The sequence below is a fragment of the Sphingobacterium sp. DR205 genome (genome assembly GCF_011064245.1).
GTDB lineage: Bacteria > Bacteroidota > Bacteroidia > Sphingobacteriales > Sphingobacteriaceae > Sphingobacterium > Sphingobacterium athyrii.
This window is the reverse complement of record NZ_CP049333.1, coordinates 519,043-749,728: the sequence shown is the minus strand read 5'-3', so window position 1 is coordinate 749,728 and position 230,686 is coordinate 519,043. Positions and strand designations below refer to the sequence as shown.

221 protein-coding genes, 1 tRNA gene, 1 pseudogene and 2 riboswitches (2 of these 225 running past the window's edge) are annotated in these 230,686 nt (G+C 40.0%); of the genes and pseudogenes, 79 read left to right on the top strand and 144 right to left on the bottom strand.

Annotation, left to right across the window (positions count from 1 at the left end; translation table 11 throughout):
- The 3 genes in view from G6053_RS03170 to G6053_RS03160 are tightly spaced (at most 41 nt apart) and all read right to left on the bottom strand, a layout consistent with a single transcriptional unit that may run on beyond the window.
- Positions 1-380, bottom strand: the 5' portion of a protein-coding gene (locus tag G6053_RS03170; RefSeq protein WP_108636142.1) for a DUF4252 domain-containing protein. Its footprint begins 112 nt before the window's first position; the window shows 380 of its 492 coding nt (coding positions 1-380); its start codon is at positions 378-380; the stop codon falls past the left edge of the window.
- A 6-nt stretch (positions 381-386) separates the two neighbouring features.
- Positions 387-1,076: a hypothetical protein gene (locus tag G6053_RS03165; protein WP_165305521.1), complete on the bottom strand. Its 690-nt coding sequence runs from the start codon at positions 1,074-1,076 to the stop codon at positions 387-389.
- A gap of 41 nt (positions 1,077-1,117) precedes the next feature.
- Positions 1,118-1,633, bottom strand: a complete 516-nt coding sequence (locus tag G6053_RS03160) for a sigma-70 family RNA polymerase sigma factor (protein ID WP_165305520.1) — start codon at positions 1,631-1,633, stop codon at positions 1,118-1,120.
- A gap of 302 nt (positions 1,634-1,935) precedes the next feature.
- Here G6053_RS03160 and G6053_RS03155 point away from each other — a divergent pair, with 302 nt between their 5' ends.
- Positions 1,936-2,772, top strand: coding sequence for a hypothetical protein (locus G6053_RS03155; protein WP_241254907.1), 837 nt, complete (start codon positions 1,936-1,938; stop codon positions 2,770-2,772).
- A 92-nt stretch (positions 2,773-2,864) separates the two neighbouring features.
- Here the strand turns inward: G6053_RS03155 and G6053_RS03150 are convergent, their stop codons facing one another.
- The 5 genes from G6053_RS03150 to G6053_RS03130 form a co-directional block, all read right to left on the bottom strand.
- The gene (locus tag G6053_RS03150; protein WP_165305519.1) at positions 2,865-4,160 is read right to left on the bottom strand and encodes a DUF3472 domain-containing protein; all 1,296 of its coding nucleotides are present in this window, start codon (positions 4,158-4,160) and stop codon (positions 2,865-2,867) included.
- Between the two features lie 253 nt (positions 4,161-4,413).
- Positions 4,414-4,731 carry a hypothetical protein gene (locus tag G6053_RS03145; RefSeq protein ID WP_165305518.1) on the bottom strand — a complete coding sequence of 106 codons (318 nt, stop codon included), beginning with the start codon at positions 4,729-4,731 and terminating at the stop codon, positions 4,414-4,416.
- 98 nt (positions 4,732-4,829) lie between these two features.
- Positions 4,830-5,843 (bottom strand): N-acetyl-gamma-glutamyl-phosphate reductase, encoded by a 1,014-nt coding sequence (argC, locus tag G6053_RS03140; protein WP_165305517.1) that lies wholly within the window; start codon positions 5,841-5,843, stop codon positions 4,830-4,832.
- A gap of 86 nt (positions 5,844-5,929) precedes the next feature.
- The gene (gene argG / locus G6053_RS03135) at positions 5,930-7,114 is read right to left on the bottom strand and encodes an argininosuccinate synthase (protein WP_108636159.1); all 1,185 of its coding nucleotides are present in this window, start codon (positions 7,112-7,114) and stop codon (positions 5,930-5,932) included.
- Positions 7,115-7,298: 184 nt separating this feature from the next.
- The gene (locus tag G6053_RS03130) at positions 7,299-8,015 is read right to left on the bottom strand and encodes a GNAT family N-acetyltransferase (protein ID WP_077438076.1); all 717 of its coding nucleotides are present in this window, start codon (positions 8,013-8,015) and stop codon (positions 7,299-7,301) included.
- Positions 8,016-8,589: 574 nt separating this feature from the next.
- Between G6053_RS03130 and G6053_RS03125 the strand changes: the two genes are divergently transcribed.
- Complete coding sequence (locus G6053_RS03125; protein WP_108636160.1) at positions 8,590-8,853, top strand: hypothetical protein; 264 nt, start codon at positions 8,590-8,592, stop codon at positions 8,851-8,853.
- A 45-nt stretch (positions 8,854-8,898) separates the two neighbouring features.
- On the opposite strand, the gene G6053_RS03120 is transcribed toward G6053_RS03125, so the two are convergent.
- Positions 8,899-10,989, bottom strand: a complete 2,091-nt coding sequence (locus G6053_RS03120; protein WP_165305516.1) for a S9 family peptidase — start codon at positions 10,987-10,989, stop codon at positions 8,899-8,901.
- 301 nt (positions 10,990-11,290) lie between these two features.
- Between G6053_RS03120 and G6053_RS03115 the strand changes: the two genes are divergently transcribed.
- The 6 genes from G6053_RS03115 to G6053_RS03090 all read left to right on the top strand — a co-directional run bounded on the left by G6053_RS03115 (position 11,291) and on the right by G6053_RS03090 (position 17,337).
- The gene (locus tag G6053_RS03115) at positions 11,291-12,916 is read left to right on the top strand and encodes a S8 family peptidase (protein ID WP_108636162.1); all 1,626 of its coding nucleotides are present in this window, start codon (positions 11,291-11,293) and stop codon (positions 12,914-12,916) included.
- 83 nt (positions 12,917-12,999) lie between these two features.
- The gene (locus G6053_RS03110; protein WP_146191123.1) at positions 13,000-13,191 is read left to right on the top strand and encodes a hypothetical protein; all 192 of its coding nucleotides are present in this window, start codon (positions 13,000-13,002) and stop codon (positions 13,189-13,191) included.
- A 220-nt stretch (positions 13,192-13,411) separates the two neighbouring features.
- Entirely contained in the window at positions 13,412-14,089 is a 678-nt protein-coding gene (gene nth, locus G6053_RS03105; RefSeq protein ID WP_165305515.1) for an endonuclease III, read from the top strand.
- A 67-nt stretch (positions 14,090-14,156) separates the two neighbouring features.
- Positions 14,157-15,182, top strand: coding sequence for a recombinase RecA (recA, locus tag G6053_RS03100; protein WP_108636164.1), 1,026 nt, complete (start codon positions 14,157-14,159; stop codon positions 15,180-15,182).
- A gap of 200 nt (positions 15,183-15,382) precedes the next feature.
- Positions 15,383-16,150: an endonuclease/exonuclease/phosphatase family protein gene (locus G6053_RS03095; protein WP_165305514.1), complete on the top strand. Its 768-nt coding sequence runs from the start codon at positions 15,383-15,385 to the stop codon at positions 16,148-16,150.
- 5 nt (positions 16,151-16,155) lie between these two features.
- On the top strand, positions 16,156-17,337 hold the full coding sequence (locus tag G6053_RS03090) for a metallophosphoesterase (RefSeq protein WP_165305513.1): 1,182 nt from the start codon (positions 16,156-16,158) through the stop codon (positions 17,335-17,337).
- A 107-nt stretch (positions 17,338-17,444) separates the two neighbouring features.
- On the opposite strand, the gene pruA is transcribed toward G6053_RS03090, so the two are convergent.
- The 6 genes from pruA to G6053_RS03060 all read right to left on the bottom strand — a co-directional run bounded on the left by pruA (position 17,445) and on the right by G6053_RS03060 (position 21,285).
- A complete protein-coding gene (pruA, locus tag G6053_RS03085) occupies positions 17,445-19,082 on the bottom strand; it encodes an L-glutamate gamma-semialdehyde dehydrogenase (protein ID WP_165305512.1) in 1,638 nt (545 codons plus the stop codon).
- A gap of 155 nt (positions 19,083-19,237) precedes the next feature.
- Positions 19,238-19,453 carry a peptide-methionine (S)-S-oxide reductase gene (locus G6053_RS03080; protein ID WP_241254906.1) on the bottom strand — a complete coding sequence of 72 codons (216 nt, stop codon included), beginning with the start codon at positions 19,451-19,453 and terminating at the stop codon, positions 19,238-19,240.
- 97 nt (positions 19,454-19,550) lie between these two features.
- Positions 19,551-20,159: a superoxide dismutase gene (locus G6053_RS03075; RefSeq protein ID WP_104385179.1), complete on the bottom strand. Its 609-nt coding sequence runs from the start codon at positions 20,157-20,159 to the stop codon at positions 19,551-19,553.
- A gap of 101 nt (positions 20,160-20,260) precedes the next feature.
- Positions 20,261-20,728: a nucleoside deaminase gene (locus tag G6053_RS03070; protein WP_108636169.1), complete on the bottom strand. Its 468-nt coding sequence runs from the start codon at positions 20,726-20,728 to the stop codon at positions 20,261-20,263.
- A gap of 9 nt (positions 20,729-20,737) precedes the next feature.
- On the bottom strand, positions 20,738-21,079 hold the full coding sequence (locus G6053_RS03065; protein ID WP_165305511.1) for a tRNA-binding protein: 342 nt from the start codon (positions 21,077-21,079) through the stop codon (positions 20,738-20,740).
- On the bottom strand, positions 21,076-21,285 hold the full coding sequence (locus tag G6053_RS03060) for a hypothetical protein (protein WP_108636171.1): 210 nt from the start codon (positions 21,283-21,285) through the stop codon (positions 21,076-21,078). The genes G6053_RS03065 and G6053_RS03060 overlap by 4 nt, the downstream gene beginning before the upstream one ends.
- 88 nt (positions 21,286-21,373) lie before the next feature.
- On the opposite strand from G6053_RS03060, the gene G6053_RS03055 reads away from it, so the two are divergent.
- The 5 genes from G6053_RS03055 to G6053_RS03035 all read left to right on the top strand — a co-directional run bounded on the left by G6053_RS03055 (position 21,374) and on the right by G6053_RS03035 (position 29,527).
- Positions 21,374-21,970, top strand: a complete 597-nt coding sequence (locus G6053_RS03055) for a porin family protein (RefSeq protein WP_165305510.1) — start codon at positions 21,374-21,376, stop codon at positions 21,968-21,970.
- A 171-nt stretch (positions 21,971-22,141) separates the two neighbouring features.
- On the top strand, positions 22,142-22,912 hold the full coding sequence (locus tag G6053_RS03050) for a succinate dehydrogenase cytochrome b subunit (RefSeq protein ID WP_108636173.1): 771 nt from the start codon (positions 22,142-22,144) through the stop codon (positions 22,910-22,912).
- Between the two features lie 58 nt (positions 22,913-22,970).
- Entirely contained in the window at positions 22,971-24,905 is a 1,935-nt protein-coding gene (locus tag G6053_RS03045) for a fumarate reductase/succinate dehydrogenase flavoprotein subunit (protein WP_108636174.1), read from the top strand.
- 13 nt (positions 24,906-24,918) lie between these two features.
- Entirely contained in the window at positions 24,919-25,692 is a 774-nt protein-coding gene (locus tag G6053_RS03040) for a succinate dehydrogenase/fumarate reductase iron-sulfur subunit (protein WP_181390663.1), read from the top strand.
- Between the two features lie 88 nt (positions 25,693-25,780).
- Entirely contained in the window at positions 25,781-29,527 is a 3,747-nt protein-coding gene (locus tag G6053_RS03035; protein WP_165305509.1) for a HAMP domain-containing sensor histidine kinase, read from the top strand.
- Between the two features lie 286 nt (positions 29,528-29,813).
- Here G6053_RS03035 and G6053_RS03030 read toward each other — a convergent pair whose 3' ends face one another.
- The 3 genes from G6053_RS03030 to G6053_RS03020 all read right to left on the bottom strand — a co-directional run bounded on the left by G6053_RS03030 (position 29,814) and on the right by G6053_RS03020 (position 32,749).
- Positions 29,814-30,740: a hypothetical protein gene (locus G6053_RS03030; protein WP_108636176.1), complete on the bottom strand. Its 927-nt coding sequence runs from the start codon at positions 30,738-30,740 to the stop codon at positions 29,814-29,816.
- Positions 30,741-30,839: 99 nt separating this feature from the next.
- The gene (gene gmd, locus G6053_RS03025; RefSeq protein WP_108636177.1) at positions 30,840-31,991 is read right to left on the bottom strand and encodes a GDP-mannose 4,6-dehydratase; all 1,152 of its coding nucleotides are present in this window, start codon (positions 31,989-31,991) and stop codon (positions 30,840-30,842) included.
- Between the two features lie 194 nt (positions 31,992-32,185).
- Positions 32,186-32,749 (bottom strand): lipocalin family protein, encoded by a 564-nt coding sequence (locus G6053_RS03020; RefSeq protein ID WP_108636377.1) that lies wholly within the window; start codon positions 32,747-32,749, stop codon positions 32,186-32,188.
- 54 nt (positions 32,750-32,803) lie between these two features.
- Between G6053_RS03020 and G6053_RS03015 the strand changes: the two genes are divergently transcribed.
- The 3 genes from G6053_RS03015 (at position 32,804) to G6053_RS03005 (ending at position 34,849) form a co-directional block, all read left to right on the top strand.
- Entirely contained in the window at positions 32,804-33,136 is a 333-nt protein-coding gene (locus tag G6053_RS03015; RefSeq protein WP_108636178.1) for a hypothetical protein, read from the top strand.
- Between the two features lie 88 nt (positions 33,137-33,224).
- Positions 33,225-34,139, top strand: a complete 915-nt coding sequence (locus G6053_RS03010) for a lysylphosphatidylglycerol synthase transmembrane domain-containing protein (RefSeq protein WP_108636179.1) — start codon at positions 33,225-33,227, stop codon at positions 34,137-34,139.
- A 2-nt stretch (positions 34,140-34,141) separates the two neighbouring features.
- Positions 34,142-34,849, top strand: a complete 708-nt coding sequence (locus G6053_RS03005) for an SDR family oxidoreductase (protein WP_165305508.1) — start codon at positions 34,142-34,144, stop codon at positions 34,847-34,849.
- A 46-nt stretch (positions 34,850-34,895) separates the two neighbouring features.
- Here G6053_RS03005 and G6053_RS03000 read toward each other — a convergent pair whose 3' ends face one another.
- The 4 genes from G6053_RS03000 to G6053_RS02985 are packed head-to-tail and all read right to left on the bottom strand — an operon-like array spanning position 34,896 to position 37,694.
- Positions 34,896-36,272, bottom strand: coding sequence for an alpha/beta hydrolase (locus tag G6053_RS03000; protein ID WP_165305507.1), 1,377 nt, complete (start codon positions 36,270-36,272; stop codon positions 34,896-34,898).
- Positions 36,273-36,282: 10 nt separating this feature from the next.
- Entirely contained in the window at positions 36,283-36,867 is a 585-nt protein-coding gene (locus tag G6053_RS02995; protein ID WP_165305506.1) for a hypothetical protein, read from the bottom strand.
- Positions 36,857-37,348: a PH domain-containing protein gene (locus tag G6053_RS02990; protein ID WP_165305505.1), complete on the bottom strand. Its 492-nt coding sequence runs from the start codon at positions 37,346-37,348 to the stop codon at positions 36,857-36,859. The genes G6053_RS02995 and G6053_RS02990 overlap by 11 nt, the downstream gene beginning before the upstream one ends.
- Positions 37,349-37,394: 46 nt before the next feature.
- On the bottom strand, positions 37,395-37,694 hold the full coding sequence (locus G6053_RS02985) for a DUF2089 family protein (protein ID WP_108636183.1): 300 nt from the start codon (positions 37,692-37,694) through the stop codon (positions 37,395-37,397).
- Between the two features lie 125 nt (positions 37,695-37,819).
- On the opposite strand from G6053_RS02985, the gene G6053_RS02980 reads away from it, so the two are divergent.
- Positions 37,820-38,554, top strand: a complete 735-nt coding sequence (locus G6053_RS02980) for a lysophospholipid acyltransferase family protein (RefSeq protein ID WP_108636184.1) — start codon at positions 37,820-37,822, stop codon at positions 38,552-38,554.
- A gap of 7 nt (positions 38,555-38,561) precedes the next feature.
- On the opposite strand, the gene G6053_RS02975 is transcribed toward G6053_RS02980, so the two are convergent.
- Complete coding sequence (locus G6053_RS02975; protein ID WP_241254905.1) at positions 38,562-39,692, bottom strand: glycosyltransferase; 1,131 nt, start codon at positions 39,690-39,692, stop codon at positions 38,562-38,564.
- Positions 39,676-40,650, bottom strand: coding sequence for a lysylphosphatidylglycerol synthase domain-containing protein (locus tag G6053_RS02970; protein WP_165305504.1), 975 nt, complete (start codon positions 40,648-40,650; stop codon positions 39,676-39,678). The genes G6053_RS02975 and G6053_RS02970 overlap by 17 nt, the downstream gene beginning before the upstream one ends.
- Before the next feature lie 100 nt (positions 40,651-40,750).
- On the opposite strand from G6053_RS02970, the gene ruvC reads away from it, so the two are divergent.
- The gene (gene ruvC, locus G6053_RS02965; RefSeq protein ID WP_108636186.1) at positions 40,751-41,317 is read left to right on the top strand and encodes a crossover junction endodeoxyribonuclease RuvC; all 567 of its coding nucleotides are present in this window, start codon (positions 40,751-40,753) and stop codon (positions 41,315-41,317) included.
- Here ruvC and G6053_RS02960 read toward each other — a convergent pair whose 3' ends face one another.
- A complete protein-coding gene (locus G6053_RS02960) occupies positions 41,318-42,397 on the bottom strand; it encodes a hypothetical protein (RefSeq protein ID WP_241254904.1) in 1,080 nt (359 codons plus the stop codon).
- A 322-nt stretch (positions 42,398-42,719) separates the two neighbouring features.
- Between G6053_RS02960 and G6053_RS02955 the strand changes: the two genes are divergently transcribed.
- Complete coding sequence (locus G6053_RS02955; protein WP_046674894.1) at positions 42,720-43,193, top strand: Lrp/AsnC ligand binding domain-containing protein; 474 nt, start codon at positions 42,720-42,722, stop codon at positions 43,191-43,193.
- 34 nt (positions 43,194-43,227) lie between these two features.
- Here the strand turns inward: G6053_RS02955 and G6053_RS02950 are convergent, their stop codons facing one another.
- The 34 genes from G6053_RS02950 to rplC all read right to left on the bottom strand — a co-directional run bounded on the left by G6053_RS02950 (position 43,228) and on the right by rplC (position 63,418).
- Positions 43,228-44,292 (bottom strand): M20 family metallo-hydrolase, encoded by a 1,065-nt coding sequence (locus G6053_RS02950; protein ID WP_165305503.1) that lies wholly within the window; start codon positions 44,290-44,292, stop codon positions 43,228-43,230.
- Positions 44,282-45,088, bottom strand: a complete 807-nt coding sequence (proC, locus tag G6053_RS02945; RefSeq protein WP_108636188.1) for a pyrroline-5-carboxylate reductase — start codon at positions 45,086-45,088, stop codon at positions 44,282-44,284. The genes G6053_RS02950 and proC overlap by 11 nt, the downstream gene beginning before the upstream one ends.
- A 26-nt stretch (positions 45,089-45,114) precedes the next feature.
- Entirely contained in the window at positions 45,115-45,912 is a 798-nt protein-coding gene (gene argB, locus G6053_RS02940; RefSeq protein WP_108636189.1) for an acetylglutamate kinase, read from the bottom strand.
- Between the two features lie 52 nt (positions 45,913-45,964).
- Positions 45,965-46,927, bottom strand: coding sequence for an acetylornithine carbamoyltransferase (locus tag G6053_RS02935; RefSeq protein WP_108636190.1), 963 nt, complete (start codon positions 46,925-46,927; stop codon positions 45,965-45,967).
- 140 nt (positions 46,928-47,067) lie between these two features.
- Entirely contained in the window at positions 47,068-48,213 is a 1,146-nt protein-coding gene (locus G6053_RS02930) for an aminotransferase class III-fold pyridoxal phosphate-dependent enzyme (protein ID WP_108636191.1), read from the bottom strand.
- A 159-nt stretch (positions 48,214-48,372) separates the two neighbouring features.
- Positions 48,373-48,879, bottom strand: coding sequence for a 50S ribosomal protein L17 (rplQ, locus tag G6053_RS02925; protein WP_165305502.1), 507 nt, complete (start codon positions 48,877-48,879; stop codon positions 48,373-48,375).
- A gap of 130 nt (positions 48,880-49,009) precedes the next feature.
- Complete coding sequence (locus G6053_RS02920) at positions 49,010-50,002, bottom strand: DNA-directed RNA polymerase subunit alpha (protein WP_077438111.1); 993 nt, start codon at positions 50,000-50,002, stop codon at positions 49,010-49,012.
- Positions 50,003-50,098: 96 nt separating this feature from the next.
- Entirely contained in the window at positions 50,099-50,707 is a 609-nt protein-coding gene (gene rpsD, locus G6053_RS02915) for a 30S ribosomal protein S4 (protein WP_108636193.1), read from the bottom strand.
- Positions 50,708-50,767: 60 nt separating this feature from the next.
- Positions 50,768-51,157, bottom strand: coding sequence for a 30S ribosomal protein S11 (rpsK, locus tag G6053_RS02910; RefSeq protein ID WP_108636194.1), 390 nt, complete (start codon positions 51,155-51,157; stop codon positions 50,768-50,770).
- Between the two features lie 10 nt (positions 51,158-51,167).
- A complete protein-coding gene (gene rpsM, locus G6053_RS02905) occupies positions 51,168-51,545 on the bottom strand; it encodes a 30S ribosomal protein S13 (protein WP_108636195.1) in 378 nt (125 codons plus the stop codon).
- Positions 51,546-51,573: 28 nt separating this feature from the next.
- Complete coding sequence (gene ykgO, locus G6053_RS02900) at positions 51,574-51,690, bottom strand: type B 50S ribosomal protein L36 (protein WP_013665024.1); 117 nt, start codon at positions 51,688-51,690, stop codon at positions 51,574-51,576.
- A 45-nt stretch (positions 51,691-51,735) separates the two neighbouring features.
- A complete protein-coding gene (infA, locus tag G6053_RS02895; RefSeq protein ID WP_002997456.1) occupies positions 51,736-51,954 on the bottom strand; it encodes a translation initiation factor IF-1 in 219 nt (72 codons plus the stop codon).
- Positions 51,955-52,028: 74 nt separating this feature from the next.
- Positions 52,029-52,811 (bottom strand): type I methionyl aminopeptidase, encoded by a 783-nt coding sequence (map, locus tag G6053_RS02890; RefSeq protein ID WP_165305501.1) that lies wholly within the window; start codon positions 52,809-52,811, stop codon positions 52,029-52,031.
- Between the two features lie 9 nt (positions 52,812-52,820).
- Entirely contained in the window at positions 52,821-54,158 is a 1,338-nt protein-coding gene (secY, locus tag G6053_RS02885) for a preprotein translocase subunit SecY (RefSeq protein ID WP_108636196.1), read from the bottom strand.
- Between the two features lie 3 nt (positions 54,159-54,161).
- Positions 54,162-54,608 carry a 50S ribosomal protein L15 gene (rplO, locus tag G6053_RS02880; protein ID WP_165305500.1) on the bottom strand — a complete coding sequence of 149 codons (447 nt, stop codon included), beginning with the start codon at positions 54,606-54,608 and terminating at the stop codon, positions 54,162-54,164.
- A 119-nt stretch (positions 54,609-54,727) separates the two neighbouring features.
- Positions 54,728-54,907 carry a 50S ribosomal protein L30 gene (gene rpmD, locus G6053_RS02875; protein ID WP_046674880.1) on the bottom strand — a complete coding sequence of 60 codons (180 nt, stop codon included), beginning with the start codon at positions 54,905-54,907 and terminating at the stop codon, positions 54,728-54,730.
- A 5-nt stretch (positions 54,908-54,912) separates the two neighbouring features.
- Complete coding sequence (rpsE, locus tag G6053_RS02870; protein ID WP_104385209.1) at positions 54,913-55,431, bottom strand: 30S ribosomal protein S5; 519 nt, start codon at positions 55,429-55,431, stop codon at positions 54,913-54,915.
- Between the two features lie 12 nt (positions 55,432-55,443).
- The gene (rplR, locus tag G6053_RS02865; protein ID WP_088160091.1) at positions 55,444-55,797 is read right to left on the bottom strand and encodes a 50S ribosomal protein L18; all 354 of its coding nucleotides are present in this window, start codon (positions 55,795-55,797) and stop codon (positions 55,444-55,446) included.
- Between the two features lie 5 nt (positions 55,798-55,802).
- Positions 55,803-56,357 carry a 50S ribosomal protein L6 gene (rplF, locus tag G6053_RS02860; protein ID WP_108636198.1) on the bottom strand — a complete coding sequence of 185 codons (555 nt, stop codon included), beginning with the start codon at positions 56,355-56,357 and terminating at the stop codon, positions 55,803-55,805.
- 21 nt (positions 56,358-56,378) lie between these two features.
- Positions 56,379-56,780, bottom strand: coding sequence for a 30S ribosomal protein S8 (gene rpsH, locus G6053_RS02855; protein ID WP_223584601.1), 402 nt, complete (start codon positions 56,778-56,780; stop codon positions 56,379-56,381).
- Between the two features lie 133 nt (positions 56,781-56,913).
- Positions 56,914-57,183, bottom strand: a complete 270-nt coding sequence (gene rpsN / locus G6053_RS02850; RefSeq protein ID WP_028071569.1) for a 30S ribosomal protein S14 — start codon at positions 57,181-57,183, stop codon at positions 56,914-56,916.
- Positions 57,176-57,745 carry a 50S ribosomal protein L5 gene (gene rplE / locus G6053_RS02845; protein ID WP_046674875.1) on the bottom strand — a complete coding sequence of 190 codons (570 nt, stop codon included), beginning with the start codon at positions 57,743-57,745 and terminating at the stop codon, positions 57,176-57,178. The genes rpsN and rplE overlap by 8 nt, the downstream gene beginning before the upstream one ends.
- Positions 57,745-58,056, bottom strand: a complete 312-nt coding sequence (gene rplX / locus G6053_RS02840; protein ID WP_181390672.1) for a 50S ribosomal protein L24 — start codon at positions 58,054-58,056, stop codon at positions 57,745-57,747. The genes rplE and rplX overlap by 1 nt, the downstream gene beginning before the upstream one ends.
- Positions 58,057-58,094: 38 nt before the next feature.
- Positions 58,095-58,463, bottom strand: coding sequence for a 50S ribosomal protein L14 (rplN, locus tag G6053_RS02835; RefSeq protein ID WP_104385212.1), 369 nt, complete (start codon positions 58,461-58,463; stop codon positions 58,095-58,097).
- A 1-nt stretch (position 58,464) separates the two neighbouring features.
- The gene (rpsQ, locus tag G6053_RS02830) at positions 58,465-58,719 is read right to left on the bottom strand and encodes a 30S ribosomal protein S17 (protein ID WP_028071573.1); all 255 of its coding nucleotides are present in this window, start codon (positions 58,717-58,719) and stop codon (positions 58,465-58,467) included.
- A gap of 14 nt (positions 58,720-58,733) precedes the next feature.
- Positions 58,734-58,952, bottom strand: a complete 219-nt coding sequence (rpmC, locus tag G6053_RS02825; RefSeq protein WP_108636200.1) for a 50S ribosomal protein L29 — start codon at positions 58,950-58,952, stop codon at positions 58,734-58,736.
- 92 nt (positions 58,953-59,044) lie between these two features.
- Positions 59,045-59,467 (bottom strand): 50S ribosomal protein L16, encoded by a 423-nt coding sequence (gene rplP / locus G6053_RS02820; protein WP_046674870.1) that lies wholly within the window; start codon positions 59,465-59,467, stop codon positions 59,045-59,047.
- Positions 59,468-59,529: 62 nt separating this feature from the next.
- Entirely contained in the window at positions 59,530-60,321 is a 792-nt protein-coding gene (gene rpsC / locus G6053_RS02815; protein WP_108636201.1) for a 30S ribosomal protein S3, read from the bottom strand.
- 11 nt (positions 60,322-60,332) lie between these two features.
- Positions 60,333-60,767 carry a 50S ribosomal protein L22 gene (gene rplV, locus G6053_RS02810; protein ID WP_077438121.1) on the bottom strand — a complete coding sequence of 145 codons (435 nt, stop codon included), beginning with the start codon at positions 60,765-60,767 and terminating at the stop codon, positions 60,333-60,335.
- A gap of 6 nt (positions 60,768-60,773) precedes the next feature.
- Entirely contained in the window at positions 60,774-61,040 is a 267-nt protein-coding gene (rpsS, locus tag G6053_RS02805) for a 30S ribosomal protein S19 (protein ID WP_002997495.1), read from the bottom strand.
- Complete coding sequence (rplB, locus tag G6053_RS02800) at positions 61,040-61,867, bottom strand: 50S ribosomal protein L2 (protein WP_108636202.1); 828 nt, start codon at positions 61,865-61,867, stop codon at positions 61,040-61,042. Before rplB ends, rpsS begins: the two co-directional genes overlap by 1 nt.
- A 6-nt stretch (positions 61,868-61,873) precedes the next feature.
- Positions 61,874-62,164 (bottom strand): 50S ribosomal protein L23, encoded by a 291-nt coding sequence (gene rplW / locus G6053_RS02795; RefSeq protein ID WP_077438123.1) that lies wholly within the window; start codon positions 62,162-62,164, stop codon positions 61,874-61,876.
- 1 nt (position 62,165) lies between these two features.
- Positions 62,166-62,795, bottom strand: a complete 630-nt coding sequence (rplD, locus tag G6053_RS02790) for a 50S ribosomal protein L4 (RefSeq protein WP_108636203.1) — start codon at positions 62,793-62,795, stop codon at positions 62,166-62,168.
- Between the two features lie 5 nt (positions 62,796-62,800).
- Entirely contained in the window at positions 62,801-63,418 is a 618-nt protein-coding gene (gene rplC / locus G6053_RS02785; RefSeq protein ID WP_077438124.1) for a 50S ribosomal protein L3, read from the bottom strand.
- A 341-nt stretch (positions 63,419-63,759) separates the two neighbouring features.
- Here rplC and G6053_RS02780 point away from each other — a divergent pair, with 341 nt between their 5' ends.
- Entirely contained in the window at positions 63,760-64,230 is a 471-nt protein-coding gene (locus G6053_RS02780; RefSeq protein WP_108636204.1) for a DinB family protein, read from the top strand.
- A 216-nt stretch (positions 64,231-64,446) separates the two neighbouring features.
- Here G6053_RS02780 and G6053_RS02775 read toward each other — a convergent pair whose 3' ends face one another.
- The 3 genes from G6053_RS02775 to G6053_RS02765 form a co-directional block, all read right to left on the bottom strand.
- On the bottom strand, positions 64,447-65,400 hold the full coding sequence (locus G6053_RS02775; protein ID WP_165305499.1) for a YafY family protein: 954 nt from the start codon (positions 65,398-65,400) through the stop codon (positions 64,447-64,449).
- A gap of 67 nt (positions 65,401-65,467) precedes the next feature.
- The gene (locus G6053_RS02770; RefSeq protein ID WP_165305498.1) at positions 65,468-65,860 is read right to left on the bottom strand and encodes a DUF2750 domain-containing protein; all 393 of its coding nucleotides are present in this window, start codon (positions 65,858-65,860) and stop codon (positions 65,468-65,470) included.
- A gap of 54 nt (positions 65,861-65,914) precedes the next feature.
- Positions 65,915-66,370, bottom strand: coding sequence for a helix-turn-helix transcriptional regulator (locus G6053_RS02765; RefSeq protein WP_165305497.1), 456 nt, complete (start codon positions 66,368-66,370; stop codon positions 65,915-65,917).
- A 1,863-nt stretch (positions 66,371-68,233) separates the two neighbouring features.
- Here G6053_RS02765 and G6053_RS02760 point away from each other — a divergent pair.
- The 5 genes from G6053_RS02760 (at position 68,234) to G6053_RS02740 (ending at position 73,607) form a co-directional block, all read left to right on the top strand.
- Positions 68,234-69,046 carry a sigma-70 family RNA polymerase sigma factor gene (locus G6053_RS02760; protein ID WP_165305496.1) on the top strand — a complete coding sequence of 271 codons (813 nt, stop codon included), beginning with the start codon at positions 68,234-68,236 and terminating at the stop codon, positions 69,044-69,046.
- A gap of 11 nt (positions 69,047-69,057) precedes the next feature.
- Positions 69,058-70,152, top strand: coding sequence for a hypothetical protein (locus G6053_RS02755; RefSeq protein ID WP_165305495.1), 1,095 nt, complete (start codon positions 69,058-69,060; stop codon positions 70,150-70,152).
- 193 nt (positions 70,153-70,345) lie between these two features.
- On the top strand, positions 70,346-71,317 hold the full coding sequence (locus tag G6053_RS02750; protein ID WP_165305494.1) for an AraC family transcriptional regulator: 972 nt from the start codon (positions 70,346-70,348) through the stop codon (positions 71,315-71,317).
- Positions 71,318-72,027: 710 nt separating this feature from the next.
- A complete protein-coding gene (locus G6053_RS02745) occupies positions 72,028-72,645 on the top strand; it encodes a fibronectin type III domain-containing protein (protein WP_165305493.1) in 618 nt (205 codons plus the stop codon).
- A 221-nt stretch (positions 72,646-72,866) separates the two neighbouring features.
- Positions 72,867-73,607 carry a hypothetical protein gene (locus G6053_RS02740; RefSeq protein ID WP_165305492.1) on the top strand — a complete coding sequence of 247 codons (741 nt, stop codon included), beginning with the start codon at positions 72,867-72,869 and terminating at the stop codon, positions 73,605-73,607.
- A gap of 119 nt (positions 73,608-73,726) precedes the next feature.
- On the opposite strand, the gene G6053_RS02735 is transcribed toward G6053_RS02740, so the two are convergent.
- From G6053_RS02735 to G6053_RS02700, 8 genes are all read right to left on the bottom strand, one after another.
- Positions 73,727-74,143 (bottom strand): hypothetical protein, encoded by a 417-nt coding sequence (locus G6053_RS02735; RefSeq protein ID WP_146191126.1) that lies wholly within the window; start codon positions 74,141-74,143, stop codon positions 73,727-73,729.
- A gap of 110 nt (positions 74,144-74,253) precedes the next feature.
- Positions 74,254-74,880 (bottom strand): response regulator transcription factor, encoded by a 627-nt coding sequence (locus G6053_RS02730; RefSeq protein ID WP_108636211.1) that lies wholly within the window; start codon positions 74,878-74,880, stop codon positions 74,254-74,256.
- Complete coding sequence (locus G6053_RS02725) at positions 74,873-75,394, bottom strand: ATP-binding protein (protein ID WP_165305491.1); 522 nt, start codon at positions 75,392-75,394, stop codon at positions 74,873-74,875. Before G6053_RS02725 ends, G6053_RS02730 begins: the two co-directional genes overlap by 8 nt.
- 354 nt (positions 75,395-75,748) lie before the next feature.
- A complete protein-coding gene (locus G6053_RS02720; protein WP_165305490.1) occupies positions 75,749-77,020 on the bottom strand; it encodes a DUF2264 domain-containing protein in 1,272 nt (423 codons plus the stop codon).
- A gap of 66 nt (positions 77,021-77,086) precedes the next feature.
- Positions 77,087-78,343: a glycoside hydrolase family 88 protein gene (locus tag G6053_RS02715; protein WP_241254903.1), complete on the bottom strand. Its 1,257-nt coding sequence runs from the start codon at positions 78,341-78,343 to the stop codon at positions 77,087-77,089.
- Positions 78,344-78,532: 189 nt separating this feature from the next.
- Entirely contained in the window at positions 78,533-79,801 is a 1,269-nt protein-coding gene (locus tag G6053_RS02710) for a DUF2264 domain-containing protein (protein WP_165305489.1), read from the bottom strand.
- Between the two features lie 170 nt (positions 79,802-79,971).
- Positions 79,972-81,732 (bottom strand): RagB/SusD family nutrient uptake outer membrane protein, encoded by a 1,761-nt coding sequence (locus G6053_RS02705; protein ID WP_165305488.1) that lies wholly within the window; start codon positions 81,730-81,732, stop codon positions 79,972-79,974.
- 13 nt (positions 81,733-81,745) lie between these two features.
- Complete coding sequence (locus tag G6053_RS02700; RefSeq protein ID WP_165305487.1) at positions 81,746-85,024, bottom strand: TonB-dependent receptor; 3,279 nt, start codon at positions 85,022-85,024, stop codon at positions 81,746-81,748.
- Positions 85,025-85,165: 141 nt separating this feature from the next.
- Between G6053_RS02700 and G6053_RS02695 the strand changes: the two genes are divergently transcribed.
- The gene (locus G6053_RS02695; protein WP_165305486.1) at positions 85,166-89,047 is read left to right on the top strand and encodes a hybrid sensor histidine kinase/response regulator transcription factor; all 3,882 of its coding nucleotides are present in this window, start codon (positions 85,166-85,168) and stop codon (positions 89,045-89,047) included.
- Between the two features lie 85 nt (positions 89,048-89,132).
- Here the strand turns inward: G6053_RS02695 and G6053_RS02690 are convergent, their stop codons facing one another.
- Together G6053_RS02690 and G6053_RS02685 are read right to left on the bottom strand one after the other, a co-directional pair.
- Positions 89,133-90,383, bottom strand: coding sequence for a glycoside hydrolase family 88 protein (locus G6053_RS02690; protein WP_165305485.1), 1,251 nt, complete (start codon positions 90,381-90,383; stop codon positions 89,133-89,135).
- 45 nt (positions 90,384-90,428) lie between these two features.
- Entirely contained in the window at positions 90,429-92,576 is a 2,148-nt protein-coding gene (locus tag G6053_RS02685) for a glycoside hydrolase family 95-like protein (protein WP_165305484.1), read from the bottom strand.
- A 537-nt stretch (positions 92,577-93,113) separates the two neighbouring features.
- Here G6053_RS02685 and G6053_RS02680 point away from each other — a divergent pair.
- From G6053_RS02680 to G6053_RS02670, 3 genes are all read left to right on the top strand, one after another.
- Positions 93,114-94,382 carry a Gfo/Idh/MocA family oxidoreductase gene (locus G6053_RS02680; protein ID WP_108636219.1) on the top strand — a complete coding sequence of 423 codons (1,269 nt, stop codon included), beginning with the start codon at positions 93,114-93,116 and terminating at the stop codon, positions 94,380-94,382.
- Between the two features lie 237 nt (positions 94,383-94,619).
- A complete protein-coding gene (locus G6053_RS02675) occupies positions 94,620-98,021 on the top strand; it encodes a DUF1080 domain-containing protein (RefSeq protein ID WP_165305483.1) in 3,402 nt (1,133 codons plus the stop codon).
- A 151-nt stretch (positions 98,022-98,172) separates the two neighbouring features.
- A complete protein-coding gene (locus G6053_RS02670; protein WP_108636221.1) occupies positions 98,173-99,423 on the top strand; it encodes an ROK family protein in 1,251 nt (416 codons plus the stop codon).
- Here G6053_RS02670 and G6053_RS02665 read toward each other — a convergent pair.
- The 8 genes from G6053_RS02665 to G6053_RS02630 all read right to left on the bottom strand — a co-directional run bounded on the left by G6053_RS02665 (position 99,420) and on the right by G6053_RS02630 (position 108,004).
- Positions 99,420-99,779 carry a CoA-binding protein gene (locus G6053_RS02665; RefSeq protein ID WP_121124453.1) on the bottom strand — a complete coding sequence of 120 codons (360 nt, stop codon included), beginning with the start codon at positions 99,777-99,779 and terminating at the stop codon, positions 99,420-99,422. The two genes, G6053_RS02670 and G6053_RS02665, sit on opposite strands and share 4 nt — an antisense overlap.
- A gap of 129 nt (positions 99,780-99,908) precedes the next feature.
- Positions 99,909-101,099 carry a serine hydrolase domain-containing protein gene (locus tag G6053_RS02660; protein ID WP_165305482.1) on the bottom strand — a complete coding sequence of 397 codons (1,191 nt, stop codon included), beginning with the start codon at positions 101,097-101,099 and terminating at the stop codon, positions 99,909-99,911.
- A 263-nt stretch (positions 101,100-101,362) separates the two neighbouring features.
- Positions 101,363-102,988 carry a 2-oxo acid dehydrogenase subunit E2 gene (locus G6053_RS02655; RefSeq protein WP_165305481.1) on the bottom strand — a complete coding sequence of 542 codons (1,626 nt, stop codon included), beginning with the start codon at positions 102,986-102,988 and terminating at the stop codon, positions 101,363-101,365.
- A 29-nt stretch (positions 102,989-103,017) separates the two neighbouring features.
- Entirely contained in the window at positions 103,018-104,013 is a 996-nt protein-coding gene (pdhA, locus tag G6053_RS02650; RefSeq protein WP_104385230.1) for a pyruvate dehydrogenase (acetyl-transferring) E1 component subunit alpha, read from the bottom strand.
- Positions 104,014-104,254: 241 nt separating this feature from the next.
- Positions 104,255-105,637, bottom strand: a complete 1,383-nt coding sequence (gene hisS, locus G6053_RS02645) for a histidine--tRNA ligase (RefSeq protein WP_165305480.1) — start codon at positions 105,635-105,637, stop codon at positions 104,255-104,257.
- A 24-nt stretch (positions 105,638-105,661) separates the two neighbouring features.
- Positions 105,662-106,402 carry a ribonuclease III gene (gene rnc, locus G6053_RS02640; protein WP_104385232.1) on the bottom strand — a complete coding sequence of 247 codons (741 nt, stop codon included), beginning with the start codon at positions 106,400-106,402 and terminating at the stop codon, positions 105,662-105,664.
- 84 nt (positions 106,403-106,486) lie between these two features.
- Positions 106,487-107,740, bottom strand: coding sequence for a beta-ketoacyl-ACP synthase II (gene fabF, locus G6053_RS02635; protein WP_104385233.1), 1,254 nt, complete (start codon positions 107,738-107,740; stop codon positions 106,487-106,489).
- 27 nt (positions 107,741-107,767) lie between these two features.
- Positions 107,768-108,004, bottom strand: a complete 237-nt coding sequence (locus G6053_RS02630) for an acyl carrier protein (RefSeq protein WP_028070665.1) — start codon at positions 108,002-108,004, stop codon at positions 107,768-107,770.
- A 287-nt stretch (positions 108,005-108,291) separates the two neighbouring features.
- Here G6053_RS02630 and G6053_RS02625 point away from each other — a divergent pair, with 287 nt between their 5' ends.
- Together G6053_RS02625 and pyk are read left to right on the top strand one after the other, a co-directional pair.
- Positions 108,292-108,786 carry an IPExxxVDY family protein gene (locus G6053_RS02625; RefSeq protein WP_241254902.1) on the top strand — a complete coding sequence of 165 codons (495 nt, stop codon included), beginning with the start codon at positions 108,292-108,294 and terminating at the stop codon, positions 108,784-108,786.
- Positions 108,787-108,922: 136 nt separating this feature from the next.
- Positions 108,923-110,350, top strand: coding sequence for a pyruvate kinase (gene pyk / locus G6053_RS02620; RefSeq protein WP_165305479.1), 1,428 nt, complete (start codon positions 108,923-108,925; stop codon positions 110,348-110,350).
- Between the two features lie 53 nt (positions 110,351-110,403).
- On the opposite strand, the gene G6053_RS02615 is transcribed toward pyk, so the two are convergent.
- Complete coding sequence (locus G6053_RS02615; RefSeq protein WP_108636228.1) at positions 110,404-110,727, bottom strand: hypothetical protein; 324 nt, start codon at positions 110,725-110,727, stop codon at positions 110,404-110,406.
- Positions 110,728-110,885: 158 nt separating this feature from the next.
- Between G6053_RS02615 and G6053_RS02610 the strand changes: the two genes are divergently transcribed.
- The 3 genes from G6053_RS02610 to metE all read left to right on the top strand — a co-directional run bounded on the left by G6053_RS02610 (position 110,886) and on the right by metE (position 116,102).
- On the top strand, positions 110,886-112,715 hold the full coding sequence (locus G6053_RS02610; RefSeq protein WP_165305478.1) for a HAMP domain-containing sensor histidine kinase: 1,830 nt from the start codon (positions 110,886-110,888) through the stop codon (positions 112,713-112,715).
- Between the two features lie 54 nt (positions 112,716-112,769).
- Positions 112,770-113,459 (top strand): response regulator transcription factor, encoded by a 690-nt coding sequence (locus G6053_RS02605; RefSeq protein ID WP_108636230.1) that lies wholly within the window; start codon positions 112,770-112,772, stop codon positions 113,457-113,459.
- A 152-nt stretch (positions 113,460-113,611) separates the two neighbouring features.
- Positions 113,612-113,715: riboswitch (SAM riboswitch) on the top strand.
- Between the two features lie 74 nt (positions 113,716-113,789).
- Positions 113,790-116,102: a 5-methyltetrahydropteroyltriglutamate--homocysteine S-methyltransferase gene (gene metE, locus G6053_RS02600; RefSeq protein WP_165305477.1), complete on the top strand. Its 2,313-nt coding sequence runs from the start codon at positions 113,790-113,792 to the stop codon at positions 116,100-116,102.
- A gap of 91 nt (positions 116,103-116,193) precedes the next feature.
- Here the strand turns inward: metE and G6053_RS02595 are convergent, their stop codons facing one another.
- A complete protein-coding gene (locus G6053_RS02595; RefSeq protein WP_165305476.1) occupies positions 116,194-116,700 on the bottom strand; it encodes a tetratricopeptide repeat protein in 507 nt (168 codons plus the stop codon).
- A gap of 422 nt (positions 116,701-117,122) precedes the next feature.
- Here G6053_RS02595 and G6053_RS02590 point away from each other — a divergent pair, with 422 nt between their 5' ends.
- Complete coding sequence (locus tag G6053_RS02590; protein WP_108636233.1) at positions 117,123-117,704, top strand: helix-turn-helix transcriptional regulator; 582 nt, start codon at positions 117,123-117,125, stop codon at positions 117,702-117,704.
- Positions 117,705-117,858: 154 nt separating this feature from the next.
- Here G6053_RS02590 and G6053_RS02585 read toward each other — a convergent pair whose 3' ends face one another.
- Positions 117,859-118,221, bottom strand: coding sequence for a hypothetical protein (locus tag G6053_RS02585; RefSeq protein WP_108636234.1), 363 nt, complete (start codon positions 118,219-118,221; stop codon positions 117,859-117,861).
- A 182-nt stretch (positions 118,222-118,403) separates the two neighbouring features.
- On the opposite strand from G6053_RS02585, the gene ssb reads away from it, so the two are divergent.
- Positions 118,404-118,799, top strand: a complete 396-nt coding sequence (gene ssb / locus G6053_RS02580; protein ID WP_165305475.1) for a single-stranded DNA-binding protein — start codon at positions 118,404-118,406, stop codon at positions 118,797-118,799.
- A 62-nt stretch (positions 118,800-118,861) separates the two neighbouring features.
- Here ssb and G6053_RS02575 read toward each other — a convergent pair whose 3' ends face one another.
- Complete coding sequence (locus G6053_RS02575) at positions 118,862-119,269, bottom strand: hypothetical protein (RefSeq protein ID WP_108636236.1); 408 nt, start codon at positions 119,267-119,269, stop codon at positions 118,862-118,864.
- A gap of 549 nt (positions 119,270-119,818) precedes the next feature.
- Positions 119,819-120,478, bottom strand: a complete 660-nt coding sequence (locus G6053_RS02570; RefSeq protein WP_165305474.1) for a helix-turn-helix transcriptional regulator — start codon at positions 120,476-120,478, stop codon at positions 119,819-119,821.
- A 91-nt stretch (positions 120,479-120,569) separates the two neighbouring features.
- Here G6053_RS02570 and G6053_RS02565 point away from each other — a divergent pair, with 91 nt between their 5' ends.
- The 6 genes from G6053_RS02565 (at position 120,570) to G6053_RS02540 (ending at position 129,766) form a co-directional block, all read left to right on the top strand.
- Positions 120,570-120,959, top strand: a complete 390-nt coding sequence (locus G6053_RS02565) for a YbjN domain-containing protein (protein WP_108636382.1) — start codon at positions 120,570-120,572, stop codon at positions 120,957-120,959.
- A gap of 4 nt (positions 120,960-120,963) precedes the next feature.
- Entirely contained in the window at positions 120,964-121,671 is a 708-nt protein-coding gene (locus tag G6053_RS02560) for a PspA/IM30 family protein (protein WP_165305473.1), read from the top strand.
- Positions 121,652-121,852: a DUF4177 domain-containing protein gene (locus tag G6053_RS02555; protein ID WP_165305472.1), complete on the top strand. Its 201-nt coding sequence runs from the start codon at positions 121,652-121,654 to the stop codon at positions 121,850-121,852. Before G6053_RS02560 ends, G6053_RS02555 begins: the two co-directional genes overlap by 20 nt.
- An 8-nt stretch (positions 121,853-121,860) precedes the next feature.
- Positions 121,861-122,586: an OB-fold-containig protein gene (locus G6053_RS02550; protein ID WP_241254901.1), complete on the top strand. Its 726-nt coding sequence runs from the start codon at positions 121,861-121,863 to the stop codon at positions 122,584-122,586.
- 113 nt (positions 122,587-122,699) lie between these two features.
- A complete protein-coding gene (locus tag G6053_RS02545) occupies positions 122,700-124,817 on the top strand; it encodes a flotillin (protein ID WP_108636241.1) in 2,118 nt (705 codons plus the stop codon).
- A gap of 104 nt (positions 124,818-124,921) precedes the next feature.
- Positions 124,922-129,766: a DNA repair ATPase gene (locus G6053_RS02540; RefSeq protein ID WP_165305471.1), complete on the top strand. Its 4,845-nt coding sequence runs from the start codon at positions 124,922-124,924 to the stop codon at positions 129,764-129,766.
- A 111-nt stretch (positions 129,767-129,877) separates the two neighbouring features.
- Here G6053_RS02540 and G6053_RS02535 read toward each other — a convergent pair whose 3' ends face one another.
- The 11 genes from G6053_RS02535 to G6053_RS02485 all read right to left on the bottom strand — a co-directional run bounded on the left by G6053_RS02535 (position 129,878) and on the right by G6053_RS02485 (position 143,451).
- Positions 129,878-131,578 (bottom strand): bifunctional alpha/beta hydrolase/class I SAM-dependent methyltransferase, encoded by a 1,701-nt coding sequence (locus G6053_RS02535; RefSeq protein ID WP_165305470.1) that lies wholly within the window; start codon positions 131,576-131,578, stop codon positions 129,878-129,880.
- A gap of 97 nt (positions 131,579-131,675) precedes the next feature.
- On the bottom strand, positions 131,676-133,100 hold the full coding sequence (locus G6053_RS02530) for a dual specificity protein phosphatase family protein (RefSeq protein WP_165305469.1): 1,425 nt from the start codon (positions 133,098-133,100) through the stop codon (positions 131,676-131,678).
- Positions 133,082-133,837, bottom strand: a complete 756-nt coding sequence (locus tag G6053_RS02525; RefSeq protein WP_165305468.1) for an SDR family NAD(P)-dependent oxidoreductase — start codon at positions 133,835-133,837, stop codon at positions 133,082-133,084. Before G6053_RS02525 ends, G6053_RS02530 begins: the two co-directional genes overlap by 19 nt.
- Before the next feature lie 152 nt (positions 133,838-133,989).
- Positions 133,990-135,021, bottom strand: coding sequence for a patatin-like phospholipase family protein (locus G6053_RS02520; protein ID WP_165305467.1), 1,032 nt, complete (start codon positions 135,019-135,021; stop codon positions 133,990-133,992).
- 180 nt (positions 135,022-135,201) lie between these two features.
- A complete protein-coding gene (locus G6053_RS02515; protein WP_165305466.1) occupies positions 135,202-136,047 on the bottom strand; it encodes a phosphatidate cytidylyltransferase in 846 nt (281 codons plus the stop codon).
- A complete protein-coding gene (locus G6053_RS02510; protein WP_165305465.1) occupies positions 136,040-136,645 on the bottom strand; it encodes a CDP-alcohol phosphatidyltransferase family protein in 606 nt (201 codons plus the stop codon). The genes G6053_RS02515 and G6053_RS02510 overlap by 8 nt, the downstream gene beginning before the upstream one ends.
- 163 nt (positions 136,646-136,808) lie before the next feature.
- Positions 136,809-138,284, bottom strand: a complete 1,476-nt coding sequence (locus G6053_RS30550) for a TPM domain-containing protein (RefSeq protein ID WP_206531858.1) — start codon at positions 138,282-138,284, stop codon at positions 136,809-136,811.
- A gap of 272 nt (positions 138,285-138,556) precedes the next feature.
- Positions 138,557-139,879, bottom strand: coding sequence for a gluconate:H+ symporter (locus tag G6053_RS02500; protein ID WP_165305464.1), 1,323 nt, complete (start codon positions 139,877-139,879; stop codon positions 138,557-138,559).
- Between the two features lie 16 nt (positions 139,880-139,895).
- Positions 139,896-141,407 (bottom strand): gluconokinase, encoded by a 1,512-nt coding sequence (locus G6053_RS02495; RefSeq protein WP_165305463.1) that lies wholly within the window; start codon positions 141,405-141,407, stop codon positions 139,896-139,898.
- Between the two features lie 218 nt (positions 141,408-141,625).
- Positions 141,626-141,697: transfer RNA gene (locus G6053_RS02490), tRNA-Thr, on the bottom strand.
- Positions 141,698-141,819: 122 nt separating this feature from the next.
- A complete protein-coding gene (locus G6053_RS02485) occupies positions 141,820-143,451 on the bottom strand; it encodes an ABC-F family ATP-binding cassette domain-containing protein (protein ID WP_165309545.1) in 1,632 nt (543 codons plus the stop codon).
- Positions 143,452-143,535: 84 nt separating this feature from the next.
- On the opposite strand from G6053_RS02485, the gene trmD reads away from it, so the two are divergent.
- The 13 genes from trmD (at position 143,536) to dusB (ending at position 158,497) form a co-directional block, all read left to right on the top strand.
- A complete protein-coding gene (gene trmD / locus G6053_RS02480; RefSeq protein WP_165305462.1) occupies positions 143,536-144,213 on the top strand; it encodes a tRNA (guanosine(37)-N1)-methyltransferase TrmD in 678 nt (225 codons plus the stop codon).
- A 258-nt stretch (positions 144,214-144,471) separates the two neighbouring features.
- Positions 144,472-145,875 carry an anthranilate synthase component I family protein gene (locus G6053_RS02475; RefSeq protein WP_108636256.1) on the top strand — a complete coding sequence of 468 codons (1,404 nt, stop codon included), beginning with the start codon at positions 144,472-144,474 and terminating at the stop codon, positions 145,873-145,875.
- Positions 145,872-146,165, top strand: coding sequence for a chorismate mutase (locus tag G6053_RS02470; protein WP_108636257.1), 294 nt, complete (start codon positions 145,872-145,874; stop codon positions 146,163-146,165). Before G6053_RS02475 ends, G6053_RS02470 begins: the two co-directional genes overlap by 4 nt.
- Positions 146,152-146,730, top strand: a complete 579-nt coding sequence (locus G6053_RS02465) for an aminodeoxychorismate/anthranilate synthase component II (RefSeq protein WP_165305461.1) — start codon at positions 146,152-146,154, stop codon at positions 146,728-146,730. The genes G6053_RS02470 and G6053_RS02465 overlap by 14 nt, the downstream gene beginning before the upstream one ends.
- Positions 146,731-146,746: 16 nt before the next feature.
- Complete coding sequence (trpC, locus tag G6053_RS02460; protein ID WP_165305460.1) at positions 146,747-147,529, top strand: indole-3-glycerol phosphate synthase TrpC; 783 nt, start codon at positions 146,747-146,749, stop codon at positions 147,527-147,529.
- A gap of 60 nt (positions 147,530-147,589) precedes the next feature.
- Positions 147,590-148,105: an RNA polymerase sigma-70 factor gene (locus tag G6053_RS02455; RefSeq protein ID WP_241254900.1), complete on the top strand. Its 516-nt coding sequence runs from the start codon at positions 147,590-147,592 to the stop codon at positions 148,103-148,105.
- A 49-nt stretch (positions 148,106-148,154) separates the two neighbouring features.
- The gene (locus tag G6053_RS02450; RefSeq protein ID WP_165305459.1) at positions 148,155-148,793 is read left to right on the top strand and encodes a hypothetical protein; all 639 of its coding nucleotides are present in this window, start codon (positions 148,155-148,157) and stop codon (positions 148,791-148,793) included.
- A 31-nt stretch (positions 148,794-148,824) separates the two neighbouring features.
- Entirely contained in the window at positions 148,825-150,027 is a 1,203-nt protein-coding gene (locus G6053_RS02445; RefSeq protein WP_165305458.1) for a DUF4374 domain-containing protein, read from the top strand.
- Positions 150,028-150,141: 114 nt separating this feature from the next.
- Complete coding sequence (locus G6053_RS02440) at positions 150,142-152,523, top strand: TonB-dependent receptor (protein ID WP_165305457.1); 2,382 nt, start codon at positions 150,142-150,144, stop codon at positions 152,521-152,523.
- Between the two features lie 23 nt (positions 152,524-152,546).
- Positions 152,547-153,776 carry a hypothetical protein gene (locus tag G6053_RS02435; RefSeq protein WP_165305456.1) on the top strand — a complete coding sequence of 410 codons (1,230 nt, stop codon included), beginning with the start codon at positions 152,547-152,549 and terminating at the stop codon, positions 153,774-153,776.
- Positions 153,777-153,849: 73 nt separating this feature from the next.
- Positions 153,850-154,983 carry a PepSY-associated TM helix domain-containing protein gene (locus G6053_RS02430; protein WP_165305455.1) on the top strand — a complete coding sequence of 378 codons (1,134 nt, stop codon included), beginning with the start codon at positions 153,850-153,852 and terminating at the stop codon, positions 154,981-154,983.
- Between the two features lie 10 nt (positions 154,984-154,993).
- The gene (locus G6053_RS02425; RefSeq protein ID WP_165305454.1) at positions 154,994-157,435 is read left to right on the top strand and encodes an outer membrane beta-barrel family protein; all 2,442 of its coding nucleotides are present in this window, start codon (positions 154,994-154,996) and stop codon (positions 157,433-157,435) included.
- 66 nt (positions 157,436-157,501) lie between these two features.
- Entirely contained in the window at positions 157,502-158,497 is a 996-nt protein-coding gene (gene dusB / locus G6053_RS02420; protein WP_108636266.1) for a tRNA dihydrouridine synthase DusB, read from the top strand.
- A gap of 52 nt (positions 158,498-158,549) precedes the next feature.
- Here dusB and G6053_RS02415 read toward each other — a convergent pair whose 3' ends face one another.
- From G6053_RS02415 to G6053_RS02405, 3 genes are read right to left on the bottom strand one after another with little or no spacing between them, the layout of a single operon-like run.
- On the bottom strand, positions 158,550-160,052 hold the full coding sequence (locus G6053_RS02415) for a polysaccharide biosynthesis C-terminal domain-containing protein (RefSeq protein WP_165305453.1): 1,503 nt from the start codon (positions 160,050-160,052) through the stop codon (positions 158,550-158,552).
- Between the two features lie 6 nt (positions 160,053-160,058).
- Positions 160,059-160,340, bottom strand: a complete 282-nt coding sequence (locus G6053_RS02410) for an acylphosphatase (protein WP_108636268.1) — start codon at positions 160,338-160,340, stop codon at positions 160,059-160,061.
- Between the two features lie 37 nt (positions 160,341-160,377).
- Positions 160,378-161,553, bottom strand: a complete 1,176-nt coding sequence (locus G6053_RS02405; RefSeq protein ID WP_108636269.1) for an amidohydrolase family protein — start codon at positions 161,551-161,553, stop codon at positions 160,378-160,380.
- Positions 161,554-161,785: 232 nt separating this feature from the next.
- Positions 161,786-161,911, top strand: a riboswitch (TPP riboswitch).
- Positions 161,912-161,965: 54 nt separating this feature from the next.
- On the opposite strand from G6053_RS02405, the gene G6053_RS02400 reads away from it, so the two are divergent.
- The 4 genes from G6053_RS02400 (at position 161,966) to ggt (ending at position 167,112) form a co-directional block, all read left to right on the top strand.
- Complete coding sequence (locus G6053_RS02400; RefSeq protein WP_165305452.1) at positions 161,966-164,401, top strand: TonB-dependent receptor; 2,436 nt, start codon at positions 161,966-161,968, stop codon at positions 164,399-164,401.
- 136 nt (positions 164,402-164,537) lie between these two features.
- Positions 164,538-164,996, top strand: a complete 459-nt coding sequence (dtd, locus tag G6053_RS02395; protein WP_108636386.1) for a D-aminoacyl-tRNA deacylase — start codon at positions 164,538-164,540, stop codon at positions 164,994-164,996.
- A gap of 18 nt (positions 164,997-165,014) precedes the next feature.
- Positions 165,015-165,341, top strand: a complete 327-nt coding sequence (locus G6053_RS02390) for a nucleotide pyrophosphohydrolase (RefSeq protein WP_108636271.1) — start codon at positions 165,015-165,017, stop codon at positions 165,339-165,341.
- A gap of 67 nt (positions 165,342-165,408) precedes the next feature.
- A complete protein-coding gene (gene ggt, locus G6053_RS02385) occupies positions 165,409-167,112 on the top strand; it encodes a gamma-glutamyltransferase (RefSeq protein ID WP_165305451.1) in 1,704 nt (567 codons plus the stop codon).
- Between the two features lie 69 nt (positions 167,113-167,181).
- On the opposite strand, the gene groL is transcribed toward ggt, so the two are convergent.
- The 26 genes and pseudogenes from groL to G6053_RS02255 all read right to left on the bottom strand — a co-directional run bounded on the left by groL (position 167,182) and on the right by G6053_RS02255 (position 191,484).
- Positions 167,182-168,819 carry a chaperonin GroEL gene (groL, locus tag G6053_RS02380; protein ID WP_104385281.1) on the bottom strand — a complete coding sequence of 546 codons (1,638 nt, stop codon included), beginning with the start codon at positions 168,817-168,819 and terminating at the stop codon, positions 167,182-167,184.
- A gap of 114 nt (positions 168,820-168,933) precedes the next feature.
- The gene (locus G6053_RS02375) at positions 168,934-169,209 is read right to left on the bottom strand and encodes a co-chaperone GroES (RefSeq protein WP_028070710.1); all 276 of its coding nucleotides are present in this window, start codon (positions 169,207-169,209) and stop codon (positions 168,934-168,936) included.
- A 301-nt stretch (positions 169,210-169,510) separates the two neighbouring features.
- Positions 169,511-169,930, bottom strand: a complete 420-nt coding sequence (gene secG / locus G6053_RS02370) for a preprotein translocase subunit SecG (RefSeq protein ID WP_165305450.1) — start codon at positions 169,928-169,930, stop codon at positions 169,511-169,513.
- A 12-nt stretch (positions 169,931-169,942) separates the two neighbouring features.
- Positions 169,943-171,016 (bottom strand): hypothetical protein, encoded by a 1,074-nt coding sequence (locus tag G6053_RS02365; RefSeq protein ID WP_241254899.1) that lies wholly within the window; start codon positions 171,014-171,016, stop codon positions 169,943-169,945.
- Between the two features lie 12 nt (positions 171,017-171,028).
- A complete protein-coding gene (locus G6053_RS02360) occupies positions 171,029-171,544 on the bottom strand; it encodes an LptE family protein (protein ID WP_108636275.1) in 516 nt (171 codons plus the stop codon).
- A gap of 10 nt (positions 171,545-171,554) precedes the next feature.
- The gene (locus tag G6053_RS02355) at positions 171,555-172,832 is read right to left on the bottom strand and encodes a sigma-54 dependent transcriptional regulator (RefSeq protein WP_108636276.1); all 1,278 of its coding nucleotides are present in this window, start codon (positions 172,830-172,832) and stop codon (positions 171,555-171,557) included.
- 37 nt (positions 172,833-172,869) lie between these two features.
- Positions 172,870-174,306: a tRNA (N6-isopentenyl adenosine(37)-C2)-methylthiotransferase MiaB gene (gene miaB, locus G6053_RS02350; RefSeq protein ID WP_165305449.1), complete on the bottom strand. Its 1,437-nt coding sequence runs from the start codon at positions 174,304-174,306 to the stop codon at positions 172,870-172,872.
- A 262-nt stretch (positions 174,307-174,568) separates the two neighbouring features.
- Positions 174,569-175,258, bottom strand: a complete 690-nt coding sequence (locus G6053_RS02345) for an OmpA family protein (RefSeq protein ID WP_108636278.1) — start codon at positions 175,256-175,258, stop codon at positions 174,569-174,571.
- A 200-nt stretch (positions 175,259-175,458) separates the two neighbouring features.
- Positions 175,459-176,220, bottom strand: coding sequence for a hypothetical protein (locus tag G6053_RS02340; protein ID WP_108636279.1), 762 nt, complete (start codon positions 176,218-176,220; stop codon positions 175,459-175,461).
- Between the two features lie 152 nt (positions 176,221-176,372).
- Entirely contained in the window at positions 176,373-176,771 is a 399-nt protein-coding gene (locus G6053_RS02335) for a hypothetical protein (RefSeq protein ID WP_165305448.1), read from the bottom strand.
- Between the two features lie 5 nt (positions 176,772-176,776).
- Entirely contained in the window at positions 176,777-178,189 is a 1,413-nt protein-coding gene (gene rlmD, locus G6053_RS02330) for a 23S rRNA (uracil(1939)-C(5))-methyltransferase RlmD (RefSeq protein ID WP_165305447.1), read from the bottom strand.
- A gap of 257 nt (positions 178,190-178,446) precedes the next feature.
- Entirely contained in the window at positions 178,447-179,022 is a 576-nt protein-coding gene (locus G6053_RS02325) for a TetR/AcrR family transcriptional regulator (protein ID WP_104385291.1), read from the bottom strand.
- A gap of 114 nt (positions 179,023-179,136) precedes the next feature.
- Entirely contained in the window at positions 179,137-180,177 is a 1,041-nt protein-coding gene (pheS, locus tag G6053_RS02320; protein ID WP_108636282.1) for a phenylalanine--tRNA ligase subunit alpha, read from the bottom strand.
- A 294-nt stretch (positions 180,178-180,471) separates the two neighbouring features.
- Positions 180,472-180,930, bottom strand: a complete 459-nt coding sequence (locus G6053_RS02315) for a single-stranded DNA-binding protein (protein ID WP_108636283.1) — start codon at positions 180,928-180,930, stop codon at positions 180,472-180,474.
- A 19-nt stretch (positions 180,931-180,949) separates the two neighbouring features.
- On the bottom strand, positions 180,950-181,999 hold the full coding sequence (mutY, locus tag G6053_RS02310) for an A/G-specific adenine glycosylase (RefSeq protein WP_108636284.1): 1,050 nt from the start codon (positions 181,997-181,999) through the stop codon (positions 180,950-180,952).
- 106 nt (positions 182,000-182,105) lie between these two features.
- Entirely contained in the window at positions 182,106-182,585 is a 480-nt protein-coding gene (locus G6053_RS02305) for an urease accessory protein UreE (protein ID WP_165305446.1), read from the bottom strand.
- A complete protein-coding gene (locus G6053_RS02300; protein WP_165305445.1) occupies positions 182,578-183,534 on the bottom strand; it encodes an urease accessory protein UreD in 957 nt (318 codons plus the stop codon). Before G6053_RS02300 ends, G6053_RS02305 begins: the two co-directional genes overlap by 8 nt.
- 12 nt (positions 183,535-183,546) lie before the next feature.
- On the bottom strand, positions 183,547-184,176 hold the full coding sequence (gene ureG / locus G6053_RS02295) for an urease accessory protein UreG (RefSeq protein ID WP_108636387.1): 630 nt from the start codon (positions 184,174-184,176) through the stop codon (positions 183,547-183,549).
- A gap of 116 nt (positions 184,177-184,292) precedes the next feature.
- Positions 184,293-184,979 (bottom strand): urease accessory protein UreF, encoded by a 687-nt coding sequence (locus tag G6053_RS02290; protein WP_104385299.1) that lies wholly within the window; start codon positions 184,977-184,979, stop codon positions 184,293-184,295.
- Between the two features lies 1 nt (position 184,980).
- Positions 184,981-185,475: an urease accessory protein UreE gene (locus tag G6053_RS02285; RefSeq protein ID WP_165305444.1), complete on the bottom strand. Its 495-nt coding sequence runs from the start codon at positions 185,473-185,475 to the stop codon at positions 184,981-184,983.
- Between the two features lie 9 nt (positions 185,476-185,484).
- Positions 185,485-187,335 carry an urease subunit alpha gene (ureC, locus tag G6053_RS02280; RefSeq protein ID WP_108636288.1) on the bottom strand — a complete coding sequence of 617 codons (1,851 nt, stop codon included), beginning with the start codon at positions 187,333-187,335 and terminating at the stop codon, positions 185,485-185,487.
- An 81-nt stretch (positions 187,336-187,416) separates the two neighbouring features.
- Positions 187,417-187,713 (bottom strand): annotated as a pseudogene (gene ureB, locus G6053_RS02275) (urease subunit beta); the annotation flags it as partial.
- Positions 187,714-187,729: 16 nt separating this feature from the next.
- Positions 187,730-188,032 carry an urease subunit gamma gene (gene ureA, locus G6053_RS02270; RefSeq protein ID WP_046674789.1) on the bottom strand — a complete coding sequence of 101 codons (303 nt, stop codon included), beginning with the start codon at positions 188,030-188,032 and terminating at the stop codon, positions 187,730-187,732.
- A gap of 36 nt (positions 188,033-188,068) precedes the next feature.
- The gene (locus G6053_RS02265) at positions 188,069-189,277 is read right to left on the bottom strand and encodes a porin (protein WP_165305443.1); all 1,209 of its coding nucleotides are present in this window, start codon (positions 189,275-189,277) and stop codon (positions 188,069-188,071) included.
- A 154-nt stretch (positions 189,278-189,431) separates the two neighbouring features.
- Complete coding sequence (locus G6053_RS02260) at positions 189,432-190,814, bottom strand: HAMP domain-containing sensor histidine kinase (protein ID WP_165305442.1); 1,383 nt, start codon at positions 190,812-190,814, stop codon at positions 189,432-189,434.
- Positions 190,804-191,484: a response regulator transcription factor gene (locus G6053_RS02255; protein WP_108636292.1), complete on the bottom strand. Its 681-nt coding sequence runs from the start codon at positions 191,482-191,484 to the stop codon at positions 190,804-190,806. Before G6053_RS02255 ends, G6053_RS02260 begins: the two co-directional genes overlap by 11 nt.
- A 294-nt stretch (positions 191,485-191,778) precedes the next feature.
- Between G6053_RS02255 and G6053_RS02250 the strand changes: the two genes are divergently transcribed.
- The 6 genes from G6053_RS02250 (at position 191,779) to G6053_RS02225 (ending at position 196,986) form a co-directional block, all read left to right on the top strand.
- Complete coding sequence (locus G6053_RS02250; RefSeq protein ID WP_108636293.1) at positions 191,779-193,176, top strand: WG repeat-containing protein; 1,398 nt, start codon at positions 191,779-191,781, stop codon at positions 193,174-193,176.
- On the top strand, positions 193,166-193,606 hold the full coding sequence (locus tag G6053_RS02245; RefSeq protein ID WP_241254898.1) for a hypothetical protein: 441 nt from the start codon (positions 193,166-193,168) through the stop codon (positions 193,604-193,606). Before G6053_RS02250 ends, G6053_RS02245 begins: the two co-directional genes overlap by 11 nt.
- A gap of 82 nt (positions 193,607-193,688) precedes the next feature.
- On the top strand, positions 193,689-194,249 hold the full coding sequence (locus tag G6053_RS02240; protein WP_206531857.1) for a YeeE/YedE thiosulfate transporter family protein: 561 nt from the start codon (positions 193,689-193,691) through the stop codon (positions 194,247-194,249).
- Positions 194,250-194,663, top strand: coding sequence for a DUF6691 family protein (locus G6053_RS02235; protein WP_165305441.1), 414 nt, complete (start codon positions 194,250-194,252; stop codon positions 194,661-194,663).
- A 97-nt stretch (positions 194,664-194,760) separates the two neighbouring features.
- A complete protein-coding gene (locus tag G6053_RS02230) occupies positions 194,761-195,576 on the top strand; it encodes a sulfite exporter TauE/SafE family protein (protein ID WP_165305440.1) in 816 nt (271 codons plus the stop codon).
- 12 nt (positions 195,577-195,588) lie between these two features.
- Complete coding sequence (locus G6053_RS02225; RefSeq protein ID WP_165305439.1) at positions 195,589-196,986, top strand: MBL fold metallo-hydrolase; 1,398 nt, start codon at positions 195,589-195,591, stop codon at positions 196,984-196,986.
- Positions 196,987-197,063: 77 nt separating this feature from the next.
- On the opposite strand, the gene G6053_RS02220 is transcribed toward G6053_RS02225, so the two are convergent.
- Positions 197,064-197,921, bottom strand: coding sequence for a hypothetical protein (locus G6053_RS02220; protein WP_165305438.1), 858 nt, complete (start codon positions 197,919-197,921; stop codon positions 197,064-197,066).
- Positions 197,922-198,081: 160 nt separating this feature from the next.
- On the opposite strand from G6053_RS02220, the gene G6053_RS02215 reads away from it, so the two are divergent.
- Positions 198,082-199,959, top strand: coding sequence for a M1 family metallopeptidase (locus G6053_RS02215; RefSeq protein ID WP_165305437.1), 1,878 nt, complete (start codon positions 198,082-198,084; stop codon positions 199,957-199,959).
- A 144-nt stretch (positions 199,960-200,103) separates the two neighbouring features.
- Here G6053_RS02215 and G6053_RS02210 read toward each other — a convergent pair whose 3' ends face one another.
- A complete protein-coding gene (locus tag G6053_RS02210) occupies positions 200,104-201,225 on the bottom strand; it encodes a glycoside hydrolase family protein (protein ID WP_206531856.1) in 1,122 nt (373 codons plus the stop codon).
- Positions 201,226-201,434: 209 nt separating this feature from the next.
- Between G6053_RS02210 and hemW the strand changes: the two genes are divergently transcribed.
- Positions 201,435-202,613, top strand: coding sequence for a radical SAM family heme chaperone HemW (gene hemW / locus G6053_RS02205; protein ID WP_346774517.1), 1,179 nt, complete (start codon positions 201,435-201,437; stop codon positions 202,611-202,613).
- A 131-nt stretch (positions 202,614-202,744) separates the two neighbouring features.
- Positions 202,745-204,193, top strand: a complete 1,449-nt coding sequence (locus tag G6053_RS02200; RefSeq protein ID WP_165305436.1) for a glyceraldehyde-3-phosphate dehydrogenase — start codon at positions 202,745-202,747, stop codon at positions 204,191-204,193.
- A gap of 151 nt (positions 204,194-204,344) precedes the next feature.
- Here the strand turns inward: G6053_RS02200 and G6053_RS02195 are convergent, their stop codons facing one another.
- Positions 204,345-205,583, bottom strand: a complete 1,239-nt coding sequence (locus tag G6053_RS02195; protein WP_165305435.1) for a glycosyltransferase N-terminal domain-containing protein — start codon at positions 205,581-205,583, stop codon at positions 204,345-204,347.
- Between the two features lie 66 nt (positions 205,584-205,649).
- Here G6053_RS02195 and G6053_RS02190 point away from each other — a divergent pair, with 66 nt between their 5' ends.
- Together G6053_RS02190 and galE are read left to right on the top strand one after the other, a co-directional pair.
- A complete protein-coding gene (locus G6053_RS02190) occupies positions 205,650-206,642 on the top strand; it encodes a UDP-glucuronic acid decarboxylase family protein (RefSeq protein WP_165305434.1) in 993 nt (330 codons plus the stop codon).
- Positions 206,642-207,673: a UDP-glucose 4-epimerase GalE gene (galE, locus tag G6053_RS02185; RefSeq protein WP_108636303.1), complete on the top strand. Its 1,032-nt coding sequence runs from the start codon at positions 206,642-206,644 to the stop codon at positions 207,671-207,673. The genes G6053_RS02190 and galE overlap by 1 nt, the downstream gene beginning before the upstream one ends.
- Positions 207,674-207,828: 155 nt before the next feature.
- Here galE and G6053_RS02180 read toward each other — a convergent pair whose 3' ends face one another.
- From G6053_RS02180 to G6053_RS02140, 9 genes are all read right to left on the bottom strand, one after another.
- On the bottom strand, positions 207,829-208,563 hold the full coding sequence (locus tag G6053_RS02180; RefSeq protein WP_165305433.1) for a hypothetical protein: 735 nt from the start codon (positions 208,561-208,563) through the stop codon (positions 207,829-207,831).
- Positions 208,564-208,894: 331 nt separating this feature from the next.
- Positions 208,895-210,574, bottom strand: a complete 1,680-nt coding sequence (locus G6053_RS02175) for a tetratricopeptide repeat protein (RefSeq protein WP_165305432.1) — start codon at positions 210,572-210,574, stop codon at positions 208,895-208,897.
- A gap of 217 nt (positions 210,575-210,791) precedes the next feature.
- Entirely contained in the window at positions 210,792-211,367 is a 576-nt protein-coding gene (locus G6053_RS02170; protein ID WP_165305431.1) for a 5-formyltetrahydrofolate cyclo-ligase, read from the bottom strand.
- A gap of 127 nt (positions 211,368-211,494) precedes the next feature.
- Positions 211,495-212,055 (bottom strand): elongation factor P, encoded by a 561-nt coding sequence (efp, locus tag G6053_RS02165; protein WP_077438233.1) that lies wholly within the window; start codon positions 212,053-212,055, stop codon positions 211,495-211,497.
- Positions 212,056-212,139: 84 nt separating this feature from the next.
- Complete coding sequence (locus G6053_RS02160) at positions 212,140-212,763, bottom strand: ABC transporter ATP-binding protein (protein WP_108636307.1); 624 nt, start codon at positions 212,761-212,763, stop codon at positions 212,140-212,142.
- A 23-nt stretch (positions 212,764-212,786) separates the two neighbouring features.
- Entirely contained in the window at positions 212,787-213,575 is a 789-nt protein-coding gene (gene lpxA / locus G6053_RS02155; RefSeq protein WP_075990789.1) for an acyl-ACP--UDP-N-acetylglucosamine O-acyltransferase, read from the bottom strand.
- 10 nt (positions 213,576-213,585) lie between these two features.
- Positions 213,586-214,986 carry a bifunctional UDP-3-O-[3-hydroxymyristoyl] N-acetylglucosamine deacetylase/3-hydroxyacyl-ACP dehydratase gene (locus G6053_RS02150; protein WP_181390675.1) on the bottom strand — a complete coding sequence of 467 codons (1,401 nt, stop codon included), beginning with the start codon at positions 214,984-214,986 and terminating at the stop codon, positions 213,586-213,588.
- A 143-nt stretch (positions 214,987-215,129) separates the two neighbouring features.
- Positions 215,130-216,170, bottom strand: a complete 1,041-nt coding sequence (lpxD, locus tag G6053_RS02145; protein ID WP_165305430.1) for a UDP-3-O-(3-hydroxymyristoyl)glucosamine N-acyltransferase — start codon at positions 216,168-216,170, stop codon at positions 215,130-215,132.
- Between the two features lie 33 nt (positions 216,171-216,203).
- Positions 216,204-217,454, bottom strand: a complete 1,251-nt coding sequence (locus tag G6053_RS02140) for an HD domain-containing protein (protein WP_108636310.1) — start codon at positions 217,452-217,454, stop codon at positions 216,204-216,206.
- Positions 217,455-217,722: 268 nt separating this feature from the next.
- On the opposite strand from G6053_RS02140, the gene G6053_RS02135 reads away from it, so the two are divergent.
- The 3 genes from G6053_RS02135 to G6053_RS02125 are packed head-to-tail and all read left to right on the top strand — an operon-like array spanning position 217,723 to position 220,766.
- Complete coding sequence (locus G6053_RS02135; RefSeq protein WP_108636311.1) at positions 217,723-219,276, top strand: bifunctional response regulator/alkaline phosphatase family protein; 1,554 nt, start codon at positions 217,723-217,725, stop codon at positions 219,274-219,276.
- Between the two features lie 12 nt (positions 219,277-219,288).
- Entirely contained in the window at positions 219,289-219,699 is a 411-nt protein-coding gene (gene tsaE, locus G6053_RS02130) for a tRNA (adenosine(37)-N6)-threonylcarbamoyltransferase complex ATPase subunit type 1 TsaE (RefSeq protein ID WP_165305429.1), read from the top strand.
- A gap of 23 nt (positions 219,700-219,722) precedes the next feature.
- Positions 219,723-220,766: an ABC transporter ATP-binding protein gene (locus G6053_RS02125; RefSeq protein ID WP_165305428.1), complete on the top strand. Its 1,044-nt coding sequence runs from the start codon at positions 219,723-219,725 to the stop codon at positions 220,764-220,766.
- On the opposite strand, the gene G6053_RS02120 is transcribed toward G6053_RS02125, so the two are convergent.
- Both G6053_RS02120 and G6053_RS02115 read right to left on the bottom strand, forming a co-directional pair.
- The gene (locus tag G6053_RS02120; protein ID WP_165305427.1) at positions 220,763-221,614 is read right to left on the bottom strand and encodes an alpha/beta hydrolase; all 852 of its coding nucleotides are present in this window, start codon (positions 221,612-221,614) and stop codon (positions 220,763-220,765) included. The two genes, G6053_RS02125 and G6053_RS02120, sit on opposite strands and share 4 nt — an antisense overlap.
- On the bottom strand, positions 221,611-222,822 hold the full coding sequence (locus tag G6053_RS02115) for an alanine dehydrogenase (RefSeq protein ID WP_108636315.1): 1,212 nt from the start codon (positions 222,820-222,822) through the stop codon (positions 221,611-221,613). Before G6053_RS02115 ends, G6053_RS02120 begins: the two co-directional genes overlap by 4 nt.
- A gap of 224 nt (positions 222,823-223,046) precedes the next feature.
- Between G6053_RS02115 and G6053_RS02110 the strand changes: the two genes are divergently transcribed.
- From G6053_RS02110 to ytxJ, 5 genes are all read left to right on the top strand, one after another.
- Positions 223,047-224,966 carry a nucleoside-diphosphate sugar epimerase/dehydratase gene (locus G6053_RS02110; RefSeq protein ID WP_206531963.1) on the top strand — a complete coding sequence of 640 codons (1,920 nt, stop codon included), beginning with the start codon at positions 223,047-223,049 and terminating at the stop codon, positions 224,964-224,966.
- Positions 224,967-225,044: 78 nt separating this feature from the next.
- Positions 225,045-225,716 carry a tetratricopeptide repeat protein gene (locus G6053_RS02105; RefSeq protein WP_108636316.1) on the top strand — a complete coding sequence of 224 codons (672 nt, stop codon included), beginning with the start codon at positions 225,045-225,047 and terminating at the stop codon, positions 225,714-225,716.
- An 83-nt stretch (positions 225,717-225,799) separates the two neighbouring features.
- Positions 225,800-226,288, top strand: coding sequence for a 6,7-dimethyl-8-ribityllumazine synthase (ribH, locus tag G6053_RS02100; protein ID WP_108636317.1), 489 nt, complete (start codon positions 225,800-225,802; stop codon positions 226,286-226,288).
- A 147-nt stretch (positions 226,289-226,435) separates the two neighbouring features.
- On the top strand, positions 226,436-227,176 hold the full coding sequence (locus G6053_RS02095; RefSeq protein ID WP_165305426.1) for a hypothetical protein: 741 nt from the start codon (positions 226,436-226,438) through the stop codon (positions 227,174-227,176).
- Positions 227,177-227,178: 2 nt separating this feature from the next.
- Positions 227,179-227,508, top strand: a complete 330-nt coding sequence (ytxJ, locus tag G6053_RS02090) for a bacillithiol system redox-active protein YtxJ (RefSeq protein WP_206531855.1) — start codon at positions 227,179-227,181, stop codon at positions 227,506-227,508.
- Here ytxJ and G6053_RS02085 read toward each other — a convergent pair whose 3' ends face one another.
- The 5 genes from G6053_RS02085 to G6053_RS02065 all read right to left on the bottom strand — a co-directional run bounded on the left by G6053_RS02085 (position 227,509) and on the right by G6053_RS02065 (position 229,708).
- Positions 227,509-227,664 carry a hypothetical protein gene (locus G6053_RS02085; protein ID WP_165305425.1) on the bottom strand — a complete coding sequence of 52 codons (156 nt, stop codon included), beginning with the start codon at positions 227,662-227,664 and terminating at the stop codon, positions 227,509-227,511.
- A gap of 29 nt (positions 227,665-227,693) precedes the next feature.
- On the bottom strand, positions 227,694-228,749 hold the full coding sequence (locus G6053_RS02080; RefSeq protein ID WP_165305424.1) for an isoaspartyl peptidase/L-asparaginase: 1,056 nt from the start codon (positions 228,747-228,749) through the stop codon (positions 227,694-227,696).
- 1 nt (position 228,750) lies between these two features.
- A complete protein-coding gene (locus G6053_RS02075; protein ID WP_165305423.1) occupies positions 228,751-228,969 on the bottom strand; it encodes a RagB/SusD family nutrient uptake outer membrane protein in 219 nt (72 codons plus the stop codon).
- A 7-nt stretch (positions 228,970-228,976) separates the two neighbouring features.
- Positions 228,977-229,198 (bottom strand): hypothetical protein, encoded by a 222-nt coding sequence (locus G6053_RS02070; protein ID WP_165305422.1) that lies wholly within the window; start codon positions 229,196-229,198, stop codon positions 228,977-228,979.
- Between the two features lie 99 nt (positions 229,199-229,297).
- Entirely contained in the window at positions 229,298-229,708 is a 411-nt protein-coding gene (locus G6053_RS02065) for an RNA-binding S4 domain-containing protein (RefSeq protein WP_108636323.1), read from the bottom strand.
- A 174-nt stretch (positions 229,709-229,882) separates the two neighbouring features.
- Between G6053_RS02065 and G6053_RS02060 the strand changes: the two genes are divergently transcribed.
- Positions 229,883-230,686, top strand: the 5' portion of a protein-coding gene (locus tag G6053_RS02060) for a 2,3,4,5-tetrahydropyridine-2,6-dicarboxylate N-succinyltransferase (protein ID WP_108636324.1). The gene runs 15 nt beyond the window's last position; the window shows 804 of its 819 coding nt (coding positions 1-804); its start codon is at positions 229,883-229,885; the stop codon falls past the right edge of the window.

Below are 230,686 nucleotides of genomic sequence, written 5' to 3'. Positions count from 1 at the left end.
TTATTGAGAATATCAGAATTTGCGGATATATTTTCAACCAGAAAACGGATATCCTCACCATCACTATTAAGGGTCATCAATTCCTCATACTTGAGATTGGAGACTGCGCTCCGAATGACTGAAGTCAAATTTTTGTCCTCGCCATCCTCGACGATCAGCATCCGCAAGGATTTTACGTTTTTGAGTAAAGGCGTAATTTTCTGCATATCCTCGTCATCAATTTTTAAATTCCCTAACAACTTGAACATAGGGGCTCCAATTTTAAGTGTGGTCACTCCCTTTTTCCCCTGATATTGCTCGAAGAGTTTATCCAACTTGGAAATTTGTGCGTTTGCCATACTTGCTACAAGTAATAGGCAAGCTATTAATAATCCTTTCATATTATTTTAGTTAATCGATATTGACATTTGTTTTATATTCATTGCTTTATCTACTCCATTTTCCAGGTTATTCGCCAGCAATCCCAATGACCTCAGGGTCAATTCCACAGCTTCCTCTTCGTTGGCAACGGGTTTACCATTTAATACAACATAATCTGCTTGATAAGTCTGTCCTGTGGTTGATTCCAAATTTTCAGTCACGACTTCCTTCTTCGCTGTCCTATCTTTGGCTTGTTTTTTAATTTTTGGACGTTTGAAAGTTTCTGCTGTTTGCATTGCCGTCCGACTTCCATCTGACAATATCCTATCATTAGGATTGGGATTCGCTGCTTCCGTATTTTGATGTTCGATAGGCTTATTTTTCGCAGGTTTTAAATCTTTCATGTTCTTTTCTACGAGCACCGGCTCCTCGATCGTGGGCTTCTGATTCAGGAATAGTGCGATTCCAATGGTCATTAAAAGAACCGCTGCTGCCGCATATTTCACCCAGCTATATTTCCACCGTACAATAAGCTTTTTATCCGCATTGATCTGACTTTCGAAGTCATCAAAGGACCAGTCCATTTTAACATTCTTTTCTTGATTCAAAGTTTGAAAAAAAACATGATCCGAGTTTTTCAACTCGCCTTCTTCCTCTAACGACGACTGGCCATTAAAGTACTTGTCTTCTAATTCCTTTAATTTTTTATCTTTCATCACCACCTATCTTATTTTGTATAATCATGAAACTACAGGATCTATTTTTTATCTGAATAAACTCGCGTTCTTTCATAATCGAATAACTTTGTCAACTGCTCTTTTACCTTCTGTCTTGCACGCATTAAATTGACTCTAACTGCCGACTCACCCATATCCAATACTTCAACGATTTCATCAATATCATAATCTTCCACATCGCGCAAATGCATAACCAGACGTTGTTTTTCGGGAAGGGAATTGATCATCTCCAGAATAATTTCTTTGGTATTTCCAACCGTATTCTCCGTCATCGAAACTACTTGATATTGATCAACGTAGTCTGCTCTCACTTTATCTCTTTTAATCCGGTTCAACGCTTCATTTTTAACACTTTGCATACAGAAAGCTTCGACATTTTTATACTGATGTAGCTGATCTTTCAATTTCCACAACCGCATCATGACATTCTGCACAGCATCGAAGGCCTCATCGTCATCAACCAAGATCCGTTTCGCAAAGCGAAATAGCTTATCCTTATGGACGAAAACGGTATTTTTAAATTGTTCTTGGTTCATTTTTAGTATTTAGTAATAACTAGCCCCCATCCCTTCCATACCTTCGTCACATAATCAAGACATTTCAACTTGATGATTCATTACATCTAATATGAATATTTTTTTAAAATATTCATTTATTCAAATAACAGGTCATTAAACACGTTACTCTTTCGTGTTGAGAAAGCAAATAAACAGGGATTATTCTTGTTTATATACCGCTTGCTCACAAACTGGTTAGTTGTTTTAGCATTATTACAAACAAAATACGCTTAGCTATTGTTATTTAAGATGCTGAACAATAAAATTTAAATAAAAAAATTATGAAGTACTACAGAATTACAGCCATTGCCGCTGCATTAGTATTGTTAATGGGAGCCGTCGGATGTAATAATTCATCCAATAAAGGTGCTGACCATACTGATTCCATGGGTGACACCGATACGACTACTGCACAGAAAATGGATTCCATTTCAGTTAATCCAATTGCAGATTCAAAACAATTTCCCGGAGCAAATCTCGAAATCGCTTCTATAACTGCAGAAAAAGTAGGTGCAGACTCTGCAAAAGTCACCGTGAAATACACGGTTAAAAACTTCAAGCTGACAGAAATGACAGAAGATGCGCATGCTGCTCACATGGCCAACTCGCATGATGGACAACATATTCACTTTATTCTGGATAATAAGCCCTATACAGCATTATATAAACCTGAACACTCCGTTACTTTGGCTTTAAATTCGGAGCACTATTTACTTTCATTTTTGTCACGGTCTTACCACGAATCCATTAAAACAAGTGAAGCTTCAAAATTGATTAAATTCAAGATAGATGCCACAGGAAAATTGACACAGGAGCCAACCCCCAAAGAACCATCTCTATTTTACTCCCGTCCAAAAGGGGAATACAAAGGCGATGAAACAAAAAATTTACTCCTGGATTTCTATTTAGTCAACACCAGTATTGCTCCAGACGGAAATAAGATTACCGCAGATATCAATGGACAGACATTTACTTTGGATAAATGGGGCCCTTACGAAATCAAAGGTTTGCCAATGGGAAATAATAAGATAAAATTAACGTTGGTCGATAAAGAAGGCAATGCGATTACGGGAGATAATATATCTATAGAACGAGATATTAAACTCTCTGCGCAATAAATAGGTCATAACATACCGAAAAGAGTCGCATTTCAATGCGACTCTTTCGTTTTTTATGCTACATCTCCGGCTTTCAGGGACAGATTTAGCCATTAAGGCAGTTTATCAAAATCAATTTTTGGGGCTGTGTTTTTATTGACAACCTCAAACTTACTTCCAGGTTTGACAATTTCATTAAAGAAACCGCCATTTCTAAGAAAATAGCCATGTTTAGTTGTACCGCTGATGGCATCAATACGCTGATTGGCGCGATAGGTATTATCAACACTGAATGAAGCAGATTGGACAGGGCGCCATTGGCCGTCATAAACCCATTGGTTTTTAAATTCTACCTGTCTTTCTAAATATCCCTGATTCGGGCTAAAATTCTCCAGAAAACTATGAAATCTCTTTAAATAAGTATTTGTTTGCGGACGTTTGAAACTGGCGATCACATTCCATGCGTTTTCCTCAGGTACAAAAAACCAGGCGGTATAGTCTGTATTCCCTTTTCCATCCGGGGTACCTTTCAACAAGAATTTATAGGTTTCACCCGCTTTCCAGAAATATTTCCGGTAACTCTGTCCACCAGACCCTTCATTGCCAAATTCGCCCGTTTGGACGTCTTTTCCTTTCTTCAACAAATGGATTTTTTGCTCCTCCGGAATACTTTTCGGATCATCTGTATGAAAGGGGCTCCAAACTGAAAAAAGAATACGGCGTTCCGTCTCCGAATTCACCTGTATACCAAAATAGCCTTCGCCAAAACCGTTCGCCATAAAATATGAACCGATTTTATCTTCTCCTTTGGGGACGGTTACCTCATTATAATAATAGCTGACATTTCCTTCACTAGGTACCGTATAATTTAAATGACAGGAAGGACCACGACGCGACCAATAGTAATAATCAGGATCATTTGAATAGATAAGGCCTTCAGATGCTGCTTCTCCACTGACAATTAATTCCGTTACGTCGGCAAAGTTACTCCCCGACTTACTTAATCCTTTTAAATTCACCTGTATATAGCCCGGGGCTTTGACATCAATTGACAAGGCTGCTGTTTCGGATAACTCAGTTTCTTTTATATCTAAGGAGCTCCTTTTTCCCAAGGCAGAAATCTCTATTTTGGAGGTATTTCCAGCATCAACTTTTGCTTTGAGCTTTAATTCAAGATTTCCGGTTTTCTCAGTTCTGAAATACACCGATGTGATGCTCTGATCGCTTGACCATTTCACCAGTCCATTGCGTCCTGAAATTTCTGCACCGCCATTTTGTCCGGTAGTAATGAAAGCATTGCCCGCAAGTGGAACAGAATAGGATTTTATAGAAGTCTGCGCATTACCACCTAATGAAAGGCAAGATAAGGCACCAACGAAGAGGAGCCTGATAAAGAGTTTTCTTTTCATTTTTTATTTTTATTATATCTTTTGTCTGTTACCTTAGCCATTTATGTCGCCTCAGCTGAGGTTTTATAGGCGCCAAGTTAGCTCATATCTATTACGCTGATATGAACGCTCGTTTAAATCGGTCTTTGGAAATAGTATTACTTTAATGAAGATAAGGGTTAGATTGACAGAAAAAGAAAGGAAATGTATATCAATCGATTGTGTAAAAAAGCAGCGATAATCAACCCGCTATTAAAAAGATTTATGAAAGATATTAGCGTAGCTCCGTTTGAATCTCAAATAAAATAAAAAACCATTCGCCCAGCTCATCTGAAGTTCCGGCTGCATTTCGAATGGTCTTGAAGCTGATTACACCCAAAATAACAACACTAATAAATTTCAGATACCGCATCATACGACTTGCATTGGCATATTGCCGAAACGCATTTTCTTTCGTTATCTTAACCGGATAGTTGAAAAGATGTGGAAATCTATTCACGATGGTCATGCCTATTACGCCCGCATTAGCTTTATACAAATCGGCGTCGGGCATAAAAAAAGTGAAGCGGTTGCCCGCTTCACTTTTCCACACAGCGTTAATAACTATGTTGATAACTGTATTTTATCAGGATTTTACTATTTCGATTATTCACAGCCTGTTAATACTGCTGTTGAATAAGCTCTAAACAATTAAAAACCAACACTTTTCAAATTTAATCCCATACGCTCATTCAATCCGAACATGAGGTTCATATTTTGTACGGCTTGACCAGATGCTCCTTTCAACAAATTATCGGTAGCATTTAAGATCAGCAACTTATTCCCATGTTTCTCCAAGTGGATAATACTTTTATTGGTATTTACCACTTGTTTGAGGTCAATATTGCTACGGCTAACGTGCGTAAATGGATGTGTGGCATAATAGCCTTCGTACAATTCGTAAGCTTGCTCCTCCGTCAAATCAGTATCAACATAAATCGCTGAGAAAATTCCCCGAGTAAAGTCACCACGCTGTGGTACGAAATTTATTCTTTCTGCCGCACGTGCTAATAATGAATCATCAGACGCTGGCAAAAATCCACTTTGCAATTGATCCAATGACTCCGAAATTTCCTGTAGGTGTTGATGCTCGAAAGACTTGTATGCAGAAAGATTGTTGTTACGCCAAGAGAAATGTGTGGTCGCCCCGGGCTTCTGTCCGGCACCGGTAGATCCCGTTGTCGCATTAACGTGAATCTGATCTGGCAACAAGCCCTTACTTGCCAACGGCAATAATGCCAATTGAATGTTTGTTGCAAAGCAACCCGGATTAGCAATATACTGCGCAGATTTGATCGCTTCCTTGTTTAGCTCCGGAAGTCCATAAACAAATTGCTGTCCTTGATAAGCGGTATTTGCGCGAAGGCGATAATCTTGCGAAAGATCAATAATCTTTACAGATGCCGCAACTGGATTCGTATCCAAAAATTTGCGTGCATCGCCATGCCCGACACATAAGAACAATACATCAATATCGGAATGAAAATCAGAAGAGAAGGTCAGCTCAGTATCTCCGAATAAATCATTGTGTACTTCATATAATTTGTTTCCAGCGTTGGAAGCACTATTGGCGAATATAATCTCCACCTCAGGATGGTAGATCAAAACGCGCAATAATTCGCCACCTGTATACCCTGCCGAACCAACGATTCCTACTTTTATCATTTTTTAGTATTTAGATGTGAGATATGAGCCTTTGGCGGTTCAGGTCAAAGACTTACCAACTATCTCCCTTTTTTAATTTTGACTTTTTACTTATTGTTTACTTTATGCCAGATTATAGTTTGATTTCCAAAAATTTTGGAGAAGCCTTTCACATCATCACCAGTATAACCTTTATTCATCTCCCCGTAACTACCGAATTTATTGGACATTAAATCATGCTCCGACTCAATACCAATCACAACAAAACGATAAGGGTGCAATTCAACGATCACACGGCCCGTTACAGTGTCCTGTGAAGACTGTAAGAATGCTTCAATATCGCGCATGACAGGATCGTGCATTTGTCCTTCGTGCATATAATTTCCGTAGAAAGCAGCGATTTGATCTTTCCAGGATAATTGCCATTTGGTCAAAGTATGTTTTTCCAGGGTGTGGTGTGCCTTAATCAAAATGACTGAAGCGGCCGCTTCAAAGCCTACACGACCTTTGATACCGATAATTGTATCACCTACGTGAATATCGCGACCGATGCCATAAGGTTGTGCAATCGCCTGCAATTCCTGAATGACTTTAACAGATGACATGTTCTCGCCGTTTAAAGCAACTGGCTCGCCCTTTTCAAAATCTATTGTGATTTGTTGGGGTTCTGAAGAAGTCACTGGCGTAGGCCAAGCTGATTCGGGTAGATATTGGTTGGATGTCAATGTTTCCGCCCCACCTACAGACGTACCCCAAAGGCCTTTATTGATCGAATATTTAGCTTTTTCGGCAGAATATTCAACACCATGTTTATTCAGGTATTCTATTTCCGCTTCGCGGGATAACTGCAGATCACGGATAGGTGTGATAATTTCAACCCCTGGGATCAAGGTCTGGAAAATCATGTCAAAACGTACCTGATCATTTCCGGCCCCTGTAGAACCATGCGCAACACATTCAGCACCGATTTTCTTTGCATAGTTTGCAATGGCAGTGGCCTGACATACGCGTTCAGCGGACACTGACAGCGGGTAAGTCGCATTTTTCAGCACATTACCAAAGATCAAGTATTTAATAGTTTCGCGGTAATAGTCTGCTGTTTCGTCAATCGCCGTATGTGATTTTACGCCTAATGCATATGCACGTGCTTCAATCGTCTTCAATTCTTCATCCGAAAAACCACCTGTATTTACGACTACGGAATGAACCTCCAAACCTAAATCTTGCGTAAGATAAATACAACAAAACGAAGTATCTAATCCTCCGCTAAATGCTAAAACTACTTTTTTCATTGAGATAAATTGTTTTTTATTGCAGTGAAACTATTATCAACCAATCCGGTTCTATTTGAGCCTTAGGCTGAGCGTTTCATCGCTGTTCATTATTTATTTTCAATGGCTGCTACGCCAGTTGACATGCTATGTATGATTTTTGCGGAGAAAGATGGGTGACACCCGGTTTCTCCTGTTAAAGTTATTAAAATCCTTTTGCAACTTTATTATGCTTTGGAAAATTGACCGCAATGAATTTATTGGCCGATTTCCAGAACTTTGCCTGAATACGTTTTAACAAGGATTGTTTTTGTGTGATTCGCTCCAAACGCTCCTTTGCTTCATGTTTACGCTGGATCTTTTCTTTCAGCTCACGTTCTTTTTCCTCCGGATCCCAGAGCATGGCCGTACACATACAATTCTTACGGTCTTTGCTCATTAAAATTTCATAATTCACACAACTCTGACAGCCTTTCCAAAATTCATCATCGTTCGTCAATTCTGAATAAGGTACGGGTTCGTATCCAAGTTCTGAATTAATTTTCATGACGGCAAAACCTGTGGTCAAACCAAATATCTTTGCTTTGGGATATTTTTCACGAGACAGATCAAATACCCTTTTCTTAATGGCTTTTGCCAAACCTACCTTTCGAAATTCGGGATTGACTATAAGTCCAGAATTTGCAACGTAATCGCCATGGCCCCAAGTTTCAATATAACAGAAGCCTGCCCATCGACCGTCCCTATGTAAAGCAATCACTGCTTTACCTTCATTCATTTTGTTGGCAACATACTCTGGTTTACGACGTGCAATACCAGTACCACGAGCCTTTGCAGACTCGAACATTTCGTTGCAAATAACCTCTGCATAATGTGCATGCTCAGGTTTAGCCGGAATAATTAAAAAATCTGATATAGTCATTGACTTACGACCCTAATAATAAAACAACAACTACTGTCGTGTTTTGTTACTGAATAAATTAAAATAATGGATTCAAAACCATCGGACAATCATGGCCTTGTTTGGAAGATTCACTACCTCAAATCAAGCCCGAGGTAGTATGGGTCGTCGGAAGCGTAAAACAGGTATTTCTACGAAAATGAAAGCACAAAACACCTTCCTCATAAACTTCTCAAAAGTTTGAGTATAAGAATAGTCGTTCTTTTTGCTCTGTTTCATTTTATTTCTCTGTCAATTTGTTTCTGACGTTGCAAATGTATAAAAATATTTTTTTCTTTTCCACAATATTATCATGGATTTTTTGCAAAAATCAAAAAATTACAATCAGGCATCAAAACAGCCCTGTACCCTTCATTTTCAAGCAATTAATTATTGACAACCCCAGTCTACCCCTTAGCTTCAGACGATATTAATTTGACAATAAAATCGATAAAGGTTTAAGGCTTTATCAATTGATAAGGGGAGTTTTTTCCACGGGTTCGTTATTTTTGGACAAAAACGATACTTTTGTATACATCATTTAGAGGAAAATAGCATGTCACCGAGTTTAATTTTCTATATTATTTTTGCTGTACCTTATATCGTCTTTATGTATTGGCTTGTCAAACAGGACAAACGTAAATATGCCTGGGGACTCGCAATCATTACTGTGGTTGCTATACTTGCCATCTATGTGTCGCAAAAAGCGAGCAAAGTTGCGATGGACAACTATCAACAACATCAGATCGATTCCAGAGAAATCGAACGTGAAGAACGTTTACAAAAACAGCAGGACAGCATCAATCATGCTCAACAATAAAAAAGCGGCAATGCCGCTTTTTTATTGTTGTCGTACTCTATCAGTTTAGTGGTCGATCCCTTCCAGCTTAAACAAAAAAGCATATTCTAGCGCGATCTCCTTCAAATAGTCAAATCTTCCCGAAGCGCCGCCATGTCCATAATCCATATCTGTCTTCAAGAACAGAACAGACTTACCCGTTTTGACTGTCCGTAATTTTGCCACCCATTTGGCGGGCTCAAAATATTGAACTTGGCTATCATGTAGTCCAGTGGTAACCAACATATTTGGATATTCTTTCGGTTCAATATTCTCATAGGGCGAATAACTTTTCATATAAAAATAAGCATCCGACTCATTGGGATTGCCCCATTCATCATACTCATTCGTCGTTAATGGTATTGTCTCATCCAACATGGTATTCACAACATCCACAAAAGGGACTTGAGCTATGATACCATGATATTGCGCTGCAGCAATATTCGCAACAACACCCATCAATAATCCACCTGCGCTTCCTCCTTGTGCATAAAGGTGGTTTGGAGAAGTGTAGCCCTGTTCAATAAGATGCCTTCCACAATCCACAAAATCATTAAAAGTATTCATTTTACGCATCATTTTCCCATCCTCATACCACTGACGTCCCATTTCTTCACCACCACGGATATGTGCCAGTGCATAAATAAATCCACGGTCCAATAAACTCAAGCGATTGCTGGAAAAACTAGGATCCATCGATGCACCATAGGAACCATAAGCATACTGTAATAACGGCGCTGTGCCATCTAATTTGGTCCCTTCCTTATAAACGAGAGAAATAGGCACTTTTACACCATCCCTCGCGGGGGCATAGATACGCTCAGTCTTATAAGCTGCCCGGTCATAGCCGCCCAGAACTTCCTGCTGCTTTAGCAATACTTTGCTCCGATCCCGCATGTTATATTCGTAGACGGAACTTGGCGTCACCAAAGAGGTATATCCATAACGCAGACTTTCCGTATTGTATTCGACATTTATCCCCGGATATACCGTATAGGCTACCTCTCCAAAATCCAAATAATGCTGTTCCAGACTGCTCAAATTATAGATCGCCAACTGGGTCAATCCATCTTTTCGTTCGGCTATTGCCAAAAAAGACTTAAACTCTTCAATGTCACTCACCAGCACATCTGGACGATGTGCCAAGAAAGTAGTCCAATGTTCGCGCCCCGTTTTGTTTAACGGACATTGCATCACCCGGAAGTTAATAGCGTCATCATTGGTCAGTATCAAAAAACGATCTTCCAAAGGGACTATGGTATAAAGCACATCCTTCCGGCGTGGTTGAAAGACCTTAAAATCATTATTGGGAAGATCGGCATCCAACAACCATATCTCGGAGGATAGGGTACTTTCGGAACTGATGATAATGTATTTACCATTTTTTGATTTACCGACCGCGATGTAATTTGTATTATCTCTTTCTTCATAAACACATACATCTGCTGAAACGTCCGTGCCCAGTGAATGCCGCATAATTTTTTCACTCAGTAGTGTTACTGGATTCTTCGCTGTATAAAACAGTGTCTGGTTATCATTCCCCCAGATTGCAGTACCTTCCGTATTAACAATCCGATCAGGGTAAATCTCACCTGTCTCCAGATTCTTAATGTATATGGTATATTCCCTTCTGGAAACTGTATCCACACTAAAAGCCAGCAAACGATTGTCCGGACTAATTGAAAACCCCTTTGCAGTGTAATAAGCATATCCTTCCGCTAGGTTGTCAATATCCAATAATAATTCTTCGTCGGCATCCAAACACCCCTTCTTGCGGCAAAATTTAAAATATTGATATCCCTCCTCAGTTCTACTGTAATAATAATAACCGTTCTTAAAGTAAGGTACGGACTCGTCTTTTTCCTTGATCCGGGATTTCATTTCCAGAAATAAGTCTTCCTGAAAAGATTCCGTATCTTTTAGCATTGCAGTGGTATAGGCGTTTTCTTCGTTCAGATAATTGATCACTGCCTCCGATCTGGGCCCCTTTTTAAAATAGTCAATCATCCAGTAATAGTTATCCACGACGGTATCACCATGAATCTGTCTTTTATATGGATGTGTTGCAGCTATCGGCGCTGAAACTTCCGGCCATTGTACATTATTGTTATGTTGCATATACGCTATAAATTCGCTAAATATCGTCTTTCTAATTAAAGAAACCGCTTATTATATTTTCGTTCCTCATAATCGCACGATCTCCCAAAGGGACTCAATTTAACGCATTTATTTAAACATATCAAAACGATATTTTAAATACGTCCGACTGGTTTTAGGCCGTCCTATAATTTTTCAGATTTCGCAATACACATCTTTGCGGTCTATCCCGTTAAGGGCACGAAAAGTCACTTTTAATAAAAATTAACAATTCATCAGAGGCATTAATACTATCTTTGCTACAATGCTAGGAGAAAATTGCATGAATTTAAAGAAATCATTATATCTGATTGCCTTGGGCGTGTTGCCGGTAATCTCGTTTGCTCAAAGTGAATCTGTACCTCCAAATTGGTACAACCTGGATTACCAAACGGATGGTGTCATGGGAATCAGTACGGAGAAAGCCTATAAAACTTTATTAAAGGGAAAAAAATCAACTCCTGTCATTGTTGGGGTTTTGGACGGTGGCGTGGATGTCTTTCACGAGGATCTGAAGGATGTCGTTTGGATCAACCCAAAGGACAGTCTTACCAATGGGAAAGATAATGATGGTAATGGCTATATCAATGACAAGTACGGCTGGAACTTTATTGGCAATGCCGATGGGAAGGATGTTCAATTTGACAACCTGGAACTTACGAGGCAATTAAGGATTTTAGATAAAAAATTTGCGGGTGTCACCCCTACGACAGAACTGAATGAAGCCGACAGGAAAGCTTTTTTGGTCTATCAAAAGATGGTCGTTAAGTACAAGAACAAGCTAGAAGAAGCCAAAATGGGGCAGTTTTCCTATGATGCCCTTAAACGCAACCTAGACGCCGTGGTCCGTGAAATAGGTAAAAAACCAGCAGAAATCACCTTGACCGATCTAGAGAATTTCAACCCAAAATCGAATAATCAACGTATCGCACTTAGTTATGCGAAAGATGAGATTCAAACCAACGGTTTTGTCAAGTTTTTTGATGATATCACGGAGGGTGCAAAATATTTCAACAATCAGGTGGAATACCATTTGAACAAGGAATACGATTCCCGTCCCATTGTTGGCGACAATTACGAGGATGCCTCCGAACGTTATTACGGAAATGCCGATGTGAAGGGGCCTGATGCACTTCATGGCAGCCATGTGGCCGGTATTATTGGCGCCAGTCGCAACAACAACATTGGCATCAATGGCGTTGCAGACAATGTCAAAATTTTAGCTGTACGTTTGGTTCCGGACGGTGATGAACGCGATAAAGATGTCGCAAATGCAATCCGTTATGCAGTAGACAATGGCGCAAAAGTGCTCAATATGAGTTTCGGAAAAAGCTATGCACACAACAAGCAGACCGTGGATGAGGCCGTTAAATATGCCGAGTCCAAGGATGTCTTATTGGTACATGCAGCGGGGAATGACAGTGAGGATAATGACGTGGAACCAAATTTTCCGATGAAATACTACACCGATGCAAAGGGGGATACTACCGGTATCGCAAACAACTGGATCACCGTGGGCGCAACGGGCTTATATCCGGACAACGCGCTTTTAGCCGATTTTTCCAATTATGGTAAAAATTCAGTTGATGTATTTGCTCCCGGTGTGCAGATCAATTCCACTATTCCAGATTCGCAGTATAAAGAAGAACAAGGAACAAGTATGGCTGCTCCTGTAGTTGCCGGACTGGCAGCTATGATACGCTCCTACTATCCGAATCTCTCAGCTGTGGAAACCAAACAGGTCATTTTGGAATCTGTGGAAAAACCGGTGGGAATGGTTCAGGTCAAGGTAGGTGAAGATGCAACAAGAATGGTCAAATTAGCAGATATCTCTGTCACTGGAGGAATCGTTAATGCATATAATGCGATTCTTAAGGCTGAAGAATTTAGTAGTAAAAAGAAAAAATAAATATTATTCTCGTTTTTTGTATACCAAAACCATCTTTTGTCCGTTTAATTAATTAACTTACAGGGACAAAACTCAAGATGCTTATGGTAGAAAACTTTACCCAATCAGAAAACGAAGTTCAAAATTTGCTAACCCAAAACGAGAAGGTAATGACTGACGAGGATATAGAAAATGAATTGAAACTTCAATTACCCAAAATGTTGCTTAATCCAAGCAAAAAATGTATTGCGAATATCATGGAATATTCCAAACAAATGGAAAAAAGAAAGGCCTAATCCAGAGATTAGGCCTTATTTATTGAAATAATACCAGTTTATCTCCCTCCTATTATCTAAGCAGATAAGTACCACTACCGTATTTCTAAAATACCCGATAGACTTCAGCCCACACGCCTATTATCGCAATCCATTTGTATTCCAAATTAATCCGCTCGATGAGCCGTGTGTAAGCGTTAAGTTTTCTTTTTTGATAGAAATTTTGGCTAGTTTTGGAGTGATGTTAAAACAAGAACGATACAAAGCTTTTGTGGAATATTTTTCCAAAAATAATCCGGATGCGCAGACAGAACTCAACTATAGTAATCCGTATGAATTGCTTGTCGCTGTTATTCTATCGGCCCAATGTACCGACAAGAGAATTAATCAGATCACGCCAAAGCTATTCGAACGTTACCCCGATGCACATACTTTAGCCGCTTCAAGCGTCGATGAAGTATTTACTTATATCCGCTCGGTAAGCTATCCAAATAACAAAGCCAAGCATCTTGTCGGAATGGCACAAATGCTTATTGAAAAATTTAACAATATCGTGCCTGAGCAGATTGAGGATTTGGTCAAGCTGCCCGGGGTAGGTAGAAAAACCGCTAATGTCATTTCGTCTGTTGTCTATCATAATCCTGCAATGGCAGTCGATACGCATGTATTCCGTGTGGCTAACCGGCTTGGCTTAACCTACCGTGCAACAACTCCATTGGCGGTAGAGAAACAATTAGTCAAAAATCTCCCGAAAGAGACCATTGCTGTTGCGCACCATTGGTTGATCTTGCATGGACGATATATTTGTCTGGCCCGAAAACCACTTTGCGAAAAATGCCCGATTACTTATATGTGTAAATACTTTGAGAAAACCCATCACATAAAAAGTGCTCCAAGCGTGATAGAAACAAAAAACTAATTTTTTTAGTGGAAATATTTGGTTTATTCTTTTTTATTTTTAATTTTGATAAATATATACTAAAAATATGAGCAACACAGATAAATTAAAGGCGTTACAGCTGACGTTAGATAAATTGGAAAAGAGCTTTGGAAAAGGTTCGATTATGAAATTAGGAGATACAGCTGTTGAGCCTATCGAGGCGATTTCTACAGGGTCCTTAGGATTGGATATCGCTTTGGGAATTGGCGGTGTTCCAAAAGGACGTATCATTGAAATATATGGACCCGAATCTTCGGGTAAAACGACATTAGCAACGCACATTGTTGCTGAAGCACAGAAAAAAGGCGGTATTGCAGCAATTATTGACGCTGAACACGCTTTTGACAAATATTACGCGCAAAAGCTTGGTGTTGATGTTGAGAACTTATTAATTTCTCAACCTGATAATGGTGAGCAGGGGTTAGAAATTGCAGACAATTTAATCCGTTCAGGTGCCATCGACGTCATTGTTATTGACTCTGTAGCCGCATTAGTACCTAAAGGTGAGATTGAAGGTGAAATGGGTGATTCAAAAATGGGTCTTCAAGCCCGTTTAATGTCTCAAGCTTTACGTAAGTTGACGGGAACAATTTCCAAAACCAACTGTTGCTGTATTTTCATCAACCAATTGCGTGAAAAAATTGGAGTGATGTTCGGTAACCCTGAAACAACAACAGGTGGTAACGCATTGAAGTTCTATGCTTCTGTACGTTTGGATATCCGTCGTACGTCGCAGATTAAAGATTCTGACGAGGTATCCGGTAACCGTGTTAAAGTTAAAATTGTAAAAAATAAAGTCGCACCTCCTTTCCGTATTGCGGAGTTTGATATCATCTTTGGGGAGGGTATCTCCAAAGTCGGTGAAATCATTGACTTAGGTGTTGAATATGGTATCATCAAAAAAGCGGGTTCTTGGTTTAGCTACGGTGAAACCAAATTAGGACAAGGTAGAGATGCCGTAAAAGCCCTATTGTTTGACAATCCAGATCTAATGGACGAACTTGAGGCAAAAATCCGTACGGAAGTAACAGGAGAAGATCCTATGCTTCATGTAGAGGAAAATGAAGACTAGTTCCTGTAAAAATTAGTATAATGTAGGTGGCCATCCTTTAGGGATGGCTATTTTTTTCCGCTCCCCTCACATAATCACGATTAAGTTTAAATGATTATTTTGTTACATGTCCAAACTTTTGAGTTTGTCCTGTAAGATTTTATTATTTTTAGCACAGCGAACATAAATCGCTGACTTCATTCTAAACTTAATTTTGAAAAATGAATCATAAGCTCATTGTATTTATATTGGTCCTTTTCGGATCAATATTTCATCTCAGTGCACAAAAAATCCGTGTGCTTTCCTTTAATATTCATCATGGAAATCCCCCCTCAGAAAAGGAATCTGTTGTCAATCTCGATACCATCGCTCAAATTATTAAAAACAGTAATGCGGACCTAGTCGGTTTGCAAGAAATTGATGTCAACCTGGCGCGATCCTACAATGAGGATCAAGCGAAAAAATTGGCTGAACTAACGGGAATGCACTACATTTTCTCAAAAGGAATAGATCTCGAGAAAGGTGAATATGGTACTGCGATATTGTCAAAACATCGGATAGAACATGTAGAAAAGCATTTTCTTCCTTCTCCGGTCGAAAGTGAACAACGAAGCTTATCCATTGTTGAAGTGCGTATCAACAAAAAGAAAATCCTATTTGCAAACACGCACCTGGATCTAAAAGACAAGAACAAGATCGCACAGGCAAAGTTCATTACATCACGTTTTAAAAATGAAAAACGACCTATTATCCTGGTCGGCGATTTAAACTCCGAACCCACTGATCCTGCAATTAAAGAGCTCGGCACCTTATTCACAAAAACAACGAGCCAAAATGGTTTTACTTTTCCGCAAGATAAGCCAAGTACCGAAATAGACTATATTATGGTCAACAGCGCCTCACATCCCAAGTTCGCCAACCACCACGTTCTAGAAGAAAAATATGCGAGTGACCATCGACCATTATATGTTGAAATCGACATTAAATAACCCCTATGAATTTTAATAGAAGAAGATTTTTAGAAGCGCTAGCACTCGTGGGAATTACACTACCCAACATTAGCGTCGCTAAAGAAAAAGCAACAGAAAATCCGGAAGGAGATTTTAATTTTATAGTGCCTGCTTATTTACAGAATCAGACGGCAACCGGCATCAGCATTTTTACGATTCTGAGTAAACCCGCCTTGGCCTGGCTGGAAATCCTTGACAGTGCCGGTAATGTACAGCAAACGATCCACCAATCCGAAGATGGTATGATCAATGCAAATACAGATTTCTTTCACTTCACTATCGATGAAGCTCCCCGATCTTTCCGCTATCGTATCCGGGCAAAGGAAATCCAAAAATTTGATCCGTATAAGATTGTCTATGCGCAAGAAATCCAAACACCAATCTTTGAGGCTAAACTAGCAAAAAACGATCAAGAGCAAATCCGTTGCCTGGTCTACAACGATGTTCATGAAGAAAAAAGTAGCTATCGTGATCTTGTACCAAATCAAGATAGCTCAATCTATGATTTCTTTGTCCTGAATGGAGACTCCTTTCACTATGTGAGCAATCAGGAAGATATTACGGAAAAATTATTGAAACCCATCGAATTCTTCGCCATGGAGAAACCTTTTATTATGAACCGTGGCAACCATGAAACGAGGGGTTCTTTCGCCCGTCATTTCAAACGGTACTTTGGTTATCCCAATAATAAATACTATCAAGCTTTTAAAAGAGGTCCTATTTTCTGGATCATGCTGGACAGTGGTGAAGATAAACCTGATAACCATGAAGTATATGCCGGTACCGTAGATTACGACAATTACAGGAAAGAGCAGGCAAAGTGGCTCGAAACTGTCTTACAGTCCAAGGAAAGAAAATCCGCACAACATACCGTGGTTATCAGCCATATTCCGATATTCCATTCAGACGACTGGCATGGCACATTACATAATCGGGAATGCTTCCATCCTTTATTTCAGAAATACAAAATAGATGCGATGGTCTCAGGGCATACACATCAATACGGATACTACCCCGCAGATAAAGATCATAATTATCCAGTATTTATCGGTGGTGGACCGAAAGCCGGCAAAAGAACAATTATTGATATTTCGGCATCTGCGAAATCATTAGCCATCCGGATGACGCGTGACGATGGAACCGAACTGGGGCAGTTTAAAAAATAAAAAGGCAGTCCAGTAATGGACTGCCTTCTTTGGATATACCCGTTCTGATTGGCATCAGCTTTATACAAAACCTTACCCATTCGTAGCGGATAATCTTTTAGGTATTTTTATTCGCCTTTTTCTAAGAAAGGATATCTATAATCCGTATCCGGATTGAATGTTTCTTTGATTGTACGCGGAGATACCCAACGCAACAGGTTGATCATAGATCCAGCTTTGTCGTTTGTACCTGAACCTCTCGCACCGCCAAATGGCTGTTGCCCTACCACAGCACCGGTACACTTATCATTCACATAGAAGTTACCGGCAGCATGTCTTAATTTATCCGTAGCTAAATTAATGGCATAGCGGTCTTGTGCGATAATAGAACCGGTCAATGCATAGATCGAGGTTTTATCAACGATATCTAATGTTTCCTCGAACTTAGCATCCTCATAAACGTATACCGTCAATACCGGCCCAAACAATTCTTCAACCATTGTTTCATAATCTGGCTTTGAAGCTTCAATGATCGTTGGATGAATGAAGTAGCCTTTAGACTTATCATAAGTACCACCAACGACGATCTCTGCTTCATTGGACTCTTTCGCACGATCGATGTATTTTGCTAATTTATCAAATGACTTCTCATCGATAACGGCATTGATGAAATTTGTAAAATCTTCTGTTCCACCAATTGTAAATGACTTCACGTCGTTAGCCATTGACTCTTTTAATGCTGGCCACAATGATTTAGGAATATATGCACGTGACGCTGCTGAACATTTCTGACCTTGATATTCAAATGCGCCACGAACCAAAGCTGTATTTGCTGCTTTTAGATCTGCTGAAGGGTGCACAACGATAAAGTCTTTACCACCTGTCTCACCGACAATACGTGGATAAGTTTTGTAACGGTGAATATTGTCACCGATTGTTTTCCAGATATCCTGGAATACACCTGTTGAACCAGTAAAGTGGATACCGGCGAAATCAGGATGTTGGAAAATCACATCACCGGCATCTGGTCCTGATACGTATACTAAATTGATGACACCATCAGGAAGCCCCGCTTCACGGAAGATTTTCATCAACACGTTTGCTGAGTAGATCTGCGTATTGGATGGCTTCCATACAACAACATTTCCCATCATGGCAACACATGATGGCAAGTTACCGGCGATAGCTGTAAAATTGAATGGAGTCAATGCAAACACGAAGCCTTCAAGCGGACGTTGTTCCACACGGTTCCATACACCTTTGCCAGATACAGGAGGCTGTTGCTTATAGATTTCACTCATGTATTGCACATTGAAACGCAAGAAATCTATGATCTCACAGGCAGAGTCAATTTCTGCTTGATATGGGTTTTTCGATTGCCCCAACATTGTTGCCGCATTTAACTCATAACGGTATTTCCCTGAAATCAATTCAGCTGCTTTCAAGAATACTGCCGCACGGTCTTCCCATGCTAGATTTTCCCAATCCTTTTTAGCCGCCAAAGCAGCATTGATTGCATCTGTTACATGAGATTTCTCACCTTGATTGTATTGACCTAAGATATGTTGGTGGTCATGTGGAGGAGCTATTGTTACTTTTTTAGAAGTAGTCACTTCTTTACCGCCAATATACATTGGGATATCAATTTGTTTCGAACGTGCCTCATCAATTGCTGCTTTCAACAACTTACGTTCTTTCGTTCCAACAGCGTAAGTATACACCGGTTCATTTGCAGGAACAGGAACTGTAAAAAATCCTTTAGACATATTACAATTATTTATTATTCAACTTTTTAGCACCATACTAAATGGTGCCAACAGAAGTAAAATTACCTTAAATTTTATGAATACCCAAAGTTACTCCCCTCCTTTGAGCACCTTGGAAAAGATACGTTTAAATTTTTCCAATTTCGGTTTAATGACTAATTGCAATAAGGTTCCTTCCCATTTAACCTATAATAATCTTGATGATAGTCTTCTGCGGGGTAAAATATACTTGCGGGAACAACTTCCATTACAATGGGTTCTTGGTAAACTTGCTCCTTAGTCAGCGTCCCAATATAAAACTGTACTTTATGCAGTTGCTTCTTACAATGGACAAATATAGCCGAACGATATTGTGTCCGGCAACAAATCACAAAAACTCATGCCGTCTTAACCTTGCATCCCCTAAAGTAAAGAAGCGACAATAATAATCTTATTGTCGCTTCTTCTTGTACCTATTTAAATGATCAATTATTTTGCTGCAGCATAATTCTGTGCTACGGCATCCCAATTGATAACATTAAAAATTTCTTCCAAATAAGCCGGACGTTTATTTTGGAATTTCAAGTAATACGCGTGTTCCCAAACGTCGATACCTAAAACTGGTGTTCCTTTTACCTCTGCGACATCCATCAATGGATTGTCTTGATTCGGAGTCGAAGTCACCGCCAATTTGCCATCAGCACCAACGATCAACCATGCCCAACCTGATCCAAAACGTGTAGCACCAGCAGCCTGAAGTTGTTTTTTCAATTCGTCAAATGAACCGAAAGTAGCATTGATCGCTTCTGCCAATTCACCTGTAGGAGCTCCGCCAGCATTTGGACCTAAAACTTTCCAAAACAAAGAGTGGTTGTAGTGACCACCACCGTTATTGCGTACTGCTGCTGAATATTTGCTCACATTCTTTATAATATCTAATAAAGATAGGTTTTCTGCATCTGTTCCTGCGATAGCCTTATTTAAGTTGTCCACGTATGCCTGATGATGTCTGTCATGGTGGATTTCCATTGTAGTCTTGTCAATATGCGGTTCTAATGCGTCGGCTGCGTATGGTAACGCTTCTAATTCAAATGCCATATCTATTTTAATTTAAATGTTTATTACTTCGTTTATGTATACAAATATAACACAATATAGCCTGTTATGTTTTTATGTGTTACAATAAATTCAATATTTCGTTAGCGTTTTTGACGAAAAAATGATTTTACCAAATCGGCGCATTCCTCCTGTAAAACACCTTGAGTAACGACTGTTTTCGGATGTAAAATCTTATCGTGAAAATGAGAATAACCTCGCTTTTCATCCTTGGCCCCATAGACAATTTTACTGATATGTGTCCAGTAAGCTGCTCCAGCGCACATGATGCAGGGTTCAATAGTCACGTACAATGTACAATCGTCCAGATATTTTCCACCAAGATAGTTTGCTGCTGCTGTAAAAGCCTGCATTTCGGCATGAGCTGTGACATCATTCAAGCGTTGGGTAAGATTATGTCCTTTACCAATGATGCGTCCCTTATGCACGATAACTGCACCAATAGGAACCTCCCCTTCTTCAAAAGCTTTTTTTGCTTCATTTAATGCCATCCGCATAAATGATTCATCGCTATCTATTAACTGTGTTCCTTCAAAATCTATAAATGTCATGCCACAAACTTAGCTAAGTTTCGATCCATTTGGTAATTTCCTGTCCACAGAAGTCAAAATAATATCTCCAAGCTCATCAGCAAATCCTGTCACCAAACATTCGGAGAAAAAATTGGCAATCTGTTTCTTTGGGAAATTCACGACTGCAACAATCTGTTTTCCGATCAATTCTTCCTTCTTATAATGTACTGTTATCTGGGCGCTACTTTGTAATATTCCGATTTCGTTTCCAAAATCAATTTTCAGCTGATAAGCTGGTTTTTTTGCTTTCGGAAAATCCTTTGCATCCAAAATGGTCCCGACCCGTAAATCTACTTTTTCAAAATCTGTCCAGCTGATGCTGTCACTCATAACCTATTGCTATTAATGTCCTGAATTTCCTTACCAATTGTGAATATAATATAAGAGGGTTTGCGTTTTAAACGCGAAGAGAGTTTATGAACCAATTTATCCTCCTCACCTGCTTGAAAAGCTAAATCTTCGTCGCTTAAATGATTGTACTTGCGACGGAGTTTTTCTTTGGCAACTTGCCATTGTTCTTCGTTAATTTTCAGCATAACTATGATTTAGGTACAAAATTTGTATATCTTTATCAAACTTGTGAAAGTTTGTTTAAAGATACAATATATACATAAATAAAAGATTATGAAAAAGATTTTACCAGCATTACTCTTGATTTGTGGTAGCGTAGCAACGGCACAGGCCCAGCTTTTGCCTGGATTTGAGGTCGGTTTAAAAGGCGCTTTGAACTTCTCAAAGTTTAAAAGCGACGGCAAATATTTCAATTCAGACAATAAAGCGGGTTATCAGGCAGGTCTTTATGGACGTGTTGGTGTCTTGGGATTCCACGTTCAGCCCGAGATCTACTTAACCGGGAAGAACACCAAAGTAACGAATTCCGAAGGAGAATCGACAGACGTTAAATTCACAACGGTCGATATTCCCGTGTTATTGGGTAAACGTTTTGGCTTAGGGCCAATTGGAGCCAGAATTCAAACTGGTCCGATCTTCTCATTTAAAGTAGATGACAAACAAGATAAGATCATTGCCAATTTAGATCCAAATAACTACAAAAAAAATGGCACAGCATGGGCATTTGGTGTCGGTGCTGATATCTCAAGCCTACGTGTAGATGTACGTTACGAAATGGGTTTGAATAAAGTTAACAATGAAAGCCAGGCAAATCCAAAAATCAATATGTGGAGCATTGGTTTAGGCTACAGATTATTCAGTATTCTGTAGTTTATAAACCACTGTTCATACTATATCAAAAAGTCCGTTTTTATCCAAAACGGACTTTTTATTTTAAGAAAATTTAGAACCGTTCTAAATTATTCCTTTTTCTTGTCAAAATGGTATCATATTTAATAGCAAATAGTAGATTTGCCTAATTAAAATTAAATTACAAGCATAATGAGTAAATCAAAGCCAGTTTTCAGTTCTTCGATTGGGAAGAAGCTAATCATGAGCTTAACAGGAATTTTCCTATGTTTATTCCTAGTTGTTCACTTGGTTGGTAACTTGCAATTATTTAAAGATGATGCGGGTCTAGCGTTCAACAAATACGCTTATTTCATGACTCACTTTACACCAATCAAAGTTGTTTCTTACTTATTGTACGCTTCGGTAATTGTTCACGTCATCTACGCCATTACGCTGTCGATGAAAAACAAATCCGCTCGTCCTATTGGCTACGCCAAATACGATGGCCAAGCAAACAGTAAATGGAATTCACGCAACATGGGTATCTTAGGTACTGTCATTTTAGTATTTTTAGCTACACACATGTCTAATTTTTGGTGGAAGTTTCACAATGATCAGGTACCTTACATCGAATACCGTACTGATTTGGCAACTGGACAGACAACAGCTAGAGAACTTCAAGCTTCTGAATTCCACGACTACCAAGAAACGGTAGAAAACAATGTTCAAATCTTAAAAGCAAGAGATTTGTACAAACAAGTTGACTTTGCCTTCAAAAATGTGGCTTTAGTTGCTTTGTACGTTATTGCTATGGCGGCTTTGGCATTCCACTTAATTCATGGTTTCCAATCTGCATTCCAAACTTTAGGTTTTAACCACAGAAGATATATTGGAATTATCAGAGCAATCGGAGTTTGGGTATTTGGGGTATTAATTCCAATTGGCTTTGCAATAATGCCATTGTTTTTCTTCTTTAAATAATTCAGAATCTTTTAAGATAAGACCTTAGGCCTTATCGTTCAATATAAAATTAAGAGATATGTTAGATTCAAAAGTACCAGCGGGCCCATTAGCCCAAAAGTGGTCAAATCATAAATTTAATCTTAAGTTGGTTAACCCTGCTAACAAACGTAAATTTACCGTTATCGTTGTTGGTACAGGTCTTGCTGGTGCATCTGCAGCAGCATCTTTAGCTGAATTAGGATACAACGTAATTACCTTCTGTTACCAAGATTCACCTCGTCGTGCGCACTCAATTGCAGCGCAAGGTGGTATTAATGCGGCAAAGAGCTACCAAAATGATGGTGACTCCGTGTTCCGTTTATTCTATGATACAATCAAAGGTGGTGACTACCGTTCACGTGAAGCAAACGTTTACCGTTTGGCCGAAGTATCTGTAAACATCATCGACCAATGTGTCGCGCAAGGTGTTCCTTTTGCACGTGAATATGGTGGTTTATTGGACAACCGTTCTTTCGGTGGAGCTCAGGTAAGCCGTACCTTCTATGCCCGTGGTCAAACTGGACAACAATTGTTGTTAGGTGCGTATTCGGCGTTGAACCGTCAAATCAAAAAAGGAAAAGTGAAATCATATACACGTCACGAGATGCTGGATCTGGTTATGATCGATGGTCATGCCAAAGGTATCGTCACACGTGACTTGGTATCTGGTAAAGTTGAAACACATGCAGCACATGCGGTATTAATGTGTACTGGTGGTTACGGTAACGTATTCTTCTTGTCTACAAACGCAATGGGATGTAACGTTACAGCAGCTTGGAGAGCACACAAACGTGGCGCTTACTTCGCTAACCCTTGTTATACACAGATTCACCCTACTTGTATTCCTGTAACTGGAGATCACCAGTCTAAATTGACGCTGATGTCCGAGTCTTTACGTAACGACGGCCGTGTATGGGTTCCTAAGACGCAAGAAATGGCTGAAAGATTACGCAAAGGTGAAATCAAAGCCAACGACATCAAAGAAGATGACAGAGATTACTTCTTGGAACGTAAATATCCTTCATTTGGTAACTTAGTACCTCGTGACGTAGCATCACGTAATGCGAAGGAAGCCGTTGATGATGGTCGTGGTGTTGGTAAAACTGGTTTCGCGGTATTCTTGGATTTCAAAGAAGCGATCGGCCGTCTAGGCGAAGATGCTGTACGTGCTAAATACGGCAACTTATTTGACATGTACTATCAAATCACTGACGAGAACCCTTACAAACAACCAATGCGTATCTACCCTGCTGTTCACTACACAATGGGTGGTGTATGGGTTGACTACAACTTGATGACGACAATCCCAGGTTTGTATGCTTTAGGTGAATGTAACTTCTCAGACCACGGTGCAAACCGCTTAGGTGCTTCGGCATTGATGCAAGGTCTTGCTGATGGTTATTTCGTTATTCCTTACACTGTCGGTGATTACCTAGCTAAACTAGGTTCTTTCGCACCAGTAGATCACAGCCATCCTGCTTTCGAAGCTACACGTAAAGAGGTTGAAGAGAAAATCAATAAATTGCTATCCCTAAACGGTACGCAAACTGTTGATGATATCCACAAAAAATTAGGTCACATCATGTGGGAATACTGTGGAATGGCACGTACTGCTGAAGGATTACAAAAAGCACAAGGTTTGATCCAGGAGTTGAAAAAAGAATTCTGGACCAACGTTAAAGTTCTTGGAGAGAACGAAGAATTAAATCTTTCTTTAGAGAAAGCTGGCCGTGTAGCTGACTTCTTGGAATTGGGTGAATTAATGGTTGTTGATGCATTGCAACGCGCTGAGTCTTGTGGTGGTCACTTCCGTCTAGAAAGCCAAACTGAAGAAGGTGAAGCTAAACGTAATGACGAAGAATTTGCTTATGTATCTGCTTGGGAGTACAAAGGAGACAATGTACCTGAGGAATTACATAAGGAAGACTTGGTATTCGAAAACGTTCAGTTAACACAAAGAAGTTATAAATAAGAAGGAAATTATCATGGCACAACATATGAATTTAACGCTGAAAGTTTGGCGTCAAAAAAATGATAAAGATAAAGGTCAATTTGTAACTTATCAGGCAAACGACATCGCTGATGATATGTCTTTCTTAGAGATGCTTGATATTGTGAATGAGGAATTGACACGTAAAGGTGAAGACCCTGTATATTTTGACCACGACTGTCGTGAAGGTATTTGCGGGATGTGTTCATTAGTAATCAATGGTCGCCCTCATGGTCCTAAAGAAGGTACAACAACGTGTCAATTGCACATGCGTAGCTTTCATGACGGACAAACGATCGTAATCGAACCTTGGAGAGCTGCTGCATTTCCAGTATTGAAAGATCTTGCCGTTGACCGTACTGCTTTTGACCGTATTCAACAAGCTGGTGGATATGTGAATATCAACACAGGTGGTGTTCCTGACGCTAACACGATTCCTATTCCGAAACGTATTGCTGACGAGGCTTTCGAATCCGCTACTTGTATCGGTTGTGGTGCTTGTGTTGCAGCTTGTAAAAATGCCTCTGCGATGTTATTCGTATCGGCTAAAGTATCTCAATTTGCATTATTGCCTCAAGGTCAGACTGAACGCTACGAACGTGCGCAAGCAATGGTGGATCAAATGGATGCTGAGGGATTCGGTAACTGTACCAACACCGGTGCCTGTGAAGCTGAATGTCCAGTGGGTATTAAATTAACGAACATTGCTCGTTTGAACCGTGAGTACTTGACTGCTAAAATCTTCAAACAGGAAGAACCACACGCATAAGTAATTTTAGAATAAAATAATATAAAAGTCCTTGTCCTAAGAAAGCAAGGACTTTTTTTTATATTTACAATAATGTAAATTGACTAACGTGAATTCTGGTATAAAAATTCGTTTACTTCTACTTATCTTAACACTATGCTTTATAGGAACAGCTATCACCATCAAAGAATCTGTTACAAATAAGGAAATACTCGACATCGATACCAAATCACTCAATGATTATATCTCCGAACAAGAAAAAAAGGTAGACCTTATTTTTAAGGACTCCTTATTACTCAAAACATTTAAAAATTACGATCAATACCCCATAGCCGTCTATCAAGCTTTCGAAAGGTATAAAAACGATCAAGAGGTTTATCTTTTCCTCTTTAAGGACCATCAACCTAAGATGTGGAGCACAAATTTATTTGTTCCGATCACCGATCAGGGCTTCTTAGAAAAATCCAATTTCGTACAAGATGACAATAGGTCCTACGTCATCCGTAAAAAAACAATTGGGAATATAAGCATACTTGCCTATATCCTTGTTAAGCCCTATACCAACAATAACAATCCTTACTTAAACTCTTCGCTACGCAGAAACTTTTTTGATACGCGAAACATAGACATTGCCTCCTACACGGATACCGTAGCCATCAAAAATATCTACAGCAATGAAGGCTCCTATCTATTTTCTGTGAAGCTTAAAGATGGTGAGCATGAAAATATCTATACCATCTTACAGTTCTTTTGCTGGTTATTGGCATGGATTGCACTATTGATTTTCTTTAACAGCCTTTGCCTCCTCATGGCAAAGACCAAAAGAGCTTGGTGGGCAATAGTGCTATTGGCTGGCATATTTGTCTTGGTCAAATTTGCAGACCTGAAATGGAATCTGCTCTCTGAAAATGCCACGTTTGCTATATTTGACTCCCGCAACTATGCCTATAATAGATTCTTCCCCAATATTTGGTCGGTGTTATCCACGACAATATTGATCCTATGGTGGATACTATTTATCTATTCCATTCGAAAGGAACTCAATTTTGACAAAATCAAAAATATCCGCCTCTTTAGAATACCTATTGCCATTGGCTTTATACTGAGTATATATTTCGCCTTTGCACTTTTATATGATATTGCCGGAACATTGATCACCCATTCAAATAATATCTATTTTGATTTCACCAAACTTGTTGACCTGCATTTCCTGAGTTGGGTGGATCTAGGCATTGTCGGAATGGGAATATTAGCATTAAGCATTTACATAGACCTGGTATTGTTCTTCCTTAAAAAGTTAGAACTAAAACCTACTCAATTGTTAAATATCCAATTGGCCTGTGTCATATTTGTTATTCTTATTATCTCCATTTACATCGAGAAAAATAGCTTGGTCAATCTGCTTTTAGCCCTGATTATCCTAATCAAATCTTTCGGCGAGAAATATTTTGACAGGCATATACTGACCAATTATATCGCCGTTTTGATCCTTTGGGCGATCATAAGTACAATTACGCATGCTCGATTCTATCAGGAGCGAGATCTTATTGATATGAAGATATTGTTAAACAATCTTCAATCGGAAGATGATGTTAATGCTGTTTCACTATTTTCAGACATTGAGAATGGAATTACCAATGATAAGGAACTAAAACATTTGTTCAATATCAGCTTACCCTATACAAATACCGATGCAATCAATGATTTTATTAAGAAAAAATACTTCAGTGGATATCTTTCAAAATATGACTTTAAGGCATATTACTATGATCAAAATAATATTCCATTAAATCCGAACAGTCAAAATAAGATTAATGAATATCGAGAGAAAGTAATCAATAAATCGATCAAGGTTACTCAAAATTTTTACCGCGCCAGTGCTGAACTTGGAACCCATGAATACTTTTCGATTATTCCGGTAACAATAGATCAAAACAGGGTCGTCAATGTGATTATTAATCTGTCCAATAAGGATTTCAGTTATACAGTACCGTATCCCGAAATACTGACAGATATGCGGATCAATAATTCGCAATATTATAATAAAGGAGAGTATTCTATTGCCTTGTATAAAGGTGGTTCACTTGTCACACAATTTGGCAAGTATACCTATGAAAATAACCTACGCGGATTAAAAGGTGCACCCGGAGAATATATTGAAATATTGGATCGGGATTCATACCTGCACATGGCTTATGTTGCCAATACCTTTTCAACCTATGTCATCAGTAAACAGAAACCATCATTTTGGGATTATGTCGCGACATCCTCTTTCCTATTTCTGGTGTTTTTCATGATTTTCATGTTTTTTCATTATGTCACTTCGTTTTATATCTTCCTGAAGAATACAAAACTGACGTTTCGCAACTTGAAATATCAATTCTATAAAATCATCAATAAAATACAGTATTCGACGCGTATCCAGACCTCGATTATTTCCTCGGTGATCTTAGCTATTCTGATATCGGCCGTGATTTCATATATCAGCATCAATAAACAGCTCTACAACAACAATAGAAATAGTAAGGAGCGTTTCATTATCGAACTTGGAAAACGGATAGAAAACATGCTCCCCAATACAGATGAAGTCTCCAATGAAAACCAACTTATTAGCGTTCTAAAGACGTTATCTGAGACCATATCCAAGGATTTCAACCTGTACTCAAAATCAGGTAGGCTTTTATATAGTTCGCAGCGCCGAATTTATGACCTGGAGCTCTTCTCCACATTCATCAACCCGATAGCGTTAAAAAACCTTTCGCTGCTAAAAAAATCAGAAACAATTGAAGATGAGGGAATCGGAACCTTCCAGTTTGAAACAAGTTATGTTACAATTAGGGATAAAGATTACAGCACGGTCGCTTATATAGGCATTCCAAATTTCTCCCTTCAAAAGGAAGAGAATATCAATAAAAATTTGCTACTTAATACCATTGTCAACATTTATTCACTAATCATCATTGGTTTCGGTTTCTATGCCACTTTTGTTGCCAACAGTGTCACCAATCCACTCAGTATCATCAGTAGAAAGATCTCTCAGCTTCGGCTAGGACAGCCTAACGAACCCCTTTTCTGGCAAAGAAACGATGAAATAGGGACATTAATCAAAGAGTACAACCTCATGATCATAAAACTGGAGGACTATGCCAATAAGATCAAGGACACCGAACGTGAATCGACCTGGCGTGAGATGGCGCAGCAGATCGCCCATGAAATTAAAAATCCGTTGACACCTATGAAATTAGGTATACAACAGCTTCGAAGATCGTATAAAGACAATGATCCGAAGTTTCCGGATCGTTTCAATAAGTTCTCCACCTCATTTATTGAGCAGATAGATGCATTGACACAGATCGCTTCAGAGTTTTCCCACTTTGCAAAATTTCCAACGACGGTGATGGAAAATATCAATATCGTTGAAAAAGTTGTGAAATCCATATCACTCTATAACAATACACCAAACGTTAACATCCGCTTAATAAATAACGCCGATCAAAAAACACTGATTGTTAAAGCCGATGGCAATGAACTGCTTCGGACATTCAATAATTTGATAAAAAATGCCATTGAGGGTGGATATGGACGAAAAAACATGAAGATAGAAATATCCATCGAACGATACTCAGACAAGTTTGTAAAGATAGATATCAAGGACAATGGTTATGGAATACCCGAAGGGATGAAAGATCAAATATTCCAAATTAACTTCACCACAAAAAGCTCCGGAAATGGGTTAGGATTGGTACTTGTTAAAAAAACAATAGAAGCCTGTAACGGACAGATCTACTTTGAAACGACGGAGGGAGAAGGTACGACCTTCCATATCCTACTTCCCTTACAGCAAATAGAGTCTTAATCGGAATGGCGTAGAAATAAACTTATCAGATCTAGAGCTCCTATTTTCTAAATAAAGAAAGCTTTCAATGAGCATATAGAAACACTATGCCAATTCAATAGCGACTTCCTCGCCCCTTGGACTAAATCATATACCTGTGTACGCCTGCCCCTAAAGAATTTCATTTGTGCCATAAAGTAAATTGGCAAAAAGGTCCTAAAACCAAACTGAAAAATTGACCGGACTGCAAAACGAAACGGGCATCCTTGTGGGACGCCCGTTCTATCTTTTTTATAATACTGCTTTACTAACGCAATACCACTGTGGATCTGCCCATTATTGCATTGTCTTCGTAAAGTAATACCGTATATGCTCCTTTGGTAAAACCATTCTCAGCAGCCCAATACACAATATAATCCTCCCCTTTATTCGTAAACAAAATATTATGCTTAAAGGTATATTGCAGTTTTTCACCATGAACAAAGAAAATATTGTCTCCCTGAACAACCAGGTTGCCTTGCGGATCGATAATTCTTATATAAATGTCCCGCTCACCATTTTTTGCCAGCGCATTATCGGCGATGGTAAAATTGATCTTCAGCTTATCCACACGTTTGGCCCGTTCTTCCACAGACTCTTTACCATTTTTTTTGATCTCAAGTCCATTAATGCTGATACTTGAAACCTTTAAAGCAGATGCTGTTGTCACTTTCTCTTTCAATTCTGAATTAGTCGTTGTCAAAGAAGTAATTTGTTTATTTTTCTCGACAACAGATTCATTCAAATTTGAATTCTGCTTTGATAAAATTTGATTTTCCTGAATCAATCGCTGAACATCCACACGATAGTTGTCAACTTGCTTCTTTAATAGATTGATTTTACGTTGCGCGTCGTCAATATCTTTAGGAGTAATGCTTTTATTTTCAAGCTTTTTTCGTAGCTCAGCAATTTCTGTTCGCGAATCATCCTTTTGCACCGTCATCTCAGGAGTCAATTGAATATTTTCAATGTCAATCTTATCCAACTCGGCTTCTATCCGATCGATCTGTACCTGAAGGTTTTCTTTTTCTACGGTTAAGGCATAGACTTTCTCTCCGTTCGTCTTAAACTTAACATAAAAATATATATTCGTTGCTAGTAACGCTGCTATCGCAATGATGAAGAAATAAACTTTAGAAGAATCTTTCTTCTTTTCGTCCTCCTTCTTACTCGAAACAACCTCTGAATTCATCATAATACACTGTCATATTCATCGTATGAATTCATTGATTCATACCAATAAATGTTTAAACAAAAATTATTCCAGTTTTATTTTTTCCTTATCAATTATGAATTATTCAAAATAGTTCAGTGTCTGAAAACCACCTTGTTTTAAATATTCTTCCTTTCGCATCAGATGCAGATCTGATTGTACCATATCTGTTACGAGCATCTGGAGGTCATATTTAGGTTTCCAGCCTAGCTTGGTATTTGCCTTGGTAGGATCTCCAATAAGCAAATCAACTTCCGTCGGTCGGTAATAAGCCGGATCCACTTTAACGACTGTTTGCCCAAACTTAATCTGCGATTTATCAATATTCAATTCAGCCAAACGTTCCTCATCAACATCAATAATCACTCCTTTTTCTTGCTCTCCTTTCCCGCTGAATTCGATTTCAATACCCAGTTCGGCAAAAGCTAAGCGGACAAAGTCTCTGACAGTTGTGGTAACTCCGGTCGCAATGACAAAATCTTCAGGTTTTTCCTGTTGTAGGATCAACCACATCGCCTCAACATAGTCCTTCGCATGTCCCCAATCCCGTTGAGCCGAAAGGTTTCCCAGATAGAGTTTGTCCTGCAATCCCAATGCTATTTTTGCTACAGCACGGGTTATTTTACGCGTCACAAATGTCTCGCCCCTGACAGGACTTTCGTGATTGAACAAAATACCGTTACAGGCATACATGTTATAGGCTTCGCGGTAATTAACAGTAATCCAGTAGCCATACATTTTGGCTACTGCATAAGGGCTTCGCGGATAAAAAGGAGTAGTTTCACTTTGCGGTACCGCTTGCACCAGACCATATAGCTCAGAAGTTGAGGCCTGATAAATGCGTGTCTTCTCAATCATTCCCAGTAATCTGACAGCTTCCAGTATACGAAGGGTACCAATTCCATCGGCATTGGCAGTATATTCCGGGGTATCAAAACTTACCTTAACGTGGGATTGTGCCGCTAGATTATAGATTTCATCCGGTTGTGTCTCCTGAATAACGCGGATCAAATTGGTTGAATCAGTCAAATCACCAAAATGCAATGTAAAATTTCTATTGTCAAGATGGGGATCTTGATAAAGGTGATCAATACGATCTGTATTAAAAAGTGAGCTCCGGCGTTTTAGGCCATGTACCTTATAACCTTTTTTCAATAGGAATTCTGCTAAATAGGCACCATCTTGACCTGTAATACCTGTTATCAATGCAGTTTTCGTGTTTTGTTCAGCCATACTTCTAGTTATATTGGGCAGTTCCTAACGTTCTCGCCGGGAATCATGCTATTTTTCATCCGATAAATCTGTTCAACTCCGCTCCCAATATGAATAAATCATGATGGTTTCGGAGTGTAAAAGTATTAAATTTTCAACAAAAAAAGCCATAGGATTTCCTATAGCTTTTCATTATGTTTTTTTTCTTGCTTATGTTAGTTTACGCGGGAGAAATTAAATACCAAATATGCTTCACCATTTGCAACTGTCAACGGCATTTTCATAACTAATTTATTGCCATCAGAATAAGACAGATCCAAACGGTAACCTGTCGTCACGTTTTTGGCTTTATCTCCTGCATAGATCTTTTTAAATTGGAATTGTGGCTCACCTAAACCTTTTCCAGGGTTATAGATAGACCAAAAGATCTCACGTGATGCCCCCGGAGCACATAAAGTACCTTGCGCGTTGAAGGTGATTGATCCCTTTCCATTTCCAATAAAATTCCATGAACTACCAACAAAACACTCCGCTGGAGCTTCTTCAAAAACGCTTTTAATCGTGAATGTAGAAGGTAAATTTTCTCTATCGATTGAATTCAGTGTCCAAGTTCCTTTCACAGCAGATTTCCACTCTGAGGCACTAGGTCCCGAAGCTGCACTTGTATTGGAAGAACCATTACCAGGATTTCCAGATGATGTACCTTGCTTTTGTGCACCACAAGAGAATAAGGACACCGTAGCAAAAATAGTCGCCAATGATAAAACGAATCGATTCATATGTCTAAATTTTAATTTCAAATTGTATTTTTGGGGTAAATTAATCCACAAATCATGAAGATTACAGCCAAAAATCATACCATAAGCAAAATAATTGCAAAAACTCTTTTGAGGTTATTCATTATTCTCCTAGCCTTCGCCACCTATCCACTTTTTCTTGGGCAGGAAGCTAAGGCAAAATTAAGTCAAATCAGCCTAGCCTTCACAAATAAGATTTCTTTGATCGCCCCCATTTTACTATTTTGCTTTATCGTCGGATTAATGATTGCTGTGCTAAAGCACAAATATAATAGAATTGACCTAAATTGGCTATTTTCTCTTGCGACAATATTCGGCATTTTATATCTGATATTATTGTATTCAAGAATTTACCCAACTATCGCTTAAGTAAAATTGCACATTTCGACAAAGTTCCTAACTTTGAATTTTCCAAAATCGCCAATATAATTGATTAAGATTGGAAAAATAAACTTCTATGGACAAAAAAAAAGGTTTTAAGATCCTAAAAAATATACTAAAGATTGTCGTTACTGTGGGAGCCTTATATTGGGTTTTCAGTAAAGTTTCACTAAAAGATCTCAAAGAAGCTGTAATTAATTCAAATCCTATCTTTTTATTTCTAGCATTATTAGCTTATAGCCTCTCAATTTTTATATCTTCTTCACGCTTATTAACCTTTTTAAGGGCAATTGGTTTGGATGTTTCTGAAAAATATAATTTGAAGCTCTACCAGCTGGGACTATTCTACAACCTCATTCTACCGGGAGGAGTAGGTGGGGATGGGTACAAGATCTTCTTTCTTCGAAAAAGATTCAGTATTAAAGGCCGGAAATTATTTACGGCATTATTCTTAGACAGGCTAAGTGGCTTATGGGCCTTATGCCTAATTATTTCCGCCTTAATTACCTACATGCCACAACTGGGAATTCCAAATTACCTGACGGTCATTTTGTTTATATCAGGTAGTATACTTTACTATTTTATTGTCACAAAATTTTTCAAAGAGTACAGGTCCACCTTCCTAAAAGCACACCTAAAAGCGATAGGTGTACAGTCCATGCAAGTGATCGCAGCGATTTTAATTCTTTATGCTTTAGGATTTAACGGAAAGTTCTCCCCTTACCTATTTTTATTTCTGGCCTCTTCGTTAGTCTCTATCATTCCTTTCTCTGTGGGGGGATTAGGCATGCGTGAACTCGTGATTATGTGGGGAGCAGGCATATTTCAGGTTGACTCTCACAATGCGGTATTGATCACATTGTTATTTTATATTATCTCGGCGATGGTCGCACTCTCCGGAATTTATTTTATCTTCAATCCCAAAGCAATCGGAGAGGATAAACTGCCTTCTGTCGAAGAAGTTGAACAAAGTCAAAAATTAGAAGAATAAACATGGCGAATATTATTATTACCGGAGCAAGCAGCGGTGTTGGGTTTGAAGCTGTACTTGATTTGACCTCAAAAAAGGACAACAAGGTTATCGCACTGGCCCGATCTGCAGACAAATTGAGAAAACTTCATGAAATCGCAAGTCAGCTCAATTATGACGGGGGGACACTCTTTCCCGCACAATTTGATATCGTCTATGATGACTATGCAACGCTAATTCCTTTTATTCAATCGAAATTTGATCGCGTTGACATCCTGATCAACAATGCCGGGGCACTCATCAATAAGCCATTCATGGAGACCAGCAGTCAGGATTTTGCAGCAATGCTCCAGACAAATATCATGGGCCATGTCAATATGATACAGCATGTTGTTCCGTTTATGCACGCAGGTTCCCATATTGTCAATATCAGCAGTATGGGCGGCTTTCAAGGCTCAATGAAATTTCCCGGGCTTTCAGCCTATTCCACCAGTAAAGGCGCGTTGGCGATTTTAACAGAATGTCTCGCCGAAGAATTTAAGGAGAAAGGCATCAAGGTTAACTGCTTAGCCTTGGGATCGTCACAAACCGAAATGTTTGAGGCAGCTTTTCCGGGAATGGAAGCCGGTACACTAGCCTTCGAAATGGGCCGATATATTGCGGAGTTTGCGCAGAATGGACACCAGTATTTCAATGGAAAGATTCTACCTGTTGCTAATACTACACCATAACAGAGCAGTTAAAAGCAACAGGTTGTTGATGGAATCTAAGATTCGCTTATTTTGTTTTCAGTTTAAGCCACTTTGTAAGATCATCCATGAGTTGTGCATTGAAACTTTCCGGGTTTTCAAAATATTCTTCAATTTTTCCTGTTTGCGCGTTTTGAAAGAGATGGTTCAAATTTGGGTAATCTTTAATTATTACATCTGTCGTATTTAAGTGCAGGCGTTGAAGCGCATAGATATTTTCATTTGCAGGAACCTGAATATCCTTTCCCCCAAAGGAAGCGAAAACAGGTACTGTCACTTGCTTAAGATAGTAAGCCGGATCGATGCGGAGAAAGGTTTTGAACCATGGGGTCAACATCGGACTCAATTTAACTTTCATATCTGATGTTAATGCATTCCCATTGTTTTGACTGATAAGTTCTTTTTCCAATGATTTTGTCAAAACCTTTGGCGGCTCATCCTTAAGCAGAATGTCATATAGCTTTCTGTTATTGCGCTTATTTATTTCCAACGCCGCTTCAGATAAACCAGCCACTTTCCCCAAAGCATAGCTCTGCAGAATCAATAAGGAATCACCTTTGAGGACAGGTCCGGACAACAAAGCAATATAATTGACTTTCTTGTTCTCCGCGGCAACCATTTCAGCGATCAAAGCTCCTTCACTATGACCGATAATACCAATTTTTTCTGCCTTGACCATCTGTTGCCTGCTCAGAAAATCCACAGCTGCATTGGCATCCGAAGCAAAATTAACCGTCGTAGCCAAATTGACCTCTCCTTTAGAGTCGCCAATACCGCGATCATCATAACGAAGCACGGCAAAACCATTTTTACTGAGGTGGTCTGCCAATATTTTAAATGGCCGATGCCCGAAAACTTCTGAATCTCTATTTTGTTGTCCACTTCCATTAACCAGGATGACAGCAGGAAAAGCCCCTCCCCCTTTGGGATAAGTAAGCGTTCCCGCTAAAGTAGCATTTCCTTTCACATTTTGAAACGTAACCTCCTGTTCAACGTAATCGTAGGGAGGAAAGACGTCCTGTTTACGGGAAAGTCCACTTTGGTCGCTTTCACTCCGCACCAATATCATCGCGGACTCAAAACTCCCCTGCTTCATCACTCCCTTCATCACATCTTTATCCCGATCCAGATAACCTGTATAAAATAGACCGATCGCTTTGACATCCATCGATATCGAGTCCTTGGTCACTTTTATTGTATTAATCGGAAACTTCAGCGAGGTCTGCATCGGGCTTTCAAAAGTTCCCGCCCAATTATCATTACTACCCTGTTTTAGATTAAATACCAAAAGTAATTTCTGCCCAGACACACTCACCTCACCTTTCCAAGAACCATCAAAAGTCTGTGCATCTGCACATGAGAACTGCAAACAGATCAAAAATAAATAGAAAATTTTCTTCATCATTTCCTTGCTATCAAAAATAAAACTGTATACCTACATCAAGTATAAAATATAATGCCACAAACAATATGCTTATCCAAATCTTTTTATTATTTACGGCAACATTCATTCCTTTGACCAATAAATAGAACTGATAAAACAGGAGAAATAGCGCTAGTATTCCAAATACACCAAATAATATCATTTGACCTTTATCTATACTCGACAGGGTATGGTCACCATTTTTTAACGCTTCATCTATCTCATTGGTAAACTTGTCCTGATTGATTAACTTACCCAAGAGCAACATTAGATAAAGCGGAAATGGCACAATCAGCATCACGTTTAATACATCAATAAGCCTTGTCTTGGTATATAATATAAGACCTACAATATATAATAAGGCTAAAGGAGCCAAAATCATATAAGCATGGACTCTTAAAACAGCAACGAAAGAGACTGCTATCTCTGGTCGATAGAAGTGCATAAAACCATTGAACTGCTCCCCCGATAAATACACGAAATAGCTCGATAGCAAAAAACCAATGGTGCCTGCAAAAAATAGTTTCCGTTCCGAAAACTCTTCAAATGGGTTTAGAAATAGCTGTTTAATTTTCATTGTTTAAGAATTTGGATAAATTCAATTGTTCGATCTCCACTGGGTTTTGAGTTCCGATGAGCAGTACTTTACCATTTCTCATGGTAAGTTGCAAGCCCATATTACCTTGTGCTGAAAAAGCTCTTCCTCGACTCCCTCTTCTCAGCCCCCAGCCTCCAAACTCTGCAATTGGACTATATTTTCGTAATTCAACTGTAGTTATATCACCCCATGCAATCCTTTTTCGATAGAAATTAAATGGAAAAAAATAGACTTCAATCCCATTCTCATGAATAGTGGTCTTTAAACGAAGCACACCGAATAAACACCACAAGGCTAAATTGATCCAGAATCCAGGTAATCTAAATAGAGGAACAAAATTGAACTGTAAAATATCCTGCCAGTGAGCAGAAATGCTAGCTACGCTAACAGATAAAAGGATCAGACATAGCCACCAACTAAAAAATGATTGACTCTCGTTATAAAATGTGTTATTTCTCATCTTGAGTAAATAGTTTATATATCACTACTTCAATTCTTAAGGCTGCCTAAATCTTCCTATTTGTGTCAACATTACCCGTATTAGCAAGCGAATTTAATTTATGAATCAGATCATCCAAAATATTGCGAACAGTTGGGTACGACTTTCCCATTTGGTTGGCCATCTCTTTTAAGCTACCCGAATACTTTAAAAAATTGAGGACAAACTCCTGCTCATCTATGGTCAATTGCATAAGCAAGGGTAAGTTAAACTTACCGACAACTTCTGTGTCACAGGAATCGCAGACCAGCTTAGAGACCTGCAGTCTCGCATCACAACATGGACAATTTACGGGTATTTTTTTCATTTAAAAAAGACAAACATTAACATTGTTAAATATAATATTAATATTATTAAAACAAAACACAATATTATCAATATTTTCCAAAAATCGTTGCTTAATGATATATTTGTAAACAATAAATAAAGCGTATGAAAAAGTTTTTAGGCTATATCCTATCTATTATATTTTGGTTCTGTTTTGGCTTATCCCTGATTATATTTCATCCCATCCAATGGCTATGCCTAAAATTTGGTGGTTATGATGCGCATAAAAAAAGTGTTGACCTATTAAATGCATGTTTGGTTGCATCTTATTATACATTATTTAATAGGGTTACTTTTATCGATAACAAATCAATCCCTTTGGGACAACCGATTATTTTTGTTGCCAATCATCAAAGTACCTTTGACATCCCCCCACTGATCTATTTTCTGCGAAGATTTCATGGAAAATTTATCTCAAAAATTGAATTAGCTAGTGGCATACCCAGTATTTCATTTAACCTAAAACATGGTGGGGCTGCCAATATTGATCGTAATGACCCCAAACAATCCATAGCTGAGATCCTCAAACTTGCCAACAATATGAAAACAAAAAATTGGTCGGCCTTTATCTTTCCAGAAGGTACCCGATCAAAAACAGGTAAGATGAAAGCTTTTCATGTAGGTGGTATTGCAACATTATTAAAGAAAAACCCAAATGCATTGGTCGTCCCGATTGCGATAAAAGGATCCTACGAAATGGTGCAATATGGTATGTATCCATTGACTCCTTTTTTACATATGACATGGGAGGTACTGGACCCTTTGGACACCGCGGATAAAAATATCGAGGAAATCGTAAAATTAGCGGAAGAAACGATTAAACGGAAAGTGGAAAATTAAAATAGTTTTATTTGACTTGCCTGCCCTTCCAATCGTATTTTCCAACATTCCCCAATATTCCGATATAAGCTAAGTATAGAATATGGGCCAGACTCAATATCGGGAGATACCAAAGCAAAGTCGTACGTTTCGCAAAATTGGTTAAGGGCTGAATAAACAAAAACTCAACTGTTATTTTAAGGAGCAATGCAAAGAGGACAACCCCTCCAAGTGTCTTCACCCCTGTGACCGTAAGAATTGCCGCCATCAGCAATAGCACATTGAACAGCCAAATAGCAATTCCCAAAGCAATGACACCTTTATTTTTATACTTGGTACTCTTGGATGCCCAACGTCTTCTTTGGCTAATAAATGACCCAAGATCAGGCTTGGCGTCCGTATACACAATAGCATCCTCTGATTTACAAAAAGCAATCCGTTCGGGATACTTCTCAGCCACCTTATGCAAAAATAACTCATCGTCCCCCGAAGCAAGCTCATCGATACCTTTAAACCCTCCCATTTGTTTAAATATATCTTTTCGATAAGCTAAATTCGCACCATTACAGGTCGTAGGTTTTCTATTACCAATACCCGCTGCACCAAGGCCTATGAGATACAGGAATTCCAAGGTCTGTAGTCGTTCAAAAAAACTCTTTTCCTCCGAGTATACGACTGGAGAAGACAATAAATAAGCATCTTCCTTTTCAAAGGTTCCGATCACGGTAGCCAGCCAATTTGGTCCCATTCGGCAGTCTGCATCTGTCGTTATAATAATCTCCCCCTTACAGCAATCAATCGCCCTTGAGATCGCCAGCTTCTTATAGGAATTCATCCGACCATTCTCATTTAGCTGAATCAACTTGACTCCACTTTCGATATATTCTTTAACAATCGCGGAGGTATTGTCATCCGAGTGGTCATCAATAATAATAAGTTCAAGAAGTTCACTCGGAAAATTTTGATTTAATATGGATGCTATCGTTCTCCGGATATTTAATTCTTCATTGCGGGCAGCAATAATTACCGATACGCTTTTGGTAGAAATTAAGTTACTGTGAGGTGCCTGGATTGTAGCCCAACCTTTCCGCATCCATAATACGAGGATAGCGTACACACAGGCAAAACTGATCAATAAATAGCTAAGAATTTGTATCACCGAAAAAATTTATCTTAAAAACAAAAATAGAACCAAATATTGCAGGAAGAATTAAATTGACAAACCAAATACATGATACAATAGCCATCACCGCAATCTCCTGTGTTGTAATATAGCTATAAAGATTACTTGCCACAAAACTCCGCACACTAAAATCAAAAATATCCAAGGTAGGTAGTGCTGCCTGGACGAAAAAGAGGATAAAAATCATCAAGATCATGGATAAAAGAGGCAGCTCAGGCAAAGTCAATTTCATCAAAATAATATATTGTGAGGTAAAAATGATGAATCTAGCCAATGAATTTAGCAAAACAATACAGAGCTCACGTGCAGAATAATGTTCAAGGACTTCAAAAAAAGGCTTGATTTTCGTCAAAAACTTAATTCGACCCACAAGCATATCCACCCATCGCACATTAAAATACAATATCACAAACCCGACAGCATAAATAATAGCCAACAACCAAACCCCAAATTGAACAGATAATGGCGTAGATAAGAACTTACAGAGAAACCAGGCGATGCTCAGTGATCCTGCGACACTTGTCAGTACCAGTTGGGCAAATAACCCAACCCCCATGGCGACAGCTCCCTTAGCTCTATTGTGGGGTTTCAGAAATAATACCCTTCCACCATATTCGCCAATCCGATTCGGGGTAAAAATCGCCCATGTAAGTCCACAAAAAACGGACTGAAATGCCTTCCAAAAAGATATTCGCTCCAGTTTGGATGCAAGATAGCGCCATTTGACAACCTCCAGAAGCCAGTTTACAAGCATTAAAACAACAATCAAAATCAGCGTCCATACAACAGAATGTTGCTCCAATCCAGTGATTAGCGTCTTAAACTTATCGATATTGCTCTTATCAGACACCTTGGTAATAATATACCATGTCGCAAGTGCAAAAACCAGTATCTTTAATAAAAGACTGATGTATTTTTTTTGTCTCCCGGTCAACTTTTGATAATTAGAAAGCAATGTTACTAAATTTTGTCCAAATGATTAAGTTTTGTACACATCAATCCACTTATAAAGAGCAAAATTTGTAATATTGTACATGCAGAAGGAAAAGGCGAAAGAAAGAATCATTCTAGGGATAGACCCCGGTACAGTCGTGCTTGGGTACGGAATTATTAGAGAAGTCGGCAATACCATATCCCTTATTTCAATGGGTGTGATCAAAATGGGGCATCTCGATGACCATGCCTTAAAATTGCAACGCATCTTCAAAAAGACCTCTGCATTAATGCAAGAATATAATCCGGATTGCGTTGCGCTAGAGTCACCCTTCTACGGCAAAAATATTCAAGTGATGCTCAAACTCGGGCGGGCGCAGGGCGTTGCCATGGCGGCAGCACTGGCACAGGATATTCCGATCTTTGAATATTCACCCAGAAAAATAAAGCAATCCGTCACCGGAAATGGAAATGCTACGAAAGAACAGGTTTCTGCCATGCTCAAAAACCTATTAAAGTTTGAAGAAACACCCCAATTTCTAGATGCGACAGATGGGCTGGCCATTGCGGTCTGCCATTCATTTCAAAAAAACAGCAGCACTGGCAACGGAAAATCCTATTCAGGCTGGTCCTCTTTTATCAAAGACAATAAAGACCGAATCAAATAATTACATCTGCACCTGTCGAATCACATTTTTCACATTTAATTCGACAATATCAGTCATTGTCTTACATTTCAAGTAAGAATTATTTTGGTAAAACTCCGCATAACCTTCGCGCAGTTGTTTTATATTTTCGGGCGTTGAAAGGATCTGGGTCTGCGAAGCGTCCCGAAGATCAGCAATGCGGTGCCGTTCGCTCCGCACCCTATGCACGATCGAAGAACGTTCCTCCTGTTGATATTGCTGCACCGTTTTTTCTGTCAAATGCTCCATGGCAAGCTTGACGTATGGATAGTTCTCTTTAAAGAACTGTGGCATATATACTTTCGGATTTCCCTCATAAAACTGCTGGTCAAAATCAATGGCCCTGATCCTAAACTGAAAATCATCAAAATCAGGTGTAATCTGCATAACAAAATTATAGGCACGCATATCTCCCAGCAGCGTGATAATACAACGTTCGTTAAACTTGACGAATTCCTTCGAAATCCGTGTCAGATTGTAATCAGGCGTAAACATTCGGGTTTGCGAGAATATATCACCGGGAATACCAACAATATGCTCCTCAACCAATGTGTCCTGATCCACCATATAGTTGACCTGATTGGGAGATAGTATTTCCTCCAGCTCTAAGCCGTATATCCGTGATGCATCTGCCTGCTTGATATAAAAATAATCGTAGACGTCATTCAGCCGGTTTACAATACGAATACGAAAAGGCCTCGTATTACCAAAACCGCAATACTCCACGCGGTCGATATATTTGTGCTGTACAATCCGTGTATTACCAGAAGCTTTGAGCTTAGCATAAATTACTTTTAACCCGTCATACAACTGATCAATGAGATATTGAGGATAGAGTGGAGTTTCCCAAAAAGTATCATGACCAAATTTATCCATGACTGGTACCGTCTCTGTAAAATTCAATAAATCCTTATAACCAATGGGCAATTTCTCATCCCGTTGATATAACCTAAGATATTTATGGAGCCCTTCCCCTACCTCAAAAATCGGCTTCTTCCTCGAAATCTTTACATCTTGAACTTCTTCCATCTTTATTTTAGTATTGAGACCTTGCTCTGACATGCCCTACAGTTTACTTATTTTACCTTTGATCTTCGTAACACCGTATGAGATCCTTAATCACAGGATATCCTCCTATTTCCACCCAACTTTAATAACAAGATAACGAAAGAATCCGATAACCTTACAATAAAATCACCTCTAAAACAATTATAAGCACTTTCAATCAAAAACATACAACATTATCAATATCAATAAGTATTTTTTATTAAATTTACATCTATAAACCGAAAATTCTTAGTAATTTTGAAATAAATTTAATTATTTTAGCAATTGGTCAGATTTTAATGTATGACTGATGAATGAAACACAAAACCCATTGTTAATGGAAAATCAATATGCAAACTATGATCTAGACAATTTGGATATCCAAATCCTGTCTATTCTAATGAACGATGCTTCTATTCCTTATACCGAGATTGCAAAAAAGCTAATCGTATCAGGTGGTACCATCCACGTTAGAATGAAGAAGATGGAAGAGTTAGGTATCATCAGAGGTTCAAATCTTATTATCAATCCCCAAAAAGTTGGATTTGACATCACTGCCTTTCTCGGTATTTATCTAGAAAAAGGTTCACAATATGCAGATGCGGTAGATAAGTTGAAAGAAATCAAAGAAGTGGTTGAGTTACATTATTGTACCGGCCAATACAGTATTTTTGCAAAAATTATCTGTAGGGACACTGTCCACCTCAGAAAAGTATTGAACGAAGATATCCAATCCGTACCCGGAATTCAGCGTACGGAAACGATTATCTCCCTTGAAGAAAGTATTAAGCGTCAGATCAGCTTAGTCTAGTATAAAAAAAGCTTCCAACAGTTGGAAGCTTTTTTTATACTATCTCTTGTAGCATAGCCACATACAAATCTATTCCTTCCCGAATTTCATCAATATAAATAAATTCATCAGCCATGTGCGATCTTGCACTGTCTCCGGGCCCCAGTTTCAAAGAAGGCACCGGAATAAGCGCCTGATCACTCATCGTCGGAGATCCATATAGCTTACGACCAAGTTTTATTCCTGCCTGAACGATAGGATGTTCCTCCGGAATAGCTGATGATTTCAAACGAGTAGATCGAGCCGAAACTTCCGAAGTAACATGAGATTTGATGATCGCCAGTGTTTCTTCATTTGTATAAGCATCAGTTGTCCGTACATCGACCACAAAACTACAATTGGCCGGCACTACATTATGTTGCGATCCTGCTTGAATCATTGTCACGGACATTTTTATCGGGCCTAAGGTAGTTGATGTTTTTTCAAAAGCATAGTCCTTAAACCACTGTATATCTTTAATTGCTTTATAAATAGCATTGTCACCCTCATTACGAGCAGCATGGCCCGCCACCCCTATTGCATTGCAGTCCAATACCATCAGACCTTTTTCGGCGACAGCTAAATCCAGCAGTGTCGGTTCGCCAACAATTGCAAAATCAATAGGTCCGATATCCTCCAGGACGCACTCAATCCCGTTTCTTCCCGATATTTCCTCCTCGGCACTCGCCACTAGACAAAAATTGTATTTTAAGCCCTTCTCGTCGTAAAAATACAAGAAAGTGGCGATCAACGACACCAGACATCCGCCCGCATCGTTACTTCCTAAACCATACAGTTTCCCGTCCTCCTCAGAAGGTGCCAATGGATCACGAGTATACCCCGGATTGGCTTTTACCGTATCATGGTGCGAATTAAGCAGAATAGTCGGTTTATCTAGTGCGTACTGTTTGTTGTATACCCAAACATTATTCCCCTTTCTAAAGGTTTTAATGAGCCTTTCTTTGAAAAATGCCTCAATCAGGTCAGCCGTCAGAACCTCCTCCCGACTTAAGGAAGAAAGCGCGATCAACTGTTTCAATAAAGCTAAGCTATCTTTGAATAAGCTCTCCTTATCCTTCATGATATAGTCCTCCTGCTTTATCGGCAGACAATTTTATTCCTTTGATAAATGCCGAACTAAAACCATGATGTTCCATTTCATTCAATCCAGCTATGGTACACCCTTTCGGTGAAGTTACCTTATCGATCTCGCCCTCAGGATGCGCATTCGTATGCAATAATAAATCTGCGGCACCTTTAGCCGTCTGCACAGCCATTTTTAAGGCATCATGTGCATGGAAACCAATCTCAACTCCACCCTGTGATGCCGCTCGTATAGCCCGTAAGAAAAAAGCTATTCCACAGGCACACAAGGCTGTTGCCGAAGTCATCAGATCTTCATTTATAATGACTACCGAACCAACGGTCTCAAACATCTTTTCTACCTCAGCTAGACTACCTTCCGAAGCATTATCACTCGCAATACAAGTCATCGACTGAGCGATGGCAATAGCCGTATTTGGCATCGCACGTACTACCGTCGCATCATCACCCAATACGGCTCTCAGGTCAGCACAGGAAACACCAGATACAATGGAAACAAAAATCTGGTTTTTCTTATCTATTTCGGGAGCGACTTCAACCAATACCTTTTTTAGCTGCTGCGGTAATATGGCGAAGACAATAATATCAGCACCTTTAACAGCAGCTTTATTATCATTACTTACCGAGAATCCCTGGCTTGCTTCCTCAGCCAAAGCATTCAGATTTCTGCGGGTCAATGTAATATCGGCAGCACTAGCGAACTCGCTTTTAACAAGCCCTTTCGCCAAGGAAAGACCGATATTGCCACTTCCGATGATAGTGACCTTTTTCATAGTTGGGTTTAGATTAGATTACATGATTATTTTAATGTCAAACAGGTACCGAACTGCCCCTGTTGAAACAAGTGCAAATTATTGGCATGACCAATATATACCTCCTGAACACCTTTATTTATCGCATTAAATGCATTTTGCAATTTTGGAATCATACCATCATTGACAATGCCCGATTCCTTAAGATATTCAAATTCATCAGATTTAATCGTTGGTATCACCGAATTTTCATCGGTCACATCACGTAATACTCCATTTTTCTCGAAGCAGTACACCAACGAAGTCTCATACAGGGACGACAAAGAGACCGCTAAAGAAGATGCAATGGTATCCGCATTGGTATTGAGCAGCTGCCCTAAACCATTATGCGTAATGGCAGAGAATACCGGAACAAAGCCTGCTTCCAGGAATTTTTTTATTGCCAATGTATTCACAGAATCATGCAATAAATCTCCAACAAAACCATAGTCAATATCTTTGACAGGTCTCTTTATAGCCTTAATTACATCACCATCAGCCCCTGTCAAGCCAACAGCATCACATTTTAGTTTTTGTAATTTGGCAACGATGGTCTTATTTGTCAATCCAGCATACACCATCGTCACAATACGCAGCATATTTTCATCTGTCACTCTGCGGCCATCAACCATTTGCGCTTGTAGACCAAGCTCACTTGCAAGACGTGTCGCAATTTTGCCACCGCCATGCACGAGGATTTTCTTCCCTGACAGTGCGGAAAATTTCTCTAAAAAAGAATCTAACAGACCCTCATCGTCGATAATATTTCCGCCAATTTTTATAATATTTAATACACTATTAGCCATTACGCAACTTTTCCCAAATAAAAATAGTTTCTCAATAATCAAAAGACCGATCTTAGACTAGATCTTCCAGCATTCGTTTTAAAACAACCTGTGCCGCCCAGACACGATTACTTGCTTCCTTAATCACCAAGGAGTTTGGTCCATCCAAAATCTCGGATGATAATTCCAAATCCCGTCTTACCGGTAAGCAATGCATGACCTTCGCGTCATTCGTCAAAGACAACTTCTCGTTATCCATCATCCAATCCTCGTCAACGGTATATACCTCGCCATACTCCTGATAGGATGACCAGTTTTTCACATAAACAAAATCAGCATCTTTCAGGCTTTCATTTAGATTTGTTGAAATTGTCGCTCCCTTCGTAAAATCCTTACTGAGTTCATAGCCCATAGGTTGCGCGATGGTAAAATCGACAAGTCCTTCCGCTTGCGCCTGACACATCCATTCCGCAAAAGAATTCGGTACAGCCTGTGGTAAAGCTTTCACATGCGGAGCCCAAGCCAATACAACTTTTGGTTTCGCTGTCTTCTTATGTTCGGTGATCGTAATGATATCCGTTAAACTTTGTAATGGATGGCGTGTTGCACTTTCAAGCGAAACAACAGGTACACCACAATATTTAATAAATTTGTTGAATAGATCCTCACTGTAATCTTCTTCCCGATCTTTTAACTTCGGAAAAGACCGTAAGCCAAGGATATCACAATATTCACCCATGACGGCTGCTGCCTCACGGATATGTTCAACAGTGCTGCCGTTCATCACGACACCATCCTGTGTCTCCAACGCCCAGCCATCCTTGTCCATGTTCATAACCATGACATTCATACCCAAGTTCATCGCCGCTTTTTGAGTACTCAAACGTGTACGTAAACTAGGATTTAAAAACACAAGACCCAAGGTCCTATGCTTACCAAGATCTTGGTTAGCATAAGGTGCCGCTTTTAGCGCCAACGCCTCTTGAACAACGTCTGCTACACTGGATACGTCTTTTACAGAGAAAAACTTTTTCATCTATATAAATCATTTATGCGAGCCTTTTCTAGGACACAATGCATTGTGCTACCCGCTTTGTTTATTTATGCTGAAGAAACAATTCAGATAGGTCCCCCCTTACACGGAGAAGTCACCCTTATTATTTCATCTAATTATCGTTAAGCGACTACAACCGCCTTTATATGTTCTTTTAATGCCAATAAAAATTGATCAGCATGTTCTTTGGTAATATTCAATGCTGGAAGCAATCGAATAACGTAAGGTTTAGCTTCCCCCGTAAAAATACGATTCTTTAACAAAAGATCTTTCTTTACATGTGCCAAAGATGCTGGAAGCTCGATTCCGATCATCAATCCTCGGCCCCTTACTTCTACGATCTCTTCAATTTTCTTTAATTCGTCAATGAGATACTGTCCTACAGCATTCGCATTCTCCATCAAACGATCCTGTTGAATCACCTCCAAAACAGCCAAAGCCGCTGCACAGGCCAAGTGGTTGCCACCAAAGGTTGTCCCTAAACTACCATGGGAAGCTTTAAACTTAGGAGAGATACTTATTGCCCCGATAGGAAAACCATTTCCCATCCCTTTGGCCATGGTATAAATATCCGCGTCTACTCCAGAATAATCCTGCGCATAGAACAAACCCGTCCGACCGTAGCCACATTGCACCTCATCAGCAATAAATACGGCATTATATTGGTCGCAAAGTGAGCGGATCAATTGAAGAAAAGTAACGGACGCTTCCCTAATTCCACCAACACCTTGGATACTTTCAATAATAACAGAGGAAATTTCCGTGCCATAAGCTGAAAATGCATCCTTTAGTGCTTCCTCATCATTGAACGGAAGAAAAACGACGTTGTCAGTCTCATTGACAGGCGCAACAATACTCGGATTGTCGGTCGCAGCCACAGCCAGCGATGTTCTACCATGAAACGATTTAGAGAACGCGATTACTTTTTTTCTCTTATTATAGAAAGAAGCAAGCTTCAAAGCATTTTCATTCGCTTCGGCGCCAGAATTACAAAGGAATAAGTCATAATCAACCTTACCAGATACTTCGCCAAGCAATCGCGCAAGTTCACGCTGAATTGGAATTTCAACAGAATTAGAATAGAATCCGATACGATTCAACTGCTCTGTAATACGTTGTACATAATGTGGATGCGTGTGTCCGATCGATATCACGGCATGGCCACCATACAAGTCCAAATAAGCATTTCCTTCGGCATCCCACACCGTAGATCCATTAGCTTTAACTATGTTAATGGGATTAATGGGATAAACATCAAATGGTTTCATCTTAATGAATTATAGATTGATAAACGAAATAGCTAGTAATAGAAAAAGCTATCAGATTTTAGCATTACAAATATATCAGTTATAACGGTAGGAATGGTCATAAAATAAAAAAAGTCCTCTTAAAAAGAGGACTTTTTTTTATTTGTAACGGGATCAATATTATTCTCCGTCAACTTTTTCTTCACCTTCTACTTCAGCTTTTACCTCTGCAGGAGCTTCGGTCTCAGCAGGAGCAGCAGCTTTTTTAGCACCGCCACGACGACGAGTAGCTTTTTTCTCAGCAGCAGCAGATTTTTTACCGTAGATTTCGTTGTAATCAACAAGCTCGATGAAAGCCATTTCCGCATTATCACCTAAACGGTTTTCCATTTTGATGATACGAGTGTAACCACCTGGACGGTTAGCTACTTTTTCAGAAATTTCGCGGAACAAGATAGAAACTGCGTCTTTATCTTTCAAATAAGCGAATACTGTACGACGAGAGTGTGTTGTGTCGTTTTTAGATTTAGTAATCAAAGGCTCTACATACGTACGCAATGCTTTAGCTTTAGCCAAAGTAGTTGTGATACGTTTGTGTAGGATTAATGATGTCGCCATGTTAGCCAACATTGCTTTTCTATGGCTATCCGTACGGCCTAAGTGATTTACTTTTTTTCCGTGTCTCATTTTGATTTTATTATACTATATATACCGTTCTTGTTTTATATAAATTGCTAAACTTTTCAAAGGCAACTGCCCATCTCGTCCAGCAATCAGCTTCAAGAGGAATTACATATAGTGGTCGCTTAATAAATTATTATTCTTCGTCTAATTTATATTTTGCCAAGTTCATTCCGAATGATAAACCTTTGGATTTAACCAATTCCTGAATTTCACTTAACGATTTTTTACCGAAGTTTCTGAATTTCAACATATCAGCTACGTCGTAAGTTACCAACTCAGCTAATGTACGAATATCAGCAGCTTTCAAACAATTCAATGCACGCACTGAAAGGTCAAGGTCTACTAATTCTGTTTTCAAAATCTTACGCATGTGCAAGATTTCTTCATCGACGACTTTAGTTTCCTCTTTTGTTTGCGACTCAAGCAGCATATTCTCATCAGAGAATAAGATAAAGTGTTGAATTAAGATCTTAGCAGCCTCTTTTAAAGCTTCTTCGGGGTGAATTGAGCCATCTGTAGAGATATCCAACAACAATTTCTCGTAGTCAGTTTTTTGCTCTACACGGTAATTCTCAATGGTATATTTAACATTCTTGATCGGAGTAAAGATCGAATCGATAGCGATAACACCTACCGGCGCATCAGTCACTTTATTCTCATCTGCATTTACATATCCACGACCTTTAGCAATACTCAATTCCAATTCAATTGTCACTGCGTTATCCATGTTACAGATTACCAAGTCTGGATTTAAGACAGTAAAGTTATTAGAGAATTTTGTGATATCACCAGCTAAGAATTGTTCTTGACCATTGATTACTACAAATACCTTTTCGTTGTCGCCAATCTCACCTGTTTTTTTGAAACGGATCTGTTTCAAGTTCAAGATAATTTCAGTTACGTCTTCAACAACACCTTTGATCGTTGAAAATTCGTGCGAAACGCCAGAAAACCTTATCGACGTAATTGCATATCCTTCTAACGAGGACAATAGAATACGGCGCAAAGCATTACCAATGGTTACACCAAAACCAGGCTCCAATGGACGAAATTCAAACGTACCATCAAAATCCGTAGATTTCTGCATGATAACTTTATCCGGTCTTTGAAATGCTAAAATTGCCATTTATTTTCTTTTAATGTTTTATTTGTAATAATAATTGTAATACAACAGAAAGATGCATACCCCAAAACTGGACTATGCATACTTCTATTTTATTTATTATTTAGAGTATAACTCAACGATTAAGTTCTCTTTAATGTTTTCAGGAATATCAGATCTTTCCGGATAGCTTAAGAAAGTACCTGTTAATTCTTTCGCATTCCACTCTAACCAAGAAAATTTATTTACAGTACGACCTGCAACTGAATTAGTGATGGCTTCAAGCGTTTGAGAACGTTCACGAACTGCTACAACGTCACCTGGACGCAAGCTATATGATGGAATGTTAACAACACTTCCGTTAACAGTAATGTGTTTATGAGATACTAACTGACGAGCAGCAGCACGAGAAGTAGCAATACCTAAGCGGTAAACTACGTTATCCAAGCGAGCTTCTAATAATTTCAAGAAGATCTCACCTGTAATACCTTGTTTAGAGGAAGCTTTAACAAATAAGTTAGCGAATTGACGCTCTAATACACCATAAGTGTATTTTGCTTTTTGTTTTTCTAACAACTGAATAGCATATTCAGATTGTTTACCTCTGCGTTTAGAAGCTCCGTGTTGTCCAGGAGGGTAATTTTTCTTTTCTAACGCTTTATCAGGGCCGAAGATCGGCTCTCTAAATTTACGGGCAATTTTGGACTTAGGTCCTGTATATCTAGCCATTTTCTTTTACAATTAAAGTATCTATCAGCCTATAGCCGATGAATCTTATCTTTAAATTAATTAAACTCTTCTGCGTTTTGGAGGACGACAACCGTTGTGAGGAAGTGGTGTGATATCTTTAATAGTAGTCACATCGATTCCTACAGTTTGTAATGTTCTGATTGCAGATTCGCGACCAGCACCAGGTCCTTTAACAAACACTTCAACTTTGCGTAAACCCAAGTCATGAGCAACTTTTCCACAGTCTTGCGCAGCTTGACCAGCAGCATATGGAGTATTCTTTTTTGAACCACGGAACCCCATTTTACCGGCACTAGACCAAGAAATAGTTTGTCCTTGATTATTAGTCAAAGTTACAATGATATTGTTAAACGTTGCGTTAATGTGAGCCTGACCTATAGGTTCAATAACAACGATACGCTTTTTTGCAGCTTTTTTAGTTTTAGCCATTTCTTATTTATTATTTAGTAGCTTTTTTCTTGTTTGCAACTGTCTTACGTTTACCTTTACGAGTACGTGAGTTGTTTTTAGTACGTTGACCACGAACTGGTAAGTGTTTACGGTGACGCAATCCACGGTAACAACCGATATCCATTAAACGTTTGATGTTCAATTGGATTTCTGAACGCAATGAACCTTCTACTTTCAATTCATCATTGATGATGCTACGAATTGCTGCCAATTGCTCATCATTCCACTCTTGTACCTTCACATCTTCGCTGATACCAGCTTTTTCCAAGATATATTGAGCTCTTGTACGACCGATACCAAAAATATAGGTAAGGCCGATCACACCTCTTTTGTTTTTAGGTAAATCAATACCTGCTATCCTTGCCATATAATATTAAGCTATTATTTTTAATGAATTAACCCTGACGTTGTTTAAACTTCGGGTTCTTTTTGTTGATTACAAAAACTTTACCTTTACGACGGATGATCTTACAGTCCGCGCTACGTTTTTTTATTGATGCTCTTACTTTCATGATATTTATTTTTTCAAAAGCTTGTGCTAATTAAAAGGCTTACGACTATTTATAGCGGTAAGTAATCCTTCCCTTAGTCAAATCATACGGAGACATTTCCAATTTAACTTTATCCCCAGGTAAAATTTTGATATAGTGCATACGCATTTTACCAGAAATATGGGCAATGATTTCATGTCCATTTTCCAATTCTACCCTAAACATAGCATTAGAAAGTGCCTCTCTAATTATACCGTCTTGTTCTATTGAGGCTTGTTTAGCCATATATTCTCGATTAAATTTAATTTAAAAGCCTGCGAACAGGAGTGCAAAGATAAATAAAAATAATTGAAAACCAACTACTTTTTGTTCAAAACTTTCTCTACATGTTCGAATGTCAGCAACACATCTGGTTCACCTTTTCGGATGGCAACCATCTGTTCGAAGTGCGCCGATAACTTCCCATCTACTGTACTTACTGTCCAACCATCGTCCCAAAAACGAACACCTGCCCGTCCCGCATTGATCATTGGCTCGATACAAATAACCAAACCTTCTTCCAACTTCGGGCCTGCACCACGTTTTCCATAATTTGGAACTTCTGGTTTTTCATGTAAATGATATCCAACGCCATGTCCGACCAGTTCGCGTACAATTCCGAAACCGAACTTGCTCACGTACTCTTGGACCGCAGAGGAAATATCCCCAACACGTTTACCGGCCACAGCCTGTTCAACACCTTTGTACAATGATTCCTTTGTGACATCCAACAACAATTGGGCTTCTTCAGAAATCTCACCTACACCGAAAGTGTAAGCTGAATCACTGATAAAACCGTTCAAATTGACACCCCCGTCGACTGAAACAAGATCACCATCTTTAATTTCATAATCGCCCGGAAAACCATGTACAATCTGATCGTTGACAGAGATACACAAAGAGTATGGAAATCCATGATAATTTAAGAACGCTGGCGTACCGCCATTATCATGAATATACTCATAAGCTAATTTATCAAGAGATATAGTTTTTACCCCAGGCTTAATCACTTTTGCGATTTCACCAAGCAATTGCGAAAGCACATCTGCTGACTTCCGCAATTGCTCTATATCATCTGCTGACTTATAAAATACTTTAGACATCTAAAGAAATTAAATTGCCGAATGATCCATTCCCTCAACAGACGCGGCCGAACGACCTTTAATACGACCTGTTTTCATCAATCCATCGTAATGACGCATCAATAAATGAGATTCGATCTGTTGCAAAGTATCCAACACCACACCTACTAAAATCAATAAGGACGTACCTCCGTAGAAGTGTGCAAATTGATTATTAATACCAAACAAACTTGCAATAGCAGGTAGAATAGCAATAATCGCTAAGAAAATTGCACCTGGAAATGTAATATTTGATATTACGCGGTCTATAAAATTACTAGTTTCCAATCCCGGTTTAATACCCGGAACAAAACCTCCGTTTTTCTTCATGTCATCTGACATCTGTTGCGGATTCACCATGATCGCTGTATAGAAGAACGTAAATGCGATAATTAACACCGCAAAAGTCACGTTGTACGCTACAGAAGTATAGTTACTCAACGAAGTCAAAAATTCCGACTGAAGATTTGGGAAGAACTGTCCTAAACTCATTGGCACAAACATGATCGCCTGTGCAAAAATGATCGGCATTACACCTGCAGCATTTACCTTTAACGGTATATACTGACGTACTCCACCGACTTGCTTGTTTCCGACAATTTTCTTCGCATATTGCACAGGAATCTTACGAACCCCCTGTACGATCAAGATCGTAAAGATCACGACGAAGAACAAAGCCACAAATTCAAGCAACAATGGAATTGGACCACCACCACCTTTCGCCATTCTAGAAACCCATTCCGCAGTGATACCACTTGGCAATTGAGCGATAATACCAGTCATGATGATCAAAGAAATACCATTACCGATACCTTTATCCGTAATTTTTTCTCCTAACCACATCACAAATAAAGTACCGCCTGTCAAAACTATGGCAGTCAGAATAGTGAACAATGGGTCTGCGATTGTTTTAGCACTTGGCTCGATCTGAGTACGTACATAAGCAAAAGCCTGAAGCAAAGTAATCCCTAATGTTAAATAGCGAGTAATCTGATTCATTTTTTGACGACCACTTTCCCCTTCTTTCTGCATCTTTTGGAAGTAAGGAACCGCGATGCCCAGCAATTGAACAACAATGGATGCCGAGATATATGGCATTACCCCTAAAGCAAAGATAGCCGAACGAGAGAATGATCCCCCCGCAAACATATCCAGTAAGCCCAATAAACCCTCTTTTTGACCGGAAGCCAAAGCTTGAGGATTTACACCTGGTAATACCACGTGACATCCAATACGGTAAATCAAAAGAAAAAGTAAGGTATTTAGAATACGCGTACGTAAATCATCGATTTTCCAAATATTGGTTAAGGTTGTGATTAGTTTCTTCATTTATTAAATTTTAACGATAGAACCGCCTGCAGCTTCAATAGCTTTTTGAGCAGAAGCAGTAAACGCGTGCGCTGTTACTTCAACTTTAGCTTTCAATTCACCGCGGCCCAAGATTTTTACTTTGTCATTTTTAGACACTAATCCATGAGCTTTCAATGCATCGAAATCTACAGTTGTCAAATTGAATTTCTCGATCAACGTTTGCAAAGTATCCAAGTTTACACCATTGTACTCTACGCGGTTGATGTTTTTGAAACCAAATTTAGGCACACGACGTTGCAAAGGCATTTGACCACCTTCGAAACCGATTTTCGTAGAGTGACCTGAACGAGAACCAGCACCTTTGTGACCACGTGTAGAAGTACCACCACGACCAGAACCAGTACCACGGCCAATACGTTTGCTACTTTTTACTGCACCTTTTGCAGGTTTTAAATTACTTAAGTTCATTTTTAAACTAAATTGTGCTAGCCCTTCGCTCTCACTAAACAGGTACTAGCGATTAAAAAATAATTATTATTAATAACAAGTAATGGAAAGAGCCCAAAGACCCCTTCCATATGCTAATATTAAATAGTTTCGATAGCTACTAAATGGTTTACTTTACGTACCATTCCAATGATTGATGGAGTAGCTTCAACTTCTACTGAGTGGTTGATTCTTTTCAAACCCAATGCCTCAATAGTTTTCTTTTGGCGCTCGCTTCTGTCGATAACGCTCTTTATCTGGGTGATTTTGATTTTTGCCATGATAATTAACCGTTAAATACTTTATTCAAATCGACACCGCGGTGCTGTGCCACTGTATATGCATCACGCATGTTTGCTAAGGCAGTTACAGTTGCTTTTACCACGTTGTGTGGGTTAGAAGAACCTAATGATTTAGCCAATACGTCTTTGATACCAGCAGACTCCAATACTGCACGCATTGCACCACCTGCCAAAACTCCTGTACCACCAACAGCTGGTTTAATCAAAACTGAACCACCAGAATATTTACCATATTGTGCGTGAGGAACAGTACCTTTGATTACAGGAACTTTCACTAAATTTTTCTTTGCGTCGTCGATACCTTTAGTGATTGCTTCAGTTACCTCTTTAGCTTTACCTAAACCGTAACCAACAATACCGTTTTCATCACCTACTACAACAATTGCAGAGAAGCTGAAAGTACGACCACCTTTAGTAACTTTAGCTACACGTTGGATACTTACTAAGCGATCTTTTAATTCAATTTCGCTTGATTTTACTCTTTTTATATTGCTTAATGCCATTTCTTTCTATGATTAAAAGTCTAAACCGCCTTCGCGAGCACCTTCAGCCAAAGATTTGATACGGCCATGGTATAAGTACCCATTACGGTCAAAAACTACTTTATTAATACCTGCTGCTACTGCTTTTTCAGCAACCAATTTACCTACAGCTTTAGATTGATCAACTTTGTTACCAGATGCAACAAATTCTTTTGACAAGCTAGATGCAGCAACTAATGTTTTACCTGCATTGTCATCAATGATTTGCGCATAGATACCTTTGTTACTTCTAAAAACCGATAAACGTGGACGTTCAGACGTTCCAGCAAGGTTTTTTCTGATTCCTTTTTTGATTCTCTCTCTACGAGATGCTTTTTGTCCTGCCATGATTATTATTTTTTAGCTGATTTACCTGCTTTTCTTCTCAATACTTCACCTTCAAACTTGATACCTTTTCCTTTGTAAGGTTCTGGTTTACGGAAGCCACGGATTTTTGCCGCTACCTGACCGATCAATTGTTTGTCAGCACATTCTAAAGTGATTGTAGGGTTTTTACCTTTTTCAGCAGTAGTTGATACTTTAACCTCTTTTGGCAATACAAAAACAATCTGGTGAGAGAAACCTAAAGTTAACTCTAATACATTACCTGTACTTGTGGCACGGTAACCTACACCGACTAACTCTTGAGTAGTTTTGTAACCTTCAGTCACACCTTGAACCATGTTGTTCAACAGGGAACGGTATAGACCGTGTAATGCTTTGTGTTTCTTTTGATCAGTTGGACGTGTTACGACGATATTGCCATCTTCTTGAGCAATCGTGATGTCACGGTCAACCTGTTGTGTTAATTCGCCTTTAGGACCTTTTACTGAAACTAAGTTTTTGTCCGAAATAGTAACAGTTACCCCAGCAGGGATAGCGATAGGCGCTTTTCCAATTCTTGACATTTCTTTGTGTTTTTACCTAGATTAATAAACGTAACATAAAACTTCACCACCAACATTTTGAAGTCTAGCTTCTTTATCTGTCATAACACCTTTCGATGTTGACAAGATAGCAATACCTAAACCATTCAAAACACGAGGCATAGTATCAACGCTTGCATACTTTCTTAAACCAGGTTTACTCACACGTGTCAACGTACGAATAGCCGGAATTTTGCTAATTGGATTATATTTCAATGCGATTTTGATCGTACCCTGTACGCCATTCTCATCGAATTTGTAATTAGCAATGTAACCTTTGTCAAAAAGAACTTTAGTGATTTCTTTTTTAAGGTTCGATGCAGGAATTTCAACAACCCTGTGGTTGGCCTTGATGGCATTCCTTACTCGTGTAAGGTAATCCGCAATTGGATCTGTAGTCATTATATATGAAATTTGCGACAGCGGTTTCCCTCCCAACCATTGGTATGGGACCTGCTATCTGTTAAACAATTTTAAATGCAAAAACCCGGCAATCCTAAGTAGAATTGCCCGGGCAAAATTAAGTATTTTTTTTTAATTACCAAGAAGCTTTTTTCACCCCTGGGATCTTGCCATCCAAAGCCATCTCACGGAAAGTTACACGGGAGATACCGAATTGACGCATATATCCTTTAGGACGGCCAGTCAATTTACAACGGTTGTGTAAACGTACCGGAGAAGCATTTTTAGGTAATTTATCTAATGCAACGTAATCGCCAGCAGCTTTTAATTCTGCACGTTTTGCCGCATATTTAGCTACCAATTTAGCGCGTTTTACTTCGCGTGCTTTTAATCCTTCTTTAGCCATTGTTATTAGTATTTTGATTTTTAAATGGTAAACCGAATTGTTTCAACAATTCTAAAGCTTCAACATCATTTTGAGCAGAAGTCACAAAAGTGATATCCATACCTTGGATCTTGTTGATTTTATCAATGTTGATCTCAGGGAAAATGATTTGTTCAGTGATACCTAAGTTATAGTTACCACGTCCGTCAAAACCTTTATCGTTGATACCGCGGAAGTCACGAATACGTGGAAGCGATACTGCTACCAAACGATCCAAGAATTCGAACATGTTGTTGTCACGTAAAGTAACACGTGCCCCTACAGGCATACCTTTACGTAATTTAAAGTTTGAAATATCTTTTTTCGATTTTGTAGCAACGGCTTGTTGACCTGTAATTAAAGTCAATTCAGCGATAGCGTTATCGATTAATTTTTTGTCAGCTGTTGCAGCTCCTACGCCTTGTGAAACAACGATTTTCTCAAGTTTAGGAACCTGCATAATACTTTTATACTGAAATTTTTCTTGAAGTGCTTTACGGATTTCCTCCGCATATTTCACTTTTAATCTTGGTACGTAAGTCATTATTTAATTTCCTCCCCTGATTTTTTAGCGTAACGAACTAATTTACCATCTGCATTTAACTTACGGCCTACACGGGTAGTTTCACCTGTTTTAGGATCGATAACAGCTAAATTAGAGATGTTAATACCAGCTTCTTTCTCAATGATACCACCATTAGGATTAGCTGCACTTGGTTTAGTGTGTTTTTTTACGATGTTAGCGCCTTCAACGATAGCTCTATTTTTATCCACTAAAACAGTTAATACTTTTCCTTGAACACCTTTAGAGTTACCAGCGATAACTTTCACTAAATCACCTTTTTTAATTTTGATTTTGTGCGTAGTCGTTTTTGTTTTCTTGATTGCCATAATTATAAAACCTCCGGTGCTAGTGATACAATTTTCATGAACTGTTTCTCACGCAATTCTCTGGCAACAGGGCCAAAGATACGTGAGCCACGTGGCTCATCATTATTATTTAATAATACAGCGGCGTTGTCATCAAAACGGATATAAGAACCATCTTTACGACGGATTTCTTTTTTCGTTCTAACGACTACTGCTTTAGAAACGGAACCTTTTTTCACGTTTCCTGAAGGCATAGCGCTTTTCACCGATACAACAATCTTATCTCCGATTGATGCATAACGCTTACGCGTACCGCCCAATACACGGATTACTAAAACTTCTTTAGCACCGCTATTGTCAGCTACATTAAGTCTTGATTCTTGTTGTACCATGTTATTTAGCTCTTTCTATAATTTCAACTAATCTCCAGTTTTTTGTTTTACTCAGCGGACGAGTTTCCATAATTAATACCGTGTCGCCGATACCGCAGGTATTAGTTTCGTCATGAGCTTTAAATTTAGTAGTTTTTTTAACGAACTTACCATAGATAGGGTGTTTTACTTTACGTTCAACAGCCACTACAATAGACTTGTCCATTTTGTTGCTAACTACTAAGCCGATTCTTGTTTTTCTTAAATTTCTTTCCATTTCGACTTTAAATTTTACGCCTCAGAGGCTGTTTCGTTTTTAGCTGCAGCTTTGCGTGCACTGATTTCTGTGCTGATACGAGCGATAGCTCTGCGTGCTGCCTTGATCACGTTAGGGTTCTCAATAGCTGAAACAGCATGTGCAAATTTCAATTTCGTAAGGGCTGTTTTCTCCTCTACAAGACGAGCTGCTAAGTCCTCATTAGATAATTCTAAAATTTCTGAATTTTTCATGTTTTTTCAGTTGTTATTTGGGTTATCATCCGTTTATATGTAGCGTTAGGAGTAACGGCCCTAACGCTTAAATGATGACATTACCAAGATTTTTATGCTTCAACGTAGTCTCTACGAATCACAAACTTAGTTTGAACCGGAAGTTTTTGAGCTGCAAGGCGTAAAGCTTCTTTGGCAATTTCCAAAGGCACACCTTCTGCTTCAAATAACATACGGCCTGGGCGTACTACTGCTACCCAGTATTCTGGAGCACCCTTACCTTTACCCATACGTACCTCTGCAGGTTTTTTCGTAACAGGTTTGTCAGGGAAAATACGAATCCAAACTTGACCTTCACGTTTCATATAACGTGTAACCGCAATACGAGCTGCCTCGATTTGACGACTAGTGATCCATGCTTGCTCCATTGTTTTGATACCGAAAGAACCGAAAGCTAACTCCGCTCCACGAGAAGCGTTACCTTTCATGCGGCCTTTCTGCATCTTTCTGAACTTCGTTCTTTTTGGCTGTAACATGTTCGTATACTTTTTAAATCTGCTTCTTCAGCAGGTTTTTGTTGTAATCTAAATAAACTCTATTAATCTTTTTTCGGACCACGGTTATTTCCACCACGGTTGTTTCCACCACGGCTGTTTCCACCGCGACCACCTTTGTTACGGTTGTCACGACGTTCGCCACCACCTTCGTGGTTGCCACGTGATTTTACACCAGATGCTTGACCAATGTTTGGAGATAAGTCACGTTTACCGTAAACCTCACCTTTACAGATCCAAACTTTGATACCGATTTTACCGTATGTAGTCAATGCTTCAGCTAAAGCGTAGTCGATATCAGCACGCAATGTGTGTAAAGGAGTTCTTCCTTCTTTGTATTGTTCAGTACGTGCCATTTCAGCACCACCTAAACGACCAGAACACATGATTTTGATACCTTCTGCACCCATACGCATGGTAGAAGCGATTGAAGTTTTCATTGCACGACGGAATGAAATACGCGCCTCTAATTGCTTAGCGACACCTTCAGCTACTAACTTAGCATCTAACTCAGGGCGTTTGATCTCGAAAATGTTGATTTGAACATCCTTTTTAGTCAGTTTTTTCAACTCTTCTTTGATCTTGTCAACTTCTTGACCACCTTTTCCGATAACGATACCTGGACGAGCAGTGTGAATTGTAACAGTGATACGTTTTAAAGTTCTTTCGATAACAACTTTAGCTACACCACCTTTTGCAATACGAACAGAAAGATATTTTCTGATTTTTTCGTCTTCAACTAATTTATCGGAATAGTTTTTACCTCCGAACCAGTTAGAATCCCAACCTTTGATGATTCCTAATCTGCTACCTATTGGATTTGCTTTTTGTCCCATTTCTCAATAAATTAGTTTTGTTCAACGTTTAATTTGCTATCAACTACCAACGTAACGTGATTTGAACGTTTACGAACTCTGTATCCGCGACCTTGAGGAGCCGGACGCAATCTTTTCAATTGACGACCACCACCTACTGATACTTCTTTTACAATAAGTTCGCTTTCTTCCACTGATTTACCTTCGTTTTTGGCTTCCCAGTTTTTGATTGCAGATAATAATAATTTTTCTACACGAGCAGCAGCTTCTTTACTAGAGTGTTTCAAAATGTATAATGCATTTTCAACACGCTGGCCACGAATTAAGTCTACCACTAAACGCATCTTACGAGGCGAAGTAGGGCAGTTCAATAATTTGGCATCCGAAGCTCCACCTTGTTGAGCTTTCTCTTGCTCTTTGCGTTGTCTAATTAAGACAGACTTTTTAAGTTTTTTTGTTGCTTCCATTACCTATTATTTTTTCTTTTCTGCGTGGCCTCTGAATGTACGCGTAGGCGCGAATTCACCAAGCTTGTGACCTACCATATTTTCTGTTACATAAACAGGGATAAATTTATTCCCGTTGTGCACTGCGAAGGTATGGCCAACAAAATCAGGTGAAATCATTGATCTACGAGACCATGTTTTGATAACTGACTTTTTGTTAGTTTCATTCATAGAAAGAACTTTTCTTTCTAAGTTGTGATCGATATAAGGACCTTTTTTAATTGAACGAGCCATTATTTTTTCCTTCTCTCAATGATGTAACGATTCGATGTTTTCTTCTTGTAACGTGTTTTGAAGCCTTTAGCTAATACACCTGTACGTGAGCGTGGGTGACCTCCTGAAGTACGGCCTTCACCACCACCCATTGGGTGATCTACTGGGTTCATCGCAACACCACGAACTCTTGGACGACGACCTAACCAACGTTTGCGACCTGCTTTACCTAACACTTGGTTAGATCTCTCATGGTTCGATACCGAACCAATTGTAGCAACACAAGTCAATAAGATCATACGTGTTTCGCCTGAAGGCAATTTGATGATGGCATATTTACCATCACGAGCAGACAATTGAGCATAAGTACCAGCCGAACGAGCAATTGAACCACCTTGACCAGGATTTAATTCAATGTTGTGGATGATAGAACCCAATGGAATGTTTGCTAATGGTAATGTATTACCAACTTCTGGGGCAACTTTATCACCTGCAACTACAGTTTGACCAACTTGTAAACCAGCTGGAGCAATGATGTAGCGTTTTTCACCATCAGCGTAGTGCAACAAGGCAATACGAGCAGTACGGTTTGGATCGTACTCAATAGTAGCTACTTTTGCAGGGATATCTTTTTTATCGCGTTTGAAATCAATTAATCGGTATACTTTTTTATGTCCCCCACCGAGATAACGCATAGTCATTTTACCGGAGTTATTACGACCACCTGATTTCTTGTTGATTTTTACTACTAACGATTTTTCAGGAACGTTTGTAGTAATATCAGAATAATCTGCGCCTATTCTGAAACGAGTACCAGGGGTTACCGGTTTGAATCTTTTAACTGCCATCTTAAATTATATAGTACTGTAAAAGTCAATAGTTTCGCCATCTTTAATAGTAATGATAGCTTTTTTATACTTAGGAGCTCTACCAGATACGAAACCTGCTTTTGTGTAACGGCTTTTTGCTTTACCTGCTACAACTGCAGTGTTTACAGCAAGAACTGTAACACCGAACATAGCTTCAACAGCTGATTTAATCTGGATTTTGTTTGCTCTGTGATCTACTTTGAAAGCGTAACGGTTTAATTTTTCCGTTAAGATAGAAGCTTTCTCAGTCAAGATAGGTTTTTTGATAATTTCCATATTACTTAGCTAATGCTTCCTCCAAAGTTTTAACAGCATCTGTTGTTAACAATAATTTTGTTGCATTTAATACATCGTATGTATTTAAATCAGAAGCAACAATAACTTTTGCTTTTTTCAAATTTCTGCTTGATTTATAAACAATTTCATCGTAAGCTGGCAATACCAACAATGTTTTCTCATCAGCTACGTTCAACGCATTTATTAAAGCAACATAATTTTTAGTTTTGATCGCATCGAATTTTACTTCATCCAATACCACAATATTATTATCTTTTGCTTTGTAAGACAACGCTGATTTACGTGCTACTTGTTTCAATTTTTTGTTCAATTTGAACGAGTAGTCACGAGGTTGAGGACCGAATACACGACCACCACCATTAAACAATGGAGATTTGATAGAACCCGCACGAGCACCACCAGTACCTTTTTGTTTGTGTAATTTACGAGTTGAACCCGCGATTTCATTACGTTGTTTAGATTTGTGAGTTCCTTGGCGTTGGTTCGCTAAGTATTGTTTCACATCCAAATAGATCGCATGATCGTTAGGCTCTAACCCAAATACCGACTCAGGAAGTTGCACCTTGGCACCTGTTTCTTTACCTGATAAATTTAAAACTTTAACTTCCATCTCTACTATTTGTCTACGATTACATAAGAACCTTTAGCTCCTGGAATGGAACCACTAACAACGATAAGGTTTTGCTCAGCGTAAACTTTCAACACCTGTAAGTTTTGAACTTTAACTCTGTCACCACCTGTACGACCAGCCATGCGCATACCTTTAAATACGCGTGAAGGCCATGATGAAGCACCTAATGAACCTGGAGCACGTAGTCTGTTGTGCTGACCGTGAGTCGCACCACCTACACCACCAAATCCATGACGTTTCATTACACCTTGGAAACCTTTACCTTTTGAAGTACCGACTACATCTACGAATTCGCCTTCCTCGAAAAGTGTAACGTCAACTACGTCACCAAGTTGTTTTGCATCTGGGAAAGTTTTAAACTCTACCAACTTACGCTTAGGCGTTGTGTTTGCTTTCGCAAAGTGCCCTTTCAAAGGAGCTGTCGTGTTTTTCTCCTTAGCTTCATCGAAACCAAGTTGAATTGCCGAGTAGCCGTCCTTTTCTTCCGTACGTATCTGCGTAACCACGCACGGCCCAGCCTGAATCACTGTACAAGGAATATTCTTTCCTTCAGCGTTAAACAGGCTTGTCATTCCTACTTTTTTTCCAATAATACCTGACATGTTGTAAATTAATTAATTAAAAGTCCTTCGAAGCAGTAGGGCTTCGCTCAAGACACACTATTCCCATTAAGGGACTGCAAAGTTACAAACATTTTTATAACTGTCAAATAATTAGTGAATTATTTTTTTTATTTTCTAATTTCCTCCCTACTCCGATTTTATTCACCCGATCAGACAACTCACAACACTCCGCACAATTCATTCACCAAAAAAATAAAAAAACAAGATTTCATTTACTCTACTGCCATACGGCTGTCATTTATCCGGCTAATTTTGAACTGTCTTAATAACGGAAGACAATTCATCCAGATTAAAATTTAAACACTTAAAATACGATAATCATGAAAACAGAAATCATTTCCAAGAACGAACTGCTTGCACATTGGTTAGGCCACAGAAATTTAACAAGACAAACGATCGAAAAATTTCCGGAAGAAGCACTTTTCAATTATAAAGTAGAAGGCATGCGGACATTTGCCGAAATGATCCAGGAGCTTCTGGGCATCGCTGTCCCCGGACTGCAGGAAATTGTCAATAATAAAAGCGGGGAGCTTAATGAGAAGTTTAACTATACGACCAAAGCTCAACTGTTACAGGCCTGGGATGAGGCTACTCCACAGATCAGTGCATTATTCGACAAGATTCCAACAGAACGTTTCTCCGAAGAATTTAACCTGTTCGGACAATACAATTCGCCGATCATCCACAGTATATTCTATTTCATCGATAATGAGATTCACCACCGTGGTCAAGGATTTGTCTATTTACGCTTGTTGGGTATCCAACCTCCATTTTTCTGGGAGCGGGATTAACTTGTTAGATGAGAGATATTAGATTTGAGATGGTAGATTCTAGTATTACTAGCCGAAGACGCTCTATATAATATTGGAGACCTGCCACATTATTATCACTGACATCTTAAAATCTATATCATATAAAGATACTTGTTCGGGTTCAATTCAGATACCGGACAAGTATTCTTTTTAGTAATCTCTCGACGGGGAACCTCAAGCTCCCCTAACTTCAGATTAAACCTGTTCGAGTGCTGCCGCCAGCAATTGCTTTACAGTTCCTTTTAGCGATTCCGGCTCTATAATCTTTCCTTTATCGGCAAACATCATGTACCAGCGTGCAAATCCACTCTCAACATGGATACTTTCAAAGTGCATTTCAACATAACTGTCAGTAACCACTTCCTTTTGAAATCCAAAGTAATGGCGATCCCATTCCATATACCTCGCCATCTCTCTGTTCACCTGCACTACCACTTTGGTTGTTGGCGTCTCGTGCCGTTTATTCAGAAAAAAAGAAAGTTCGGGGTGTTCTTTTCCAAAACTATCAGCGAGCTTCCGGATATTGCTGATCCGGTCCAGGCGAAATTGCCGGTAGTCATTGCGGAGTTTACAAAAAGCAAGGACATACCAAAACTTACTTTCCACAAAAATACCCACTGCTTCAATCTCCCGTTTTTCCGGTGTCTTGTCTGACGGTTTGGAATAATAAATTTCCACACATTTTTTTTCCGCTATACTTTCTATAAGTGTATTTGTGCCATGGGTCAATTTCTCATTAAACTGATGGCGGCCGCCTCGAACGAGAAAATTGTCCCCCAACAAAGCAACATGTTCCTTTTCGTTCCCTCTCAAAATAGCCTTCATCTTGAGCATAGCTGTCGTAAAATGGTGGGCGAGATTCCTGTCTGTATACTTCTCAACCAATTTTTCAGCAGCGACAAAACTCAGGGCCTCCTCGCGGCTAAATTGCAGGGGCGGCATTTTATATCCTTCGACCAAGGAATAGCCATTTCCTGCTTCGCCATAAATAGGTATTCCTGCCTGCATGAGGGAGCGGATATCGCGATAGATCGTCCGCAGGCTTACTTCGTATTTTTCTGCCAGCGCAGCGGCAGTCACCACAGGTTTTGCCTGCAGGTGCATATAAATAGCAAGGATACGGTCAAATCTTTTCTGAATGTCGGTCATAGGGATAAAGATACGAGTAATTCATTTTTTTCCGACGTAGAAAAAGACTTTCAAAAGCACATGATGCTTAATACTTTTTCAATTCATCACCCATATCCCTAGCAAATTCCTTTACATTGACCACGAACCCAGCTTTTGAATCGACAGAAAACACATTAATTAAATAATTATTTTGTTCGATCAAGTTGATCACATCCTCCTCAAATTCATCTAAAGTAATTTCTTTGGGCGAATAATCTGACCATTCTTTGACTGCTGACAATAATGCGTATTCTGGGAATGGCCAAATAGAAAAAAAGAAATACCCCTCCACCTCGGAAAGTGCATATTCGTTACTCCGGTTAATTAAAGTATACATACGTTCGGTATCAGCTACTCTTTTCAGAAAGTATTTATATCTATCAAATGGAGCCAATTTAACCACTGATGCGACTTCCTTCTCTGTCAACATGATATTCATCTCATCAAAATGCTATATCCAAGCTAAGAAAATACTATTCATTTTAAATGCCATTTACCTTTTCCCTTCTTTCAATTGCTTGACCTCGGCAGCGAGATCTAATACGGCTTTACTAAGCTCCGCTATGGATTGTGTTTTGATTCGATCTTCTTCGATAAACTTTTCCAAAAGAGTTATTAATTTATCAGAACCATCATTATGAATAGTAGGATAATTATATTGCTGATTGCTGGAACTGGTATCTTGATTATTCTGTATATTATAAATGATATTATCATCCTTAAAAGACTTCACGAAATCTGGAGTGACACCCAATGCTGTCGCCAGTTCCTCTAGAAGTGGTTCGTCCAAAGCGACCATATTTTCGAAGTCCGATATACGCTGTTGTGAATACCTGTTGCGACAGAGCTGCCCAAAGGCTTCCTGTTTGATTCCCTGTATCTCGCGGATACGCTTGATATTATGACCGATATGCATGCTGTCAGTTTTTTCCTTAAAAGTAGTATTCATAAGTCATGAAAATTATCATCTGGTTTTTTACCGGTAAATCGGTGAAAAACCACCACAAAAAATAATATTGAATGAAATATCTTTGGTCTTAAAGTTACGAATTATTGTAACCAAAGGCAATAGCTGATGTTCTTTGACGTATGGATATTGATTGAAATAAACTAAAAATAGAAATATAACGAGGCTGCTTGTGAAGCCGTAGGGTGAGGACAATTGGTCACTCGCCAAATACTCTTTTATTTTTTTAAAATAACACAACGCGCTTTTCGGACTTGTATGCACAATAGCGAACTTCTTGTCAGATTGTATAGTGATACTATAATTACTATCAATGATCGTCATGATGATAATGCTGTGGTAAATGAAATCTTAATTATAGTATACATAACTAAGGCGTCAGAAACTGTCTTAAAGAAATTAGTAACGAGGCTCGAATTGGAACTATCCGAAGTTTACACAATCTCACTCATCTTTTCCAATTTGAATACAAATTGGAAGTGAACACAATAAAACCGCTAATTTTCCAATGACAATTTTGAGACATACACAACGCGTCCGCTTACCGTTTTAACAGATTGTAGCAAACGCATTTGCTTGCGCTATCATTCTTGGAGCCAAAAGGGCTAGCACTTATTGAAAATAAAAGTTACCATGACCTTATACAAATCTTAAATCTATACACGGTTGAGCGGCTTCACGTAGTAAAATATCGATTTACAAATACACAATTGAGTTCGCTTTCTATCAAGTTCTTTAAATATATACAAAGGGCTACTGTTTGTCCGAAAGCGAGATATGAATACACAATGCTGGTTTCTTAGCGGTTTGACATCCCTACTTCCTTGTACCCCGATCGATCAGAGAAAATTAAATTATATTGAGGCTGCTTGTGAAGCCGTGGGGTGAGGGCAATGAGCCACTCATCAAATACTTTTTAGTTATTGTAACAGAGCGATAGATTGCACATAATGAAGATTATAGGCACACGTAGCAACGTGGTCAACTTACACAACTAGGCTCTCCCCGTGTGCCAAATTTTGAAGGTTAAGAAAGATAGTGCTCTAGTAATTGAACTGGCCTTTAAGCATACACAATATGGGCTTGCTCTTGTTTGCATATTATAAAGCATAAACAATGGCGCTCACTCGCTAAGATGCAATAAAAATCGTACATAATGGTGGTCTTGTGTAATGAGATGAAAAAAACACAAAGAAGGGGCAAGTTCACTAACCGAATACTTTTATTCAACAGGCGGTAAGGTTAGTCTATCTTCAAGTATATACAACGGTGAATCTTATGTCAGACACATACAATGCCGTTTCCCTTAAAACTGAGAACGGTATTTCCAATATTGAAAGTGTTCACAAAGGAAGCTATGCTCTTTCAAAAAAACTAAAATCAAACAAAACATAGAGGCTGCTTGTGAGGCCGTAGGGTGAGGACAATTGGTCACTCACTGAATACTATTTATGCAAAAGTACGGTAAGGCTTGCTATCTGTATAAACAAAGGGTTCCCTTCTTATGTTGAGAAATACTTTTACCAATCTCTGCCTGCAATAGCCCAATGTTACCTTTTCTAAGCATTACGATATACACAATCTAGTACTTTCTGTCAAACAGATATACCTATTTAACAGAGGAAATACACAATCTGGTACCATTTGGCGGAAAAAGTACTGTAAAAAAAAATAAACTATACACAATTGTCGCCAATATTATATCCATACTTCAAGAGATCCGTTCAGCAGCCATACAAATCTACAGGATCCCGGTTCCCAAAAATCCGCTAAGACCGCTGGGATCCCTGTAGACCATTAACCAAGATAAATGCAATCCTATATTGCGCAAACTGAATATGGATTATGAAAAAAACTTTACAAAAACAGCAAGCTGAAAAGTACGTATCGCTTTTGAGACAGGGCAACGAACGGGGCTTGGATTTTTTTTACAAACGATTTTATGGCTATCTTTTCAGGAGGGCTTATCGTGCCACTGGGGATGAATGCATTGCCGAGAGCATCGCACAAGAAGCCCTGCTCAGACTCTGGCTGTACCGTGAGCAGATCCTGCATATTGAAGATATCCTCGATTTTCTCAAAAGGCAGATTCGGTCTGCCATAGATGCTTTTTACAGTAAAACACGGAACCGCTTTCACCGGAGCCTACTCCGGCTCGACGGTATCGAAGATTATCAGGAATTCCTGCTGGGCTATGACATAGAAGAGGAAGAAGAAATTGACCCGGTCTATCTGGAAAAACTGGAAGAAGAAAAACAGCAGCGACTGGAGCAGCTTAATAAACTATTACCTAACCTCGGCCAGCAGCAACAGCTCTTTATAAGACTCTGCCTGAAATATAGCTTTAATTATGAACGTATAGCTTATTATCTGGGCGGCATATCCGATTATGAAGTCAGTATGCAGGTCGAAAAAACAATAGAAACCCTGCGTACTATATTTGGCAGTTCACAGAAAATGGAACTAGCCAGCGGATCTTCCAAGATTGTATTACAGGGTGAATTCAATGACCAGCAGACAGAAATATTCCATATGCGCTATGAGCTGCAACTGTCCTTTGAGCAGATCGCCGACGCCCTGCAACTGGACTCGACCTCGGTAAAACGGCTTTTTGTACAGGCGCATAGCAAGATCAGATCAACACAAAAAACAGCATAAAAAAGCGAAACATGGAAAAGGAAACTATTATTTTGACACGAAAGATCCAACTTCACCTGGATTGCGACGACAAAGAGCAACGCTCCGAATACTTTAAAAAATTGTTCGAATGGCAGGATATTGTATACCGTGGTTCGAATATGGTATTGACCCATCAGTACATTCAGGAGCAGATCAAGGACCTGATCTATCTGCGGGATGACATCAAGGTGAAACTGGCCGACTTCAAAAAGGATCCCGATGGCATTTTCACATCCTCAAAGATGAATACCACCTACCGGATACTGAACCTTTATTTCAAGGGTAAACTGCCTTCCAACATTATATCAGCCATGAACATGACACTAAATCGGGTGTTTAGTGCTGATCGTACGGCTTATTGGAGAGGAGAGAAATCATTGCGCAACTATAAAAAGGATATGCCTATCCCCTTTTCGGGAGATCAGGTAAAACTGAGCAATGACGAGAAAGGCCGTGATTTTAAACTTTCACTCTTTAAGATTCCATTCCGAACTTACCTTGGCAAAGACCGATCGGATAAAAGAGTTCTTCTACAGAGAGCCTTAGTCGGCCAGATCAAGATCTGTACGAGTTCGATCAAGATCATAAAAGGTAAGATCTTTTTACTACTGGCACTGGAGCTGCCGAAAAAGCAGCACGCATTGAAAGAACACGTCATTGCAGAAGCGTCCCTGTCTGTAGAACACCCGATCACGGTCAATATTGACAAGGACAACTATCAGATCGGCAACAAGGAGGAGTTTCTATACCGGCGGATGGCTATTCAGGCTGCCCGTCACCGCATACAAAAGGCTGCGGCCTATAACAGTGGTGGGCGCGGACGCAAGAAAAAACTAAAAAGCCTAGATCATTTCAATGAAAAGGAGAAGCGTTATGTGGATAGCCGGCTTCACCTTTATAGCCGTCGTCTGATAGATATCTGTGTAAAATCTGGAGCTGGAACACTACTATTAGTCAATCAAACGAGTAAAGAAGAATTCGCTAAAGAAGATGAATTTCTGCTCCGCAACTGGAGTTACTACGGACTGATTGAAAAAATTAGATATAAAGCGAATATGGCAGGGATCAATATTATCGTTGAATAGCAGCTACCTGACGGCAGAGCTGGTTGATGCAGATAAATAGCTTTGCCGTTTTTTCCTTTAGTCCTTTTGAATTCCATTTTCTATTCCTGTTTACACTGTCCTTTAAAAAGAAAATAATCTTTGAACAGCATTAAGTTGCTTATACCGAAATACTTTTGTATCTTAACGATACTAACCAATTTTTCGAAAAAGTATGCTGATCAACAAGAGCATAAACCTTAAATATCCGTACCATTTAGCACAACGCCATACTGCTCCCAAAGGACTGTACTTTAATTTTCTGACGGCGGAGGATCCTATTCTTTGTACTAAAGATCAGTATATCGCCAGTAAAAAAATAGGTAGCCATACTTTTTTGGAAATAGCCGGAACTTTTGAAGAAGACTGGAATTTTAATATCTGCAATAGCCAGACTGCGCTCTGGCTGGCTTTCCAATTTCATGGTTCTTCTTCCATAAAAGGCTTTAATCAATCCACTCTAGTCCATCAGCAATACTTGGGCTACTTTAATACGGATCAAGAAATCAGCTATCAGATAAAAGCCGGTAAAGTCGCCATGATCCTGATCGGAGTTGAAATAGAAGATTCCAGCTCCTTAGCTCTGGAATGGAATACGCTGCAACTGGACAGGCTACAGGTAACACAGGTATTAGCCACGGAAAAGATTGGCTACCGCATCAGAAAAGTGCTCGACCTTATCCAACAGACCAAATCCTCGGCCTATTCATTAAGCGTCAGACTACAATTTTATACAAGCAATATCATTGAGCTTTATCATAGGGATCTGACCGAACAGCGCAAATCAGCTCAACAAGAGGACATCTCGCTCCTCCATCGGGCAAAGGCCTATATCTATGCACATTATATGGATGAGGGAATCAACATTCAGTGTATTGCAGCCGCCCTGCTTACAAGCGAGCGAACATTATACCGAGTATTTAAAGATAACGGATTAACCGTAAATTCGGCCATTCAGGCCATACGGATCTATAAAGGCCGGGAAATGCTCCGAACCTCCAACGATTCCGTTGATATGATCGCTTTCAGATTACAGTTTTCGACGGCCAAATATTTTATTAAAACTTATATCCATTATTTCGGACACACACCTGTCGTAGAACGGAAGCTCCACAATGCAAAATATAACTTTGACGATGAAGATTAGCGCTTTCCCCTAAGGGGGACAAACTCTTCCCTTAAGGGATTTCAAAAAATTCCTAGGGGATTTTACTTTCCTCTCAGGGGGATAAACTTTTCCTTTAAGAGATTGCAAAAAATTCCTAGGGGAATTTGATTTCCTCTCAGGGGGATAAACTTTTCCCTTAAGGGATTTCAAAAAATTCCTAGGGGATTTTACTTTCCTCTCAGGGGGATAAACTTTTCCTTTAAGAGATTGCAAAAAATTCCTAGGGGAATTTGATTTCCTCTCAGGGGGATAAACTTTTCCCTTAAGGGATTCCAAAAAATTCCTAGGGGAATTTGATTTCCTCTCAGGGGGATAAACTTTTCCCTTAAGGGATTTCAAAAAATTCCTAGGGGAATTTGATTTCCTCTCAGGGGGACAAACTTTTCCCTTAAGGGATTGCAAAAAATTCCTAGGGGAATTTACTTTCCCCTCAGGGGGACAAACTTTTCCCTTAAGTTCAGGCTAGCCAACCAGACCATCTAAAATCAACCTCTACGCCATCCAAACTCAGTTTACAAGAAAATATTTATTCCAAATCAATAATTATTAGGGGTAAAATTCCGCCAAAAAGAATTTTCAGCTTTTTGCATTTTGGCGGAATTTTACCCCCTCCACGTCCTCCCCACTGTCGTATGTTTGTATCGTTGCTAGCACAATAATTTATTTTAAACTTTTAACATTTAAAAATTATGAGTCAATTAACAATTAACGAAAAAGATCAAACAGATGTACAACTGATGCAGACCGCAGAGCAGATTGCGACCAAGATGGCCAACGAAGCAGTCCTGTTTCCCACACCGATTCCGGCACTGACTGTACTCAATGCGGCACTTACCGCCTTCCGTAATTCGGCTACAGAAGCTGCCTATAGGGATACCAGGGCAATTATGATCCGTAAACAAAAGAGAGAGGAACTGGTCTACGTCCTTAAAGAGCTCGGCAAATATGTGGATACCATCGCAGGCAACGACGACACGATTGTACTGGCGGCGGGATTCAATATCCGAAAAACAAATACTTCTTATAATGGCTTTGTACCTAAAGCGCAACGCCTCATTGCTGAACCCGATCAGGTAGGCAGCGGCCGTGTCAATCTGAAAACAAACGCATGGGCCGGGGCGAGAATGTATGAGTACCAGTACAGGCTCAAGGGAAGCAATGAGGCATGGTCGTCCCAACTAAGCTCAAAGAGTACCTGCGTGATTGATGGCTTGGAAACGTTCAAAGAGTATGAGTTCAGGGTCACCTATATCGGCATTGATCCGAAACCAAATTACAGTGATGCGATAAGCAGTTTTGTACTGTAGTCGCTAGACCTTACATCGCCGGCTTCCTCCGGCCTGACACGCTAAAGACTCGAGGAAGCCGCATTTTCCTGAACAACTATGAACTTCCCTTAGCGGAGGTATAAATCAACAGATATGAGCGTATAGACTACGCTAACAAAAAAAACAGATTTGGAAAAAACACCGCCATTTTCTATCTTGATGCGGGAAGGACTAAAAAAAGACCGGTCAAAACAGTTAAAATGGCGGTAATTCCAGATATCCATACCACTACAATTATGAAAGAAATCGTCAGAGAACACCAGCTAAGGCCAATTGTCCTCCGCTTTGACCTTGATAAGCCCCGGTCAGATTTTGAAAAAAAAGGCCTTGATGCCCACTACCTCATGCACGACCTCACCTGGGATATGCTTCAAACACTCAAAGAGCAATATCGGATTCTGGAAGAGATTGATTATGAAGTAGCCGAACTTGAATATCTATTGCTGCCCATTGAGCAGGACCTAGATATACTGGAAGTCATGCTTAAGATCAAAGCGCCTTCCGTCCTCCCTTTCGACGAACATGATGACGGCGCCGAAATCAACATCAATATCGGAGAGTTCTTTAAGGGGGCAATCTACCACAACCAGCGGATACAGGATCTCCACGATGAGGTTTCCGAAGCATACCGATGGTTTAATGCCCATTTTGAGATGATCTATGAAAAAGAAAGCTGGATCGACGAACAGCTCTGGGACGATATCCAACAGATCTATAGCAATTATCTAGAGGCACAGGTCGATATTGTTTCCCTGGACCGTGACCAGGAGGAATTTAAAGAGGCTTTGTCCCAAGTCATCGAACTGCAGGATAGGTACAACGACTACGGACAGGTTCTATTTGCCTCCTTCAACGCGCTTCAGGCCAGATCAGAAGAATGTTACAGAAGGACCGAGATTGTCAACAAAGGACTGGATGAACTGAATAAAAATCTGAAATAGGCTTCTTATTGAGCATAATATTTCCAAGAAATTCAATCCAGTACTGGATAAAACAAAAAAAATCACATTCCATTTAGTTGGACCGTGATTTTTTTTTGTTGAATTTCTAACGAAAGTGATTATTGCTTTGTTCCCTCAAAATAAAATTCTACATCGCTGCTAGCTTCAGACTCTGTGCTTATCTGAATATTCTTATCATCAAGTTTATAGGTAATTGACCCCATGGGTCCTTGACCGGAAATATGGATATTGGATACGTTTTGTACAGGGAATGTTTTAGCCGTAGCTCTACTATAGGCCTCGCCTGTCTTCACTGTCGCTTTCACTTTGCCATCATCCACCTTGGTAACATTGACAATCGCATTAAAATATTCAGCATCACCGCCGATGACCATCTTTCCTTTAAAAGAGCCTACAATGCCATCTATTTTTCCCGAAACGATAGGTTCATTCTTGTCTTTGCTACATCCGACAAAGATCATTGACACCATTGCCGCTAGGCAAAGGATCATTAGGTTTTTGTTAATAGTTTTCATCTTTTGCATATCTATATAAACAAAAGTAGATATACGCTGGAGGTCGAACAATACCACGAAATAGGGTAATTTACCCTCCCAATTTTAGGGTAGTCATTACAAACAAGCGTCTAGAGTAAATTTTCCTTAAATAGTATTGTCAACAGTTCTGCAGTATTTTTTACGGCAAATTTCTGAATCAGATTTTTTCGGTAAGTATCCACTGTCAATGGGCTCAGGAATAGTTTTTCGGCAATTTGCGCACTTGTTTTTCCTTCTGCCAGTAACTGCAAAACCTGTTTCTCGCGCATTGTCAGTGAAGGCAGTTGTCGGGATGGTGCGGCGGCTATGAGCCGTTGCGTTGCCCCACATAAGCCCATACTGCCTTGAGAAACTTTCTGAATACAGGTTATAATTTCCTCTGCATCGGCACTTTTCAGGATATATCCTGCAGCACCATTGGCAAGCATCTGCAGGATGCTATTGCGCGCCATATGATTACTAAACCCAACGATGATAAGCTCGGGATAATTCCTTTTGAGTTCGCCGCACAAATCGATACCGTTCGTATCGGGCAGGGCAATATCCAATAAGAGCAGGTCTATCTGATCCTGCTTCAAAAAATCGGTCAGGGCCCGACCCAGTGAAAATCCAAGCACCCTGCCGTATGACAGATTTTCTTTTAAAAATGATTTGATTCCTTCGATGGCAATTGGATGATCATCCAAGATAGCCAATGTTTTTTGCTCCTCAGACATTGATTTCAATATTGACACTTGTTCCCGCCCCTGGCTGTGACGAGATATTCATTTTTCCATTTAAATATGCTACCCTCATTTGTACATTCTTAAGTCCCATTCCCCGTTTAGCTTTCACAATCTCCCCCACGTCAAATCCTTTGCCATTGTCATCCACACCGATCAAAAAGCCTCGCTCATTTTGCAGACATTGCACGATAATTTGATCTGCATTCCCGTGCCGAATATGTGAAGCCCGATAATATGTATATAAAGCCTTCAGGTATGACTGCTTTGCACATAATTTTTGTGCTTCGCCCAAATAGCGTAGAGCAGTGACTGAATCTTTTTTTTCAAATATCGACTGATTCGCGATCAAAAGAGCCGCTCTCGCTCTCAGGCTATCATTCTTAACGGTATTGAATACATTCCGTAGACTGTCAATGAAACTGGTAGAGGGCCCACTCTGCTGTAATGCAAAAGCAGATAAAAGCATGCTGCACAGCAGTATCATAAGAAAAACAAGTTTTTTCATCTATTCAGCTTGATATTGACAGATTGGTCTATTTCTATCACACAAAATGCAAAAAAAGATAATATATTGTTGTTTTCCTAAGACATTTAATACAACTGTACCCGTTATATCTGCTCGATAATATCATTGCCCAAATCCATCATATCAATTGATGAAGTAAAACAAGACATCGAACCGAGATCGTTCAGGTCCATAAAATCGGCTCAATTACCTTAAAGTCCTTTCACGTGCCCACAGCAATTCGAACTATTCGAGACAATTGGGGGAATAGCTATTGGGCATTTCCATGCACAACGCCCAATAGCATTACGATCAGAACTAACCAATAATTTGTTTTCATTATTATTGTGCTTGCTATTTTTTCCGCTCTTTGTAAACGTCTGCTCCAATAATATCTGGACTCAGTGTATGATCGATAATCATTGGTTCGCCATTCCATGCCTTTTTAGCTGTCCAACTTGCATCAGGGGCGGACCACAGCGGATCGTTTGGCGGTAAGCCCAGAATAATGAAGGCTTCTGAGCATAAATATTCACTTCCCGTAGAAACATAGGTTTCGCCCACTTCCGGTTGATGGCCAGCAAAACCAATATTTAACCAACCGGAGCTATTAAAAGTACCGGGCATTTCAATCTGTCTTTTTATTACTGTATAAAGCGCACATCGCACTTGAGCCGGTTCGATTCCTTTTTCTAATTCATGCATATACGCAATTTTCGAAAGCAGCTGAAAAGCACCAAAACGGTAACTTAATGAACGCCCGATCGGTGGATAAGTTCCTTCCGGAGAGATTAAACGTTCTTGTATGGTAGCGTATCTTCTGGCGCGATCTAAGAATATCGGATAGAGGTTTGCTGTATCTAAATTAGCATTCTTCAGTTCCAAACTAGTTTCTAAAAGCATTGGATGTATGACAAAGCTATTGTAGTAATCGTAATGAAAGTTAGGGCCATCACCGTATATTCCATCCCCTTTATACCAGGAAACCATGAGGTCGATAGCTTTATCCAAGCGGCTTTTATCGACAACTTTATCATATTTTAGAAAAAAGGCCTCTATTTCTGAGCTAAATAAAACCCAGTTATTACCATAGGCATTCATTTCGCGGGTCAGGTTAAATGCATTGATCACATTTTTCCTGGTCTGATCATCTAATTTACCCCAGAGTTGATTTGGAGACCTTAAGAGTGCCTGCGCTAAAAATGCAGCATCCACCAAAGCCTGACTTTGTGTTTTGGGATGCTTTCTAAAGTTCATATAATCCGGATTATTAGGATCCGTTGCGTTTTTAATAGAGGCAATGGATAGATCGATATATTTCTTTCTCAGCTTGCCTTCGGCGGTATCATCCGGCCCAAGTTCAAGCCACGGTGCCATTCCAGCCATTAATCTACCAAATGCTTCCAAATAAGTACAACCTGTACGATCCAGATTGTCACGCGATTCAATCGGCATTGTTTTAACCAATTCCCCTTTACTCAATGCCATTAATACAGGATCAGCAATTTTGGTAAGCGTTTTCACCAAATATGCCCGCTGTTGTACACCATTATTTACCGTTTTCTTTTGAGCAAATAGTATCTGTGGCACTAACAATACGATAATGATAAGTTTTGTATAGTTCATATGACTGGAATTAATTCTTTTAAAATCGAGCTAGCTTGCCTAGCCCGCTATACGTTGATAATATCCTTACTGTTTGATCACTTTTTCGCCATTGAGCATTCGGTCATATCTGATCAGTGCCTCTACATAATAGTAATCAGCATAAGTCAATGGTACATCTACCTCAGTTTTATGCGGAATAGAACCGACACTATGTTTCAGTATGTAACCACCGGCTTCTTTGTAATCTGCTTTGTAAGGTTTCGAAGAAAGTGACTTTAACATCTGCTCAGCTTTGGAAATGTACAACTGACTTTCACTGCCTTTTGTATATTGTGCCAATTCCAACAATGCAGAAGCGGTAACCGCAGCGGTAGAAACATCACGTAGATCCTTTTGATTATAATACTTACTTTCCTTGGTCAGTTTATTTTGATCCATATCCCAATACGGAATCAGATCCTTTGGAAGATTGGGATGATTAAGGTAAAACTTGGCAATATGCTGTGCTTGTTCGAGATAATTCTTATCACCAGTTTCACGGAACATCATTGTGTATCCATATAATCCCCAAGCTTGTCCCCTTGCCCATGCAGACTCATCAAAGGCACCCTGTGCTGTTTTTCTCGAAATTATGCTTCCATTTTCTGGATTGTAATCAACTACGTGGTAAGAACTATAGTCTTTTCTGTAATGATTGGTCATGGTTGTGTTGGCATGTGTTACAGCAATATCTCTGTATCGTTTATCGCCTGTCATCTTGGAGACTTCTGTCAAAAACTCCAAATTCATCATATTGTCAATAATAACAGGATAAGTCCAGGGCTGTCCATCCCAGGAGCGAATTGTTTTGGGAACTGTGTGAAAACGTGTCGCCAATGAAGCAGCTCCAGTACTTAACACTTCTTTGTATGCGGTAGAATCTCGAGTCAATCGTAGCGCATTACCAAAACTACAATACAGCATAAACCCAAGATCATGTGTTCCTTTATTGTTTTTCTCCTTTTCTAAATATTTTAATTTTCGTTTTGCCTCATCCAACAACTTCTCATCTTTTGTATATTCATAAAGATAGAGCACTGTACCCGGATAAAATCCGGAACACCACCAGCTAGAACCCCAATTGACATATTTCCCGTCTTTATAAGTGGTGGGAATATCCGATTCCTGTATGGACGAAGCTAGATAGGTAATCTGTTTACGCGCATCTTCAAGATTGGTTTGCACAAATTCCTTGTTCAGTCCCAATTTGGCTGTTGTTATATTCTTCTGGCTAGAACATGATATGGCTTGTACGCCAAGTCCAATCATTAAAGCTCCTGTAATATAGTGTTGTATCTTCATTATTAGTATTGAGATATGAGTATTGAGTATTGAGATTTTACTTAGACAAGCCTACAGCTTACCAAGTGCATCTATTTTTTATTTCTATCTTTTAATTATTTAGTATTGACATTTTACTTATGCAAGCCTGAGACCTACCTGATACCTCTATTTTTTTAGTATTTAGCTTATGGATCAAAGAATAAGGAGTTAGTAACTAACATAATAATCTTTCGGAAACTGTTCTGCATTCCAGCATTTCTGTGAGGTCCATTTCTGTGGGGCGCATGTCCAGAACTCATCCGTAGCAGGTAATCCTAGCGGCAGGAACGACAGCGATGCCACATACATTGATCCGGCGTTGGTATAATAGTCAGCTAAATTTGACTGTTGGTCTCCAACCACTCCCATACGGAGCCATCCCGAAGGAGCAAAAGTTTTGTCAATATAAATGTGCCTGAGTACCGCCGTAAGGGCCGCCCTCACCTGACCTTTTGAGATATCTTCCGGCAGTTTATCCTCTAAAGCTACTGCTGCCAAAGGCTGAAAGGCCGCATTCTTATAGGTAGAGGACCGCCCAACGACCACATAGTGTCCTTCAGGCGATATCATCCGTTCCAAATGATGTGCATAACGCTGCATGCGTTTATAGGCGCGTTCATACATTTCCTTGTATTTTCCACCCGCAGAAATATTATGACGAAGTGATTCGACCTGCATGCAATGGATCACGTATCCATTATAATGATCAAAGCTAAAACGTGCCCCATCACTATACCAGCCATCACCAACATACCATTCCTGATCAAATTTATTGACCGCATAGTCTATTTTCTCACGCGCACATTCTTCGCCAGCGCTATATATGAAAGTTTCGGTCATTGCAGCAAAAAGCAACCAGTTACTTTCATTAGGTTTAATCTTACGTAGCAGTTTAAATTCTTCGACAACCCTTTTCTTTGTTACCTGATCCAATGGTTCCCAAAGTGCCTTGGGAGCTCTTAGGAACGCAAGGGCGAGATGTGCTGCATCTACCAGCGTTTGCGATGAAGGACCTCGCCATGTAAAATAATCCGGAGATTCAGGATCTACACCATATTGGATTCCCAATAAAGCTTGATCACGTAATTTCTTACGCAGTTTACCTTCTTCAGTGCTGTCATCCGCTAAAGCCAGCCAAGGTGCCATACCTGCTAGCAATCGACCGAAGGCTTCGAGGTAACCAACCCCCGGATCTCTACTGTCAAAAGTGGGGCTTACCTCCATCGGCATCTTTTTACGCCATTGCTGCTTACTGATATTATCCAATATTGGTGTAGCCATCTTACTGATTATTGAAACCCAATAAGCACGGTCATTCCCCGTATAGCTTATACTTTCATCAGGTAAAACACCTGCCTTCGCGCTCATCGGCAACGAGGCCGTCAATGCACCAACGCCAGCGCCACCCAACAATTTTAATACAGATCTTCTCTTCATCGATAATGGTTTATAAATAAACGTGTGCTCAATACAGCCTCACAAAACATTAAAAATCTTTATTTTAACACAAAAAAACAAACTAAAAAGAATCAATCGCCCTAACAAACGATTGCACGAGCGATTGATAACAACTTCTTTACACAAGAATAAAAGTCTTTCTCTACTTTTTAATCATCCCAACCAGGATTTTGTGTTAGAGATGTGTTTCGTTCCCGTTCCACTTGTGGGATCGGCCATGTATAAAGTTGATCACCTCGCCAGTCATACGGTGAAACAACTCCTCCCCATGTCTGTCTAATACCATTTCCTGTATAAAACGATGTTTCTTTCAATGTTTTCCAACGCAGCTCATCAAAGTAGATAATACCTTCACAAATCAATTCACGGCGGCGTTCTTCACGAATTTCCTTTCTGAGATCCTGTTCACCTATTCCTAATGGCAATTCTCCAACTCCGGCGCGCTTTCTTACCTCATTTACTTTTAACACAGCTTCACCAGGCTTTTTCGCTTCATTCAGTGCTTCTGCCCATAATAAAAGGATATCTGCATATCGCATCACAATATAATCATAAGCGCCTGCCTCTCTATTGGGAATACCTGGGTTAGCTCCCTCATAAACAAATTTACGTGGGTAATAGTAAAAATTAGGGACAATATCTGTTCTCAGGTCAAACACACCTCCAAATTCTTGCCTATACGGCCACCTAGAGGTAAACGTTTGGTCTGTCGCACCATTTGCTCCTACAAAAGTAGAATAAGGTAAAATCACATTGCTTACTAACCTCGGATCTCTATCTTCATAAGCTTTCTTAAGACGTTCTTCATTACCTGTAGGCAAATACAAAGACATATCAAGCTTATTTGTAGTCCGTTTTTCAATGTTCGATATTTCAGCGGGGGTCAAATTATTCCTTAAGAAAAACACCTCCCTTTGGCCCGGTGCCATCTGATTATAACCTGGCAGGTAATCGTCCCAATTAAACTTAGATCCGTCTTTACGCTGATAGCGATCTACTGCATCAGGATGTACCAAATAGGTGTTCCAATTGGATCCAAAAGCTGATCGTGATCCAAATCTGAATTGATAATCGGAGCCATACCCAGCCAAAGCTATATTTTGAATACTGAATATAATTTCAGGGCTCTGTTCGTTAGTTCCTTTAAAGAGATCGGCATAATTACCAAATAAGGTATGTCCCATATTTTTGACTTGCTCAAAGTCTGCAATAGCTTTTGCCCATTCTTGCGTATACATATACACCTTACCACGAAGCGCATGTGCTGCAGATTTAGTCACTCGCCCAAACTCGGCCTTTCCTTTATCATAACGATTTGGCAATAAAGGTTCATTGATACAATCCGTCAGGTCTTTAATAATCAAGTCCCAGACTTCTTTTTCTGTACTCCTTGGTTTATCCACCTTATCCCACTCGATTGGCTCAGTATAAATAGGTACTCCTTTATACAGCTGATTTAAACGATAATAATAGAAAGCTCGCAAAAATTTGACTTCTGCAAGTAGTCTTGCTTTCTTTTCTGCTCCGAGAGGTGACACATTGGTTATACCATAGATCGCATTATTACTACGGTGAACCCCCTCATATAAATTTTGCCAAGTGGAGGAGAAAATACCCGATGAACTTGTTGCAGTCGCATTCATCAGGGTTGAATTGTCTCTACCTTGTAGGGTGACATAGGTATCATATATATATAGCATCTGACCGAGGCGCAAAGCTTGATATACACCATTCACACCTTGGTCTGTAAGATTTTCTGTTAGCCACATATTATTGGTCAATACCTGTGTTTTCGGTACGGTATCCAATAAATCCTTCTGACAAGCGGAAAATAATGTTGCTGAACCGAGAGTTAGGCCAAGCAATATTTTTTTACTCCACAAATTATATTTTTTTATATTATTTTTCATGATCTTTCTATTTTTAGAATCCAATATTCAAACCAAAAGCAAACTGTTTCATTGTTGGATATTCTGCACCCGCCCCAACTTCTGGATCTAACCCTGGAAAGTCTGTAAACATCAGTAGATTCTCGCCTGAGAAAAACACCCTTAAACTACGCACTTTGATTTTTTCAGTCAATCTCTTGTCAACCGTATAACCTACTTGTAGATTTCTAAGCTTTAAGAAATTTGCATTATACAACCAATAATCACTTGATTGATTATTTATATTCTCAGCAGAGGTGCCTAGTTTTAATCTTGGTAGATAGCCATTTTGATTAGTGCGTGGATCATCGGGCGCTGCCGGATTATAGAAATAATGATTTTCAGCGAGTCGTGTTGTCACTTGGTTTCCATTTATTAAAATGTTGCTATTATAGCCATGGTCAGTCCAATAATACTGGCCACCTGCTTCTCCTGCCCAAATCATAGACATATCAAATCCTTTATACGAAAATCCTAAATTGAAACCATAAATGTATTTGGGACTTGTAGACGTTCCGGTAAAATATTGATCTGCAGTATTTCCATAAATACCATCCCCATTTAAATCTGCATAAATCAAATCACCATAATACATTCTGGTCGTACCATAGCTATCGCCAATAGCTTGTGAGGAAGATAAAAAGGAATAACCTGCAGCTTTCATTGCTTTTGCCCATTCATAATCCTTATCTGTTCGGATCATTCCTGTTGTTGGTCCACCATTGATATTAACCGAGCCATCTGCATTAAAATAAGTTCCATTACCCTTGTACACTTGACGCAGGTAGAACTCATCTAAACGATAATCTTCAAGTCTACGATTTACCCCTCCAGTAGATACATCTCCTAAGTTAGTCTGCCAAACCATTTTTCCAGATCCATCATCTACCATCCCTTGTATCAATTTACCTTCATATTCCGTAACCCTATTTTTATTATATGCGAAGTTGCCACCTATATTGTAATGGAAATCTCCAATTTTATCCCTCCAATTCAAATTGAGCTCAATACCATTGTTACGCATAGAAGCTTGATTATAATATGGCGGGCTAGCTGTACCGGCAGTAATCGGCATCTGTGCTGTACGAATGATGTTTGAAGTTTTACGATCATATAAATTAAACTCCACAAAGACACGACGATTTAACGTGGCAAATTCTAAACCCAACTCCTTGTTTTCAGAATCTTCCCATTGCAATACATTATTTCCAAATCGAGACAGTCTTAGTCCATTAGCCTGAGCTCCATTAAAGGAATAACCTACCTGACCATACACACCATGCCATCCATATACGTTCAGGTCATCCCCTCCATCATTACCCAGTTTACCCCATGATCCACGAACTTTAATATCTTGCACATAAGGATTTACCGCCTTCATAAATGATTCCTTGGACAATATATACCCTAACGAAGCAGAAGGGAAAGTACCATATTTCTTACCAAGACCAAATTTTGAAGAACCATCTCGGCGTAAACTAAATTCGGCTAAATATTTTCCATCATAGTCGTAGCTAAAGCGCCCGAAAAAGGAACGCATTGAATTGTCAGATTCGAATCCTCCAATGCTGTTCATTTCTGTTCCCGTACCAATATTTGTAATAGTGGCATCTATCAAACCCTTTGTTGAAGCACTAAATCCTGAATCATTATAATAAAATTCATTGTGGCCAACTAGTGCACTAATCGAATGTTTGTCAATTATGGTATTATAACGTAAAACATTATCAAAGGATTTTCGATAAATTTTTTCATAGGATTGTCCAGTCGTCGATTGCGCAAGATTAATAGGGCTAGTAATGATATTCATTGTAGAAAAATCATACCGTGGAGCTGGATCTGACCAACTTTTCACTTCATCAAAGCGGCTCTGATAGTTAAATTTAGTCTCAAAAGTTAAACCCTTCCAAAGTTTAATATTGGCAAATAACGTTGAATTCAAACGCGTACGTTCATTGCTTCCTTTATTATCATAAAGATATGTTAATAAGTTATTTAATTGAGAGGATTCGCCTGAACTCAACACTGCCCCTCCAAATTTTCCATCATACATCGGATAAATTCCCGGGGTAGTTTGACGCAAATAATTATAAAGGTTCGCATCCGAGGCCATAGAGCGATCTTCTTTAACAACAAATGTCTGTGTACCAACCGTTAAGAAATCCGTAATATCTGTTTCCAAGTTGACCCGTCCTTCATATCGTTTCATTCCCGTGTTGTGCATAATACCAGGATTATCCTGTATTCTTCCAGATAGGTTATATCGGATCTTATCACTTCCCCCCAATACACTTACATTATGACTCTTAAGCCAGCCATTCTCATAAATCCAATCACCCCAATTGGTATTTGGGTATGCGACGTAATTTGGTATACCCTGTGCAGTCAAACCATTTGGATCTGCGTTAGCTGCTGTCCAAGCGTCAATAGCACTTTGGGTGTAAGGACCTTTTTCGCCAATATTTTCAGCCGCTTCTTGGAACAAAAGCATATGCTTCAGATAATCGCTTTGAAATACAGGCTTGACACTCGGTGTCGTACGGGAAAACAAACCTGAGTATTTTATTTGCGGAGCCTGCCCGCCCTTTCCTTTTTTTGTTGTAATTAATATAACACCATTTGCTGCCCGCGCACCATATATCGCTGCAGATGAAGCATCTTTTAATACTGATATAGTTTCAATATCTTCCGGATTTACTGCATCCATTACCCCCTGAATACCGTCAATAATCACCAAAGCATCATTATTGTTCATGGTACCTGTACCACGTACGCGAATGGTTGCGCCATCGCTACCAGGCTTACCGTTACCGACTTTCACCTGAACACCGGCGGCCAGCCCCGACAAAGCAGAGGATACGTTCGTCACAGCCCTACTCTCCAGTTTTTTTCCATCGATAGTTGCAACAGATCCCAATAGTTTGGATTTCTTCTGTTGCCCATACCCCACAACAACAACTTCATCAATCGCCGAACTAGAGTTCTCGAGCGTTAAGTCAACAACTTTGCGACCGTTGAGGGTTATCTCTTGGTTTTGATATCCCACATAAGAGATTACTAGTGTTGTGTTGGGACTGACGGACAAGGAATAGGTTCCCGATCCATTTGTGGAGGTTGAGAGTGTTCCTCCCTTCTCTCGAATTGTAACACCTGATAGTGGTGTTCCTTGACTGTCTTTGATTTGTCCTGTAACATTTACTTTCTGTTGGGCGTTAGCGACACCAACAGCAAATAATGTCATAGCGGACAATCCAATTGCGTAAAACTTAGCCATACTTTAGGAAATTGGTTTTATAATTTAAAAATCGGTTGCTTAACAGTATCAAAATTGGGCAAGTGCAACTATTCAATAGGGTGATTTTTATAAATATTAAGGGGTAAAATCTTAAATTTGAACCATAACCGCTATTTATCTATGAATTTCCTCATAAAGCAGATCCAAAACATGGTCATTATCACATGGCTACTTTGCCCATTTATGTCTTGTTTGGGCCAGAATTTCAGTTTTGAGACACTAACACAGGAAAATGTATTAGATAAACAGGCAGTTTTGACTATCGCACAGGATAAAAAGGGAAAACTTTGGTTTGGCGGAGGGAATAATCTGTTTGTTTACGACTCACAAACTATTATAAACCTTCGTGTTCAGGATAGCATATTCAACAAATTGGATTATATTAATAAGATTTGTATAAATGACAAAAATGATCTTTTTATAGCTACCGCAACACAAGTATTTATTTTCAACATAGACAAACGAAAGGCTGTATTGAGGAAAGGAAAGCCTTTTATAGAAAAACTCGTTGTCTCGGATATACAAATTCTCTCAGGCCAGATCTTTTTATGTACAAATAGAGGTCTATATATAGCTATACCAGCTTCAGGCTCCTATGATTTTAAATTAATTTTAGATCGTCCTCATACGCAGACTATAGTTCAAACAGGACTAGACTCGTACACGATAGCTAGTTCCAACGGTCTCGAATCATTTGTATACAACAACAAACGAATATCTAAAATCCATAACCTAGGGTTCCCCGTACTACCGCTAAAGGAACGAATCTTTAGTACAATGCATTTTAAAGACAACATGCTCTGGGTAGGGACAAAATTACATGGTCTATTTCTGTTCAACTTTTCCAGTGGAAATTGGAGGAATCTAAGAGAAGAAAATAGTAACCTCCTGAGTAATAACATTCGTAAAATCATCAGAAACGCAAATGGGGAGCTATTAATCGGAACGTTGAAAGGTCTTTCCGTTTTCAAGGGGTCTCCTTTTTTCACAAATTACAAACATAATACATCAATCAAAAACTCGCTCAGTCAAAATTCGATTTATGATATCTTTGTCGATAATCAAAATGTGATCTGGCTAGGAACATATTTTGGAGGTATTAATGCAGTTTATCCTGATTTGATCCCTATACGATCCTATTCTACACGTTCTTTATTAAATCAACGTTTGAATAGCGATATCGTGGGCAGTTTTGCCGTTTCCAAAAATGCTGCCTGGATAGGCACTGAAGAAGAAGGAATCAATAAAATTGATAAAATTACGGGGAATACCAGTCCACAACCGAATTTGACCCGATCAAACCTGATAAAAGACCTCTATGTCCGGGATGAAAAATTATATGCCGCACAATATGGTGGTGGCTACTCCATCATTGACCTAAAATCGGGTAATACCAAAAATTATCTCCTCGAAAAGGATCTCTTAAACCTAAAAAACAATATTTACAGCATTTACGTGGATCCAGCACAACGAATCTATTTAGGTACAAATAAGGGGCTTTACATTACGGAACAGGAAAAACCACCACAGTTTGATTCCTCGCTCGCAGCAAATACAATAGATGAGATACAGGCAGATGATAAACAACAGATTTATTTCCTGCAATCAGGAAAACTATTCCGGAAAAAGACGTTTAGTACTACTATCCAACCCATAAAGCAAGTTGATTCACTTTACATCAATGGATTTCATGTAGCACCCAATGGCAATATTTGGCTTACTTCGAACGGGGATTTATATCATTTCGATCTTAAAGATCGTTTAACCCTTATAGCACGCTTCCCCAACAACACGCTAGGCTGGCCAGTGATGATCGACAAGCATTTCTGGATCAGCAGCAAAAATGGACTGATTTTCTTCGACCCAACGACAAAGTATCATACTGTCCTTAATCAGTACGATGGTCTCCCCGTTAAGAATATGCTAGGAGCAAAGGTCTATAACAGCGACGCCGGTGTTTTATTCGTGACTACACTGAACGGTCTGGTTTCCATCGACACCCGAAAAATCACTTTTAATCAGAAGAAACCAAATGTGCTTTTTAGAAATATATTCCTTGAAGATACCCCATTAAACTATGGCCGCATCCAACAAGGTGATCGGTCCAACAGCTATCAGTTGCAATTACGTTATGACGAGAATTTTATCACGGTCAATTTTTCAAGTTCCAATTTTATCAAACCACAAAAAAATAGATATCGTTATAAGCTCGAAGGTTTTGATAAAGACTGGATAGAAACCAATACCCCAAGTATCAGATACACCAATATCCCCGAGGGGCGGCACACACTGACCGTATATGCCAGCAATAATGACGGCGTCTGGAGCAGTACTCCGCTACAAATACATATCGCTATAAAACCTCCGATCTGGCGCACATGGTGGGCCTACCTCTTATATGCCGGACTATTTACCCTTGGGGTGCATTTTGTCATTAAGTTTGTTGTGGAACGCCAGATGCTGATCAATTCCGAACGGGAACAAGAAAAGAAAATCAAATTCTTTACACAAATTTCGCATGAAATCCGTACGCCGCTGACCTTGATCACTGCACCTCTGGATGAAATCATTACCGAAACCGCCAATTTAACGACCACCCAGTCTAAGATCAAACGGATTAAAAAGAATGCTGCTAAATTATTGGGAGTTGTTAACGAACTACTTGATTTCAAAAAATTTGATGACAAGCACTTCATCCTGAAACAAAGCGATATCCCTTTCAGAGAATATATTGAAGACACATTTTACCTCCTCAATGATCTTGCGCAGAATAAACATATCAATTATTATATCCGGAAATTGGATGCCGTAGGATTACAATCCATAGACCCTGTTCAATTTGACAAGGTCATGTTCAATCTATTGTCAAATGCCATTAAGTATACGCCCGAGAATGGCACCGTTTATCTTGAACTCCTTGAGAGTGAAGACAGCATCATTATCAACATCGTTGATAACGGCATTGGCATTGCAACGGATAATCAATTCAAGATCTTTGAAGAATATTATCGGGAAGAACAGGCAAACGACAGCATAGGTACCGGAATCGGATTAGCGTTGACCAAACAGATTATCCTACAGCATCAGGGAGAGATCCGTTGCTTTACAATGAAAGATGAAAAAGGAGAATGGACGGTGTTTAACCTACGTTTGCCAAAGCTATCGAAAGTCCGCGTGTCATCTCCTACAGACTCTATGACGACCGCAATAGATCATTCAAATTTAGCAACTCCGACAGCCCCGGACAGATCTTTGCAACAGACCATTCTCATTGCCGAAGACAATAGAGAACTACTGGATACCATTGTCCATTTGTTTCAGGACAGCTATACCGTCATCACGGCTGTCAATGGCGAAGATGCATTAACAAAAGCCCTAGAATACATCCCCGACCTGATCCTGTCTGACCTAATGATGCCTTATATGAATGGAGCTCAGCTATGCCGGGCAATAAAGACAAATATCACAACTAGCCATATTCCCGTTATCTTGCTGACCGCAGTGACAGACAGTGACTCACAGACACAGGCCCTACAATTTGGAGCAAACATCTATCTAACCAAACCTTTTGACAATAGGCTATTGTTTCTATCTGTGCAGAATCTCATCGCAATCAGCCGTAAAAAGAGCAGGGAATTTCAAGTTAAAAAGACAGATTTCGACAATGAACTGGATGCGCAATTTATTGCCACATTGGATCAACTGATCGAAGAAAATATACAGTCAGAAGATTTTGACGTTAACTTTATATCCCGAAACATGGGAATGAGTGCGCCTATTCTCTACCGCAAACTCAGAGCAATATCCAATCTCTCTATCAACAATTATGTCAAAATGTACCGCCTTAATAAAGCCAGAGTGTTGTTGAAATCTTCGATGAATATCAGTGAGGTCGCTTATGCCGTAGGATTTTCAGACCGAAAATATTTTAGTAAAGAATTCAAGAAACAATTCGGACATAACCCATCTGAAGAAACCTCAGCCCCAGATCAAGACGGTTAAAACCGTTCTTTAAACAGGGATAGTTAAAATAAAGAAGCCACATTTTATGCTAAAATATGGCTTCTTTATTTTGTGAGATACCTATTTATTTTGCAATTTCCTTAATTATTGGCTCACCCGCCAATAATCTCTTATAGCGCACCAATGCTTCTACATAATAGTAGTCAGCGTAGGTCAAAGGCACATCCACTTCTGAATTCAAGGGTAAAGCACCAACACTGTGTTGAAGAATATAGCCACCATTTTGACCGTAAGCCGCCAGATAAGGCGCTTGCGATAAATTTTTGATCATCGTTTCGGCTTTATCCAAGTAGTTTGTGGATTCAGTACCTTTTGTATATTGAGAAAGCTCCAATAGCGCCGAAGCATACAAAGCTGCTGCCGATACGTCTCTTAAATCTTTATTCGGATACATCTTATCAGATGAAGCAATTTTATCCTTGTCAAAGTCCCAGTAAGGAATCAGATCTGAGGGTAAGTTTGGATTGTCAAGGATATATTTCGCTATCTGCTGCGCCTGCTTCAAAAATTCCTTCTTCTTTGTTTCACGGTACATCATCGTGTAACCATATAAAGCCCAACCTTGGCCACGCGACCACGCAGACTCATCAAAAGCACCCTGATGTGTTTTTTTGGATCGGACCTTACCCGTATTTTTATCATAATCGATCACATGATACGAACTATAATCTTTTCGAAAATGATTTTTTAGCGTCGTTTCGGCATGCGTGACAGCAATATCATAATACTTCTTATCACCAGTTACTTTAGAGACCTGTGTCAAAAACTCCAGGTTCATCATATTGTCTATAATGACTGGATAGTCCCAGGCCCCGTGATCCCATGAACGAATAGTTTTTGTTTTCTGGCTATAGCGTGATGCCAATGAATTGGCCCCCGTCGTTAAAACCGGTTCGTATTTCTGTGTATTCCCGGTCAACCGAAGGGCATTTCCAAAACTACAGAACAACATAAAGCCCAGGTCATGCGTACCCTTATTGTTCTTCTCCTTCTCCAGGTAGGTCAATTTATCTTCGGCACTTTGTAATAGTTGCTGATCTTTGGTTCCTTCATATAGATAAAATAAAGTTCCGGGATAAAATCCCGAACACCACCAACTTGATGACGAAAAAACCTCCTTCCCATTTTCAAATGTTTTTGGAAATTTATCTTTTGGCGTTTCTTTATCCAAAACCTTTATCTGCTTGGCAGCGCCATCAAGTTGCTGCTGAATAAACTCCTTCGAGAGTTTCAATTTTTCCGTTTGCCCATGGGCTAGACTGCTTGTTCCCAAAGCAGCCCATACAATCATTAAGATTTTCTTTTCTAGTCTCATTATTTATATTCCCTTTTTTACGTTATTGATTTTTAAGTCTTCGCACTATTTATTTTCACGGATGGCCGCTGTGGCACCTTTATCGAGTTCTAATAGGATCAAGCCATCCGCTTCTTTCGTGTACTGTCCCTTTCCAAGTATTTGAACGGATGGGTTCACTATATCAAGCTTGAGTTTTAATGATCCTCCATATTGACTTTTAATCTCAACGGCTACTGTGGCTCCATTTTGTCGTCGTGCTGAAATCAAATGGCCGCCATCCGCCAAAAAGTGACTGAACGAAACATCTTTCCATCTACTTGGAACTGCCGGAAATACGCGTAATATTCCGTTCCAATATTGTAGGCACAATTCCTGTATACTTGCCATCGCAGCCAGCGGGGTTTCGATCACAGGACCACTTTCTGCATATAAGGTATTCGGTTTGATATATTTGTTCAACAAAATATCCAATGAGGCTAAAGCAGAATCGCCACGTCCCATCATCGCATACATGGAAGCAGCCCCCGTAAATGAATAACCTTGGAGCCATTGCTTTTTGCTCTGCCAATGCGCGATGGATTTTTCGATCAATCCCCTATTCTCCCTTTGATCCCAGTTCACATCATAAAAAGGATAAATCATCATAAGATGCGAATAATGGCGATGTGATTCATCATAGGGTACATCTTTGGCAATCATAAAACCATCACTGTTTTGTGGATATTCAACCAGATGGGTTAGCACATCCTCCCATACAGCATGAAGTGGATCATTACCCCCTCGCTCATCGTCCAGTTCCAGAAGTGTTTTTAACCCCCACTTTAAAATGGACAGATCATAATTTGTATTGTAAGCAAATCCCTTCGCATATTCCGGTGAATAAGTTTTAACAGCGATATGGTATTTTCCCATTGCATCTTTTTCCATGAGATGCAAATGGTAGTTGACCGCTTCCTTCAAAAGTGAAAAGAGACGATCGTATACTTCTCGCGACAATGTTGCCCGATAATACTGATAGTAGCTATGCAGTAGCCACACCAGATTGCCAAGCTCTTTATCACCATCAGAAGCCTTTTCAAGGGCGACGCCTTTTTGCAGTAACACGGGGCTCCATAAATCCGGCCCCGATGATCGGCCTATGGCGATACTATTATAACGATAGGGCTCCGGAACATTTAAGCGCAAATTGTCTTTATTCCGCTCGATCATCTGTATCAGGGAATTGGAAATATCCAAATGATTTGCTTTAAAAGTTGGTGAATAAGCAAGCTGCATATTCAGATTAAGCCAATAAGCGGGCCAGGGCGTAGCGCTTGTCCAAGGACCTTGCAGATCCATGGCAGGTTTATCCGACCGCGTAGCACTCGCGAGCTTATACAATTGCATATCGTAGAAATCTTGGTAGATTGGATCCGGCAATTCAAGCGTAGATGCATTAAAATAGTCCGTCCACCATTGACGATGCTCCCTCAGACTGGCATTTATCTTCCCAGCATTAAATTTTTGGAGATAGTCAAGTGTTTTTCCGGTAAAATCTTTTCCAGCCTGACTGTAGCCAACTGTGATCACATAGGTATCAAGATCTTTGGACGAACGCAATAAGTAAGCAGTCGTATAACCGCCACCTGCTGTCAAGGGTTGTTCATAGAATTTTATCTGGCCCTGCTGTCCGTCGGTTCCGGTTGGATTGGGAAGGTAAGCCTTCGGTTTTTGGGTATAGCTAAATTTCATACGCGGACTGATTGCAGAATCGGCAATCCAATTGAGCGTATACCTTCCTTTAAAGTTCTTTTTTAATACCTCCAATAGAATAATGTTAGCATTAGAAAGTGTTGTAGTCTTTACGTTGATTGGTCCCTGATCAGTCACAATCGTCGCCACAGCATATGCATCCTTCAAATAGATATCCCCTTTGGCCTGTTCGATCGCACAGCTCAAATCCAAATTGAAGTAGCCCAGGGACAGACGGGCTTTGTCAAACAGTTTATCAGCTGAATTTGCGCGATGGTCATATACATCTGTTCGGCCGATGTCAACCCGCACTGATTTTTCCCCGGACAGGTAAGTCATGGTCCCCAATAGACCATTACCCGTGAATACACCCTCATAAATGGTATTTCCGAGCGGAGCAACCTTAAATTGCCCAAACCCTGCCATCTGTAAAGCTAGGGTATAAATAACAATTAATAATAGTGTTCTCGGTCTCATCATATCGGTTTTCCTCTTTTCAAGGCTCCATAAAGATGCCGTATTATCTAAGTATAATCAAGCCTGATTTACGAAAACGATTAAGTACCTTCTCGGGTTCCCTGTAGCATATCCGTTTATTTTTTTCCGGTGCCGCCAGTATGAAAGCAAACGAAGCAGACGATTCGGGCATTAATATGGACCAAATATCGTTTCGTTCCTTTCAAAAACGGTCAAATACTCGGATATTACCACTGGGTGCGCCGGACTGCATTGCTGAAAACCTAGCCTCAGCAGGAAACTCATTTGGGAGCAGCTTTGTAACAATTCTGTCGCTAAATTTCCTTTTTCCGCAAGAGAACCAAACACTATATACGAAAGAAATGAGTTTAGAAGCATTCTTTTATTATTTTTTCACAAAACGAGAAGAAACAATACGTAAAAATTTAGTTATCAGTTTATATTTAGCAGTTTTTTATCTATTTTTAAGTTCGATATCCAATTGCAGTTATTATTAACAGCCTAGAACGGATCAATTATAAAAAAACTAATCCAACCAACATGAAAGAACAGAATTCATCAAGGCGTGATTTCATTAAAAAATCAGTGGTAGGCGCTGCTGCATTTTCTATTGTACCACGTTTTGTACTTGGAGGCCAGGGCTATCTTGCTCCAAGTGATCATCTAACCAAAGGAGTAATTGGCGTCGGCAATATGGGCCGTGGACACTTCGGCTATGCCGGAACAAAGACAGTTGCCATCTGCGATGTTGACACAACCCATCTTGCAGCTGCGCAAAAGGACTTGGGGGGTGGGATCAAGGAATATCATGATTTCAGAGATCTTATTAAATCTCCGGAAGTAGACATCGTTCACATTGCTACTCCACCACATTGGCATGGTCTTATGTCTATTGAAGCTGCCAAGGCCGGAAAAGACATCTGGTGTGAAAAACCGATGACACGTACAATCGGCGAAGGTAAGAAAGTTAAGGAAGCCATCGCACAACATGGAAATATGTTCCGTTTAAATACCTGGTTTCGCTTCAAAGATGATTTTTATGGAATGAATGTACCTGTCAGTAAAATCAAAAAACTAGTAGATACAGGCATGTTGGGCTGGCCATTGAAAGTGACAATAAGCAAGCACACAGGATTTGACTGGAAATTCTATTGGGTGGGAAAAGAAAACCTACCCGAAGAACAAGTTCCGGCTGAGCTGGATTACGAATTTTGGCTAGGTCCCGCTCCTTATAAGCCATATAACAAACATCGTACACACACCACTTTTAGAGGATATTGGGATTATGATGGTGGTGGATTAGGTGATATGGGACAACATTACATGGATCCCGTGCAATATTTCCTCGGTAAGGACAACGAAAGCCCGGTGACCGTTGATGTCGATGCGCCACAGCAACACCCAGATGCGGTTGGTACATGGAGACGCATTACCTTTACTTATGCGGATGGTTGCCAGATCATTTTAGATGGTGAGGCCAAAGACGAAAAAGCGGCATATATCGAAGGTCCAAAAGGTAAATTATATAAAGGATTTGCTTCGGATATCCCTGACCTGGAAAGAAAACTTGCGCAATACCCTGAACCGGCACCGCAGATCACCGACTTTTTAGAATCTGTCCGGACACGTGAAAAGTTCGCACTAAATGAATTAAATGGGCACCGCTCCTGTACTTTGGTTAATATGGGTCTAGCGGCTTTACGCCTCAACCGTTCATTGAAATACGATTCTCAGAATGAGCAGTTTATTGACGATGACGCGGCAAACCGTTTAATTCATCAACCCATGAGAGGTCCTTGGTCCATCTAACAATTATAATCCGATGAAACATCATATACTTAAAAAGCGTCACTACAAAAGATGTATAGAAAAAGTCGTGGTGCTTCATACCGATAAAAGATAAATAATCTCAATGAAACCTTCATGATTTATTCAATTACATAGGGAAATGGGTAAATCCGATAGCTTCATCACAATTGAATCCGCCGAAGGCAGCATAAATGCCTTAGGGGGAAAATTGACTAATGAATAAACAGATTTAAACGGATGAAAAAGATATTTAATTCGCTGGCCGTATTGCTTCTTATCTCAAGCGCTTCATACGCCCAGCAACCACAAAATAGAACCACAGCTACCAAAATAGCTGATGTGTTAGCTCAACAGCCGGCAGAGGAAAAAGAAAAATTCCTGCTCGCCATGCATGAGCTGGAAGGATTTAGTTCGGATGACATCGTTGCTTTTCTTAAAGGCCTAAAAGCACCCGGAAGTAATAATGCACCAATTGAATTTGCTGCGAACAGTTATTCCTTTTATGTCAATCAGCCCGGAAAAGAGCAGCAAAAAAAGATCTTTGTTGAAGGCTTAGCAAAATCCATCACACAACTGAGCGAACCTACAAATCAAGTTTTCGCTTTGCGTTTACTCCGCCAATGTGCGGACAACTCGGCAATCCCTGCTGTCGCAAACTGTTTAACAAACGATTACCTTGCTGATGCAGCTGCAAGAACTTTGGTATCTATCCGTACCAGCGAGTCCGCTGCGGCGCTGGAAAAAGCGCTGGCTGCCTCAACGACTGAAAAAACTGCTATCGCCATCGCTACTGCATTAGGTGACCTAAAAGTTAGCAATGCGGAAAATGCCATTTTAAATTTAACGCAAAAATATAGTTCAGATGCTTTCCAACGTACCGCACTAATTGCATTGAGCAAAATTGGGGGGACGGCCTCTGCTTCTCTATTTCAGAATAAATTGAATGATGCAGCATATAGCTATGATAAATTTGATGCTGTCGGACTAGGCATTGACTATGCACAGTCATTGATCGACAATAAACATGATCAAGACGCAGTCAAATTCCTGAATAAATTCTTTCAGGAATCACAAAAAGCAAAATCCATCAACGGACAATTTGCCTCGTTGAAACTATTGGCTGCCATCGATCCAAAAAAGCAACAAAAAAACCTGCTGTCAGCCGTAAAGAGTGATAATGGCGCATACCGTAATCTCGCATTACAATTGCTGGGCAAATATGGCAAAGGCAGTGATGCCAAAAGCCTGCTCGCTTTAGCGAGTAAAGGTACTCCAGAAGTACAGGAAAGTGTACTAAATTACCTTGCACATAACGGATCCGCAAGCAGTTTAACAGCAATCCAGGCATTAGTCGGCAAAACGACTTCGCCAGTTACAAAATTAGCGGGATTAAGCGCGATCAACACACTTTCACAAGGAAAAGAGACCAATACCCTAATACAGGCTTTTGATGCGGACCAAGAATTCAATAATTCTGTTAAGGCACTCATCCTTTCCTCCAAGGACGCCAATGTGATCAATGATGTCAATAACGCGCTCGCCTCTGTCGATGACAGCAAAAAAATTCAGTTACTGGATATATTGAGTAAACGCTCCAATAGCGCTTCGTCAAAAGCAGTATTGGCAATCAAAACAGCAAATCCTTCCGTTGAGGAAGCGATAAATAAAGCGCTGCCTAATGTCGCTCAGGAATCCGATCTCGAAGAACTTTTCAATAGATTGAACAATACAACTGACCCGAAATCTGCTGCTTTACTGCAAAAAGCGATTGTCAATGTCGTCCAATCAAGCCCAAATGCCAACGGACTAACAGGAAAACTAGCTGCAAACATTTCAAAGTCTGCAGCACCGAGCGCCACAAAGTATTTTCCTATTTTTGCCGGACTCGGGGATGATCAATCGTTAAAAGCTGTCGGTAATTATCTAAACAATAGCAATCCAGAACTTAGAGCCGCAGCCATTACATCATTGGCGAGCTGGACATCCGCGAACGCTCTTCCCGAACTGGTAGCATTATCCAGGACGGAAAAAGACCAAAACTTATTCAATACCGTTTATAAAGGATTAATCAAATCCATTTCCTCTTCGACAAATACTACAGATCAGAAAACACTGTTGTTGCGCGACGCTTTTAGTGTTGCAAAAACAGTAGAACAGAAAAAAGCCGCACTTGCCGCCCTGCAGCCAACAGGTACGTATCAAGCTTTTATTTTTGCTGCGGACAAAATGGCTGATCCACAATTAGGCGAAGCTGCTGCGAATACCGCCATGAACATAGCCATGGATAATAAATATTATGGTAGCAAAGTAAGGGAAGTTTTAGAGCAGGTCATAGGTAAATTGTCTGGCAGTGAGAGTGGCTACCTGAAAGAAGCCGTAGTTCGTTACCTTTCTGAAATGCCAATAAAAGAGGGTTATGTATCGCTTTTTAATGGCAAAGACCTGAGTGGCTGGAAAGGATTAGTCGCTGATCCGATCAAACGAGGTAAAATGAATGCCAAAACATTGGCAGCTGAACAAGCCAAAGCTGACGACATCATGCGTAAGGGCTGGTCAGCATCAAATGGCGAAATTGTTTTTAGCGGAAAAGGAGATAACCTGGCAACAATAAAACAATACGGAGATTTCGAGATGTTAGTTGACTGGAAATTGGAGAACTATGGTGGCATAGAGGGTGATGCCGGTATCTATTTGAGAGGTACACCACAAGTTCAGATCTGGGATATCGCAAACACGAGAGTTGGTGCTCAAGTAGGCTCAGGAGGATTGTACAACAACCAAAAAAACGAAAGCAAACCGTTAAAAGTGGCTGACAATGCCACGGGCGAATGGAATACGTTTAAAATAAAAATGCAGGGCGAGAATGTCTCTGTTTGGTTAAATGGTCAATTGGTTACCGATAATATTCCGCTTGAAAATTACTGGGATAGAAATCAATCCATTTTTCCTACAGAACAGATTGAACTGCAGGCTCATGGTTCAGTGGTCTACTATAGGGACCTCTTTATCAAAGAATTCCCCAGAAGACAAGTCTTTAAGTTAAGTGACCAAGAGAAAAAAGAAGGATTCGATGTCCTATTTGATGGAACAAATCTCGACAAATGGACTGAAAACAAAGCGTATGTAATCAATGATGAAGGTTACATTTGGGTATATCCCAATGCAAAATTCGGCGGCAACTTATATACAAAAGAAGAATATGCTGATTTTGTATATCGCTTTGACTTCAAATTGACCCCCGGAGCTAACAATGGTGTTGGGATCCGTGCTCCATTAGATGGAGATGCGGCTTATGAAGCTATGGAAATCCAAGTACTGGATGACGGTGCAGATGTGTATAAAGACCTAAAACCTTACCAGTACCACGGTTCTATCTATGGTGTGGTAACGGCCAAAAAAGGACATTTAAAACCATTGGGCGAGTGGAATTCCGAAGAAATATATGTAAAGGGGAATCGTGTTAAAGTAACTTTGAATGGTACCGTTATTGTTGATGCAGATATCGCTGAAGCGAGTAAAAATGGAACACTGGACGGAAAACAACACCCCGGTTTAAAACGTAAAAGTGGCCATATTGGTTTCTTGGGCCATGGAACGGAAGTATTCTTCAAAGATATCCGAGTTAAAAAACTCAAATAACTTCTTGAAGTGCAGAAAAAGGGGATAAGGAATCTTATCCCCTTTTTGCTAAAAGACCGGCTTGCTTGACAAGTGAGAAAAATAACAGAATGATTCCAAAAACTTTTATTAAATTAAAGATCTGGGATTCTAATTCAAAATATGATGTTTTATGACTAAAGCCGTAAACCTGTTGATTAACAAAAAATTGGATAGCAAACCTGAAAAGAAAAATCTATTCAATAAACTTTCTATTATAAAATTAATAGCCGAATTAGGATCTGTATCAGTAAACGACATCGTAAAAAACCTTTCGTTAAGCCTTCCAACGGTCAACAGCCTGATTGCTGAACTATTGGAAGACAATATCGTTCGTCAATTTGACAAGGGAGAATCCATCGGTGGTCGCAAACCTAACCTATATAGGCTATGTGATGGGTTATTTCAAGTACTATGTATAGAACTTCAACGTTTCTCCATTACACTGAGTATTATGGACAATAATCAGAATATTGTTGCTGAAACCGTTGAGCTGGACAATGAGTTATCCCGCAATGCAGATAATCTCCATGACATTACAGCAATTATTGACCAATATTTATTGGAAAAAGCGGTAGATACCGAAAATCTTACCGGACTGATCATTAGTATGCCGGGACTAATCAATGCTGAAGAAGGAACAAATGAAACATTTTTACATGATGCTTCACAATCTATCACAGCATATTTCGAAGACAAATACAAAAAGCCCGTATACATACTCAATGATGTGAAGGGGGCAGCGTATGCGGAATTGAAATTTGGCTTAGCCAAAAACACCAGGAATAGTCTTATTATATTAATGGATTGGGGAATAGGTCTTGGAATAGTTTCCAATGGCGAAGTTTATCTCGGGCGTGACGGTTACTCGGGCGAGGTAGGGCACATGCCATTCATTGATAACGGCGAATTGTGTTATTGTGGCAAAAGAGGTTGTCTCGAAACGGTGGCTTCCGGAATTGCCTTGGTCAACAATGCAAAGCAGGAGATCGAGAAAGGTGAGCTTACCAAACTCAATGAGTTGCAGAAAGAAGAGTTGGATCACTTAACACCAACCCACGTGATCGAAGCAGCTAATAAAGGTGACCAATTCGCAATAAATCAAATTTCTAAACTGGGCACCAACCTCGGGAAGGCATTTGCCTCCCTGATCCAGCTGCTCAATCCCGAATTAATTGTACTGGGAGGAAAAATAGCCAAAGCCAATGAATTAATTACAATCCCGATACAACAGGCAATCAATTCATATACAATGGCTATTTTAAAAGAACATTGCGATATCAAAGTATCGAGCTTGAATCTAGACAGTAACACAATCGGTTTGACAAACTATTTTATCACAAAGTATCTGTCTGTCGAATTGCAACAGAAATCCAAAATCTAAAACTGACCTGTACTCAACAATACCAGAGTACAGGCTCTTTCAGTTTTTATGCCATTTTCCATTGCCAGCTGTTCCAATTCAGCATTTTCTGCCCCCGGATTAAAAATAATACGCTTTGGTTTGGTCTCCAAAATATAGTTATAATATTCTTTCTGATTCTGCTCGCCAAGATACATGGTCACCGTATCAATATCAGTATGTATGTCGCCTTTCTTTTCAATAGGTACACCGGCCGCTTCTCCACCGCTCAAACCAATATTAACAATATCGTGTCCGTGTTTACGGAGCATATTCGCGGCTTTATTTGAATAACGCGAAGGATTTGTACTGGCACCTAAGATTAACGTCTTTTTCATCCTTATACTTTTTTGTTCATCTATGATTGATCTTTAAGAACATGCCTATTGTCTTCTTTATACCCGGCATCCGGTTATCAACGCCCAAAGTGAAGTTACGCATTCATTTTATTATTGATGAGCATAGAATTATTCATCAATAATAAAGTCACCATGGGTGCTATAAGCATTCTTACGTAAAACAGGCATACCCAAAATTTTATAAAGTTCATCCAATTTCACCAAACTGCCATTTGTCATATTCGAAAGTAAAACGATAACAATATTTCTTTTCAGATCCCGTACATAGATATGACGAAAACCGTGCCACCATCCGGTATGATAAACAATATGGTCATTTCCATGCTCAAAAGTACGCCATCCATATCCATAGCTAAAAATACCTTTCTTTGCATCAGGGTAACCGCGGTAAGCCGAATCCAACGTCGATTGTTTTAATAAACGGCCATCACGAAGCGCTAAATCAAAACGGTAAAGGTCTCGTACTGTACTATAAATTCCCTTATCTCCCAACGGTCCGTCCTGAAAATTCTGCACCACGGATCTTCGCCATATCTTATCATGTCCAATGACGTTGGTCGGTATCTTTTCGTATACAGCTTTTGACAGCGCAGCGGTATTGGTCATTCCGGCAACATTGAAAACACTGTCTTTCATATATGTTGCATAATCCTGTTTCGACACCTTCTCGATAATAGCGCCTAAGACCATAAAATTGGAATTATTATAGAAAAACCGTCCGCCGGGAGCGCCGTATCTGTTAGGCTTAAACTCTGTTAGCATTTTCATAACATCCTGATTGGTCATCCCTTTTTTACGGTCGGGCCAATGTTTCTCTGAAAAATAGACATAATTTGGTAGGCCTGACCGATGGGTCAGTAACATTTTGACCGTAATACCGGGATAAGGAAAATCCGGATAAAAATCATTGATTGTCTGGTCCAGACGTAATTTTCCGGCTTCGACCAATTTCAATGTACCAACAGCTGTTAAAGGTTTAGAGACTGACGCCAATTCAAACTTATCATCAATTTCCAAACTATCACGTTTCAGGTAGTTGGCCCAGCCAAATGTATTTTGATATAGAATTTTGCCATCCTTCGCCACCAGCACATTTCCGTTAAATGCAGATCTCGAATGCAGGTTTTTCATAAATGCATCAATATTGGGGTCTGCCTGCTGAGGGTTGTAAATAAGTCTTGTACTATCTATTTTTGCCTGTGCTATTGCCGCTTCTTTTTGTTTTTTCTCTTTTGAACTACAGGCAACTGTAGATGCCAACAAAAGAGCTACCATTCCCTTTAAAAAAAATAATTTCACGTATTGTATCTCCCGGATTTTCTATTTTATGTAATGTTTGCCCCTATCTCGAAGGTAAATCTGCGCCTCATCTTCATACGATTTATACATCGCAATGATCTCATGCCCGTTCCATTCTGTGTATTCTTTTTGAATTTCAATAAAGAATCGAGTTTAAAGATAATAATGCTAAAATGAAGATTTTAGTATAAAAAAACGAATTTTTAGCACAAAAAAAGCCACTTTATTCCTAAAGTGGCTAATATTTTATTGGCATCTAAAATCTATGCTAACAACCGGACTGGATTTTCTACCAATGCTTTTAAAGTCTGTAAGAATGCAGCACCTGTTGCGCCATCTACCACTCGGTGGTCACAGCCCAAAGTTACTTTCATTACATTACCCGGAACTACAGCACCATTTTTCACAACCGGAACTGCCTGAATAGCTCCTACTGAAAGAATAGCTCCGTCAGGAGAGTTAATAATAGATGTGAACTCATCTATACCAAACATACCCAAGTTGGAAACGGTGAATGTAGAGCCTTCCCAATCCGCTGGTTGTAATTTCTTAGCTTTCGCTTTTTGCGCAAAATCTTTCACCTCAGCAGAGATGTGAGATAATGATTTACCATCAGCAAAACGCACTACGGGAACTAACAAGCCATCTTCAACAGCCATAGCAACACCGATGTTTGTATGCTCATTGAAACGGATCTTATCTCCCTGCCAAGAAGAATTCACAGCTGGGTGTTTTTTCAATGCTACTGCGACAGCTTTCACGACGATGTCATTGAAAGAAACCTTTACTGGTGCGATCTCATTAATTTGAGCACGAGCAGCCATGGCATTGTCCATATCGATAGACACTGTCAAATAGAAATGTGGCGCAGTGAACAATGATTCAGCCAAACGGCGCGCAATTGTCTTACGCATTTGGTTGACAGGTTTTTCTGTATAGCGTTCTTCACCAACATAGGTAGGTAAAGTAATTGCTTTTGTTTCTGTAGCCGGAGCTGCTGCTGTTTCAGCTGGTTTCGCTGCAATCGGAACAAAGGACTCAACATCTTTTTTCACGATACGACCACCATCTGCTGACCCTTTGATATCACTCAAATTGATTCCTTTTTCCTTCGCAATCTTACGTGCCAAAGGGGACGCTTTCACACGGGAATCATCGTTTGAAGCAGCAGCAACCGGTGCAGCAGTTGCTGCTGGAGCTGAATCAGCTTTAGGAGCTTCTGCAGATTCCGCTTTCGCAGGAGCAGATTTTTGATTTAATAACGGTGTAATATCAGTTCCGGCAGGACCAACAATAGCAATAATATCATTTACTTTTGCGGCTTCTCCAGCTTCAAGACCAACATACAACAACGTGCCATCAGCATAAGCCGTAACTTCCATTGTCGCTTTATCCGTTTCTACATCAGCGATAGCATCATCCGATTTGATCGTGTCTCCAACTTTGAAATTCCATTGTGCAATGACACCTTCTTTCATGGTATCACTCAATAACGGCATTGTGATCACGGTACATCCCAATTCCTCAGGAGTTACAGTACTAGCCGAAGATTCTGGACCAGAAACTTCTTCTGCTTTTTTCTCTTCTGCTTTTTCCGGTGCTTTTTCCGCTGCAGGAGCATCTCCGCTCAACAATGCTTGAAAATCTTCACCGGGCTCACCCAAAACAGCGATAACAGCATCAATAGCTACTGCTTCACCCTCTTTTGGGCCAATATATAAAAGAGTACCTTCTTGGTATGACTCAAAGTCCATTGTAGCTTTATCTGTTTCAATTTCAGCTACTAAATCACCAGAATTTACTTTATCACCAACTTTTTTGTGCCATTTTGCGATGACCCCCTCGGTCATTGTGTCGCTCATTTTGGGCATTCTTACTACTTCAGCCATTCTGTATTATATTATCAAGTTAAAGAGTATTAATCTAAAATAAATGGATAGTCTTGTTGTACATAGACATCTTTGTACAATTCGTCAGCATCTGGGTATGGAGATTCCTCCGCAAATTTTACAGACTCTTCGACTACTTTTTTCACGTCAGCTTCAACCTCAGCAAACCAAGCATCATCAGCATATTTGTTTTCCAAAATAGCATGTTTAGTAGCCAATAATGGATCGCGATCTTTATACGCTTCCAATTCCTCTTTCGTACGATATTTCGCAGGGTCAGACATGGAGTGTCCTTTGTAACGGTAAGTACGGATTTCTAAGAATGTAGGTCCTTCGCCAGCGCGGGCACGTTGAACAGCTTCATCCATTGCGTTGTGTACAGCAACAACATCCATTCCGTCTACAGGAGCTGAAGGCATATCAAAACCTAATCCCATTTTGTAAATGTCTTGCATGTTAGTCGTACGTTGTACAGAAGTACCCATTGCATAACCGTTGTTTTCACAAACGAAGATAACAGGGAGTTTCCATAGCATCGCCATGTTTAATGTTTCGTTGAATGCACCTTGACGTACAGCTCCATCGCCCATATAACAGATGTTTACATTATCTGTACCAAGATATTTCTCAGCAAATGCGATACCAGCACCTAAAGGAATCTGACCACCGACAATACCATGGCCACCCATGAATTTATGTTCTTTAGAAAAGAAGTGCATAGAGCCTCCTTTACCTTTTGAACAACCAGTGATCTTTCCATATAATTCAGCCATACAAGCATTTGCAGAAACGCCTTTAGCCAAAGCGTGGGCGTGATCACGATAAGCAGTGATTAAAGAATCCTCAGGTTTGATTACCGACATCGTTCCAGCGACTACTGCCTCTTGTCCTATGTACAAGTGACAGAAACCACGAATCTTTTGCTGTCCGTAAAGTTGACCTGCTTTTTCTTCAAACTTACGCATAAGTAACATCGACTTATACCACTCCAAATATGTCTCTTTTGTTATAGGTGTTGAACTCATTTCAAAGTTTTGATTTTCTTACAATTCTAGACTACAAATCTAATAATTTTGGATGAATTTTCTTGGTCAAAAATCAATTTTATTTACACTTTAAGACACTTCTAAGACATTTGATTTAAAGTATATAGCATTTTTTAACAAATAAATGAACGGCACAACCAAATAAATCAAAAACTTATGAAAATAAAAAAGCCAAAGGACTTAATAATCATTTGGCTTTATCTTTTTTATACAAATTGTTCTAGCGAAGTTTTTGAATAAGCTCATTTTCGGTAACCTTCACCTGTTCTCCGCTTTCCATGTCCTTGAGCGATAACTGACCAGAAGAAACTTCTTCCTCCCCGACCAATAATACATAAGGAATTCTTTTTCCGTCGGCATAGCTCATTTGCTTTTTTAGCTTCACTGGTGCAGCATACAATTCAACAGCAATATTTTCTTTGCGGAGTTTATTGAGCAAACCCAGTGTATAGGTTTCAAGCTGTTTATCAAAATTAATGATCAACAGCTTGGTAGAATCTGCTTTGTTTGCCGGAAATAAATTCAATTCCTCCAGGACGTCATAGATACGATCGGCTCCAAACGAAACGCCAACACCGGTCAGGTCCTTCAGACCGAACATCCCGGTAAGGTCATCGTAGCGTCCGCCACCACCGATACTGCCCATGGCAACTTCATTTGTCTTCACCTCAAAGATACAGCCCGTATAATAATTCAAGCCTCTCGCCAACGTAATATCCAGATCAACAATACGGGTCAACAGTGTGGTGTCCCCGCTCAATTTAATAATATAATCGAAGACTTCCTCAATTTCAGCAATGCCTTTTAAACCCACTAAAGAATTCGCCAAGATAGATTTTAACGCTGCAAGTTTCTCCTCATTAGAACCTTCCAATAAGACAATAGGCTTCAACAGATCCAGATCCGCTTCTGTAAATCCTCTTTCCAGCAGTTCCTTATTGACCCCCTCTAATCCGATTTTATCCAATTTGTCAATGGCGACAGTCATATCAACAATAAGCTCCGGCTTTCCGATAATTTCGGCGATACCAGAAAGGATCTTTCGGTTGTTGATTTTAATATTAAAATCTTTCAATCCAAAACGTTCGAAAGCCTCTTGATAAATCAGAATAAATTCAGCTTCATTCAGCAAACTAGTTGAACCCACCACATCCACATCACATTGGTAAAATTCACGGTAACGGCCTCTTTGCGGTTTATCAGCCCGCCAGACCGGCTGAACCTGAAAACGCTTAAATGGTAAGGAGATTTCATTTTGATGCATCACAACGTAACGTGCAAAAGGCACCGTCAGATCATATCTTAAGGCTTTATTAGAAATTAAAGGGATAAGTTCATTCAAGGCCCTTTCTTGTAACAAATTATCTGGGGCTTTGTCCAAATAATCTCCTGATTTAAGGATCTTAAAGATCAATTTATCACCTTCATCACCGTATTTACCTGTTAAGGTTGTTAAATTCTCAAATGAAGGTGTCTGTATTTCATTGTAACCATATTTTTTAAACACAGCTTTCAATGTGTCAAAGATATAATTACGTTTGATCATTTCGGAAGGCGAAAAATCACGGGTTCCTTTCGCCAAAGAAGGTTTTACTGTTGCCATATCCGGCAAAGTTAATAAATTCCTTTAATCTACTTCCAGAATCTTGAGGAATTCACAGGCTTTTTCTGCAGCTAGCTTTTCAGCGGATTTTTTATTGAAATCACGGCCCAGGCCACATACCACCCCATCTACAACAGCCTCCACACTGAACATCTTCGAAGATTCACCTTCTGGATTATCCGTTTGTTGAAATAGGATTTCTTTCCCGGTATGCTGACACCATTCGATCAACCGGCTTTTGAAATTAGTCTCGGTCTGCTCCAGTAGCTGGATATCAACATGTGGTTTAATAATACGGTTTAGGAGAAAGCTTTTTGTAAATACGTAACCTTTGTCGAGATACACCGCACCGATCAGCGCTTCAAATGCATCGCCCAACAACGACCCTTGTTTGTTTGGAAAACTGATCATTCGAGCGTCGAACTGTATCATTTCATTGAACCCTAATTTTCTGGAAAGTTGGTTCAGATTTGCGCGGCTCACAATTTTGGAACGCATCTCCGTGAGGAAGCCTTCGTCTTTATACGGATATTTCTTGAACAACAGTTCGGCAACGACCGAGCCTAAAACAGCATCACCCAAGAATTCCAGACGCTCGTTACTGTTTTTAGCCCCTTCTTTGATTGTTACTGCAACAGACTTATGTCTAAATGCCATCTTGTACAAATGCACATTCCCGGGAATAAAACCTAGTAGGTTTTTTAGTTTTCTAACATATTCCCGATCCGGCGAAATATATAACTTGTATATCCTTGAAAAAGGCATCTCATCTAAAAATAAGGCGACAAGTTCTAATTAAAGAACCTGTCGCTAGCTCATATTACCAAACCATGTTTGAAGGATCAAACATTAAGCTTTATATTTTTTTACAATCACAGTAGCATTGTGGCCACCGAACCCAAAGGTGTTACTCAACGCTGCATTAACAATACGTTTTTGCGCTTTGTTGAATGTAAAATTCAGTTTATTATCAATTTCCGGATCATCTGTGAAGTGATTGATTGTCGGTGGGACAATGTCATTTTGCACAGCTAAGATCGAAGCGATTGTTTCTATCGCCCCAGCAGCACCCAAAAGGTGTCCAGTCATTGATTTTGTTGAACTGATATTCAATTTATATGCGTGTTCACCAAACAGGTCAACAATAGCCTTCGTTTCACTGATATCACCGACCGGTGTAGAAGTTCCATGAACATTGATATAATCAATATCTGAAAAATCCATCTCTGCATCGTTGACAGCCATCGTCATTGCCAATTTAGCGCCCAAACCTTCAGGATGCGAGGCTGTGATATGATGTGCATCCGCACTCATGCCACCACCGGCAATCTCTGCATAGATTTTTGCACCGCGTGCTAAGGCATGCTCTAAACTTTCTAAGATCAAGGCACCCGAACCTTCACCCGAAACAAAACCATCCCTGTCTTTATCAAAAGGACGGGAAGCAGTTTTGGGATCATCATTTCTTGTTGACAATGCATGCATAGCGTTAAATCCGCCGATTCCAGCTTCATTGACCGTCGCTTCTGATCCACCGGTAACAATCACATCTGCTTTTCCCATACGAATATAGTTAAAAGCATCAATCATTGCGTTGGTGGCAGAGGCACAGGCCGATACTGCCGAAAAGTTAGGACCGCGAAGGCCATGACGCATTGAAATATGTCCTGGAGCAATATCAACGAGCATCTTAGGAATAAAGAAAGGATTGAAACGTGGTGTTCCATCCCCTTTTGCAAAGTTGGCAACTTCTTCTGTAAAAGTTGTCAGACCGCCTATTCCTGAGCCCCAGATTACTCCGATACGATTTGTATCTAATTTTTCAAAATCTAAGCCAGCATCTTTAATTGCCTCATCAGTAGACGCAATTGCATACTGTACAAAAGGATCGACTTTACGAGCTTCCTTACGATCCATAAAATCATGTGGATCAAACCCCTTTACCTCACACGCAAACTGAGTTTTGAATTTTGACGCATCAAAATGCGTAATAGGAGCAGCTCCGCTTACACCATTTATTAATGCCTCCCAGTATTCTGAGACGGTATTACCAATTGGTGTAAGGGCGCCTAATCCTGTTACTACTACTCTTTTAAGCTCCATTTATTACGATTAGCCTAATTAAATTAGTTAGTTAACGTTTTTTTCTAAATAAGCGATTGCTTGACCAACAGTACCGATAGTCTCTGCTTGATCATCAGGAATAGCAACGTTGAATTCTTTTTCAAACTCCATGATCAACTCAACAGTGTCAAGTGAATCAGCACCTAAATCATTAGTGAATGAAGCTTCTGGTGTTACTTCGTTTTCGTCTACACCTAATTTTTCAACGATAATTGCTTTTACTCTTGAAGCGATATCTGACATGATTTTATAGTTTAATTGTTTAATAAATCTGTGCAAAGAAAAATAAATTTCATCAAAATTCAAACCTAAATTGATATTTAGATGAAAGTCACCATGTTAGGCGACCGAACTTATTCGCGTCTTATACTAGCTAACCCACTCTATATTAACTTAGTTCAAGTATAACAAAAAATATTTTGTATTCCAAACGCTCAGCTAATTAACTCAAATTTTACACAAAAAGTATATTCCCGCCTTAAAATTATTAGTACCTTCGTTAGCATAAGAACATATATTTTAGAAAAAAAGTGGTCAATAAGTTAGTAGCAAGGTTAGACATGGACATGGATGAAGAGTTAGATTTCACCCTACTCGCCATCACCTGCCCGCTGAAAGATTACCGTCTCTGTCACTTTATCAACAAAGTGACAAATCTGGATTTTTCCAGAGGCAAAGAGAGCAAATATGATCATGATGGCCGTCCAAAAAATAAATCCGAAGAAGAGCTTGAATATCATATCATCTTTGATGCAAAGAAAAAAATAAGCTACCACTTCACTGCTTTTCATTACCTCAGTCCCGATTCGGACACAGAATATTTTCTCATCAACAATAAAAGTATCGAGGGAACCTTTTTAATCCCCGAAAATCCCCATTTTGATTTCTTCGTCATCATCAAAAATTACATCTGTGAAGAAGATGTTGAACATATAATCAAAAGGATCAGCAAATTACCAGAAGTAGTCATAGCGAAAGAAATATCACCAAAAATATTGAAATCTAAAGAAAATCTCATATTTTAGCAGACTGTAGGTTAGTGTAGCAAATACACCTAACTGTAAATCTAAATTAATTCGATTTAGTTTTGACAAAACGACAACAATACAGCAAACTGTTTGTTGTCATAAATGAAGAACATTAAAAAATACAAAATAACAGATGGAAAAAGTTCAAAAAAGGACTAAAATTGTCGCAACATTAGGCCCTGCTTCGGCAGACAAACAAGTTTTGACCAACATGATTGCCAAAGGGGTTGATGTGTGTCGGTTGAATTTCTCTCATGGCAGCCAGGCAGATCACCTTAAGGTAATCGAAACTATAAATGCAATAAATAATGAAACCGGATTCAATGTTGCCATCTTAGCTGACTTACAAGGTCCAAAGATTCGGATCGGAAAAATGAAAGAAGGTGGTGCTGTTCTCGTCAATGGTTCAAAAGTTGAAATCACCACACACGAACTCATTGGAGATGAAAACAGAATCTATATTACATACGAAAACTTTCCAAACGATGTTGAAGCAAACGAAATCATATTACTTGATGACGGAAAACTTCAACTTCGTGTTTTAGAGACCAACCATAAAGACACCGTAACTTGTGAAGTCGTGCATGGAGGTGTCCTTACTTCACGTAAAGGTGTCAACCTGCCAAACACCAAAGTATCTATCCCTTCATTGACTGAGGAAGATTTGGATAACTTAAACTTTGCATTGGATCACGGTGCTGACTGGATTGCCATGTCATTCGTTCGTTCGGCAGAAGATATCGCACAATGCAAAAAAATCATTGCTGAAAAAGGAAGTCATGCGCGCGTAATCGCCAAAGTAGAGAAACCAGAAGCGATCGAAAACATTGATGCTATCATCGAAGCTACTGACGCTGTCATGGTCGCTCGTGGAGACCTTGGTGTTGAACTTCCCATGGAAGAGGTACCGGGACTTCAAAAGATCATTGTCCAAAAATGTAGAGACCTTTCAAAACCTGTAATTATCGCTACTCAAATGTTAGAAAGCATGATTACTACACCTCGTCCTACCCGTGCTGAAGTAAACGATGTTGCCAATTCAGTATTGGATGGGGCAGATGCAGTGATGTTAAGTGGAGAGACTTCAGTTGGCGAATTTCCGGAGATCGTAATCGAAACAATGAGTAAGATTATTATCCACGTGGAACAAACTTCTTATCCTTATTATAATGAGAAAGTTAGTGAGATACACGACGGAACGCTTATTCCGGACGCAATTTGTGCCTCTTCAGTTTATCTGGCTCAAAAAACAAATGCCTCAGCAATTGCCGTGTTGACATCTTCCGGCGCAACAGCATTTGAAATTACAAGTTACAGACCAAATGTAGACATCTTGGTATTTACAGGTACACAGACATTATTGAGACAATTGAGCTTGCTTTGGGGCGTAAAAACATTCATTTACGACAAATTCGAAAGTACAGATGGTTCTATCCATGATGTCAATAGATTTATCGTCAAAAACAACTACGTTACACCAGGATCAATTATCATTAACACAGCCTCTACACCGTTAATTGAAAAAGGTAAAACAAATACAATCCGTGTTTCTCAGCTGTAAGAAATAGGATCAAAAAAGAAAGGCATTCGCGGTAAAACGAATGCCTTTCTTTTTTATTTTTTGGGATAGAGCGAATCTATCTTAAATTTGAAATCTTTCACTTTTAAACTATCTTCCAATAGCTTAAACCTTAATGAGTCACGCTGTGATTTTTTCCGCTTGGGTATTTTTTCTGTCCCCGGCATAGGCGATAGACTATCCAGCTTTTTGAATTTCTGAACGGGCATATTATACTTCGCTGAAGCCGTATCTAATCCCAGAACGGGCATCTTGGAGTGTTTATCCTGTAATAAAGGACGATACTCTTTTTGCTTAATTTGGCCAAAGGCAATTCCCACCGTAAAAGATAATGCCAATGATAATACGTAAGCTTTCATAACATAATCTATTTTAACTTCTAATTTACAACAACATAACCAAGATTTAAAGCAATCGCTGTTAAACATTGTTAAAACAGCTTCAAAACAAGTTAGCATCTTTATATTTGTAACAATACAAGTAAAGTGGAAGATGGAAGGCAAGAAAATATAATTTAATGAAGAAAAATAGTATTGTATTAATCATTGGACTAATGTCTTTGGCGCTAATCGGGGTATTGGCCATGCAATTCTATTTCCTGCGGGATTCCTATCGTCAAAAATCACAGCTTTTTGATGAATCTGTCAATGCCGCGCTTACGGCTGTCGCAGGGAAACTCGAACGCCGTGAGGTTGTGGATTTCGCGAAAGTACAACAGGAGCGTAATATCGAAAAATCCAAGCAGGAACAAGCGAAACAACGTCAGTTAACTGAACAGCTTAGGCTCCAAACTCAAATTGAAGAACTCCGGGGCAAATTAGATCAGGTCTATCAAAAATATAAAGTACGAGAAGACAAATTAAAGGCACTTTATCCCAATGTAGTCAATATCGAAAACTGGTTTTACGAAACCTATATCAGAAGACCACAATATCAGGATCTCGTTGAGATTAATATTATCAAAACCCCAACAAATAGCATGTATTATCAGGAAGACGTCATTGTGTCAGCAACAAAGACTATTCCGCGTATAGAAGCAAAGGATGATAGCACTCGATTTTTGATTATCCATTTTGACGATTACAAAAGATTGATAGGAAGAGATTTATTTGTCCTCCCCCCAAGATCAGATCCAAAATTAGCCCGGAAGATTTTCGAACTTGAAACGAAATTAAATAAATTATCCCGGCAAAATGCCCGGTATGAATTCAATGTCTACGACTCCGTTGCCATGCTCGGCGGTAAAAAGGCTGATTACATCGAAGATGTCGCTATCGGGATGGAGCTGGCCAAAAGACCGCTAAAAGACCGGTTAAACGTTATAATTGTTCAGGAACTCCTAAAAGAAGAACTGGCACAACGAGATATCAAAGCGCCGTTTAATATCGAAATATGGAGCACAAGCAACATCTTGCTGAACAATATCCTGAATGAAGCCGAATTAAACAGCCCTAAAAATACCACAAAGTACTCAACTGCTCTTTTTAAAGGTGACATCGGTGCTGCGCCGGGAAAACTGACAATATATTTTCCGAATAAAAAAGCGATTATTGCGGACAACATGGGCTATTTATTACTGCCCATGCTCGCGCTCCTGTTTCTACTGGTCGGATGTTTTGCGTATACGCTTATTATTATCTTCAGGCAAAAGAAAGTATCTGAAATGAAAACCGACTTCATAAACAACATGACACATGAGTTTAAAACTCCCGTGGCTACGATTATGATCGCCAGCGAATCACTCAAGGATCCGGACATCAATGCAGACCATAAACGTGTACAGAAATTGGCCAATATCATTTACGACGAGAATGTTCGTCTCGGAAATCATATTGAACGGGTACTGGATTTGGCAAAACTGGAGAAAGAAACCTTAAAACTCGACCGTGAAGATGTGCATATCAACGACCTTGTTGCCGCCGTCACCGACAGTATGCAGCTTCGGATGCAGAACATCGGCGGACAGTTCAGTGTTGACCTAGCGGCGACAAAAGATATTGTTGTCGGGGATGAACTGCATTTTTCAAATGTTTTTTACAATCTACTGGATAATGCGATCAAATACAATAAAGGAGATCTACATGTCAATATCAATTCCAAAAATGTCGGCGACAACATCGTTATCACCATTGCTGACAATGGAATCGGGATGAGCCGGGACCACCTTCAAAAGATATTCGATCAGTTTTATCGCATTCCTACTGGAAATGTCCACAATGTAAAAGGTTTTGGCCTAGGCCTCAGTTATGTCCAGGATATATTGAGAAGGCTCAATGGAAGGATCACCGTAAAAAGTGAGAAAGATAAGGGCACAACCTTTGAGGTAATTTTGCCCATAAAAAAATAACACGTTCCTTTTTTGTATATTCAGGGAACATTAGTGAAAATTAATAGATTCATTATGCAAAAGATATTATTAGCAGAAGATGATCCCAATTTGGGGGATCTTTTAAAGGATTATCTCGAATTAAAGGGAAAATTTGACGTTACGCTCTGTATAGATGGGGACGAAGCCATTTCCCAATTTAAAAAAAATGATTACGACTTATGCATTTTCGATGTCATGATGCCTAAAAAAGACGGTTTTACCGTAGGCCGTGAAATCAGAAAAACAAATAGCACTGTACCGATCATCTTCGCCACCGCAAAGGGGATGATGGAAGACAAGACTGAGGCATTTGAATTAGGTGGAGATGATTATATTACCAAGCCGTTCCGTGTTGAGGAGTTGCTGCTTCGGATTAATGCCCTTCTGAAACGTAGTGTTAGAGACAAAGAAGATGAAGTGGTTGCAGACAAATTTGAAATTGGAGATTACTTCTTTGATTATACAAGTCAGCAGATCTCCTACAAGGGCCAAACGCAAAAATTATCAACAAAAGAGGCCGAGTTGCTCCGTCTGCTCTGTTTAAAAAAGAATGATGTATTGACCCGTGAAGAAGCCTTATTAAAAATATGGCATGACGACAATTATTTCACCGGCAGAAGTATGGATGTATTTCTCAGCAAACTTCGCAAATATCTAAAAGAAGATAACAAGGTAGAAATTGTCAATGTGCACGGGAAAGGGTACAAACTTCTGGTAAGCTAAAAACATAGCGGGTGAGATTCCATTGAACAATTTCACCCTGCTTTCCAATGAAAAGAAAGAAATAAAACTTTTCTATCCTTAGTAGATTATAAAAAATAGATGCACTTTTATAAAAAATTTGCATATCAAAAAAAAATGTACTAACTTAGCGTCGCTTATAGAGAAAGGCAGAGGGAATAGACCCGATGAAGCCTTAGCAACCTGTCCCTTGACAAGGTGCTAAATTCTACCCTACTTGATATGGGAATGATAAGCCGAAGTCACCGAATTCTAGTGTGTCCTTCTCTCTAGCAAGAAATATAGTTGTAAAGAAATATTAAAAACATTATTATGTTATTGACTAACAATTTAGGTTACCCTCGTGTGGGCGCGTTCCGCGAATTGAAAAAAGCCAATGAGGCCTATTGGGCTAAAAAATCTTCTGTTGAGGAATTATTGGACACAGCAAAAAAAATTCGTGAAGGCAATTGGAAAACACAAAAAGATGCTGGAATAGATTTGATCCCTTCCAATGACTTCTCTTTTTACGATCAAGTATTGGATTTAACCCTTACTGTTGGTGCTATTCCTGCTCGTTATCATTCTTTATTGAATAAAGTTGATAACAACTACAGCTTAGACTTATATTTTGCTATGGCCCGCGGTTTCCAGCAAGAAGGAATTGACGTGACTGCAATGGAAATGACCAAGTGGTTGGATACCAATTACCACTATATGGTTCCCGAATTCACAAAGGATCAAGAATTCAAATTGACTTCTGAGAAATTCTTAAATGAATACAACGAAGCAAAATCATTGGGTATTGAGACAAAACCTGTTTTATTAGGCCCAATCACTTACCTTTTGATCGGTAAAGAAAAAGAAGCTGGTTTCGACCGTATCGACCTATTGGACAAATTGGTTCCGGTATATGAGCAAATCCTGGCTAAATTGGCAGAAGCTGGTGCACAATATGTTCAGATTGACGAGCCTTTCTTGGCTTTGGATCTAGACGAAAAAGTAAAAGCATTATACCAACCTACTTTTGAGAAATTAGCTGCTGCTGCAAAAAATATCAAATTAATCGCTACGACTTACTTCGAAGCATTAAAAGACAACGAAGATATCGCGGTTAACTTACCGATCCATGCATTACATTTGGATTTAGTACGCGGTGAAAACCAATTGGATACCGTTTTGGCTAAAGTTCCTGCTTCATTGACATTATCATTGGGTATTGTTGAAGGCCGTAACATCTGGAAAAACGATTACGAAAAATCGTTGGTTAAAATCAAACAAGCGGTTGATGCATTAGGAAAAGAACGCGTTTGGGTTGCTCCTTCTTCATCATTATTGCACGTTCCTTTTGATTTGGACAATGAGCACAATGAGCAATCATTGCCTGCTGAAGTTAAAAACTGGTTAGCATTCGCAAAACAGAAATTAGCAGAGGTAAAAGATCTAGCGATCTTAGCTGACGGTGAGGTTGATGCAGAAACGACAAAACGTTTTGAAGCAAACAAAGCTGCTGCTGAAAGCCGTCGTACTTCTCCATTGATCCACAAACCAGAAGTTAAAACACGTACGAGCAATATCACTGATGATGATGCAAAACGTACATCAGTATTTGCTGACCGTAAAGCAGCACAACAAGCGAAGTTCAACTTGCCAGCATTCCCTACAACAACGATCGGTTCATTCCCACAAACGAAAGATGTGCGTAAATGGAGAGCTGATTTGAAAAAAGGAGCGATCACACAAGAAGAATACGATAAAGCAATTGCCGAAGAAACCGAAAACACAATCCGTCTTCAAGAACAATTGGATATCGACGTATTGGTTCACGGCGAGTTCGAACGTAATGACATGGTTGAATACTTCGGTGAGCAATTGGCGGGATATGCATTCACTCAGAACGGTTGGGTACAATCCTATGGTTCCCGTTGTGTGAAACCTCCAATTATCTACGGAGATGTTTATCGTCCACAAGACATGACTGTACGTTGGTCTTCTTACGCTCAATCATTGACTAACCGTCCGGTTAAAGGGATGTTAACTGGTCCAGTTACCATCTTACAATGGTCTTTCGTGCGTAACGATCAACCACGTTCGACAACAACTTACCAAATCGCATTGGCCATCCTGGATGAAGTACAAGCTTTGGAAAAAGCAGGAATCAAAATCATCCAGATTGATGAACCAGCAATCCGTGAAGGCTTACCATTACGCAAAGCTGATCAAAAAGATTACTTGAACTGGGCAGTTCGTGCTTTCCGTGTATCTTCATCCAATGTAGAGGATGATACACAGATCCACACACACATGTGTTACTCTGAGTTCAACAATGTGATCGAAGATATCGCAGCAATGGATGCAGACGTAATCACAATTGAGACTTCCCGTTCACAAATGAAATTATTGAATGCATTTGCCGGTGATTTCAAATACCCGAACGATATCGGTCCAGGTGTATATGATATTCACTCACCACGTGTACCAAGCAAAGATGAGATGGTAGACTTATTGCGCAAAGCAAAAGCAGTAGTTCCTGCGGAGCAACTTTGGGTTAATCCAGATTGTGGCTTGAAGACACGCGCTTGGCCTGAAACTAAAGCTGCTTTAGAATCAATGGTTGATGCTGCGAAAATCTTAAGAGCAGAATAATTCTTAAACTATATTGATAAAAGCCCAAGATGAGAATTCATCTTGGGCTTATTTTTTGAGTACTTTATCCGAAATCAAGCATCTTCGTCAGTTATTTACCTCGCTTTTTGCTTGTCTTGGTCATTTCCTGTTTTCCTTTAATCCGATCTTCGACAGACTTTATGACCGTGGACAGATCGCTGTCCAGGTTATCCAACTTAGCCATTTTGAGGATTTTTAAAGCCTTTTTGTATTTCTTTAATTTCTCAAGCAGCAACACCTTCTTAATCCAGATCGCTGTCAGGGACATCCCGGGCAATGTCAATGCATATTTGATGGTTTTCTTTGCTGCTTCGTAATCGCCCATGTCGATCAAGGTCTGTATAAAATAAGGGTACACTTCCAAAGCATGCACATTGTGGCTTAAAGCCTCCTGAAAATATTTCTTTGCCTGCTCATAATCAAAAAGTTGCTCCGCATAAACCCTACCCATTAAACACAACGCCATGGTATTGGATTCATCGTATGACAAGGCATAGGATAAGGATTCTAACGTATCCTCCAGATAATATGGATAATTATCCAGAGCCTGAAGGACATATTTATTCACTGAATTCATTGTTTTTTTTCAACATTACATGAGTATTAGACCTCCTGCGACCACCACCAGCCACACAGATGTCATTTCCTTTTATCGGTTAGATCATCTCAAATGATCTCCTGGCGACACATACATCACGATCCGATGCTGTATTCAAGCGCCGAAAATTGGTCCGGAAAAGAAGATTAGGAGAGTGCGGTATTCCGGAGAATATGCCCAAGACTCTTCTTTGAGGACGAAGCTGGGGTTTTTAGTATAGCAAACATATTCTTCCGTTTTTTTATTTTATATTAATACCTAATTGTGTTGCAAAGATTCAAAATATTTATCAGATTAAAAAATATTTGATTATTAACAACTTACAAACATGTTATATCATTGGCATATTATTGTCATATCGTTTTTTTTAAAATCAACACCGTTTTAGCCATTTTCGTGTCATGGAAAGTCAAACAGTAAATCAACTCATCAAACAATCTAGAAAGCGCAAAGGACTGACACAACAGGATCTCGCCAATCAAGCAGGCCTATCTTTAAGAACAGTACAACGAATCGAAAAGGGGACTGAAGAGATCAGTGGTTTCAGTTTAAGACAAATCAGTCAGATTTTAGAAATTCCTTTAGAACATTTAATTATGCCAAATGTAAATCAAATCAGTATCGACAAAAACCAAAGTGGAAGCATAAAGGCTCTTTATCTGGCTTCTCTAACATTTCTGGTCAACCCCTTATTGGGCTTATTGGTCCCGGCCATTATGGGCTACACGAAGCAGAATAAAGATGCCCAATACAGCAAGCATCTAAAAAAGATCATCATCATACATGCCTCCGGTCTTTTATTTCTCGGAGCCTTTATAGGCTATCTCCTTACAGCAAAATTTTTTCATATTCAACTGCCCTCGTCTTTAAATTATATTTTTACAGGCTGGCTTTTTCTGCTCATCCCAATGTGCTATTATGCCGTAATTATCATCTTCACAGCAGTAAACTATTTTAGAATTAAAGGATCTGATGTAAATTAAAAATAACTAGTATTCAGTTTACTCGAATCAGAATTCACGATAAGAGCAAGCTGAAAATACAGCTATATGAATAGGTTTTATAAAATCAGAAGAACATTTCCCATTAGAGATAAGAGAGAAAGCGGGGACATTAAGGAGAAATTGTTGTAAAATTTTATAATGGTTTTTTTTGAACAACCAATATCCACTCATTTTCCAATGTGAGATATCCCATTTCATAGATAAAGTTATAAACCTGGCCTTTATTATTGACAAATGTATGCGTGTGGAATTTGAAATCAAATCCCAGTCTTTTTAATTTTTCGCGCAGGACCTTTGTCATACCCTTCTCCTCCCCTTCCAGCACATCCGCCAAAATACGCCGGTTTTTACGCAATATATTATTCACATTACGGATCAGATTGGTCTGATCACTATTCAATTTATTGTTGTAAGCATTTCGACAGGAGTCATCGCAAAAGCGCTTATCCGATCTTCCCCGTATATTTTTCCCACATTCCAAACAGACTTTTTCCATAGTGTTCAATATGAAAGTTAAACGACAACAAACGGTTACAACCGACTATAGTCGAATACAAATGGTAAACAGACGATTATTATTCTTTCTCCTTTTCATCTTTGCTCAAGGTCATTCCACATCAATTGTTATGGCCAGTAACTAAAATAAGAATTATTAGAAACATTTAAAAATTAGACAAAATGAGCACATTACGTAACAAAGTACAATTAATTGGTCATTTAGGAAATGATCCTGTAATCAAAACCACTTCAACCGGGGTAAATTACGCTATTTTACGACTTGCCACAAATGATCTTTTCAAAAACAAAGCTGGAGAATGGGTAGAGGAGGTACAATGGCATACACTTGTCGTATGGGGCAAGCAAAACAATACCATTGAAAGGAAATGTAGCCGCGGGACCAAATTGATGGTTGAAGGGAAACTAACCTATCGTAACTACGAAAATGCTGATGGAACGAAAAGATATATTACTGAAATCAAAGTTGACAGCTTTTTGATTCTATCCGATCAAAACTGCGCAAACGAGGATATTCCGGTACCACAAGAGGAGGATGAACAAGATCTTCCATTCTGATTTAAGACAGAAAAAAAGTAGGACTTTTATACAAAGCCCTACTTTTTATTTTTTATCAAAAACTATTTCGCTGCACTAGCAGTTAACTCTGCTGCTAGCTTTTGAGCATACTCCGACCATAGCTTCGCATCTTCCGGAGTTAATTTAGTAAGAGCGGTAGCAGTTTTTGTAGCCCACTCCTGTTGTTTTCCGGCTAACTCCTGAATTTTAGTTGCATCTCCGCTTTTAGCAGCTGCAACATATTCGTTCACATATTTTGTGTAATCGTCTGCCAACTGTTGTGCTTCCGGAGAACTAAACTTTGGCACTTCAGTAGTCGTTGTTGTCTCTGTCGTTGTTGTCTGGGCAACACCACCTTGTGTATCAGTCGTTGTGACCGTATCCTTTGTTTCTACTTTTTTGCTATCTGCATTATTACAAGAAACAAGGAAAAGTGCAGCAATTGCTGCAGATAATACCATTTTTTTCATTTGTATAAATTTGTTTTTAAATTGTGATGAAGCGATCAAATTTATTCATCGCTCAGAGAGGTTGAATAAAGCATGATGGTTCCATGAAACGAATAAGTTTATAATAAATTAAAATTATTTACCAACTTAAATTTGGATTATTTTGTTTTATAATCCAAATTTATTTTTTTTCAAAAACAAATAAGTGTTAAAAAAAACCTCCGTTTTTCTCTTTACCATGCGTTTACATTAAAAATATCTGATGAAAAAACAGTTGTCGATTGTAACAAAACCATGGCATTAATCACCGTACTGACCTCACCTAGTCTCCAAAGCAAGATACTCCCCGGAAACGATATCCATGATCTGAATATTCTTGCAGTCTCCCTTTAAGGCATTATTCATAAAGTCTCTATTTTCAATGGTATTCATGAGCTCGTTGACTCATTAAATTTGTACTTTAAGGTATCCGTGAGCTCAATCGCTCGGTTCATCCTGTCTTCGGCGGTATATTGTTCAATCTCATCGGTACAAATGAGCTCGTGTTTGCTTTTTGCCTCCAATCTCGACTTATATCCTTTCAAATTTACCATACAGTTTCCAAAAATTTCCCTTCTCGGCCAATACAAAGTCGACTTTCTTCCATGCGTTTAAAACCAAGCTTATTTCCTGCTCTGCTAAGGTATATTTTCCAATAAAGAATTCCTCGGCTGAAAAACATAGGCCGAAGGCATTGTTTAGCGTATGCAAGCTTTCAATGTCAATTTCTTCAAAAAATAGAATTGATTGTGCTGATACAGCGAAGTCACCGGGTACCGGTATAGCATCCATATACTCCATCGCAATAAAACGATTGCGGCTCTGCAACGGAAACTCGATGACCGGCAGTTCATTTAATTTTGACACATAAGTACAAGCATCTAACAGCGCTTCACGTTCCAATAACGGGACCTGTGCCAATCGCTTCCCCCCTACTGCAGGCGTATCAGGCTGAAAATAATCGTTAAAATTGAGAATCTCATTAACAGAAAGATTTTTTTCAATCAGATGTTGCACAGGAATGCCAAAATAATTTGCAATTTTTAGGACAATCTCTATTTTTGGTTCGGCACGCATCTCTTCGTAAGATGAAATATTCCCCCTAGTAAGATTAAAAACATCTCCAAAAGCCTGCTGACTCAATCCTTTCACCTTTCTCAGCTTTTTTATATTATTCCCGACGTTACTCATTTTAAAAAAAAATTAATTTTTTCTTGCAAAATATTTTTGCAATTCACTATCTTTATGCAAAGAATATGTGCAATATATAAAAAACTTGATTATGTACTTCTCAAAAATTGAAAATTATATCGCCAACATCGGTTATAACATTACCCATAAGGATGAAAAAGAAGGCGTCTTTGTCATCGAAAACGAAGATGATGGTATTCGAAACCTCATTGTGGGTATAGCACATCCCATCGTAATTTTCGAGCAGTATCTATTTACCATCAACAACGAGAACATGGACATGTTCAGATCGTTGCTCATAAAAAATAGAGATATCATCCATGGCGGATTTGCCTTGACGGAGGATGGCAGAAAGGTCATATTCCGATATACTTTGCAGATACATAATCTGGATCAGAATGAATTTGATGCAGCCATCAATTCACTTAGTCTTTTGATCAGTGAATATTATAATCAGTTAATAAGTTTTTCAAAATTATAGAATAATGAATATTTTTAAGAGAATTTTCAGAATTGGTCAGGCAGAGATCCACGCTGTAGTGGACAAAATGGAGGACCCCATCAAAATGACGGAGCAAGGTATCCGTGAGATGAAAGAAGACCTGGAACAATCGTTAGAGGCTTATGCAAAAGTAAAAGCGCTAGCGATACGCACGCAGAATAACTGTGAAAAGAAAAAGGAAGAAGCCAATGAATTTGAAAGCAAGGCTATTTTATTGTTGCAGAAAGCACAAAAAGGAGAACTTTCTGCCGAAAAAGCAGAAAGCCTGGCCAAAGAGGCCCTATTACTGAAAAAGCAATTGTTGATTGAAGCTACCGAACTGGAAAAACAGGCAGCAATTCATCAGAGTTCCGCAGAGGAATTGCATAAAAATGTGGATATACTTAAATTCAATATCGCTAAATGGGAAAGCGAATTATCAACTTTGAAAGCACGGGTCAAGGTTTCCAATGCAGCTAAAATGGTCAACCGGCAACTGGCCAACATTGATTCCAACAGCACGATTTCCATGTTGGAACGCATGAAAGAAAAAGTCGAAGAGGACGAAGCATTAGCGAAAGCCTATGGTGAAATCGCAACAGGTAATAGAAGCAAGGTGGATGAGATCAATGAATCCATAGGTGGTTCGGACGCTGTAAACAGTGAACTGGAAGAATTAAAACGAAAATTGAATGGCGATGCGGAAATATGAGTATAAAACAATCAAAATTGAACCCCAAGGCTTCTGGGGAACCAAATTGGACTCGGACAAAATCGACAAGATTCTGAACGACCTCGGTGATCAGGGCTGGGAGCTGGTCGCGATGCAGGACCTTGAAATGAATGGTAATTCCTGGTCATTTCATTACACCTTCAAAAGAGAAAAAATTTAAAAGAAAATATGATGACAGAATTAATCAATATCTTATTCAACCCATTGTCAAATGGCATCATGACTGTCCTGACAGGCCTGTCTGTAGTGTATTGGTTATTTATGTTTCTCATGGGCGATGGCGTGCACCTATTTGACGCGGATGCCGATGTGGACCTACATCCTACACCTGATGTCAGTGACGTCGATGGCTCACATGATATTGATACCGATGGACCAGATCATCCACATCATCATACAGACTCCGATACGCATACCGAACCGGGTTTCTTTGCCAAGGCAATGGATTATATCAATGTCGGAAAAGTGCCCATTATGCTTATTGTGACCATGTTTAAATTCGTTGGCTGGGTGATCACCATTGTATCTTCATTGTATATTGACGTTGCATCCTTGGGAATAAAATCGGTATTGATCCTGGTTCCGGTTTTTATCGTTACGTTCTTTTTAATGCATTTTCTGACCAAACCCTTAGCAAGAATGTTCAAAAATATTGGCTATAATGGCGAAGAGAGCCATGATTTCCTCGGCCGCATGGGTAAAATGCGCGCAAGTATTGAGGGTAAAAAAATAGGTTCTGCTGAATTTATTATCCAACAAGATCCAATTCGTCTCAATGTCGTAAGTCATAATGGCGAGAAAATCGGCTATGGCGATGATGTCATTATTGTGGACGAATCCAAAGACAAAAAATATTATTATGTCACCAAGGAAATCACCATTGACAATATTTAATCGAAAATAAAAAAGAACAAGGAGCAAGGATTAAGACTTGATCGGTAAGCCGTAGGCTTGCGCAACTAAAATCCAAATACTCATATCTAAAATCTAAATAAATACTAATCAATATGCTATATCAACCTCTTTTATTTTTAAGCGGCTTAAACGGAATTATATTGCTGATTGTCGGTTTAGCTGTTTTTCTAATCTTTGCATTCTTTGTTGTACTGAGTGCATTCTACAAAAAGATCCCGCAGGGAAAGGCAATTGTCCGGACAGGTGTCGGCGGAACGAAAGTTGCCTTCAACAAGGGTATGTATGTCGTCCCGGTTTTCCACAAGATGGAGATCATGGACATCTCCATCAAAAAAATTGAAATCGCCCGTATGCAGAGCGAAGGACTGATCTGTAAAGACAATATCCGCGCAGATATCAAGGTGGCATTCTTTGTTCGTGTCAACAAAAATGTGGACGATGTGATCAACGTTGCTCAGAATTTGGGATGCGACCGTGCCAGTGAACCCGAAACTTTAAAGAGCATCTTTGAATCTAAATTTTCTGAAGCTTTAAAAACCGTAGGTAAAAAATTCGACTTTATCGAACTCTATGAAGCACGTCGCGAGTTCCGTGATGAAATCCTCAATATCATTGGTACAGACCTGAACGGTTATATCCTTGATGACTGTGCGATCGACTACCTGGAACAAACAGATATCGAACATTTAAATCCCAGCAACATCCTGGATAGCGAGGGCATCAAGAAAATCACCGAGCTGACAGCAAAACAAAATATCAATGCCAACTTTATCCGTCGTGACGAAGAGAAATTAATCAAAAAACAAAACGTAGAAGCACGGGAGGCAATTTTAGAACTGGATCGTCAACTTGCCGAAAAAGAAGAAAAACAAAAACGTGAAATTGATAATATCAAGGCCCGCGAGGAAGCAGAGATCGCTAAGGTACGTGAAGAAGAGCGCCTGAAATATGAAAGCGTCCGTATTTCCACCGAAGAGCAGCTGGCAGTACAGGAAGAAAATAAACTACGCCAAATTATCATTGCCGAGAAGAACAAGCAACGTACAGATGCTGTGGAAGCCGAACGCGTAGAGAAAGACCGCGCATTGGAACAAACCGAACGTGAGCGTATTGTCACCTTGGCTCAGATTGACAAAGAGCGTTCGATTGAGACCGAGAAGAAAAGTATTCAAGGAGTAATCAAAGAACGCGTCCAATTGGAAAAAGGCGTTATCGAAGAGCAACAAGGTGTCAAAGATATTGAAGTATTCCGTGAAGTAGAACGGAAGAAACAAGCTGGTGTTATTGCAGCATCACAAGAAGCAGAAGAAAAATTAATTTCTACGGTGAAAGCGGCTGAAGCAGCAAAAATTGCGGCAGAACAAGAGGCTGAGAAAAAAGTGATTGACGCCGAAGCGGCGCGTAAGATTGCAGAAAAACGTGCACAGGAATTATTGATAGATGCTGAAGCGAAAAAAGAGGCGTCACTCAAAGAGGCCGAAAGTCGTAAGATCATAGCTGAAGCTCAGGCGAAAGAAGAAGCTGCAATAGGTTTATCGGAAGCCGAAGTAATGGTCGCAAAAGCCGAAGCCGAAGAGAAGCAAGGTACTGTACAGGCAAATGTTATTGAGAAGAAAGCCGAAGCCATGCGCAAAGAAGGTTTAGCACAGGCGGAAGTTGTCCGAGAAAAGGCACTTGCGGAGGCAAAAGGTATCGAAGAGAAAGCCGAAGCGATGAAAAAACTGGATGGTGTTGGTAAAGACCACGAAGAGTTCAAATTACAGTTACAGAAAGAACGTGACATCGAACTTGCACAGATCAATATCCAAAAAGATATTGCACAAGCACAGGCGGGGGTATTGTCCGAAGCGCTTAAAACAGCGAAGATAGACATCGTCGGTGGTGAGACCATGTTCTTCGAAAACATTGTACGTCAGGTGTCCAATGCCAAAGGTTTTGACCATCTGATCGACAATTCGAAACATGCCACTGATATCAAAAATTCACTATTGGGCCCAGACGGGAAAGGTGATCTCGCCGAAAAAGTACGTGGACTGGCAGATAAATATGGTATCTCATCCAATGATATCAAGAACTTAACAGTTTCTGCGGCGTTGATCAAACTGCAACAGGCAGCCACAGATGCCGAAAACGGTGAAGATGCCGGTTTTATCAATTCCTTATTTGGATTAGCAAAAAACTTAGGCATTTCCAATAAAAAGCTGTCTTAAGACATCTTAAGCTTACTAATTATCCGCAAGACCATTTCAAAATGGCTCCTGCGGGTAGTTAAAATTGATTTTGTCACAACAATCCAGTAGAGAAAGCTCATTTTATGCCAGAAGAAAACGTAATAAATCAGAACGACAGCCTTGACCAAGGTGCATATGAGATTATCCGAAAGCGGCTTCTTACACAAAAAGAAGAACTAGCAACAAGACTCCAAGGCTTGAATGAAGCCCGTAAAGAAGTCTTTAATTCAACAAGCTTTGTCCTCAAAGCCAATCAACGGATCACCACAGAAAACAACTGTGTTGCCCGCGGTATTCTGGCCTTGGATAATCAATGTATTTTTGGGTATAACGTGCATTTTGGACTGCGTACCGAGATCAAGCTGGAAGATGTTTTCAGTGTTTATGCATTTGAGAATAATCAATTTATTCCGCAGTCCCTCGACCTGATCAACGATCAAAATTTTATTTCAGATTACCAAAATCTATATAAATACTACAGGGATTCCATATTCTCCAAATTTCGTAGGACGGAGAACTATTTGTACATGATCTTTCAGACCAGCAAAAATCCCGCTGACCTCAAAGCATTCAAATGGTTAATCAAAGATGGTAAGCTCCAGTATCAGGATGACCGCAGCATCCACGAAGTCAAATTGCCCAATCAATTTGAATTTGACTGGACGAAAACCACGCTTGAAGACCGTCGGCTCGGTAAGTATCCCCATATATCCATTATGGATAAGATCTTTATTGAGGCGATCAATGGCGACATCACCTTCAAGATCGAAAACAATACAGACAGTGGTAAAGGGATCTATTCCGAAAAAGTGGTCAATGCAGACCAACAATTAGACGACGCTGATTATTACTACGCGGATCTCGGCAATCTTATTGCGGTACGCATCAAACCTTACCAGGAAGATTTCAGGGCCTTTGTCTATAACCAACGGACGAAGGAAGTAATCAACCTCAAATCACTGAATGAATCAGCAATACTGTTACCGGACAATCAGGGGATTATTTTCTCCAATGGCTACTATTTACAAAATGGCACAAACAAAGTTTTTGACGCCCAGTTTGAGCAGGTATCGTTCCTTCGTAGAATAGCCTCCCCCAATGGTGAGGATTTTCTATATATATTCTGTCAGGAAGAAACGAATACCTATATCCTGCTGTCATACAACATCATTCAGCAGCATGTCGAGACTCCGATTATCTGCAACGGATTTACCCTGTTCAAAGATGGTAGCTTAATTTATTTCCGCACTGAGGCAGAAGCCACCAGACATCATCAGGTGCAGATCTGGGAAACACCCTATATGGCCATGCTCAAAGAAAATGAGCAAAAGAAAGATGATCCCCTTTATAAGGTAGGCAATAAACAGATCGTGCAGGCGATGGCCGAGGCTCAGGAGGTTATACAGCTGATCAACAAAGAGGACAGCTACGAAGGTTTATACGAAGATATCCTCAAAAAGTCCACGGTATTATTGGATTCCTATTTCTGGATCAAAGATGAGGCCTTATCAAATCTTGGCCAGCCATTAACACAGATCAAGGAAGTCGCCAATACCGCCATTGATGAATTTGTCAAAGTACAGGCACAACGCAAACATGCTGCAGAATTAAATATAGCAGCAGAAAAGAAGATGGAAGAACTCACCTTCTCCATCAATAGTACCGTTGTAGACAAACTCGATCAGCTCGTCCATCAATTGGCCGACTCCCGTCGTCTTCAGGGTGAAATCATCGACCTTAAAAATGTAAAATATATTGATACGGTCAGCATAGATAGTCTGTTGGAAAAACTGCAGGTTATCACTTCTGGGCTGGCTGAAAAAACCATTGCTTTTCTCCTACGTGATGAAGCTCTGCTTCCTTATGAACAGAAAGTAGAACAGCAAAAGAAGAATGTGGATGCAATAGTGAAGGTCTACGATGCCAAGGCAATCGAGGAAGCCAATTTGGCCATTTCAAGCGAACTGGAACTATTGATTGATATCCTCAATAGTCTAAAAATTGACGACTCCACGCAGACGACCAAAATTATTGAGAAGATTTCGGTTATTTTCTCTTCACTAAATGAAGTCCGCGCACAGCTTACGCGAAAGCTCAATTCATTGAAGAGTACAGAAGCAATAGCCGAGTTCTCTGCACAGCTGACCCTATTGGAGCAATCCGTGACCAACTACCTCGAACTGTCAACGACAACCGAAAAGGTGGACGAATATTACACAAAAGTCATCGTTCAGCTGGAGGAGCTTGAAAGTAAGTTTTCTGAATTTGAAGATTTTGCGCTCAAGATCGCGGACAAACGTGATGAGGTGATCAAGGCTTTTAATTCCCGCAGGGAACAAATCGTTGAACAGATCAACAAGCGTACATCCTCGCTCGAGCAGATCGGTCTTCGTGTATTAAAGAACATTGAGAACAAATCCAAGACATTTGCAACGCGGGAAGAGATCCTCAGCTTTTTTGCCTCGGATCTGATGATCGACAAGATCAGGCAGTTGGTACAGGAGCTAAAGACGCTGCAGGATGTCTCAAAAGCCGAAAACCTTGAAAATCTATTAAAGAAATCACAGGAAGATGCCTTACGGGTGTTACGGGATAAAAATGACCTCTTTGTAGACGGGGAGAATATCATTGCTCTTGGTAAACACAAATTCGCCGTCAATAACCAATCCCTCAGTTTAACCCTGTTGCGCAGAAACGACGAGCTCTATTTCCACCTGACAGGTACAAGCTTCTATCAAAAAGTGCAGGCCGAGGAGATCAACAGGTTTCAGGATATCTGGGATCAGGAACTTGTATCCGAAAATAAGGAGGTCTATCGTGCAGAATATCTTGCATACAAAGCATTCCTGGCTTCGAAAGGACAACAAGATTTTGATGCTGTACTGTTCATCACGCAGACCGTGGAGCAAAGTTATTCGGAAGGTTATGTCAAAGGAGTTCACAATGTGGATGCGCTATTGATCTATGATACGATAAAACAGCTCGATAGCAAATTGGATCTGCTTCGCTATGATCCTTCTTTGCGCACGATGGCTCAGCTATTTTGGCAATCGCTTTCTGATGATCAGCGTGCAAAACAGCTGGCGCTGATACACTCGACTTACACGATATTGAAAACGTTTCCAAATTCAAATCGTTACCAATCCGTCATTGATGAACTCAGCAAGTTGTTCAATGCCTGGGAGACACATTTGGATCGCGCCACCATTCATGACCGTGACCTGGCAACTTACCTTTTTCAAACGTTTACGAGCTACAATACCTTTGTCGTCAGTGAACAATCCGATGAACTGAAAAAGGCGTTTACTCGACTGCTGGAATCCAAGAAAAGTTACAAGCTTTTTGAAGCGGATATTCAGAACGAACAATTTAGCTTGGTAGATCGCTTTTACCTGACTTTAAACTGGCTCAACTCCTTCGTTGATGAGCATCCGGAATATCTTACGCTACGTAAATATATTGAGGAAGCAGCGATCATGTTGCTTTATCCGACGCAAGCATATCACTTAATTATAGCCAAAGACCAAGCACATATCAGCGGATTAAAAGGCAACCATACAATCCTCAACAACGGGGAGGAGCATATCCAATATCATGAATTTTTAGCACGTATGGCACAATTCAGTGATTATAATGTACCTCGTTTTGTGGCTTTCTCCACATTGAAAGAGCAGCTTGCAAAGTCCTATGCTAAAGAACTAAAGATAGGTGAGTTTGAGCCCAAAGTACTGACTTCCTTTGTACGTAACAAGCTGATCAATGAAGTTTATTTTCCACTAATCGGAAACAACCTCGCCAAACAGCTTGGAGCCGCGGGGGATAACAAGCGTACAGCCCGTATGGGAATGCTTCTATTGATCTCGCCTCCGGGTTATGGTAAGACCACCTTAATGGAATATCTTGCCAAAACTATGGGCTTACATTTCGTCAAAATCAATGGGCCGACCATTGGTCATTCGATCACCTCCATTGATCCGATTGAAGCGAAAACATCCGGAGAACGGGAAGAACTGAAAAAGATCAATCTCGCATTTGAGATGGCTGACAATGTCATGCTGTATCTGGACGATATCCAGCACCTAAATCCGGAGTTTTTACAGAAGTTCATTTCTCTTGCCGACGGTCAACGTAAGATTGATGGCATCTTTGAGGGCGAGAGCAAGACCTATGACCTCCGTGGCAAGCGCTTTTGCATCGTGATGGCCGGAAATCCATACACAGAGAGCGGCTCTAAGTTTCAGATTCCCGACATGCTTGCCAATCGGGCCGATGTGTACAATCTCGGTGATGTGATCGGTGATACCGAAGCATTATTCAACCTCAGTTTGATTGAAAATGCGGCTATTGAAAACAGTTACCTCGAAAAGATTGCAAGCAAATCATTTAACGACTTCTACGCCCTAGTCAATTATGCACAGTCTGTTATGGATCAACTGCCGGATTTAGAGGGCAACTACCTGAAACAGGATATTGATGACTTTATCGCCGTGCTGCGCCATGTACTGAAAATCAGAAATGTGGTGATCAAGGTTAATCAAAATTATATCCAGAGCGCGGCTATGCAGGATAATTACCGTACCGAACCGCCATTTAAAATGCAGGGATCGTATCGTAATATGAGCAAACTGGTTGCACAGGTGGTACCGATGATGAATGAGCAGGAAATTGATCAGGTTCTTCTCGCGCACTATGAGAGCGAATCGCAGACATTGACAGCGGATACCGAAAGCAATCTCTTAAAACTAAAAGAGCTTGCCGGGCTACTGAACCCTGTCGAGCAGGAACGTTGGGAAGCCATCAAAGAAATCTTCCGCAAGAACAACAAACATGGTGGACTGGCCAAAGACGATAAAGTATTCGGTCAGCTACTGGACTTCAATGAAAATCTGGAAGGTATTATTCAGGCAATTCGGGAGTATAAGAACTAAAACCATAAACTTAATTTTTCTCCATTGGCCTATCCGAACCAATGGAGAAAAATAATTTATCAGATGATTTAGCTAAGATCGCATCTACAGTCATCCCGAATCACGATTACCCTATTTTACAGCTCCCGAAGAAACGGTAAATATCCCATAATCGTCAATAAGCATCCGCTCCTTGCGCACCCCATTGTAAGCCATAATCCGATCCAGCTCTTTCTGCGAACGTCGGCGCATGACCCAATCTTTCTTCTGATGGCTGTTCAGCACATAAGCGATCATTTTCAACTGTGGATGCCATGGCTGTCCGGTATAGACCAGATGGCTGTTTTCCTCACAAATGGAAGTCGCGCCATGTACCGCCCTACTTGCCATTTCATTGTCGCCAAACAATTCGAAAATACCGGAGATTACTACAATATTAGGTTCAAAATCCAGTTTGCTGTATGTAGCCGGATCAAAACAGTCGTAATTGCTGAAACGTATTCCTTGGAGGGCTTTCTTCTTGATGGTTTTCTCACCCACTGCTATATTTGGCAACAGAAACTCGTTGATCACGATCTCTACCTCTGGATATTTTTCTTTGATATCAAATAAATAATTTCCGGTGCCGCCAGCGATATCCAGAATTTTCACAGGTCGGCCTGTAGACTTGACTCGCGCAATATTCTCTTCTAGCAGCCGTAAGAGATGCTGTTTGCGTATACGGATTCCTTTCCAGCCGATCGCTTCTAAGTATCCTTTGTCAATAACTTTGCCTAACCCCAACCTGCCCTTCGGCTCATTACGGTATACGTAATCCAATGAGATTCCTGAATCAAAACCAAACTGAAGGCCTAAGTTCATACCATGACTCAATGATCCGATCTTGCCTAAAGTCCATTTTTGGAATGCATAGTTTAGCTTCTCAGCCGCTGGCATCACCTTATGGTACAATTTCTCATATTCTTTTACCGAAAACTCGTCAGCCTCCAGTCCCTGTTCGGGCATTTGCCTTGCATAGGCTTTCGTAATAAAATCTTTTAAATAGGTATAGACTTTCTGTCTGTTGGATTCAAACAGGATACCATGATAAAAATTACGCAGGGTAATAAATGTCTTTAGCTTGGAAGCGATGGAAACGAAGAATTGCTTTTGCACCGAGTTTTTAACCACATAGTCCTTTTCAGCAGATAGCACAATCACGGGAATATCGATTGCGGCTGCATCGTCTACGATACGCACACCAGCTTTCAATAGATCGACCAATAAAGCGCCGTTAATGGATTTTGAGATTAGGGGATCAGCATCATAAGCCTGTTGTTGTTCGATATCATGCGTCAATACCTTCGCTTTAACATAGCTTTGGATAACAAGATCCTTTTTCAGTTTAGTTCCCAGTGCAATCATCTGATTGGCCAAGGGCACATACAGTTTGATTTCAAATGCGGGCGCCAATAAAGCCATACCTGCAATCGGAGGGGCAAAATCATGTACCCAAGCACTTACAATGACCCCAGCAATACTATTGGCGATGACAAAGACATCCTTCGTATCAACCGCATATTCGGTATGAATATAGGACACAAAACAGTCCAGATCACGCACATTATCCATGAAAACCGGTGATACGGGCACTTTGGTATGGCCATGTCCACGCAGGTCGAATGCAAAGATGGAATAATCGGCAAACTGCGGATCGGTAGCCATCTCCTGCAAGCGTTCTGAATGTTCATGCCCACGGTGCAATACAATTAAAGCCTTTTGTCCCTGTTGATAATTCCAAACACGATATAGCAGTTCCCCTTGATCGAAACTCTTAAAATAACCTGATTTCATCTTTTTATAATTTATTCCATTAATACAATGGCATATGTAATTTTAGTTTCTCTTTCGATATGCCTTTTAAAAACAAAGACCAAGCCACCCTTTTTGATCACGATCTGCCCGCGACGATAATTTTCATCAGCTGGATCGCATGAACCTGTAACATCATATGCCTATTGATCGACTTCACCCGACCAATAGCTTTATTTAAATCTAAAGATAATAATTCCTGCGTCATCAGAATAGCAAAAATCATGCTCCTACTATAACCCATTGTACAATGAATGACCATATTTTCATGTTCGTTCATTTTGCGGTAAGCGGATACCATAGCGTCTATGATCACATGGGCATGATGCAAATCGATCTCCGCAATATCCAGCAAAGGGAAAGAATAATACTTTTCCATGGCACCTAAGAGTTTTACCTCCTCCAGCTCAGCTGCAAGGTCAAAAACAACCAGATTGCGATCCAATCCCAAGCCTATAAGTTCCGAAGCGTTCAACCTTGGCCCCACATAACAACGGGGCAATAACTCCATCAGCGGCGGATTATTTTTCTTTCTAAAAAAACGCCACATCAACCGGTACGCAAATTGGTAAGGAGCGTAAAATACTTTCTTAATCAGCGGTATTCGACCTCGATGATCCTTTAAAAACCTCGTATTACTGCGCAGGTAATTGTAACCAACCGCAAAGCAGACGAAGGCTACCCAAGCAAAAACAATCAGCGGCAATAAATATCCCTCGCAAAGCAGCGCCAGTAGCATGAATATCCACCCAATAAGGTAATAACTATTCGCTAGTTGTTGGTTTCTGACTACCGGACGACAACTATCAAGATTTTGGGTATCAATGCCCGATTTCTCAGCTTTCTCTTCGTTCCGCCCCCTGCTTTGACCTATAGCCTCCCCTTGTACCGATTGTTCAATGGCATTCGGAAAGAGGATAAAACTGAACTGAACGAGTATGCAAGCTGTCAATAGATCGATCACATGGTGCTGATATACGGTCAATGTTCCTAAGCCCATCAACAGAAGCCAGATGCCCAAGATTATTTTCTTCCAACCGTTGAACTTCCAACGCAGCACCGACCAAAAAAGACAGGCATAAGCGACATGCAGGGAGGGTGCCTGATTAAAAGGCGAATCATATTCCTTTAAGAAGGAAAAGAAAATAGTAAACAAAGGATATTCAACCAACGGTCTGTCAAAAGAAAACCGCAACGGAAAAAGGAGAAAGCACAATGCCGCAATCAGGGTAACAAACGTAAATCGCTTTGCATAGCACAGGAGCTCCCCTTTTTGTCGACAGTAAAACGGCACGAAGCAAAAAAACAGTCCACTACTCATATAAGGTAGGATCATCCATGGAACGAACGAAATATACTGTTCAAAATCGAATACAAAGGAAGACACCACAACTAAACTGGAGGCGTAGCCTGCTGCATAAGGATAGGTAAGTTGAAAAAGCAACAGGCAATAAATGGCAACAAGGAGCTGCCCACCTACCTTCTTTAATCGTTTTTCATCCATTTGGCTTTCCTAAACATGATTTTACTTAATAATACATGGGGAAGCAGGCCTAAAAATCCCATCAGCCATTTCATGCGCATCGGAAAAATCACGATTTCTTTCTTTTGCTGTATCGCTTTTAAGATGCGTTGCGCGGCATCGTCCACGCTGATCAAAAAGGGCTTTTTGGAGAGATCCTGCTGATTAAGTTCGCGCAGTTTGGTTGTATCCACATACCCCGGTGCGATGACTGTCACCGCAATCCCATACGGAAGCAATGCCCTTCTGTAGGCATCAGCCACTTGAATTGCAGCCCGCTTTGTTTTGCTGTACAAACTTGAGTTTGGAAAATCCAGCGTCCCCGAGACGGATGCTATTGTTGCGATCTGCCCCTTTGATTGTCCACGCATGGCTTCGCGGGCGACTTCAAAACAGTTCAGGGTACCCAGCATATTGACGCGGAGCATCGCACTTGCCTCTTCATAACTGATGCGCAGTGCCACATCATCGGCATAACTTCCGCTACAATTGATAAAAAGATCCAATGTCCCATGATCACAGAAAGAATTAACGGCATCAGCCAATACGTCCCGATTACATACATCCACTTCAAACTTGATGAGCGCATCGAATGTCGCTTGATTGGTCAACTTTGAAAGGTCTCGACCACATACAGCAACTTCAGCCCCTTGTTGGAGGTAGCATTGTGCTAGTGCCAAACCTATTCCGCTTGTTCCGCCTGCGATAAATACCTTCATTTTATACAAAAAAAATAGCGATTATATTACCCGCTTGATCGGGCTATCCTGTCAAACAAATAAACTTTCGATGTATGCCAACTAAACTCTCCAATAGATCCCGTATTACACGATAAATACTTCCAAGAACCATTACCCAGAAACATCGTGTACTACGCCATCCGCAGTTCCATCGCCTTGCGATATCCATAATTCCACTGCGCTTCCATCGCAACCGCAAATTCATCCAGACTTGCCGGAAGGGACAATGTTATTTCAAATCTACGCCAATCTATGTCTTTTCTGCAATAGTTTCCTGCTAACTTTTCCGCAGCATCCCTTGTATCGATCCATCGGAGACCCTGAAATTGCTGATCAATATCCCGCAGGCGTTGGTTTCCGCTGAAGCCCAATACCGCTCTGACCAATCCCTCCTCCTGAAATTTATACCTCTGCTTGCACTCACAGATTACTTCTGCTGCCAAAGACTGCGCCAGTTCTACAGGTACCAGATCAATGGCTCCACCGGCATAATATTCTCCATTCCGCTGTATTGGCTCAATATAAAACATATCGGACATGGAAATACGAACAGCTTCCAACAAGGTTACCGTTGAATTTATTGCTACCGCAGGAGCAACAGCACTTTGTCCATAATTTTCACCTTGAATTTGGATATTATCCAGACTTACGTTTGATAGAGCAGTGGTATTCCCCATCAGGACTTTCTGGTAGAGCTTACGTTCGCCCCGTCTCTCTCCAACTGCTGAGCGGTCAAAAAGCATTTTCGAACCAATAATAATCGCCGGTATTTCCTCCGAAAATGGACGGTTCAAAGTCGGTAATAAGGGTGAAAGATCATGTTCCATCTTGACCAGATAACGATCAAAAACATCTTCCAGATAAGGAGCAGTTCTCTTATCCCATTGCTTTCTTAACACATACCAACCCAGCTTGCCCAGATGACGCTGCTGTGTAAGTTGATGTCCACAGAAGAAGCGATAAAACTCTTCGGATTGGAGATAAGATTTCCGTTCTAAATCCCTTGCAAAAGCCTGAATAATCGCAGCGGCCAACGATCCACCACAGGTAGCAATCAGTAGATCCGGTTTTAATCCCAGTTCCTCCAACGCGGCATACATTCCCAAGTATAAGCCAAAACGAGTACCACCTCCTGAAAATAAAACTGCCCGTTGATAATTCATTTCTGAGCTATTAAATATGAGTTTATGCTTTTACAAGGCCGGGGCCTAATTACAGTTTTTAACCTTTGATAGATTGACGTCATTTTTCTCCATTCGTAAGCAAGCTATCGGACCACTGATCGCAGCATAATAATTATAAATTTTACGATTTCGATGATAATCACCCACTTGATAAAACCATTACAAATTCGTCATTTCTATCAAACAAATCAAACCATAGAACACAGGTGCATTAAACACCAGGCTATCTATCCGATCCAGTAATCCGCCATGTCCGGGGATTAATGTCCCCGTATCCTTGACTCCCGTCTTGCGTTTCAAAAAGGAGAAAAGCACATCACCACAAAATCCTAACGTACCAAAGAGCAAGCCAAGCAACGAAAAGCAGATAAAATCCCCTAATGGCAACAACAGATAGCCCAAGATATTACTCAAAATTACAGTTAGCCCGATACCACCGATACATCCGGCAACAGTTTTGTTTGGACTGATACGCGGCACGATCTTTCGTTTACCAAAGAATTTACCCATGAGGTATTGGAATACATCGTTCAGTTCTGTTAAAACAATGATATAGGCCACGAGCCGTAACCCCATTAGTTCATCCTGATGGATTTCGACCGTCCGGATAAAGGTCAGCTGGCTGAATGCAAGCAAGCAGGCAGCCGCTCCAAAAGTCATTCCGATCGCGGCGCTCACCGTTGTTTTCTGTTCCAACCGAAAAAAAAGCCCAATCCCTATGCACAACAGTGCAGCCCATAACAAGTAAGCTCCATACGAGCAGTAGATTAAAAGTAGCAATTGCAATAGAGCAGCGAAAATAGCAAAGGGCAATGCAGGACCAAAATTTGGCACAAACATCTTCATAAATTCGCGCATGCCCTGGAAGGTAATCCAAGAAACAAACAGCAAAGATGTTGTTTGTGGAACGAAAGCAATCGCCAGTACGAGTACAATATAGCCCCAGCTTCTGACTCGGACAGGTACGTCAGCAAACTTGCCCTTCGGATTGGAGACTTCACTCATGTATCACCAATGCCTTTCTCAATCGTGTTATTGAACTCAAGGCCAATAACAAGCATAGCACAGCAAAAATATATCCCGACAATGCAGTTATCGAAACATGCAATAAACTCAAAATCCCGTATACCCCAAGCAGCAGCGCACGGTCACTTTTGCCCATGGGTCCATCATAACGACGGTCATTGGCGACAACCTTTCCAATCAGCCCGCAGAATTCATTGATCACACTCAAGACAATAAAACCAACCACCAGGTATAAACGCTCGGGATGAAATTTCAGCAAGGGAAAGAAGATCAGGACATCGGAGACAATATCGCCCACCTCGTTCAGGACTTCACCTTTCTTACTCGTCTGATCAAAAAGACGGGCCATCATACCATCCAGTGCATTGAAGGCCATGCGAAATAATAAACCGATTGGCAATGCCAAAAACAACATTGGCATCCGATCGGCATACCAGAACAGTACCGCAATAACCAAAGACAAAGCGATTGAGCCAATCGTAATCTGATTGGCCGTTACCTTTTTCCGATGTAAGAAGGTCAGAATCGGCATCAATAACTGCTGAAACTTTGGTTTTAATTTATAAACAGAAATCATATATGCACTATGTAACTTATTTTTTTGATTTTTTTTAAAAAAATTTTGCATAGTGTAATAAATACACTATATTTGTATCATCATAATTTAGGTTTATAATTGGTTATTTAAGGTTTTCATTCTCCCCGTTTGAAAACCTTTTTTTTTGCTCCTAAATCACATATTACCATCTTCCGCCAGCACCACCACCACCTGAAGATCCACCGCCAAAGCTGCCTCCGCCACTACTGCTTGACCCGCCACCCCCAGAACTGCTCGATGAAGACCGTACTTTAACGGGTATGGTATGCTCGCCATGAGACACACGGTGACCACAGTTTTTACATTTATCAAAACGTTCCTCCAACCCCTGCGAACTGTAAGTTGCAGATCGGATCGTATGTGAAAGCCCCGTTTCAAACGTATGGTAATGGCATTGCGGACAATCCATATAGCCTGCGTTTTCATCCCAGGGAACCAGTTTGATTTCATTGCTTGTCTGATTTACCCAGATCTCATAAGATCGACTGCCAATTCTCTCCTCCATGAGCTGTCCCTTATCCAAGTAAGCGCTTTCTCGGGTAGATACATCATCCTTATTCATCCGTAACCAGCTTCCCGAATCATCCGGAGGAGTCAGTCTAAGTTCATTCCTTCGGATCCGTTTATTTATGCCAAAGAGATCAAACAGTGCTAAAGGACTTAACAGTAAAGGAACAAGTCCCCAAATGCGAAATTTACGCAGAGCTTGCTGGATATTCTCCTCATCGCGATAAGAATTAACAATCTGCGTACGACTCGCATTATATTTCATCGCCAATGTGATACTGCCAAATATAAAAATAAAGTAAGGAAGGTTTTTCCATTGATAAACGACTTCAAAGTTGTTCAATGCAAAAGCACATATAAACACACTGGCAAACATCAACATCCCCATACAACCACAGCCGCTGACCAGTGGTGGGAAATACTTACTTTTCTTGGTCAGTTGCCCTTTTATCGCGCGGGTCACCTCTCCCAGCCAGATATAACAAATGGCAAATAAAGCCAGTACCAAAAGTGAATTTCGCAGGATAGGACTGCTGAAGCTCCAGATCGGAGTTGCCTCAGGCATCAGGCGCTCCAATTCAGCCTTGCTATCAGGCGACATCAGGATCGCTTTGATAAACTGTGAAGCATCAAGAACGCCCTGATCATAATTTCCATTTCGAAAATTTGGTACGAGATACTTCTCACCGATCCGCTTTAAATAGGCATCCGGCAAGGTACTTTCCATCCCATAACCCGTAATAAAGCGATATTCCCGCCGGTCTTTGGCAATAAACAATAATAAACCATTGTTACTTTCCTTCTTACCGATACCCCAGGTATTAAATAATTTGAGTGCAAATTCAAAATCGCTGTCACCGACATAGTCATTGACCAATACAATGGCAAACTCACTTTTAGTAGCTGCCTCAATCTGTGCGGATAAACCATCCAGTTCAGCTACAGTACCCGATGACAAAATCCCATCAGGATTGGATACAAAATAGTCCTGCCCCCTCTGCTTCGGACTGGGAATATTATCAACGGTATACTGGGCCAACACCGGAGCAGCATTCAAACAGCAGCTTAGCCAAAGTAAAATAAAGATATAGAGTGGATGTGATCTATGCATATTTTAGACAACTAGAACAATAAAATTCGGTTCATTGTCACGATATTAAGAAAAAAAAATCAAACAAACGTTTCCATCAAAGAAAAGCCCATAATTGGTTGATCATGGGCCTGTATAATTCAATATTCGTTTGAGCTATTCATGTATATCCTTGCGATTACTTCATATAATCGTTTTGTTGAGCTAATGAACTAGATTTATTTTACAGCAACGGTTCATGGAGCGTGTCTTGCGGCAACTTTAAAAATGATATGATACTTTCCCATTCGTTGTCAATGGCCAAGCCAATGTAAAATCAAGACACCGATCAATCCAACAACAGAAACGAGCGTTTCCATCACCGTCCATGAGCGAAACGTATCCTTCATGCTCACTCCAAAATAAGATTTAAACATCCAAAACCCCGGATCATTGACGTGTGAGAACATGAGACTGCCTGCTCCCGTCGCTAGTACCATTAATTCAGGAGTAACATTTCCTGCTTGCACAATGGGGAGCATAATGCCCGCTGCCGTGAGTCCAGCAACACTTGCCGAACCGATCACTAGGCGAATGATGCCGGCTATTAACCATGCAAGCACAAGAGGCGACAAGCTCAGGTCTGCGGTTAGGTCTGCGATGTAGTTGGCTACACCACTATCTACCAAAATTTGCTTGAAGGCGCCTGATGCTGCAATGATAAAAAGGATCATCATTATCCCACGAATTGCTTCTTCCACACTTTCTGACTGCTCCCGCAAACTTTTACCTTGGCGGATACCCATCGTGTACATCGCCACTAGCGATGCAATCATTAAAGCCACCACCGGGTCACCCAAGAAACGTAGTGCCGTCAGCCAAGAGGAGCCTTCTGGGAATATTAGATGTGCAAATGAACCAAAAGCAATTAAAATTATTGGAAACAGCCCCGTAAATATACTAATTGCAAATCCGGGAAGCTCTTTCCTATCTGCCTGATCGTGTTCAGGAAAAAACTCGGCCGGTGGGTTGGTCGGAATACGCTTAAGCATTCTGCCAAAAAGTGGTCCACCGATAATTATGGCAGGAATTGCAACAACAATGCCATAGGCCATTGTCAAGCCTATATCCGCATTGTAAGTAACCGCTATGGCTGTAGCGCCCGGATGTGGTGGCAAATAACCGTGCGTCACGGACAGCGCTGCCAGCAGTGGAATGGCTACGTAAAGCAAGGGCATTTTATTGGAAGCACATACCATGAAAACGAACGGTACTAAGACGATAAAACCGACATTGTAAAATAAGGGAATTCCAACTAAAAAACCCGTGAGAACCATTGCCCAAGGTAAGTTCTTTCGGCCAAATACAGCCGTTAGTTTCGTTGTAATCTTTTCTGCAGCTCCCCCTTCCGCCATCAATTTACCCAGTAAAGACCCGAAAGCCAACAAAAGTGCCAATTGGCCCATAGTACTGCTCACTCCGGTTTCAACAGATTTAAGGATATCGACGGCATTCATATTCATGGCAAAACCGACCGCAACAGAGGTTATCAGTAACGAGAAGATCGTGTTTAACCTGACGACAGTGACTAAAAGAAGTAGTAAAGCTACTCCCAAAATAACGATGATTAGAGGCATAATAATTTACATCTAGTTAAAACTCACCTTCCAATATATGGTACAGGTGTTCAAATTTCTGGAAGTTTTTAATATATACGGCGTGATTCTCCGCACTCGGTTTGTAATAGTGCTCGGTATCTTGTGCTCCCCCCGCTTGCTTGTTTTTTACGGTAGGCTCCTCCCTATGTATACCCAATGCTTCCAGGCCTATCAATGCGGCTCCCCATGCAGAGCTTTCTACCGTATTTTTGGTGAATACAGGTTTATTGAAAATGTCTGCAAGCATTTGCACCAACATCGATGAACGTGCTAAGCCGCCGCTTGCAAAGATTGTATGAATGGGGCCGGTGTTCTCCTCTAATGCGATTCCTACACTGTAAATTGCAAACAACATCCCTTCCATCATGGCCCGCGCAAAGTGCGCTCTGCCATGATGCAGCTGTATTCCAAAATAAACGCCTTTTGCATTGGAATTCCAATGTGGTGCCCGTTCACCAGTTAAATAGGGCAAGAATATCAAGCCCTCTGCCCCGGGAACGACGGACTCGACCAAAGCATTTAACGAGGCAGAAGAATCTCCATCCGTTTCCATTTGGGCAAATTCATGCAAAAAGTTATCTCGAAACCAGTTGCGCAATACACCGCCATTGTTAACAGCGCCACCAATTATATATTCATTTGGCCTCAGTAGGTAGGTAAATAGCCTTTGTTTTTTTTCTTGATTTGCCTGCGAACTTGCTACGCGAATAGCTCCACTGGTACCGATAGTTACCGAAGCCACTCCAGGACTTATAGCCCCTACCCCGAGATTAGCCAAACAACCATCGCTACCACCTATAACAAAAGGGGTATCTTCAGGAATGTGCATCAAAGCCGCAATTTCTCGGCTAGGCATATTTAAAATATAATCGACCGGAACTGGCGATGCCAGTTGTTCCTCCGTTACGCCCGCCAATCTTAACGCCTGATCAGACCATGTTAGGCGATGTATGTCGAAAAGCCCTGTTGCAGATGCAATGGAATGATCGACCACATAGACGCCAAAGAGCCGGTAAAAAAGAAATTCTTTGATACCGATAAACTTGTGCGACTGAGCAAATAATTTTTGATCGTTAGACTTTATCCACATTAATTTGCAAAGCAAAGACATGGGATGTATGGGTGTACCGGTCTGCTGATAAAGCTGCCTGCCCGCCTCACTTGCCTCCAAAGCAACCGCAATATCCTCACTTCTGCGATCTGCCCATATCATGCAATTGCTAAGTGGTTTGCCAGCCGAGTCAACAGCGATCAGTCCATGCATAGCACTGCTCACCGAAATGCATACGGGTTTCGGTGTCTCGGCACTAGATTGCTTTAAGCCAATCATTACATGTGCAATAGACTCAATACATGCAGCATAAACAATCTCCGGATCTTGCTCATACCAGCCTTCCGACGGGTTTAATATGGGATAAGATATACTATGCTGCGACAAGATGTTACCTTCGCAGTCAAATGCAACAGCTTTCGCAGATGATGTACCAATGTCTAATCCAATGATCATAAATAAAATTGATGTTTAGGAGAACTCAATATACGGATTATCTGTTGTTTTACCCGGTCTGGAGAAAATTATTTCCCCTAATGCACATCGTCCTATTGATCAGGAAGGTATCTTTCATACACTTTGGGATTAAGAAAAAAAAGCTTGAAGATTCGATTTAATCTTCGTTCAAGACGCAAAAAAGCGGCTTTTTTATATAAAGCCGCTTTTTATAATTGAGCCTCCTATCGAGATGAACCAATGCCCCACGGATTACAAGTCCGTTGCTCCACCAGCTGAGCTAAGGAAGCTTCCTTTACAGATAAAGTTTCTGATTTCTGTACCGCAAATATCGGATTTGAACAAAAACTTGTAACGTATGATTATGTGAGATAGACTAACAGAATACGTTTACACTCCGTTGATTTAGATGCTATCGCTCAATATCCTTTAAACTGCTCATTTTCTTATATTCCAAGAATCCTTTGATATCCTCAAAATGCTCACGGACACGTTTGTTTCCAAACTCGAAGACTTTTTCCGCTAAACCGTCCAAAAAGTCACGGTCGTGTGAAACAAGGATCAATGTGCCATCAAAATCCTTCAATGCATCTTTGATAATATCCTTGGTCTTCATGTCCAAATGGTTGGTAGGCTCATCGAGGATCAATACATTTACTGGTTCCAAAAGAAGTTTTATCATCGCTAGACGCGTACGCTCACCTCCGGATAATACCTTAACCTTTTTCGTCGTGTCATCACCACTGAACATAAAAGCGCCCAAAAGATCTTTCATTTTTACACGCACATCGCCTACTGCGATTTGATCGATGGTATCAAAAACAGTCAGTTCACCATCCAGCAAGGCCGCCTGATTTTGAGCGAAGTAACCAATCTTGGCATTATGACCTACCTTTAGCGTACCTTCAAAATCTATTTCACCCATAATCGCTTTAATCATGGTGGATTTACCCTCTCCGTTTTTACCGACAAAAGCAACCTTTTCTCCACGTTCAATGACCATGTTTGCTTTTTGAAATACCACATGATCATCATAAGCTTTTGTAAGATCTTCGACAATGACCGGATATTGACCCGACCGAGGTGAAGGTGGAAATTTTAGGCGCAAGGCCGAAGTATCTACTTCGTCAATTTCTATGATTTCCAATTTCTCCAACATCTTGACACGCGACTGCACCTGCAAAGTTTTCGAGTAAGTACCTCTGAAACGGTCGATGAATTCCTGATTGTCAGCAATAAAACGCTGCTGTTCCTCATAAGCTTTCAATTGATGCTGACGTCTTTCCTGACGCAGTTCCAAATAGTGACTATATTTAGCTCGATAGTCATAAATACGGCCCATCGTCACCTCAATGGTACGATTGGTGATATTATCGACAAAGGCCTTATCGTGTGAAATAACAATAACTGCCTTGGCCGAATTGACCAAGAAATCCTCCAGCCATTGGATACTCTCGATATCCATGTGATTGGTCGGCTCATCCAACAAAATCAGATCTGGTTTTTTCAATAGTATCTTGGCCAGCTCAATACGCATACGCCATCCCCCGGAAAACTCTGAGGTCTGTCTGGTAAAATCCGATCGTTCAAAACCAAGCCCTTTCAGCACCTTCTCAACTTCCGCGTCGTAATTGACCTCTTCGATCGAATAAAATTTCTCACTCAGTTCCGACACGCGTTCGATCAATTGCATGTAATCATCCGACTCATAATCCGTACGGATATTCAACTGCTCGTTCAGACGTTCCAATTCATCGCGCATCCCATAGACCTCCTCAAAAGCCTTAGATGTTTCCTCAAAAACCGTCACGTTGTCCTCTGTTAGCAAATGCTGTGGTAGATAAGCAATGATGGCATCCTTTGGTCCCGCCACATTACCCGTCGTAGGCTTGCCCACCCCAGCGATAATTTTCAGCAAGGTAGATTTACCCGCACCGTTCTTACCCATCAATGCAATCTTATCATTCTCATTGATCGAGAAAGATACATCCGAAAAAAGAGTCGTTCCCCCAAAGGAAACTGAAATATTATTTACGTCAATCACTTTATGTACACTTAAATTTGCCACAAAGATAAGCGAATCAATCTTATAAATAGACAATGGATCATTTTTGTGTATCTTTGCACCATGCGTTTTGATATTATTACGGTCTTACCAGACCTTTTGGAAAGTCCATTTGCACACTCTATTTTACAACGTGCAAAGAATAAAGGCCTCGCGGAGATATATGTACACAATTTAAGAGATTACTCAACAAATAAGCACAAAAGTGTGGACGATTATCCCTATGGCGGCGGTTCCGGCATGGTGCTCCAGATCGAACCTTTCGCCAAGTGCATTGAACAATTGCAGGCCGAACGGACATACGATGAAATCATCTATATGACTCCCGATGGTGAAACCTTTAATCAGGATATCGCAAACGGGCTCTCGACAAAGGGTAACATGATGATTCTCTGCGGTCACTACAAGGGTATAGACCAACGCATCAGGGATATATATGTGACAAAAGAAATCTCGGTAGGTGATTATGTGCTGTCTGGTGGCGAACTTCCGGCAGCAATTGTTACAGACGCGATCATCCGTCTGATCCCCGGAGTTTTGTCCGACGAAACCTCCGCACTTTCGGATTCTTTCCAGGACGGATTGTTGGATGCACCGATCTATACGCGCCCCGCAGACTGGAAAGGGCACAAAGTACCCGATATTCTGCTCAGTGGACATGAAGCAAACATCGCTACCTGGAAGCATGAACAACAGTTAAAAAGAACGCAAGAGAGACGTCCCGATTTATTAAATGATTAAGAAATAAGGCGAATTTTTGTTTTTTTATCACAAAAAGTTTGCTTATTTATTTTTTTTTATAAATTTGTGTAATAATGACACGAAGATATACAAATACAAATTGGTGGTGGCCTGAAGCAATAAGCATCGGGAATCAATTGGTATTGTCATAATATTTCATAATCAACCAAAACCATTTATGGAAATTCCAAACCCGATGCTAACCAGTATCGGGTTTTTTTTATGTATAAAATTTATCACAGCGAATAAAAGAATAAAATGAAGTATAAATTCAAAACACAGAGCAGAAAGTTGCTCGCCGACACAACTACACCGGTGAGTATTTATCTTCGATTACGGGATATCTTTCCAAATTCACTGCTATTGGAAAGTTCAGATTACCATAGTCGTGATAACAATATCAGTTATATCTGCTGCCAACCCATTGCAGGGATCCAGCTGGACGAGCGGGAACTGACCTTAACCTATCCCGGGAAAGAACGAATTGTCAAAAATGCACAAGAAATCGAATTACGCCAGGAAGTTTCCGATTTCCGGAATTCTTTCGAAGATTCGACAATTGCCGAACTGAATTTAATCTCCAATGGGTTATTCGGTTACTTTACATTTGACTGCATTGAGCATTTTGAGGATATCAAGCTGACCACACCTGTCGATCCGGCACGCAAGATACCGTTTATGCAGTACCACGTCTACAAATATGTGATCGCCATTGACCATTTCCGTAATCAGCTGTATATTTTCGAACATCTTTTGGGAGATGAAGAGTCTGAACTGGAACGTATGCAGTTCCTGATCCAGAACAAAAACTTCCCAGAGTACACATTTAAATTGGCCGGAGAGGAAAGTTCCAACCGTAGCGATGAGGAGCACCGTCAACTAGTCAAGAAGATGAAAGAACATATCCAACGCGGTGACGTCTTTCAGATTGTTCCATCCCGGGGTTTCCGAACACCATTCTCGGGAGATGAGTTCAATGTCTACCGTGCATTGCGCTCCATTAACCCCTCGCCTTACCTATTTTATTTTGATTATGGTGATTTTAAACTATTCGGATCATCGCCCGAGGCTCAGTTGCGCATCCACGGCAAACAGGCTACCATCTTCCCTATTGCCGGAACCTTCAAAAGAACCGGAAACATGGAGGAAGACCAAAAAATTGCCTCTCGACTAAAACAAGACCCGAAAGAGACATCCGAACATGTGATGTTGGTAGACCTTGCCCGTAATGATCTGAGCAGACACTGTACCCAGGTTAAAGTGGAATCGTATATGGAACCACAATATTACTCGCATATTATCCACTTGGTATCGAAGGTAACTGGCGTGCTTAAGGACAATATCAATCCCTTTGACATTGTAGGAGATACTTACCCTGCCGGAACATTGTCCGGAGCACCAAAACATATGGCCCTGACACTCATTGACCGCTATGAGGGATTGCAACGCTCGTTCTACTCCGGAGCAATTGGCTTCATGGGTTTCAATGGAGATTTCAATCATGCCATCATGATCCGCTCATTCCTGAGCAAACAAAATACCTTACATTATCAGGCCGGAGGCGGAATTGTACTGGATTCAGATCCGGAAATGGAACTTCAGGAAGTCAACAATAAAATAGCTGCTTTGCGAAAAGCATTACAATTAGCAGAAACGTTATGATCAGACCATTAGAATACTGTGTCAATACCCAACATATCAATGTTTCAATCGACACCATCGACAACCGCATCGTTGAATTGCTAGCCCTACGGAAAGCATATCTTCATAAGGCAAAAGTATTGCAGGATGATACAGATAACGAGCAGCATATTATTAAAAATATCAGCAGCAATCAGGTGACACTGGCAAAGAGATTCGATCTGCCAATAGAATTTGTCCAGGCGATATTTCAGGAAATAGATAATTACTTTAATCAGGACTATACAACAAGAGGTTATGAGCAACAATAAAATCGTTGTCATTGACAATTACGATTCATTCACCTATAATTTGGTTCACTTGCTCCAGGAACTGGGACAGGACTATGTGGTGTTGAGAAATGATAAATTCAAACTGGAAGAGCTGGAAGCATTCGATAAAATCCTCCTTTCCCCAGGTCCAGGGATTCCTGAAGAGGCGGGCTTACTGCTTGATGTGATCCGCACCTATGCGCCACACAAAAGTATATTAGGCATCTGCCTGGGCCAGCAGGCAATCGCCGAAGTATTTGGCGGTACCTTATTTAACATGGAAAAACCATTGCATGGTGTCGCAACAGACATTATCGTAACCGATGAATCCGAAAAGCTATTTCAGGATTTTCCGAAAGATTCTAAAATAGGGCGCTACCATTCATGGGCAGTAAACAAGGATACATTGCCGAGTACACTTAAAGTTACGGCTGTAGACGAGAACGGCATCATCATGGCACTGACACATACAGAGTATGATGTGCGTGGAATGCAGTTCCATCCGGAATCAGTACTAACAACAAATGGGAAAAAATTAATTGAAAACTGGTTGTTTCAACACTAATATCTAAATACTACAAATGACTATACTGGATAAAATCATTGAACGAAAAAGAATAGAAGTAGAAAAAGCGAAAGCCTTAGTTCCATTCGAAGAGCTGTTGAACTATCCCTATTTCAACGTAGCCTGTCTTTCGTTACGGGAATCTATATTAGATCCTGAAAAAACAGGAATTATAGCTGAATATAAACGAGCGTCTCCCTCAAAAGGAGATATCAACAGTACAGCAAAGGTCGAAGATGTTGTCAAGGCCTATGAAGAAGCCGGTGCCTCGGCGGTATCTGTGCTGACCGATGGGGAGTTTTTCAAGGGCAATCTTGAAGATCTTTCCAAAGCAAGGGAAGCAATTAACATCCCTATTTTGCGCAAAGAATTCATTGTGGACAAATATCAGATTACTGAGGCCAAGGCTTATGGTGCTGATGTTATCCTTTTAATAGCAGCATGTCTAAAAAAAGAAGAAGTGCAGGAATTTGCTGCTTATGCACATCAGATCGGACTCAACGTATTGCTTGAAGTACACAATGAACAGGAACTGTTGGATAATCTTTTTGACGATATTGATGCCATCGGTGTCAATAACAGAAACCTAAAAGATTTCACCGTCGATCTACAACATTCGTATGATCTTTTGGATAAGATTCCATCCGAATACATCAAAGTGTCTGAAAGTGGCATCTCCGATCCCAAGACGATTAAAGCATTAAAAAAGGCTGGTTTCCATAGCTTTTTAATCGGTGAAAATTTTATGAAAACCACAGATCCGGGGAAAGCGATCAAGGATTTCGTAAAAGAAATTTAGAAATTATTTAAAACGAATCTAAATAAGCCTATCTTTGCGTCAGAACAGCGAACTGGTATTTTGGAAAAAGAGTTTTTTATTATAGATAAAGCAGGTTTTGAGCAAATATATCTTCAACACTGGGAAGGTATGTTTGCCTTTTGCCTGAGCAGCATCAAAGATGAAGAACATTCCAAGGAAATTGTACAGGATGTTTTCAAATCACTCTGGGAACGGCGTGATGAACTTCGTCTCATCGAGGTTGAACGGTATCTGATCAGATCAGTAAAACTCAAAACATTTGAATACATTCGCAATAAAGTATCGCGGCAGCAACACCTGGACAACATTTCAAATACAAGAGAAGAGCATTACGTAGATAATTCGCTGATCGCTGATGAACTGGCCAAGAAAATATCAAATCTGATTGATACTCTGCCTAAACAATGTAAAAATGTCTTCCGCATGAGCAGAGAACAGGGGCTCACCAACAAGGAAATTGCACATAAGCTCTATATTTCAGAAAGAGCGGTAGAATATCATATTTCACGAGCATTAAAAACATTAAAAACAGAACTAACGGAATATATATCCTAAATTTAGCTATACAAAAGAAATCCTGTACTTTTGTCAGGAAGTATATTATATGAAAATAGACCATAAACTCATAGAGAAATATCATTTAGGCCAATGCTCTCCCGCAGAACAACTTCTTGTGGAAGAATGGTTATTGGATGATACCCTCGAGTCGGATCCCTTGTCTATTTCCATTGCTAAAAAAACAAAATTAGAAACGGATATCTGGGCCGAGCTGAGCAGCCATATTGATCGATCCGAAGTCCCAACAATAGTTCCTCCTAAAAAATATGGTTTTAAATATATTGGAATAGCCGCCAGTATTGTATTTTTAATCAGTTTTGGTTTTTATCAATTTAGTAAGGATGCCGAAAAAGCTTCCGCCATCTTTGATAACGGAACAAGTGCTGGACTGAAGTATATTAACCAGCATAGTTATAATATCATCTTGGGTAAAAATGCAAGGGCAGAGATCAATACGGATACCGGGGAATTCAAAACTTCAGGCAATATGATGTTCATACCCAAAAAAAACTTTGCCTTTAGCTTTTCTGGAACAGATAAAAAGAAGGAGTTCAAACATGGGGAAACATATTTTGTATTAAAACCACAAAAAAATGGCAAGCAAGTAATAATCTCCAAATCGGAACTTACCTTTTTAGCTCCTACCATCCAACACGAACTGAAAATACAATTTAATATCATCTAAATAAGAAGAACCTCAATTAGTCCATACACTCATGCTCTCCAACCGCTTCACGCTATTCTTATCCTCGTTATTACTCCATTTGGTAGTAAGCTGTGGAACAGATGACGGAGAACAAAATGCAGCCGGAAAGTACAGTCTTTATACGATGAATAAGGATCTCAGCAATACCATCCTGACGACAAATACGGTGGATAGCGGGAATCTGACAATTTCGAAAAATGGAATCGACGTTTCTACAAAACTTTTTGATAGAAGCATCATCGTCAAAGACAAGCATTTTTATTTTTTGAGGGCAGGGAAATTCAGAAAATATATACTTGAACCAAACGGGTTAAAGGAAATTGCTCAATTGGATATGCAGGACCGGCATATTGAAAACATCAGCTGGATCCATCAGGATACATTACTCTTATTCACTTCGGACAACAAAACAAATCGTCGGCTATGGATCTATAAAATTGCCGTCCATGATTTCAAAATCAACCAACAGCAAGAGATAAAATTACCGCCGGCCGCAGCGGATTTTAAGATCCTTTCTGTGGGTTTTGGCACGATACATCAACAGCAATTGCTGGTCGGTTATACGTTTAATAAAGTAATCAACGAAACTGACTTCACCACAATAGACACCCTATACGTCGCAACATTGGATAAGGCGACTTTACGATTGAAAAATATACAAAAAGATATACGATCCACTTACCCCGGTGGAGTTAATACGGTACAGTCTTACAGCTTTCATGACGAAAATGGGAACTTCTATTTTATGTCCTGCCCGGGCATAGCGCTGGGCAACAGTCCGTCGAAACCTACCGCAATTTTCAGAATTGACAGCAATTCTACCCATATCAACCCTACCTATTTCCTAAATTTAACAGCCAAAACGCACAATCATGCTTATGGCATGTGGTATTTGGGTAACAATCAAGCGATCGTGCGTAGTGAACGTAGAGACCGCTACACAGACTTTAGCGATCATCATTCCACCTATCAATTTGAGTACTATGTAGTCGATCTTATCCGCCAAACTACTAAAAAATTAAATCTTCCTTTCGACAAGGGAACGCGTAAAGAATCCGTTCTCGTTGAAAATGGGAAAGCCTATATCACCATAGACGACGCAAAGGATCAGCATCAAGTTTGGGTCTATGATATCACATCAAAAAATATTCAGGTTGGTCTTACCCTAGATCAAGCGACCGATTTTATTGTCAGAATAGACCGATTAAACTAAATTTTCGACTGATATTCAGCTTATTAAAAAATAATATCATTTATTTACTTTTTTGACCTTCGGTAAATTTAGAGTTACGCTACTTTTCTATGTGTAATTAATCTAAATAAAATAATGTCAAAATTTAAAATAATATGGTTAATCGTATTCTTAATCATATCTCAATCTTCTTTTGCCCAACAAGTAGCTGAACTCAAAGGTAAGATCGTGACAGCTTCCAATGAACCAATTGAAGGAGCTTCCATTACATTTAGAGAAATCAAGCAGGGCGCAAAAGCTGATCAAGATGGAAACTTTACAATAAAGGGGATTCCATTTGGAATATACCAGATCAATATCTCTGCTGTTGGTTATAAAACTTTACAAAGAAAGTTTAGAATTAATCAAGAACATGAAATCCTCAGAGAAATACAGCTGACCGCAAAAAATAATGGGTTAGAAGAAGTAAAAATTAACGGAAAAACAGCAGGTAAAAAAATAAAAGATTCCGGTTTTAATGTCAACGTCATTGAAACAAAGCAATATGCAAATACCAATTCCGATGTCAACCAAATTCTAAACAGAAGCACAGGGGTAAAAATTAGAGAACAAGGAGGACTAGGATCAAAATATTCCTTTTCGCTGAACGGACTATCGGGAAATAACATCAAATTTTTTATTGACGGCGTGCCAATTGAATCTTTCGGAAGCGGTATGAGCCTAAACAATATGCCGGTCAATATTGCGGAACGAATCGAGGTTTACAAAGGTGTTGTGCCTGCCCATCTAGGCTCAGACGCTCTTGGAGGAGCAATCAATATCGTGACCAACCGTGATTACAAAAAATCTTTGGATGTGAGTTACAGCATCAGCTCATTCAACACGCACCGAGCAGCGCTGAGTGCTGGATATAAACATCCAAAAAATGGATTAATGGTCAACCTTAATAGTTATTACAACTTTTCAAACAATAACTATTTAATGAAAACCAATCCTAAGGCAGGAGTCTACATACTTGCTCCCGTAGATGCCTCGAGATTTGACACATTACAATCCGCAAGACGCTTTCATGACGATTATCGCTCATTCATGACCCAGGTCGAGGTTGGTGTGAGCAACAAAAAATGGGCCGATATCGCTGTTTTAGGATTAACCTATAACGATGTCTACGATCAACAGCAGACTGCGGCAACACAGGAACGGGTCTTAGGACAAGTATTTAGTAAAAATCATACATTAACACCCAGTTTAAGGTATAGAAAAGACAAACTCTTCTTTGAGAATCTATCAGCCACTGTATACGCCAACTATTCAAGGGGTGAGAATGTGATCACCGATACGAGTTCACGGACTTATTATTTCTGGAATGGCCTTCCTACGGAATATAGTCCCACGGCTGGTGAACTTAATAGCTATAAATCAATTATTCACCAAAAGATCAACAATAGTTTTTCTCAGCTTAACCTGAACTATAAACTGGCAGCGCAACATCTCATCAATTTCAATTATAATTTAAACACCAATAAACGCGAAAATTATAATGAAATAGACCCCTACAATGATTTTTATAATATTACCAATCAAATCATCCGCACTAATGCTGGATTAAATTATCAGCAATTTTTATGGAAGGAAAAAATCAACAACTCGTTTTTCATAAAAGAATATGGACTATCAGGCAAAACCAATACTTCAGAAAAAACGTCGAAAAATTACTTAGGTTATGGGGCAGTAACAAATATCAGATTTGGAAGTAGTTACGGAATAAAATTATCGTATGAGCATGCTTATCAATTACCATCCTTTACACAACTCTTCGGAGATGGACTCAATATAATGCCGAATGAGAAATTAAGGCCGGCCAACAGCGACAATTACAATTTAAACCTCTACTACGTTACAGCCTTTGGAAATCATCGTCTAAACTTTGATGCTTCCACCTACTATAGAAATGTAAAAGACTATATCATCAGTAAAATGTATGATACACCGCAAGGACAAAAACAGTTAGCCGAGAATGAAGGTGGAGTGAAGGTGAATGGAGTCGATTTTGAGATTAAATATGGTTACAAATCAGATTTTATGGCGGTATTCAATATGAGTTATTATAATGCTGTCGATCGCGAGCGCTTTGATAATAACAACAGAGAAAAAATTACCTACAAAAACCGTACACCGAATGAACCTTGGCTATTCGGGAATCTGGATATCAGTTACGGCCGAAACAATTTATTTGATAAAAAAGATAATCGAATACAGTTAAACTATTATTTGCAGTTTATCAACAACTATTCACTAAGCTGGTCCAAATTAGCTGAAAAATCGACAAAAGATTACATCCCAGCACAATGGTTGCACAACATCGCCGCAACCTATTCTTTCAATAATAATCAGTACAACATCACTATCGAAGGGAAAAACCTGACCGATCAAATTGCGTATGATATTTTCAAGCAACAGCGCCCCGGACGTTCGGTGTATCTAAAACTGCGTTATCTGATCCAATCCACACATTAAAAAATAATTTAAAATTTCATATTATGTTAAAATCAATCACAAAAAGTGTAGGTCTGGTCGCTCTGGCTGGCATGACGCTTATGAGCTGTAGCAAATCAAATCCAGATCCTGCCGAACCAACAGATCCCACTGAAGAGGTAGGTGGGAACTTTGCAATTAAGTTTAGTACAGACAATGGATCTTTTATGCTTCCAGTAAAAGACTTAATGTCTGGCACAATATCTCCAGTAGGGGCAGGTACAGATGTTACAAGCATGTTTCCATGGGAAGAAAATGTGATTCAAAAAGGGAAATATTTTTATTCGATCGATCCAAACGCTTCTAAATTTGGTAAATATGCATTTGAAAACGGTGTACTAAAGACTATTCAAGTTATCCCTTTTACCAAATTAACCACTTTGTATATCGGTTGGCATAGCTGGTTAGATGATGACCGTCTAGCTGTAGGCCCACGTAATAGCAATGAATATGCTATTATCAACACCAAAACAATGACTGTAGAGGCAAATGGATCAATAACTTCTGAAAACGATATCCCAAAAGATCACAGTATGCGTATTTACGCATTTCTTCCCCAAGGAAATAAGGTCGTATTAGGCTATTGCTTGTACAATAATGTCACTAAAGTGAGTTATGACGTCACGTACACAGGCGCTGTTGATTACCCTTCTTTTAAGAATTTCAAAAAAACAGGTGAGGACAATCGTTCAGCACCAGTAGGCCCTGTAAGAAATGGCTATTTCCATAAATTCAAAGAAAACGGTTATACATATCTCCAGACATACACGATGCCAGCACTAGGTGGCGGTAAAAATATGCCTACTGGATTCTATCGTATCAAAGATGGTGACGACAAATTAGATCCCAACTACTTCTTTAACATCAGTCAATACCAAGCTGGTGACAACCAACTGGGCGTTGCATATCTAGGTAATGGAAAAGCTTTGCTCATCAGTGCCCATGACACAAAAAACAATGTTAAAGAATGGAATGATTGGTGGTATGCTGCAATGTGGGAATACCTAATTGTCGATGTAAATTCTCAAAAAGTAATCAAAAAGCTAGATTTTCCATTGGTAAGTAATTCCCGTTCAGCCGTTGTCGTAAATGGTAAGGCATATATTGCGGTGAATGATCCCAAAGCGGATGCCATCTACATCTGGGAATATAATCCCACGACGGACAAATTAACAAAAGGGGCGAAAGTACTTGGTGGTGATGCTGATACACCAATAATCTATAATTTAGATTAATCGCCTTTTCAATAGGGCAACGCTTATTGCCCTATTGAATACATTTTAAATCTCTCCAATATTTAATACTATTATGCTCAGTAAAATTAATGCCTGGTTGCACCTCTGGCTAGGCTTGGCAGCGGGTATACCCGTTATCATCTTAGGAATTACAGGCTGCGTACTTGTCTTTGAACATGATATCAAAGAATTGACTACAAACTATATTCAGGTCGCACCGCAAAAACCAGCAGAGCAGCTTCCACCCTCTGCGATCTATAAATCTGTTAAGGCTGCACTTCCCAATTATGAAATTGGGAGCTCCTGGTATTACGGACTGGACAAGTCGGTCAAAGTAAGCTTAGACCATTCCGATAGTCTGGTCTATGTAAACCCTTATACAGCCGAAGTCATGGCCATTGTTAATCATGAGGATTTTTTCCATTTCATGGATGAAGGTCACCGTCATCTTTGGATGCCTGTAAAAATAGGCCGACAGGTCGTTGGCTGGAGCACCTTCATTTTTTTTTTACTGCTGATCACAGGCTTGATATTATGGTGGCCGAAGAAATGGAACCGTAGATCCAGAGAACAAAGTTTCACCGTCAAGTGGAAAGCAAAATTCAAACGTGTCAATTATGACCTCCATAACGTATTGGGCTTTTATACACTAACAATCGCATTGGTCATGTGCTTTACAGGACTAATTATGAGTTTTCCCTGGATCCGAAGTTCTGTCGTCTGGGTGACGGGAGGCTACCCCAACAAACCGAAGACGGAAAAGAATAATAAACTTGAGCTTCCGGACCAACCGCTAAATGATGCGCTGGTCGTGGCGGATCAAATCTGGTATAAAGTACGTCACGAGTATGCAAAATTCAATAAGGAAGCTGTCATCGTACACTATCCTGAAAAGGAAGACAAAACGGTATATGCCTGCACGGATATGGCCAACGGAAGCTGGAGAGATCTTACTTTTGACCGTTATACCTTGGAATTAAGCGGACGCAAGCAGGGGCCAATTGATGAAGCCAATACCGCGGAATGGCTCATGCGCTCCAATTATGCCCTGCATACCGGTTTTATAGGTGGAATGACCACCAAAATCATTTACTTTATTGCCTCACTTATCTGTGCCACATTACCCATAACGGGATTCTACATCTGGTGGGGAAAGAAAAAAAAGCCAACAAAAAAAGCAAGACGTACACAATTAGCAACAACTTAATCACATCACCATGCCTTATATCCTCCGTTATCTCTTAAGTCTCCTTTGGGTCTGTACTTTATTTACGAGCCAGGCCCAAAAAACAAATCATATCAAAGGACAGACTGTGGGCGAAGATAAACAGGCCATTCCTTATGTAAGTATTTCGCTTTATCACGTCAAAGATGGCACCCTAGCTAGTACGGCAGCCTCAGATAGTACCGGAAATTTCAGGTTCACCAACTTAAAAGCCGGCACCTATTTTATTAAAGTCAAAAGTCTTACACACCAGGATACTTTCAGTCCTCACTTCAGGCTGGAGGAACATTTTGACGAATATGATCTTGGCAAGATCCTCTTATTACAAAACAATGGTTATCTCGCAGAGGTCCTCGTCGAAAGAAAAAAACAATTTATCGAACAGCAACAGGACAAGCTGGTTTTCAATATTGAAAACTCAACGCTCGCGGACGGCAACAACGGGCTGGAATTACTCAGCAAGATTCCGGGCATCGCGGTCGACGAAAGTGGCTCGCTAAGTATTAAAGGTAAATCTGGAGCTACGGTCATGATCAATGGAAAAATTACATACCTGTCTGCCGATCAATTGGCCAATCTCCTGCGAAGCACCTCCTCAATGGATATCAATAAAATCGAGGTTATGTCAAATCCAAATGCAAAACAGGACGCCGCTGGATCCGCAGGTATCATCAACATTGTATTAAAGAAAGGACTCAAACAGGGGTTTAATGGTTCCGTATCGGCTAATGCCGGTGCCGGTAGAGGAGCACATCTTGGCGGGAGTTTAAACCTCAATTACCGTACAGAAAAAATTAATGTATTTGGAATTTATAATCAGTATTTCCAGAATCTGGAATACTATAACTCGCTTACACGTTATTTTTATACCGACCGCGGATCCGATCCTGATTCTTATTCGCAGCAGGAAAACACCATTCAGCCCAAACTCCGATCTAATAATTTTAGAGTCGGCATGGACTACAGCATAAATTCCAAACAGACGATAGGCTTCTTAATTAACGGAGGATTTGGAAAATATCCGAAGTACGAACCCACCACGAATAGTCTCAGGAATTTTAATACCGATAATTTAATATCGGCATCCACTACCGTCACCGAAGGCAAGGAGCGCTGGCGAGATATGCTGTACAACTTCAATTATAATTTAAAGCTTAATGATAAAGGTCATGAACTAAAACTAGATCTTGATTTCGTTGACCATTATTCAAAAATGGATCAGCAGCTGAATACGGCATATCACAATGTGGGACCTTCAACATCGCTTGCAAATTCCTCAAGAATCGGTGATATCCCCTCAGACAATCAGGTTTATGTTGCCAAACTGGATTATACACTTCCGCTTCCAAAGGAGTACAAACTCGAAGCTGGCTGGAAGAGCAGTGATGTGCGCACTGAAAACGATCTACATTATGATACATTACAAAATGATCAATATGTTCCGGATCTGGGCACAAGTAATCACTTTATCTACAAAGAGACTATCCATGCGGGCTATGTAAATCTTTCAAAAAGCTGGCATAAGTTTTCAACGCAATTAGGCATTCGGGGAGAATACACCCGTACACGTAGTCATCAGATCACATTGAACGAACAATTTGAAAGATCCTATTTCAAATTATTCCCGGCAGCGTTTTTAACTTATACAGCCAATGACAATCATAAAGTACAGACCAGTTACAGCTATCGCGTGCAAAGGCCTTCGTTTTGGGATTTAAATCCATTCAGGGTATACACAGATCCTTTTTCCTATGCTGAGGGAAATTCGAACTTAAACCCAGCATACGAACACTCCTTTGAATTAGGTTATACTTACGCAAGCAAATATGTCTTAACGTTGAATTATGCACAGCGGTCAAATGTTGTCAACGAAATATTGGGAAGAGATACGCTTAACCCATATATCACTTTTGAAAGACCCGAAAATATAGGTTCTTTTAAAAATTATGGGATCTCTTTTATTGCCCCGACCCAATTGACCAGTTGGTGGTCGGCAACACATTTTGCAAACTATTATCGGAATGAATATGAATTACCACAAGAAGATGAACTGATCATTCGCAAAGGCAATACGTTAAGTCTAAACAGTCAAAATTCATTCAAATTGCCCAAGGGCTGGTCTATTGAACTGGGAGGCAATTATGTATCAGGCTTAACGGTAGGGATCAGTCATATCAAAAGCTGTGGACAGGTATATTCCGGCATTCAAAAAAATCTTCTCAATAAAAAAGCGACGCTGAAATTAGTCGTTAACGATATTTTCAGAACTAACAATCGACGATATGAAACTATCTCGCCAACCATAAGGCTCATCGGTAGATCTAATCCAGACAGTAGAACTGCCATCCTGTCTTTCAGCTACCGTTTCGGTGGTTCTCAGAACGCCACAGCACAGCGCGCTACGGGTTCTGAAGACATAAAAAGTCGACTCTAAACTCATGACAGTTAGCTAACTTTATACTAATACCAAATTTTGTACCTTTGTAAAAAATTATTGAAGATGTCGGTCAAGATTGGTGAAAATATTGATTTGGGTGAATTCCCTTTGTTACTAGCTCCAATGGAGGATGTAAGCGACCCGCCGTTTCGCTATGTATGCAAACAGAATGGTGTTGATTTAATGTATACTGAATTTATTTCTTCAGAGGGACTAATCCGTGATGCAGCTAAATCTGTTCAAAAGCTCGATATTTTTGAATATGAACGGCCTATCGGTATCCAGATATTCGGTGGAGATATTGAAAGTATGCGTCAATCAGCTGAAATCTGCACAAAAGCAAATCCAAATCTCATCGATATCAATTACGGTTGTCCAGTTAAAAAAGTGGTCTGTAAGGGAGCCGGTTCTTCCCTATTGCAAGACATTGATAAAATGGTTGCAATGACCAAAGCTGTTGTTGAAGCAACTCATCTCCCCGTGACAGTAAAAACACGGCTTGGCTGGGATGATAATACCAAAAATGTATACGAAGTAGCTGAACGGTTGCAAGACGTCGGTATCAAAGCATTAGCGATACATGGCCGTACCCGTGCGCAATTGTACAAAGGTCAGGCTGATTGGTCTATGATCCGTGACATCAAACGCAATCCGCGCATTCAGATTCCAATTTTTGGTAACGGTGATGTGGATTCAGTCGAAAAAGCAGCGGCCTGGAGACAGGAATACGAAGTGGATGGCATTATGATCGGCCGTGCGGCTATTGGTTACCCTTGGATCTTTAGAGAAATCAAGCATTTCTTCCATACAGGCGAGCGCTTGGAGGGGCCTACAATTGCCGAACGCGTTGAGGTTTGCAGAACACACTTAAACAAATCCATTGAATGGAAAGGTGATAAATTAGGGATCTTTGAAATGCGGAGACATTACGCAAATTATTTTAAAGGAATTCCGAATTTCAAAGAATATAGGATGAAACTTGTTAGTCTTCAAAATCAAGCAGATATACTTGAAGTTCTTGATGAGATTGAACATTCGTTCATGCCTGAATTCATCTAAAAAATAACAAAGGCGATAACCTAACAGTTACCGCCTTTGTTTTAATATGAAATTATCTTCTTCGTATTAATTTCATCAGCGCATTCTTTTCAAGGAAAAAAGTAACACCGAGCAGCAGCAATAACATAGCGTTTCCTATCCAAATATTACTATGGAAAACTTGAAAGCTCAACCACGAAATCAACAGCCCTGCTCCGAGATAGACAGCGATCTTGATCATCTTATAGGGTATGGGGTAATACTTCTGGCCCCAGTAAAGTGAAAAAGCGATCATGACTAGATATACTACTGTTGTTGATAAAACAGCCCCAACATAGGAATAAGTTGGGATAAGCCACACATTGAGCATAATTGTAATTAGCGCCCCTATTCCCGAAATGTAAATAGCATAACGTGTATGATCAGTCAATTTATACCAAATCGATAGATTCATATATATTCCAAGTAGCACATAATTAAATAAAAGAATGGGGACAATTTTAAGTCCAGTCCAGTATGTTGCGACCTCTTTTTCATTACCTTCAATAAAATACTTCAGCCAATCCAAATTCACTGTCAAGCCGACCATTGCGATAACCATAAGGATAACAAAATACTCCATGATTAGGGCGTAGGTTTTCGATGCGTTCTGGTTTTTTGAATATGAAAAGAAGAATGGCTCGGCCCCTAATCTAAAAGCTGTCACAAATAAGCTTAGGAATACAGACAATTTAGCAACCGCGCCATATATACCCAACTCATCTTTCCCCGCCTTTCCAGGTATCAATTTCAGAAAGAACATTTTGTCTAGATTCTCGTTAATAATAAATGAAATATTGGCGACTAGAATTGGGAAGCTATACTTTAACATTTCATTCATTAATTTTCTATCTAGACTAAATCGGAAAGTTAACAATTCAGGGAGTAATAGGATTAACGTGACGATACTTGCGAAAAGATTGGAGATAAAGACATAACCGATCCAACCCTCTTTGAACCATGTGCCAGCAAAATCCGCCCAAAATGTATACTTATGTACCCAATCCGGCAAGAACAAAATAAAAAATAGATTTGAAATCACGGTAATACCGATATTAACAAATTTCAATGCACTGTATTTATAAGGTCTGCCTTCTGCCCGTAGCTTTGTAAACGGGACAACAGCCAGCGCATCCGCAACAAGGATAAAAGCAAAATACTTAATGTACTGTTCATATAGATCCACGTCACCCCCATCCGCAAACCATGAAGCGATAGGTCTTGTGAAAACAAATACAGACAACAATAATACTCCTGAGGTAAATAAAGTAATAAAGAAACTATTATTGTAAACTTTATTCTTATTCTGTGGTTCAACTTTCTGTAAATACCGGAAATAAGTTGTTTCCATTCCAAATGCTAGAATAGCATTCAGCATGGACATCCATGCATAAAAATTAGAATAAATTCCATAGACCGCTGCATCCTTAAATTTACGGAGATAGAGTGGGGTCATCAGGAAACCTATCATTCTTGAAACGATAGTAGTCACACCATAAATAACGGTATCGCTGAGAAATTTCTTAATTGTCGACACTGGGCTTTAGGATTGAACTCTTTTAATCACTTCAAAATTAGAAAAGCCTTTCAGTTCGCCTTCCGTAACCTCAACAGCTTCAACATTTGCATCCTCTGGACCTTCCTGGCAGAAGTCCAACAATGAATCAAGGGCAAAATCGTCCCCCTCGGCCTCCATGTAGACAGACCCATCCTTTTGATTGAGCACAAAGCCTTTCACGCCGACCTGATCCGCAACAGCTTTGGCCGTCAATCGAAAAAAGACTCCTTGTACTTTACCTCTTATTGAAATATTCAAATGTTTCATAAGAGCAAAAGTACAGAAGTTTTTGTGGAATTAAATACTACGCTAAACGTTTGACTTTAACTTTATCTGTTAAACGCAAGTTTTCCATACCCTCAAGCAGGACAATCCCCGGTTTTTTGCCGATTTCCAAAGATCCATATTCATCCTCAATATTCAATGCAACAGCTCCGTTGATTGTTGCCCATTGGATTGTTTGCAAGAAATCCAAATCTTCGAAATGTTCATGCAATACCTTCAGTTCTTCCAATACCGAAAGTGTATCATTCGACGCTAGGCTATCCGTACCAATCACTAACCGTTGTCCCGCATTTATAAAGTTTTGAACCTTAGGAAGGTTCCCTTCAATATATAAATTTGCTTTTGGGCACAGGCACCATACAACATCCCGGTCCATTCGTTCTACAAAATCCAGATCTTTTAATGAAGTATAGGTATTATGGACCAACAACAACTTATTCGGATAAGGCAAGTAAGGTAAGTAAGACTGGATGGAGTTTCGGGCTTGCGCTTTAATAGAATCCGCATTCTTTCCGATACTCTTATAGAAATCCAGAAATTCACCTGTTTTGTATCTAAACAATTTATTCTCTTCGTCACTCTCCTGATTATGAATACTAATGATATTAGTCTCAGGCACCGATTTTTTAAATTTCTTAAAAAGAACTTTCGAACAGGAATAAGGTGCATGTGGCGTAATAGACACATGGCCATTTCTAAATTCTTGTGTTAAAGACTTGGCTTCTTTAAGTTTAAAATCAGCTTCTTCAGGTTCAACCCCAATGACCTCCACAAAGGTATGATAAAGTATTTTTGAATCTTCCTTCAGTTTAGAAGAATTGTCCGTATTTGCATGGTCTCCCACCACTACGATCCCATTTTCATACATCTCTTTATCCGCTTTCGACATCGCATCATCCATTTTCTTCATAGATGCACTACGTGAAGTCATGACTTGGCTAAGGAAATTGGGAAGACCGGTACCTTTAGCGACCACGCCTTTCATATGTGACAATTCAAGATGGCAATGGGCATTGATAAAACCCGGAATAATTACTCCCTCATACCGCTCGATTTTGACTTTATCAGTCTGTGTGAATGAAGTAGGGTCATAGATGCCTTGAATTACCCCCTCCTCGTCTACCGCTACAATACCATCTTTTATAGGCATTGAGGTAATCGGTAGAATATAATTTGCGCTTAAATACTTTAACATTTTATCTCCTCACTCTCAAATTAATAACTAAAAATTTTTGACCGAATATGAATACATACTAACAGTAGAAAATTCTATACCAAGGTACCTAAAAAGAACAACAAACACCAAAAACAAGCCTAAACGTAAAATTTTAAACCAAAAGGAAATTATTACATATTTTACAAAAAGTCTACTTTTTGTAAAAAACACCATCTTTATATATCATTCCGATTTTAATTTATATATTCGCAACGTCGATTAGGGGTGCCTTGTTTTGTCAGAAACACAAATAAAGGCTGAGATCATACCCAACAGATTAAGTTCTGTGCACCTGATCCAGGTAATGCTGGCGGAGGGAGAGGTTAGTTAAATAAAACGGTCATGGTGACCCCTTGCCATGATTTGTTTAACTTAAACAAAATACATCAACATGATCAAATTTTTGATTTGTAGCGTTTTAGCTACTTCTTTAAGCCAAATTGCTGTTGCCCAGCACAATTTGACGATTAAAACCGTAGATAAGGATACACAAAGGCCGCTACAGAATGCATCGGTATCCATAGACGGACAGACTTCATTTACAACCAAATCTGACAGAGATGGCCTGATCAAATTATATAATATCGCAGATGGAAAACATGCCATTCAGGTCTCGTTTGTCGGATATCAAACCTGGACTCAAAACCTAAACCTCCAACGGGATATGGAATTGACCGTTCAGCTCGATCCAAAAACAATTCGTACCGAAGAGGTTCTTGTGGTATCCACCAGAGCTAAAAAGAATGCACCTACCACATTCAGGAACATCTCAAAAGAAGAGATTTCTAAGAATAATCTGGGACAGGACATCCCCTATCTCTTGAATCAAACACCTTCTGTTCAGGTAAACTCCGATGCAGGAGCCGGCATAGGATATACAAACATGACGATCCGTGGATCTGACAACCAGCGGATCAATGTAACCCTTAATGGTATTCCATTAAATGATGCCGAAAGCATGGGGTCATTCTTTGTCAACCTCCCTGACTTCGCCTCATCCACAGAAAGCATCCAGGTACAGCGGGGAATCGGAACATCTACCAACGGGGCCGGATCCTTCGGAGCTTCCCTGAATATTCAATCAAATACATTAGCAGAGAAACCTTATGCCGAGCTCAATAATTCATTCGGGTCTTATAATACCTGGAAAAATACAGTAAAACTCGGAACCGGTTTGATCGATGACAAGTTTGCTTTCAATGCCCGCTTATCCAGGATCAGCAGTAATGGTTATATCGAAAGAGGTGCCTCAGACCTACAGTCCTTCTATATCGATGGAGGTTATTATGGCAAAAAACACACCTTAAAAGGAATCGTATTCTGGGGAAAGGAAAAGACCTACCAAGCCTGGAACGGCGTCCCGGAACCTTTGATCACGGGTGATAGATCTCGCATGGACGATTACGCAGATAATGGTCTCGGCGTATCCGGCGCAGAAAAAGACCGATTTATGAATGCAGGAAGAAACTATAACCTATATACCTATAAAAACCAAACGGACAACTATACGCAGAAGCATCACCAGATTCACTATACCAATATCCTCAATGACAAGCTCACACTGAATACCGCACTACATTATACAAGAGGCTATGGGTATTATGAGGAGATGAGACCCGGTGATAAATTAAGTAAATATGGTTTGCCTGATGTCATCCTCGGTAGTGATACCATAAAAAAAACAGATCTAGTCCGCAGAAGATGGTTAGATAATTATTTTTATGGGATGACCTATGCGCTGAACTACAAACCCAATGATCAGCTCGAAATTATATGGGGTGGTGCATACAACCAATATCGAGGAAAACATTACGGTGAAGTAATCTGGGCACAGTACGCTTCCAACGGATTTATAGACGACAAATATTACTTCGGAAAATCGCAGAAAAATGACTTCAGCAACTTCCTAAAGGTAGATTACAAATTGGATAAATGGATCTTAATGGCCGACGTCCAGTACAGAAATGTAGACTATCACATGTATGGGGACGATGATAAGGTCAAAAACTATAATTACCACCCAAAATTCAATTTTCTAAATCCCAAAGCCGGAGCAACCTATCTGTTAAATGATCATGCAAATATATATGCTTCCTACGCTTTCGCGCAAAAGGAACCCGTCCGAAAAGATTTCATAGAGAAAAACAGCAAACTTCCGGATCCAACGCCAGAAAAAATGCAGGACATTGAAATTGGGTATAGATTCACCAATACCAAATTCAATATTGGATTAAATGGATACGGGATGTTTTATAAAGACCAGTTGATTCCAACAGGCGAGATCAGTGATACCGGTGCTCCTATCCGACAAAATGTAAAAGACAGCTATCGAATCGGACTGGAATTTGACGGAGCCTGGAACATCAGTAAGCAATTGAACTGGAAGGCTACCGCTGCTTTCAGCCAAAATAAGATCAAGAACTTTGAAGAAGTCATTGGCGACCTTAGGATCTCCTATCCAAAGACAGATATTGCCCTGTCTCCAAATACAATTATCTCCAGCAACTTTTCCTATAGCCCTATTGAACCGCTCACATTTTCATTGTTGTCAAAATATGTAGGACGGCAATATCTCGATAACTCCTCAGCGAAAGAAAGAAGCATCTCTTCATCCTTTGTTAATAATCTGCTGGCGAATTATAATTTTACGGCTTTAGGTATAAAAGACATTAACCTAAGTTTACAGGTAAATAACTTACTGAATGAAAAGTACGAAACTAACGGCTATACCTTTGGCTGGATGGAAGACGATACCAGAAAATATTACAATTTCTACTTCCCACAGGCACCTACAAATTTTATGTTAGGCCTGAATATCAAATTTTAACAATTAGGATCCCGGCTATATAAAAGTCTCCTTCTCTTCAATAGAGAAGGAGACTTTTTATTTTGGCAGCAATAAATGTTAGATTGGATCGTGTTTGACGATGGGAATTTTTAACTTTGGTTTTATACTTTTTATTATGCGTGCAGTAATACAACGGGTAAAACATGCTTCCTGTACAGTGGACGACCAGATCACCGGGCAGATTCAAAAAGGTCTGGTGATCCTATTGGGAATAGAAGAAGCCGATACAATTGAAGACTTAAAATGGCTGGGACAAAAGTTCGTTAACCTACGGATTTTTGAAGACGAGCAGGGACTAATGAATAAATCCATTCAGGATATCGGCGGTAATATCTTACTGATTTCCCAGTTCACCTTATTCGCTCAGACAAAAAAGGGAAATCGGCCTTCGTTTATTCGGGCAGCCAAACCTAATACCGCCAAACCGCTTTATGAAGAAATGGCCAAATTGCTTTCCCAACTGATCGATCAACCTGTTCAGCTCGGCTTATTTGGGGCTGACATGAAAATCAATCTATTGAACGATGGTCCCGTTACCATCATTATGGATACAAAAGATAAGGACAATTTTTAAACTACTTAATCCGAAAAAATGACAATCAAAGAAGCACAGGAAGTAATTGATAAATGGATCAATACAACGGGGATACGCTATTTCAATGAGCTGACAAATACAGCCATGCTCATGGAAGAAGTTGGCGAAGTCGCCCGGATCATGGCCAGACAGTACGGCGAACAGTCTTTCAAAAAATCAGATAAAGAGGTTAATCTGGCTGATGAGATGGCAGATGTATTGTTTGTCTTAATGTGTCTTGCAAATCAAACGGGTATAGACCTGACCGATGCACTGGAAAAGAACCTTCAAAAGAAATCCATTCGGGATGCAGACCGTCATAAAAACAATGAAAAATTAAAATAACACCTTTGTGTTCCATCGGTATCCAAGGTTTAATATTAATCTTAAGCACAATTTTAGAGCAGATATTATGAATAAACTATTTATTTATTCGCTAGTAGGAAGTTTACTATTCGCTTCGTGTTCCAGTACCCACAGGCAGTTTGGTTCACATAGGACCAGCCCTGCCACATTCAACAAGGCTGCTGTGGTCACTGCCCACCCCCTGGCCTCCGAAGTCGGAGTAATGATTCTGAAAAAGGGCGGAAATGCAGTTGATGCTGCTGTCGCCGTACAGTTTGCTCTTGCTGTTGTCTATCCCAATGCAGGCAATATCGGTGGTGGTGGATTTATGCTATACCGCAATAGTCAAGGTCAATACGATGCCCTGGACTTCCGGGAAACTGCTCCCAAAAAGGCGCACCGGGATATGTATCTGGATGCACAAAAGAATGTTATTCCCGATTTGAGCTTATACAGTCAGCTGGCATCCGGTGTGCCCGGTTCTGTTGCCGGAATGTGGGAAGCACATCAAAAATATGGGAAGCTGGACTGGAAAGAATTACTCTTGCCCGCGATAGAACTTGCGCGGAAAGGTTTCAAGATCAGCGAAAGGCAAGCACGCGAGTTTGAAGATCATAAAGAGCGATTTATAAAGCTGAATCCCACTGGTGCCGCAATTATCAAAAATACAACATGGCAAACTGGTGACCTATTTGTACAGGAAGATCTTGCCAATACCATCGAACGAATCGCCAATGAAGGACGCGATGGCTTCTATAAAGGAAAAACGGCTGATATGCTCGTCGCCGAAATGAATAGAGGCAAAGGCATCATTACCCATGAGGATCTAACGAGCTATCAGGCACGCTGGCGTGCCCCGATCGCCTCAAGCTATAGAGGGCACAAGGTTACTTCCATGCCTCCACCATCAAGCGGCGGGACCTCCCTATTGGCTTTATTAAAGTCAGTTGAACAATTCCCGCTTCGGCGCTGGGGCTTTCAGACGGACTCCGCAATACGTGTCATCGTTGAAGCGGAACGTCATGTGTATGCAAATAGGGCAAAGTATTTAGGAGACCCCGATTTTATCAATGTCCCTGTACAGCAACTGATAGATTCCACGAAAAATGCAGCTAAACTAAATCCGTTTAATTTTCGTCAGGCGACTTTAAGCAAAAACGTCAATGCAGATGTCATTCCGGGTTATGAGAGTGAGCAGACAACCCATTTCAATATTGTTGATGAGCAGGGAAATGCTGTTGCCATCACCACCACACTCAATGATTCCTATGGATCCGGGGTCATCGTGGATGGTGCAGGATTTTTATTGAACAACGAAATGGATGATTTCTCGGTAAAGACCGGCGTACCCAATATGTATGGCTTGACCGGAGAAAAAGCAAATGAAATTCAGCCCGGGAAGAGAATGCTGAGTTCCATGACACCGACCATTTTAGAAAAAGATGGCAAACTATTTATGGTGGTAGGGACACCAGGCGGATCAACGATTATTACCTCCGTTTTCCAGACCATATTAAATGTGATCGACTTTGGTCAAAATGCACAGGCCGCCGTGAGCTCACCCCGCTTTCATCATCAGTGGTTACCTGACCGCATTGATGTGGAGAAAGATGCGATTGATACAACACTTCGAGACAAATTGACAAAGGATGGTTATGTGATAAATCCTAGAGGGACAATAGGACGTGTAGAAAACATTCTTATCCTTCCAAACGGCAAATTGCAGGCCGGTGCCGATCCTCGTGGCGATGATACTGCAAAAGGATATTAAACATCAAAACAAAGGCTCATCTGGAATTCCAGATGAGCCTTTGTTATATATCAGATGGTTTGGATGATCTTACATCATTCCACCCATACCACCACCCATCGGAGGAGCACCAGCACCTACAGGGTTTTCTTCAGCCTCGTCAGCCAATACACACTCTGTTGTCAACAACATTGAAGCAACTGAAGCTGCATTTTCCAAAGCAATACGAGATACTTTAGTAGGGTCGATTACACCTGCTGCGATTAAGTTCTCATAACGGTCAGTACGTGCATTATAACCAAAGTCAGCTGTACCTTCTTTTACTTTTTGAACGATCACCGCACCTTCGATACCTGCGTTATTACAGATTTGACGTAAAGGCTCTTCGATAGCACGTTTGATAATGTCGATACCGATTTGCTCATCTTCGTTTTCACCTTTAAGGCTTACCAAAGCTTCAGTAGCACGGATAAATGCAACACCACCACCAGCAACGATACCTTCTTCAACGGCAGCGCGAGTTGCATGTAAAGCATCATCAACACGGTCTTTCTTCTCTTTCATTTCTACCTCGGTAGTAGCACCTACGTACAATACGGCAACACCACCTGACAATTTTGCCAAACGCTCTTGTAATTTCTCGCGATCGTAGTCAGAAGTTGTTGTTTCGATTTGTGAACGGATTTGAGCAACGCGAGCTTTGATGTCATCTACGTTACCGCCACCGTTGATAATTGTCGTATTATCTTTGTCAACTTGAACTTTTTCAGCTTGACCCAAATAAGATAACTCCGCATTCTCCAATTTGAAACCTCTTTCTTCAGAGATTACTGTACCACCAGTTAAGATAGCGATATCTTCTAACATTGCTTTACGACGGTCACCAAAACCAGGAGCTTTTACAGCTGCCACTTTCAGTGAACCACGGATTTTATTGACTACTAATGTCGCAAGAGCTTCACCGTCTAAGTCTTCAGCAATGATCAACAATGGTTTACCAGTTTGAACTTGTTTTTCCAAGATAGGCAACAACTCTTTCATGTTGCTGATTTTCTTGTCGTAGATCAAAATGTAAGGGTTATCTAATTCCGCTTCCATTTTGTCAGAGTTCGTAACAAAGTATGGAGATAAATATCCACGGTCAAATTGCATACCTTCTACAGTTTTTACTTCTGTTTCAGTACCTTTTGCTTCTTCAACAGTGATAACACCATCGTTACCAACTTTTTCCATCGCTTGCGCGATCAAAGAACCGATTACCTCGTCGTTATTCGCAGAGATAGCCGCTACTTGTTTGATTTTGTTGTTATCTTGACCAACTTCTTGAGATTGAGATTTCAAGTTGGCAACAACAGCTGCCACAGCTTTGTCAATACCACGTTTTAAATCCATTGGGTTAGCACCTGCTGCTACAGATTTAATACCCGGAGCAACGATTGCTTGTGCCAATACAGTAGCCGTAGTTGTACCATCACCAGCTTGATCAGCAGTTTTGGAAGCAACTTCTTTTACCATTTGAGCACCCATATTTTCTAAAGCATCTTTCAATTCGATTTCCTTCGCAACTGAAACACCATCTTTAGTGATTACCGGTGCACCGAATTTTTTCTCAATAATTACGTTACGTCCTTTTGGACCTAATGTTACTTTAACAGCATTAGCTAAAGTGTCTACACCTTTTTTAAGGGCCTCACGAGCCTCAACGTTATATTTTACTTGTTTTGCCATTTCTTTAGTATTGAGTATTGAGCTATTGGTAGTGAGACTCTAATATGACAAGTCTGCAGCTACGAACCGCCTCAATTTTTTAAATTTAACTTTGTAATTTTGACTTTTGACCTCTTAGATAACAGCGTAAATATCAGACTCACGCATAATTAAATACTCTTTTCCTTCGTAAGTAATTTCAGTACCTGCATATTTACCATATAATACTTTGTCACCTACTTTTACAGTTAACGGCTCGTCAACTTTGCCAGTACCTACAGCAACTACTGTACCTTGAGATGGTTTTTCTTTTGCTGTATCGGGAATATATAACCCTGAAGCTGTTTTTTCTTCTGCTGGAGCAGCTTCTACTACTACTCTATCTCCGATAGGTTTGATACTTAATGCCATAATTAATTTACTTTTTATCTGTTATTGAATTTATTTTTATGTTATAATCGTTATAGACACATCATCTTTTATGCCAATTGTAAATAAGGTGATGTATAAGACAATTTTTCACCGAAAACTTAACATGTCAATAAATAAAAGCGGATTTTGCTGTCACACTGTCACTGTTTGTATGACATCCTTACATAACCATATTCGCCATCCCGACCAGACTTTGATAGGCAAACTGACAAACCCGCGTATAGCAAAAAAGGCCTCGTCTAAATTGTAGACGAGGCCTTTTGAATTTCTTTGTTCGCAACTATTTTTTAGCTTCTTCAGTTGGCTTAGCCGCTGGCGTTGCCGCCGGAGTTTTTTGCTCTGATTGCGCTGGAGCAGCTTGCTCTTGTCCTGCTGGCGCACCTGCAGGTTTCTGTGCCGGCGTACCCAAGTTCAAAGGTCCCTGTTGTTGTGCAGGGGCTTCAATTTGACCACCCAAGCCACCTTTGGATGTACTTGGCGCTGTTCCCATAATGTTAACACCCAAACTAAAAATCATAATGGCAATAACCATGATCCATGTACCTTTTTCCAAGAAGTCTCCTGTACGTTTTACACCCATTAGGTTTGTTCCACCTGAAAAACCAGATGATAAACCGCCACCTTTTGGATTTTGGATTAAAACCAAAAATGCTAAAATAATACTAGCTAATATGATAAGACCAATTAATAATCCTTGCATCTCTTTATGTAATTAATTTAATTTCTTTTCTAATTCTGTTATGCGTGCCGCAAAGTAAGCATTTTTTTCTGGATATTTCAAAACTAATTTTTCGTAAACCTCTATTGCTTTAGGATATAAACCCTGTTCGGTATATATTTTTGCAAGGGTCTCCGTCACCAGTGAATGCTGATCTTCCGAGCTTTTTCTGGCCTTATTCTCCAAATCCAACTTCTCAGCCTGTAGTGGTTGGATCATAGGCTCCTCGCGGATAAATTTCTCGATCACCTCATCCGTTTTGCGCGGAATCTGGAAAGCAATTGTTGTTTTCACCTCATCACTGAGTTTTGCCTCCGGCGATTGCAGATGGAAAATATTCTCCCGAATCTGTTGATCCAATAGCTGGCTATCCAATTTTTCATGAATCTTGGCAATATCATCATTTGATGGTGCCATAGGACCCAAAGGTGACTTTACATAAGGCTGATAGGTTTCAGCATATTCAAGTCGCGTTTTATGCAACCACCACAAGAAACTATAGGGCATGGTATCATCATCATAGACCGAGACACGTTCCTGTGTATCCTTGACTGGCTGGATAGCTGTTTCAGAAGATACCGGCTCAGCGATTTCTGGCTCCTCAACCGGCGCGACCTGTTGTTTTGCTTCACGCGAACGAAAATAGTCCTGTGCGACACCTGCTTGAATCAAACGGTCCAATTCATCGGGCTTCTCCACCACGTTTTCAACTTCAGTTTCCACCACCTCATCTTCGGTCTCAGCCACTACTGTTGCCTCAACATCTTCATCAAGGTCGTCCTCAAGAATTATGATGTCCTCCAATTGGACTTCTTCCCTAGCCACCGTTGGCCTGCTATGCATAAATTCATACAACCAGTTTGGAGACGAAGCATAAAGCAATGTAGACGATAAATTCTGCACAGGTTTGCTTTCACCAAAAACTTTACGCTCATAAATAAATCGTAAACTTTGCGCATACGGATATTTTTCAATCAAGCCTAAAATCATTTCCTCATCAACAGATTCCGGCTGATTGATCGCTCGAAAAAAAAGCTCATTATTCGATAGTGGCATAGTCATATTCATCTTGGGAAAGGATTACCAGTTGGCAAACGCCTTATTATAAATATCCTCTGTCAACATCTGGATAACCTCCTTACCCAAGCTCTCTTCCTGTGCACTCTGAAGATTTCCAGCAAACTCTTTGAAGCGTGTAAAAGGCTGCTCAAAGTCGTCTTTAGGGTTAATCTTATTGTGGTAAGACACTTTAATGGTAATGGTCAATCTATTCATTGCAGCCCGATCCGTCCCTGCTTCAACAGCTGCTGGACTGATCGTATAATCTGTAATGAATCCTTCAAAAGTAGCATCACCATCTTGGTTGACCTGACTTAATCGGGATTGATTTCGAATACGCTCCTTTAATGCCTCCGTAAAATTCTGGCTTAAAGTCGGATAAACCAAAGGCGCAATATTTTCGAAATATTGAATATTGACGGTCTTCATACCTTCTGGAATAGATCCTCCCGTAAATCCATATTTTACACCACAACTGTTCATGATGAATAGAAAAGTGGTCGTGAGCAAGGTATATAAAATTCTTCTTGACAACATCTGCAAAACCTTAGTCTAAATTTAAGTCTTTAATTTTCCTATACAAAGTCCTTTCGGAAATTCCCAATTCTTGTGCCGCTGCTTTACGTTTGCCGCGGTGTTTTTTCAAGGCCTTCTTGATAAGATCAGATTCCTTATCCACCAAGGACAAAGACTCTTCCACTTCCTGTGCATCTTGCAGATATTCATCCTGCGCGGCAGGATTCTTCAAGACATTTGCCGTATTGTTATTAGGCGAATGTATTGTCAGTGTTGGCGCAATACCATATCCTTCGGCATCAGATTTTATCTGTGGTTCAATTTCCTGATAGAGCTGATTAATATAAGGCGAATTTTGATCGAACGTAGAAGAATCCACGCCCTTCTGGATCAGCTCGACAACGAGTTTTTTGAGATCGACCATATCTTTCTTCATATCGAAAAGCACCTTATAAAGTAAATCTCTTTCTGAGAAATCTTCTTTTGCGCTATTATTTGATGAAACTATGGCCGGTAAACTTGTCCGCGATTCATTTGGCAAATAGTTTTGCAGGGTATGCGCATCAACAACACGTTCTTTCTCTAAAACAGCAATCTGTTCGGCCACATTTTTTAATTGACGCACATTTCCCGGCCAATTATAGTTGCGTAGCATATTTTGAGCATCTTCAGTCAATTGCACTCCGGGAGAGCGGTATTTTTCCGAAAAATCGACAATAAACTTACGAAACAATAAATTGATATCTTCAGGGCGTTCCCTAAGTGAAGGGACACGCAGCGGCACGGTGTTGAGACGGTAATACAAATCTTCCCGAAATTTACCTTTTTGGACAGCTTCAAACATATTGACGTTTGTCGCCGCAACCACACGTACATTCGTTTTCTGAACTTTCGATGATCCTACACGAATGTACTCTCCGGATTCCAAAACACGTAGTAATCGGGCTTGCGTTCCCAAAGGTAGCTCCCCGACCTCATCCAAGAAAATTGTTCCGCCATCAACTACTTCAAAATAACCCTTACGTGCTTCGTGAGCGCCCGTAAAGGAGCCCTTCTCATGGCCGAATAATTCGGAATCTATCGTTCCCTCCGGTATTGCCCCACAATTGACCGCTATAAACGGGCCATGCTTACGGGAACTCAATTGATGGATAATATGCGAAAAAACTTCTTTACCACTACCGCTTTCACCTTGTATTAATACAGAAATATCAGTTGGAGCCACCTGCCGGGCAATGTCTATCGCCCGATTTAACAACGGTGAGTTACCGATGATTCCAAACCTATTTTTTATATCTTGATTATCCATAAATTTCCAGTTGGAAATAAATTTATATTAAGTTTTCTTAATCAACAATTTTACCGAGCAAGGTTGCCGACGTACATGATTCAACAAGCACGTTGACATAATCACCCTGTTTGTAACGAGGATCTATAGGAAATACAACCAAGGCATTTTGATCATTACGACCGCAGAAATCAAACTCAGATCGCTTTGAAAAACTCTCTATAAGGACTTTACATACCTTTCCAATAAAGTGTTGGTAACGATATAAGCTATGGTCACGCTGTTTGTTGATCACCTCAGTCAAACGACGTTTTTTGACATCCTCTGGAATATCATCTTCATAACGCTTAGCAGCTAATGTACCTGGTCTTTCCGAATAAGCAAACATATATGCAAAGTCATACTTCACATAATCCATCATCGATAATGTTTCCTGATGTTCTGCTTCGGTTTCTGTACAGAATCCTGTGATAACATCGGTAGAAATCGCACAATCCGGAATAATTTTGCGGATAGCATCTACACGTTCCATATACCACTCCCGATCGTAAGTACGATTCATCAGCTCCAATACCCTGGAATTTCCGGATTGTACTGGGAGATGGATATAATTGCAAATATTTTCATATGACGCGATCGTATGTAAGACCTCATCCGTAATATCTTTTGGGTGTGATGTGGAGAAACGAACCCGTAAAAGCGGGCTGACTTCCGCCACCATAGCCAACAATTTAGCAAAAGTTACCGTCTCAGCAGGAGCTTCACCTTCTGCAACCGTTGCTGTATGCTTATAGGAATCCACGTTTTGCCCGAGCAATGTTACTTCTTTATATCCGGCATTGAATAGATCCTGCGCCTCTTTCACAATAGAATGAGGATCACGGCTGCGCTCACGTCCACGGGTAAATGGAACCACACAGAATGAACACATATTGTCACAACCACGCATGATCGAAATAAAGGCTGTCACACCATTTGAATTTAATCGAACCGGATTAATATCGGCATAAGTCTCCTCACGTGACAACAGTACATTCACTGCCTTTGCACCGTCATCGACCTTATCAATTAAATTAGGAAGATCACGATACGCGTCAGGACCTACCACAACATCAACTAATTTTTCTTCTTCAAGAAACTTCGATTTTAAACGCTCAGCCATACAGCCCAGCACACCGACGATCATTCCCGGATTTTTGGTCTTAGCCGCCTCAAATTCTTTCAGTCGATTACGAACACGCTGCTCTGCATTCTCGCGGATTGAACAGGTATTTATAAAGACAACATCTGCTTCCTGATAATTTTTTGTCGTCTCAAAACCTTTATCCAACAAAATAGAAGCAACGATCTCACTATCCGAGAAGTTCATTTGACAACCGTAACTTTCAATGTACAGTTTACGTCCATTACTGATCTTTGGATCCTGTTCCAATAACAATGCCTCACCCTGACGAGATTCGTCGTGTTCCTTAGTTGTATGTGTTAAATCTAGCATAGCTCAATTTTCAAAGACTACAAAGTTAGAAATTAAAATCCATATAATGACAGTTTGTCAGCCAGAAATATGGTTTATACTTTGTCAAATTTTAGCGCTAAATACTCCTGCGCGGTCCGACCGTATTATATTTTCCGATGCGTGTAGATGATACAAAAAAGGCACGGATAAATTTCCGCGCCTATATATTTTGAAACTCAACAAACTTTTTTTCGAAGCGTTAAACAGCAAAGGATTCCACAGGAAGCAGCTGTTCAGTTCCTTATTGACCAGCTTGTTGTTTTGCTTCTTTCTTCATTTGATCACCAGCAACGATAACGATCTCCACACGACGATTTTGTGCACGTCCTGCTTCTGTATCATTACTCGCAATTGGCTCAGAGAAGTTTCTTCCTTCAGTTTTAATACGTGAAGAAGCCAGTCCTTTGGATACAGCAAACGCACGTACCGCATTTGCACGGTCCAAAGAAACTTTATCATTTGCCGCTAACGTACCTACATTATCTGTATGTCCGATAACCAAGATTTCTGTCCCTTGTTCCTTATTTAAAGTGGTAACCAAGTTAGCGATATTATCTTTTGCAGTGGTTTTCAAATCAGATTTATTGAAATCGAATAAAATACCTGAATCAAACTTCACAACAATACCCTCTGCGGATTGAGTCACTTCAGCACCTTCGACGGTTTTAGAAATCTCAGCAGCTTGTTTATCCATTTTCTTACCAATCAATACACCGGCTGCACCACCAATGGCCGCACCTGCTAATGTACCAATAGCCGTATTACCAGCCTTACCGCCAATTAATGCGCCTAATGCACCACCAGCTACACCACCGATTACACCACCTTTAGTCGTATTATTTGTATTTTGGATTGTAGAACAACTTCCAAATAACATAGCCGAGGTTGCAACAGTCAAACCAAATACAGCTAATTTTCTATTCATTTTCATATCTATCTAAGACTTTTAATATTCAAACTAAATACTGTCCATGTTAAAATCAAACAAAGTGCCAAAAGCAACCTTTTTCAACTTTTTTGTTACGATACGCTCAAAAAAGCATTACAACACGTTTAAATGAAGACAATCCGCTACAAATAATCCCGATGGCCAATGTTCACAAGAACTAACAGTATGGAAAGGAAATTGTTTTACTTTTCCTGCGTCTTAACTTCGATATCGGGCAACAATGACCCTTTTGGACGGCCCTTTGCTTCGAAATCCTGTAAAGACTGTTGCACATAGTTCATCAAATCATATTGTCCCCAATGCTCGGCGAGATCAAATGAAGGACGATAACGTACCATAAAAGCATCTAAATCGGCACTGTCCAATTTTGTTAATTTCTGGACAGCCGCGCGTGAAAAAATACGGTCGACCTGTAATTCTTCTTTTTCCCGGTCCATAAAACGTCCAAAACGTTTCGCATTTTTTGCTTCCCGTCCAAAAAGATTATAAAGTGCGGTAGCAGGACTTCCTAGATAGGTTCCAAATTTATTTTTCCCCCCATTATAAACTCCCTTTTTGGAGTAGTTTCCCATCGCCTCATTTAGTTCAGCTTCTTTCGACTTCCGTTCTACGATTACTGTCTCAAGCTTTATCCCTTCCTGCATCTCAATATAAAATTCATTCAGGTTTGTCAGCACTGTCTTTACCGGTGAAAATCCGACCTTCGTGAAAGAAAGCGAATCGCCCACAGAAGCGTCAATTGTAAAGACACCAAAAGAATTTGTCAGCGCCGATCTGTTCGTCCGCAAATTTAGCACCACCACATCACCAATTCTATTGGCAGTTCCCTTCCGCATCACCATACCCGACACTTGTTGTATATGTTGCGCCTTTGCTCCGAATGCCGTCAAAAGCAACATCAATATGCCTAAAAACCCTCCTATATGTATGTGTATTCTTCTCATTGGAATATATTGTTATTATCACGCCAAGCTTTAAAACCTCATGTTGCACTTAGCGCTTGGGGCTTGTTTACCCACCATGCTCCCAGTCTATTTTGTTAAAAATAGTAATAGTTTGACAATTGTATTGTTAAAAAAGTTTAAATATTCCTTATTTATTTATAGGGGTAAAAGACAAAATTGGCTCCTTCGGCAACAACCACAAACAGGCACATAAAATCCCTAGCAGATTTATAATTCTGGATAAAAGTGGCTTTACGGTCTTCCTGAATAATATCCATTTCGACAAATTCTTCCAAAGTAGAGGCATTGATTGTCCAATTCGTTTCTAGCTCCGTACGGTCCAAGATTACCTCTCCTACCGAAACCTCATGTTGATGTGCCACAAAAATCGGGTAGGAAGAATAGCCTTCCTCAATGATTTCCATCGCAACCTCACGGATTGACTCACTATAAAAATCAAGATCAACCTGCAAACTTTTCAATGGACTCTGCCCAGTAGATTGCGCGGCTTCCTCCCTTGTTCCGCCTGAAAATAAATCCTCTACTTCCATATATATTATGATTTTTTTAGTTCTAATAGAACGACATTTTCTACGTGCTGTGTATGTGGAAACATATCCACCGGCTTAATACGCTTCACGTCGTACTTTTCAGCCAATAAAACTAAATCTCTCGCCTGCGTCGCAGCATTACAACTGACGTAAACAATTCTCGGGGATTCCATCTCCAATAAACGGGCCACAACATCCGCATGCATACCTGCTCGTGGTGGATCGGTAATTACGACATCTGGTTTACCATGCTCAGCAATAAAAGAAGGAATCAACACATCTTTCATATCCCCAGCATAAAACTTCGTATTGTTGATATTATTGATCGCCGAATTTACCTTCGCGTCTTCAATTGCAGTAGGGACATACTCAACTCCGATGACTTCTTTTGCTTTCTTAGCGACAAAGTTTGCTATCGTACCAGCTCCCGTATATAAATCATACACCAGCTCATCTCCTTTTAAATCCGCAAAATCGCGTGTGATCTTATAGAGTTCGTATGCCTGTGCTGAATTGGTCTGATAGAAGGATTTCGGTCCAACCTTATAGCGAAGACCTTCCATTTCCTCATAAATAAAATCACGACCTGCATATACATGAATATCCTGATCAAAGATGGTATCATTACGCTTTTGATTCACGATATATAAAAGCGAGGCAATCTGAGGAAACTTTTCATTGATGAAATTCATCAATAATTCCACCTGACCTTCCTCTGGATAAGCAAAAACCACAATCACCATCATCTCACCAGTAGACGAAATACGGATGATCAGATTGCGTAATACCCCAGTATGCTCGCGGAGATCATAAAAAGTCATTCCTTTGCTTAGCGCAAAGTCCCGTATGCTATTCCGAACCTCATTGGAAGGGTCTTCCTGGAGAAAACAATGATCAATATCCAGAATTTTATCAAATCGCCCCGGCACATGAAAGCCCAAAGCATTCATTTCCAATTGCGACGCATCCTCATCAACAGAGGTCAACCATTTCTTATTGGAAAATGTATATTCTAATTTATTTCTATAATACTCCGTTTGAGCCGATCCCAAAATATCTTCCATGGCGGAAGTATCTACTTTCCCGATACGGGATAAAGCATTGTCAACAGACTGTTGTTTAAATTTTAATTGAGCTTCATAGCTCATGTGCTGCCATTTACAGCCCCCACAGACACCAAAATGCTCACAAAAAGGGTCTACGCGATAAGTAGAAGCTTCCTTCAAACTCGTCACCCGAGCCTCAGCAAAATTCTTCTTCTTGCGCATTAACTCCACATCGACAACATCACCGGGGACAGCTTTTTCGACAAACAGAACCAGATCTTCGGTTTTCCCCACACCTCTACCTTCTTCGGCAATATCAATGATTGCGATATCTTTCAAGAACTTCTTTTCTTGCGGAATTCTTCTACTCATAGTTCGCAAAAATACAATTTTTTATAATGATTTTTCACTGACCTACATGCTCTTAGAAAAAAGATCTTTTATATAGCGCAATAATCCATTTTGATCAGACAAATTTCCTTTATTATTCGCGGATATGCAGCACTGCTTAAGCCCATAGAAAGGTCTAAATTCAGACATACTTCCTTGAAAAAAAAGAATTAGCAAAAAAGGAAGATTATTTAACAGGAGGAGAATGGGCAGCAATAAACAACAGAACCCATAATCAATTAGAGAATCGTTGCCTGAACAAGGTACGGTAGAATCTCTTTTTGAAAAGAAATGAAATTTTTACGTACATCGGCATCCGAAACGGCAGTAAAAGCAAAAGAGAATACAATGCTCTTGCTTGATTTGATCAGAAATGTCAGTTTTTCCTCACTGATCGCTTCATTGATCTTTTCATTCTGGATAAATGTACTTAAAAGCAGGAATTCCAAATCCTCAGATAGTGTTTTTAGATATTCCTGTGCATTGGCCGACTCACGGATAAATTCCCAGCCAATCAATTCATTGCATGCTGTATAGGTCAGCCGGCTGACACGAAGAATGGTGGAAGCCAAAAAAGAGGCCATATCATCCTCATATTTTGTGGTCTTTAAGATATCCAGCAGACTCGCCCGTAGATAATCCATCAAGATGGCATGCAAGATCATTTCCTTACTATCAAAGTATTTATAAACCGTCGCCTTAGCAATCTTAGCTTTTTTGGCCAACGTGTTTACACTGGTTTTATGATAACCATTTTGACGAAAGAGTTCCCGTGCTGTTCTTTTTATGGATTCAATGATATGATCTGGTTCCATATTCTTCAGATAAGACTAGCACACATCACACTATGCCCAATACCCGGGCCAAATAAGACACACGCAAGGATTGGTAGTAGTGTGATGGTTTCAATAGTCTTTATTAGCATTGATTTATATTAATTCAGTCTCAAACTGAGCTAAGAAACGCGTATCATTTTCAGAGAAAAGTCGCAAATCTTTGATCACATATTTAAGATTTGTGATCCGTTCGATGCCCATACCGAAGGCAAAACCCGAATACTTTTTACTGTCGATTCCACAATTATCAAGTACATTCGGATCTACCATGCCGCAACCTAAAATCTCTACCCAACCTGAATATTTACAAAGATTACACCCAGCACCTTTACAGATCGTACATGAGATATCCATCTCCGCAGAAGGTTCTGTAAATGGGAAATACGAAGGGCGGAAACGTACTTTAGTGCCCTCACCATACATTTCTTGAACAAAATGGTATAAAGTCTGCTTCAAATCAGCAAACGAAACATTTTCATCCACATATAATCCTTCTACCTGATGAAAGAAACAATGCGCTCTTGCAGAAATCGCTTCGTTCCGATACACGCGTCCGGGCATAATCGCACGGAAAGGTGGTTTTCCAGCTTCCATGAGTCTAACCTGAACAGAAGATGTATGTGTTCTGAGTGTAATATCGTTACCTTCTTGTTTTTTGATAAAGAATGTGTCTTGCATATCACGCGCCGGATGTTCAGGCGGGAAATTCAACGCGGAGAAATTATGCCAGTCATCTTCAATCTCTGGTCCCTCAGAAACGATGAAGCCCAGCTTTTTAAAGATCTCAACAATTTCCTTGCGAACCAATGAGATTGGGTGTCTGGATCCCAATTGAAACCCATTACCCGGCAATGTTAAATCACCCTCCATTTGTTGGGATTTCTGCTTCTCACCGGAACCAAATTTCTCCTGTGCTTCCTTGAATGTATTTTCTGCCAACTGCTTAAATTCATTCAGTACTTTCCCCAAAGTACGTTTTTCTTCAGGAGTAACTGTTTTGAATTCGTCAAAAAGATTTTTTACGATCCCTTTGGAAACCAAAAACTTCAATCTGAAATTTTCTACATCGGCTGAAGAAGATGGCACAAACGCCTTAATTTCTTCAGTATACTGCGTAATTTTATCTTGCAACATAATTACGACAAACATAGCCAAAATTTCTGCCAAAAAGAAATTTTAGCCATCTCTCAAACGGCTTCGAAAACATCCCTGTCTGCAAAATTTCAATTAAGATCAACCAGAATAAACCTGTTTGTAATCAACTCATTGAACATAAAAACACCGGTAAGATGATTTTTTCATCCCTGTCAGAGGCAAGCAAGAGTATACTAAAAATCAAAAAGAGCAGACTTTCATCTGCTCTTTTGCTCATAACTATATAATGTAAAATAATATCCGCTCAATATTCAAAGCTACTTTCGAGTTCGATTAAAATGGAAGCGGATTATCTTCCTGATCGTTTTCAGTAAAATCAACTTCGATTTCTTTATCCTCGGCCTTCTGCGCCGGGGTGCTTGCAACATTTCCCGTATTAGCAGTTCCAGCTGGTTCAAAATCCGATTTCCGTCCCAAAAGAGTAAATGTCTCAGCAACCACCTCAGTAGCATAACGTCTGATACCCTCTTTATCTTCGTAGGTACGCGTACGTAATCGACCTTCGATATAGACCAATTTGCCCTTAGTAAGGTATTTTACCGCCACATCTGCCAAACCTCGCCACATGACAATATTGTGCCACTCGGTTTGTTCGACCCGTTTTCCGTCCTTGTTATACGTTTCTGAAGTTGCCAATGGGAAACTGGCAACGGAGACATTGCCTTCTAAATATCGAATTTCGGGGTCTTTTCCAAGATGTCCCACTAAAATAACTTTGTTAACTCCTGACATAATTTAAAAGCATAAATGGTTAAAAATTGGATCTTTCCAAAAAGGTAAAGATCAACTTGTGTTTAGCTAATTTATCTAAATCTTTTAAAAATACATAATCCCAATTGGATTTTTTTTGTTTTAGACCGCCCTTTAACTGCACTTCAAAGAATGTCGCATAAATATTCTGATGGCTCAGAATATGTTTAGTTTGTTTTTGCAGGAGTTTGATCTCCGCCTTTTCCCCAAAATACCGGACAAATTGCTCATCTATAAGAATCTCCGGTATCGTTAAAGTCCGATCGGACTCGACCAAGGGAAACTCATATAAATTCTGCCAGACATCGCCTTCTCCGCGCTTTGACATCAAAATTTGCGCTTCGTCTTTAAGGATAAAATAATTAAAATACCGTTCTCTGCTGGCCTTGCCCTTAAGTTTAACAGGCAGTCGGTCGACTTCCCCTTGGCGAATGGCATAACATGATGTATTAAACATACAAGTAATACACAAGGGTTGTTTTGGCTTACAATGAGTGGCCCCAAAGTCCATGATAGCTTGATTGTATAACGCCGGATGGTCTTGATCTAAATTCTCCTGAGCGATAGCCGTAAAAATTTTCTTTCCCTCAGTAGAATTGATCGCTGTATCTATTCCATAGTATCTCGATAGCACACGAAACACATTCCCATCCAGTACAGCCTGAGCCTCATTATTGGCAAAAGATGATATTGCGGCAGCTGTATATTCGCCTACACCGGGAAGTTTTAGCAGCGTTTTATAGTCCACGGGAAAAATGCCGTTATATTCGTCACGGACAATTCGTGCAGCCTTATGCATATTTCGTCCCCTTGAATAATAACCTAGTCCCTGCCAAAGGTGTAAAATATCGTCTTCCTCCGCATTGGCAAAGTCAACGACAGTCTCAAACCGTTCCACAAATCGTAAATAGTAGGGCATGCCTTGTTCTACCCGAGTCTGTTGCAGGATAATCTCCGAAAGCCATATCTTATAGGCATCTTTTGTTTCCCGCCATGGTAAATCACGCTTATGTTGTTGATACCAGGCCTGCAATTCCGCACCAAATGTCATAACAACAAAAATGCACAATTTTTCAGCATTTTCAAGCAGCGCGCAAACAAAGATCGGCTGCCGCTATCAAATCAAAACCTGAAACAAGCATTCCAATACTCACCTCTTATTTTTTCGCATTGCGAAGCGATGTAATCTGTTCATCCGGTTCCAAAATGGCATTCTCCAAAGCAATGGAACCATTATATTTTTCTTTTAATGCCTGATATAGGCGTCCGTCATAGGAGACAGCAAAGCGTCCATCAGCTTTCAGATACACGGGCAAATGACGATTGCCTACATCAAAACAGAATTCTCCGACCACAGAAAGATCCTGACTGTCAAGCAATACACACAGACAAGGCAAAATATTGACCTGAATAAACAAATCATCACTATGATAGATACATTGTCCCGACTGTAGGGCCGTACTGTCATCCCGCTGTATCTTGACCGTGTTGCCCTTACGCGTTTTTCGATGGATAACGCGTTTATTTACTTCAAAGTAGGAAAGATCCAAAATATCCGATTCACGATTGAATTTAACATGCTCAAAATTGAGAATGGACTCAATGAGGATTTCTGTCGGCTCTTTCGATTTACGCATATTTCAGTCCTTCCTCTGTTTTATTTTTGCTTGCCCTCCTTTTCCGTGGACTGGCTGCGCTTTTCTTTTCTGCAACAGCTATTTCTGTCACAACTGTTCCCGCCACAACCGGCGAAGTCTCCGTCTCCTCATTTTCGATAACTTCAACTTCTTTTGACTCCGACAGTTTATGCATGGTAAAGTCCCAGCACAGTTGCCCCAACATTTGCAGAAAATCATAGAGCAACTCACCGTCAGAACCCAGCGCCCGAAGGATGACTACATCCGATGAAGCCTGTGTAAACCCATAAGAGATATCATTATATTCTACAGTCAATATTTCATCAAGCTCATTCTTTAATTCCTGAGCGAAAAGAGCGGAAAATAAAAAGGTCGCCTGATGGGTGTAGCCTTCAAAGAAGAGCATTTTTTGGATGGGCTGCATTTTTGGTTGCAACAGCTGATTATCAATAAAAACCAGTTTTCCAGATCTGAAAATCTTAGTCTGTGTATGCAATCGATCAAATTCAAATGCTTCTTTCATATAAATCCGCCCGACACTGATGATATCACCCCACATCAAAACCGCATCTTCGGCCAGATGAATATGATTGGTCGCCTTGAATATAGAGTCTTTAAAAGGCGTGACCGGATGTGGGATGTAATGCAATATCCCCCCCGATGCTACCTGTACATCTGTATGCTGGCTGGCACCCGTTTTCATCGGGTGCAATTTATTGAAAGACTGCGTAAACAGCTTTAATTGGGCCTCTTCCTTTACATGGACATCAATATGAAGATGATCTGTATCCATAATACCGGGTGATGCACTCATGATAATCATTTCCAGATGGTCAGTTAGATTCGCTGCTCCATAATGGGTCAATTTATAAGGCGCATTGTGATAGCTTTCTTTCAGCCTGCTTCTACCTTCCTCTTTGGCTACATTTAATACTATCTTACTATCCATATCCTATTGTTTTTAGCCTACTTGTTCTAATAAAGCGTACTCTTTGATCCATTTCTTTACGTCTTCCAATCCTTCTAATGTCATCAGATTTGTGAAAATAAAAGGACGTTCTCCACGCATGCGCAATGTATCCCGGCGCATGACCTCCAAATCTGCGTGTACATAGGGCGCCAAATCAATTTTATTGATCAATAATAAGTCTGAGCGTGTGATACCTGGCCCACCTTTGCGCGGCATTTTTTCTCCTTCGGCAACATCAAGAACAAAGATGGTTAAATCCGCTAGATCAGGGCTGAACGTTGCTGTCAGGTTATCCCCCCCACTTTCAACAAAAATAAGCTCCACATCCTCAAAACGACCAGCCAATTCTTCCACAGCTTCAATATTCATTGATGCATCCTCACGGATCGCCGTATGTGGACATCCGCCGGTCTCTACACCAATAATGCGTTCAGCCGGGAGTGCCGAATTTTGCTGCAGATACATCGCATCTTCACGTGTATAAATATCATTTGTAACAACACATATGCTGTAATCTGCAGACATCGAACGTGTCAATCGTTCGATCAAAGCAGTCTTGCCCGATCCAACAGGTCCGGCAACACCAATTTTCACATAATTTCTTTTTGACGTCTTTTTCATCCGTATAATTTTTTTCACATTATTTTTTCCATCGATTAGATGAAATTTACTCCGCTTAAAATTTAAATCACTCAATCAGATAAAATAAATTTTAAGTATAAACAGTAATCTTGCTTTTACGATATATAGATACGTGTATATAACTTTTCATGTTGCATACAGCGGATATCCTGCGCGATACAACAATTACCGATTAAATCCTCTTCTAACGCTGGTTGCGCTGCAACCAACTTGTTGATCAATGGCTGCAACTTAAACAGAATCTGCTGTGCATCCATCTGACTAATAGGGACCAGTTTTGCGCAGTTGGTCATAATACCATTGAGTGAATTATAATAAAATGCGCTCAGTGCATCTGTATAACTAATTCCCTGTGCATGTGCAAACATGGCAAATGCCATGGCGTAATGCCCATGCAGTTCTTGGGTGTTTATTGCTTTTAAATAAGCTGAACAACGTTTAACCGGCTGCAGTTTTTCAGTCAGTTTCAAGAAACGTATTCCTAGTTTTTTACTTGCATCCCGAATTTCATAAGGCGCTTTAAAGGCTGTGATCAAGGCATCTAATTCTGCTACCTTTTTCTTTGTTGCCTTTGTCTCGCATAACTGCCATGTCTTATGAAAAAAGGCCGCATCATTGTAATAGAAGCTATGTTCCAATAAAGTCTGCGCGTACTCTTTGGCAGTTTTCGAGTCATGTACGAGACCTTTGGTTATATAGGTTTCCAATCCATAGGAATGTGTGAATCCTCCAATCGGAAAAACGGAATCATTGATCTGCATCAATGTCAACAATGGATTCATATTATACCCCCTTTGCTAGTGTGATTTTATTTTGCACTACGGCATACTGATGGATGCGCAATGTATGCGTGCGTTCGATTACCCGTGACTCTTGCGTTGGTGCAAATCCCGCCCGCTGTAATTGTTCCCACAGCGGATTTTCGTAAGCCGCTATGATTTCATGAGCTGCGTTGATAAAAACTGGGATATGTTTATTGCCTATTTCTAAACATATTCTTGCCATATCCAATACATTTTTTGGTCGTACGACCAAACAAGGACAGGGCAATATTCGGACAACGATACGGAACTCCTCTGCTTCAAACAGGACATCACCATCAAACAAAGAGTCTTCACCCAGGTTTTTAAATCCGATCTCCCGGCCTTGAACGGTAAATCCCCGAATGACACGCCGCTCAGTATCAAACCATTCAAGCTCTAAAAAATCGAGTTCTCTAGCATCATGCTCCTTGCTAGCTGCCCAAATATTGCCTTTAACGTCTCTTGCTAAAATCATATATTCAAATTAGAACAGGAAGTAACGTTGTGCCATCGGAAGTTCGCTCAACGGCTCACAAGTCGCTAACACACCATCCACCGTTACTTCATACGTTTCTGGATTGACCACGATATTAGGTGTGGCATGGTTATGTACCATATCCTTTTTCATCACTGTACGACAGCCTTCTACTGGCAAACATTTACGTGATAAATTCAATTTCTGGATATTTCCATTCTCCAGCGATATTTTTGAAACGAAGTTAAAACACAGTCTTGACACCGCTTTACCATAATTTCCGAACATCGGCCGGTAGATAATTGGCTGTGGTGTAGGAATGGACGCATTTGCATCCCCCATTTTCGCACCTAGGATCATACCGCCTTTGATTATCATTTCTGGCTTCACACCGAATAATTCGGGTTTCCATAAGATCAGATCGGCATATTTACCTGTTTCGATAGATCCAATATATTTATCAATTCCGTGCGCTTTTGCGGGGTTGATCGTAAATTTGGACACATAACGTTTTACACGGAAGTTGTCATTATCTTTACCCTTATCCTCAGCCAACGGTCCACGCTGTATTTTCATTTTATGTGCGGTCTGGAATGTACGCGAGATCACCTCCCCCACACGCCCCATCGCCTGGCTATCCGAACTCATAATGGAGAATACCCCCATATCCTGAAGAATATCCTCAGCGGCAATCGTCTGTGGACGGATACGTGAATCAGCGAAAGCAACGTCTTCTTTTACATTTCTATCCAGGTGGTGACAGACCATCAACATATCCAGGTGTTCCTCTGCAGTATTCACTGTAAATGGTTTTGTCGGATTGGTAGATGCAGGAAGGATATTTGGATACATCGCTATTTTGATGATATCAGGTGCGTGACCACCACCAGCTCCTTCGGTGTGGAAGGTATGAATAACACGACCGTCGATGGCAGCAACGGTATCTTCCAAGAAACCAGCTTCATTCAATGTATCTGTGTGTATAGCCACCTGTACGTCATACTTATCAGCAACTTTTAACGCGGCATCTATTGTTGCAGGTGTAGCACCCCAGTCTTCGTGGATTTTCACCCCCAATGCACCAGCTTCAATTTGCTCTTCGATCGGCTTTGTTGTCGAAACGTTACCTTTACCAAAGAAACCAACGTTGATCGGTAAGTTTTCAAATGCTTCAAACATACGCTCGATATACCATTTACCTGATGTAACAGTCGTCGCAAGAGTACCATCTGCTGGGCCAGCACCACCACCAATAAATGTGGTTACCCCAGAATACAATGCGGTCTCGATCTGCTGTGGTGATATAAAGTGAATGTGCGTATCAATACCACCAGCAGTAAGAATATAACCCGCACCACCATGAACTTCGGTAGATGCGCCGATAATCATTCCTTTGGTGACGCCATCCTGTACGTCAGGATTACCTGCTTTTCCGATACCAACGATTTTCCCGTCTTTGATACCAATATCCCCCTTTACGATACCCCAATGGTCAATAATGATCACATTGGTAATACAAAAATCCAATACGTCTTCATCGCGCAATGCACGGGCAGATTGTCCCATACCGTCACGGATCGTTTTACCCCCACCGAATTTATTCTCTTCGCCATATACGTTGAAATCTTTTTCAATTTCTATAAACAGCTCCGTATCAGCTAAACGCACTTTATCACCCGTTGTCGGGCCAAAAAGAGCAGCATATTTCTCTCTAGGGATATAAAGCTCCCCATCAATATATTTAACAGATGATTTATCTAAACCTAGTTTATCTAAACCAAGCGCATGTAGACCAACAGTAGAACCCAATGCAGTGAGTCCTACAACCTTAATCCATTCGCGTCTATTCCATCCTCCCATGCTATATTATTTAGATTGTCTGAATTTTAATTTTTTCATTTTCTCAACGGCTTTAGTTTTGACATGCTGATCAGTATACTTCCCATTTGTCAATCCATTAAACCCGTGGATTTCTTTACTCCCGCCAAATTCAACCAGAATAATGGACTTCTGTTCACCTGGTTCAAATCGTACTGCTGTACTTGCTGGAATATTCAGGCGCATGCCAAATGCCTTTTCCCGGTCAAAGGACAGCAATTTATTCACCTCAAAAAAATGATAGTGCGATCCCACCTGAATCGGTCTATCGCCCTCATTTTTTACAACAACGCTAGTGGTCCTTCGGCCCACATTTGCCTTGATCTCTTCTTTCTTTAAAATGTATTCTCCTGGAATCATATTATTTTAATTTTTATTAACGGATAGGATCATGAACGGTGACCAACTTGGTGCCGTCCGGAAAAGTAACCTCAATCTGCACATCATGGATCATCTCAGGGACACCTTCCATGACCTGGCTTCTTTTCAATAAGGTCGTACCATAAGACATTAAGTCAGCAACAGAGCGTCCGTCTCTTGCTTCCTCCATGATCTGCGCACTGATATAGGCAATACATTCGGGATAATTTAGTTTCACCCCACGCTTTAGTCGCTTTGCTGCCAATTCTCCTGCTAAATGCAATAGCAGCTTCTCTGTTTCTCTCGGTGTTAAACGCATAAAAAATATCTGTTTGTTATTTTGTTAAAGGAATTATTACAAGACCGGAATTGTAAAGTATGCGCCAAAGGCAACACGGTTATATTGGCTTTTGTCGATTTTCATATGCCCTTTGTAGTCTACGGTATTACCTACATAACCAAGGTAAAATCGCAGATCCTGATTATGAAAAGGCTTATGTTGCAAGGCTGCAAAATATGTCCAGTTTTGACGAAAATTTTTACCAACTTCATCATCGTCTTTTGCTCCAGCAGTCTCATAACCACCTTTCAGCGCTACCTCCCATTTTTTACTCAAAAATTGATCATACCGAAGGATTGCGGAGGTATAACTGACATCCTTTGCCAAAACGCGCCCCGTACCCGTACGTCCGTAAAAGTCGTTGATGGCAGATGAAGCAATCAGCGCATGGTCAACCCCCAGATAGGAATATTGCAAATCCAAATAGAGCATCTGTTTTGGCGTTTTAAGCTTGTTTGCCAAGGAAATGGAATGATTGGTATGTCCCTTTGCAAACTGAGAGATATTATAAGACCATTTTGTGTTTATTTTTTTTTCCAGAAAGGCACCTACCCAAGTAAAATAAGCACCCATTGGCACATCAGAACGCTCCAGATCACCTACTGCAAACCCATTTTTGCTGTGCACATCCATAAAGCTGTCGTTTGTGGTATTATACACTTGCGCATGTAAGGAATGATTGGGATTAACTTCGTAGGACAATGTTCCGCCGACTACAAATAAATTCAGGATGCGATCAACATAATCCGTGAATTTATATTCGTAAATTGGATTGTTTTCAAACTCGTAGCTCCCCACAATGGCACTCTGCTTACCTGCTGTGACCGACCATTTGAGATCTTTACCGAACTTATATTTGATGTAGGCCATATCCAATGCCCTTGAACCATTGTCCTGACTGGTCGGTGCAAATGATCTATTCAGTCGAAAACGTACTTTATAAGAAAGCTGCTCGTTGTAGTCACCGCTCATCAAAATACGGGCATCATCCAAATTAGCCTTCGCCTGGCCAGAGCCATCCCCATTATCAGATTGCAGACCAGCGCGCAACATAACGTCCAATTGAAATGATTTTGCTCTGGCTGGTTCTTTTGACAATAAACTACTTCTGGATAATAAGCTATTTCTTTCTGCGGGAATAGAATCCACTGGAGTCTGAGTCTGTGCATTTAATGTCACAACGCCCAAACCCAAGGTTGTAATAAGTGAAAGTGTTTTTTTCATCCGTTTTAAATCGCTTTTTATTCGTGATGAAGCGATCAGATTTATTCTTTTATATGTTTGAATAAATCATGATGGTTTCATATGATATACCTAATTCGTGTACAAGTATATCATGGCGAATTAAAAATGGAATAAGGATGAGATTAAAATCAGATTAGAACATAATTTTTGGCAATTTGACAAGCACTTGGGTACCTTGTCCTTCGGCTGAGATTAGGGTTAGCTCCGCACCATGTAGATCAAAGATATTTTTGGCTAAAACAAGGCCAAGGCCATTTCCATAGATATCCCCCACATTGGAAGCACGATAAAAAGAAGTAAAAATATGGGGTTGATCTTTCTGAGGAATTCCGATGCCTTTGTCAAATATTTTAACTGTAATATTTTGGTCATCACAGCTGATGGCAATCTGTATCTGCTCGCCATTACCATATTTATATGCATTGGAGATGATATTACTAAAAGCAATATAAAATAAATCAGGATTTGCAAAGACAGTTAGCTCATCACTATCCTCGGGGATCTGGGTAAGATCAAAAGACAGCCGAAAATCCTTATAGATGCTTCGTTCCGCTTTATAAATTTCATAGAGCAATTCATCAATACGGATGATTACTTTATTATCTACCTCCCCTTTAAAGCCCATACGGGACAATTGGAGCAAATTATTAATAATAAGTTCCATTTTATCGGCATATTTTGCAATTGTCTCTAACGAGTAATACGCTTCATGTTCTCTAGGGATAAGATTCCGCGCCAGCTCTGCCTCACCGCCAATGATTGTCAAAGGGGTTTTCAGCGAATGGGACGCATTACCGATAAAACTCTGCTGGGACTGCACAGAAATATCCAGGCGATTGAGCATAGAATTCAGGTTCGCGATCAGTACGCCAAGTTCATCTTTGGCGTTACTGAATTTACTGAAAAGTCTATAGTCCAGATTTGAAATATCCACCTTCCCTAAATCACGGTTGATATCCTTTATTGGCTTGAGCAGTCGGTCCGCAAAATAAAATGACATGAGGATAATCAGTAAAATGGCTAAAAACCCACCTGTTATCAGGGTACGGTCTAGGTGACGCTGCTCGTCATGTCCATACTCATCTATACCTTCGGATACGACGATAAGATTGTCATGATGGAGATTGTCGTTAAAGAATACCGCAACAAATGCAGTTTCGTTGTGCATATACCTACCTTTGCCGTTCTTAATGACTTCCTTATAGAAGCTCATGGGCATAGGTAAGTTAGGTTTAAACCGAATACTGTCGCTGCCTTTCACCACCCGCAGCAAATGATCTGTCCCTTCAGACAGCTGCTTGAGGTATTTGCGTTTTACCTGAATATATAATTCTTTGTTTTCTTCCTTTTGGTGCACAATATGATCGCCGACGATAACTGCATTTTCTTCTAACCGGTGAAAAAACTTAGTCTGCAAACTATCGTAGGTAAAATAAGAAACATAAAGGGCAAAGACAACAAGCAAAAGCGTGCTGATGATCGAAAATAAAAGTACAATCTTGGTCCTAATTTTCATGACGGATGACATAGCCCATACCGATAACCGTATGGATTAATTTACGTGCAAACTGTTTGTCAATCTTTTTCCGAAGATAATTGACATACACATCCACGACATTCGTACTTAGATCGACGTCCATCCCCCATACTTCCTCCAGGATATCTATCCGCGTTAATACTTTATTTCGATTGAGCATTAAGAATTCCAATAAACGGAACTCCGTAGCTGTGAGTATGATGGGCGTATTTCCTCGTTGTACCGATTTACTGTCCCGATCCAGTTGCAGATCGTCGAACGTCAGCACATTCTTTTGTTCGCTAACGGTTTTGGATTTACGGCTGTAGCGATTGATCCTGGCCTTTAGTTCTTCCAGACGAAACGGTTTGGTGAGATAGTCGTCAGCATCACGTTCAAAAGCCGCAACAATATCCTCTGTTTGGTTTAATGCTGTTAGAATAATTATAGGAATCTCATTATTGGACATACGGATGTTTTTGCAGACATCCAGACCATTCATCCCCGGCAGCATGACATCCAGCAAAATGAGGTCATAATGATTTAAGCCGGCCATTTTCAACCCAGTATAGCCATCCATTGCAATGCTAATGTTATAGCCTTCTTCCTTTAGCCCTCTTTCTATTAATGATATGACCGACGGTTCGTCTTCTATAAGCAATAGTTCCACAGATATTGTTTTAAAAAGTAAATTTAAGGTTTGTAAAATACAAAAATATCAGCACAGCTCTTATATAAACCGTTGTCTATCATGAAATTCACTCTTTCTTGACTTTTATATGATACTTTTTACGATGATATAAGCAACAGAGTTACCTCCGGTCTGCTTTTAATCACTTATTTTACAAAATGGCATTCGCTCACAATAATATCAAAATTTTTGCATGATTTTTCTCAAATGACAAAAGATTATTTCACAAACCAGTCAAATTTCAATACATTCGTATTTTAATTTGTATTCCTAATGAAACATTTTTTCCTTTGCATAGCATTATTCACATTAATTTTTGTTAAAACCGGTTCGGCTCAACAAAAACTATTCAAAATCACCTATCAGTTTGCAGATCCCGAAACAGGTACAGACACATCAAGTTCCGAATTTATCAAAATATTGGCCGGTAGCGGAGAGGCATTGATGCATGCCTATATCTGCAACGATCAGATGCGCGTAGAAACACTACTTTTTGGAAAATCAGTACAGATTAGCAATATAAAAGAAGAGACTTCCTATCTGATAGATGAAAACAGCAAAACCTACACACCGACCGATTTGGCGTCCGGCAAGCTTATTGAAACATCAGAAGGTGCTGATTATGCTTATTCCAGTGATTTTGAAATCAGTCTAGTCCCGAATGAAAAGAAAGTTATCGCGGGCTTGCCCTGCAAAAAGGCGATATTCAACCTGGCCGGCAGTAAAGATAAAAAAACTGAGATCACAGTCTGGTATGCAGAACAATTGCCCAAATTATACTGGGGCACTTATGACTATCTCGAAAAGGTGCCCGGAGCAGCCCTTTATATCGGTGCAGAAGGTTTAGGAATTCAGGCGACTACAGTTGAAGAAGTCCCTTATGATACGGCCTTATTCGAAATTCCAGAAGGTTATGAAGAAGGGGAAGCCGAAGAAGCCGCTGCTGACTCTGCATTAAATGACCATTTATCTTGGTATCAGGACTCTACTACTGAATATTTTGGCGTACAGGACAGCTTAGGCAATAAACTCACTCCTGCAAAATATGCGTCCATCTATGCCTACGTGGGTGATTACGCAATCGTCACCGATGCAGCCCAGATGTTTGGCCTGATCGACCTACAAGGTAGAGAAGTTATCCCATGTCAATATGAATCGTTAAGTTTAGATTCGGAAGGTGCACCGTTAGTCTTTATGAAAGACCAAAAGTATGGCCTATTGGATTATACAGGAAAACTACTGCTCGCTGCAAAATATGATTTCATCTCCATTCCCAGCTTAAGCCACGCGCTGTACACCGAAGGGGACTATACAGGTGTGCTCGATCTGAAAGGCAATATATTGATTCCCGCAAAATATGAGACAATAGCTGAATACAGTGACCACCTGGCACTGATTATTGAAAACCAAGCCTATCAGTTAGTTGACAAATCCGGTAAAAAATTGTTACCTACAAGTCAGGAGTTCTTATCTTTTGCTGGCGAGAAATTATTATTGGTTTTTAAAGACAACAAATATGGCTATATAGACTACAGTGGCAAAGTGGTCATTCCTTTTAAATTTCAAAATGCACAAACCTTTGAAAATGGATTAGCCTTGGTCAGCGAAGACCTGGAGAATTTTTACTATATTAATGCTCAAGGAAAGTTTATAAAAAAGTATGCAGAGTAATCCAAAGACATTCTATCTTTCAACATTGCATCGCGGAAGATACATGTTTATTCTATTGACCTCGATTCTATTGATAGGGATAGGGATGTCAAAAGTTCCGATTCAGGAAATTTATAAGATCATTATAGCTCTTCTGATGGTTCCCTTGGCGCTTTATCTGGCGATCAAGTGTTCTACACTGGATTCAACATGGCGATTGGACACAGATATACTCACCATCAGCAATTCAAAGAAAACTATTGAATTCCCATTGAGCAACATTTCACATATCCGAAATCTCAGACGCTCGGGTGGAAATTTGATTATCATAAACCAAAACAAAGGTTCCGCTTTTCGCACCTGGCGCAACAAATTATTTCAAAAAGAAGATGACTTACCCTTATTAGTCGAGGCCCTCAAGGAAGCCAACATTGAATATTACGATATGTAATAAAGCACATTCCACGGTAACATTTGTTACCGTTTTTTGTAATAGCGCTATGTACCTTTGTCATATAACTTTAGAACAAGCTATGTTATTGGAATACATCAAACAACCATGGCCTTGGTATATTTCAGGGCCTTTAATTGCATTAGTCATGTACTTGTTGCTAAAACAGGGGAAGGATTTCGGTATGTCGAACAATCTGCGGACAATGTGTACGGTATTAGGTGCCGGTAAATCATCCTCTTTTTTTCGCTTCGACTGGAAGACGCAATCCTGGAACCTTCTTGTGGTACTCGGGACCGCCATTGGAGGATTCATAGCCCATTACTTTTTAAGTGACGGGGCCGCTGCGCAAATCAATGCAAAAAGTGTCGCTGATTTAAAGGAACTGGGAATAATTGATCAGCTACAGGGCTATCTTCCCGAATCTATCTTTATTTTTAATGGCTCCTGGTTTCAGTTTCTAATACTAAGCATTGGCGGACTATTGATTGGATTCGGAACAAGATACGCCGGAGGCTGTTCATCAGGACACGCTATCTCAGGACTCAGTAATTTCCAGCTTCCCTCATTAATCGCTGTCATTGGATTTTTTATAGGTGGAATTATCATGGTTCACTTCTTATTTCCTTTAATCTTCGCATAAATGAAAGCAGCAAAATTTATATTGATCGGGATCTTATTTGGGATCATTTTATACAAATCAGAAGCGGCCTCCTGGTATCGTATTTATGAGATGTTTCAGTTCCGCTCCTTTCATATGTATGGTATGATAGGCACGGCACTTGCAACAGCGATTATACTTGTACAATTTATAAAGCGCAAACAGGTCAAAGACAGCAATGGCATGCCAATCGTCTTTCTGGACAAGGACAAAAGTATCACACGCTATTTGGCAGGGGGGACCATCTTCGGACTTGGCTGGGCATTGACTGGAGCCTGCCCGGGTCCCATGTTTGCGTTGATCGGTTCTGGCTATTGGACATTGGGCATTGTATTGCTCTTTGCCATCTTGGGAACATGGATCTATGGTGTACTGAGAAACAAATTGCCTCATTGAGTTTTGATTTACCGCTATCCGCGCTGTGCTTAAATGAGAAAAAGCTGATAATCCACTTCAAAGGTTCATTTTAAAGAAAGCATTTAATTTAGGGCAAATGGAACTACTATTTATAATTGGTTTTTTATTAGCGATTTTAGTTGGGCTATCCATGGGTTTGATGGGGAGTGGCGGCAGTATTTTAACACTACCGATCTTCGTGTACCTATTTCATGTTGAACCACAATATGCGCTTGATTATTCCCTGTTTTCCATTGGAATACTGGCCCTGATAGGTTCGGTCAAACCAGTGACTAATGGTGAGGTAGATCTAAAAACTACAGCTATTTTCCTGATCCCTTCCTTAGTGTCAGTCTACCTGACCAAGCGCCACCTGTTGGTTGCCATACCAACGCAATTTCATCTTGCGGAAATGGCGGTCTCCAGAAATCACGTTATTATGCTGCTGTTTTCGATTGTTATCCTGATTTCCGCTCTGGCAATGATCCGCAGAAGGAAACAGGTCGAAATATCAGCCGTCACAATGCATATTGGTCAAGTTTTAAAAATAATTATTGCAGGTTTACTCGTTGGTATCATGACAGGACTTGTGGGTGCCGGAGGTGGCTTTATTATTGTTCCTTCTTTGGTGCTATTGTTGGGCATTCCATTAAAAAAGGCTATCGCGACATCACTATTCATCATTGGGTTAAACGCCTCCTTTGGTCTGATTGCGAACTACCAGCTGTTGAACCACATGAATTGGCCGATATTGCTTACTTTTACGTTAATCACTTTAATAGGCCTTCAGATGGGTTCCAAATGGAAAGACAAACTGGAAGTGGTGCGATTACAGGGGATTTTCGGTTATTTCCTGATCAGTATCGGTATCTTAATACTTATGGTCGAAATCATTCAATTCGTAAATCATTAAAAATCATATATTATGTTTTTTCAACACATTTTCGAGTCATCTTTAGCACATTCAAGTTATTTAATTGGCTGTCAGGCCAAAGGTGTTGCCCTAGTAATTGACCCCAAAAGAGATGTCGACACTTACTTAGCGATTGCAGCAAAAAACAATTTAAAAATTACACATATTGCCGAAACACATATCCATGCTGATTATCTCTCCGGAACATTGGAATTAGCCGAACTAACTGGCGCCCAATGTTACCTTTCAGACGAAGGGGGCGAAGACTGGCAATATGAGTTTCCACATATTGGATTAAAAGATGGTGACCAGATCCACCTTGGAAATCTAATTTTTAAGGTGCTTCACACACCGGGGCATACTCCTGAAAGCCTTAGTTTTGTTCTAATTGATACTCCGGCAACAATGGATCCGGTGATGATATTTACAGGTGATTTTGTATTTGTTGGAGACATCGGCCGTCCAGATCTTTTGGAGAATGCAGCTGGACTCATCGGTACCAAAGAAATTGGTGCACAGCAGATGTTTAAGTCTTTACAGCTTTTTTTGACCCTGCCGGATTATATCCAGGTGTGGCCTGCCCATGGCGCCGGTTCGGCATGTGGTAAAGCATTGGGCGCCGTACCTAGTTCAACCGTTGGCTACGAACGGATTCGCAACTGGGCACTTCAATATCAAAATAATGAAAGTGGTTTTGTCACTGAACTTTTGGATGGACAGCCTGAGCCACCACGTTATTTTGCCATGATGAAGAAACTCAACAAAATCAGGCGTCCGCTACAAACGAGCGTACCTCAGTATCCCAAGCTCTCGATGGAAGAGTTCAATAGATTATATCAGTCTGGTACGACAGTTATTGATACACGAAATAAATTTGATTTTGCTCAAGGTTATCTCCCGGGCAGCATCAACATACAACATAATCGAACATTCAATACCTGGGCTGGCTGGATATTGGATTACACAAAGCCATTTATTCTTATCATGGATGAAAACGAACAGGACGAAATTGCACGTAAGTTAATGCGCATTGGTCTTGACAATGTTGTCGGATATATTACAGCTGATGCCATTCCTCAATTGGGAATTTCTTTGGAACGCCAGCAGCTCATTGGATTCCAGGAAATGAATAAGGTATTTAAAAATTCCAACGTTCAAATCTTAGATGTCAGGAACACTGCAGAATTCACCGAAGGACACTTGCCCAATGCCACACATCTCTTCGTAGGAACAATTGAAAACCACCTAGACAAGATTGATCAAGAGAAAGAATTATACTTGCATTGCCAATCTGGGGATCGGGCGACGATTGCAGCTTCGATCTTGGCTACACATGGGATTAAAGACGTTAAAATATACAGCGCATCCATCAATGACTGGAAAGCTAAAGGTGGAATACTGGTTAAATAAACTGCTAAACAAAATAGCTCCAGAATTTATCACTGGAGCTATTTTGTCTTTCTGTTATCGTAGTTATTAAGGAGCTTTTATAGACTGTTCCTATTAATTCGCAGGAATTCAATAATCTCATCCTTCTTCTCTTCCACCTTCCCTTTCTTCTCGACAAATTGATGGTTATAGATGGTCAGATATTGATGGTCATCAGTATCCGATTCATACACTTCTGCAGTCGCAAAAGAAAAATGCTCTTCCTCATCGGAAAGGTGATCGTAGACATAGGCAAAATCATGATTTGCCAATGTGTTCGCCATTGCGTCTTTGTCCTCAATAAATTTTAATCTTCCGGGCAAAATTCTCTTTTTCATCCACATTTCGTCTTTTTCTGAAAAAGGATAAATGGTAATCCCACGAAAAGCCATGATGACGGGTGTAATAAGGATGATTGCCATTTCAATAGCCCAGACGGCCCAGAGCATTGCTCCGGAGACTGGTGACTTCTTCAAGGTAAACGTACCAACCTCATTTAGCCCCTGCAGCGCCTCCCAGATAAAAGATGGATGCATAAAAAACGCTTTAAAACCTTCCAGACTAAAAGAAGATTTTACCCAAGTGTCTCCACCCATGGTACCCTCAGCATTATACATCAGTGAAACGAACAGCGCCCACTGTGCGTAAAAACCAACTAGGGCAACAATCAGCGTGATGATAATCGCAACGCCTTTATTTCTTAGCTTCCACTGTTTGAAACAAAAATTGAGCAGATAGAACAGTCCTGCGCCAAACCCAAGTGTGATAAATACATTGAAATAGACAATCGGAATAAACCATTGTAAAGCGATGTAGATAATGGCCAGAACAATTGCCCCGACAATACCTAACACAAGTGAACCGATTAATGCTAAAGCAGGCACCTTCCCCGAAGGCTTATAATACAGATTTTCCATAAATTTATTTGTAATATTTGTTAACTCAATAGATAAATTTTCTAACCAAAACCAAGCCAATTATTAATAATCAAATCATTTTTCGTCAAGATTTGATGACATTTACCTCGATTAGGGTGATTAATCGGCATTTCTTGAGACAATTTTGTAAGTTTGAAACATGAAAATCAAAATATTATCCTTTTTTGCACTTTTATGTGTAATAAATATTTGGGGACAAGAGCTAAAGGCCCAGAGAAAAGGATTCTGGCAGCAGAAAGTTGACTATACAATGGATGTCAACATGGATGAAAAGGCTTATCAATATGATGGAAAAATGGCTTTGAAGTATAGCAACAATTCAGGCCAATCCTTAAAAAAAGTTTATTTTCATTTATATTTTAACGCTTTTCAACCAGGATCAATGATGGATTATCGGTTGAAAAATATCAGCGACCCTGATAAGCGAATGGTATCAAATATTGGCACCAAAGAAAAACCAATATTGCAGAGCCGTATCGAAACCCTGCAACCCAATCAAATCGGTTACCAAAAAATCAAAAGCCTCAGCATGAATGGGGTCAATACAAGCTATAAGATTGATGGTACGATCTTAGAAGTTACCCTACCCTCCGCGATTGCAGATGGCGAAACAGCAAATTTTAATATAGAATGGACTGCACAGGTACCTGAACAGATCCGGAGGTCAGGCCGCAATTCGGCGGAAGGTGTAGCGCTTTCTATGGCGCAATGGTATCCGAAGATGGCACAGTTCGATGAATTCGGCTGGCATCTCGATGAATATATCGGCCGTGAGTTTATAGCGCCTTTCGGCAACTTTGACGTTACCATACACCTCAATAAAAACTATGTGGTCGGTGCTTCGGGTGTTCTTCAAAATCCCGATGAGGTAAAAGGCTATCAGGCAAAAGCCAAAGTAAAAGCAAACAATGGTAAGGCGACATGGCATTACAAAGCCCAAAATATCCATGATTTTGTATGGGCGGCGGATCCGAAATTTGTGGTAGACTCCGCTTCCAGCAAGAATGGAATAAAAGTGTATACGGTTTATCTTCCAACAGACAAAGAAGTTATTTCAAACTGGAAGACGGCCTTGGGCCTATCTACTGAATTTTTCGATTTTTGCAGCGCTAAGTTCGGCACCTATCCTTGGCCTACCTATACTATTATCCAAGGCGGCGACGGTGGTATGGAATATGGAACCGCAACCCTGATTACTGGAGGCCGTAATCTCAAAAGCCTTGTTGGTGTCATCTTCCACGAATCTGCTCACTCCTGGTATCAACATTTGTTCGGAATCAATGAAACCGTAGATGAGTGGTTTGACGAAGGATTCACTTCCTATGTCGAAGAATTGGCGATGCAGCATCTCTTCGAAAAACGCGGAGCCATTGCATCCAATCCACTTATCGATGCTTATCGCGCTTATTATAAATTAGCACTTTCAGGCAAAGAAGAGCCGATGAGTCTACTTGCAGATTATTACAATACGAATTACGGATATAGTAATGAAGCTTACAATAAGGGTGCTGTTCTGGCGGAGCAATTAGGCTACATTATCGGTCAGGAAAATCTAGAGAAAACCTTTTTGAAATTCTACGACATCTGGAAATTCAAACACCCGACACCTAATGATTTCAAGCGTGTTGCAGAGGATGTATCCGGAATAAACCTGAAATGGTATTTCAATTTATTTATCAATACCACACGTCAAATTGACTATGCAATCGGTCATGTAAGCGATTCAGAAATTCAACTGCTCAATAAATCAAACTTTGCGATGCCACTCGATATACTTGTAGAATATAAAGATGGAAGCAAAGAGCTATTTTACATTCCTTTGCGTGAAATGCGCGGTGAAAAACCGGAGGAAAATTTTGAGATCTATCAGGGTATAAAACGTACAGTACTGACAGATTGGTTCTGGACCAACCCAGAATATAAAATTTCAGTCAATAAGGCACCAAAAACAATCACGATAGATCCATCTCTTCGACTTGCGGATGTCGAATCAGCGAACAATAGCCTCACACGCTAATTTAATACAGAAAAATAGGCATTGCAGCAGATTGATGTAAAAGAACTACTTTGTGATAACTTAATAAGCCCCGATAAATTGCAATTTATTGGGGCTTTTTTCTATTTGAACCAAATGAAGGTTGTCCAGTGAACCGGCAAAATACTATCCCCTCAATGGAATGACCATATTCCAGGTCCGTTCAAACTGATAGGACTCGGATCCATCTCCTGTAGCAGCAAAAAGATGTGTCGGTTTCCCATTTTCAAATAGTAAAAATGGCCGTTCAAAATTAGCTTGATGACTTACAGTACCATCATTCCAGCGAATCGTCTTGGAATAAGCTTTGACGGCTTTTGACAGATGCCAATCGATTCCATCTTTCGAATATGCATGGATACCACCCCCCTCTTCCCCACAGATTTTGCCATAGCGGTCTTTCATAATCAATTCAAATTGCAGACCATTATGCCATACGAACGGGTCTTCCACATCATTTTCATGATTTTGATTGCTATGGAAAGAAAAAATAGGTTTATCAGACAAACGAAGATATGGTCCCAAGAACGAATCAGCTTGTGCTGCCCCCAATAGCAAAGGGGGATTATAATTCACCGGTGATGATTTATAGATCAGATATACCTTGCCATTTGGCAAAACTACCGGAGAAGGATTGGATGTTATGGAAGCGTCCCACTCGCCCTGCCTAGGATTCAAAATGGGCTGATCTACACGCTTCCAAGGACCTGATATCGACTTTGAATAGGCCATTCCGATGCGTTTATGCATCCAGGCTTTCTGCCCCAGCCCCGATTCCCAAACATTCTCGGAATAGCTGGGATTGGGCTCAGCATAGTTATTCCCAAAATAATAAAGCACATAATAATCACCGTTTTTAACGATCCGAGGATTGTGGGTTGTACAACCATCAAAATACTTTTTCCCACGGGCAGGCAATACCACTTCGACAAATTCATATGGTCCCTCCGGTGTATCAGCAATCGCACGCACGACTTCGGAATTGGTCACCCAATTACCAAAGCCATATTTTTTGCTCCAACGTGATGCAAACATATGATATTTACCATCCTCCCCCTTAATCACTGAAGGATCCCATATCCAATAGTCTGCCATGGCAAATCCACCCCCTTTTATTGCAGGGAGCAATTTATCGATAAATGCTTCTTCTGCATCATCAGTCAGAGAGAAACTATGCTTTGAAAGCGCCAATAAAGCACTGGTACCAACTATATTTTTTAGAAAATCACGGCGGGAAGATATTTTCATATGATTGGTTTTTTGATTATGTAAAATGAATCTGACCATCAAGATAGAAAATAACTCGTTTGTTATCAAACTCTTTATCTCCTATTTTTAAATGACTATTTCAGAACATAACTCCGTTCAACATCGACGCGACATAACACTGGTCTTGCTCGCCAATAAAAAATATCCAAAAGGATAGGGAAAACGACTTCCCAAGTGGAAGAAAAAATGTGAATAAACTCCGAAGTTGGTCCAGTGTTGGTATATTTGTGCCCATGATTTACATTCATATCCCATTCTGCAAACAGGCCTGTCATTATTGTGACTTCCATTTCAGCACCTCTCTGCAATACAAGACCGAAATGGTGAGTGCCCTTTTGCGAGAAATCGAACTTAGGTCTCCTTATTTGGAAGACAGAAAAATTGAATCCATCTATTTTGGTGGTGGGACGCCCTCCCTATTGGATGTGGGCGAAATCTCAAGGATCATTGATGCTGTTGCCAAACAATTTGACATCAGTAATCATGCTGAAATTACTTTGGAAGCCAATCCCGATGATCTTAATTCGGCGAAAGTGAATGCATTAAGATCAACTTCAGTCAATAGATTCAGTATTGGGATACAGTCTTTTTTTGAGGAAGATCTGAAATGGATGAATCGGGCCCATACCCGACAGGAAGCGTCCGCAGCGATCATGCGTGTACAGGATGCAGGATTTGAGAATATTACCTGTGACCTTATTTATGGTTATCCTTTGTTGACTGATGAAAAATGGCGCTACAATATGCAACAACTGATCGATTATGCAATCCCTCATATTTCTTCTTACTCAATGACGGTGGAAGCCAAAACCGCCCTGGATCATTTCATCAAGAAGGGCTTGAGTCCTGCTATTGATTCCGATCAGGCCGCCGATCAGATGAACCTGTTGATCGAAACATTGAAAGGTGCGGGCTATGAGCAATATGAGATTTCCAATTTTGCTAAAAATGGTTTGTATGCACGTCACAATACAAATTATTGGAAAGGCAAGCATTATCTTGGTATCGGCCCTTCAGCCCATTCTTTCAACGGCAATTCCAGGTCCTGGAATATCGCCAATAATGCAAAATACATAGGCTCAATACAAACCAACCAACTCCCCTTGGAGATCGAACATCTATCTGTTCGCGATCAGATTAATGAGTGTATTATGACCTCACTGCGCACCATGTGGGGGCTTGATCTGGAACAGTTAGAAAAGAATTTTGATTACGCCGTTAAAAGTAAAATAATAGAAGATGCCGCACCATTTCTCGAACAGCAGCAATTAATATTAGACGACAATACATTAAGATTAACGGATGCTGGCAAATTAATGGCAGACCATATCATGTCCGAATTATTTATTATTGAAAATTGGCAATAAAACAGCCTGTAAAATTATCAAAACAATAATAATTCACGTGTTTTTATTTCAATAATTACGAAAATGAAAATCAAATCGCATTTTTAGTTCTGTTTATACTATGTTTGCAACATAATCTATTATAAAATATTATGTTACATAGTCCTTCTTTTGATTTAGAAATCAAAAGTTACAGAGAACAGCAAAATGCAGCTGTTGAGCTGATTCAAATCATTAGTAATCTTTGGTATAATCAAGCTATTGAACTCGTTCTGTTCAGAGAGCAGCTTGTTGATGAAAAAGTAAGTGTGATTCTCAAGCACCTTCGGGAAAGTACTATCCTTACCGGCAAAATACTGACCATATTTGATCTATTGAATATTGCTCGTGTATTGGAAAAATCAAATCTGGCGCCCGCACGAATTGATATCGGTAAACTTGCTACAAAAGCCATAAACGACCGGATCAATACGGAGGATTTATCTTCTTTTATTTCCAATGAATTAGAGGGCATTGCCGCCTGGCAGGAATTAACACCCCGCGATGTTGTGCTCTATGGTTTCGGTCGTATTGGCCGTCTGCTGGCACGCGAACTCATTAATAAATCAGGTTCTGGCAAGCAACTTCGTCTACGGGCAATAGTCACCAGGGACCCTAATGATGCCAAGTCATTGTTAAAAAGAGCGGCTCTCTTAAAAAGCGATTCTATACACGGCGAATTTGAGGGCGAAGTCTATACCGACCCCGAAAAGAATGCCCTAATCATTAATGGTATCACGGTCAACTTTATCTCGGCAAAACAACCTGAAGATATTGATTATACAATATATGACATCAAAAACGCATTGGTTATTGATAATACAGGTGCTTTTCGTGACGAAAAAGAACTTGCCCGCCATTTAGCATCTAAAGGGGCCTCGCAGGTATTGCTGACGGCACCCGGTAAAGGTGTACCCAATATCGTTTACGGTGTAAACGAAAGCACGATCGATCTGGAAAAACATGCTATTTTTTCAGCAGCCTCCTGCACCACAAATGCTATTGCGCCAGTTTTGGCCGTCCTCGAAAATAAAATAGGTATCCTGAAAGGCCATATAGAAACCATACACTCCTATACGAATGATCAAAATCTGGTTGATAATATGCACAAAAAGGCCCGAAGAGGTCGTGCTGCGGCCTTGAACATGGTCATTACGGAGACTGGAGCGGGAAGTGCTGTTTCAAAAGTCCTACCAACATTAACAGGCAAACTCACCTCCAATGCAATCCGGGTACCCGTACCAAATGGGTCTTTAGCCATATTAAATTTAGAATTAACATCAGCGAGATCTTTGGAACAAATAAACACGCTCTTAAAAACGAGCGCATTGGAAGGCAATCTTGTCGAACAGATTAAATTCTCCAGCAATGATGAGCTTGTATCCACTGATATTATAGGCACAACCGCAGCAGCTGTCGTTGATGGACCGGCAACCATTGTTTCAGCCGATGGTAAAAATATTGTACTCTATGTATGGTATGACAATGAGTATGGATATTCACATCAGGTGATGCGTTTATCGCGGCATATTGCGGGCGTAAGAAGATATACGTACTATTAAAATCCAATTTTTAACATAAGGAAAGGGTATCCAAAAAAGGTCGGATACCCTATTTTTCTTTAATTTCGTTCGTTTACTTTTAGCACCTCTTTTTCAGCTATTCAATCCCGGCTAATTTGCTTTTACCTTTGAAACAGCTTTCTCTATATTTTTATAAATTGGCATTCTTCAAATATTTCATAATAATGGGTGTTGCTCCCGCCTTCTGCTGTACATATTGGCGAGCTGCCTTGGATGCTTCCGTCCGATTTGATTGATTCTGCAATCGTCCAAAGAAATCCATAAGCCCCTTACCATCAACAAATGAGAAGCCTGCACCCTGTTCAATCAGGTCTTTCGCTTCCTGAAACTTTTTATACTTGGGCCCAAACAGTACCGGTATTCCGTAAGTCGCTGCTTCCAATGTGTTGTGTATGCCAGCTCCGAATCCCCCCCCTATATAGGCAATCTTCCCATAACCATACAGGGAAGACAGCAGCCCGATATTATCGATGACCAATACCTTCGCCGCCTGCAATGTATCCCGGCTATATGTATCTATTTTTGAAAACCTCAAGGCTTCCGGCCACAGCGTCATGATGCTCGATACATGTGCTTCGTCGACCTCATGGGGTGCCAAAATCAGCTTATATGCAGTAAACTGCCGCAACAGCTCTTCCAAGAGTTTTTCATCCTCCGGCCATGTACTTCCCGCTACCAATGTAGGTGATATCCCCACAAAATCACTGATCAAAGGAACCACTTTCCGCTGCTTTGGAAGATCAATGACACGGTCAAAACGGGTGTCTCCGGCCAGCCCGGCATTGCGGATACCATACTCTTTGAGCAAACGGACACTCTCTTCATTCTGTACAAAAAAATACGTCACATAACTTAAAATCTTCCTGAAAAAACCACCGTAATCCTGAAAAAAGATTTGCTCCGGCCTAAAAATAGACGCAATCAGGAATAAAGGTATCCCGCGCCGGTGCAATCCTTCAAAATAATAATACCAATATTCGTATTTCGTAAAAACGGCAAAAGTGGGATTGACAAGTTCCAAAAATAATGTGGCATTGCCAGCGGTATCATAAGGTAAATAGAAAACATGATCCGCCAGATTGGTGTTTTTTCTTATCTCATAGCCAGAAGGAGAATAAAATGTTACAATTATTTTATGGTCTGAATAATTATTTTTTACGGCTTCCAAAACAGGTCTCCCCTGTTCAAATTCGCCCAGTGAAGCGAAGTGAAACCAGATATGTTTTTGACTAGGATCAACCGATTGTTTCATCCGCAAATACCAGTCTTTTCGCCCTGTTACCATAAGGCGCGCTTTGGCATGGAAAGGGACCAAAATACGCAATAAGAGTCCATAAAGAAAGATTCCAATTGAATAAAGCAAACGCATGTTGTGAAAATAATGTTTATCTTAGTCAAAGATATCAAACCCATTTCATTAATAAGGAACCATTGAGTGGAAAATAAACATCGTAAACGGATTTTAATCACAGGAGCAGCAGGGTTCCTTGGTTCCCACCTTTGCGATCGCTTTATAGCCGAAGATTACGATGTCATCGGCATGGATAACCTGATCACTGGAGACCTACAGAATATCGCGCATTTATTCAAGCTGGCGAATTTTGATTTTTATCATCACGATGTTTCAAAATTTGTGCATATTCCTGGAGATTTGGATTATATCCTCCATTTCGCTTCTCCTGCCAGTCCCGTCGACTATCTCAAGATTCCCATTCAAACGCTTAAAGTTGGTTCGTTAGGTACCCATAACCTCCTTGGCTTGGCAAGGGCCAAACAGGCCCGGATATTGGTGGCATCGACCTCAGAAGTTTATGGCGACCCTTTGGTGTCACCACAGTCCGAAGATTATTGGGGCAATGTAAATCCTGTCGGCCCCAGAGGGGTATATGATGAGGCCAAAAGATTCCAGGAAGCGATTACAATGGCCTATCATAATGCACATGGGCTTGACACACGTATCGTAAGAATATTTAACACCTTTGGTTCAAGAATGCGCCTAAATGATGGGCGTGCGATCCCAACTTTTATAGCACAAGCTATCCGTGGCGAAGATATCACCCTTTTTGGTGATGGCTCACAGACACGGTCGTTCTGTTATATCGATGATCAAATCGAAGGTATTTATAGATTGTTGCATTCCAATTGTATACAACCGATAAACATAGGCAATCCCGACGAAATATCGCTATTACAGCTGGCACAGGAGATTGTAGAACTTACCGGCAGCTCCAGTAAGATCAGCCATAAACCATTACCCATAGACGACCCTAAACAACGTAAACCGGATATTGGTATGGCGAAGGCAAAACTGAATTGGCAGCCCAAAATAGATCGAAAATTAGGCTTAGAAAAAACCATAGATTTTTACAGAAAGATTCCTTTGGAAACGCTATTACATAAAGACTTTACATACTATAATCAAAAATAATGAGCAAAAAAATATTAGTCACAGGCGGAACAGGCTATATTGGTTCTCACACAGTTGTTGAACTACATCAGGCAGGGTATATTCCCGTAATCGTTGATGATCTTTCCAATTCAAATATCAAGATATTGGATCAAATAGAGAAAATCATCGGAGTTAAACCCGAATTTCATCAATTCGACCTTTGTGATACCAATAAAGTCAATGAATTTGTAAAAAATAACAGTGATATCTCCGGAATTATTCACTTTGCTGCATCCAAAGCTGTCGGCGAATCCGTTCAAAACCCTTTAAAATATTACCACAATAATTTCTTCTCCTTGATCAACATCTTGGAGTCTTATCGAAATAAACCGATCAATTTTGTATTCTCTTCGAGTTGTACGGTTTATGGCGAGCCAGACTCACTTCCTGTTAATGAAAGTGCTCCGGTTAAAAAAGCGGCTTCACCTTATGGAAACACAAAACAGATTGCTGAAGAAATTCTTGAAGAAACAGCTACTGCATACGATAATTATAACATTATCGCCCTGCGTTACTTCAATCCAGTAGGTGCGCATGAGTCTGCATTGATAGGCGAACTGCCAAATGGTGTTCCACAGAATTTACTGCCATTTATTACGCAGACCGCTATCGGAAAAAGAGAAAAATTAATGGTATTTGGAGACGATTATGATACGTCTGATGGTTCTTGTGTACGTGATTATATTCATGTGGTCGATTTAGCAAAAGCCCACGTCGCTGCAATCAAATTATTGGAAAAAGGAAACCCTAACGGACAATATGATGTATTCAATGTAGGAACCGGTAACGGCTATTCGGTACTTGAAGCCATCAAAGCATTTGAGAAAGCTTCCGGCCAAAAATTGAATTATGAAATTGGTCCACGTCGGGATGGTGATATCATCAAAGTTTATGGTGATGTGACCAAATCCGCTGAACAGTTGCACTGGAAAGCCGAACTGGGCATCGATGAAATGATGGCCTCGGCTTGGGCATGGGAAAAAAACCTGAAAGAAAATCCGTTGGATTAAATAGCTGCTCGTTGAGCTCAAGAAAGCATTATAATTTTGCACTTCATATGACCGTCTTACGAACTGAGACGGTCATTTTTTTATAGTGAATCGGATTGTTCAAATCCTTTCTCTTTTTGCAAAGGCTCCCCGATATCCTGCTCATCATTTCTTTATCACAGCTGAAATGCGACAAGAATTGAAGCCGCATTAAAATCTATTTCATTGAGCACATTTGACCTGCGGCTATCTTTTTCTAGATACAGAATGGTAAAGCCAATGAATATTGAACTACCTATAAACTCTCCACACTTGATGGTCAGGGTCTTTGCAGGTATCGGATCCTGCTTATATTTCAAATCGTATTCCCACTCCGTATCTTTTATTTCTTTATGCTCAAGTTCGTCGAAGTCGAATGAGAATGCGTGAAATTTGAATACCACCGCATTGCATTTTTCAGGAAGGACCAGTGCTCTTTTGATATCAAACTCCGGAAAAGATATTTTAAGATCCTTCTTCTTGTTCAGGGAGATTAACGGATCGATAAAAAAATAATCCTGCATGTGACAGTTTTCATTGAACTGAAAATTTACCAAGCGATCCAATACACAGTTGCTCAGCGCGCGACTACCTTTGTCGCAATCAAGATTTGTCTTTATCGCCCGATAGATTTGCCTATTTAAGCGATTGCCCATCTGCCCATCATGCAGCTGCTGATGAATTTCCCCAAAACACATTCGGATCAGCGCACCGGCACGGCTTACGTTTCCAAAATCTTTACTTGCCCTCTTGGTATCATCCGTCTGTTTGACGCGATATGGCCTGCTTTGCAGGTAATTTTTATTGCCGACTTTTCTATTCACCAGCGGACCGACCAGGCCCCTGATAAATCCATTATCATTTATTCCCATACCTAAAGATACTACAGTAAAACCCTGTTTTCAAGCATCTTATTAATTTTTAAAAATTTCCAAATTCGAGTAAAATGACAATTGTAAATCTTGCAATTTTCAAGGGACTTTATTGTAAATAGCTTATGGACAAGTTCGCCCCATGCTCGCCCCGCTCCCGACTTGTAAAAAATATGCAGGCATGGTGAAAGCACCTTAAAAGGTGGACTCAACGTGGACTCACTGTGCACTCAATCTGCTTACAGGTCGAACTTGGTAATAACTAGGTATTAACTTGCTCCCTATTAGAGCACTCCGCCAGCCGAAGGGTGACATTCAGGAATTCAGCTTTCTAAACAAGCTCTTTATCAGAAATATATTCCATCAATATTCCGGCCTGTCCCCCCAATTTCTTTTTTAAACGCTGCATTGACTTTTTGATTGCGTCGGGTGTAACGCCTAAGACATTAGCGACTTCTCTATTATTCAGTCCCATTTTCATTAGGACAATCACGCGCAGATTAGACTCTGTAATATCAGGAAATTTACCTTGAATGTCATGCAGCAGGTTCGGAAATTCCTTGGTAAGCAAGAACTTAAATTCCTGCCATTTCTCATCCGTGATAAGATGAGATTGCAAAAGTGTTTTAAGTTCATCCCGGTCTTTGGCACTTGTTTCCTCCATCTCATCAAGCATTGAAGAAAGAAGATTTATCTGCTCATTATTACGTTTGAGATACACCATGTATTCCTCTAGCTGACTTTTGGAACTCATCAGTTCTTTGTCCAGTTCGGCTTTGGTATACTTGAGGTTCAGCAACTGATATTCGTATGCCTGCATGCGCTTCCTCGAACGATATCTAAAAGCATTGTAGATAAAAAAGAACAGCACCAATAGAAACAAGCTTAATATAACCCACAATCTCGTTTCGGCACGTTTCTTTTTTATTAGCGCTTGTGCCAAGGATAATTTGTCGGCATATTTTTGTTTATCTGCCATAAATTTCAATTGCGATAAAACAGGATCTCCGTCCAAGAAGCGCAATGAATCCTGAAGCTGTTCAATCCGGCGCCGCGCATTGAGCTCTTGCTTCAAATCATGGTTTTGAATGGCAAGATTCAACTTATGCCCCTCCAACTCAAGTATTGTTTTTTTATCGTCAGCGCCTTCCAGCAGATGTTCGGTTTCATTGATCAGTTGACGGACCTCTTGATTTGCTCCCATAGCAATACGCAGGCGAATCCGCGTCATTAAGGCAAAAATGGTATTTTTATCGTTCCCCAGAGATTTCGAAATTTCTAGATCTTTATCTAAAAGTGATAGTGCTTTTTTATAATCTTTCCTCCCTTCATAAATCCGTGCCTGATTACCCAGAACCTTCGCATAACGAAGAGAATCCTTCTCAGAAAGCGCCAAATGCAGAGCAAGGTCAAAGTTTTTCATTGCCTGCACGGTATCCCCACCACTTTTTAAAATCAATAAGCCTAAGTTGTCTAAGATCTCCGCTTTCAATTGCGGAGAAATGTCCGCCTGTTGCTGACCTAATTCCAGGTACTTAATTCCCGAACGATAATCGCCCAAAGTTCCGAAGAAATAGCCAAGCTTTTTGTAGGTCTGCGTCAGATCTAACACCAGTTCTCCCGGTATATCCTCCAGGCTTTTTTCACCCTCCAATAGTAATGGAAGCGCTTCCGAAGCCTTTAAACATCTATACAGATAAAATCCGTACATCACCTTTACCCAAGCCTTCACGTTTTGATAATTGCACTCTTTTTCCAGATCGAGGGCTTTAAGATAATATTTATCACTAAAACTATTTCTACCACCTTCATTATCAAAAGAGTGATCTGCTAATAAACAATAATAAATTGCAAGCAGGGCGTTATCGTTTTTTCGGATAGCCTGGTTAAAATAGGGCGTTAGGTATCTACTCAATGCTGCACTGGAAGTACGGTGCTTTTGTGACTCCCGGATGATCGTCTCGTAAAATTTTTTATCTTCTGCAGAGGAATTGGAATCCATTATATCCATTCCAAAAACAGCACTATTGGGAATTATAGCTGCAAAAAAAAGTATAAGAAAAAATCTCAGCATAGCCGCATACAAGTAGAATTTCACATTAAAAATAAAAAATAATTTTAATTAAATCATCATGTGCCGAAATCAGCGTATAAATAAAAATCAATGAGCTGATCAATAAAATAAAACCTATAACAGAGCTCCCTAACATGCTATTTGCTTATTTACGCTAAACAAAACTATAAATATGATAGGGCGTAATTGCTTTTGTCAGCATGACATCGTGTTCATTCCGATCAGCGATTCGCTCAATTGGATCAAAAAAAGATAATCCTACTCGTTGGGTTTCTGCGGCACAAAGCGCAAAAAAACGATCGTAAAACCCTTTTCCATAACCTACCCGATGACCATCCACATCAAATGCCAGCAAAGGAACGAGTATAAAATCAATAAGCAACGGCGAAACCTCCTTCCCCGAAACAGGCTCCGGAATGCCCCATTCATTTTTTTCAAACACAGTTTGGGCATCAAGAATATAGTGCTGCATGGAATAGTCCGAAAAATTTGATCGGGATACGACAAGGACAATATTCGAAAAAAACTCCTTCACATAGTTGATGATGGAATACGTATCTGGCTCATGATATTTTTCGATAGGAAGAAATACATGCATATAGCTGACCGTCGTCAGATCTATTTTTTGAAATTGCAACAGTAATTTATGATTGAGCATTTCCTCCTCCGGCAGGGAAAGCCGGCATCTTTTCATCTTAAACTCCTGTCTTAATTCCTTTTTTGATTTCATGCTTAAATATATATTTTTTATTCCATGATTTAGCTGATCACCGGTGAGCACAGATAGAGCAAAAAAAAACGGCCTTGTAGCGAGCGCTATCAAGACCGAATAATCAACCTAAACCTAAAATCTTATATTACTTTACGCGTTCGATATAATTACCTGTTTGCGTATCGACTCTTACTTTCTCTCCTTGATTGATAAATAGAGGCACCATAATCTCTACTCCTGTTTCTACAGTAGCTTTCTTCAGCGCATTTGTAGAAGTATCTCCTTTCACTGCTGGCTCTGTATATGTAATTTCCAATTCAACACTTTTAGGTGCTTCTGCCATGATCGGCTCATCACTTTCAAAAGCAATAATTACAGTCATTCCCTCTTTCAGGAAACGAGCTGAATCGCCAAATAAGAATTTGGGGATATTGAATTGTTCATAAGTGTTGTTGTCCATCACAACGAAGAACTCACCATCTTCGTATAAGTATTGATAATCATTCGTTTCCACACGTGCAATCTCAACACTCTCATCAACTCTAAAACGATATTCAACTAATTTTCCGGTCTTCACGTTACGCATTCTTGCTTGATAGAAAGCACGTAAATTACCTGGTGTACGGTGTATATATTCTTCTACAGAGACTAACTCTCCGTTAAATCTTAAAATATTTCCTGATTTTACCTCTGATGCCTTAGCCATTCTTTGAATTGAACTTTAAACGGTTATCTCATTATTGAGTCGTCAAAAATACAAAAACTAATTGTGTTATTAAAATTTCATTCGTTACTTTTTGAAGTCGACAATAGAAATTGTTTCGTCACAAAATTCGTATTCTTTTTTTTGATTTGAACAGATAATAAACAATCTAAAATCGCGCTTGGTACGATCTATTAAATTCAGGTACCATTCCTCTCCTGCACTATCCAGATTGCTTGTTGGCTCGTCCAACAATACTAAATTTGAATTGGAACAACAGGCCAAAACTAATTTAACACGTTGTCGCATACCCGATGAAAAGTGTCTTATTTCTTTATCCAAGGCATGTTCCAGCCCCAACAAACTCAAAGCACTTTCTTTATCAAAACCTGGGAGATAACTTTTAAACTGAAAATGAAAATCGAGCAATTCACGCAAGGTAAATTCTTCGATCAGTTCAATATATGGTGCCGCGATAGACAACTGTTGATAAATCTGATCTATACCAATATTGATTTCTTTATCGGTATAGATCAATTCCCCTTGTGAGGGTGATAAGCTGCCAGAGAGAACCTTCAAGAAGGTAGATTTTCCAGAACCATTTTGTCCGAGAACGGCATAACTCTTTCCGGACTCAAAACGATAATTAATATGCCTGAAAATCCATTCACTGTTATATCTTCGACCAATATCCTTTAATGTTATTTCCAAAGTAACCCGATTCGGTAATGCAATTACATTGCTCTATTATTGAATCCCTTCATGATACCACGGCCAGAATTCCGGATAAAATCCAAAATTTCATCACGGATTTCCGTTGCCTGATACTCCGCTTCTATAATTTCTATTGCCTTAGCCAGATTTCTATTCTGTACAAATAGAATACGGTAAAGGTTTTGAATTTCGGCAATCTGCTCTTCCGAAAACCCTCTTCTCCTCAATCCCACAGAGTTAATTCCGGCATAGGAGATCGGCTCACGGGCTGCCTTTACAAACGGGGGAATATCTTTTCGTACCAAAGATCCACCTGTGACAAAAGCATGTGAACCAATTTTCACAAACTGATGTACAGCCACCATCCCCGCCAAAACAACATAATCCCCGACGGTAATATGTCCCGCAAGTGTACTATTATTCGAAAAAACACAATTATCGCCCACCTCACAATCGTGTGCAACGTGGCTGTAAGCTTGAATCAAGCAGTTTTTGCCAATGACCGTTTTGTATCGGTCCTTCGTTCCTCGATTAATTGTCACACATTCACGAATCGTTGTATTATCACCTATTTCTGCTGTTGTAATTTCACCATCAAATTTTAAGTCTTGAGGCTCACCAGAAATCACGGCGCCGGGATATATCTTACAGTTTTTTCCAATTCGAGCTCCATCCATAATGGTCACGTTTGAGCCGATCCAAGTTCCCTCTCCAATGACAACGTCTTTGTAAATGGTTACAAATGGCTCAATGACCACATTTTTAGCAATCTTTGCTTCCGGATGAATATAAGCTAATGGCTGTATCATCTATACTTCTTTAATTGTTATTTACTCTTACGATCTGTGCCATAAGTTCAGCCTCACAGACAATTTTCTCTCCCACCATGGCCACACCTTTCATTTTAGCGATGCCTCTCCGGATTGGTTCCATTAAATCACATCTAAAAATAACAGAATCCCCAGGAGTAACTTGTGCTTTAAAACGTGCATTCTCAATTTTGAGAAATAATGTTAACCAGTTTTCAGGATCTGGAACGGTCTTTAAGACCAAGATACCACCAGTCTGTGCCATCGCTTCGACCTGCAGCACCCCCGGAAATAACGGAGCTCCGGGAAAATGCCCCATAAATAGGTCTTCGTTCATGGTTACATTCTTTAATCCCACAACATATGTCTCGGTTAACTCCAAAATCTTATCGACCATGAGCATTGGTTGACGATGTGGAAGAATTTTCATAATCTCCACGGTATCATACAATGCCGGCATATTTGGATCGTAAACTTTTATTTTTTTACGGGTTTTATCTTTCTTAATCTGCTCTTTAATTTTCTTTGCAAAAGCAACATTTGCAGCATGTCCGGGACGGGCAGCCATAATATGGCCTTTCAAAGGTCTTCCCACTAAAGCCAAATCACCCACCATATCCAACAGTTTATGTCGGGCAGGCTCATTTTGATGACGCAATTGATTATTGTTCAGGATACCTTCTTTGGCAACGGCAACAGTCTCTTTATGGAATAGATGTGCAAGCTTCTGTAGTTCTTCAGGTGAAGTCTCTTTGTCAACAATGACGATCGCATTGCTTAAATCCCCCCCTTTAATCAATCCATGGTCGACTAGCATCTCCAATTCATGCAGAAAGCAAAACGTACGTGAAGAAGCAATTTCAGCTTTGAAATCTTCAATAGAGGTAATCGCAGCATGTTGACTTCCCAAAACAGGTGAGTTAAAATCAATCATACAAGTCAACCGATAACCATCCATAGGCATTCCCAGGATCTCAACTTTACGATCTGGCTCAGCATAATGGATATTATTGGATATCTCATAATAATCTCTATCAGCATCTTGTTCTTCAAACCCCGCTTCTTCCAACAATTTCACAAAAATTGCTGAACTCCCATCCAATATTGGAATTTCAGGACCATCAATATCAATCAGGACGTTATCAATTTGCAGACCAATTAATGATGCCATTAAATGTTCGATTGTACTAACACTTGCTCCATTTTGAGAAATAGTAGTTCCTCGGGAAGTGTCCGTGACGTTATCTGCATCAACCAAAATCTCCGGCTGACCTTCTAAATCCACACGTCTGAACTTAAACCAGTGATTTTCCGGAGCAGGTTTGATCGTCATCGATACAATTTTCCCTGTATGAAGACCTACCCCCGAAATTTCAACCTCGTTTTTGATGGTTCTCTGTTTCACATTCATTTCTAATAACATATTTTTAAATCAAAACTTCTTTTGACGGAACCATCATGAGATTATAATATTTATATCGAATAGCAGCAGGCTAGGGCCGCTCATGATAGCTTCATTACAATTAAATAACAGTTTATTTCAATGAAAAAAGATTATTTTAACTTCAATTCTATTAATTTTTCTAGCTCCTGGATGCGTTTCTCCAGTTCTGGAAGACGAGCAAAAATGACATTGGATCTTAACTGAGGCTGATACGGCATTACTGGTGTCCCACCCCATTTTTTCCCCTCATCTTTAATTGATCTGTTAACGCCGGATTGAGCCTGGATCTGGGAGCCTTTAGCGACAACAATATGTCCTACGACACCAACCTGTCCACCTAACACCACATGCTCTCCAATTTTTGCACTTCCGGAAATCCCTGTCTGTGCAGCAATAACTGTATTCTTACCGATATCAACGTTATGTGCTATCTGAATCAAATTATCTAATTTGACACCGTCACGCACAATCGTAGCCCCCATCGTCGCTCTATCGATCACCGTATTGGCGCCAATCTCGACATTATCTTCTATCTGAACATAACCTATTTGCGGAACCTTCTTATAGGTACCATCTTCCTGCGGCGCGAAACCAAAACCATCCGAGCCAATCACAACGCCCGAATGAACAACGACATTCTTACCTACTTTACAGTCATGATAGATTTTCACACCCGGATACAACGTTGTATTATCGTCAATAGTGACTTTGTCTCCTATAAAAACCTGTGGATAAATTTTCACATGATCGCCGATCTTCGCTCCTTTACCGATATAGGCAAATGCCCCAATATACCCCCCTGTGCCTATTGTTGCCTCAGGATGTATGAAACACGGTTCTTCACGTCCGCTTTTATCAAGACGAAATTCGTTATACATATTCAGTATGGTAGAGAAAGCCGCATACGCATTCTTTACACGAATAATCGTGAGCGTGGGTTTGGTATCTTGCATCAATTGCAAATCTTCATTCACAATGACAATGGAAGCATCCGTGTTATAAATAAAATGCTCATATTTTGGATTTGACAAAAAAGAAAGATCGCCTTTTTTACCTTCCTCAATTTTGGCAAGGTTACCTACGGTAACTTCTGGATTCCCCTCAATCCTTCCTTCTAATAATGTCCCTATTTGTTGAGCAGTAAATTGCATGGTACAAATCTATGTTTTTTTATTAAAAAATAACTATCCGGCAGAAGGAATTGCAATATATCCCACCTCTTTTGGATAACATAACGCATATTTGGATACATTTTTAGACAATGCTTCTAAATTTCCAAGATCCGATGCTTCGGTAATATCAATGAGTTCACCCGATTTCAATAATATCTTGATTTGATCGTTTGAGGGATTATATGCACGATTGTGGATTTCTTCCGTAAATACATAATAATGGATATCCTCCCGTCTTACTCCCAAGAACTCTTGCACCTTGCTTTTTACCAGTTCAAGGTATGCTGTAGAAAAGGGCTTATTGCTCATTATCGAACGATATAGGTCCCTTTTCATAATTCGCTGGCACATTTTACTCAAAATCTCATCCTCATGCCGTTCCCATGTTTTTATTGCGGACATAATATCCGTATCATCTAAACGGGTAAACCAGTCTAAATGCAACGGGTCATCCAAAAAATTTGTGCGATCAACCTGCTGACTCAAAAACCAATGAAATGCTGGCGTGGAAAAAAGCTCCTTACCAGATGCTGTCAAGTCTTTCGCTCTTTGTAAAATTTTAATCAATAATTGCTCTGCTCCGATAACGGTTTTGTGTAAATAGACCTGCCAGTACATTAACCTCCGCGCAATAAGGAATTTTTCCACGGAGTAGAGCCCCTTATATTCAACGACAATCTCATCATTCACAACATTCAACATCTTTATAATCCGGTCGAATGAAATAACCCCTTCGGAAACTCCCGTGAAGAAGCTGTCTCGATTTAAATAGTCCATCCGATCCACATCCAATTGACTTGAAACAAGCTGATGAAGGAATTTTCGCTCGTATTGATTATTAAAAATAGCAATAGCCAAGCTCAATCTCCCGCCTAGATCTTGATTTATACGATCCATCAGCAAAGAGGAAAGCAACTCGTGCGAAACACCCACAATCAAACTATGTTCTAAAGAGTGAGAAAAAGGGCCATGACCGATATCATGCAATAAAATAGCCGCTAAGACCGCCTCTTCCTCAAGCGCAGAAATTTCGATCCCCTTACTCCGAAGGGTTTCCAATGCCATCGACATGAGATGCATAGCACCTATTGCATGTTGAAACCGTGTATGCAATGCTCCAGGATACACCAAATGAGTCATACTCACCTGTTTAATATAACGAAGTCGCTGGAAATAGGGGTGCTGTACAAGGTCAAATACCAATCCCGTCGGAATGGCAACAAACCCATACACAGGATCATTGATGATTTTATTTTTGTTCAATGTGGCGATAAATTAATGCTACTTTTCAACATATTAAATTGAAAACCTAGTTTTATAAAACACAAACTTATGGTTATCACTAATATAAACTTAAAACAAAGATAGTTAGTTCATCGTTAAGAAATGTTAAAAATAAATCTAAAGCACGATATTTGCTTATGTTAGTATGATATTGAAATCCATTCAATAAACGAGGTATTTTCTTTTGTTACAATTCAAATTTGAGTAACACTACCAACCTCTCTTATAAGTAGACATATATAACAAGATGCAAAAAACACATATTCTCTGGGCTGATGACGAAATTGACTTTCTAAAACCTCATATTTTATTTTTAGAAAGTAAGGGGTATAAAGTTGATACCGTCAACAATGGAAACGATGCGGTTGAAGCCTTTAAAAATGGTTTTTTTCATTTAATCTTTCTGGATGAAAACATGCCGGGGCTGACCGGGCTCGAAACCCTTGCGATCATCAAATCCATTAATCCGACCGTTCCGATCGTGCTCGTCACCAAGAATGAAGAAGAGCATGTCATGGAGGATGCCATTGGCTCCAAAATAGATGATTATCTCATCAAGCCTGTAAATCCTAAGCAGATTTTGATGACAATAAAAAAACTTACTGAAAATAAACGTATTGTCAACGAGAAAACCTCCATGGCCTACCAGCAGGATTTCCGCAATCTAGGCATGATATTAAATGACAACTTAGATTTCATGCAATGGTCGGAAGTGTATAAAAAACTTGTTTACTGGGAATTATCACTCGAAAAGCTTGAGGACAACAATATGCATGAAATATTGACGATGCAGAAGTCGGAGGCAAATATGCAGTTTTCAAAATTTGTCGAAAACAATTACATCAATTGGATCAACCGTCCGGAGGATGGTCCTATTTTATCCCATCAATTGTTTAAAAAGAAAGTATTTCCAGTCCTTGAGGATAATATCTCGACCTTCTTCGTCCTGATAGACAATTTGCGTTTTGACCAATGGAAAATCATCAACGAGGTGATTACAGATTATTTTAGACTGGAAGAAGAAATCAATTATTTCAGCATCCTACCAACAGCTACTCAATATGCAAGAAACGCAATTTTCAGCGGCTTAACACCATTGGAAATGGAAAAACGCTTTCCTAAGTTATGGCAAAATGATGAGGATGAGGGGGGCAAAAATTTATATGAGGACCGGTTCCTGGATGATCAGATCAAAAGGTTATACCGTAAACCGATAAAGCATTCTTACACTAAAGTTTTAACGCTTGAACAGGGCAAGGATGTCTTGGACAACTTGGGCAACATGATGCACAATCAGCTCAATGTCCTGGTATACAACTTTGTCGACATGTTATCCCACGCGCGAACAGATAGTTCGATGATCCGTGAACTGGCGAATGATGAAGCAGCATACCGTTCGCTAACACTATCCTGGTTTGAACATTCACCTCTTTTAGAAGCTTTAAAATGGCTTTCACAGAAAAAAGTACGTATTATTATCACCACCGACCATGGAACGATCAGGGTCAAAAAACCAAGTAAAATCGTCGGAGATAGAAACACGAATACCAACCTTAGGTATAAACAAGGTAAAAATCTAAACTACATTGAAAAAGATGTATTTACGATCAAGAATCCGCATGATGCGCAGTTGCCCAAACTCCATGTTAGCTCAACTTATGTATTTGCCAAAGAGGATTCCTACTTTGTTTATCCGAACAATTATAACCAATTTGTCAATTACTTCAACGGCACATTCCAACATGGAGGAATATCATTGGAAGAAATGATCATCCCCTTTGCGACATACTTGCCGAAATAGTAATTTTGCAACATGGAAATTATCGTAAACACAACGGCAGATCTTTCTGTTGCAGCCCAAACTCTTTTGAACAGGTTTCCAAAGGATCGAATTTTTCTGTTATATGGCCCAATGGGGGCGGGAAAAACAACCTTTATAAAATATTTGTGTGAACAGTTGGGCGTAAAGGATAGTACCTCAAGTCCGACCTTCTCCATTGTCAATGAGTATGACTCCGACAATGGTCCAATCTATCATTTTGATTTTTACCGGATTAAAGATGAACAGGAGGCATTTGACTTTGGCTATGAGGAATATTTCTATTCGGGAGCGTATTGCTTCATTGAATGGCCTGAAAAAATCCCCAATCTATTGCCTGAAGAAGCAAAGGAAATACAGATCAGCATCGTAGGTCCCGATACCCGTAAAATATCCATCCGTTAATCTAGCATTTATCACCTTCCATTATGGCTCATTCATCGTCTTGTCAATATATTCCATCTGATACCCACGTACCCGGATTAGCAGCTATCCATGCCGAACAATTAAGTTTTTCCTTTCATGAAAACAATGTGCAGTTTGCTGTCGAAAATGCTTCTTTTGATATTGAAGGAGGAAAGATAACCGCTATTATCGGTGAATCCGGAAGCGGAAAAAGTACGCTCCTAAGATTAATCTATGGTTTGTTGGAACCAACCAATGGTGCAGTGCGGTACAAAGGCTGGCAAGTTCCCACACGCAAAGACAAACTAATACCCGGACATGATGCCATGAAACTCGTATCACAAGGATTTGACGATTTGAACACATACGCGAATGTATGGGATAATGTCGCTTCACAGCTACCTAATACAGATATCAAACGTAAACAGGATAAAACCGCCGAGATTTTACAACGCTTGCGCATAGATCATTTGGCCAAAAAAAGGGTCGCTGACATCAGTGGCGGGGAAAAACAGCGCGTCGCCATCTGCCGCGCATTGATCAATGAACCTGAAGTACTGTTGATGGATGAACCCTTTAACCAAGTCGATGCCTCCTTTCGGGACACCTTACAACAGGACATAAAAGATATTGTCAGCGATACAGGACTGACGATAATTTTAGTTTCGCATGATCCCACCGAGGTGCTCGCGCTTGCGGACAATCTTATTGTCATGAAATCAGGTAAAATATTGGATCAAAATAATCCACATGTACTATATAGTGAGCCATCACACCCTTATACGGCACAGCTGCTTGCAAAAAGTAACATATTAAATCCTGAACAGGCGCAAAATTTGGGTATTGAAAGTGAAAAGTCCATCGCAATTCATCAGGAATGGATTTCTATTTCCACCACAGAAGAATCGTCTTTCTTTGTCAAAGACAGCAAATTCAGAGGTTTCTATTATGAAATTTTGGTTTCCAATAATGCCGTTGATCTGCATTGCATCACCACCTCGCAGTTAATACCCAAGAAAAATCAAGCCGTTGATCTAACAATTTCCAATTGGATCGCTTTCGATTAATTTAAGGTCGACAGCCAGGAAAGAAATGCATCAAACCATTTTTTTTCCGAAGTTTTATTGATTAACCCGAAGCCGTGGCCACCTTCATCAAAGACATAGAGCGTATTTGGAATATTTACCTTATCCAACGCAGCCATCATTCGATAACTATTTTCGATAGGAACAGCTGTGTCATCTTTGGCGTGAACAAAGAAAGCGGGACACACTTCGGGAGAAACCTGTAGATTCGAAGAAAATAACCGGACAAGTTCTTCGGATGGGTTTTCTCCAATGAGATTAATTCTTGAACCTTTATGCGTCACATCGTTTTCCATTGAAATCACTGGATATATCAGTCCCGCAAAATCAGGGCGCAGTGACACATGTGACGGATTGGCGATATATGCTTTCTTAAACTTGGTCATGAGGGTTGATGCAAGATGTCCTCCCGCTGAAAAACCAATAACACCAACTTTTTTTAATTGCGGGTTGGAGCTACGAATCAACTGCATCGCCCGTTGCGCATCTTGAAGCGGCCCGATACTCTTATCCCGCATAATATTTGGCGAAGGCAATCTATATTGCAATACATATGCCGAATAACCATTCTTTACAAGCTCCTTAGCGACCGCGTGTCCTTCATGATCCATAGCAATATGCGAGTACCCTCCTCCCGGGATCACAAGCACGGCAATATTTTTAGCTGTATTTTTATCTGGCGTATAGATAAATAATTTAGGTATATTTTTTTCCAAAAGAACCTGAGCTTTATCAGCTGCATTTGGAATAGAATCTTGATAAAGATTAATCGCTTCCTGAGCCTTTGCAAGCGAAATCAAAGAACATAAGATCATAAGAATTTTTTTCATAACGACGAAACTACTAATAAATCTAAATCTTTTGCGGTCATATTAAATCGGGAAGCCATATCGGCATTGGTCAGGTTACCTTGGTATAAATAGATTGAACTTCTTATTCCCGGACTTTTCCAAATTGCATTTCTCAATCCGCCCAATTCGGCAAAGTCCAACAAGATGGATGTAAAAATATTGCTCATCGCATAGGTTGCCGTACGCGCCACCCGCGACGCGATATTGGGAACACAATAGTGAATGACATCAAATTTTCGAAAAACCGGTTTATCGTGTGAAGTTACTTCCGATGTCTCAAAATTCCCCCCCTGATCAATGCTGACATCAATAACAACCGAATTAGGTTTCATCTTCGAGACGGTTTCTTCGGAAATCACACAAGCAGAGCGGCCATTCTGTGCTCTTAATGCACCAATGACAACGTCCGAACTTATTACGGCCTTATTTAGGATAATGGGCTGAATAACGGAAGTAAACACCCTGCTCCCAAGGTTGTTTTGCAAACGACGAAGTTTGTAAATCGAATTATCAAAGACCTTTACCTGAGCCCCTAGTGCCAAAGCAGTCCGTGCCGCTTGCTCTCCTACAGTCCCGGCCCCAATAATAACGACTTCCGTAGATGCGACTCCGGTAACACCGCCTAGCATGAGCCCCTTCCCGCCAAATGCGTTACTTAGATATTCCCCGGCTATTAAGGTCGCGGTTGCACCAACAATCTCACTCATTGCCCGCACGACAGCCAAACAACCACCCTCATCCCTAAGGTATTCATAAGAGATTGCGGTGATCTTTTTATGCATAAGCGCCTTTAATACGTCCACATTCATTAGCGAAGGTTGCTGCGAAGATAACAGCACTTGCCTTTCCTTCATCAATTTGACTTCTGACACGGTAGGGCTGCCAACTTTAATAATCAAATCGGCCTGATAGATTTCTTCTCTCGAAGACACTATCCGGGCTCCCTGTTCACTATAATGGTGATCTAAAAAATTAGCTCCGGCACCAGCTCCGGTCTCAATTAATACCTCGTGACCATTCTCGACCAATAATGCCACAGCCAAGGGTGTCAGGCATATACGCTTTTCCTGAAGTGAGGTCTCTTTTGGAATCCCAATAAAAAGACTTTTTGCATTCTTCTTCTTCTCAAAAAGCATCTCTTTCGGAGACATCATGGCCTGACTCGCAAGCTTCCCTAACTCATTCATTTTGTTAAATTGACTTTAGTTAAAATTACGATAAATAATCAATCTAATCAAACGAAGATAAAATTGCTGCGACAACTGCGTCATTTTCCAAGTAATATCGTAATTCCTAGCGTACTGATCTCCCCTCATGAACCATTATATATTGTAAAAGATTAATACATATAAAGACCATTGAAATGGTACAAAATTATCTACATTTGTCTAAATTAATCAGACTTAATACCATGCTAAGTAAAATCAGTATCGTACCCAGATGGATCATTTTTTTATTGGACATTTTCAGTGTTTCTATTGCCTATCTCCTTGCAAATGTTATTTATTACGATTTTAACTTCGACTTTCTCCTTGATATAGATTTCAGCATACGATATATTTTGTTTATAAGCGTTTGCTCCCTGTCATTCTACTTATTCAAAATGTATACGGGAATAATTCGTTACACAAGTGCCATTGACTCCATACGAATATTATCGACCATAGTATTTAGCGTATTCATACTTTTGGTCCTCAAATTGATTATCCAGGCAAACGAAATCGAGCGAAATATTCCGACGGCATTAATTATCTTCTTTGCGCTCTTTTCATTTTTAATATTAACGGTCTATCGAACCATTATCAAAATTTTCTTTTTATATACTAAAAAGGTCAATGGCAGTAGAAAGAAAACTTTAATCTATGGTGCTGGTGATCTAGGTATTGCGGTAAAAAGAACGTTGGACCATGACGTTCGATCGAAAAATGCCATTATTGGTTTTTTGGATGATAACGACCAAAAAATCAATAAAGTGATTGATGGAACGAAAATTTACTCCTCCAAGAAGTTTAATCATCTTATCAATACCCTCAATGTGGAGGAGGTCATTATTGCATCACACAATATTCCTTCAGAACGCAAGAATGAAATTACAGATATTGCCCTGGAACGAAATGTAAGCATCTTAACTCTTCCACCTGTTAAAAAAATCATGAATGGAGATCTTAATCCCAATCAGATCCAGAAAATAAAAATTGAAGATCTATTGGAAAGAGATCCGATCAAAATCAATGACGATCATATTCTAAGCCAGACAAAAGGTAAAAGAATACTTGTTACTGGTGCTGCAGGCTCAATCGGAAGCGAAATTGCTTCTCAATTGGGGAAATATGAACCTCAAATGATTATTCTATGTGACCAGGCTGAATCACCATTACATAATTTACAACTGGATCTGCAGGACGAATTTCCGGATCAGGTGTATCATACCTACATCGCTGATATTAGAAGTACAAAAAGAATGCGTTTGCTCTTTGAAACATTTAAACCACATTATGTCTACCATGCCGCCGCATATAAACATGTTCCCATGATGGAAAATCATCCCTTGGAAGCGGTACAGACCAATGTCCTGGGAACTAAAAATCTAGCTGACCTAGCCGTTGAATTCCAGGTCGAAAAATTTGTTTTCGTTTCAACGGACAAAGCGGTCAACCCTACAAATATTATGGGTGCGACCAAGCGAATTGCCGAGATATATGTTCAATCGCTCAACAATCATCTGGAAAGCATTCAGGATGGGAGCACTAAATTTATTACAACACGATTCGGAAATGTCCTTGGTTCCAATGGTTCTGTCATTCCGAGGTTTAGAGATCAAATCCAGAAAGGGGGCCCTGTTACAGTAACCCATCCCGAAATTACACGTTATTTTATGACTATTCCCGAGGCATGTCGACTTGTTCTTGAAGCCGGTGCAATGGGACAAGGCGGAGAGATATTTGTCTTTGACATGGGTAAATCCGTAAAAATAGTAGAGCTGGCCAAGAAGATGATCCGTCTTTCCGGATTTAAACCGAATGAAGATATCGAAATCAAATTCACTGGTTTAAGGCCAGGAGAAAAACTATACGAAGAGTTACTAAATGACCTTGAGAATACCCTTCCGACACATCATGAGAAAATTATGATCGCCAAAGTCCGCGAAAATAATTATAACATTGTCAGTCTAAAATTAGCTGAATTAAAAGAGAGGTTAGCTACTCAAAATAAAAATGAGGTTGTCTACCAGATGAAGCTTATCGTTCCAGAATTTAAAAGTAAAAATTCAATCTATGAACAGCTGGACAAAGAAATCGAATTATCAAATGAGTCCGAAAACAAAAGTTAATTCACTTTAAAATTTCCAAAATACTTGCAAATTTGCTCGAAAAGTGTATTTTTGCAATCCATATTTTACTGATTAGTAATGTCTAAAAATACAAATAATACAAATCAAGGTTTAAAACCTTCAAAAGGATCTTTTTTTCAAGATAACCAAAAAAGCGTTGCGTTTATTTTCGGTGGTATCATTGTATTGATTTTGCTGTACTTTGGATACGAGAAACTTTACTTGCAGCCAAGAGCTGAAGAAGCATCGAATCGCATGTATAAAGCTGAGCAACTTGTTACAATTGACTCTTTACAGAATAAAGCAATTGCAGGTGACGGAGCATTCCTTGGTTTTAAACAAATTGCCGATGAATATTCAAATACAAAATCTGCAAATATTGCAAATGCATACTTAGGAGGTCTTTACCTACGTCAAGGTAAGTTTGATGATGCAGTAAAAGCATTGGAGAAATATTCACCTACAGGAAGTCAAATTTTAGACCCACTGGTTATCGGTTTAACAGGAGATGCCTATTCAGAGCTTAAAGACTATAAAAAAGCAGCTGATCACTATAAACAAGCTTCTGAAAAATCGAGCAACTCATACACAACACCTTTATTTCTAAAAAAATTAGGGCTTGTTTATGAAGCACAGAACGATTACAAAAGTGCTGAAACAGCATACAAAAAAATCAAAACTGATTTCCCTGAAAGCCAAGAAGCATCTACTATAGATGGTCTATTGGGCAGAGTACAAGCACATTTATAAGAGAACATAAATACACAAAAAAAGAGGCTATTTCATGGCCTCTTTTTTTGTGACCATCTAAATTCATTATCTTTGTATCCATTATGGCAAGTAGCATTAAAAATCTATCAGACTTTTCGCATATCCAAGTTGCGGATGCAAGTCCATTCAAATTTGCAATTGTGGTTGCACAGTGGAATGCGGAAATCACTGGTGCATTATTGAACGGCGCAATCTCGGGTTTAGAAAAACACGGCGCAAAAGAAAGTAATATTGAGGTCATTGAAGTTCCGGGAAGCTTCGAGTTGACTTCTGGAGCAGATCTGGCATTAAGAAACCAAAGCTTTGATGCTGTCATCTGTCTGGGTTGTGTCATTCAGGGAGAAACCCGACATTTTGATTTTATTTGTCATGCGGTCGCCAATGGCGTTTCAAATGTAGGACTAAAATATAACAAGCCCGTAATCTTCGGTGTACTGACAACAGACAATCTTCAACAAGCCTTGGATCGTGCTGGTGGCAAACATGGTAATAAAGGAGAAGAAGCTGCTATTACGGCAATACAAATGGCTGCCATTGCTAAAAAATTCTAGTTTGGTATCAATTTTGTCTAGTATTCAGTCATGAAAAAGTATTCTGGGCCAAAACATAAAAATGCACCAGTACTTTTATTTTAAATAAATCGATTAATAAAGTATGGTAATATCTTATTAATCGATTTTTATTTTTTAGATATGATTATGAAAACATTATCGAACATACTTTTGGTATTTATGCTATCGATATTCTGCCAGGCACATCTGTCAGCTCAGGATGATAGCTTAAACAGACAGATCTGGCGTAGTATTGGTGGCCAAGACAAGTGGGATTCCCTGCAATACTTAGCTTTTTCAGCGAAGGGAAATACCATGTCTGAAGAGCTGTCCAATGAGGAACGCAAATTCCTCTTTAACCGGACAACCGGGGAATGTAGGTTCGACGGGTATAGCGGGTCTGATCAGGTGACCTATTTATTCAATTTTAAGGGCAGTGGTACCGATAAGCTTTTTATAGGTGGTAATGTCGCAACCGATGGTCAGGAAATCAAAAAATCCATTAAAAACCAACTTTTTGTAGATCTCAATCTGCTTTTGCTACCAACACTCATCGAGCAGAAAAGTATCCAGCTTAAAAATCAGAAAGAACAGTTTATTGGCGGGCAAAAACTGACCATTGCAAGCATTACTTCGTCAGGTGAAGTGCTGGGCTCAAAGCTAGATGGTCTACTTTATATTGATCAAAATACGGGCGAGATTACACGTTATGATTACACGGATAAAACAGAAAAAATCAGTTATGAGATAAGCCGGTACAAGGAGATCGGTGACGGGATACGTTTACCAAGTCTATTTAGCTGCGTCAGCAATGCTAAGAAAAGCTGCGTATTCTCTTCGATCTCTTCTTTTGTACAGGTCGAGCAAAAAAAATTCAAAGAACTATAGTTATGATCAATTGGATAGAATTAAATACGGAAGAACAGTTACAGGAACTTTATCAGTCGGATAAGGTTACCGCTATATTTAAGCACAGTACGACTTGTGGTATCAGCAACATGGCAAAGCGTAGCTTAGAACGTATGTCAAATACATCTGATCGGGATTATTCCATTTACCTGTTAGACTTGTTGCGCTACCGCGCGCTTTCGAATGAAATTGCACAACGGTGGAATATCGAGCATCAATCCCCCCAGATCCTTATTATCGAAGGTAGAAACAGTCTTTACGATGCATCACATGGGGATATTCAATTTGATGAAATTGAAAAATACCTTTAGTTATTTTAGCTTAAACATTTTACCTTCATCATAAGCACTGAGCGTAAGATTATCCCAAGTGATCAATCCATTGGATTTTTTCTTTAATCCACGTGGATTTTTGGCAACGATTACTTGGGATTCCCCAACCACTATAATACTCAACAGCTTTTTCATAACAGCTTTCCCTATATAATACCTTTGATTTATTTATAAATTTCTACTTTTATCTTACCATCCTTGGTTACCGTCCCTCTATACATTCCTTCGGTATTAAATGGCATGGCGACATGACCTTCTTTATCCATAACAATCATTCCACCGTCTCCGCCCATCTTGCCAATCCGATCAATAACCGCTTGACCAGCTTGCCATACATTGTCTCCTTTATATTCCATTAAGGCTGAAACAGAATATGCCGCTACATGACGAATATAAAATTCGCCCCACCCGGTACAGGAAACCGCGCAAGTTGCGTTATTAGCATATGTCCCTGCGCCAATAATTGGTGAATCGCCAACACGACCAAATTTTTTGTTCGTCATCCCACCGGTCGAAGTACCCGCAGCTAAATTCCCCTGATTATCCAATGCGACACAACCCACTGTTCCAAATTTATAGTCCTTATTAAGGATCCCCAAACGGGAACTCTGTTTCTGATCATGATCCAGCTGTGCTTTAGTACTGTCTTCTTTTTTAATTTTTTGCAATGCATCCCAACGCATTTTAGTCCAGAAGTAAGATGGATCCACGAGCTGCAAACCGGCTTCTTTGGCAAACTCTTCGGCTCCTCTGCCCACCATCATGACATGTTCCGATTTTTCCATCACGGCACGCGCCGCAGAAATTGGATTTCTGATGGTTGTAACGCCGGCTACTGCACCAGCAGCTAATGTCTTTCCGTCCATAATCGACGCGTCCAGTTCATTTTTTCCTGCATTCGTAAATACGGCTCCCTTTCCCGCGTTAAACAAGGGAGAATCTTCCATTACATGAATCGCCTGTTCAACGGCATCCAAGCTTGAATTACCTTGCTTCAATTGGTTATAACCAGCTTGTAAAGCCTGCTCTAAAACTGTTTTATAAGCCTTCTCCGTGGAGTCAGTCATATTTTTTTTTAAAATTGTCCCCGCTCCGCCATGGATTGCCAGAACAAATTGCTCTTTCGCCATTTCTTGTGTTTCCTTTCCATCATTATGATTACAGGAAAGTGTCACCGCAGCAGTACCCATAATCACCGCTATCATTGCATGTATCTTCATTTTATTCTTTTATATAACCTGGATTTTGAACCATATTTTTATTAACAAATATTTCATCCGCAGGAATTGGAAAATTGTATTGCGCTTTTGTAGGCTCCAGTATTAATGCTCCTGCCGTATTTACAGCATCTTGAGCTCCTCGACGAACGGGCATTTTCCTTCTTTTTAAATCAAAAAAACGATGTCCCTCAAATGCTAATTCCTTGTAACGCTCAGCCAAAACGGCATCAAGTAGTTCGTCTTCCTGTCGTCAAATTGCTGACGGTGACAGCACCTATGCCCTGCCCCTTCTCATCAAGAATTTTTCCCCGAATAGTTTGTTGTAAGCGCGCGAACGAATAGCCATAACTGGCAGCTGAAGCGGAGTGTCCAGACTTGGCGAGAGCTGGTGATAGATTTAGGGTGAGCGCTAGGGTCATCAGCGCTTGTGCGTGCATGCTACCTCTCATAATATTTGCATTTTGGTCAGTGTTAAAGTCTATCCATGCGGATAACTTTAGCTAACCTAAAATGCAAATAATTATCGAAGAAATGAAATATTTTTTACTTTATTCATCTTCTTTGTCCCACCAGTCCGATGCCTGTAAATCATCTATTTCACGACGATCCTTCTTCGTGGGTCTTCCCGTTCCGCGGTCCCGTTTAAGTACCGGCGCCTGAAACACCGATTTGTAGCCCACAGTCTCTTCCACTGGGGTCTGATCTTCATAAAACTGAACCGCAGTTTTTGCATCCACCCGGCGCTCAAGAAGACCGGTTACCTGCACGACTTTCTTTTCGATTCCTTTTTGGATATGATAGACATCACCAATTTTAACCTCGTAAGAAGGTTTAATATTTTGACCTTTCAGCTTGACCCGTCCCGCCTTACAGGCTTCGGTTGCCAAGGTTCGCGTCTTAAACAATCTTATCGACCATAAATATTTATCAATTCTCAATTTTTCTGATGCTGCAGCCATAGTTCAAAAATAGTTATATTAGCAAATTATCGTGGTATTTCCACCGAAAATTAACATATTTCCCCGATGAATATTTTCTTCATGAGGGGAGAGAACGATAAAGTTGCTTTTAAATGCAACTTTATCTAAGTTTGTACATCAAAATAAACAAATTCAAATAAGCAAACAAATAATATGGTAGAGCCACTTAAAAAATTGATTGAGGAAGCTTGGGAAGATAGACAGTTATTGGAGTATAAAGAATATACAGAAGCAATTCGTACAGTGATTATGAAGCTGGACAGCGGTGAAATCCGTGTAGCTGAAATGATCGGAACGAGATGGCATGTCAATGACTGGATCAAGAAAGCTGTGATCTTGTATTTCCCGATCAATGATATGCGTGAAATGACGGCCGGTCCTTTTGTATTCCATGATAAAATGAAGTTAAAAACGGATTACAAACACACGGGTGTACGTGTTGTTCCCGGAGCTTCTGCACGTCTGGGCGCGTATTTAGCTAAAGGAGTAATCATGATGCCTTCATACGTTAATATCGGTGCTTATGTCGATGAAGGTACGATGGTAGATACTTGGGCGACAGTAGGGTCTTGTGCTCAAATCGGTAAACATGTACACTTAAGTGGCGGCGTTGGTATCGGTGGCGTACTTGAACCTGTTCAAGCTGCTCCAGTTATCATTGAAGACAACGTATTTATCGGATCAAGAGCAATCGTTGTTGAAGGAATTCGTGTAGAAAAAGAAGCCGTATTAGGTGCTAATGTTGTATTGACCGCATCGACAAAAATCATCGATGTTACCGGACCTGAACCAGTGGAATATAAAGGTTACGTGCCTGCACGCTCGGTTGTCATCCCTGGATCTTACACCAAAAAATTTGCTGCGGGCGAGTATCAAGTTCCTTGTGCATTGATCATTGGTCAACGCAAAGAATCTACCGATAAGAAAACTTCATTAAATGATGCTTTGCGTGAGCAT

Coding starts and splice junctions, on each gene's coding strand:
- mutY (WP_108636284.1), bottom strand. CDS start 181,999: ATGACATTTGGTGCGGAATTGCAGGCCTGGTATCAACAACATAAGCGT.
- ureG (WP_108636387.1), bottom strand. CDS start 184,176: ATGAAAAAGACGTCAAAAAGAAATTATGTGAAAATTGGTGTTGCCGGA.
- G6053_RS03030 (WP_108636176.1), bottom strand. CDS start 30,740: ATGATGAATTCAGAGGTTGTTTCGAGTAAGAAGGAGGACGAAAAGAAG.
- G6053_RS02250 (WP_108636293.1), top strand. CDS start 191,779: ATGAAACATTTTTTCCTTTGCATAGCATTATTCACATTAATTTTTGTT.
- G6053_RS02575 (WP_108636236.1), bottom strand. CDS start 119,269: ATGAAAAAAATGGTATTATCTGCAGCAATTGCTGCACTTTTCCTTGTT.
- G6053_RS02390 (WP_108636271.1), top strand. CDS start 165,015: ATGACAATCAAAGAAGCACAGGAAGTAATTGATAAATGGATCAATACA.
- G6053_RS02115 (WP_108636315.1), bottom strand. CDS start 222,822: ATGAATGAGTTAGGGAAGCTTGCGAGTCAGGCCATGATGTCTCCGAAA.
- argC (WP_165305517.1), bottom strand. CDS start 5,843: ATGATAAAAGTAGGAATCGTTGGTTCGGCAGGGTATACAGGTGGCGAA.
- G6053_RS02950 (WP_165305503.1), bottom strand. CDS start 44,292: ATGAAGGATAAGGAGAGCTTATTCAAAGATAGCTTAGCTTTATTGAAA.
- G6053_RS02120 (WP_165305427.1), bottom strand. CDS start 221,614: ATGAAAAAAATTCTTATGATCTTATGTTCTTTGATTTCGCTTGCAAAG.
- G6053_RS02750 (WP_165305494.1), top strand. CDS start 70,346: ATGCTGATCAACAAGAGCATAAACCTTAAATATCCGTACCATTTAGCA.
- rplR (WP_088160091.1), bottom strand. CDS start 55,797: ATGGCAGGACAAAAAGCATCTCGTAGAGAGAGAATCAAAAAAGGAATC.
- G6053_RS02400 (WP_165305452.1), top strand. CDS start 161,966: ATGATCAAATTTTTGATTTGTAGCGTTTTAGCTACTTCTTTAAGCCAA.
- G6053_RS02440 (WP_165305457.1), top strand. CDS start 150,142: ATGTCAAAATTTAAAATAATATGGTTAATCGTATTCTTAATCATATCT.
- G6053_RS02760 (WP_165305496.1), top strand. CDS start 68,234: ATGAAAAAAACTTTACAAAAACAGCAAGCTGAAAAGTACGTATCGCTT.
- G6053_RS02300 (WP_165305445.1), bottom strand. CDS start 183,534: ATGGATAGTAAGATAGTATTAAATGTAGCCAAAGAGGAAGGTAGAAGC.
- G6053_RS03020 (WP_108636377.1), bottom strand. CDS start 32,749: ATGAATCGATTCGTTTTATCATTGGCGACTATTTTTGCTACGGTGTCC.
- G6053_RS02235 (WP_165305441.1), top strand. CDS start 194,250: ATGAAAGCAGCAAAATTTATATTGATCGGGATCTTATTTGGGATCATT.
- G6053_RS02610 (WP_165305478.1), top strand. CDS start 110,886: ATGAAGAAAAATAGTATTGTATTAATCATTGGACTAATGTCTTTGGCG.
- G6053_RS02710 (WP_165305489.1), bottom strand. CDS start 79,801: ATGAAGAGAAGATCTGTATTAAAATTGTTGGGTGGCGCTGGCGTTGGT.
- G6053_RS03000 (WP_165305507.1), bottom strand. CDS start 36,272: ATGATGAAGAAAATTTTCTATTTATTTTTGATCTGTTTGCAGTTCTCA.
- G6053_RS02425 (WP_165305454.1), top strand. CDS start 154,994: ATGCCTTATATCCTCCGTTATCTCTTAAGTCTCCTTTGGGTCTGTACT.
- secY (WP_108636196.1), bottom strand. CDS start 54,158: ATGAAGAAACTAATCACAACCTTAACCAATATTTGGAAAATCGATGAT.
- rplN (WP_104385212.1), bottom strand. CDS start 58,463: ATGGTACAACAAGAATCAAGACTTAATGTAGCTGACAATAGCGGTGCT.
- G6053_RS02695 (WP_165305486.1), top strand. CDS start 85,166: ATGAATTTCCTCATAAAGCAGATCCAAAACATGGTCATTATCACATGG.
- G6053_RS02180 (WP_165305433.1), bottom strand. CDS start 208,563: ATGGGAATAAATGATAATGGATTTATCAGGGGCCTGGTCGGTCCGCTG.
- G6053_RS02930 (WP_108636191.1), bottom strand. CDS start 48,213: ATGAAACCATTTGATGTTTATCCCATTAATCCCATTAACATAGTTAAA.
- G6053_RS02510 (WP_165305465.1), bottom strand. CDS start 136,645: ATGATTTCTGTTTATAAATTAAAACCAAAGTTTCAGCAGTTATTGATG.
- rplF (WP_108636198.1), bottom strand. CDS start 56,357: ATGTCAAGAATTGGAAAAGCGCCTATCGCTATCCCTGCTGGGGTAACT.
- G6053_RS03065 (WP_165305511.1), bottom strand. CDS start 21,079: ATGAGTGACAGCATCAGCTGGACAGATTTTGAAAAAGTAGATTTACGG.
- G6053_RS02920 (WP_077438111.1), bottom strand. CDS start 50,002: ATGGCAATTTTAGCATTTCAAAGACCGGATAAAGTTATCATGCAGAAA.
- rpsD (WP_108636193.1), bottom strand. CDS start 50,707: ATGGCTAGATATACAGGACCTAAGTCCAAAATTGCCCGTAAATTTAGA.
- G6053_RS03155 (WP_241254907.1), top strand. CDS start 1,936: ATGAAGTACTACAGAATTACAGCCATTGCCGCTGCATTAGTATTGTTA.
- G6053_RS03120 (WP_165305516.1), bottom strand. CDS start 10,989: ATGCAACATAACAATAATGTACAATGGCCGGAAGTTTCAGCGCCGATA.
- G6053_RS02990 (WP_165305505.1), bottom strand. CDS start 37,348: ATGAGAAATAACACATTTTATAACGAGAGTCAATCATTTTTTAGTTGG.
- G6053_RS02260 (WP_165305442.1), bottom strand. CDS start 190,814: ATGAAAATTAGGACCAAGATTGTACTTTTATTTTCGATCATCAGCACG.
- G6053_RS02410 (WP_108636268.1), bottom strand. CDS start 160,340: ATGAAACATTTGAATATTTCAATAAGAGGTAAAGTACAAGGAGTCTTT.
- rplB (WP_108636202.1), bottom strand. CDS start 61,867: ATGGCAGTTAAAAGATTCAAACCGGTAACCCCTGGTACTCGTTTCAGA.
- map (WP_165305501.1), bottom strand. CDS start 52,811: ATGTCTAAAGTATTTTATAAGTCAGCAGATGATATAGAGCAATTGCGG.
- G6053_RS02135 (WP_108636311.1), top strand. CDS start 217,723: ATGCAAAAAACACATATTCTCTGGGCTGATGACGAAATTGACTTTCTA.
- G6053_RS03125 (WP_108636160.1), top strand. CDS start 8,590: ATGTCACCGAGTTTAATTTTCTATATTATTTTTGCTGTACCTTATATC.
- rplQ (WP_165305502.1), bottom strand. CDS start 48,879: ATGAGACACGGAAAAAAAGTAAATCACTTAGGCCGTACGGATAGCCAT.
- G6053_RS02150 (WP_181390675.1), bottom strand. CDS start 214,986: ATGAATGTGAAACAGAGAACCATCAAAAACGAGGTTGAAATTTCGGGG.
- rpsM (WP_108636195.1), bottom strand. CDS start 51,545: ATGGCAAGGATAGCAGGTATTGATTTACCTAAAAACAAAAGAGGTGTG.
- G6053_RS02285 (WP_165305444.1), bottom strand. CDS start 185,475: ATGATTTTAGCAAGAGACGTTAAAGGCAATATTTGGGCAGCTAGCAAG.
- G6053_RS02535 (WP_165305470.1), bottom strand. CDS start 131,578: ATGAAATCAGGTTATTTTAAGAGTTTCGATCAAGGGGAACTGCTATAT.
- G6053_RS02740 (WP_165305492.1), top strand. CDS start 72,867: ATGGCGGTAATTCCAGATATCCATACCACTACAATTATGAAAGAAATC.
- G6053_RS02985 (WP_108636183.1), bottom strand. CDS start 37,694: ATGAAAAAAATACCCGTAAATTGTCCATGTTGTGATGCGAGACTGCAG.
- pdhA (WP_104385230.1), bottom strand. CDS start 104,013: ATGAGTTCAACACCTATAACAAAAGAGACATATTTGGAGTGGTATAAG.
- G6053_RS03005 (WP_165305508.1), top strand. CDS start 34,142: ATGGCGAATATTATTATTACCGGAGCAAGCAGCGGTGTTGGGTTTGAA.
- pheS (WP_108636282.1), bottom strand. CDS start 180,177: ATGTTGCAAGATAAAATTACGCAGTATACTGAAGAAATTAAGGCGTTT.
- G6053_RS02770 (WP_165305498.1), bottom strand. CDS start 65,860: ATGAATATCATGTTGACAGAGAAGGAAGTCGCATCAGTGGTTAAATTG.
- G6053_RS02555 (WP_165305472.1), top strand. CDS start 121,652: ATGGCGATGCGGAAATATGAGTATAAAACAATCAAAATTGAACCCCAA.
- G6053_RS02210 (WP_206531856.1), bottom strand. CDS start 201,225: ATGAAAATATCTTCCCGCCGTGATTTTCTAAAAAATATAGTTGGTACC.
- G6053_RS03110 (WP_146191123.1), top strand. CDS start 13,000: ATGGTAGAAAACTTTACCCAATCAGAAAACGAAGTTCAAAATTTGCTA.
- G6053_RS03040 (WP_181390663.1), top strand. CDS start 24,919: ATGGCACAACATATGAATTTAACGCTGAAAGTTTGGCGTCAAAAAAAT.
- G6053_RS02545 (WP_108636241.1), top strand. CDS start 122,700: ATGCTATATCAACCTCTTTTATTTTTAAGCGGCTTAAACGGAATTATA.
- G6053_RS03130 (WP_077438076.1), bottom strand. CDS start 8,015: ATGACTATATCAGATTTTTTAATTATTCCGGCTAAACCTGAGCATGCA.
- rpsN (WP_028071569.1), bottom strand. CDS start 57,183: ATGGCTAAAGAAGGATTAAAAGCACGCGAAGTAAAACGCGCTAAATTG.
- G6053_RS02745 (WP_165305493.1), top strand. CDS start 72,028: ATGAGTCAATTAACAATTAACGAAAAAGATCAAACAGATGTACAACTG.
- G6053_RS03050 (WP_108636173.1), top strand. CDS start 22,142: ATGAGTAAATCAAAGCCAGTTTTCAGTTCTTCGATTGGGAAGAAGCTA.
- pyk (WP_165305479.1), top strand. CDS start 108,923: ATGGAAAAAGTTCAAAAAAGGACTAAAATTGTCGCAACATTAGGCCCT.
- G6053_RS02340 (WP_108636279.1), bottom strand. CDS start 176,220: ATGAGAAGAATACACATACATATAGGAGGGTTTTTAGGCATATTGATG.
- dusB (WP_108636266.1), top strand. CDS start 157,502: ATGTCGGTCAAGATTGGTGAAAATATTGATTTGGGTGAATTCCCTTTG.
- ruvC (WP_108636186.1), top strand. CDS start 40,751: ATGCAGAAGGAAAAGGCGAAAGAAAGAATCATTCTAGGGATAGACCCC.
- rpsK (WP_108636194.1), bottom strand. CDS start 51,157: ATGGCTAAAACTAAAAAAGCTGCAAAAAAGCGTATCGTTGTTATTGAA.
- G6053_RS02095 (WP_165305426.1), top strand. CDS start 226,436: ATGAAAACATTATCGAACATACTTTTGGTATTTATGCTATCGATATTC.
- galE (WP_108636303.1), top strand. CDS start 206,642: ATGAGCAAAAAAATATTAGTCACAGGCGGAACAGGCTATATTGGTTCT.
- G6053_RS02680 (WP_108636219.1), top strand. CDS start 93,114: ATGAAAGAACAGAATTCATCAAGGCGTGATTTCATTAAAAAATCAGTG.
- G6053_RS03150 (WP_165305519.1), bottom strand. CDS start 4,160: ATGAAAAGAAAACTCTTTATCAGGCTCCTCTTCGTTGGTGCCTTATCT.
- G6053_RS02565 (WP_108636382.1), top strand. CDS start 120,570: ATGTACTTCTCAAAAATTGAAAATTATATCGCCAACATCGGTTATAAC.
- ggt (WP_165305451.1), top strand. CDS start 165,409: ATGAATAAACTATTTATTTATTCGCTAGTAGGAAGTTTACTATTCGCT.
- G6053_RS02495 (WP_165305463.1), bottom strand. CDS start 141,407: ATGATCATTGGATTAGACATTGGTACATCATCTGCGAAAGCTGTTGCA.
- G6053_RS02240 (WP_206531857.1), top strand. CDS start 193,689: ATGTTATTGGAATACATCAAACAACCATGGCCTTGGTATATTTCAGGG.
- G6053_RS02225 (WP_165305439.1), top strand. CDS start 195,589: ATGTTTTTTCAACACATTTTCGAGTCATCTTTAGCACATTCAAGTTAT.
- G6053_RS02780 (WP_108636204.1), top strand. CDS start 63,760: ATGAAAACAGAAATCATTTCCAAGAACGAACTGCTTGCACATTGGTTA.
- G6053_RS03060 (WP_108636171.1), bottom strand. CDS start 21,285: ATGCTGAAAATTAACGAAGAACAATGGCAAGTTGCCAAAGAAAAACTC.
- G6053_RS02355 (WP_108636276.1), bottom strand. CDS start 172,832: ATGGATAATCAAGATATAAAAAATAGGTTTGGAATCATCGGTAACTCA.
- recA (WP_108636164.1), top strand. CDS start 14,157: ATGAGCAACACAGATAAATTAAAGGCGTTACAGCTGACGTTAGATAAA.
- efp (WP_077438233.1), bottom strand. CDS start 212,055: ATGGCTAAGGCATCAGAGGTAAAATCAGGAAATATTTTAAGATTTAAC.
- rplV (WP_077438121.1), bottom strand. CDS start 60,767: ATGGAAGCAACAAAAAAACTTAAAAAGTCTGTCTTAATTAGACAACGC.
- G6053_RS02365 (WP_241254899.1), bottom strand. CDS start 171,016: ATGAATATGACTATGCCACTATCGAATAATGAGCTTTTTTTTCGAGCG.
- G6053_RS02725 (WP_165305491.1), bottom strand. CDS start 75,394: ATGAAAAAACTTGTTTTTCTTATGATACTGCTGTGCAGCATGCTTTTA.
- fabF (WP_104385233.1), bottom strand. CDS start 107,740: ATGGAGCTTAAAAGAGTAGTAGTAACAGGATTAGGCGCCCTTACACCA.
- G6053_RS02375 (WP_028070710.1), bottom strand. CDS start 169,209: ATGGCATTAAGTATCAAACCTATCGGAGATAGAGTAGTAGTAGAAGCT.
- G6053_RS02325 (WP_104385291.1), bottom strand. CDS start 179,022: ATGGAACCAGATCATATCATTGAATCCATAAAAAGAACAGCACGGGAA.
- G6053_RS02465 (WP_165305461.1), top strand. CDS start 146,152: ATGAGCAACAATAAAATCGTTGTCATTGACAATTACGATTCATTCACC.
- G6053_RS02335 (WP_165305448.1), bottom strand. CDS start 176,771: ATGGAAGTAGAGGATTTATTTTCAGGCGGAACAAGGGAGGAAGCCGCG.
- G6053_RS02995 (WP_165305506.1), bottom strand. CDS start 36,867: ATGAAAATTAAACAGCTATTTCTAAACCCATTTGAAGAGTTTTCGGAA.
- G6053_RS03095 (WP_165305514.1), top strand. CDS start 15,383: ATGAATCATAAGCTCATTGTATTTATATTGGTCCTTTTCGGATCAATA.
- G6053_RS02080 (WP_165305424.1), bottom strand. CDS start 228,749: ATGAAGATACATGCAATGATAGCGGTGATTATGGGTACTGCTGCGGTG.
- G6053_RS02220 (WP_165305438.1), bottom strand. CDS start 197,921: ATGGAAAATCTGTATTATAAGCCTTCGGGGAAGGTGCCTGCTTTAGCA.
- G6053_RS02775 (WP_165305499.1), bottom strand. CDS start 65,400: ATGACCGACATTCAGAAAAGATTTGACCGTATCCTTGCTATTTATATG.
- rpmC (WP_108636200.1), bottom strand. CDS start 58,952: ATGAAAAATTCAGAAATTTTAGAATTATCTAATGAGGACTTAGCAGCT.
- G6053_RS02700 (WP_165305487.1), bottom strand. CDS start 85,024: ATGGCTAAGTTTTACGCAATTGGATTGTCCGCTATGACATTATTTGCT.
- G6053_RS02200 (WP_165305436.1), top strand. CDS start 202,745: ATGTTACATAGTCCTTCTTTTGATTTAGAAATCAAAAGTTACAGAGAA.
- G6053_RS02655 (WP_165305481.1), bottom strand. CDS start 102,988: ATGGCTGAAGTAGTAAGAATGCCCAAAATGAGCGACACAATGACCGAG.
- trmD (WP_165305462.1), top strand. CDS start 143,536: ATGCGTTTTGATATTATTACGGTCTTACCAGACCTTTTGGAAAGTCCA.
- G6053_RS02450 (WP_165305459.1), top strand. CDS start 148,155: ATGAAAATAGACCATAAACTCATAGAGAAATATCATTTAGGCCAATGC.
- G6053_RS02315 (WP_108636283.1), bottom strand. CDS start 180,930: ATGTCAGGAGTTAACAAAGTTATTTTAGTGGGACATCTTGGAAAAGAC.
- G6053_RS02705 (WP_165305488.1), bottom strand. CDS start 81,732: ATGAAAAATAATATAAAAAAATATAATTTGTGGAGTAAAAAAATATTG.
- G6053_RS02475 (WP_108636256.1), top strand. CDS start 144,472: ATGAAGTATAAATTCAAAACACAGAGCAGAAAGTTGCTCGCCGACACA.
- rpsE (WP_104385209.1), bottom strand. CDS start 55,431: ATGGCATTAAGCAATATAAAAAGAGTAAAATCAAGCGAAATTGAATTA.
- G6053_RS02105 (WP_108636316.1), top strand. CDS start 225,045: ATGTCTAAAAATACAAATAATACAAATCAAGGTTTAAAACCTTCAAAA.
- G6053_RS02595 (WP_165305476.1), bottom strand. CDS start 116,700: ATGAATTCAGTGAATAAATATGTCCTTCAGGCTCTGGATAATTATCCA.
- G6053_RS03075 (WP_104385179.1), bottom strand. CDS start 20,159: ATGGCATTTGAATTAGAAGCGTTACCATACGCAGCCGACGCATTAGAA.
- G6053_RS02435 (WP_165305456.1), top strand. CDS start 152,547: ATGTTAAAATCAATCACAAAAAGTGTAGGTCTGGTCGCTCTGGCTGGC.
- lpxA (WP_075990789.1), bottom strand. CDS start 213,575: ATGATACAGCCATTAGCTTATATTCATCCGGAAGCAAAGATTGCTAAA.
- G6053_RS02085 (WP_165305425.1), bottom strand. CDS start 227,664: ATGAAAAAGCTGTTGAGTATTATAGTGGTTGGGGAATCCCAAGTAATC.
- rplP (WP_046674870.1), bottom strand. CDS start 59,467: ATGTTACAGCCAAAAAGAACGAAGTTCAGAAAGATGCAGAAAGGCCGC.
- argB (WP_108636189.1), bottom strand. CDS start 45,912: ATGGCTAATAGTGTATTAAATATTATAAAAATTGGCGGAAATATTATC.
- ytxJ (WP_206531855.1), top strand. CDS start 227,179: ATGATCAATTGGATAGAATTAAATACGGAAGAACAGTTACAGGAACTT.
- G6053_RS02720 (WP_165305490.1), bottom strand. CDS start 77,020: ATGAACTATACAAAACTTATCATTATCGTATTGTTAGTGCCACAGATA.
- G6053_RS03090 (WP_165305513.1), top strand. CDS start 16,156: ATGAATTTTAATAGAAGAAGATTTTTAGAAGCGCTAGCACTCGTGGGA.
- rplW (WP_077438123.1), bottom strand. CDS start 62,164: ATGGAAATTATCAAAAAACCTATCTTGACTGAGAAAGCTTCTATCTTA.
- G6053_RS02430 (WP_165305455.1), top strand. CDS start 153,850: ATGCTCAGTAAAATTAATGCCTGGTTGCACCTCTGGCTAGGCTTGGCA.
- miaB (WP_165305449.1), bottom strand. CDS start 174,306: ATGCTAGATTTAACACATACAACTAAGGAACACGACGAATCTCGTCAG.
- G6053_RS02755 (WP_165305495.1), top strand. CDS start 69,058: ATGGAAAAGGAAACTATTATTTTGACACGAAAGATCCAACTTCACCTG.
- G6053_RS02550 (WP_241254901.1), top strand. CDS start 121,861: ATGATGACAGAATTAATCAATATCTTATTCAACCCATTGTCAAATGGC.
- G6053_RS02110 (WP_206531963.1), top strand. CDS start 223,047: ATGCTAAGTAAAATCAGTATCGTACCCAGATGGATCATTTTTTTATTG.
- G6053_RS02665 (WP_121124453.1), bottom strand. CDS start 99,779: ATGAAAAAGACGTTAATCTTAGGTGCCAGTACAAATCCTTCGCGTTAT.
- G6053_RS02955 (WP_046674894.1), top strand. CDS start 42,720: ATGGAAAATCAATATGCAAACTATGATCTAGACAATTTGGATATCCAA.
- G6053_RS02735 (WP_146191126.1), bottom strand. CDS start 74,143: ATGAAAACTATTAACAAAAACCTAATGATCCTTTGCCTAGCGGCAATG.
- pruA (WP_165305512.1), bottom strand. CDS start 19,082: ATGTCTAAAGGATTTTTTACAGTTCCTGTTCCTGCAAATGAACCGGTG.
- rplE (WP_046674875.1), bottom strand. CDS start 57,745: ATGACTTACGTACCAAGATTAAAAGTGAAATATGCGGAGGAAATCCGT.
- G6053_RS02345 (WP_108636278.1), bottom strand. CDS start 175,258: ATGAAAATGAATAGAAAATTAGCTGTATTTGGTTTGACTGTTGCAACC.
- G6053_RS02690 (WP_165305485.1), bottom strand. CDS start 90,383: ATGAGACTAGAAAAGAAAATCTTAATGATTGTATGGGCTGCTTTGGGA.
- rnc (WP_104385232.1), bottom strand. CDS start 106,402: ATGCCTTTTTCAAGGATATACAAGTTATATATTTCGCCGGATCGGGAA.
- G6053_RS03115 (WP_108636162.1), top strand. CDS start 11,291: ATGAATTTAAAGAAATCATTATATCTGATTGCCTTGGGCGTGTTGCCG.
- argG (WP_108636159.1), bottom strand. CDS start 7,114: ATGAAAAAAGTAGTTTTAGCATTTAGCGGAGGATTAGATACTTCGTTT.
- G6053_RS02470 (WP_108636257.1), top strand. CDS start 145,872: ATGATCAGACCATTAGAATACTGTGTCAATACCCAACATATCAATGTT.
- G6053_RS02195 (WP_165305435.1), bottom strand. CDS start 205,583: ATGCGTTTGCTTTATTCAATTGGAATCTTTCTTTATGGACTCTTATTG.
- ssb (WP_165305475.1), top strand. CDS start 118,404: ATGAGCACATTACGTAACAAAGTACAATTAATTGGTCATTTAGGAAAT.
- trpC (WP_165305460.1), top strand. CDS start 146,747: ATGACTATACTGGATAAAATCATTGAACGAAAAAGAATAGAAGTAGAA.
- G6053_RS02065 (WP_108636323.1), bottom strand. CDS start 229,708: ATGGCTGCAGCATCAGAAAAATTGAGAATTGATAAATATTTATGGTCG.
- G6053_RS03160 (WP_165305520.1), bottom strand. CDS start 1,633: ATGAACCAAGAACAATTTAAAAATACCGTTTTCGTCCATAAGGATAAG.
- G6053_RS02215 (WP_165305437.1), top strand. CDS start 198,082: ATGAAAATCAAAATATTATCCTTTTTTGCACTTTTATGTGTAATAAAT.
- G6053_RS30550 (WP_206531858.1), bottom strand. CDS start 138,284: ATGCATAGATCACATCCACTCTATATCTTTATTTTACTTTGGCTAAGC.
- G6053_RS02590 (WP_108636233.1), top strand. CDS start 117,123: ATGGAAAGTCAAACAGTAAATCAACTCATCAAACAATCTAGAAAGCGC.
- gmd (WP_108636177.1), bottom strand. CDS start 31,991: ATGGCTGAACAAAACACGAAAACTGCATTGATAACAGGTATTACAGGT.
- G6053_RS02500 (WP_165305464.1), bottom strand. CDS start 139,879: ATGCCTCTAATCATCGTTATTTTGGGAGTAGCTTTACTACTTCTTTTA.
- G6053_RS02605 (WP_108636230.1), top strand. CDS start 112,770: ATGCAAAAGATATTATTAGCAGAAGATGATCCCAATTTGGGGGATCTT.
- rpsC (WP_108636201.1), bottom strand. CDS start 60,321: ATGGGACAAAAAGCAAATCCAATAGGTAGCAGATTAGGAATCATCAAA.
- G6053_RS02125 (WP_165305428.1), top strand. CDS start 219,723: ATGGCTCATTCATCGTCTTGTCAATATATTCCATCTGATACCCACGTA.
- G6053_RS03165 (WP_165305521.1), bottom strand. CDS start 1,076: ATGAAAGATAAAAAATTAAAGGAATTAGAAGACAAGTACTTTAATGGC.
- G6053_RS02525 (WP_165305468.1), bottom strand. CDS start 133,837: ATGAAGGTATTTATCGCAGGCGGAACAAGCGGAATAGGTTTGGCACTA.
- G6053_RS02670 (WP_108636221.1), top strand. CDS start 98,173: ATGACTAAAGCCGTAAACCTGTTGATTAACAAAAAATTGGATAGCAAA.
- rlmD (WP_165305447.1), bottom strand. CDS start 178,189: ATGAGTAGAAGAATTCCGCAAGAAAAGAAGTTCTTGAAAGATATCGCA.
- groL (WP_104385281.1), bottom strand. CDS start 168,819: ATGGCAAAACAAGTAAAATATAACGTTGAGGCTCGTGAGGCCCTTAAA.
- G6053_RS02230 (WP_165305440.1), top strand. CDS start 194,761: ATGGAACTACTATTTATAATTGGTTTTTTATTAGCGATTTTAGTTGGG.
- rplO (WP_165305500.1), bottom strand. CDS start 54,608: ATGAACTTAAGTAATTTAAAACCTGCAAAAGGTGCAGTAAAAAGTAGC.
- G6053_RS03010 (WP_108636179.1), top strand. CDS start 33,225: ATGGACAAAAAAAAAGGTTTTAAGATCCTAAAAAATATACTAAAGATT.
- G6053_RS02245 (WP_241254898.1), top strand. CDS start 193,166: ATGCAGAGTAATCCAAAGACATTCTATCTTTCAACATTGCATCGCGGA.
- dtd (WP_108636386.1), top strand. CDS start 164,538: ATGCGTGCAGTAATACAACGGGTAAAACATGCTTCCTGTACAGTGGAC.
- G6053_RS02290 (WP_104385299.1), bottom strand. CDS start 184,979: ATGAATCCATTGTTGACATTGATGCAGATCAATGATTCCGTTTTTCCG.
- ureC (WP_108636288.1), bottom strand. CDS start 187,335: ATGGGAGGATGGAATAGACGCGAATGGATTAAGGTTGTAGGACTCACT.
- G6053_RS02730 (WP_108636211.1), bottom strand. CDS start 74,880: ATGTCTGAGGAGCAAAAAACATTGGCTATCTTGGATGATCATCCAATT.
- G6053_RS02530 (WP_165305469.1), bottom strand. CDS start 133,100: ATGGATGAAAAACGATTAAAGAAGGTAGGTGGGCAGCTCCTTGTTGCC.
- G6053_RS02445 (WP_165305458.1), top strand. CDS start 148,825: ATGCTCTCCAACCGCTTCACGCTATTCTTATCCTCGTTATTACTCCAT.
- rpsS (WP_002997495.1), bottom strand. CDS start 61,040: ATGGCTCGTTCAATTAAAAAAGGTCCTTATATCGATCACAACTTAGAA.
- ykgO (WP_013665024.1), bottom strand. CDS start 51,690: ATGAAAGTAAGAGCATCAATAAAAAAACGTAGCGCGGACTGTAAGATC.
- G6053_RS03045 (WP_108636174.1), top strand. CDS start 22,971: ATGTTAGATTCAAAAGTACCAGCGGGCCCATTAGCCCAAAAGTGGTCA.
- rpmD (WP_046674880.1), bottom strand. CDS start 54,907: ATGGCAAAAATCAAAATCACCCAGATAAAGAGCGTTATCGACAGAAGC.
- ribH (WP_108636317.1), top strand. CDS start 225,800: ATGGCAAGTAGCATTAAAAATCTATCAGACTTTTCGCATATCCAAGTT.
- rplD (WP_108636203.1), bottom strand. CDS start 62,795: ATGGAAGTTAAAGTTTTAAATTTATCAGGTAAAGAAACAGGTGCCAAG.
- hisS (WP_165305480.1), bottom strand. CDS start 105,637: ATGGCAACAGTAAAACCTTCTTTGGCGAAAGGAACCCGTGATTTTTCG.
- G6053_RS03055 (WP_165305510.1), top strand. CDS start 21,374: ATGAAAAAGATTTTACCAGCATTACTCTTGATTTGTGGTAGCGTAGCA.
- metE (WP_165305477.1), top strand. CDS start 113,790: ATGTTATTGACTAACAATTTAGGTTACCCTCGTGTGGGCGCGTTCCGC.
- G6053_RS02360 (WP_108636275.1), bottom strand. CDS start 171,544: ATGTTGTCAAGAAGAATTTTATATACCTTGCTCACGACCACTTTTCTA.
- G6053_RS02585 (WP_108636234.1), bottom strand. CDS start 118,221: ATGGAAAAAGTCTGTTTGGAATGTGGGAAAAATATACGGGGAAGATCG.
- G6053_RS02765 (WP_165305497.1), bottom strand. CDS start 66,370: ATGAATACTACTTTTAAGGAAAAAACTGACAGCATGCATATCGGTCAT.
- rplC (WP_077438124.1), bottom strand. CDS start 63,418: ATGTCAGGTATTATTGGAAAAAAAGTAGGAATGACAAGCCTGTTTAAC.
- secG (WP_165305450.1), bottom strand. CDS start 169,930: ATGCAAGGATTATTAATTGGTCTTATCATATTAGCTAGTATTATTTTA.
- G6053_RS03015 (WP_108636178.1), top strand. CDS start 32,804: ATGAAGATTACAGCCAAAAATCATACCATAAGCAAAATAATTGCAAAA.
- ureA (WP_046674789.1), bottom strand. CDS start 188,032: ATGCGTTTAACACCGAGAGAAACAGAGAAGCTGCTATTGCATTTAGCA.
- G6053_RS02070 (WP_165305422.1), bottom strand. CDS start 229,198: ATGAGAGGTAGCATGCACGCACAAGCGCTGATGACCCTAGCGCTCACC.
- G6053_RS02170 (WP_165305431.1), bottom strand. CDS start 211,367: ATGAAATCAAAAAAGGAATTAAGACAGGAGTTTAAGATGAAAAGATGC.
- G6053_RS03070 (WP_108636169.1), bottom strand. CDS start 20,728: ATGACATTTATAGATTTTGAAGGAACACAGTTAATAGATAGCGATGAA.
- G6053_RS02980 (WP_108636184.1), top strand. CDS start 37,820: ATGAAAAAGTTTTTAGGCTATATCCTATCTATTATATTTTGGTTCTGT.
- lpxD (WP_165305430.1), bottom strand. CDS start 216,170: ATGCAATTTACTGCTCAACAAATAGGGACATTATTAGAAGGAAGGATT.
- nth (WP_165305515.1), top strand. CDS start 13,412: ATGTTAAAACAAGAACGATACAAAGCTTTTGTGGAATATTTTTCCAAA.
- rpsQ (WP_028071573.1), bottom strand. CDS start 58,719: ATGGAAAGAAATTTAAGAAAAACAAGAATCGGCTTAGTAGTTAGCAAC.
- G6053_RS02305 (WP_165305446.1), bottom strand. CDS start 182,585: ATGCGTAAATCGAAAGAGCCGACAGAAATCCTCATTGAGTCCATTCTC.
- G6053_RS02570 (WP_165305474.1), bottom strand. CDS start 120,478: ATGAGTAACGTCGGGAATAATATAAAAAAGCTGAGAAAGGTGAAAGGA.
- G6053_RS02675 (WP_165305483.1), top strand. CDS start 94,620: ATGAAAAAGATATTTAATTCGCTGGCCGTATTGCTTCTTATCTCAAGC.
- G6053_RS02540 (WP_165305471.1), top strand. CDS start 124,922: ATGCCAGAAGAAAACGTAATAAATCAGAACGACAGCCTTGACCAAGGT.
- G6053_RS02405 (WP_108636269.1), bottom strand. CDS start 161,553: ATGTTAAAGTATTTAAGCGCAAATTATATTCTACCGATTACCTCAATG.
- tsaE (WP_165305429.1), top strand. CDS start 219,289: ATGGAAATTATCGTAAACACAACGGCAGATCTTTCTGTTGCAGCCCAA.
- G6053_RS02520 (WP_165305467.1), bottom strand. CDS start 135,021: ATGAATTATCAACGGGCAGTTTTATTTTCAGGAGGTGGTACTCGTTTT.
- G6053_RS02175 (WP_165305432.1), bottom strand. CDS start 210,574: ATGGATATAATGGATTCCAATTCCTCTGCAGAAGATAAAAAATTTTAC.
- G6053_RS02960 (WP_241254904.1), bottom strand. CDS start 42,397: ATGTCAGAGCAAGGTCTCAATACTAAAATAAAGATGGAAGAAGTTCAA.
- proC (WP_108636188.1), bottom strand. CDS start 45,088: ATGAAAAAGGTCACTATCATCGGAAGTGGCAATATCGGTCTTTCCTTG.
- G6053_RS02685 (WP_165305484.1), bottom strand. CDS start 92,576: ATGATGAGACCGAGAACACTATTATTAATTGTTATTTATACCCTAGCT.
- G6053_RS02265 (WP_165305443.1), bottom strand. CDS start 189,277: ATGAAAAAAACACTTTCACTTATTACAACCTTGGGTTTGGGCGTTGTG.
- G6053_RS02630 (WP_028070665.1), bottom strand. CDS start 108,004: ATGTCAGATATCGCTTCAAGAGTAAAAGCAATTATCGTTGAAAAATTA.
- G6053_RS02935 (WP_108636190.1), bottom strand. CDS start 46,927: ATGAAAAAGTTTTTCTCTGTAAAAGACGTATCCAGTGTAGCAGACGTT.
- infA (WP_002997456.1), bottom strand. CDS start 51,954: ATGGCTAAACAAGCCTCAATAGAACAAGACGGTATAATTAGAGAGGCA.
- G6053_RS02560 (WP_165305473.1), top strand. CDS start 120,964: ATGAATATTTTTAAGAGAATTTTCAGAATTGGTCAGGCAGAGATCCAC.
- G6053_RS02615 (WP_108636228.1), bottom strand. CDS start 110,727: ATGAAAGCTTACGTATTATCATTGGCATTATCTTTTACGGTGGGAATT.
- G6053_RS02715 (WP_241254903.1), bottom strand. CDS start 78,343: ATGAAGATACAACACTATATTACAGGAGCTTTAATGATTGGACTTGGC.
- G6053_RS02515 (WP_165305466.1), bottom strand. CDS start 136,047: ATGAGTGAAGTCTCCAATCCGAAGGGCAAGTTTGCTGACGTACCTGTC.